This is a genomic window from Variovorax sp. 10N420 (assembly GCF_056394705.1).
In genome coordinates, this window is sequence record NZ_JBFTIJ010000002.1 from 1 (window position 1) to 220,757 (window position 220,757).

Here is a 220,757-nt window from a genome sequence, read left to right on the forward strand (position 1 = left end):
CAAGGGCATGGACATCTCAGGGTTCTCACAGCTTCAACTCAACGCGATCGCGAGACAATTGAACGAGAGGCCGCGCAAGACGCTCGGTTTCCATACACCGGCTGAGATGTTCAGCGAATGTGTTGCATCGACCGGTTGAATCCGCAGCCAGTAGCGGGTGTTCCCACCGGACGCGTCGACCGTGGGAGCGAAACGCGCCTCGGGAGCGCTCGCGCTTCGCGTTGGCGGCAATTCCGCGGTCTACATGCAGCAGGCCCGAACCAGTCGGCTCGGTGCGGAGCCGAGAAACGACGCAATGCGCGACACTGTTTTCACCGGCGCTTGGCCTCGGTGCTGGCTGCGCATAGTTCGCTCGTGAGCCAAAACTCGACGACCTCCTGACACCAGCGAAGCAACTTCGTTCCGGGAAGCTGCAACCTTAGTGGGAGTCGTTCTGGGTTATGCCGCACATCGCGTTTGACTGCCCGAACGGTACGCCCAAGGACGCGGGCCAACTCGTCAACTTCCAACAACGTCGACGGCGAAAGCGCCTCCTGCCGCTTAGAGCCGCGTTCAAAAATCTCGGTCATGTCAGTCACCAACCTGCTTGCCTGCCGGGCGCTGCCGCCGGTCCTAGCTCGCCAACGCCGCCGAGAGACGCGCCCAAGCCCCAGAACGATTGGTCAACGATGTCGGCCGAGCGATTCTCCCGCAACAACTTCGCTGCTTCTAGCAACTCGGATAGCCGCTGCGACCGCGAACGGGCCGAGCGAGTCGGCGCTTCCGCGGCAGCGCGAAACCAGCCAGTGTGATTTTCGATGCTGATGCAGAGGCACCCTGCGCGCGATTTGCTCGCAAGCAGCAACTCCATCCGTCCGAGCATGAGGCAGTCCCTCACCCAAGCACGTGCTTGGCGGCCAACCAGCGGCACCAAGACGCGTAACTCGGCCCCCTCGCTTCGAAGCGTCGGGATGACGATTGGCGTGCCGCTGGGAAGCAGCATCAGGTCCAGCGTACATGTCATGTCCGGCGAACTCAGAACTTGGACGTGTTCGTCAGAGATTGGAACGTGGAGCAGGTAGCTTACGAAATTGCCAACACGGGCGGCGGCCTTTGATGGAGGCAGGAGATGGGCGAGGTTGAGGCATTCAATGGCAGGGTTGGGGAAGCGCACGGTAGGTCCTTTTGGATGGGGACGAACGTATAGCAGTGCCATTTAAACGGGGCTTCCTGTTGTAGTTTAGAAGCCCATGCGAACCGGCGGACGTCAAGCTCGAGGCGGCTGCGGACGCAATGTCAATTGAAGTGCTCGTCCCGAAGCCGCCGTACCGCCAGCCTGCATTCTCGGGAACTTGGCAGTTGCGGAGATGGCGGAATTTCGTCGGGATTGCATTGCAAGTCTCGTCTGATGTCTCCAAGGCTTCGGTCATGGATTTCCGCCAGTTCGATTGGTTCGCGTGGCGGAGCCTCATCAAGAGCAGCGATGTGGCTCAGGTAGAAAAGCACTGGCTCCTGGCCAAGATCCTTTGCTTGGCTTCGGGTGGAGACGAATTGAATGCTGATGGCCAACGAGTTTGCGGTCATGAAATCGTCGGGATGAAAGGGGCGTCCCGCCCCTCTCATCCGCAAAGGCGCCCGCTAAAGAACGCAGGCCGGCAGGAACTCAGGAAACGGCGCCCAGTTCACAGCGAGCCGCCTGACGCCACAGCGCAGTTCATAACGCATGAAAAGCCACGGACGTTCACCGTAGCGCTCCGCAGTTCGCTTGGATTTCTCGACGTAGTCCTGGTTGCCGACATAAGGCGCTTTCTTCGCTGCTGCCATCGCAGCCTCAGACCGACGGAGCGTTTCTGCATGCGCAGAGAACTGTGTCACGACAAACTGTTGGCCCGCGACGATGGCGATTGGGACGTCACCAGTTCCCGTTGTTTGCAGGTTGTGCCTCGACAGGTTGAGGAGATGGGAGAGTTCCACCCATAGGGTCAAGGGGAGCGCCGGCGCGGCGACGTCTACGGACATGGAAAGGTACGCGTCCTGCGCGTCGAGTCCGACATCTGCGTGCACCACGATTTCGGGGCGTGCACTTCCAAGGGCGATGAGGTTGCTCTCCCAATCGCGCTGCAGGGAGATGAGCACAGCCCGCTTGTGCGCAGTCGATTCCGGCTCCGCAGACGGAATGCTACTGGCCGCAATGACGGATGCTGCTGCGGGAGGGGTCACCGCCTTGAGCCTGGTGCGGTATTGCTTTGTCGCGTCCGTGCGCATCTGGGCACATTGAACGGTCAGGAATGGGTGGTCAAACAGGGAGTGCGTGGTAAGCGAAGTCATAGAGATTTTGAGTGAGTTAACGGTGTCTTCAGCGTTTCAGCCGGACCGTCTGTTTAGGGCACGCTTTTAGGCATCCCCCCCTCTCGCTGCGCGTGCGGCTCGCTCTCACTTCCGGGCCGTTCTGCTCATCAAAGCTCGTTCAAGGCAGTTGCACAAATGAGCGGTGACGGGCGGCGCCGGAGGGGGCGCCGAACTATTCCAAGCTTCATCGGAACATCTCGTATAGGACCAAGCGGCGGTGGACCACGCGCACCTATAGGGTGCTGCGGAGCCAGCGATAAACAGGTGGTTCCTATGGGACGGTGTGGCCTAAGGCCGCCGCCTCATCAACCGTCTATGGAACCCAGGAATGCCGCGTCATACCACCCCCGTTACCCACATGTCCGTCTCTGAAGCTACAGCCCACAATCCAGAACTTCCGCACATCCTCAAGGCGATGAGCGTTAGCGCCGCCCGGGTGAACCAGCAGGCTGCTTCTGTAACTGTTCCGCGTGATTGCCTCGAAGCACTCGCCGGCACGACGAAGGCGGCCATCGTTGTCACCCTGCCGGGCGACGCCGTTTTGGACGTATCCCAGATGCTCGAGGGTCCGCTCCAAGTCTTCAACCACCAGTCCACAGACCTTCTGACAGCAAGGACGATTCTGTCCATCGGCCATGAGGGCAACGAGCTGTGGCTGGACAGCTGCCACCTGCCCGACGCTTTGGACTACGACGACAAAAGCTTTGTCGTCGTGGTCACCCGCGGTGATTCGCTCTGGCGCAAGTGCTTCGCGCCCGCGGATTTCGATGAACTCGTCTGTGACTTGAGAAGCCATGAGGCCAGCTCGGGTCTGAATTACAGGCCGTACCGAATCTGGACGGACGAGCAGTTGGAAGAGGCCGCCATGCTTGCGATGCAAGAGCCGACTGAGCCGACACCCTTGATGCCACTGGCACTGTGCTTTGGGTTGGAGTAGCTTGCACGGGCCCGACGCGCGGGAAAGGGTCGCCGGGCCGTGATGCTGACATTGGCTGCGCGGTGCTACCGCCGGACCAGCTGCCGCCCTCCACAAGAATCTAGTGGTGATGCCCGACCGCTGGCGACATCAGACACCATCTGGTATTGAATTCCATCCAGAAGTGACCCAGTGCGCCCGGCGATTGGAGTGAACCCCTCCAGCTGAACCGCCGAGAGTCGGAAGTAAGCCGCTTGCTGGATCAGCTGGTTTTGGAACTCGTCTGGGGATTCAGGCGGTCTCCGGTAAGCGGCCAGTCGCCCCACCTTGAGATCTGAAGCCAAGCCGGAGACCATGCTGTCCATCTAAGTTAGCTGGACACCTATGGACGTCAATCGGAAGCAACGCCGCCGTCACAGCGCGGCGTTCAAGGCGCAGGTTCTGGCGGCATGCGCGGAGCCTGGCGCCTCGGTCGCTGCGGTCGCGCTGTCGTTCGGGCTGAACGACAACCTCGTGCATCAATGGCGTCGCGGCCGTGGGGCGAGCCCAGTGCGAGCGGCAGCATCGAAGACGGTTGCCGAGCCTGCGCCGGAGTTTGTTGCGCTGTCGTTGCCGGTGCCACCGGCAGCACCAGCGCCATCACGCACGGCGGATGCGCCCCCCGAGACGATTCGGCTCGAGCTCAAGCGCGGTGCTCTGGGCGTCAGCGTTATATGGCCGGTCTCGGCGGCGGCCGAGTGCGCGGCCTGGCTGCGCGAGCTGTTGCGATGATTCGCATCGACGCCCTGTGGCTGTGCACCCAGCCACTGGACATGCGTGCCGGCGCCGAGCGCCTGATGGCTCATGTCGTGCATGCTCTCGGCAGTGCTCGTGCGCACCACGGCTACTTATTCGCCAACGTGCGGGCCACCCGTATCAAGCTTCTCGTGCACGATGGCTTCGGCGTGTGGTGTGCCGCCCGAAGACTTAACGCCGGCCGCTTCGTGTGGCCGAGCGAGAGCAGCGCCTCAGTGCCGCTGTCGTTGACCCAGGCGCAGTTCGATGCGCTGGTGGTGGGACTGCCTTGGGAGCGCCTGCCAGAGATGAGTGTGATCACGCGGCTATAGGCTCGCAGCAGCGAGCGCGTTGACAGCGCAACTCCCAATGACGCGAAGCAGCCGGGCTTGCATGATGGGAACCCATGCAGGACCTGCGCAACCTCAAGGATGAAGACCTCGAAGGTCTGACCCCTGAGGAAGTCACGGCGCTTGCCCAGAAGATGCTGCAGCACATCCAGCGCCAGGCGCAGGACATCCGCCTGAAAGACGCCAAGCTCGAGAAGCTCACGTTCGAACTGGCACGTCATAAGGCTTGGAAGTTCGGTGCGAAGTCCGAGGCGATGAGCGCCGAGCAGCGCCGGCTGTTCGAGGAGACACTGGCCGAGGACGAAGCCGCTCTGCAGGCACTACTGGAGCAGGCGAAGGGCACGCAGGCAGAAGACGACGCCTCCTCGTCCAAGCGCAGGCCACGACGCCAGCCTCTGCCCGACCATCTGCGTCGCGTGCAGCACAACCATGAACCCGCAGACACCGCCTGCCCGAGCCCGGGCTGCGGCAAGCCGATGGTGCGCGTGGGCGAGGACATCAGCGAGAAGCTGGACATCGTGCCGGCGGAGTTCTTCGTTCATCGCCACGTCTATGGCAAGTGGGCGTGCCGCTGCTGTCAGCGCCTGGTGCAAGAAGCCGTCGAGCCGCAACTCATCGACGGCGGCATGCCCGCGGCGGGCCTGGTGGCGCACACACTGATCAGCCGCTTCGTGGATCACCTGCCGTACTACCGTCAGGAGGCCATCAACGCGCGCTCGGGCGTGCACACGCCGCGCTCGACGTTGGCGGCCTGGTCTGGCCGTGGTGGAGCGGCATTGGAGCCGCTGTACGACGCGCACAAACGCTTCGTGCTCTCGGCTCGGGTGCTGCATGCCGACGACACGCCGGTGGCCCTGCTCGACCCGGGTCGGGGCAAGACCAAGAAGGCCTACGTCTGGGCCTACGCGCGCGGAGCCTTCGATCCGGTGCCGGGAGTGATCTACGACTTCTGCGAGGGGCGAGGCGCGCAGTTCCCCATCGCGTTCCTCGGCACGGCGCAAGGCGCTCAGGACGAGCGAAGTTGGCGCGGCACGCTGGTGCGCGATGAATATAGGGCCTACGACAGCGTGATGAGCGCCGAGGCCGGTCGCACGGCCGCGGGGTGCCTTGCTCACGCGAGACGCAAGTTCGATGAGTTGCTGCTCGTCTCGGGCAAGAGCGCCGTCGCGCAGGAGGCACTGCGTCGCATCGCAGAGATCTATCGGCTGGAGCGCAAGCTGTCGGTGCTGACGAGCGAGGAACGACTGGCGAGCAGGCGCAGCGATGCGAAGACGTTATGGACGGACCTGCATGAATGGCTGCGGGTGGAGCGAAGCCGCGTGCCCGACGGAAGCGCCACGGCCAAGGCCCTGAACTACAGCCTCAACCACTGGGAAGCGCTGACGCGCAACCTGCTCGACGGGGACGTGAACGTTGACAACAACAGCCTCGAGAACCTGATCCGCCCATGGGCGGTCGGCCGGCGTGCGTGGCTCTTCGCGGGCAGCGCGCTCGCCGGCCAGCGTGCCGCGATCGTGATGAGCCTGGTCCAGTCGGCCAAGCTCCAAGGGCACGACCCGTGGGCTTACCTCAACGATGTCCTGACCAGGCTGCCCACACAGCTGAACAGTCGCATCGACGAACTGCTTCCTCACAACTGGCAATCCTCGCGCTGAGGTTCAACTCGCAGCGGCTATCCACGGCCGGCGGGGTGGGAGAACGGGACGCTTACCCTTAGCGAGTTGACTCGCGCCGGTGGTGTCCCTCTGGCACTCCGGCGACGGGTCCCGTCCCCGCGAAGGTGGCGCCGGCGTCAATGCTGTTTCTTGTAAGTGAACCCGCTGCGAAGCGTGGCACTCTGTCCGTCTGCATTGGTTACCACGACATCCACGTCGCCGGCCGCGTGCGCCGGGACAGCTGCACTCACCCTCGTGCTACTAGAGACGACGACATTGGTTGCGGCGACCCCTCCAAAGGCAACGGATGCGCCGGTCGCAAATCCGGTTCCCTGCAGTGTCACCGTCGTTCCCGCTGATCCATTGCCAGGAGCGACATTCTTGAGGCTCGGCGACGCGCTTTTTATCCCGTAGACGGCCACCTGGCTTGACCAAGTCGCCAGATACACCTTCCCATTGGCGACGAGCGGGGGAACGAACTTCGCAAGGTTCCCGAAGCCGTCGCTAGCCGCGTTCATGGTCGTATTCCATAACTCGTTGGCTACATTTCCAGCGTCAAAGGCATGCAGCACACCGGGAACAGGAGGATTGTTTTCTGCATCACCGCCTCCGGCGGTCGTCGCCCAGATCACGCCGCTGCCCGGCGTGTCGCCATTCGCGGACAGTGCGAGGATGCCCCCGGGGAAAATCTGGTTGGTGGCGCTGCCCTGCGCGCTGGGATTCGCCGCGAACATGCGTCCATCAAAAGGGTACGCCTTGAGTCGGTCGTTCACGCCCCAGTTATAGAGAAGCGGACCACCGTTTGCCGCCGAGCGTTGCCAGTACACGGGCCCACCCCGGAACTCGGAAGCGGAGATGCGTTCCTTCTGGACAACCTGGCTGTCCGTTGCGTTGTATTTGCCAAGATTGTTTGTGTCGAGGGCGTACAGGTCGCCTGTCTTGCCGCCCCCCACAAGAAGGCCCGTTCCAGGGATCAGCAGCGGACCGGAACTGGTGAAATCCAGATCCTGCTCGTCCAGTACGCCCCAATTGCCTGGGGTAAACCAGTCAACCAGCCTCAAGGCGCTTGTCGGATCGAGTTTCAGCACGCTTTCGCTGAAGTTATTGACGCCGTCATAACCGTTTCCGTAGCCGTTGCCCACAAAGGCATAAACGAAGCCAGCGCTGTCGACCACCGGTGGCCGCCCCGATTGCCAGACTCCGCCGCCCCTGTTGCCGGTCGTGACGGTCGCAAAGACTCCACTCTGAGTCAGCGTCGTCTTGTCGTAAGCCATCATCCATCCGACATAGCCGCCGGCATATTCCTCTTCGACTGCGCCGAAACCGAAAACGACCTGGTTGCCGGAAAGCGCCAGCGAGACCCGCTGTGTCTGATAACGCCCATCGAACGTCGATCCACCATAGGTCGCGCTGATCTTCACGCCGGAACCCGGTCGCGTCGCGCCGCTCGTGATGTCGACAGCGTGGAGTCGGTACACCATCGTGTTGCCCTCCAGGGTGCACGCAATCAGGTACATCGTGTTGGTAGGCCGATCGATGACGGGCGTGCTCAAGATGCCCAGATTGCCGGTGATGTTGCGGTTCCCAGCAAACGCGAAGTTGGCGATCGGCACTGGCGTCGCGCCGACGGCATTCGCAAAATTGATTGTCCAAAGCGGTGCACCGGCGACGTCCGCGTCGAACGCGTAAAGCGTGTCGCTCATGGTCGCCACGTACAAGACGTTGTGCACCCCTCGATTGGAAATGGTGATGCCCGGCACATATAGCGGTTGTGCGAAGACGACATCGTCAACTGGCAACTTGAACAACATGCCGAACTTGCTTGAATTGACGTTCGACGTATTGAGCACGGTCTCCGAGAGAGTCGCACCCGTCACGCCCGGGTCGTATCCACGCTGGAGGACCGGAACTTGCGCGCTTGATGCCTCGACGAATAGGAACGTCAGCGGGATTGCGATCCACGCCAGTGCCCGACGGGCACACAAAGGCAGGTCTGTCCAAGGCGGCGAAGGATTCAGCAGCGAATTGCTGGGCAAGTGTGCGGTCACAGCATGTCCCCTTGTATTGATGAGAATCCGTAGTCGGCTACGCGACTAGGAAGCGCACCAGCGCGGCCAACAAACCGACGGCAGCGAACGCTCCGACAGTTGTCGCCACCAGGCCCGCTGATCCAACGTCCGTTGGATTCCGTCCCGAAGCGACGTGGGAGGCAGATTTGGCGGAAGCCAGTTCGACAGCGGGTTCGACGGGGGTGCTAAACGGGCTGTAGATGGCGCCTGCGGAATCGTTGGCGCCCCACTGGTCGATTTGATCGACAGATGGTCGCAACGGGCTTGTCTCGACCGGCCGAACACGGACATTGCCGGCTTCGGCTTCGGCTTCGACTGCGAACAGAGGCGCGCCGTGCGTCGAAAGCAGTGCCGCAAGGCCCAGGCCTGCTTGAGCAAACAGGATTCGAGCTTTCTTCATGGTTACGCAGTGCCCTCTGCTGGCGGAACCCGCCTCGCTCAGCGGCCTAAAGTTTTACGCCTCGCGCGAAGGCATCTCAATATCACCAACGGCCTACGCCAAAGTCAAACCAAAGGTCGCGCCTTCGGCCCGTCACTTGACCTTTGGCTTCATCGTGGTGACCTTGTACACCGCACCGTGCTTGTCGTAGGTCGTCCAGATTCCGACTTGCACCCCAAGCTCGAAGTGCCCCGAGCGCATGCGAACGCCGTCCTTGCGGAACCATTCCCAATAGCCGTTCAGCAACCCATCGAGCATCTGACCGCGCGCACGGACCGCACCGTCCTTGAAGTATTCGATTCGCTCTTCCGGTACTGGCACTTGGTCTCCTATGTCCGCTGTTAGCCCGGGTTCCGACTTTAGTTCCCGAGGAGCAGTCGAACGGCTGCTGTAGCATCCTCGCACCTACGCGGCTCTCCAACAGCCGTCCCGAGACCCATCAGAACCCACAAACGCCATGCCGTACATGTTGCTCATTGTCGAACCGGTCGGCCAGCGGGAAGAGCGTGGACTTGAAAGCGGTCGCGCGGTCTACCAACGCATGCTCGACTTCAACGAAACACTGCGGGCCGACGGCGTGCTGATGACGACCAGTTCCCTGGGGACAGCGGCCACGCGCCTGCACAAGCCTCAGGCGGCGCGCCCCGCTCAGGTGATCGACGGCCCGTTCGCCGAGGCCAAGGAAATGATCGGCGGCTTTTTCCTGCTGAACTGCCAGACGCGGGAGCAGGCGTTGGCCTGGGCTGAGCGGTGCCCTGCGGCTGAGTGGGCGACAGTCGAGGTGCGCGAGACGGGTCCCTGCTACACCTGAGACCTCCCCCACGGCCGCGCACCCTTGGCTGCCGAGGTCTTTTTTTCAGGCAATCGCAATCTCGTTGTCGATTTCGGGCCGTGCCGTTCGTCGTATTCGTATGAGGCCGCCAGAATCTGCAAGTCACACCACCCGCGGCCTCTGCAATGGAACCACCCAACCTGGAGATTCAATCATGCGAGTCATGGTCATGGTCAAGGCGACCAAGGATTCCGAAGCCGGCGTCATGCCGAGCGCCCAATTGCTGGCGGACATGGGCCGCTATAACGAAGAGCTGGTCAAGGCCGGCGTTCTTCTCGCTGGCGAGGGGCTGCGCCCGAGTTCAGCCGGCGCTCGCGTCCGGTTCGCCGGCTCGTCGCGCGAGGTGATGGACGGGCCCTTCACCGAAACCAAAGAGCTGGTGGCCGGCTACTGGCTCTGGCAGGTGCGCTCGATGGACGAGGCCATCGAATGGGTCAGGCGCTGCCCCAACCCCATGCCGGGCGAATCCGAGATCGAAATTCGGCCGGTCTTCGAAGCCGCGGATTTCGGCGAGGCATTTACGCCGGAGCTGCGCGAGCAGGAAGAGCGCTGGCGCGCTGACGCGGGCAAGTCGGCGACCTGAGTCCGGCTACCGCACTATCGGACATGGCGAATGACCTGCACCGCGCCATCGATGCGGTCTGGCGTATCGAGTCGGCCAAGATCGTCGCCGGCGTTGCGCGCGTGGTGCGCGATGTCGCGCTGGCCGAGGAACTGGCCCAGGACGCGCTGGTGGCTGCGCTGGAGCATTGGCCGCGATCGGGCCTGCCCGACAACCCGGGCGCCTGGCTGATGGCAACCGCCAAGAACCGGGCGCTCGACCGGCTGCGCCAGGACGCCTTGCATTTGCGCAAGCAGCAGGAACTGGGCGCCGACGCTGACGCGCGCGGCGACCACCTCGTCCCCGATTTCAGCGATGCGCTCGATGCCGCCACGGACATCGACGACGATCTGCTGCGCCTGATCTTCGTTTCGTGTCACCCCGTGCTGAACCAGGAGGCGCAGGTCGCATTGACGCTCAAGCTCCTGGCCGGCCTGACCACCGCCGAAATCGCCCGTGCCTTCCTGCAGTCAGAGCCGACTATCGCCCAGCGCATCGTGCGCGCCAAACGCACCCTGTCCGTCGCGAAAGTGCCTTTCGAGGTGCCACGCGGTGATGCGTTGAGCGAACGCCTGACGGCCGTCCTGGCTGTGATCTATCTCATCTTCAACGAAGGCTATGCGGCCAGCGCCGGCGACGACTGGATGCGCCCGACCTTGTGCGAAGAAGCCCTTCGCCTCGGCCGTGTGCTCGCGGGTCTGATGCCGCACAACAGCGAAGTGCTGGGCCTCGTCGCGCTGATGGAAATCCAGGCTTCGCGCTTGGGCGCCCGCGTGGACGGGTCGGGCCAGCCGGTGTTGTTGCTCGACCAGGATCGCAGCCGCTGGGACCGCCTGCTGATCAACCGCGGCCTGGCGGCATTGGCGGCGGCAACTAGTTTCGGTGCCGAACCCGGCTTCTATGCGCTGCAAGCGGCCATCGCCGCCTGCCATGCACGCGCGCCGACCGGGCAAGACACCGATTGGCCCCGTATCGTGGCGCTATACGACGCGCTGAGCCGTCTCAGGCCTTCGCCGGTAATCGAGCTCAACCGCGCCGTGGCCGTCGGCATGGCCTTCGGGCCGGCAGCGGCGCTGCCGCTGGTGGACGCACTGGCGGCGGAGCCCGCGCTCGCCCGCTACCACCTGCTGGGTGCCGTGCGCGGCGACCTGCTCGCCAAGCTAGGCCGGCTGGATGAAGCCCGGCTCGAGTTCGCCCGCGCCAGCGCGTTGGCCAGCAACCAGCGCGAACGGCAACTGCTTCTCGATCGGTCGCGCGCCACCGCGCACTGAGGCCGAAGATCGCGGCATCCGAAAAAGATCTGTCCTTTCTGTCGAAATCGGATCGGCTCAGTCGTCGTGAAGGTAGCGCCACAACGCTTTCAACCTCAACTTCCGGAGATAGCCATGCGATTGCCGATCCTCAAGACCACAGTGCTCGTCCTCCTCGCCGGCGCTGCAGTGCTGCTGGTGTACGCCGCCACAAGGCCCGACACGTTTCGGGTGGAGCGCAGCGTCAGTGTCAAGGCTTCCCCTGAGCGGGTCTTCGCGCTGATCAACGACATGCGCGCCTTCAACACCTGGAACCCCTACGTCAAGAAGGACCCGGCGATCAAGGGCGTCTACACCGGTCCGTCTGCTGGCAAGGGCGCCGGCTATGCCTGGCAGAGCAGCGAGGTCGGCGTCGGCAGCATGGAGGTCACCGAAGCCGCCGCGCCGTCACTGGTGGCGATGAAGCTCGATTTCGTCGAACCCTTCGAGGCGCACAACCAGGCCGAATTCACCGTGCGGCCGGCTGCCGGCGAGACCCACGTCACCTGGGCCATGTTCGGCCCCGTGCACTACACCTCGAAGGTCATGCACGTGCTGTTCGACATGGACAAGATGGTCGGCGGCGATTTCGAGCGCGGTCTGCACGACCTGAAGCGCCTGGCCGAGGCCGGCTGAGCGCGGCATCTTCACAACTGACTACTGGAGTCTTCATGCACAAGGAAATCTTCGTCAACCTCGCGGTCGCCGACCTGCCCCGTTCACGGGCCTTTTTCGAAAGCCTCGGCTTGTCGTTCAACCCGCAGTTCAGCAACGACAAAGGCGCTTGCCTGGTCCTCGGCGAAAACATCTACGGAATGCTGCTCGTGAAGGATTTCTTCAAGACCTTCACCGACAAGGCGATCGCCGACTCAGCGACCACCGCCGAGGCATTGATTTGCCTGTCGTGCGCGAGCCGCGCCGAGGTCGATGCATTGGTCGCCAAGGCGGTCAAGGCAGGCGGCAAGGCCCACCGCACGCCGCAAGACCACGGCTTCATGTACGGGCACGGATTCGAAGACCCGGACGGCCATATCTGGGAGCTGGCCTACATGGACATGAGCGCGGTGCCGGAGCAGTGACGTGCTGACCCGTGTGCCGACGCTATCGAATAGCCGCATCGGGAACGCTGCCGCATAACCGGAGATTGGCCGACTACTCTTTGCCATCACGGGAAGGTCAAGTCCAAACCGAGCATCCTGCTAAGGCCGAAGGTGAGGAGCGAGAGGCCCAGGAGCGATAGCACGAAGACTGCGGCGAGCTTGCCGCCCGCGCGTAGCACCGCACTCTGCTTCTCATTCCCCTTCTTCGCTCGCTCATAGTGCCACTTGATGGCGAAGAACATGCCCGTGCCGAACACGAGAACCTTGAACGTAACGAAGACTATAGGGACCCAATCCATCATTTAGAGTATTTCCAGGCTATTACTTCAGTCTATGCGGAACCGTGTGTGTCCGCTCCTGACCGACATGCGCTTCACGAAGGTCCCCTGACGTGATGTCCCGCGTCAGCCGCCGGTGCACGCAACCGGCATGGCGCGCCCCATGGCCCATGACGTGCGGCCCTGGTCGATGATCAGCGTTTGGCGTCCGTTGGAAAACGTGCTGCCCGACTGCCCGATCGCCGGAAGATCAACGGCTGCCGCCCCATCAACGGAAACCGAGGCGCGTTCTCCCATCAAGCGCACGGCCAAGCGTGTCCCGTCGCAGACGTAGCTGCTGACTGGATATGGATTGCCGACGCCTATTGAGGGACTCGGCGTCGGATGGTGGCATGCCGCCAGCGTCAAGACGGCAAACGCGCCGGCCATTGAAGAAAGGAAAGTTCGCATTCATCCCCACAATCTGCTCGCTTGGCCACGAGCTTTGAAATATCACAGTACGTCACAGTACGGCATCGAATAGGGCGTCGTCCAGTGAGCGTGCCCAAGCGGCAATGCTACGCCGCTCGGGAAAGCACCCTGGCGGGGATTGTGAGGCCCCACAGCAGGATCAGTCGATCCCCGCAGCGTCAGCGCGGCTGCGCTGGTGTTGCTGCTTCTCGCATGGATACCTCTCAGCTTCACCCAGTCTTCCCTGTGGGTCCAGTGCGTGCGCTCGCTAGGTTTGCCGCAGCAGTGCCATTGCGTAACTGTCGGCGTACTCGCCGTCGACTCGGAACGAGCGTCGCTGGAGGCCTTCGATACTGAAGCCGAGGCGTTCGTATAAAGCCTTGGCGTTCTCGTTGTCGATGCGAACCGTAAGCTCGATGCGCGTCAAACCCGTCGCCCACGCAGCCTCGATGGCCGACTTCATCAACTTCTCGCCAATTCCGAGATGTCGTGCCGACGGGATGAGCCCGATGCCGAGCGTGCCAATGTGTGATCTCGCTTGACCGTGAGTCGGCAACACGTCGCACCATCCAACCACGACGCCGTCCAGAAGGGCGACCATCTGGCACCATCCATTCGCAATGATGGACGAATAGAAGGCCCAACAATCTTGCTCCGGCGGCGCCTCTGTGAAGGCGAGAAATCGCTTTTCCCGTGCCACCGTGTCGAGGGCGCGTCGCAACCCCTCGAAGTGCTCCTTCGCAACCGATTCAATGGACAGTTTCATCTGTTGGCGCTGCGCATGGTCGACTCCGGGCGATTGTGACCGGGCTCGTGGGTATGGGCCCGGTATGGGCCCACACGAGTGACTCGAGGCTCATGCTTGCGCGGCACAAAGCCGACCCGACGTCCAGCACAGTTTTTTCGCATGAAGCTGCGCCGGCACGTCGCAGCCCCTCTGCTGTTCGAGTGCACTGACTCCAAAGCAATTGCGGCCCGCCCATGCTCGCCTGGAGCAGCTGGCGCGCATATCGCGCGCTCACGGGTTCGCGCTCGGCTTTGGCTCGGATGGGGACCAGGCCGCCTGCCTCCTCCTCCTCGAGCCTGAGCAGCAGACAGCGCGTGTGCGGTGTCTGAAGCAAAGCCTTGAGGGACCTTCAGTTCGGGCTTGAGCAAGCCATGCCCCGACATGAGCTCCAGATTCAAGATGTGAATTTCGTTACTAAAGAATTCATTTCTCAACCAGGAACCCTTGGCGCGGCTTATTGCGTGAATTTCTTCCTCCGAAATTGAGTACCTACGTCTTAACGTCAAAAGTATTCAAACCCCGCTGCTGCATGCCTTCAGCGAACCCTGGAAAAGAAATCATGAACCGCATTTTCAGAGCGTCTGAATCGACGACCGCCGTCGCGAGGCCGGCAGCAACGGGCGCATCCAAACCGAAGTCCGCGTGCAACCCGCCCGGCCGTGCTTGCGCGAAAGGTCTTCAGGCGTCCATTGCCCTGGCAGTCCTCGCCTTTGCAGGAGTCGCCTCAGCCGCGAACTGTGGCAACGACAAGGACGTAGGCAACGCAGAACATTGCAGCTCACCTGCACCAGCACCCGCACCTGCACCAGCACCCGCACCCGCACCCGCACCCGCACCAGCGCCTGCACCTGCACCTGCACCCGCACCGGCACCCGCACCTGCGCCTGCACCTGCACCTGCACCCGCACCCGCACCTGCACCCGCACCCGCACCCGCACCCGCACCCGCACCTGCACCCGCACCCGCACCCGCACCCGCACCAGCACCCGCACCCGCACCGGCACCGGCACCGGCACCTGCACCTGCACCTGCACCTGTACCTGCACCTGCACCTGCACCGGCACCGGCACCGGCACCTGCACCTGCACCTGCACCGGCACCTGCACCTGCACCTGCACCTGCACCTGCACCTGCACCTGCGCCTGCATCCGCACCCGCACCGAAAGCAGCAGCACCGGCGGCAGCGGCAACAGCCGCGGCCGCCGCAGAAGAACCGACCAAGAACGCAGCACCCGCAGCCGCCGCCGAGGAAGCGACTCCAAAGTCGCAGGCGAACGTGGCAGCGACTGCCCCGCCGACACCTGCATCTCAGCAGGAGACGCTTCTGTTTGCTGCCCTTCCCGCGCAGGTGCGCCAGAGTGATCTCACGATGGTGGGCAACTTGCATCGCCGCGTCGGCGATAGCGGTCCCGCGCGTGGCGCCTGGGCTCGTGCCATTTACAGCGACCTGGACATCCGCCGGAACGGCAACGCTTCGCCAAGCAGTCAGGGCCAGTCGAGCGGCTTGCAAGCCGGCAGCGACTTCCTGACCGTGGACAACTGGCGTATCGGGGCCTACGTCGGCTCGCTCGACGGCAGCGCCGAAGTGAGCGGCAAGGCGGGTGGCGCCTTCGACAGAGTCGGCAGCGACGATGTGCGGTCGAACTTCCTCGGAGGCTATGCGACCTGGATGGGTGCGAACGGCTGGTATGCCGATACAGTGTTGCAAGCGGGTAGCCACCGCTACAGCGTGCGGCCCGATGCCAGCTTGTCGGCGTCAGGCAAGGCGCGGAGCTACTCGGCATCCCTCGAAGCGGGCAAGTCCTTTGCCATGACAGAAGCATGGAGCATCGAGCCCCAGGCACAGCTGATTTATCTCAGCAGTCGGTTCGACGAAGTGCGAATCGTCGGCGCGAGCGTCCAGCAAGACTCTGACGCAGGCTGGATCGGTCGCATCGGCGTACGCATCAAGGGCGACATCCCTACTGCGGCCGGCCGCCTGCAGCCTTATGCACGCGCCAACGTGTACCGGGCGAATGCGGGCACCGACATGGTGATGTTCGTCGGTCCCGTCAGCGCCATCCAGAGTTCGAGCTCAAGCGGCTACACCTCCACAGAAGTCGCGGGTGGTTTTACGTTGGTGCTGACGCCTATCACGATGGTGTACGGCGAGGTGGGGCGATTGTTCAGCAGCGGCGGCGATGCGCAGGTGAAGTCATCGTTGCAAGGTTCGTTGGGCGTGCGAGTGAGTTGGTGATGCGGATCTGCTCGTCATGCGCCTTTCCTACATCGTGGTCAACGAAGTCCGACTTTGGCGCCAGCGACTTGATCCGAGATTGGACTCAGAATCTGGCGTAGGTGCGTTCCTTCGGCCGTCAAAGCGATCAGGGATGAGCTTGGTTGGCACTGCGCCTGCAAGCTTCGAAATGGCTCAGGAACCAGTCGCGAGCCAGTGAGGAAACGGTCTCGAGCGCGCCGGGCTCTTCAAACAGGTGCGTGGCGCCGGGCACGATCTCCATGTGCTTCTCGCTGCGCAGCGATGCGAGTGCCTGCCGGTTCAGGTCGATCACGAACTTGTCGTTGCCGCCGACGATGAGCAGCGTCGGCGCGGTCACGCGCTCCAGCGCCGCCCCGGCCAGGTCTGGCCGGCCGCCGCGGGAAACGACGGCGCGCACCGCTTCGGGCCGCTGTGCGGCGGCCACCAGCGCGGCGCCGGCACCCGTGCTCGCACCGAAATAGCCGATATCGAGACGCGTCGGCCCCGAAGTTTGCAGCCACTCGGTAAGACCGGCAAGCCGCAGCGCGAGCAATCCGATGTCGAAGCGCAACTGACGTGTGCGCCCATCGACTCTTTCCTCGTCGGGCGTCAGCAGGTCGGCGAGCACCGTTGCCAACCCGGCCGCGTTGAGCGCGCGGGCGACCCGGCGGTTGCGCGGGCTGAAGCGGCTGCTCCCGCTTCCATGCGCGAACAGCACGAGCCCGCCGGGCGCATCAGGCAGATTGAGGTCGGCATTGAGCATGGCAGCACCCACCGGAATTCGAAGCGCATGCTGCTCGACGGATTGCTCGACGTGCTCGACGGATCGCATGAGTGCCGTCTTATTTTTCTCCTCATCGCAGTGGTGTAGGGCGATGCTCACATCGGCGTAGGTGACGCAACTGCGTCCATTCCGCTGTCGATGTCCGACAGACCGGTATCGCGATCAGCGCAAAGTCAATTTCGACCACTCAACCAGCTAGTCAGCTGGTCATTGCAACCATCATTCGGGAGCACCAACATGCGCGATCTCGCTTCTTTTGCAACCGGTGTGGCTGTCGGCACCGTTGCCATGTACTTCCTCGACAAAGACAGCGGCCGGCGGCGCCGGGCGCTGGTGCACGACAAGTTTGTTGCGGCCGAAAACGACGTGGTCGATATGGCCGAATCCACCGGAAAACTGGTAGCGGACCATCTGAAAGGCATCGTCGCCACTCGTCGTTTCGACCGTGCTGGAGGCGATGAACCAAAGACAGACTCCCAGCTTCACGAACGCATCCGCGCGCGGCTGGGGCGACTTGTGAGCCATCCAAGGTCGATTCAGATTGAAGTCGATCAGGGCAACATTCGGCTGCGAGGTCATATCCTCACCGGGGAACTTGACGACCTGCTCTACGAGATCAAGCAGATGCGAGGGATAAAGACCGTGAGGAACGAACTCACGTGCCACGATACGGCACAGGGGATCTCCGAACTGCAAGGCGCGGCCGAACCCGTTGCGCACGCGCAGCACTGACAAAGGAGAAACCATGCAGAGCGAGAACTCAAACCCGCGGCACCACGTCCAGAACATGCGGCAGCGGCTCGACGAGCTGACAACTCACCTGCGAGCGGATATCGTCAAAGTGAGCGAGCCGCAACTGAAAGCGATGTTCGAGACTTCGGCCGAAGTGCTTCTGGGTCTCGGAAAGGCGTTCGAGGACTATGAGCGCAAGAACGAGCCCGCGTGGAAATAGATGCTGTCGGATGTCGTGTCGAGGAGACGCACTCACCAGTGGTGTGCCGTGGTCGGGCTTCTTCAATCGAACGCTATGGCCGCGCCGAGATGTCTTCTTGCCTCCTGGATCGCGGCAAGATGAGCCTCCTGAAACGCCTGCATCGTCATCCGCTCGGCCCGCACCGACAGGCTGACGGCCGCGAGCGCCTTGCCTGACCCGTTTTGAATGGGCACGGCGATCGAGCGGACGCCCATTTCCAGCTCTTCGTCGCATTCCGCCCAGCCTGTGGAGCGGCAGCGCGCCACGCAGTCTGCCGCCGATTCGATGTCCTGGACGGTTCGCGGAGTCCACGGCTCGAAAGATGCTTTGGCGAGATAGCCCATGGCATCCTCCTGCGGGAGCGTGGACAACAACGCTCGCCCAAGCGAAGAGCAGTAGATCGGTAGACGGGAGCCGATCGCCAAGCCGGTGGAAAGAGTGCGCCTTCCGGTGGACCTGGCGATGATCAGCACTTCGTTGTCGAGCAGTATTCCAAGCGAAGCCGACTGTCGCGTGCGTTCGGCGAGGGTATCCAGTATGGGTTGGGCCAGTTGCGGCGCAGGCCGCGACACCAGGTATGGCCTTGCAAGCAGCAGCGTACGGGGCGCCACCCAAAAACGCTTGCCGTCGCTATGCAGGTAGTCAAGCGCTTCGAGGGTCATGAGAAACCTGCGCGCCGTTGCCGGGGAATAGCCCGTCAGGCGGGCAACTTCCGCCAGGGTCAGCTTGGAGTGCTTGCGTTCAAAGCACAGCAAGACCTTCAGTCCCTTGTCGAGGGAAGCAACGAAGTCTCGAGAGTGCAATCGGTGCTCATCTGACATTTCCGCATTATGGATCGTCCGCGGCGCAGTCCTTTCTGGCGGGGGGAAGGCCTTTTATTGCGCAATGCGAAGTATCGTGTTGCCTCGGCAATTGATCGTCTTCAGAATTCGCGGTTTCGATTTTTGATTTATCGGCGGCCTCTGGAAGGTTGGCGAATTAACGCCGCCTCCGATAGGGTTTATTAGCTCACTTGAAGAAAACATGATGAAGAGACGAGAAATTCTGGCCCTTGCGGGTCTTTTGGCCACCCCGCTTGTTTCACTTGCGAATGACTATCCACGAATGCCGATCAACCTGGTGACCCCTTTAGCCTCAGGCGACGCCGCTGATACGGCCGCGCGTTTGATGGGGCAGGAGTTATCGAAATTGCTGGGTTCAGCAGTCGTGGTCGTGAATCGCCCCGGGGCGGGCGGATCATTGGGCACTCAATCCGTGATTAACGCGCCAAAGAACGGCTACACGATGTTGTACGCGCAAAACAGTCCATTGACGATTCGGCGCGTGACCGATCCTGACAGCGCAAACTACGACCCGCTGAAAGACCTGACTCCCCTTGGCATGGCGACGCGGAGCCCGTCTGTACTTGTCGTGCGCAAGGACGCTCCATTCCATACCTTCAAGGAGATGGCCGAATACGCGCGCAAAAATCCCGACGCCGTTCGCATCGGCAATGCGGGGCCGGGGTCCGTGGGCGACATCAGCGTCCAGTTGATGAGCGCCGCGACGGGCGCTCAAATGATTTCGGTGTCTTACAAGGGAGCTGCCCCGGCCATCAATGACCTGCTGGGCGGCCACATCGACGCCATCGTTCTTGCGCTGGGTGCCGTGAGCGCGCACATGCGCAGCGGTTCATTGCGCGGTCTGGCTATCTCATCGAAATTCCCGGAGTTTGCAGATATACCGACGCTCGGGCAGCTGGGATACAAGCAGGAGATCCAAGGCGTCTGGTTTGGTTTCTTCATGCCCGCAGGCGTACCGAAAAACGTGGTGGACACCATGCTACCGGCGCTGGAAAAAGTGGTTCGCAATCCTGAAATTACGGCGCGACTTCAGCCGATGGGAATCCTGCAGGAATGGGCCTCTGCGGAGAAAATGTCAGAAGAAATTTCCGGCGAATATAGCTCCGTGAAGAAATTACTCGGAGCTGCCCAAAAAAGATAACCTTGATTCAAAAATCCAGTTAAAGATCTAGGAAAGTTTTCATGGCTCAGAATATTCATGTGGCAATCGTGGGAGGTGGCATCGGAGGCCTGGCCGCCGCGAATGCCTTGCTGCATCGCGGTCTCAGCGTAGCGGTGTACGAGCAGGCCGGCGCGCTTGGCGAGGTCGGCGCAGGCGTCTTTATCTATCCCAACAGCCTGAGACAGCTTGAGCGAATCGGCTTGGGCGAGCCGCTGGCCAGAGTGGGCGCAAAAGTCGGTACTGGCTCGGAGTACTACCGCATGGACGGTTCGACCGTCGGCAAGATCCTGACCGCCGACTCCAGCGGGTGGAACGGAATGTACGGCATGCATCGCGCCGATCTGTTGAACGTGCTGGCGAATGCGCTGCCGTCCTCCTCGATCCATACCGGCCATCGCTGCGTCGGATTCAGCCAAGACGAAAACGGCGCCAGCCTGACATTCGAGAACGGAAATGTGGCCAAGGCTGATGCCGTGATCGCCGCGGATGGAATCAATTCCGTCCTGCAGAAATACGTCGTGGAGCCATCGGCACCCGAATACTCCGGTGTTCGCGCCTATCGAGGGTTGATTTCCGCCGACAAGCTTCCGCAATGGAGGCCCCAAGCGCATCAGGTCTGGATGGGCGACGGCAAGCACTTCATGGTGTTCCCGGTCCGGCGCGGCGAGTTGCTGAACTATGTGGGCTTCGTGCCCACGAACACCGAGACGGTGGAGTCCTGGTCTGCAATCGGCGACAGGGACGAACTGGCAGCTTCTTTCACTGGCTGGGACTCTCGTGTTACCGAGCTTCTGGACAAAGTGGAAAGCTGCTTCTGGTGGGGGCTTTATGACCGCAAGCCGCTCAGGGAATGGATCAATGGCCGGCTGGTACTGCTCGGCGATGCCGCACATCCGATGCTTCCGCATCTGGGCCAAGGCGCCAATCAGGCCATTGAAGACGGGACCGCACTTGCCGTGCTTTTGCAAAAATGCAGCAAGAGCGGTGATATCAGGGAGGCGCTGCAAAAATATGAAGCACTCCGGCGCCCGCGGACGTCACTCGTCCAGGCCGAGGCCAGGAAAAATGGCTTGCGGTATGACTCGAAGTACGAAGATCTGGCGCAGCGTGACAGAGAAATTGCAAACTCCGCGCAATTTCGCAAATCACTCTACGACTACGACATAGAGAAAGAAGCGGCGGATTTTCGGGGCTGAACCGCCGAGCCGCTTCAGTCGGCAGCGCTAAACATCACCGACGCGCGCAGACCGGTCCGGCCGTTCGCGCCTGCATTTGCGTTGGACGCCAGGGAAACCGTCGCCCCGAATGCGCGCGCAATCTCTCTCACGATGGCAAGGCCGAGGCCGGTGCCTTCCGTGTCGTGCGACGCGCGATAGAAGCGCTCGAACACGCGCTCCATCGCTTCAGCCGGGATGCCGGGGCCATTGTCGTCAACCGAGAGCTCGACGCGATCTCCGATGCGCTGCACCTTCACCGTCACCCGGCCTTCTTCGTGCGTGTAGCGCAGGGCGTTGTCCACAAGATTGCTCACCAGCGCGCCTAGCAATGCCGGCTGCGCCACAACCCAGCCGGTGTCGCCCGTCTCCGGCAGCTCCAAACCCAGGTCTATGTGGCGCCGATCGGCGAGCGCGGCCAGCTCCTCGATGCTGTGCAAGGCCACTGCAGCGAGATCGACCCGTTCAAGGCCGGCGGACGCATCGTGGTGTTCGGCTTGCGCGAGCAGCAGCAGCTTGTTGGTGACTTCGACCAGCCGCCGGTTGCTGTCCTGCATGGCGCCCCACATGGTGTCCATGTCGGCGCGGCGCGTGTCCCATTGCTGGCGATGCTGCCGCGTATAGCGCGCGTATTCAATCTGCGATGCCTGCAAGGCAAGCGGCGTGCGCAACTGGTGCGCCGCATCGGCAATGAAGCGCCGCTGCGCTTCGGAGTGCGCGCGCAACTGGCGCACGAAACCGTTGATCGTGTCGGCGACTGGCCGCAGCTCGGTGTGCAATGAGCGCGGCTCGATCGCGAAATCAAGGCGCATCGGGTCGTGCTGCGCGAGTTGCCGGCTCAGCCGCAGGACGGGGCGGAGCTCCCACGTCAGCGCGAATGTCGTCAGCACGATCGCGAGCAACAGGGCGATCAGCAGATAGCCAACCGTCGGCAACCAGAGCGCACGCAGCATGTGGTCGCGGCTGCGCGTGGTCTTGCCCACCGCAATGGTGACTTCGGCACCGCCGCCCACTTCGAACATGGCGCGCTGCGTGACGACGGCGCGCAGGCGAAGCCCGTCGAGTTCGGCGTCATACCACTGGGCGCGGTCCACGCCTTCCAGTTTGCGCTTGGGCGGTAGCGGAAATCCCGGCGTCCCGGCCAGCACCGTACCGGCGGCGTCGGTCACGCTGAGAAAGACCTGGTCGCGGTCGGGCGAGGCAAAGAGGCTCAGGGCCGAAGGCGGCACGCTGGCTTGCACGTTGTCGCCTTCCCAGATCAGCCGTTCGGAAAGTACCTTGGCGGAGGCCAGAAGGTCATGGTCCTGCACGTAGTCGGCCACAGCCGCCGCGTTGCGCCAACTGAGATAGCCGCACACGCCGACGAACACCGACAGCGGCAGCAGCAGCCAGGCCGCCAGTCGCACGCGCAGGCTGGAAAGCAACTCAGCCTTCATCGCGCGTGCGCAGCAGATAGCCGACGCCGCGCAAGGTGATGATGGTGGCTTGCGCCTTCTCCAGTTTGCGCCGCAGACGATGCACGTAGAGGTCGATGGCATCGGCGCTGGGTTCGTCCTCCAGGCCGAAAATGGCGTCGACCAGCGTTTGCTTGGAGACCGTGCTGCCCATCCTGAGCATCAGCGTCTCGAGCAGCGTGCGCTCGCGGGGCGGCAGCGCCAGCTCGGCGCCCGCGAGCGTGAACTGGCGCGTGCGCAGGTCATAGTGCAGGTCGCCGCAAAGGATGTCATTGGCCTTGCCCGGCATTTGCCGCCGCACCAGCGCCTTGATGCGCGCGACCAGTTCGCGCACCTCGACAGGCTTGACGAGGTAGTCGTCCGCGCCGATCTCGAGGCACATCACCTTCTGGTCCAGCGACGCGCTCGCGGTCAGGACCAATACCGGCACGTCGTCGCGCCGCGCGCGCAATCGCCGCAGCACACCTTTGCCCGTGAGCCCGGGAATGTTGAGGTCGAGCAGGACGACGTCATAGCGTGCCTGCTGCAGCAGGCGGTCGGCGGCATCGCCGTCTTCGACGTGGTCGATGACGAAGTCCTGTTCGCGCAAGAGGTTGGCCAGCCACAGGGCGAGCTGCGGGCTGTCTTCGACAAGCAGGAGTTTCATGGGGTGTGGGATTCTAGAAAACCTTCCGGCAGGCCGCACGTCCGAGGGTTGTCCGAGGTTGTCCGAGGGTTTACCAGCAGCAATCGCCGCCTGTACCGAAAGCCGGCTGAAAGATGCGCATCCCTAGACTTTGCCCGTACCTGCGACGTCTTGTCGCGCGTCATTCCTTTCAGCCCTCAGGAGACATTCCAATGCGTGCTTTCCATCGCAACCTGCTCGCCACCGCCCTGTGTACCGCCTTCGCGGCAGCGGCGCCCTTTGCCCAGGCTGCCGAGCCGATCACCATCATGGTCGGCGGCATCAACAAGATCATCTACCTGCCGGCCAAGCTCACCGAGGCGCTGGGCTACTTCAAGGACGAGGGCCTGACGGTGGAGCTGCAGTCGCAGCCTGCGGGCGTCGACGCCGAGAACCAGTTGATCGCAGGCGCGGTGCAAGGCGTGGTGGGCTTCTACGATCACACGATCGACCTGCAGAGCAAGGGCAAGGAAATCCAGGCGATCGCCGTGTTCTGCAAGGTGCCCGGTGAAGTCGAGCTGGTGTCGACCAAGGCGGCGCCCACGTTCAAGAGCATGGCCGATGCCAAGGGCAAGACGCTTGGCGTGACCGGACTGGGCTCGTCGACTGAATTCCTCACGCGCTATCTCGCCGATCGCCAGGGTGTCGCGACCAAGGAATACTCGCTGCTGCCCGTCGGTGCCGGCAACACTTTCGTGGCGGCCATGAAGCAGGACCGCATCCAGGCCGGCATGACGACCGAGCCGACCGTCTCGGAGATGCTCAAGACGGGCGACGCCAAGGTGCTGGTCGACCTGCGCACCGAGAAGGACACGGCGGCAGCGCTCGGCGGCCTCTATCCGGCTGCGAGCTTCTACGTGCAGAACGCATGGGCCGAGTCGCACAAGGACCAGGCGGCCAAGCTGGCCCACGCCTTTGCGCGCACCATGGAATACATCCACACGCACAGCGCCGAGGAAATCGCCGAGAAGGTGCCGCGCGACTACTACGGCAGCGACAAGGCCCTGTACGTCCAGGCATTGAATGCGTCCCTTCCGATGTTCACCGCCGACGCGAAGATGCCTGCTGGCGGACCGGAGACGGTGCTGAAGGTGCTGTCCACGTACAAGCCGCTCATCAAGAGCAAGAACATCGACTTGTCGAAGACCTACACCAACACCTATCTCGCAGCGAGCGCCAAGTGACGAGCACGACCGAGACGCAGACGCCTGCCATCCAGTTCCGCGACGTTTCGCTGCGCTTCATCTCGGCGGACGGGAACGCGACGGTTGCGCTGCGCAACTTCAGCATGTCGGTGGCGCGCGGCGAGTTCGTCGCCATCGTCGGACCGACGGGCTGCGGCAAGTCGACGACGCTGAACATGGTCACCGGCCTGCTTCGCCCCACGGTGGGCGAAGTGCGGGTGATGGGCCAGCCGGTTCAGGGGATCGATCCGCGCATCGGCTTCGTCTTCCAGGCGGATGCGGTTTTCCCATGGCGCAACGTGACCGAGAACGTCGCTGCAGGACCGCTGTTCCGGGGCAAGCCGAAGAAGGAAGCGCACGAGATGGCGGCGGAATGGATCCACCGCGTCGGGCTCGGCAAATTCGGCGGGCACTACCCGCACCAGCTATCGGGCGGCATGCGCAAGCGCGTCGCGCTGGCGCAGACCTTCATCAACAGCCCCGAGATCCTGCTCATGGACGAGCCCTTCTCCGCACTCGACATGCAGACCCGCACGTTGATGCAGGACGAACTGCTCAGGCTCTGGTCGGGCACGGGCGGCTCTGTCGTCTTCGTTACGCATGACCTCGAAGAGGCCATCGCGCTGGCCGATCGGGTGTTCGTGCTGTCGGCGCGCCCCGGCACGCTCAAGCGCGTCTACGACATCGACCTGCCGCGCCCTCGCATCACGTCGCAGGTGCGCTACGAGCCGCAGTTCATCGAACTTTCAAAGCACATCTGGGACGACCTGCGCCAGGAAGTCGTCCTTGCCTGAGTCTTTTGCCCAAGTCTGTTTTCCGGAGTGTTTTCAACAATGACTGAATTAGTCCTGCCCGCCGTCCTCAGCGACGAGGCACTGGCCCGCGAGTCCGAACGTGCACAAGCGCGCATTCGCCGTCGACGCTCCATGATCATTTCGCTGCGTGTGCTGGTGCTGCTGGTGGTGCTCGGCGGCTGGGAGGTTGCCGCGCGCCACAAGTGGATCGACCCGTTTTTCTACTCGATGCCTTCGATGATCTGGGACCAGCTCGTCGAGTGGATGCGGGAAGGCACCGCGCAAGGTTCGCTGTGGATGCAGGTTGCCGTGACGCTCGAGGAAACGGTCATCGGATTCCTCATCGGGTCGATCGCCGGCGTCATATGCGGCATTCTGCTGGGCCGCAACAAGCTGCTGTCGGATGTCTTCAGCCTCTACATCCAGATCGCCAACTCGATACCGCGCGTGGTGCTGGGTTCGATTTTCGTCATCGCACTCGGCCTCGGGATGGCGTCCAAGGTGGCGCTCGCCGTGGTGATGGTGTTCTTCGTGGTCTTCGGCAATGCCTTCCAGGGTGTGCGTGAAGCAGACAAGTACATGATCGCCAATGCGCAAATCCTCGGCGCGTCACCGCGGCAGGTGACGATGTCCGTTGTCATCCCCTCTGCCATGTCCTGGATCCTCGCAAGCCTGCACGTGAGCTTCGGCTTTGCACTGGTCGGCGCGGTGGTCGGCGAATTCCTCGGCGCCAAGGAAGGCATCGGCCTGTTGATCTCGACGGCGCAGGGCGCTTTCAACGCGAGTGGCGTGTTCGCCGCCATGATCGTGCTCGCCGTGGTCGCGCTGGCTGCCGATTTCCTGCTGACTTCGCTGGAGAAGCGCCTTCTCAAATGGCGGCCTGCGGCCTTCTGAACGGGTAACCCAGGCCGATGGGTGCGGGCACTGCGTTGACGATGCGGGTGAAAAGCGCGGCGTAATCGGGCTCCGGTTCGCAACCCGCCAAGGCATCCCTGTTGGCGCTGAACGCCTCGTCGAGGTCGGCCCAGTCCTCGCGCGTCAGCACTTTTTCCGCCAGCGGAAGAATCTCCCGCTCCTCCAGGGCCATGTGGCCAAGATAGAAGTCGACATAGCGCTCGACCGCCTGTTCAAAGGCCTTCCGGCGTGGCTCGCCGAGCATTTCGAACGAGAGGAGCGCGTGTTCCACTTCGCGGATCTTCCGTTCTCCGCGTGCATGGTCGTCATCCAGCCGATCGAGCAGTTCGCGCGAGATCGGCGTTCGCGCGCGCAACTTGGGAAACAGCAATTCCGATTCCTTGCGGTGGTGCCGCTTCTCGGGAAACTCGTCAACATAGAAGAGCATCGCGCGGAGGGCAGCAAAATCAGGAAGCGTGCCCTGCCGCCGATGGTCCGCCAACAGCAGCAGGATGGAACGAAGCATGGCCGACAAGGCCGAGTGTTCGTCACGGATGATTCGAGTCGTCGTGTGCGTCATGCGGTTCTCCACTAGGTGTCGGAAGGTTGACATTGCGCGGACGTTTCGACCTTGCCGTAGATCAAACGGCGACGCTTTGCAGAGCGATCATTTGGTGAGCTTGAGCGTGCCCTTCATCATTGCCGAGTGCCCCGGAAATGAACAGAAGAACGCGTAGGCCTGGTCAGGCTTGAGCTTGCTGGTATCGAAGGTGACGGAACCAGACTCTCCACCACCGACCACTGCCGTGTGCGCAATCACGCGTGCGTCGCCCGGCTTGACGTAGTTCTTGTCCAGGCCGGCGCCGATGCCGTCGGTTGCCACGCCCTGCGCATCTGCGGCCGTGGTCAGCACCCAGTTGTGCCCCATTGCCGCTTTTGGCAGCTTGCCTGCGTGCTTGAGCTTGACGGTGAACTGCTTGCAGCTTTGGGGCACCTCGATGCTGCTCTTGTTGAACTGCATTGCGTCGTTGCCTTCGATCTCCACGTCGCAAGCGGCCGCCGAGGCTCCGCCGGTCAAGGCCAGGAAAAGCGCCGCGGCGCAGATGTTCCTCATCTTCTTCATGTTGTTCATGTCAATGGAAATCACGTTCAAGGTCCTTTTCTTTCTACATTGCCAACGGAATGGCGGAACGCTGCATGAAGGCGGTCAGCGCCTCCACCTTGGGGATCTGGATGTCGCGGCGACCCCGCTCGGTGAAGCGAATCACATCGCCCCTCGCCATCCGCGACAGCGCCCGGCTCACGCTCTCCAGGGTCATGCCAAGGTAGTTGCCGATTTCGGCACGCGTCATCCGCAGGGTGATCTGGTCCGTCCGAAGACCCCGCTGCGCGAGAGCCTCTGCCCAGTAGCGAAGGAAGCCGGCAACACGCGCATCGGCCGGCAGAGTGCACAGCGACAGCAGTGAATCGTGGTCGCGGGCGAGTTCCCGGCTCATGGCTTCGTGCAGCAGGGTGAGCAGTGCGGGCGTTTGCACGGCCGCCTTGAGCAGCGCGTCATAGCGCACTGCCCAGACTTCGCCGGTGTCCATGGCCACGGCGTCACAGCGATAGTGCGACGTCGCGATGCCATCGAAGCCCAGCCAATCGCCCTTGAAATGAAGTCCAACGACCTGCTCCCGCCCTTCGCCGGACAGATTGACAGACTTGAACATGCCCGAATTCACGATGTAGAGACACCCGAATGATTGGCCGACTCCGCATACGATTTCGCCGGAACGAACCACTCGCCTTTGGAAGTGCACGTTGTCCTGGATCAGCTGGAGCATGTCGGCGATTCGGCTCACTGCCGACTGGGCACCTTGGGAAAGGCTGATTGTCGTTTCGCTCATCGCGCACTCCGTTGTCTGTTGGATGAGTGCAGCTTAAAAAGCTGGCGCAACGCGACCGTGAACAGGCCGGATGCTTCCGTAACAGTGCGTGAACTCCTTGTATCGATCCGGTGTCCTGCTCTCGCAGATGCTTCAGCGACACCAGCCGTCCAGTTGGTGGCTGAGATCGATCCAAAGGCCCTGGAGCGCCGCGGCCGCAAGCAAAGCCCCGGCGATCCGGCTGCCCCACTCCTTGCGGACGACACCCGCGCCCGTTCGCAGCCACTGCCACAGCCAAGGCGCAAGGACCAGCGAAATGCCGCTGCCCAGCGCGAACGCGGCCATCAGGGCTGCGCCCTGCAGCGCCCCGTTTGCCAAAGCAGCAAGCATCAAAGCGGAGTAGAGCAACCCGCACGGCATGAAGACCCAGAGCGCGCCGGTTGCAAGAGCACCAGCGCTCGACCTTGTCAGCGGCCTCAGTCGACGTGCCAGCGCGCGTCCGGCCTGAAGCGCCAGTCGCGGTTGACGCCCCAGCGCCGCCAGCGAGAGACCCCAAATCAATACGAACACATGAAGAAGCATCCAAAGCGGCCGCAGTGCCACGACCTGTTCGCTCGCGAAAGCCAGGCCCTGCGCCGCCACTCCCGCGATGGCGCCGGCCGCCGCATAGCCGGCCACTCGGCCCGCGTGCAGCGCCAAGGCCGCGCCGAAGCCGCTCGTGCCACCGGACAGCGAGGCAACGCCGCCTTCCGGTGCCCGAACAATCCGGATCACGCCCGAACACGCCGCGCCGCACATTGCCACGCAATGCGGCCCGCCCGCCAACCCCATGAGGAGTGCCGTGCCGATGAGTGCCGCTTGTCCTCCCACGGCCATCAGCGCCTCGAACGAGGAACGTCCGCAGCGGGCGTTGCCGAGTGATTCCGCGCGGTAAGAGCAGGAAGGTGCTTCTTTTCAGCAAGCGCGCGGTTGATCTCGATACCCTCCCTGTAATAGTCCTCCGAGACCACCGGATCAGGCGTGCGAACCGCCAGCCAAAGTGTGACGAAGCTGGCGACCACCACCACGGCCGGGCCACCCAGCACCATCCACAGCAGCGGAAAGCGCCACCACGGCGCGCATGTCAAGGAGGTAGTGGCAGTGTTCCCGGTCATGGGGTGTCCTTTGGTTGTCAGCGTGGCACCACGAAGGTGGCCTTCTCCGAGACCCGGGCGCCGTCGTCCGCCGAGCGCACGTCGAAGTAGACCGGATGTGAGCCGGGCGCCGAACCGCCGTATGGCAGTTGCAGACGCACGGCGACCCAACGCGATTGCGCAGGCCCGACTTCGACCGGCTCTTGCGGCGCCAGCTGCAGATTGTCGAGCCCTGTCGCCGTGATGCGATAGCGTTGTGGCCGCTCGGTCGAATTCATGATCTGCAGCCGATACACGTTTTCGAGTTGGCCCCCTTCGGCGATGCGAGCAAGCGTGCCGCGGTCGTGCACCACGTCGACTTTGAGCGGCGTTCTGAGCACGAGGCTTGCCAGCAAGCCAATGCACAAGGCAGCCAACACGGCGCAGTAGCCCAGCACACGCGGCCGGAGTATGCGCCCAAGCACCTGCTTCGGGGACCAGCGTCCGGCCATTCCATTCTGCATGGCATAGCGGATCAGGCCACGCGGGGTCGTCATCTTGTCCATCACCGTGTTGCAAGCGTCCACGCAAAGGCCGCAGCCGATGCATTCGTATTGCAGCCCCTGGCGGATGTCGATGCCCGTGGGGCAGACCTGCACGCACAATCCGCAGTCGATGCAATCCCCGAGACCCTGCGCGCGGGGGTCGCTGCCCTTGGCGTGCACACCGCGCGGCTCCCCGCGCTCTGCGTCATAGCTGACGATGAGCGTATCGCGGTCGAACATCGCACTCTGAAAGCGTGCATAGGGGCACATGTACTTGCAGACTTGCTCGCGCATGAAGCCGGCGTTGCCATAGGTTGCAAAGCCGTAGAAGAAAACCCAGAACACTTCCCACGAGTTCATTCGCGTCTGGAGAAACGCGAGCGCCAATTCGCGGATCGGGGAGAAATAGCCCACGAAAGTGAAGCCGGTCCATATCGCGATTCCGAGCCATACGACGTGCTTGAACCATTTCTTCACGACCTTCTCGGTCGAAAGGAGGTCCTTGTCCAGGCGCATTCGTGCGGCGCGGCTGCCCTCGATCTTCTGCTCGACCCACATGAAGATCTCGGCATAGACAGTCTGCGGACAGGCATAGCCACACCACAGGCGACCCGCGACGGCCGTGAACAGAAAGAGCGACAGCGCCGAGATGACCAGCAGCCCGGTCAAATAGATCAAGTCCTGCGGATACAGGACGAGACCGAGGATGTAGAAGCGCCGTGCGCCGAGGTCGAAGAGCACCGCCTGCCGCTGTCCCCACTCGATCCACGGCAGCCCGTAGAAGAAGAGTTGCGTGGCGAACACCATCACCCAGCGCCAGCGTGCGAACAGCCCCTGGACGGAGCGGACGTAGACCTTCTTGTGCGCCTCATAGAGGCCGACGCTTGTGTCGGCCACCGCGATCGGGATCACCCGACCCTTGGGCATGTTCGAGTCAGGCGCGGAATCTGGCATTGCTTGACCTCAAGGCGTGGCAGGCGCAGGCGCGGCGGCGGATGCACCGGGCTTGTTCGACAGGCCCCAGACGAACGATGTCAGCACGTGGAGCTGCGCTTCCGTCAAGCGCCCCTGCTGCGCCGGCATCTGGTTGGTCTTGCCGGTGTTGATGATTGAGATGATCGCCTCCTGTCCATAGCCATGCAGCCAGATCCTGTCCGACAGGTTTGGCGCGCCTACCGCTGTGTTTCCGATGCCACCGATGCCATGGCAGGCCGCGCAAGCCGTGAACTTGCTTTTGCCCAGGCCGGCCCGCACGGAATCATGTGGACTCCCGGACAAGCTCAGCACATAGTTGGCGACGTTCTTCACGTCCTCCGGCGTGCCCACCGCCTGCGCCATGGGCGGCATCACCCCGATGCGGCCGAGCGTGATCGTTTCCTTGATCTTCTCGGGCGTACCTCCGTGCAGCCAGTCGTTGTCGGTGAGGTTGGGGAATCCCTTGCCCCCGCGCGCATCCGAGCCGTGGCATTGCGCGCAGTTGTTCAGGAACAGTCGCTCGCCGATGGCCATGGCTCCCGGATCCGCAGCCACTCGCTCCACGGGCATCGCCGTGTAAGAGGCATAAATGGGCTCGAGTTCGCGGTTGGCAGCGGCGACGTCCCTTGCATATTCGGAATCTGTGCTCCACGCGAGGCGGCCTTGATAGGTGCCCAAGCCCGGGTAGGCGAAGAGATAGCCGAGAGCGAACACAATCGTGATGACGAACAGGCCCATCCACCAGCGCGGCAACGGGTTGTTCATTTCGCGCAAGTCTTCGTCCCAGACGTGCCCGGTCGTGTTGTCCGCACCGCCCGGCACCTTGGCTCGCGCCGTAAGCCAAAGCAGCAGTCCGCAGGCCAGGATACTCAAGAGAGTCGCAATGGCCACGTACTGTGACCAGAATTCATGGATGAAGTCGCTCATGGTGTCAGTCCTGCTCGAAGGGCAAGCGGCTCGCCTCGTTGAAGCCCTCTGCGCGTCGGCGGGAGTAGGCCCAGACGAGTATTCCGATGAAGGTGGCGAAGGAAACCAGAGTCGCCAAGGTGCGCAAGGTGGTGATGTCCATCGAAGGCTCCCTACTTCAGTGCAAGTCCGAGGGACTGCAGATACGCGACGAGCGCGTCCATCTCTGTTTTGCCGCTGACTTCAGTCGACGCACCGGCAATCTGCTCGTCGGTGAACGGCACGCCGACATGACGCAAGGCGCGCATGTGCGCGGGGGCTTCACCAGGATCGACCTGAGTCGTCTCGAGCCATGAATAGGCCGGCATGTTCGACTCCGGCACCACGTCGCGCGGATTGTTCAGGTGAATGCGATGCCATTCGTCGCTGTACTTGCCACCCACCCGGTGCAGATCGGGACCAGTGCGCTTGCTGCCCCACTGAAACGGGTGGTCGTAGACGAATTCGCCGGCCACGGAGTAGTGGCCATAGCGCATCGTCTCGGCCCGGAAGGGCCGGATCATTTGCGAATGGCAGTTGTAGCAACCCTCGCGCACGTAGATGTCGCGCCCCAGAACCTGCAGCGGCGTTGGCGGCTTCAGGCCCGTGATCGCCTCCGTGGTGGACTTCTGGAAGAACAGCGGCACGATCTCGACCAGTCCGCCGATGGCGACGACCAGCAGGACCAGCACGATCATGAGGAAATTGTTGGTCTCGATCTTCTCGTGCGAGAAGCCGGACTTCGGGGTACTGGTGCTCATCGAATCTCCTCAGGCACTTGCCAGCGCTGGCGTCGGGATGACCATGCGAATCGAACGGCCCACGACGACCGTCATGGCCACGTTCCAAGCCATCACCAGCATGCCGCCCAGGTAGAGCAGACCGCCGACGACGCGAACCATGTAGTAGGGATAGGTGGCCTTCACCCCTTCGACGAACGTGTAGGTGAGCGTGCCGTCGGGATTGATGGAGCGCCACATCAGCCCCTGCATCACACCCGCGATCCACATGGCCGCGATGTAGAGAACGATCCCGATCGTCGACATCCAGAAGTGCAGCTCGATGGCCTTGACACTGTACATCTCGGTCCGGTTGTAGAGCCGCGGAATCAGGTAGTAGAGAGAGCCCATCGTGATGAAGCCCACCCAGCCGAGGGCGCCCGAATGCACGTGGCCGATGGTCCAGTCCGTGTAATGCGAGAGGGCATTGACGGTCTTGACGGACATCATCGGGCCCTCGAAGGTGGACATGCCATAGAAGGACAGCGACACGATCAGGAAACGCAGGATCGGGTCGGTGCGCAACTTGTGCCAGGCACCAGAGAGCGTCATCACCCCATTGATCATGCCGCCCCAACTGGGCGCAAGGAGGATCAGCGAAAACACCATGCCGATCGACTGCGTCCAGTCAGGCAAGGCCGTGTAGTGCAAATGGTGCGGCCCCGCCCACATGTACGTGAAGATCAGCGCCCAGAAGTGCACGATCGACAGGCGGTACGAATACACCGGCCTGCCTGCCTGCTTCGGAACGTAGTAGTACATCATTCCGAGAAAGCCCGCCGTCAGAAAGAAGCCCACGGCGTTGTGCCCGTACCACCACTGGACCATGGCGTCCTGCACACCGGCATACGCCGAATAGCTCTTCATCCAGCCAGCAGGAACTGCCGCGCTGTTGACGATGTGCAGCAGAGCCACAGCGATGATGAACGCCCCGAAGAACCAGTTGGCCACATAGATGTGGCGCACCTTGCGAGTGCCGATGGTGCCGAAGAAGACGATGGCGTAGGCCACCCACACCAATGCAATCAGGATGTCGATCGGCCATTCGAGCTCCGCGTATTCCTTGCCGCTGGTGTAGCCCATGGGCAAGCTGATGGCGGCAGCCACGATGACCGCCTGCCATCCCCAGAACACGAAAGACGCAAGGCCGGGCGCAAAGAGACGGGTCTGGCAAGTGCGCTGCACCACGTGGAAGCTGGTCGCCATCAAGGCGCATCCGCCGAAGGCGAAGATCACCGCATTGGTATGCAAGGGCCGAAGCCGCCCGTAGCTGAGCCACGGAACTCCGAAGTTGAGTTGCGGCCAGGCCAACTGCGACGCGATGATCACGCCGACCAGCATTCCCACCACACCCCATACGACAGCCATGATGGCGAACTGCCGGACTGCGGTGTCGCTGTACACCGCAGCGGGAGAATTCGGAGATTGCATCATCAGGTCCTTCCTTGAACTCGGGCAAGTGTCCCGGGGGACCACCACCAAAGGCTTGATGCAGATCAATCGCTTCGCAGGATGCGCTCGCCCTCGGGCTCGATGTCCTCGAACTGCCCACCATCGACGGCCCACCAAAGCCCGCCGAGGATCACCAGCACGAGCACGACCGAGAACGGAATCAGCAAAAAGAGAATGTCCATTGGCGTTCAGCTTCCTGCCTGCCGCGCCAGGCGCGCGGCGTTGAGTACCACCACCAGAGAACTTGCCGCCATACCGAGGCCCGCCAGCCACGCCGGAAGCAAGGCCATGAAGGCCAGTGGCACACAAAGCGTGTTGTAGGCAGCGGCCCATCCCAGGTTCTGCCGCACTGTGCGAAGCGTGCGGCGGGCTTGTTCGATGGCCTGCGGAATCACGGCAAGCTGATCGCCAAGCACGATGAAGTCGGCCCTGGCTTTCGCCAGCGGAACTGCGCCGCCAAAGGCAAACGACACATTCGCCTGCGCGAGCACAGGGCCGTCGTTCAATCCGTCGCCGACCATCGCAACACGGCGTCCGCGCGCTTGCTGCTCTTGCACCGCGCGCAGCTTTTCCTCGGGCATGCAGTCGCCACGCGCGTCCGGGATTCCGACTCGCCCGGCGACCTCCTGTGCGGCGGCGCCGCGATCCCCGGAGAGCAACTGCACGGCCACTCCTTGCGCCATGAGCGCAGCGACCGCAGCTTTGGCGTCGGCACGAAGATCCTCCGCAAGAACGAAGGTCGCGGTCCATCCTTGCTCGTCGGCGAGATGCACGTGCATGGCGTCCGAAGGCAGAGTCGGCACGCGGCAGAACGAGGCCGATCCCAGATGCACGTGGCGTGCGAGGCGGTCGATGCTCCCCTTCCGCAGCAATCGGCCTTCGATACCGTTGCCCGGGTGCTCCGTTGTCTCCAAGGCCTCCCACGAAGGTGACGAGCGGAACTGCGCATTCCATGCATTCACGAGTGCGCGCGAAACGGGATGCAGCGACTGCGCAGCCAATGCGGCAGCGATCTCGAGCGCATCACCAGGCCGCAAGCCGCGACGGCAATAGACGCGCTCCAGGCGAGGTAGATCGCGCGTGAGGGTGCCGGTCTTGTCGAAGACCACCGTGTCGATCGACGCAAGGGCTTCCAATGCCTGAAGATTGCGGACGACCACGCCGCTGCGAGCCAATGCCCCTGCGCTCGCGAGCATTGCGGCCGGCGTGGCGAGCGACAGCGCACAGGGACATGTCACGATCAGCACGGCGACGGCCGCCATCAGCGCCTTTCCGGAATCGACGTTCCACCAGAACACTGCCGCCAGCGCAGCCGCGGCAAGCACGGCAAGCAGGAAGGGCTTTGCGGCGCGGTCGGCCATTTGCGCCAGGCGCGGCTTCTGCAGCGAAGCACTTTCCATCAATGCGACGATCTGTCCGAAACGCGTGTCTTGTCCCACTGACTCAACCCGCACACGCACCATCGACGCGACGTTGTGGCTTCCGGCGAGCACGTGCGCACCTTGCGAGCGCTGCACAGGGCGCGATTCGCCGGTCAAGAGCGCCTCGTCGGCCATCGTGTTGCCGTCAATCACGATGCCGTCTGCCGGAAATGCTTCACCCGGCAGGACCCTGACGACGTCGCCTGCCGCCAACCGGCGCACCGAGACGCGCGAGAACGTTCCGTCGCCACCGAGCCGCTCGACGCTGTCGGGGAGCCGGTTCATCAATGCCTCGAGTGCGCCGGCGGTGCGGTCCCGAAGTCGCGACTCCAGCCAACGACCGGTGAGCAGGAAGAAGACGAACATCGTGAGTGAATCGAAATACACCTGTTCGCCCAACCGCCCTTGAGGATCGAACGTCGCCGCACTGCTGACGCTGAAGGTGATCGCGATGCCGAGCGCGACCGGAAAATCCATGCCTATGCGACGCACGCGCAGATCGCGCAGGGCGCTGCGGAAGAACGGGCCGCACGAAAAGGCAATGACAGGCAGCGTGAGAACCCAGGAGGCCCAGCGAAGCAATTGGGCGGCATCCGCAGACATGTCGCCCGGACGCGCGATGTAAGCGGGATACGCGTACATCATCACTTGCATCATGCAGAAGCCCGCCACCAGCCAGCGCCAAAGTGCAAGGCGGCCCTCTCGCTTGCGCCGCGCCCGCGCAAACATATCACCGGCCGGCACCAGCGGATAGCCCGCTGCTGCCGCCGCTTCGAACCATCGCGAAGGCCGAACTGTGGCCGCCGACCAGACGATGCGGGCGCGTCCGCTGGCGGCGCTCACGTCGATGCGTTCGACGCCCTGCACCCGGCCCACGGCCTCTTCAACGGCGAGCGCGCAGGCCGCGCAACGCATGCCGTCGACCACGACTTGCGATTCCCAGCGCCCCGTGGCCGGGTCTCCGTCGATGGCGCGGCCGAACCCCGCCCATTCGGCCGGATCGTCGAGCACTGCCTGACCAAACGAGAGCACAGCTTGCATCGGCCGAGGCTATTGCTTGTCTTGCACGCGAAGCTTGATCTGAATCAAGCCAATGGCGGTCTCGTCACCCCCGCTCCCCCCAACGGTGAAGAAGCCGGTTTCCGCATCTCTGGCCGCAGCGTCTCCCGCGAGATAGTAGCCGCGCAGTTCGGAAGGAAAGTAGCTTGCGACGTGACCTTCTGGAGTGCATTCGCGATGGCCGTGACCTATGCCGCGGGCACTTTCTTCGGGACGGTCGTTGCGTGATCCTGGCCTGGGGCTGCGATGCGCGGCTTGAGATTCAGCGTTGCGCACCCAACCGAGGCCTCGCTTGCGCCATATCAATGGGCGACGCTGGGACGATCCGATACTGGTCACATCTCCATTGCCAAAGGAACGCGCCATGTACCAACGAATTCTTGTTCCGGTTGACGGAAGTCCTACATCACGCCGCGGTTTGGACGAGGCCATCCATCTCGCCCAACTCACTAAAGGCCGCCTGCGTCTTATTCATGTGGTCGACGAACTCTCATTTGCGGTCGCGATGGACGCGTATTCAAGTTATTCCGGGGACTGGCTGGGCCTCTTGCGCAAGGCCGGCCAAGGTGTGCTCAACGAGGCCAAGGGGATTGCGACAAAAGCGGATGTGGAGGTCGAGACCGTGCTGAGCGAAAGCTTCCACGGCGCGGTTCATGAAATGGTCACGGCCGAGGCTACCAAGTGGGCGGCGGATTTGATTGTCGTCGGCACGCACGGCCGCCGCGGGGTGAGGCGGCTGGTGCTGGGCAGCAGTGCCGAACATATCCTGCGATACGCGCCGGTGCCTGTCCTTCTGGTGCGCGCGACGGGGTCTGAGTCGAAGGCCGACAACGGATCATCCGCGCCTTCGCAAGCAGACGCGCCGGAGATTGAAACTGGAACAAACTGAATGGCGGGCCGGGGCAACGACGCCACGGTCGCCAAGTCCAATCGGCTCGGTCAGGAAATGCACGGCGCCAGTTCGAGTCGCCGCGCATCAGTTGCGGATCTCGCGATCGGGCAGCGCGGGCAAGATATCCCAGGCCTTCGGGGCCCGAGTTCGACACGCCTGATTTTGATCGAGCGCAAGTAGCCTGTGGACGCCCTTACATAGACTGAGATTGCCGATTGACGACTGTCTCAGCGACGTCCGTGGCCAAGCTCGAAGACGGCGTGCTACGTCTCACCTTGCCCCAGCGCGAAGGCTCCGCCAGCCGAACGCTGAAGATTCAGTAGAGCCCAGTGCAAATGAGCACCAAGCAATCCACGGCGCTCAGGGCGATCGCTTTCGTCATGGCTACGCTCGGCGCGACGGGCCTGCTGATTGCCGCGGGCCTGACAGAAGAGCCGCAGCCGGCGAACGATTGTCTCGTCTGCCCGGCGACCAGCGCGCGTTGACGCCTACCAATCACCACGCGGTCGTGACCGATCGCAAAGGACTCGCGGGTGTCGTTTCTTCGCTCGATTTCGTTCGGACATTCGTCCCGCAAAACCGCCGCGCCGTTGGCCGATCGTAGATTCCCAAAGGGAAGGCATCGCCACACCCGTGTTCCCGCCAACAGCAATTGCATGCGTCATCCTGGGTGCGGCACTCTGCGCTGGATTTGCGCCACATCAAGATCTCTCCAGGGTGGGGCTCCGATACTGAGGGACCTATCTACCTCCGGAGCACGCCATGTACCAACGCATTCTGGTTCCCGTCGACGGCAGTCCGACCTCTCAGCGCGGATTGAACGAGGCCATCGAACTCGCGAAGATCACCAAAGGCTGTCTGCGGATGCTGCATGTCATCGACGACCTTTCGTTCTCCCTGGCATTGGATGCCTACTCCGGCCATCCCGGCGAATGGATGAAGCAGTTGCGCGACGGCGGAGGGCGCATCCTCGATGCAGCGAAGGCAACCGCTGAAGCGGCGGGCGTAGAAGCCGATACCCTGTTGTGCGATCGTGTCATGGGGCCGGTCTACGAGCAGGTCACGACCGAGGCGAACAACTGGCACGCGGATCTGATTGTTCTGGGCACTCACGGCCGTCGTGGTATCGATCGATTCGTGATGGGCAGCAGTGCAGAACACATCCTGCGTCATGCGCGCATTCCCGTGCTGCTGGTGCGCGCATCGGAGGCTGCCACGAAGGCTCAGTCCGTATCGGACAGCGTCAAGGTGCATCTGCCCTCGGCCGCGCTCTCGCTCGAATAGCCGCGCACAGAGTCGAAGCTCGACGCAGCGTCTCTACACCGGCGGTTGACACAGTGTTTCTCGAGCGATGATGGGCATGGAAGTGTCATGGCCAGATGTTCGCCGGAGCGCAACGCACTGAATTCCACCGGGCCGTCGAGCGGCTGAAAGGCTGGCGAAGACGGTTCGAGTTTCAGTCGCTCTCACTTGCCCTTGAACAACCGTTTTCTGGACGAACTACGATGCCAGCGATCGCCTTGCTCATAGGTGCAATCCTGGTTCTGGCGACCCTCGTCGACGCCTTTGAAGTGGTTCTGCTGCCGCGGCCAGTGCGTCGGCGAGTGCGGCTGAACCGGTATTTCTTTCAAACCACCTGGTACCTGTGGGCCCGATGCGCCAAGGTCTGGCCTTTAGGCCGCCGGCGCGAGGACTTTATTGGAGTCTACGGACCGCTGGCAATGGTGATGCTCTTCGCCCTGTGGGGCTGGAGCCTGATCATTGGGTTTGGACTGATTCACTGGGCCCTTCAACGCCTGGTGCACACCGCCGGGGCTGACGCACTGATTGACCTGATCATCATCAGCGGAGACTCCTTCTTCACGCTTGGCTACGGCGACAACGTGCCGCACCATCGCCTCGCGCGGCTGTTGGTGATCTTCGAAGCCGGCGTGGGCTTTGGCTTTATCGCGCTGACTGTTGGCTACTTGCCCGTGCTCTACCAACATTTCACCCGTCGAGATCTACAACTCATTGAATTCTCCGCGCGCTCGGGCTCGCCTCCCACCGCCGAGGCACTGCTCGCCTGGCACGCGCATGACAGCCCGGAGGCACTTGAGCGGTGGCTGAGGGGCTGGGAAATCTGGGCAAGCGATCTGATCGAGAGCCAAGCCGTCTATCCCATGCTGGCGTATTACCGATCTCAGCACGAAGGCCATTCCTGGCTTGGCTCTCTCGCGGTGGTTCTGGATGTGTGCACGTTGCTGATCGCGGGTGCCGACGATTCACGCCGTCACCAAGCGACCGCCACCTTCTGCGCTTTGAGGCGAGTCCTCGATGAAGCCAGCGAATCTCTGCGCGTGGCGCCTGCGCATCAGCTTTCGGCTCGTTGTATGGATGCCGCGGCCCTGAAGCATCTCACACGGGCAATGCGAGGGATCCTGCCAAGCTGGCGTAGCGACGAGGCCAGCTTGCGCGCGATTGAGCAGCTACGCAAAAGCTATGAACCCCGATTGGAAGGCTTAGCCGCCTACTTGCTGCTGAACGTGCCGAGCTGGACAAATACCGCTGCAACGGGAGCCGAGCGCTTCAGTCGCGACGCGATCGTGCAGCAACTCACGCAGGGGCGCCGGGAGTGATGGCGGTGTCCCGCCCACGAAGCACAAGCCCCTTCAGAACTCCGAGGCGGACCCGCTCCCGCGACAGGGCTGCAATCAGCGTCCTCCAGCGTCGCGGACAGCTGCCATGGACGACGCTACCTCAGTGCGCTTCGGATAGCTGCTCCAGGATCGCCGGGTTCTCCAGCGTCGATATGTCCTGGGTGATGGCTTCGTTCTTGGCCACGGAGCGCAAGAGCCGACGCATGATCTTTCCGCTGCGTGTCTTCGGCAGGTTGTCGGCAAAGCGGATGTCCTTGGGCTTGGCGATAGGGCCAATCTCTTTGCCGATCCAGTTTCGCAGCTCGATGGCCAGCTTGCGCGCCTCCTCCCCAGTCGGCCTTGCACGCTTGAGCACGACGAAGGCGCAGATCGCTTCGCCGCTGGTCTCGTCAGGGCGCCCCACGACAGCCGCCTCGGCGACCAGATGGGTGCAAGCCACAAGTGCGGATTCGATCTCCATCGTACCCATGCGATGTCCGCTGACGTTCAGCACGTCGTCGATGCGCCCCCCAATGGTGAAGAAGCCGGTTTCCGCATCTCTGGCCGCACCGTCACCCGCGAGGTAGTAGCCGCGCAGTTCGGAAGGAAAGTAGCTTGCGGCGTAGCGCGCATCGTCGCCCCACACTGTTCTGATCATGCTTGGCCAGGGCTTCTTGATCACCAGCAGCCCGCTTTGGCCGTTGGGCACGTCACCACCGGTTTCATCCACGATGGCCGCCATGATGCCCGGGAAGGGAAGCGTGCACGAACCCGGCACCAATGTCGTGGCGCCCGGCAGTGGCGTGATCATCTGGCCGCCTGTTTCAGTCTGCCACCAGGTATCGACAATGGGGCAACGACCGCCACCGACGTGCTCGTGATACCACTCCCAGGCTGCCGGGTTGATGGGCTCGCCGACAGATCCGAGCACGCGCAGACTGCTCAGGTCGCTATTGCGCGGATGCACGTCTGGATGGCCCTCCGCAGCCTTGATCAAAGACCGAATGGCCGTCGGCGCCGTGTAGAACACTGTCACCTTGTGGCGCTCGATCATCTTCCAGAATCGTGCGGCATCCGGGTAGGTCGGAATTCCTTCGAACACCACTTCCGTCGCTCCAATAGCCAATGGTCCATAGGCGATGTAGGTGTGCCCAGTGACCCAGCCGATGTCGGCCGTGCACCAGAACACATCGTCGTCATGGATGTCGAAGGTCCATTGCGTGGTCACGGCCGCATGCACGAGATATCCGCCACTGCAATGCTGCACCCCTTTCGGCTTGCCCGTCGAGCCGGACGTGTAGAGAAGGAAGAGCGGGTGCTCGGCCCCCACCCACTCAGGCTCGCAATGCAAAGGCTGCGCTGCCGTGATTTCATGCATCCAGTGGTCGCGGTTTTGCCACGAGACCGCGCCGCCGGTACGCCGGTAGACGATCACCTCGCGCACGGTCTCGCAACCGCCCAGTGCCAGTGCCTCGTCGACCAGCGCCTTGAGCGGCAGAGCCTTGCCACCCCGCATCTGCTCGTCCGCGGTGACCACCGCCAATGCGCCGGTGTCCGCAATCCGGTCATGGAGCGATTGCGCGGAGAAGCCGCCGAAGACGACAGAGTGCACCGCACCGATGCGGGCGCATGCCTGCATGGAGATCACGGCTTCGATCGACATCGGCATGTAGATGACCACGCGATCGCCCTTGCCAACGCCCAGTGCCTTCAGCGCGTTGGCCATCCGGGCCGTTCTCGCAAGCAGTTCAGAGTAGGTGATGCGCGTCACGGCACCGTCGTCCGCCTCGAAGATGATCGCCACCTTGTCACCGCCGCCGGCTTCCACGTGGCGGTCGAGGCAGTTGTACGACACGTTCAGCGTGCCGTCGGCGAACCATTCAAAAATCGGCGCGCGGCTGGTGTCGAGCACCTGCGTGAAGGGCTTCTTCCAAGCCACGAACTCCCGCGCCAGCCGGGCCCAATACCCCTCGTAGTCGGCGTCCGCCTCCGCCGCGAGCGATTCGTATGCCGCGCGGCCAGCGACATGCGCCGAGCGAAGAAGCCGCTCCGGCGGCGGGTACTGCTTTGGGGCCTTGGATACGTCGAGCTGACTCATGCATTTCTCCTTGAAGGGTTCGCAGATGTTGGAGGCACTTCAGGCTGCGAACTTTGAGCTAGCGCAAGCTCACGGAAATATCCCTGGCTTCCAATCGCATCGGCCCCCAGTCATTTGCAGGAGACCCCATGGACGACAAACTGGTTCGACGGATCGTCAGCCAACCCAAGTACAAGGAGTTGAAGGCCAAGCGCACGCGCTTCGGCTGGATGCTCACGCTGCTCATGCTGATCGTCTACTACGGCTTCGTGCTGCTTGTGGCGTTCAACAAGCCCTTCCTCGCTCAAAGGCTGGGTGAAGGCGTCATGACCGTCGGCATGCCGATTGGCTTTGGGGTGATCGTGTTCACGATCCTCATTACCGCCTACTACGTCCGTCGCGCTAACGCCGAGTTCGACGTGCTCTCAGAAGCCGTTCGCAAGGAGGTGTTGTGATGAACCGGCACACCCATGCACTTCGCGCCTTGCTGGCTCTGGCTGCGCTGCTCGCGCTGTCTTCCGGCGTGATGGCCGCCGGCGCCGACCTCGGCCAGGCGCAAAAGCAGGCAACGAACTGGACGGCCATCGGCATGTTCGGCTTGTTCGTGGTCGGCACTCTTTTCATTACCAAGTGGGCCGCGGCAAAGACGAAGTCGGCCTCGGATTTCTACACCGCCGGGGGCGGCATCACGGGGTTCCAGAATGGCCTGGCGATCGCAGGTGACTACATGTCCGCCGCCTCTTTCCTCGGCATTTCGGCGGCGGTCATGGCAGCGGGCTACGACGGCCTCATCTATTCGATCGGCTTCCTCGTTGGCTGGCCGATCCTCACCTTCCTGATGGCGGAACGCCTGCGCAATCTTGGCAAGTTCACCTTCGCGGACGTGGCTGCGTTTCGTTTCAAGCAATCTCCCATCCGCATCTTCGCGGCTTCGGGCACGCTGGTCGTGGTGGCCTTCTACCTGATCGCGCAGATGGTGGGCGCTGGGCAGCTCATCAAGCTGCTGTTCGGTCTTGAATACTGGATCGCGGTGGTCATCGTCGGCTCGCTGATGATGGTGTACGTGCTGTTCGGCGGCATGACCGCCACCACGTGGGTCCAGATCATCAAGGCCGCACTGTTGCTGGGCGGCGCCACCTTCATGGCGCTGTCGGTGTTGTGGCACTTCGGCTTCAGCCCGGAAGCCATGTTCGCGGGCGCCGTCAACATCAAGACCGACCTCGCACTGAAGGACGGGAAGACCGCGGAAGCGGCCGCGGCGGTCGGACAGTCGATCATGGGCCCGGGCAATTTCGTCAAGGATCCTGTCTCAGCGATCTCGTTCGGCATGGCTCTCATGTTCGGCACGGCCGGCCTGCCGCACATCCTGATGCGGTTCTTCACGGTGCCCAGTGCAAAGGAAGCGCGAAAGTCGGTGATGTGGGCAACGGGCTGGATCGGCTACTTCTACCTGCTCACCTTCATCATCGGCTTCGGTGCCATCAGCTTCGTGCTGACGAATCCACGCTTTCTGGACGCCGACGGGCTGCTGCGCGGCGGTGGCAACATGGCGGCCATCCATCTGGCCAGTGCGGTGGGCGGCAACGTGTTCCTCGGCTTCATCTCGGCGGTGGCTTTCGCGACGATCCTCGCGGTCGTCGCAGGACTGACGCTGTCCGGCGCATCGGCGGTTTCGCACGACCTGTTCGCGACCGTCGTGAAGAAGGGAAAGGCCGACAGCAAGTCAGAGTTGCGCATGTCGAAAATCACGACGGTGGCACTGGGCGCGCTGGCAGTGTTGCTCGGCATCGCGTTCGAGAAACAGAACATTGCCTTCATGGTGTCGCTGGCATTCGCGATTGCCGCCTCCGCCAATTTCCCGGTCCTGTTCATGTCGGTGCTTTGGAAGGGCTGCACAACGCGAGGCGCCGTCATCGGCGGCTTTCTTGGGCTCGTCTCTTCGGTCGCGCTCACGGTGGTCTCTCCATCGGTATGGGAAGCGACGCTCGGTCATCCGGCCGGTTCATCCCTGTTTCCCTTCGCATCACCGTGCCTGTTCTCCATGCCCATGGCCTTCCTGGGCATCTGGCTCTTTTCGATTCTGGATGCCAGCGATCGCGCGACCATCGACAAGAACGGCTTTCTGGCGCAGCAGGTGCGATCGGAGACCGGAATCGGGGCGTCAGGCGCCAGCGGGCACTGAGTAGGCGGCGCCCCCGGAGCGCACTGCTGCATTGCGATTGCGCGGTATCCACGACTAACATACCGGGGTGATATCTCCCATACATTTGGCCGTTCTCGATGACGAAATCGAGATCACCGTACTTCTTGCGACTTATCTGCAAGGCCAGGGCTTTCGGGTCAGCCAGCTGAATTCTGGAAGAGAGCTTTTCCGGCTCATGGAGCGTGACGCCCCGGCACTGGTCCTGCTTGACCTCGGCCTGCCGGGGGAAGACGGATTCTCCATTGCTCGCCAGTTGCGCGAACACTGGCGATGCGGGCTGGTCATCGTCACCGGTCGAGGCGATGCGGTCGACAAGGTGGTCGGACTGGAGGTGGGGGCCGATGACTATGTGACCAAGCCTTTCGACCTGCGGGAGCTGGTGGCGCGGATCAAGGCGGTTCTTCGGCGTCTTGCGCCAGCCGAGGTGGCCGCTCCCGCTGCCGCGCCGGTCGCCGCGCCGACCCAATTGCGCTTCGGGCAATGGGCGCTCGACACCGCAGCTCGGCGCCTGCTGAATGCCGAGCGAGGCGAGGTTTCGCTCACCTCCGGCGAATTCGATCTCTTGCACATCCTGCTCACGCATCCTGGCCGCGTCCTGTCGCGCGATTTCCTGCTCGGACTCGCGCGGGGCCGGGAAGCCGGGCCGTTCGACCGCACCATCGACGTCCAGATCGGACGGCTGCGCCGAAAGATCGAGACTGATCCCGAGAATCCGCAGATCATCAAGTCGGTGAGGGGTGCAGGCTACATCCTCGTTCCCAAGGTCGACGCGGGCTGACCATGGCTGGATTCAACGTGCCAAAGCTCGACGATGGTGCCGTGTTTCGCTCGCTGTTCCTCGCCTACCCCGATGCATTGCTGCTGGTCGATTTGCAGGGCGTCATCGGACTTGCCAATCCGGCAGCGCTCGCATTGCTGGGTTACACGGAATCCGAACTGATCGGCCTGTCGGTCGACGAGCTGGTGCCCAACGCCATCAGGCCCCGCCATTCCGCCTACCGCAAAGCCTATGCGGAATCTCCCCGCGCCCGCCCCATGGGTACGCAGATGGACCTGGTTGCAAAGCGGCGGGACGGCAGCGAAGTGATGGTGGAAATCGCCCTGAGCCCTTTGCAGGATCATGGCCTCCCCTACGTTGTCGCGGCGATCCGCGGCGTCGGCGCCTATCCCCGCGTGAAGCAGGCGCTGCAACGCGCCCGCTACGCCGAATACCTCGCCCAATTCGGTCGTGATGCGGTCGATGCGCCCCATTCGTCCACGCTCGCCGAACTCGTTTCCAGGATCGCCGCCGAAGCCTTGCAGGTCGAGATGGCGAAGGTCCTTCTTCTCAAGCCGAGCGGTCTCGAACTGCGGATCGCCGCCGGTGTGGGCCTGTTGCCGAACGAGCAGATCGGAGACCCTCTTCGGATAGAGCCTGGCACACCCACCGGCTGCGTGGTTGCCGAGGGCAAGCCCATCCTGATCAGCGACTACGCCCACGAGCAGCGCTTCAGAATCCCGGAGCGGTACGTCGGGGCGGGAATGGCTTGCGAGCTCTCCGTGCCGCTGGCTGACCGTGGCCGCACGATCGGTATTCTGGTGGTGCGCTCGCGCACGCCCGGGCGCCTGGGCGACGAAGAGACGCGATTCCTCGAATCTCTTTCGAGCATGCTGGCTACCGTCTTTCAGCGGGAACGAAGCGAAGAGGCGCTGGATCATGCACAGCGGCTCGAGACGGTCGGGCAACTCACGGGCGGTGTGGCGCACGACTTCAATAACCTGCTGACCATCATCTCCGGCAATCTCCAGGTCCTGGAGGACTCCCCTCAATACGCGGGCGATGCATTTCTTCAGCAGCTCGTGGGTGCCGCTTCGCGCGCTACCAAGCGCGGCGCCGAGCTGACGGGCAAGCTGCTGGCCTTCTCGCGGAGGCAAGTTCTGCAGCCCACCGTGGTCGACGTGACGGCGCTGTTAGGTTCGCTCAGGGACATGTTGCGCCGCACGCTGGACCAGCACATCGCCATTTCGCTGCAATCCGAGCAAGCACTGTGCATGGCGGACCCGATGCAGCTCGAATCCGCACTGCTGAACGTGGCCATCAACGCCCGTGACGCCATGCCCCGGGGCGGCTCGATTGCATTCGTCTGCCGCGCAGTGGCTTCCTTGCCCGATGGCCTCGATATCGAGCACGAGCAGCCTCCTGAGGACGGATTCGTCGCCATCTCGGTTTCGGACACGGGAGACGGAATGTCCGAATCCGTCAAGGAGCGCGCGTTCGAGCCCTTCTTCACCACGAAGGAAACCGGCCGCGGTACGGGCCTGGGTCTCTCGACGGTCTACGGATTCGCGAGGCAGTCCCATGGTGCCGTCAGCCTCGCCAGCGCACCCGGCGTGGGGACGACGGTGACGATCTACCTCCCGCGGGTGGGCCTGGACCTCGCCGCAGACGACCTCGACCCGACAACGCTCGACGAACTGCCTCCGGGCCTGCGCGTCTTGCTGGTGGAAGACGATGCCGAAGTCCGCGACGTCGTCCGCCAGTTTCTGACTTCGCTCGCTTGCGAAATCGTGGTTGCCAACAACGCCGAGGAAGCGATGCGCGTGCTTGCGCAGAATTCAGGCATCGACCTGTTGCTCACGGATGTCCTGCTCGGCGCGGGCAAGCGCGGCACCGAACTGGCCGATGCTGCCCTCGCGTCTCACCCGGGCCTGCCGGTCTTGCTCATGTCCGGTTTCTCGAGCGAACTGCTCAACGAACCCAGCGGCCGGGAACTGCTTCGCAAGCCTTTCACACGTGCAGAGCTCAGGCAAGCATTGGCACGGGCGCTGGTTACAGTGCCATAGCTTCGCGGTTCGAGGGGCGCCGGACTTGACGGCGGTCAACATCGGCCCGCGGCATGTGCCATACCGTCGCTGGTGTGAAAGGCGCTTCTCCCGCTCTGTTGCATCGTTTGCCTTTTGACAGTCTCTCGGACGCGAGCCCGATTCTGTCGGTGTTCGCGTTCGCCAGGTGCCTGCGCGCCGAAGCGCGGTCGGGTTCGATCCGCCACGCGCTGCAAGGAAAGAATCTCTCATTGCTGGTCGAGACGCCGGGACCGAAGAGTTCGCCGCTTCAACGGGCGGCGATCGACCTCGGTGCTCGCGTCGCCGAGGTGCCTTTCGCCGATGCTGACGGCTCCGTACCTCGCGACCTCGGCGCCCTGGCCCGCATCCTGGGCCGCATGTATGACGCGATCGACTGCGGGTCGCTCGCAGCGCCCGTGGTCGAGCGCATCGAAAGGGAAGCCGGCGTGCCGGTCTATGCCGGGCTCGGCCTGGACGACCGGCCCGCCCGGGCGTTGGCGGATCTGCTCACGCTCTCGGAAGCCGGGCCACCCACCGGGGCCCCGCCAGGCATTGTGTTTCTGGGGGACACGCAGACTCTGCGAAGCCGCGTGTTCCTCGCGTCCGCGCGGCAGGTGGGCTTTGTCGTCAAGCCTGGCAAGCCCGGCCATGAGTCGGCAGCCAGCGAAGCGGACTTCGTGGTCGACGCGACCCATCCCCCCCGATGGTCCCTGCGCAGGGCCAACGTGCCTCTGGACGAGGAACAGCGTTCGGAGAACCACAGGTGCTTGATGCAAACCGTTCTCATGGACACGATGGCCCGAGCTTGAGCCGCTGCATCCGCGTTGGCAGCATCCGGCAACGAATGGCGCTCGTTGCCGGCTAGACTGATCGTCTTTCTCACTGGCTCTCGGAAACGGCACTATGCGGCGGCTTCGCTTCCTCACCAACCGGCACCGGGCTCCGTCGACGAACCGGACCCTGGGATTGCTCCTCGCGTTCAATGCCGGCGCCGTCAATGCCGGAGGATTTCTGGTCCTCCACTTCTATACGTCGCACATGACGGGCTTCGCCTCTCAGCTCGCCGACGGCCTGGTGCTCGAAAACTCCACGCTGTTGATGAACGCCCTCGGGGCCATCGTGTCGTTCATGTCCGGCGCAGCGGTCTGTGCGGTGCTTGTCAACTGGAGCCGCAAACATCATCTTCATAGCGTCTATGCCCTGCCGCTCATTCTCGAAGCCGTGTTGATGTTTCCGTTCGGCCTGATGGGCTCCGTGACGCTCAACTGGCGTACGCCTTTTGCGGTGCCGCTCACGGTGCTGCTCCTCTCCTTCATCATGGGCCTGCAGAACGCCGTCGGCTCCAAGACGTCCGGCGGGAGCATCCGAACGACGCACATGACGGGCAACATCACCGATCTGGGAATGGAAATCGGCAAGATGATCTACTGGAACCGCAGCGGAAGGCCCGCTCAGATGTTCGTGCGCGCGGACCGGCAGCGCATGCGCATGGCCGGCGGTCTCGTCCTGATGTTTGTCGTTGGCGGCATTGCGGGCGCGTTTGGATTCAAGAACCTGGGATTCGTCTGCGTGATTCCACTGGCGGCGCTCCTGCTGCTCCTCTCGGTGCCGCCCTTCCGGCGCGACCTTGAAAAGCTGCATGCGCTGGGCTTCACATTCGGTTTCCTGAACCGCCGCGGGCGATGAGTCGTCAGCAATGCTCAGTCCGGCGTGAACTTCTTGTTGAAGATGTCGACATCGGAGGCAAGCTCGAAGGTCGCCACCTGTCCCATCTTGCCGTCACTGAGACGGCATGCCGAGAACAGGCTGTAGCGGCCCTTGAAATAGAACTCGTCCATCACGATGAGCGCATACGGGTACGGCACGAACACCTGGTGCTCGAACACGATGCGATGCACGTTCCTCGGTGAGGGAAAGAGCTTGTAGTCGGCTGTGTCAATGGATTTTGCGGTGGCCATGGTTTGCTGACTCTTTCATTTCAATCTGCAAATGCAAGAAAAGCCTTCAATTTAAGGTACCGTTTGCCCAAAATTGGAGGTCCTGATGCGTCGCTTGTTTGCCAACCGGCTTGCCACTGCCACGGGGATTGCGGTGGTGCTGATGTCAGCCGTTTTCGCGCTCGTGCGCGTGCTGTAGAGGCCGTCACGCGAGTTCTCAAAACGTGCGGGGTGCGGCAACGCTCGCACTGAGCCCGGTGCCGTGCTTCAGGCTTTCCTGTTCCTGATCCTGGTCCTGGCTGTCTTCGTCTTGTTGCTGGCTGCAGGCGTTCATCAAGGGCCCGGGGCACTCCGAGCGAAACTGCATGAACCCCAGTGTGCTGCCAGCAACTGTCAGGCAGGCGAATAGAAGCCATGCCGCAGCGGAGAGCCCACGGCGTGCGCCCCAGCGACGTCCGAAGTGTTTCTGCAAGCCGCCGCCAGCGACTTGGCCTTCCAGCTCCTGGAGATACCCGCCCACCGCGGCGATGTGCCTGCGGATCGCCAGGGCCTTCAGGCCTCCATACGCAGCGATGGCAACCGGCACCCACCACACCAGACCCGCAAAACCAACCAGCGACTCCGCGTTTGTCGCCACCCAGGCGAAGATCGCTGCGGCGCCGATGACGCATGCACGTTCGAGCATTGCAAGCTCAGACATGCAGCTCGTCGCCTCTTTGTGAAGTGCTGCGTACTCATCGTTCTGCAGCGTGGGCTCAGTCATACATTGCTCCCGTCGTCTTCATCTTTATCTTTGTCTTTGTCTGCATGCGCATCTATCGCAAATAGGCCTGCGCCAGCGAGACCCAATAGCTCGCGGTGCTGGGCAGGATCTCGTCGTTGAAGTCATAGCCGGTGTTGTGCACCATGCAGCCCGGGCCGCTCCCCGGCTTGCCGTCGCCGTTTCCGACAATGAAGTAGCTGCCCGGCACGGCGTTCAGCATGAAGGCGAAGTCGTCGCTGGCCTGCAATGGCGCCATGTCGGGAATGAGCGCCTTCTCGCCCATCGTTTCCAGGGCCACCTGGCGCGCGAAGGCCGTCGCGGCAACGTCGTTCACGCAGGGCGGCATCTTCCAGTGGTAGTCCACTGTCGCGCTGGCGCCATGCACGGCAGCCTGGGCTTGCGCCATGGCAATGATGCGGTCGCGCAGGAAGGCGCGCACTTCAGCTCTTCGCGCCCGGATCGACAGCTTGAGCTCGGCGCTTGTCGGAATCACGTTGGGCGCCTTGCCCGCGCTCATGGCGCCGACCGTGACGACAGCCATGTCGTTGGGGTCGACCTCGCGCGAGACGAGCGTCTGCAACGCAAGAATCAGGTGCGCCGCGACCATCACCGGGTCCACCGTCGTATGCGGCATGGCGCCGTGGCCGCCCTTGCCTTCGATGGTGATGATGGCCGTGTCCGAAGAGCTGTAGATCACGCCCGGCAAGAACCCGAACTGCCCCGCCGGGAAACCGGGCTCGTTGTGATATGCGTACACGGCATCGCACGGAAAGCGCTCGAACAGGCCCTCCTCGACCATCTTCTTCGCGCCCATCAGTCCTTCCTCGGCGGGCTGGAAGATGACGTTCAAAGTGCCGCTGAAGCTCTGGCTGACTGCCAGCAGTTGCGCCGCGGCAAGCAGCGTCGCCGTGTGTCCGTCATGGCCGCAGGCGTGCATGGCGCCGGGCTTGCGGCTTGCCCATGAGAGGCCGGTGGTCTCCGTCATCGGCAGCGCATCCATGTCGGCGCGCAGGCCCAGGCGCCTGGAACCGTCGCCGAGCTTGAGCGTACCGACCACGCCCGTGCCGCCGAGGCCGCGATGGACCGTGTAGCCCCATCGTGCCAATCGCTCGGCCACCAGGTCACTGGTCTGGAACTCCTCATAGCCGAGCTCGGGATTGGCGTGGATTTGCCGCCGCAGTTTGACCATTTCCTCGGTCGAGGCCCGGATGCCGGGATGGATGGGTACTGAAATCATCAAGAGGCCGCCTTCAACGCACTGGGTTCGCATTTTCCACGCCAATAATGCGGGGTGCCGCGATGGCCTCGATATTGCTTCCGAAGCGGCTGCCTCCGAAGGCTTCAACTCCGACGATGACTCACCACTTGCAGACCCCCACCCTCCCCCTCCTGACCCGTCGCCAGCTGACGCTCGGCGCGCTCGCCGCAGCCGGCGGACTCGCGACCACTCGCTACGGCCGCGCCGCGACCGGCAAGGGCACCGCGGTGCTCGCCATCGATGCCGATCCGCCGACGCTGAACCTCGGCACCACCACGGATTTCGCCGCCGGCGACGTCTCCGCCAAGATCCTGGAGGGCCTGGTGTGGCTCGACCCCCAGTACAACCCGAAGCCCTCCCTCGCCACGGCCTGGACGATCTCGCCGGATGGCAAGACTTACCGCTTCGCGCTGCGCAAAGGCGTGAAGTGGCACGACGGCAAGGACTTCACGAGCGCCGACGTCAAGTTCACGTTGATGGAAGTGGTCGGCAAGCTGCATCCCCGCGCGGCGCCGGTGTTCAAGAACCTCGGCATCGAGGTCGACACGCCCGATGCCCTGACGGTGGTGGTCAGGCTGCAAAAGCCCTACGCGCCACTGCTCTCGCAGATGACGGTGTTCGACGCACCGATGCTTCCGCGCCATCTCTACGAAGGCAGCAACATCGGTACCAATCCGGCCAACCAGAAGCCCGTGGGCACCGGCCCCTTCAAGTTCGGCGAATGGAAGCGCGGCGCCAGCATCAAGCTTGTGCGCAATGACCAGTACTGGGATGGCGACAAGCCGTTTCTCGAATCGATCATCTTCCAGGTGATTCCGCAGGCAGCCAACCGCGTGCCCGCCTTGCAGACGGGCGAGATCGACGAGTTGCTCGACTTCTACACGCCCAAGCCCGACGTCCCGCGCATCCTCGCGGACAAGAGCCTCGCGCCGCGTCGCGGTGTGAACATCCCGGCGATCTATTTCCTGATGTTCAACACGCAGTCGCCGATCTTCTCGAAACGCGAAGCGCGCCATGCGGCCGCCCTGGCGATCGATCGGCAGCGCCTGGTCAAGCAGGCCATGAACGGCATTGCGCGGCCGGGTGCGGGTGCCTTCGGCGACGGCTTCAAGTGGCTTTTCGACGAAGACGTGAGCTACGCGAAGAAGTACCCGCTCGAGCCGGCACGCGCCAAGGCTCTCTTCGAGAAGGCCGGCGCCAAGCCCGGCACCACAACCTTGCGAATGCCCTTCGACGCAAGCCGTGCGCAGATGCGCGCGCAGGCGCAGATCATCCAGGACAACCTGCGCCAGATGGGCATCGAGGTGAAGCTGGAGCCGTTGGAGCGCTCGGTGTACTACGACCGCGTGTTCGCAAAGCGCGACTACGACATGATGCTGGGCTCGTACTTCTCCGCAGGCGACCCGGCCATCGGCTACACGCGCCTGTACAGCACCTACACCGGCACCGCGCCCAATACCAATGCGAGCGGATACTCGAACCCAAAAGTCGACGACCTGCTGAACCGCGCCGCCACGGCCACCGATCGCGAGGCCCGCGCCAAGCTCTACAAGGAGTTGCAGGTGATCCTGAACGAGGACCTGCCGACGCTGGTGCTGTTCGACGAAGAGACGGTCGATACGGCGAGCAAGAAGCTCACCGGCGTCTTCCCCGCGCTCGATGCACGCGACCAATGGGCCGGCGTGAAGCTCAGGGATTGAAGGGGGCCGCAAGGCGCCTTGGCCTGATTCCACATGTCCTCTTTCATCCTGCGGCGTCTGCTGCACGCGATTCCGCTGCTGCTTGCAGTGGTCGTGCTCAACTTCCTGCTGATCGCCTTCACGCCGGGCGATCCGATCACGCTGCTGGTGGGCGATTTCCCCGCGCCGCCCGAATACCTCGACCAGATGCGCCGCGAATTCGGGCTCGACCAGCCCGTGTGGATCCAGTTGCTGCGCTACCTGGGCAAAGTGCTCCAGGGCGACTTCGGCTACTCGTTCGCCAATCAACAGCCCGTGGCGACGCTGATCCTCGAACGGCTCGGCGCGACGCTGGAACTCACGCTGACCGCGCTCGCTTTCGCCAGCGTCCTGGGGATCATGCTCGGCGTGGTTGCCGCGCGTTCGGCAGCGCGCTCCGGCCGCGCTCTGGTTGATTCGGCCATCCAGGGCGCCTCGTCGGCAGGTTATTCAATCCCGGACTTCTGGCTCGGCCAGTTGCTGATCCTGGTGTTCGCAATCGGGCTGGGATGGCTTCCCTCGCAAGGCAACAACCCGGTCCGTGGCACGCTGCCAGGCTTTGATGGGTTCGTTCAGCATCTGTCGTATCTCGTGCTGCCGGCTTTCGCTTTGTCGCTGCGCTATCTCACGCTGATCACCCGCATCACGCGCGCTGCAATGCTGGAAGTCATGAATGCCGACTTCATCCTGGCATCGCGATCGCGCGGCGCTTCGGAGTGGACGGTCGTCGTCGTGCACGCCTTGCGCAATGCCGCAGCGCCCGTCCTCACCGTCATTGGCTACAACGTGGGCTTCGTGCTTGCGGGATCGGCATTGATCGAAGCGGTTTTCGCGTGGCCCGGAATCGGCCGCCTGCTGTATGAATCGATCTCCAAGCGCGACTATCCCGTGATGCTGGCGATCTTGCTGATGGTGTCCGTCACGGTGGTAATCGCGAACCTTGTCACCGACATCGTCCACAGACTCATCGATCCGAGGATCGAACGCGCATGAACGACGCAACGCAAGTCCTGATCGCGGTTCCGACGGCGACTACGGCATTTCGCAAGGCCGGGTTCTGGCGGCGCCTGCTGCGACGGCCAACGACGCTGCTTGCAGCGTCCTTCCTTGTGCTGCTGTTTGCGCTGGCGCTCTTCGCACCGCTGGTGACTGCCTACGATCCGCTCGGCGGCGGCGACAGTTCGCTCCTCGAACCGCTCTCCCCCGGCCACTGGCTCGGCACCGACGACCTGGGGCGTGACATCTGGTCGCGCGTGGTCTTCGGCACACGCATCTCGCTCACGGTCGGCGTCATGAGCGCCTTGTGCGCAGTCGTTGCCGGCGTGATCGTCGGCGCGCTCGCGGGCTACTTCGGCGGCTGGCTCGACACGCTGTTGATGCGCATTGCCGAGTTCTTCCAGACCCTGCCGCGCTTCGTGGTGGCGCTCATCGTGATCGCGCTGTTCGGCACCAGCGTCTTCAAGATGATCGTGGTGATCGCCGCACTTTCATGGCCGCAGCTTGCGCGGGTGGTTCGCGCCTCGGTCGCGACACTCGCGCAATCGCAATTCGTGGATGCGGCACGCGTGGCGGGCATGGGCCATGGCGCCATCATCATGCGGGAGATCTTGCCCAATGTGGCCGCGCCGATCATCGTGCTCGGCTCGCTGGACATTGCCATGGCCATCCTCATCGAAGCCAGCCTGAGCTTCTTCGGGCTCGGCGATCCCAATCATGTGTCGTGGGGGGCGATGCTGAACGACGCACAGCAATACCTGCGCAGTGCCTGGTGGATGTCGGCCTTTCCCGGCCTGGCCATTGCGCTCACGGTGCTGTCGTTCAACGTCTTCGGCGATGCGCTGAACGACGCGCTCAACCCGAGAGGTTCGAAATGAGCGCCAATGCCGAACATCTCTTGGACATTCGCGGCTTGTCGGTCGACATCCGCCAGGGCGCGACTGCCCTGCGCGTGGTGAACGACCTTTCGCTCACCGTTCGCCGCGGCGAGGCGGTAGGCCTCGTGGGTGAGTCAGGCTCGGGCAAGTCGATGACGGCTTTCGCGATCATGAATCTCTTTCCCTCTCCGCTGGCGCGCGTTGCCGCGGGGCAGATCCTGCTCGAAGGCCACGACCTGGCGCAACTGAAAGCGTCCGATTTGCGTGCCGTGCGCGGCGCGCGCGTGGGCATGGTTTTTCAGGACCCGACCAGCTACCTCGATCCGCTCATGCCTGTCGGACGGCAGATTGCAGAACCACTCCGTGCGCATGGGCGAACCGACGGCATGCAAGCGCGCGTGCTCGAATTGCTGGACATGATGGAACTGCCCAACGCACAGCGGGTCGCGCGTCAATATCCTCACGAGCTCTCCGGCGGCATGCGCCAGCGCATCCTGATCGCAACGGCATTGGCGATGCGGCCGGCGCTGCTGATCGCCGACGAACCCACGACAGCACTCGACGTCACCGTGCAGGCGGGCATCCTGAAGCTGCTGATGCGGCTTCGCAAAGAGCTTGACCTGGGCATCCTGTTGATCACCCATGACCTCGCGGTGGTCGCAGAGACCTGCCAGCGGGTTAACGTGATGTATGCGGGACAGGTGGTCGAATCGAATGAAGTCGCCGCGCTCTTCGCGGCGCCGCGCCATCCATACACGCAAGGGCTGCTCGGGAGCATCCTGAGTCCGCAGTCTCGCGCGCACTCGCTGTTTTCCATCCCCGGAAGCGTGCCGATCGCGGGGCATTGGCCGCAAGGCTGCCGCTTTCATCCGCGGTGCCCGATCGCGCGCCGAGGGCTTTGCGACAGCGTCGCGCCCCCACTGGCGGCGCATGGACTCGGCGCCGACCGCTGCCTCCTGAGCGATGAGCCCGTCGCCGCTGACGCTTGGCAGCGCAACAAGGCGGCTTCACCATGAGCGCAGTCACGACCACCCCGCTGCTCGAAGCGCGCGACCTGAGCCGGCTCTTTCCAGTGCGCGGGAGCGGAGGATTGTTTCGCGCCCGGCAGATGCAGCGCGCGGTAGATCGCGTGTCGCTCTCCATTCATCCCGGTGAAGTGCTGGCGCTCGTCGGTGAAAGCGGCAGCGGCAAAACCACGCTGGGTCGCATGCTTCTGGGCCTCACGGCGCCGAGCGAGGGAAGCATTCTCTACAAGGGCATGGACCTCGCCACGCGGTCCGGCGAAGCGGCGCGCATCTTTCGCCGCGAAGTTCAAGTGGTGTTCCAGGACACCGGCGGGTCGCTCAATCCGCGCCGCACCATCGGCCAGAGCGTTGCACTCCCATTGACCTATCACCGCAGCCTCGACCGTCGCGCCGCCGCAGCTGAAGTCGATGCGCTGCTCGATCAGGTCGGCCTGCCAGCCGCGCACTTCCGCGATCGGCTTCCGCATGAGCTCTCCGGCGGCCAACGCCAGCGCGTGGGCATTGCACGCGCGCTGGCGTCCAATCCTGCACTGATCATTGCCGACGAGCCGGTGTCTGCGCTCGATGTCTCCGTGCGCGCGCAGATTCTGAAGCTGATGTTCGATCTGCAGCGCGAAAGGAAACTGTCTTACCTCTTCATCACGCACGACCTGGGCGTCGTGCGCGCCATGGCCGATCGCGTGATGGTGATGCACCAGGGCCGTGTCGTCGAAAGCGGCGATGCCGACGCAGTGCTGAACTCACCCCGCGACCCCTACACCCAGCGCCTGCTCGCCGCCACGCCGGTACCCGATCCTTCGCGCCAGCTCGAAGTGCAATGAGTCGGCGACGACACGATCATGACCCGTCATTTCACTGAACCCACCACCGACTACTGGCAGCGCATCGTCGCAGCGGATGCGGTTGAACAGCCCGAAGCACCATGGCAGTTCGCCTATCCGGCACGCCTGCCGGACGGCCGCGTTCTCATGCTGCCCATCCGGCAGTTGCCGAGCGAGCCGTCGCACGCCGTTGCTTCGCTGCTGGTCAACCACGCTTCGCTCGAAGTGGTTGAAGCGCTGGGCACCATGCTCGCGCAAGGTCTGTCTGCGCATGCGCCCGATGTGGTCATCGGACTGCCCACGCTGGGGCTCACGCTCGCACCCGTCGTCGCCCATGCGCTGGGCCACACGCGCTACGTGCCGATGGGCTACTCGCGCAAGTTCTGGTATGACGAAGCGCTGTCCGCGCCCGTGCATTCGATCACCTCTCCGACGCCGGGAAAGCGCATCTACCTCGACCCGAATCTCCGCCCCCTTGTCCAAGGCAAGCGACTGGTGCTGGTCGACGACGCGATCAGTACCGGAACCACACTGCTTGCGGCATGGGACCTGATCGAATCGCTCGGGGGCCATGTGGTGGCCTGCGGAGTCGCCATGCTGCAGGGCAGCCGCTGGGTTGACCGGCTCGGCGCAGAACGCGCAACTCGAGTGGTCGGCGTGTTCGAGAGCCCCCTGCTGAAGGCCGTCCCCGGGGGATGGGTCCTGCGGGACTGATCAGCCAGCGGCACGCGCAAGAGCTTCGAGCACCACCTGCCTCAGCAGCGCCTCGTCCGCGACGCTCGCCACCTGCGCATTCGGCTGAGCCCGTTTAGGCACGCGCCATTCAACGACCGTCATGCCGCGCGTGTACTCCCCCTTGCATTCGGCCACCACGTGCGCCGGCCTGAACGTCATCCCTTGGGGAGCCACCAGCGCCGCCGCGGCCGTGGGGTCGTACAGCGACATCGGCAGCGTGCCGGCCGGGCTTGCAATGCGAACATAGCCGAGCAGCAGGTCGGCCAACACTTGCGCCTTGTCGGAGCCGAGCGCGCGCAACGCCTCGGCATCGCTTGCATGTACGCGCACCTGCCGGCAGGCGTCGAGACCCACCATGTGCAGCACCACGCCCGCTTCGAGCACCACGTTGATCGCTTCCGGATCGACCGCCGCATTGAACTCCGCCGCTGCCGTGTGATTGCCCGGCCCTGCGCTGCCACCCATCCACATGAGGCGCCCGATGCGCGCTGCAAGCTCGGGTCGGCGTTGCAGAACGGCGGCGATGTTGGAGAGCGGACCCAGCGCCAGCACAGTCGTCGGATCGCGTGACGAATCGAGATAGTCAATCAACGCAGCCACGGCATCGCGCGATGCCAACGAGCCGCGAGCCATCGGCAAGCTGCGGCCTGCTGACGCCATGCCATCCATGCCGAGGATGTTCTGCGCTGTCACCAGTTCACTGGCCATCGGCCTGGAGCTGCCCGCGTGAATCGGAAAGCCCCACTCGAAGAATGCCGCAGAACGCAGCGCGTTGTCGATCACCACTTCGAGCGGCGCGTTGCCCGCGACAAGCGACATGCCGTCCACACGCCAACCGGGCGTCTGCGTCATGGTCAGCACCGCCGCGAGGTCATCGAAGCCCATGTCGGTGTCGATCCAGATGCTGTTCATTGAGTCAGTCGCGAATCCAGGCGGAGTGCATATTGTGCTGGACTGACTTCATACCCATCCGCTTGCGCCAGCAGCCGGGCCGTGGCAGCAGCAGCCATCTCCAGGCGCCTCACGTCGCGCTCGCCCAGATGAGGACACGCTTCACGGCTGAACCCGCACAAGACGCCGTAGAGCGTGCCGTCGGCGAACCGTACCGGCACACCGATGTGCGCACCGATGTTCTTGAAATACTCGGGCATGCCGTACATCATCCGCACCCCCGACAGGTCATGCAGGAGATGGGGCAGCCGACCGTCGACGATTCTTTGGCACACGCTTTGTTCGAGAGGATGAGACTGCCCCACCTGGAAGAGTTCGCGTGCGCTCGATGAGATCTGGCGGAACACGCGATGGCCGTCGACGAACTCTCCCACGAACACGACGTCGAGCTTGAGGTGCTCGCGCACGATGCGCAGAAGACTTCCGATGGAGCGCTCGACGATTTCACTGCCGGGACGCGTGCTCGCTCCGGCTGCGATGCTGGCCACGCGCGCCGCCCATTCGTTCAACCCTGCATCCCTGTTTTCAGACGAAGACTTCATCGCCAGTCACCTCGAATTGCGGAATTCAGATCGCCCAATCGAATAGAGCAACGGGTGCCCTGCCCGACGATTGATTGGAGGCGAACCTCCGACTGGAGCGTCTTGGCCAGGCGCGAGACGAGCGACAGTCCCAGCCCGACGCCGTCGCTCGACAAGGCCGCACCTTCGGCCACCTTGTAGAACTCGTCGAACACCTTGTCGATCTGGTCGGCGGGAATGCCGATGCCCTGGTCCCACACTTCGATGCGAACACCGGTCTTGAGAACGCGCGCGGCCAGGAGAATCTGCTTGCCCGGCATGCTGTATTTGATGGCGTTCGAAAGGACATTGCCGATCATCCTTTTCAAGCGCACGCGATCGGAATGAATCAATGCGTCGCAGGCGCGGACACGCAGCTTGATGTCCTTGGCAGTGGCCAAAGGTTCATGTTGAAGCTGCAAGTCGCGCATGAGTTCGGCAATCTGCACAGGCTGCACTGTCAAGCGCACACGGCCACTGTCCAGGCTGGACAAGTCGAAGAGAGAGTCGAACAGATGACTCACCGCGGCAGTTGCGTTGGCAATCTTTGGTGCCAGTTCGTGGCTCGCCTCCGGATCGTCATTGAGAAAATCGACGTAGAGCCTCAATGCCGCAACGGGTTGCCGAAGGTCGTGTGTGGCGACGGCCAGGAAGCGGCTCTTGAGGTCGAGCGATTCGAGGGCCTGGCGCTCTTTTTCGGCCAGGTCGTATTGAAGCCCGAAATGCTCGGTCTGGTTCCGGAGGAAGGATTTCGCTTGATATTGGATAGAGAACCACTGGAAAAGAATCAGCGCGACAAACCAAAGATGGAAGCGATGATCGTCCGGATACGCCACGAGCGTGTATGCAATGCCCGAAAGCGCGACCGCGAAGAGAGTGCCGATGTATCCCTGCATCAACCGGGGCACGAAAGCCAGTCTCGTGAGCGGGCCAACGACTTGAATCGTCAGGATGACCCAGCACCCGAACTGGTCCACGACCGGAATACGCTGGAAGAATATCCAAACCGATATTCCCCAGAAGGCGCCCTCCACCATCGCCAATGGCAGCAACCGACGGACGAATTCCGCCTTGATCTCGGCAGGTGCGTCGCGGTATGTCCGTCTGTAGGTCCGACACACGAAGAGCCTCGCCACGGTGATCGGAAGCGCAGAGAAGAGCCAAAGGATCAATGCCATTCGATTGGCGTTGTCCCAGCAGAAGCCGACCATGAGCGGGATCAACGTCACGCTTATGACGCCCCTGCCCGGCGTCACATTCATCAGGCTCTTCATCAGTTGTGCGCCGATCCACTGCGAACGCTCGACGGTCAGATCCAACTGCCGCTTTGGCTGTTCGACGGCAGTACCCGTACTGCCCTGCCCTTCATTTTCGGTTTCCATAGCAACAAGTTCGAGACGACGTCAGCGGTGGCGTCGAACTGTTATCGGCAGGCGGACAGGATTTCTGAAGGGTTCTTTTCGAGCACGGTGCGCACCGCTTGAACCAGCAACTGCACTCCCGCGCTGGTTTCGCCGGCACGTCGAACGGTCATGCCGACGGGCCCATCGGTACTGCTTGTATCGAACTGAAGCCTGCACAGGTCGCCGAGCGCCAGCGCTGCTTCGGCCGCTCCTTTCGGCGCAAACCAGACGGCGTCGGTTCGACCCAGCAGCGCCAACGCGAAGGTCGTATCGGTGGCCTCGATCAGTTGCCGGGGCGGCGCGACGCCCCGTGCGTAGAGAAAGCCGTCCGCGGTGTCGCGAACCAATGTGCCCTGCACCGGCAAGATGAGCGGAAAGTCCGCCAAGGCATCCAATGCCGGTTGCCTGGATTTGGCAAGGGGGTGATGGGCCCGGGCGACGAGCATCAGAGGCTCGCTGTAGAGCTGCTCGAAAGCCAGGTCCACCATGGCCGAAGCTTGCGCGAGCCGTCCGAGCACCACGTCGATCTCCCCCTGACGAAGCTGCGTCATCAATTGCGCATTTGTGCCGCTGACCACGCGCACGCGCAGGACGGGATGCGAAGCAGTCAACAACGCAATGGAGGCGGGCAGCAGGCTCGCCGCCATGTTCGGCAGCGCGCCAACGGCGAGGCGGACATGGTCCGTTTCCGGCTGGTCGAGCGCGAGCGACAGCCCCTCCCGCAGTCCACGCAGCATCACGACCGCGTGCCGCACGAGCACTTCGCCTGCGGGCGTCAGATCCACGCCGCGGCGACGGCGCACGAGCAATGGCCGCCCGACGATGTCCTCGAGTTCGGCAATGGTCTTGGACACCGCAGGCTGCGTCAGCGCGAGCGCCTTGGCCGCGCGAACGAGGTTGCGCTCCTGGCCGACGATGGCCAGGCACTGGAGGTGACGCAGTTTCAGGCGGGAGAAATTCATGGCTTGTTGCGCGGCGCTTGAGCAGAGCCGAGATCCAAATATAACGATCAGGAATACCACGCAGAAGAGCTTTCATTTGTGCGGCGGCCATCGCGCTCCTAAAGTGGCCGCATGTCGACGCCGCCTTCCGAGCGTCACGAACGGACTGGAGACAAAACGAATGAACCTGCACTTTGATCGCGCGCGCAGCGCGCCACGCCGAGGCGGCCTGATTGCCAAGGCCGCCCTCGTCATTGCCGCCAGCCTTTGCGCGGTCACGGCCGCCGCCCAGGCGGGATTCCCTGACAAGCCCGTCAAACTCATCACCAACTTTCCGGCGGGCGGCCCGCTGGACATCCTGGGGCGTGCGCTTGCCGTACCGCTTCAACACGAACTCGGGCAGCCTTTCGTCGTCGACAACCGCCCTGGGGCAGGCGGCAACATCGGCGCCGACGCGGTTGCCAAGAGCCCCGCAGACGGCTACGCCGTGCTGCTGAGCATCGACACCACCTTCACGATCAACCCGCATCTCTACAAGAGCATGCCTTTCGCGCCGAAGGACCTGAAGCCGCTGATGATCTTCAGTTCATCCGGGCTCACGTTTGCCGTGAACCCTGCCGTCCAGGCCAAGGACTTCAACGACTTCGTTGCCAAGAGCAAGACACGCGAGATCACCTTCGGCTCTGCCGGGAACGGCAGCCCCGGCCACATCGCTTCGGAAATCTTCTCGACCGTCACTGGCGCGAAGGTGGTCCACGTGCCCTACAAGGGCAATGCGCCGGCCGTGATGGCGCTGCTGTCGAACGAGGTCCAGGCGGGCATCCTCGCGACGCCGGGGCTGCTGCCGCAAATCCAGACCGGCAAGATCACGCCCCTGGCCGTCACCGGACGCCAGCGTGCGCCGCTCCTTCCGCAGGTGCCCACAGTGGGCGAACTGGGCCTCAAGGACCTGGAGTTCGAGGTGCTCTACATGGCGATGGTCCCGGCCGCAACACCGGAGCCTGTCATGGCAACGCTGCGCAAGGCGCTGCAGACTGCCCTCGCGACGCCGGAGGTCAAGGCACGCCTCGCCGCGCTCGACATGGTGGCGCTCGGCGAAACCGGCGATGCAGCCGCGCAGCACCTCGAGAGCGCCCGCGCCCGCTACGGCAAGATCGTCAAGTCGACCGGCATGAAGCTGGATTGAAGCTGGCACGACATGATGTGCGCACCCGTTGCTGCTCAATCCGCCTTGGCGCCGCGCCGCCGGCGGTCCGCCTTGGGCAGCACTGCCTCGGCAACCATCTGTTCCGCATGCAGTTGCAGGCGTGCGAGCGATTGGTTGAGTTGCGTGGCGGCGTCGGCGTCGAGTGCGCCGAGCAGGTCGGTGTTGATGCGGGTCACCAGCGGGAACAGTTCGTCGTACACCTCCCGGCCGCGCTCGGTGAGACACAAGAGCACCTGCCGCCGGTCACCCGCCGGACGCGAGCGAGCGATCAGTTGTTTGTCCACCAGCGAACCGATGGCTTTCGATGTACGCGCGCGATCGAGCTGCGCATGCTCGGCGAGACCGGACGAACTCAGTTCGCCATGGCTCGCCAGCGTGGCAATCAGCCGCCACTCGCGCCGCGTGATGCCGAAGCGCCCCTCGCAGATCCTGATGACCATGCTGCCCGCGACCGAGAGAAGCCGCGACAGCCGATACAGCAGCAGGTCGTCGAGCGGTCGGCGCGGTGCTGGCGTCGGGTTCATCTGGGGTTCATCTGGGGTTAGTCCGGAGAATGGTTGATTAGATCAATCGAGTGTCGCAAATCTAAAGTGATCCGAGGCCGGTTCCTCCCGAAGGCCTGCAGTTCGAACCCATTCCAGGAGACATTCATGCCCCGCACCGATCTCGACCGCCGCAGCCTGGTTGCCGGCCTCTGCGCCCTCGCGCTCTCGCCCCTGGCAAGCGCCGAAGCGGCCTTCACGCCCGGCCAGCCGATCAAGGTGCTGATCGGCGTTCCGGCCGGCGGCACGCAGGACGTGCTGACGCGCGCCATCGCCCAGGAGGTGCGCGACTCGCTCGGCCCGCTGATCGTCGACAACCGTTCGGGCGCATCGGGCCGCATTGCGGTCGAGGCGGTCAAGACCGCGCCGCCCGACGGACGCACCCTGCTGCTCGGCACCGCCAGCATGATGACGATGTACCCGAGCGCGTACGCGAAGCTGTCGTACGACCCGATCAAGGACTTCGTCCCGATCGTCAATGCAGCGCGCTTCGAACTCGCGCTGGTGGTGAGCAAGGACGTGCCGGCCAACACACTGGCCGAGTTCATCACGTGGGCCAGGGCGCAGGGCGACAAAGTCAGCTTCGGCTCGTACGGCGCGGGCACGCCATCGCATTTTCTCGGCGAGATGCTCAATCGCTCGGCGGGGCTCAAGATGGTCCATGTGCCTTACCGGGGCTCTACTCCTGCGCGGCAGGACGTGATGGGCGGGCAGATTCCGGTCTACTTCGACACCGTCGGCGGTGCGCTCCAGATGCAGCCCGGCGGCCGCGTGAAGGTGCTCGCGACCAGCGGCGAGAAGCGCTCGCCGCTGATGCCCGATCTTCCGACTTTCGTCGAGGCCGGGCTGAAAGATGTGGTCGCGACCGCATGGTTCGCCTACTACGCGCCCGCGAAGACGCCGAAGCCGATCGTCGAGAAGCTGCGCGCCGAATTCACCCGCGCGGTCAATTCGCCCGAGGTGAAGCAGCAACTGCTGCAGAACGGCATGTATGTCACCGGCGACGACGCGAACGCACTCCTGAAGACAATGCGCGAAGACACCGCCCGCTGGGCCGTGATCATGAAGGCCGTGAATTTCCAGGCGAATGACTAATGAAATCCGGCTACCAACCCTGAAATCCATGCAACGACCCAACATCATCTTCATCGTCGCCGACGACCTCGGCTATGCGGATCTCGGCTGCTACGGCGGCCGCGAGGCCGACTTCGGGCCTGTGTCGCCGGTGCTCGACCGGATGGCAGCGCGCGGCATCAAGTTCACGCAGGGCTACTCGAACTCGCCGGTGTGCTCGCCCACGCGCTTCGCGATGATCACGGCGCGCTATCAGTACCGCCTGCGCGGCGCGGCCGAAGAGCCGATCAACAGCAAAAGCCGGGGAAGCACGACGCTCGGGATGCCCCCGGAGCACCCGACCTTGCCCTCGATGCTGCGCGACGGCGGCTACCGCACTTCGCTCATCGGCAAATGGCACCTGGGTTCGTTGCCTTCATTCGGGCCACTGCGCTCGGGCTATGAGGAGTTCTTCGGGCCGATGTCGGGGGGCGTCGACTACTTCACCCATTGCGACTCGACCGGACGGCACGATCTGTGGCTTGGCGAGGACGACTGTCAGCAGGAGGGCTACTTGACCGACCTGCTCTCGCGCCGTGCCGTCGACTATGTCGACCGCATGGCGCAGCAGGACGCGCCGTTTTTCCTGAGCCTGCACTACACCGCGCCGCACTGGCCCTGGGAAACCCGCGAAGACGCAGGCCGGGGGCCCCAGGTGAAGGACAACCTGTTCGATCTCGCCGGGGGAAACATCCACGTTTACCGCCGCATGATCCATCACATGGACGAAGGCATCGGCTGGATCATGGATGCGCTCGACAAGCACGGCATGGCCGACAACACACTGGTCGTCTTCACCAGCGACAACGGCGGCGAACGCTTCTCTGACAACTGGCCGCTGGTTGGCGGCAAGATGGACCTCACTGAAGGCGGCATCCGCGTGCCGTGGATTGCGCATTGGCCGGATGTCATTGGCCCCGGCGGCGAAAGCGCGCAGCACTGCATGACGATGGACTGGTCGGCCACCATGCTCGATGCAGCGGGCGTCTCGGCGAACCCGGCCTATCCGCTCGATGGAATCTCGCTGATGCCTGTTCTTCGTGACGCGGCCTCCAGCTTCCGGCGGCCTCTCCATTGGCGCATGAACCATCGCGGCCAGTGCGCAATGCGCGACGGCGACTGGAAGTACCTGCAGGTGGACGGCAACGAATATCTCTTCAATATCCCGGCCGACGAGCGCGAGCGCGCCAATCAGGCGAAGCGCGACCCAGAGCGGCTGGCCGCGATGCGTGCGGCCTGGCAGGCATGGAATGCGACCATGCCGCCCATTCCGGAAGACGCGACGGTCAGCCTCGGCTATTCCACCAAGGACATGCCGCAACGCTGAAGTGCTCAGGTGCGAACGGCAGCCCCGGAGGTGCGGCGCGGCCGCTCGATGTTCGGCAGCAGCACGGCGACGACGCCCAGCAGCGGCAGGTACGCGATGACACGGTACACGTAGTCGATGCTGGTGTGGTCCGCCAGGAGCCCCAGCAGCGCAGCGCCCAGGCCACCCATGCCGAAGGCAAAGCCGAAGAAGAGCCCCGAAACCATGCCCACCTTGCCGGGGATGAGTTCCTGCGCATAGACGAGGATCGCCGAGAACGCCGACGACAGGATCAGCCCGATCAGGATCGTCAACGTGGTTGTCCAGAACAGGTCGGCATGCGGCAGCAGCAATGCGAACGGCGCCACACCCAGGATGGATGCCCAGATCACCGGCTTGCGTCCGATGCGATCGCCGATCGGCCCGCCGGCGAGCGTGCCCAGCGCCGAGGCAAAGAGGAAGACGAACAGGTGATATTGAGAGCTCTGAACCGAGAGCCCGAAGCGTTCTATCAGATAGAAGGTGTAGAAGCTGCTGATGCCTGCGATGTAGAAGTACTTCGAAAAAATCAGCAACAGCAGCACGCCAATGGCGCCGAGCACTTTGCCGCGCGGCAGTGGCGCGGCAGCGGGCCTTCGCGCAGCGCGCGCGCTGGCGGCGGCGTGATGCGCGGCATACCAGCGGCTCACCTGGGACAGCAGCACGATGCCCAGCAGGGCCGCCAGCCCGAACCACGCCACGCTGCGCTGGCCGAAGGGCACGATCACCGCCGCGGCCACCAAAGGTCCGAGCGCGCTGCCGGTGTTGCCGCCAACCTGGAACAGCGACTGCGCCAGCCCGTGCCGCCCACCGGAAGCCATGCGCGCCACGCGGGAAGATTCCGGGTGAAAGATCGACGAGCCGGTGCCCACCAGCGCGGCCGCCAGCAGCAGCATGGCGTAATTTGGCGCAAACGCCAGCAGCACCAGGCCGCACAGCGTGAAACCCATGCCAACCGGCAATGAGTACGGCACCGGCTTGCGGTCGGTATAGAGCCCGACCAAAGGCTGGAACAGCGAGGCGGTCAGTTGGTAGGTCAGCGTGATCAGCCCGATCTGGCCGAAGCTCAGGTGGAAGTCCCCCTTCAACACCGGATAGATCGCGAGGATCAGCGACTGCATCATGTCGTTGATCAGGTGAGAGGCGCTGATGGCTCCCAGGATGCCGAAGGAGACACCGCTCGATGTCGATGCCGCGGAACCGGGTGATGTGTGGGCAGTAGCTGTCGAAGACATGGTGTGGGCGCGAAATTCCGCGCGAGGCTTGCGAAAAAAGCGGATCGTAACGCTAGCATCAGAGCCTGTCGCACGCCATTCGGGCTGCGATCTTCGCGAAAAGGACACCCGCATGAGCCGCACCGCCCGGGCACCGGACCCGGACTTCCTGGCGCAAGTCGACAGCCACCCGGCACCCGTGAGCTGCAGGGCCACCGACTATCCGGCTGGTCACATGATCGCGCCGCATGCGCACACCAAAAGCCAACTGATCTATGCAGTGCACGGGGTCATGATGGTGAGCGCCGGCAAGGGGCGGTGGATCGTCCCACCCACGCGCGGCATCTGGATGCCGGCCGGCCTTCCGCACGCCATTCGTTGCATCGGCGAGCTCCGCATGCGCAGCATCTACGTGCGTCCGGAAGCGGCACCGCAGCTGCCCACGCATTCGCATGCGGTCGGCATTTCGCCGCTGCTGCGCGAATTGATCCAGGCGGCCACTAAAGTGGCTCCAGGCTATACGGAGAATTCGCGCGACGGTCGGGTGATGCGCTTGCTGCTGGATGAACTGCACGCGCTGCCGGTGTTGCCGCTGCACCTGCCACAGCCCACCGACGCACGCCTGCATCGCATCTGCGCGCGCCTGCTGGCAGCGCCCCACGACGCGACAACGCTCGGCGAATGGGCCGGGCTGTTGTCCGTCGACGCCAAGACCTTGCAGCGCGTCTTCGCGCGCGAGACCGGCATGACCTTCAGCAAATGGAGGCAGCAGGCGCGCTTGCTGCACGGCCTGGAGCGGCTCGCCACCGGCGCCAAGGTGGTCGACGTCGCGCTCGCACTGGGCTACGACAGCCCGAGCGCTTTTGCGACCATGTTCAAGCGTCAGTTCGGCCTTCCGCCGAGCGAATTTTTCCGCTGAAGTCGGCCCTCATTTGCCCCTTGCTTTTTTCGCGCTCAGACGGTCATAGCCACTCAACTCCAGGAACCCCTCGCCTTGCAGATCGCCGGTCACCTTCACCGGCCCCTCCCAATAGACATTCCCGGTCGTTCCGCCCGAATCAAACTCGCTGTTGGACGCGAAGGGCTGCACCTTCAGGACGCCAGCCGGAAGCTTGATGTTCCAGTCGAGCACATACCTGATGTTTGTCTTCGGACTGGTCCACGTCGCGCCCGGCGTGAGTTCAATCTCACCCGGCTTGATCGGCACCGATCCCTTGGCATTCGACAAGGTGCCTGCGGTCATGACTTTCCGCTCGTCCATGTCGAAAAGCTCATAGAGCATCAGGTCCGACCCGTCCGAGAGATGAAGCGCGAACCAGTTCCAGCCCAGGGACAAGACGTCGAATTCACCCCACTGGTGATCGAACCACACTTCGCCGGACACTGGGAGCGACTTCGCGCCGACGGCGACGGTGCCTTGCGCCGAAAGCCGCGGGCGCGAGTAGTAGTAGCTGATCCCGCTGTTGCCGAAATCGAGCACGCCCGGCGTTTCCGAGCCTGGGGCACGATGCGCGACTGTCGGGCCCGACTCCTTCAGCTCGACCGAGATGGATGCACCGTCGAAGTCAGCATGCAGCATCTGCGACGAAGGCGACGACGACGCCTGCCATCCTTCCTGCTTGAAATCGAAACCGTTCGGAACGCTCGTCGTGGGGATGCCAGCGGTGCGGGTCTGGCTTACGTAGCGCTTGCCGGTCTGAAGGTCGGTCAGCGCCGCATGCATGGCCGTGTGCTTGACCAGGCCATTGGCCACGAAGACAACCATGTGGAACGCATAGCGAGGGCCGCCCTTCGCTCCGAGAAAGCCGTTGTAGTACCACCATTCCATGGCCGAGCCGTGGGGTGCATCGTCGGCGGGCAGGTTGAGCGGGGGAAGTGCGGAAGTCCGCTCGGCGGGTTTTCGGGTTTCGGCCGTTGGCGCGATGGCTGCGGCGGCAACCGGACTCGGTTCGGTGTCCGAGAGATACAGCACGCCCGCTGCGATGACCGCTCCAACCACAATGACCGTCGCGAAGAAGACCAGCAATCCCTTCTTGTGCGATCGCTTCCGATAAGAGCGCGAACCGCCGGAGGTGGAATGCCTACGGCGTCTTGGAGCGGGATCGTTCGCGTTCATGCTCGGGCGTCCTTTCGTCTTGCGCGTCCTGCGCGTCTTTTGGCGTGCACTCGATCGGCCGACATCTTAGCCAAGCACTGAGGAAAATCGCCCTGGCGGCATTCTTGCGCGACCATAGACACCCATGACCAGCCTCGACGCCCCTGCTCTTTCGCTCATCGAAGCCTGCACCCAGGCATCGCTCGATCTCCTGGCACGCAACCTCACGCGGCACGGCATTCTTGCGGCAAGCCGCACGGAGGCAGCCGAGGCCAGGCGCTATACGCGCATCTTCGGCCGCGACGCCGCAATTTGCGTGATGGCCATGTGCGGCAGCGGCGTGCCGGCGCTGGAAGACGGCGCTGCCGCCAGCCTGGATGCGCTCGCGGCGCAGCAGGCGGGCAACGGGCAGATCCCCAAGTACGTCGATCCGGAAGGTCTGGACGCGGACTTCTGGTACCTGGGCTGTATCGACGCAACTCTATGGTGGCTCATCGCCGTGGACCATGTGCGGCGCCATGGCCGAGTCGAGTCGTCACGCTGGGATGGCGAGGTGAATCGCGCGATCGGATGGCTGCTCGCACAAGAGCACCAGCATTTCCGATTGCTGCAGCAGAACGAGGCCAGCGACTGGGCGGACATCATGCCGCGCTCGGGCTACGTTCTCTATACGAATGCGCTCTGGTATGACGTCAAGCACCGCTACGCGCTCGACAACGCCGAGGCCACGCAGCGCCACTTCAATCACCTGTTCAATCCATTCCAACGCGACCTGCCTGAATACCACCGCGCGCGACTGCTTCGGCACTATGCGCGCCGTGGCCGGCGGGACCCGGGGCTCTATCTCAGCTTCGTCAATCTCTCGTTCGTCGGCGACGAAGGCGACGTGTTCGGCAACATCCTCGCAATCCAGAGTGGGCTGGCCGATGCTTCCATGGCAAAGCGCATCGTCAAGTCCATCGTCGCCGCGCATGCATGCGAACCTTATCCGGTGCGCGTGGTGCTGCATCCGATGTCGCATCACCACGCGCTCTGGCGGGCCTACATGGCGCGCCACCAGCAGAACCTCGTGCACCAGTATCACAACGGCGGCATCTGGCCTTTCGTCGGTGGCTTCTGGGTGATGGCTCTGGCTCGGCTGGGCATGCACGAGATGGCATGGGCCGAGCTTGCCAAACTTGCGCGCACGAACGAACTGGACGGCTGGCGCTTCACCGAATGGTTTCATGGGCGCACGCTCGCGCCGATGGGCATGGCCGGCCAGAGCTGGAATGCGGCGACCTTTCTGCTCGCCAGGCGGGCTCTTCTCGGCGAGGGAACGGCTTGGTGAGATCCCTTTCTTTGAGCTTCGTGGAATTTTCCCGTTGTACAGGACGTATCTGAAGGCACTCAGAGCTTTCCCATTTCGGTTGCGACGGTGGCCGCAAACAATGGAGTCAACCGGGCGAAGAGCGCATATCCAACGTCAGCGAGAGATATAGCGCCCTGATGCCCTCTCATCCATCTAGGGAGGGTCCTACATCGGCCTTCAATGATTTCTTGGAGGTTTGTATGCAGGTCAGCCGCCTGTCCGAATTCAAAACTGGTAGCCATCTGCATCACCGACCTCTTCGCGCGGCAAGGCGGCGCCGGCTGCTGACGATTGCCATGTTGGCAACCACAGGAATCTCCGCCATCGCCTTTGCAGCAGGGATCGCGATGGGCATCAGGCTCGCCCACACTGAACTCGACGAACTCGACCATCATTGCTCGCACCACGCTGATCATCAGGACAGCGGCGGTCCCGAATTGGCGGCCAGAGATACCCTCGACGCGATGCTGCCCATGCGCAAGCTCAAGGCCAAGGCACAGACCACCGTCGCCTGGGAATCAACTCCAGGACGCCCGCCAGTTCACGACGCACGCATTGGTTCTTCATACGGCAATCGAGTCGATCCATTCAAGCGCCGCACGCGCTTTCATTCGGGCATCGATTTCGTCGCCAACAAGGGCACGCCCATTCGCGCCTCCGCAAGCGGGCGTGTCAGCTTCGCCGGCAGAAAGCCCGGCTACGGCAAGCTCGTCGAGATCGATCATGGCAACGGGCTTGTCACGCGCTACGCGCATGCTTCGCGCCTGGTGGTGCGTCGGGGTGATGAGGTGACACCGCTCCAACATGTCGCCGACGTTGGATCCACCGGTCGATCGACCGGACCGCATCTGCACTTCGAGCTTCTCGAAAACGGGGAGCACATCGATCCCGCCGCCTACCTTGAAGCCTTTGCCAAGGACGCCAACAGCCGCGAGCTTTCCGCGTGACGCAAGTCGATCGGACGGGCTGCACGTTGACATTGCCGCCCCGCCGTAGCCAACTTCGGATCCATGAGAATCATCGACGAACAGACGGTGCACCGGCTCTTGCGCATGGACGCGCTGATCCCGGCCATGGAGAAAGCCTTGCTGTCGCTGTCGGCCGGACATGCCGTTCAGCCATTGCGCAATGTGCTGCCCATTGATGCGCACCACGGATTTTTCTTCTCGATGCCTGCGTATGCATCCGGCCAGCTTGGCGCCAAGCTCGTCACCTTTTATCCGCAGAACCGGGGCACCCCAACCCATCACGCCTTGATCATGCTGTTTCGGCCAGAGACCGGCGAGCCCCTGGCCGCCATGGATGGCCGCCTGATCACCGAGATGCGCACGGCAGCGGTCTCGGCTGTCGCGACCAAGCTCCTTGCGCGCCCGGAGGCCTCTTCCCTGGCCATTCTGGGTTCCGGCGTTCAGGCCCGAAGCCATCTGGAGGCCATAAGGATGGTTCGGCAGATCGACGATGTCCGCGTCTGGAGCCCGCACAACGCTGCGGCCTTTGCGCAAGAGCATGGGGCCCGTGCAACAGCATCCGCGGAGGACGCTGTCCGCGGCGCCGACGTGGTGGTCGTCGCGACCACCTCCAGCAGACCGGTGTTGTCGGGGCGGTGGCTCTCACCCGGCACGCACGTGAATGCAGTGGGCGCACCGCGCCCTGAATGGCGTGAACTCGATGATGAAGTGCTGTCGCGCTGCAGGCTCTATGTCGAGTCGCATGAAGCGGCGTCTCGGGAATCGGGCGACGTGATCGCCGCCGGCAGCATCTTTGCTGAGATTGGCGAAGTCATCGCCGGCACCCACCCAGGCAGACAGCAGGCCGACGACATCACCCTTTTCAAATCGGTCGGCGTCGCCGTCGAAGACATCGTCAGCGCGGGCCTCGTGTACGAGCGCTTGATGGATGCAGAGAAGGTACCCTCCGCGACGTCCTGAAACGCAGGTTCGGTCCCCGCATCAATCCTCGATCCAACGCACGGCTTCTTCGAGGTCGGCGCGCGAAGTCCGGAAGCGGTTGGCCGGATGCTCCGGGTCCTCGTAGCCGAACGATATGCCGCAAACGACTTGCCGATCGTCCGGAATGCCGAACCAGCGATGCAGGAACTTCGAGCGTGAAGCGACGGCCGCCTGTGCAATGCAGGCCACGCCGCGGCTGCGCGCCGCGAGCATGAAGTTGCTGACGTAGGCGCCGCAATCAAGTACGCCGTATGCACCGAGTGCGGATTCCGTCGTGATGAGCGCCATGTGCGGCGCACCGAAGAAACTGAAGTTCAGTTCCGCCTGTCTTGCGGACGCAACCCGGTCGCCATGCGCGATGCCTACGCTGTCATAGAGGCCGAATCCGCATTCGCGTCGCCGATCGCGATAGACGCCGCGGTATTCAGCCGGCGGCGCAATGTCGAAGCCCTGATCGGCCAGACCTTCGGGCGATGCCATTGCCTCGCGCAGCCGATCGGTGGCACTCGGGCTCGTCACGGCGACCTGCCAAGGCTGGGAGTTGCACCAGGAAGCCGTACGTTGGGCGCTGCGCAAGATCGCTTCGATGGTGTCACGAGGCACTGCCGCGGACAGGTAGCCGCGGCAGCTGTAGCGCGCATCGAGTACGGCATCGAAAGCCAACGCAAGGGACGGGTCGGGTATCGCTGTGTTCATGTCGGAGCCTGATTGGACCTTGGCCGACCATTCTAGGGAGCCCATCGAAACGCCTTGCTTCACCAACGCATGCGGCGCGCGTAGGATGAGCCTGGCCTCTTTCGCCCGCGCTTCCATGCTTCCATTCATCCATGATCAGGAGCCAACATGAGCAACGTACGGATCGAGCACGACCTGCTCGGTGACCGCGAGGTTCCCGACGATGCCTATTACGGCGTGCACACGCTGCGCGCCAAGGAGAACTTCCAGATCTCAGGCACCACGGTTTCCGCTTACCCTGAATTGATCAATGCACTGGCCTCTGTCAAGCAGGCGGCGGCAGCGGCCAATACAGAGCTCGGCCTGCTTCCTGACAAACTGCGCGACGCGATCGTCGGCGCCTGCCGCGAGATCCGGCGCGGCTCGCTGCATGACCAGTTCGTGGTGGATGTCATCCAGGGTGGCGCCGGCACCTCGACCAACATGAACGCCAACGAGGTGATCTGCAATCGCGCGCTTGAAATCCTCGGCCATCGACGCGGCGAGTACCAATACCTGCACCCGAACGAGCACGTCAACATGGCGCAGAGCACCAATGACGTGTATCCGACAGCCATTCGCATTGCCACCTGTTTTGCGATCGAACGCCTGCTCAAGGCCATGGAACATCTGCGTGGGGCGTTCGCCGCCAAGGCCGAAGAGTTCGCGCATCTTCTGAAGATCGGGCGCACGCAGTTGCAGGACGCCGTGCCGATGACCCTCGGGCAGGAGTTCTCGACCTATGCCGTGATGGTCGAGGAAGACATCGCACGGCTGAACGAGGCCTCGAAACTGATCCTTGAAATCAATCTGGGCGCTACTGCCATCGGCACGGGCATCACGGCGCATCCGCAATACGCCGGCAAGGCACTCGCCGCCTTGCGCGAGATCACGGGGCTGGACCTTTCGACCGCGCCCAACCTTATCGAAGCCACGCAGGACTGCGGCGCCTTCGTGCAACTCTCGGGGGTGCTCAAGCGGGTGGCGGTGAAGCTGTCGAAGACCTGCAACGACCTGCGGCTGCTCTCCAGTGGTCCGCGCTCGGGCTTTGGCGAAATCAATCTGCCGCCGATGCAGGCGGGTTCGTCGATCATGCCGGGCAAGGTGAACCCGGTGATCCCCGAGGTCGTCAACCAAGTGGCTTTCGAGGTGTTCGGCAATGACGTGACGGTGACCTTTGCGGCCGAAGCCGGGCAATTGCAGCTCAATGCCTTCGAGCCGATCATCGCCAACTCGCTGTTCCGCAGCTTCAAGCATCTGACCAATGCCTGCACCACATTGGCTGACCTGTGCGTGAAAGGCATCACGGCCAATCCGGATCGCCTGAAGGAAAGCATCGAGCGATCCATTGCGCTGGTCACGGCACTCAATCCGATCATCGGCTACAAGGAAGCGACCGAAGTGGCTGCTGAAGCCTATGCCAACGGCACCAACGTGCGCGAGGTCGTGCTGCGGCGCAAGCTCATGACCGAAGCGGAACTGGAGCACGCGCTTCGCCATGAGGTCCTGACACAGCCGCGGATTTACGAGGAAACCCGGCGCGCGAGCTAAAGCGCCAAGCCTTATGCAGGCTTCATGCCGGTGGACGACACTGTCGTCATGAACGACAGCGCGCAAGAAAAAGACGATTCGACCGGCTCCGCTTCCTCCCGCATCGCGCTCACAGTGGCCGCGGCGTTCTTCATGGAAACGCTGGACTCCACCATCATCGTCACGGCGCTCCCGGCCATCGGCGCGGGATTTGGCGTCGACACGCTTGATGCCAGCATGGGCGTCACCGTCTACCTCATCGCAATGGCGATGTTCGTGCCTGCCGCGGGGTGGTGCGCAGCGCGTTACGGAGCGCGCACGGTGTTCGCCACGGCCATTGGGATCTTCACGCTCGCGTCGCTCGTCTGCGGCCTCGCACCGTCTTTTGCGGCATTTATCGCCGCGCGCGCGTTGCAAGGATTTGCGGCGGCATTCATGTCTCCCGTAGGGCGCCTGGTGGTCTTGCGCGAAACGCCCAGGCACCGGCTTATCGAAGCCATCGGCATGATCACCTGGCCTGGGCTGATCGCACCGGTGATTGGCCCGCCGCTGGGAGGATTGATCGCCACGCATGCATCGTGGCGTTGGATTTTCCTGCTGAACGTGCCGATCGGCATGCTGGGTGTATGGCTGATCCTGCGTTTGTTTCCACGCCGGGCGGCTGATAGCAAGGCGCGCTTCGATGCGCTGGGCTTCTTTTTGACGGCGCTGGCCCTGGGAATGCTGGTCGAAGGCTTCACGCGCTTGGGCGAAGTCCACGATGGCAACGGCTTCACCGCCGCCCTTCTTGCCGTCGGCACCTTGGCCGCGATAGCGTCCGTACGCCATGCCCGACGCGCCACGCATCCGATGCTCGATCTGCGAGCGCTCAGCGTCCCGACCTTCATGCTCTCCTCTGCGACGGCCGGGTTCATGTCGCGAGTGGCGATCAACGCTTCGCCTTTTCTGCTTCCTCTGATGTTCCAGATCGGCTTCGGCATGAATGCCTTTCAGGCGGGCTCGATGCTGCTGGTCTACATGGCCGGCAATCTCGCGATGAAAAGCGCGACCACCACCGTGCTCCGGCGTTTCGGCTTCCGGCGCGTGTTGTGGGTCAACGGCGCGCTGTGCACCATCACGCTGTTTGCGTGCGGACTGATATCGCCCGGCGATCCGCTGCCAGTGGTATGCGTGCTGTTGTTCGTTGCGGGCATGGTCCGATCGATGAACTTCACCGCCATCACCACGCTTGCCTTTGCCGACGTGCCGGACGACCTGCGCGCCGGCGCGAGCGCTTTGGCCACCATGCTGCAGCAGGTGTCGATGGCACTTGCGGTGGCGTTGGCCGCTTCGGTGCTCGGTGCATCGCAGGCATTGCGCGATGCCTCCACCCTGGCGCTCGTCGATTTCCGGCACGGCTGGTTTGCGATCGGCCTCCTGATGGCCGCCGCCACGCTCATGACGATACGGCTCGACCCTCTCGCCGGAGTGGCCGTGTCGCGGCGAAACTGATCGAATGCCACTGTCATCCTCTGGCAAACTCAGGCGACTGTTCAGGTTTTAAGGAAAATGCCTAAAATGCCCAAATTGGGTAAACCAGACATCCATCGGAGCTTCTCATGTCCAGCAGTGCAGCCATTTCAAGACCCGAAGCCATCGATCGCTTCACGCGGGGCCTGCCCGCCTTCTCGGCTACGCGGTTGGTCGCCGGCATGCAAAAGGTAACCAGCGCCGTCATGGCGCATGGTGCCGTGGTGGTCACCCGACATGACGAGCCGTCCATGGTGCTCATGTCCATTGACCGATATCTGGCCCTGGAGCAGGCGGCCGAGCCCGACCTGGATGCCCTCACAAAACAGTTCGACGACATGTTTGCCCGGATGCAGGGCGACGCAGCCGCCCAGGCAATGGAAGACGCATTCTCGATGCCTCCGTCCGAACTCGGCAAGGCCGCCGTCCGCGCGGCCGGCGGCAAGCCCGCGAAGAAGTAGCTGTTGGAGGTCGCTCGGTAGATGGTCGCCCGCATCTTCGTTCTCGCCGGCGTGAATGGCGCCGGCAAGAGCAGCATCGGCGGCGCGGCGCTCCAGGCTCGCAAAGTCCCCTATTTCAATCCCGACCTCGCAGCACGCACGCTGCGGGACGCCAATCCGGCGCTCACGCTCGAGTCGGCCAACGGGCAAGCGTGGGAAATGGGCCGCATCGGCCTCGAACGCGCGCTTGCCGAAGGGCTCAACTTTGCCTTCGAGACGACGCTCGGCGCCCGAACCATTCCCGATCTGCTGCTCGCAGGGGCCCGCAACGGCGCCGAGGTCCATATCTGGTATGCGGGCCTGAGTTCGCCCGAAAAGCACATCGAGCGCGTGCAGGAAAGGGTGAAAGCCGGTGGCCACGCCATTCCGGAAGCCAAGATCAGGGAGCGCTACACGAGCAGCCGAGCCAACCTGATCAGGCTGCTGCCGCACCTGGCGAGCCTGCGCGTGTACGACAACAGCATCGACGGCGACCCGAAAGCGGGGATCAGACCGCAGCCGGTTCTCGTGCTGCACATGGAAAACGGCGGGATCGTTTCGCACGCGGAGCTCGACAAGGTCCCCCACTGGGCAAAGGCCATCGTTGCTGCGGCCTTCGAGCTTGCCGACAGAAAGACCAAGGCGCCGAATCCACGGCGCTCCTGAAAAAGCCGGACATCTTCAGGCGGCAAGGCAGTTGTCGACGGTCCAGCCATACAGCCACTCCATGGCGTCGTAGTAGCGCTCCGGGGTGCGGCCCTTCCAGAGGTCGTTGCGCACGAGACGCTCGACGCCCTTCGCATGGAAGATGCGCCCCATCTCGCGCGCGGACAGCACGACCCGAGCGGTGCGTGCGACACGCGAGCGCTGGTAAAGCTCGAAGGCCTTGCCGAAGTCATTGCCGCTGACGCGCAGAGCCTCGCCCAGAGTGACCGCATCCTCCATCGCCATGCAGGCGCCTTGCGCCAGGTATTGCAGCGTGGGGTGCGCCGCGTCACCCAGCAGCGTGGCGCGGCCGAAGGTCCATTGGCCGATCGGCTCGCGATCGGCCGTCGCCCAGCGCTTCCAGTCCTTGGGGAGATCGATCAGTTGGCGCGCCTTGGCGCAGATGCCCTCGAAATAACTCTGCACTTCCTCACGACTGCCTTCGCGCACGCTCCACTCTTCTTTCTCGCGGCTGTGGAAGGTCACGACGACGTTGTATTGCTCGCCGCCGCGCAGTGGGTAGTGCACGAGATGGCAGTTGGGACCTACCCAGATGCTGGCGGCGTTCCATTGCAGGTCGGCCGGGAAGTCTTTCTTGTCCGCGACCGCCCGGTACACGACATGGCCCGACACGCGCGCCTCGTCGCCCACGTACTGCCGGCGCACCGCGGACTTGACGCCGTCCGCGCCGATCAATGCAATCCCGCGGTGAGTGTTGCCCCTGGCGTCGTGCACGATCACGCCATCCGCATCCTGCTCGATGCGCTGCACCGAGGTTGAAGTCAGCACCTCGATGCGCTCGGAAGCCTCCGCGCCTTCGAGCAGCGACTTGTGAACGTCTGCCCGATGGATCACCGCGTACGGGTTGCCGAAGCGCTGCCGGAACGCCTCGCCGGTGGGGATGCGCCCGACCAGCGTCTCGTCGAGCGCGTCGTGCATCACCATTTCATCGGTATAGACCGCGCGAGTCCGGGCGATCTCGCCGATGCCCAAGGCATCGAACGCGGCGAAAGCATTGGGGCCGAGCTGGATGCCTGCCCCGATTTCGCCAAGCTCACTGGCCTGTTCCAGCACCTTCACTGAAAACCCTTGCCGTACCAAAGCCAAGGCAGCCGCGATGCCGCCGATACCGCCGCCGGCAACCAGTACCGGAAGCGTGGACTGCCCTGCATTCATGTTCATCTCCTGATCTGGTGTACTGATCATCAGCACACTGATCATTAGTGTAGACATAGAATAATTTCGAACATTAAAGGGTTAACCCTAAGCCTCTTGCCCATTTCAATTGCATGAAAAAAACCGACGCGGCACCTGTTGATCTGGAGACTCTTCCCGGCCACTACATCCGACGGCTGCAACAGATCGCCGTTGCGATCTTTCTGCAGGAAACCGAAGCTCATGGCATCACGCCGGTTCAATACGCCGGACTTCAGGCCGTGCGCAGATCGCCGGGCATCGACCAGCGAACGTTGGCACGGTCCATCGGGCTCGACACTTCAACGGTTGCCGGCGTCATCGACAGACTGGAAGCCCGGGGTTTGATGATGCGCAGTGCGTCCCCCGACGATCGCCGCGTGCGCCTGCTGACCCTGACGGACGAGGGGTTGGCGCTGCTCGATGACGTGCAGCCGGCAATGATGCGCGCCCAACGACGCATCCTGGAGCCCTTGTCAGAGAAGGATCAGCAGGAATTCATGCGCATGATCCGGTCGGTCGTCACTGCCAACAACGAGTTGAGCCGAGCGCCGAGCGACGGCTGATGAAGGCTCGATACGGCGGAGCTAGGCCGTCGCTGCCATGCGTTCGTGCAGCCGCATGGTCAAGCCAACGGGCGTCATCGTGAACGAAAGACGTTCGCGCGCCGGTTGACCGTCGGGCGTGTCGATGCGCTCGATGTCGAAACGGCCGAGCAGGAGCGCCATCGCCATCTTCATTTCGAGCAACGCCAGGTAGCGCCCCGGGCAGATACGAGGCCCGGCGCCGAAGGGCATCGACGTTCGCTTGGCACTGCTGGCAAGGGCGCCGGGGCCAGCACCGTCCAGCCAACGCTCCGGCTTGAATGCAGCCGCGTCGGGCATGTGGCTGTCGCTCACGCTGTCACGCCGCATGAGACTGAAGATCGGAGTACGCGCCGGCACCTCCACGTCGCCGATGACTGTGTCATTCACGGCCTGCAGCCCGATCATCGGTGCCACCGGTTTGAGTCTCATGGTCTCGTGCGCGCAAGCCTCGATGTAGTCGAGTTCCCCGGCCTGTTCGAAGGTCGGGATCCCCGAGTCGGGTACGACACGGCGCACCTCGTCAGTCGCGCGCGCCAGCGTTGCCGGATGGCGCCACAGCAGATCGATCATCCAGGCGATGGTGTTGGCGGTGGTGTCCTCACCCGCCAGCAACATCGTCATGACGTTGCCGGCGACCTGAATGTCGCTGATGCCGCTGTCGGGCTCGTCTGCCGCCGCGATCATGGCTTCCAGCAGGTTGCGGGGATGTGCGCGGAGATCGGGATTCGCTTCCATCCGCCGCCGCGCTTGAGCGATGAACCCGTCCACCGCCTTGTTCACTGCGACCACGCCTCGCGCCAATTCGCGATCCGCCGCTGTGGGGAACACACGCCACAGCGGCAACGGCGCCGTCAGCCGCCTCAGCAAGGCCGGGAAGATCTTGTCGAGGTGCTTCTGGATCACGTCGCCATCGGACTCCAGCGTCTTGACCTCCGCACCGAACGCCAGCCCGGCGATGGTATCGACCGTGTAGCGCATCAGGTCGGACTGCAAGTCGATGGCAACGCCATCGCGCGCTGCTTTCGACCAACGCCTGCCGAGCCGCTCGGCGACTTTCTGTAGCGATGGGAAGTAGTCCCTGACGTGCGCCGGATCGAAGCCGGACATCACCATGCGCCGTTGGCGGCGCCAGTCGTCACCCCGGGCACCGAAAAGGCCGGGCTTCAGCCCCATCTCCTTGGCAATGCCCTCGAGTTTGCTGGTGCGATGAAATCCGTCCGGCCGATCGCGGAGCATCGTGGCGACCACCTGATGGTCGCCGACGATGAGCATCGTCGCCTTTCCAAGCTTCAGCTTGAAGAAAGGACCGAACTCGGCGCACCAGTCTTCGAGCTGCCGGTGCATGCGGGGCGCGTCGATCTGCAGGAGATTGCCAAGCAGCGGAATGCCGCGCGGACCCGGCAAGTCTTCCAGGCGGCGGGTGGCACCTGGCATCGCAGACTTCGGCGGCGCAGTGCGATCAAGCGTGGTGCGTTCCATGATCCGGGCAGCATAGCGCGATCAACTCTGACTGCCTATGCTCCGGACGGCACTCACAAGGCCACGCTTGAGGCCTGACGGCGCCGATATTGCGGATACCAGTTCGTGAACCAGATCGCGCCTGCCATTGCCGCCACCGTCACCGCAATGCCAATCCACAGAGGTACCGACGGAACGCGAGCCATCACGAAATCGGCGAGCGTCATTACCAGGAAGGCCAATGCCCAGACGCCGCTCAGCAGATAGTTGATGGTCTTGAACTGCGGCAGCGCGGCGACTCCGGGCGGAACGCGCTCGCGGGCATATTGAATGGTGAAGGGCTGGCCGATCAGGATCGAAATGAGGACGATCGCGAAGAGGCCGCCATCCACGGCCAGTCGCACTTCGATGATGTTCCAGTCCCCGCCCATCCCAAGCACATAGAAGCCCAAGCCGGCGAAAAGAATCGCGGTGCCCACTTCGAGGATCTTGATGCTGCCCGCATGGCGAAAGCGGTCGCGGACGATCATGGCAACGGCTACAGCGGCGGCCACGAAGAGGGCCGTGGTGACCGGCACCTGCCGCGATAACAGCGCGAAGACGATGAAGGGCGAGAAGCTCCAGAGGATGCTCATGATTTCTCCTGAAAAGAGCAAACGGCTCAGTGGTCAGCCGGGAGCCAGCTGCCGTGGAATCCCGAGGGCACGCGATGCGAAAGCTGAACGGTCGCAATCGGTCCATCGGCCAATGATTGCGCATCGAACACCGCCAGGTCGCTGCGGCATTCGGCGCCGCGGTAGACGGTCGCCAGCAACCAGCCGTCGCCTTCTTTCGCGTCTGGGCTGCGGGGGACGAACACCGGCTCCGAGACGCGGTCGCCCGGCGGAAGGTAGTGCAGCGTGCGGCGGCCGGTGACGGCGTCGAAGTGCGCCAGACCTTCGTTTCCCGCGCCGTAGATGGGCTCGCGCTGGCAGGCATACCAGCCGTGGCGATACGGCAGGCCGGCGCGGCGCTCGTCGATGCGCGGAAACTCGCCCGCGAGATCATCGAGTTGCCGTTGCTCGAAGCGGTTGCTCGCACCAGCCAGATCGAAGGTCCAGCGGCACATTCGCGCCACGCTGCGCCGGGGGTCCGTCGGACGGCCGTCGGGGTGCGGAAACAGCGGCGGCTCGTCGTAGCGCATCACGTCGGCGACGATGCGGGTGCCGCCCCGCGCATCCTGCTCTTCCCAGGCGTTCATCACGTGGAAGGCATAGCCGGCCTCGCCTTCGAACCACCGGATGTTTTCGATGGGGTCGTTGCGCGACAGCACGCCCACGCGCGCGCCGAGTTCCGGCTCCCACGCAAACGGCGGCATGCCGCGTTCGGCGCGTGCCATGCTCGCCGTCAGAGGAAGCACCGGGAACAGCACATGCCGCGCCGTCACTGCAAAGTCATGCACCATGCTCGCGAAGGGCGCCTCGAAGCGATCGAAGCGCGTCACGGTACCCGCCGGATCGATGGTGCCGTAGGTCATGCCACTGGAGAGCGGGCCGCTCGTCCCATAGCCGAAGAAAACCAGTTCACCGGTCACCGGGTCGGTCTTCGGGTGCGCGGTGAAAGGCCCCTTCAACCCGCCGCCGGAATCGAATGGCCCGCGCGTTGCCAATGTGCAGGGCTCGATCTCGACCGGGAGGTGCGCCTCCTCCAGCGCGAGCAAACGCCCGGCGTGCCATGCAACGTGCGTGTTGGCGACACCTTCGTCAGCCACCCCGGCGGCGGGCCCGCCGTCGGGCATCGGACGGCCGAATCCATCGAACAAGCGACGGCCGGCGGCATGCTCGGCTTTCCAATGGGCGGTGCGGATCCAGCGGTTGCGGTAGCTGGCGCGGCCATTGCACAGCTCAAAGGCATGCAGCATCCCGTCGCCGCCGAACAGGTGTGCATCGGCACTCGGGAACTGCGGATTGGGGCCGTTGCGATACAGCGTGCCGTTGAGTCCTGGAGGCAACTCGCCAACGATCGGGAGGATCGCGGCATCGGCTTCAAAAGAAATAGGACTGCCGTTCACGCGGCGCGGCGGCGTGAAGACATTGGTGCGTGCGGGACTCTCAGCGGACATATCGACTCCTCGAAATTCATATTGACGCTGTCAATACCGGGTATTGAAAGACGATCGAAGATGAAAGTCAAGTAAAATTGACGGCGTCAACATCTGACTTTTGACCTTCGAGAACTCCATGCCTGCATCGCCAAAGCGCCGGAACGCCGCCCCACTCGCCTCACGCAGTCGCCGCAAGGCCGCCGCCGAAGCGCCTGCGCCCTATCACCACGGCGCGCTGCACGCCACGCTGCTTGCGGCCGCACAGGACATCATCGAAAGCCAGGGACTCGAAGCGCTCACGCTGCGCGCCGCGGCACGCGCCGCAGGCGTCTCGCATGCCGCGCCGAAGAATCACTTCGGCGATCTGACCGGCCTTTTGAGCGAGCTCGCCGCGGTGGGCTTTCGGCAGTTTGCCGAGGCCCTGCGCGCAGCGGGCAACGAGGGCTCGTCCCCAGGCGCACGCTTCGACGCGGCCGGCCTCGCCTATGTCACCTTCGCGCGGGAGCACCCCGCCCTGTTCTTGCTCATGTTTCGCGGCGAACGCCTCGACATGACGCGCCCCGCATTGCGCGAGGCCGCCGACCAGGCTCGCGCGGCACTGGCCGGCGCGGCAGCGGACCGGCTGGGCCTTGCGCCGACAACGGATGCCGAAGTCACGCCCGAACAGGGGGCCACGATGATTGCCGGATGGGCGCTGGTGCATGGCTTTGCGATGTTGCTGATCGACGGCCGCCTGGACGCGGTGATGTCGCGCTGGCCGGACGAGACCAACTGGCAATCGCTGCTGAGCGCCGTATTCAATGCGCGCCGCCCTCCTCAATGATGAAATGCACCGCGCTCAGTCGACCACGCGCACCGGCAACTGCGAGAACCCGTGCACGAATGACGATCGCACGCGCGTGGGCGGGCCGACCACTTCGATCGCACTGAACCGCCCGAGCAATTCTTCCCACAAGATCTTGAGCTGAAGTTCGGCGATCCGGCTGCCCACGCAGCGATGAATGCCGAAGCCGAACGACAGGTGCTGGCGCGGGCGTTCGCGATCGATGATGAAGCGCTCCGGCTCGGCAATCATTTCCTCGTCGCGATTGGCCGAGAGATACCACATCGCGAGCTTGTCGCCTTTGCGGATCTGCTTGCCGCCGAGTTCGGTGTCTTGTGTCGCGGTTCGCCGCATGTATGCCAGGGGCGTTTGCCAGCGGATGATCTCCGGCACGAGGCCGTCGATCAAGGCAGGGTTGGCGCGCAGCTTGGCCATTTCCGCGGGATGCTCGTGCAGTGCGAGCAGGCCGCCCGTCATCGAGTTGCGCGTCGTGTCGTTGCCGCCCACGATGAGCAAGACGAGATTGCCCATGTACTCCAGTGGCCCCATATTGCGCGTCGTCGGGCTGTGGGCCAGCATCGACACCAGATCGGGCCGCGGCGGCGCGTTGACGCGCTCGTTCCAAAGTCCGGTGAAGTAAGCGAGCATCTTGCGCAACTCGGCCATGCGCACGTCAGGCTCAGGCGCATCGGGGTTGGTGCGCTTGTTAGCGGTGGACATGTCCGACCAATGCGTCAGCAGACGCCGATCCTCCAGCGGAAAATCGAAAAGCGTTGCCAGCATCAGCGTCGTGAGTTCGATCGACACGCGGTCGACCCAGTCGAAGGGCTCGTTGCGTGGCAATTCATCGAGCACCTTGCGCGTGCGTTCACGGATCAGGCCCTCCCAGGTCTCCAGGTTCGACGGAGCGGCGATCGGGCTCACGACCTTGCGTTCTTCGTCGTGCCGGGGCGGGTCCATGGCGATGAACATCTGCAACTGCTGCTCGCCGGGCGGGAAATCCATCAGCGTGATGCCACCCTTGGACCAGTCGGACGAGAAGATCTCGTGGTGCGTCTCGACATGCATGATGTCGCGATAGCGCGTCACCGACCAGAAGTCGCCAATGCCTTCGATGCCGCTGCGCGAACGGTGCACCGGCGCCTCGCGACGAAGCCGCGCGAAGACGTCGCCGATCGTGTCGTCGACGAACAACTGCGGATCCGACGGATTGAGCGCATCGAGCGGCATCGACATGATGCTCGCTCGCGATGTTTTCGCCGCACAGGCGATTTCCGGTTTCTCCTCCATCATCGACCTCCATGTGCCCTCAATCAGGGTCATGCCGAGAATCGGCCGCACCCGGGGGCTTGTCAAGACTTCGGCGTCGCGCGAGGGCTCATCCTTCTTGAGGAAGACATGGCCGCACGCCGTCGAGCGTGGGGGAGTCACGCGGAATGACGCAACGACTGGCCAATCTCGGTGTTGACAGTTCGCGGCGCTTTTGCACGCGAGGCGTAGTCCTTGTACGCAGGCATCGCCAGAGCGGCAAAAATGCCAAGGACCATCGACAGACCGAGCACGCAAGCGACGATGAGCACGACGCTGCTTGTTCCACCCTTTTGGGCGACGAGCACAAGCTGCCCTTCCTGGCTCCGGTTCACAGCCCGCGCATTCTCGATCACGCGCTCGCAGTGGCGGTAATAGGCCGCGTCGGCAAAGAGCGGCGGCAAGATGAAGATGGCCAGCACATAGACGAAGTAGCCGACGATGACGACCACCGGCACCGCCCGCCCGAGGGCTGCCGCTGGGACCAACAGCATGTAAGGCAGGAAGAAGTAGATGGCGGCCTTGCCCCACATCTTTCGGTAGAGCAGCCAATAGAGCGTCACGAAGAAAGCCGGCCAGTGCCAGCCGGCCGATGTCTTGCGCCGGTGATCGAAGAGCGCGAACCGGGCGAGGTAGTGTTCCCGGTTCTTCGGCCCGACCGCAGCGGCGTAGAGTTCCTGCAGACCCTCTTGGGCGTCGCGGTCGCTGTCGAGCCGGCCGAGCAGGCTTGGACGTTGCGTCGTGCCGCCGCGCCCGGTGGGCTCCTTTTTGACGCTGATGCCGCAACCTGGACAGAGGGCATGCATGGGTCCGTTCAACGTGCCGCATTCAGCGCAAAACATGGATGGCGGTCCTTTCGGGAGCAGGCAAAAAATGAGCCCCGAAAGCGTAACAGGGAGTTAACTCGCTGTGAATCCCGACTTGCCGTGGAGCGCGAAAGGGAAAGGGAAAGGGAAAGGGAAAGGGAAAGGAAAAGGGGCCGGTCCGATCTCGCCTGATTCGAAGGCAGAAATTTTCGTCGCAGGCTCTCGCCGCCGTTGCAAAATCGCGTGATCATGATGACCGAGCCAGGAAAACTTTCCGACGAAGACCTCCTTGACCGCGCACACCAGTTGCGCCTTCTGGCGCTGCGCGGGCACGCGGAAGCCCGCGGACCTGCACACGTTCATGAACGGGAAGTCCGGCGACGATTTGGCAGCAGCACGACGATGAATGCTTCGCTGGAGCCTTCTCAGCGCAAGCGCCCCTTCTGGCGGTTCTGGTAGGCGCGCAGATCCGGCAAGCGCGAGTTGCCGGAGCCGAGAGCGAATTCACGCATCCCTATGCCAGAACCCCTGGTGTGGCACGGACGCTTCGTCTTCAAGTAGCGGGCCGATCACTTCCACTCGGCGTTGCCCGCGCGCAAGGACCTCCCGGCAGGGCAGCGAAAAGGTCGGGTTCTCCGGATGGTCCCCCGTGAGCCCGAGCAGCGAATGCTCGGACAGCGCATAGACCACGCGACCAATGCCGGTCCAGTAAACCGCGCCGGCGCACATGCAGCAGGGCTCGGCACTGGTAAACAAGGTGCATCGCGCGAGTTGCTCAGGCGTGAGTCGGCGGGCGGCCTGGGCGGCCGCCACGAGCTCGGCGTGCTGTGTGGGATCACCTTCGGGAGGCATCGAGTTGTTGCCGGCTGTCGTGACGACCTCGCCATTGGCATCGGCCACGAGCGCCGCAAAGGGATGGCGCCCGCGTGCACGAGACTCGCTGGAGAGTCTGATCGACAGGCGAAGCAGTTCAATGTCGCGCGCCGACAGTGTTTCTGGCGTGGAGGAATCCGTTGTCGAGGAGAGGGATGGCTTCATCGTGCTTGAAAGAGGTGGGACAGGGCGCTCAGGCGCTCGCGTTTGGGAGCTGACGCGCCCTGAAGTCATGGCTGCGAAGCCGCATCTTCATTCTTGACCAGCATCAGCGGGAGATCGGCGAGCAAAAGCCAGACCGGCAAGATGGCCACGCACAGCAGCGGCAGAAGTTCAGTGCCGGGAATCATGACTACCGCCATGAAAAGACTCAGCCAGCCGTCGCGCGTGACCACCAGTGTGAAACCGAGCACAGAACATGCGACCGACAGCGCGCCAGGAACGGACGGAAGGACCTGATGCACCAGCAAGCCGAAGGCCACGCCGACGAACACCATCGGAAAAATTCGCCCGCCACGAAAACCGCAGGTTCCTGACACCAGAATGGCCAACAGCTTGATCGCGATGACCGTTGCCAGTGCCACTGCAGAGTACTCGCCCGCATTGATTGTCAGCACCTTCATCTCACCGAGGCCCTTGAACATCGTGATGGGTCCTCCCAGCATTGCCAACAGGCCAAGGATGAAGCCTCCAACGGTCAACGCGATGATCTGGTTGCCCAAGGAGTGGAATGCCTTGTGGAAGATCGGAAACAGCCACACCGCAACCATCCCGATTGCCACTGCCGCAATTGCAATCAGCATGCCGACGCCAATGTCCGCAATGGTCGGCTGCGTATACGGCTGGATCGGCAATGCAAAGTTGAGCTCCTCGAACTTCGTCATCGTCAACGCACCTGCACCGGCTGCGACGAGCGGCCCGAAAAGATGATCGAAGACCGGCTTGTCCTTTTGTCCGCTGACCATTTCGGAAAACAACAACGCCGCAGCCACGGGCGTACCGAACATGGCGCCGATCGTGCCAGCCGCTGCCAACATGAGCCAGCCCTTGGCTGGAACACCAGGCATCAGTCGCGAGCCGACCGCGACGACGATTCCGACGATGGTCGCAATGATCGGATTTTCTGGTCCGAGGCTGACACCACCTGCAAGTGCCACAACGAGCGCAAGTACCAGACCAGGTAGCACGAACAGCGGGGTCGGCTCGCCGAACAATTCAATGGTGGCGGGATCCGGTCCAGCATGCCCAGGAAAGAAGTGCACGATCAATCCGACAACGAGTCCCGTCGACGTGAGCACTCCCAGCACCCACCACCAAGTCTGCGTCGTCGCACCGAAGCTGGGAGGCAAGGTCTGCCAGAGAAACTTCTGCAGCAGATTGGCCGTCATCACTACCAACGCCAGAATGACCGCCGACGCGATGCCCACCAGTAGAGCGGGGCCGCCAATCGCGAGCATGGATCGCACTCTGGAACCGGTCATGGCTCTTTCTCCGCAACATCAACAGACAGGGCGTTGTGCACACCGCAACGGTAACCGGTTCGCTCTATGACGGGGACTGACCTTTGGTTCAGTTGCAATGACATTTTGCTTGCGCAAGGATGGGGTGTCCGAGAGGCTGAAGTGGTCCAGTGGATGTCAGGCTTCTCCCAACAAGCAACTTGGATCTCGGACATATGCAAGGCCCCGATGCCTCGAGCTTACGAAGACTCCTTGTTTCGGCGTTGCTGCTCGGCGTGCTGAGTCAACCAGGACATGCGGTTTTGCAAGGGATGGTCGATCAAGACGACGGCAAGGTCGACCTGTCAGACTGGCTGGTCAATCGCAAAGGGTTTCTTCCAATCCCGCTCGTCGTTGATGACCGAATGCAAAGTTCTGCTGCCCGAAGGGGCAGCCGTCGCTGCACCTCTGTGCGACCGGGCAGTACCGTATCCTGCAAGAAAATTGCAGGCGAGGCCTTTGGCCGCAACGCTCGCGTCCTGGAATGCTTCTCGACTCGATCACGCGCATATTTTTTCTGCTGACCGCGCTCTGCTCGCTTGTTCTGCAGCCCGCGCAAGCCGCAGCCGTGAGCAATGTATTGGTGATCTACGCCAACAACCGACTGCTGCCCGCGAACATTGAAGCCAATCGCGGCATTCGGGACGAAATCGGAAAGGCGCCAGGCCACGTCGATCTTTTCGAGGAGTTTCTCGACAGCCCCACTTTTACCGGGCCGCAATACGAAAAGACCGTCAGCGCCTACCTTCAGGAAAAATACGCTGCCCGGCCACCGAGGGCCATCATCGTGGCCGGCAAAGCCGCCCTCGATTTCGTACTGCGCCATCGGGACGAACTGTTCCCCGGCGTGCCAGTTGTCCATCTTGCGATCGATGCGACCTACTTGCGCTCGATTGAACCGATGCCGACCGATGTCATAGGTGTCCCTGTGGACTACGACTTCGGAGCCACGATCGAACAAGCATTGCGATGGCACCCAAATACTCGAAGGCTGGTGGTAGTCACAGGTTCCAGCGCCCGTGACCGAAGCTGGGAGAGCCAGGTCCGCAAGGAGATTGCCGGCCTCGGCGTGCTTGCATCCGTCGAATTCCTGTCGGCTCTCTCCACGGATGAGATCAAGAGCCGGCTGCACGCACTTGGAGTGGGTGACGTGGTCTTCACGCCAGGCTACTTCATGGACGGCACGGGTCGAGCGTTCTCGCCGCAAGAATCTGCGGCACTGATGGCGACGTCCTCGAGCGCACCGATCTACAGTCCCTTCAGTACGTTTATCGGAACGGGCGTTGTCGGCGGTCGCATGGCCAACTACCTTGAGATGGGGCGGGAAGCAGGCCGGGCGGTCAATGGGTTGCTCGAAGGGATTCCGCCTGCTGAACTTCACCTTCCGCAGAGCATGCCATCCGTCATACAGGTCGACTGGCAGCAGGCCCGAAAGTGGGGCGTCTCCGAAGACGACATTCCGCAGGAGGCCATTGTGCATTTCAAGCAGCCGACGTTCTGGGAGGCATACCAGAACAAGGCACTCCTGGCGTTCGGTGTGATGTTGTTGCAGGCCGCGCTGATCGGGGCGCTCCTGATAGAGCGGCGCCGGCGGCGCGTGACTGCGGCAGCACTGGCGGAAAGTGAGAAGCACATGGGCCTCGCGGCGCGAGCGTCTCGACTGACCATGTGGATCTGGGACCTCGGCCAGGACCGCACGCGGGGGGCCGCGAGCGGGCGGCAGAACGGCCGCAGAGCACAAGAGACGCCTATTCATTTCGACCAAGTGCTCGAAACGATCCACCCAGCGGATCGTCGGGCGCTGGATCAGGCGGTGCGCCAATCCGTCATGAAAGACGAAGAGCTGGACGTCGAGTACAGGATCGTCAGGCCAGACGGGGAGGTCCAGTGGATCGCAGCGCGCGGTCGTCCTGACGGGGACGAGCCGTCACTTGTGATCGGTGTCACGCTCGACATCACGGCCCGGAAGGCAGCGGAGTTCCAAGCCGAAAAGGACCGGGCGGCACTCACACATATGACGCGGGTCTCCATGCTGGGACAGCTATCGGCTGCGATTGCACATCAACTCAACCAACCGCTGGCGGCGATTCTCGGCAATGCCGAAGCGGCACAAAAGATGCTTGAACGGGGCGATGCCAATTTGGCTGAGCTCAAGGAAATCTGCGACGACATCATCGCGGAGGATCAGCGAGCTGCCGAAGTCATACGACGCCTGGGTGCGCTCTTCAAGCGCGGAGAAATGCAACTTGCGCCCATGCAGCTGAACGAGCTGGTGTCGGAGACGCTCGATCTTGTGCGTTCGGAACTCATGATGCGGCACGTTTCGACGCTTGCAGAACTCGCGCCGCTGCCACCGGTCGACGGCAGTAGGGTCCAGCTTCAACAGGTCCTTTTGAACCTCATCCTGAACGCTGCGGACGCGATGAATGCGGTCGACCCGGCACGGCGCACACTCAAGGTCCGCACCGAACTCCTTGGACCCGACGTTCGCCTGTGCGTCATTGACCATGGAACCGGAATCGCCCCCAACGACCTCCACCGCGTCTTCGACGCATTCTGGAGCACCAAGGCCGGAGGCACGGGAATGGGCCTGGCCATTTGCCAGGCGATCATCACAGCACATCGCGGGAAACTGACGGCCACCAACAACCCGGAAGGAGGCGCGTCTTTCTGCGTTAGCTGGCCAATTCGAAAGCATCATTGAACGGGGGATGTTCAACATGGAAACCATCTATCTCGTAGACGACGACGATGCAGTCCGCAAATCGCTTGCACGCGTGCTGCGCGAAGAAGGATGGAATGTGGAAACATTCGATTCCGCAGAGTCGTTTCTCGCGTCAGAGCCGAAAGCGGACGGCTGTCTTGTACTGGACGTCGCCATGCCCGGCCTTGATGGATTCGCCTTGCAGCGCCGACTGATGGACACAGCGCACACATTGCCGATCGTCTTCCTGACGGGCCAGGGAGACATCCCGATGTCGGTGCAGGCAATGAAAGCCGGTGCGGCGGATTTCCTGACCAAACCGGTCACATCGCAGATCCTGCTCGACGCCGTGCGGGCTGCCATTGCACAGGTTGCACCGGCACGACTTGCACGAGAGGAGATCTCTGTCCTCAGGGACCGACTGGCCATGTTGACCGCGCGCGAACTCCAGGTGCTCGAAGGCGTCGCGAAGGGTCGACTCAACAAGCAGATCGCCAGCGACCTCGGCATCGTCGAGCAAACGGTCAAATTCCACCGCGCGCGCCTCATGCAACGCATGCGGGCCCGCACGGTCGGGGAGCTGATGCACATCAGCGCAAGGCTCGGAATCCAGGTGAAGGACTGAACCAAAGTCCAGTGACGCGCCGGGAAGCAAAGCGGTACGGTTGAGCAGTGGGCAGCACCGATCCGCTTATCGCCGTCGTGGACGATGAACCGGCCATGAGAGCCATGCTGGGCCGCGTGTTGCGCCTGGCGGACTTTCAGGTCGATGCATTCGCCTCGGGAGAGGACTTCCTGGCGTCTCTGGGCGCACGGCAGCCGGTGTGTGCCATCCTGGACATCCACATGCCGGGGTTGTCCGGATTCCAGGTACAGGCACGCTTGCGCCAGGAGAACCACCGAATTCCTGTTGTCTTCATCACGGCGAGCGACGATTTTGCGCTGGGCCCAATGGCCCATGAAGCCGGCGGCATGGCACTGCTGCGCAAGCCTTTCTCCAGCAATGCATTGCTCGAAGCATTGGGTATAGCGATGCACCGCATCAAGAACGGAACTTAACCAAAGGCTAGTTTCGACCGCGCGCTCGCCGCTGTAAAAACGTTCGCATTCAACAGAAGGAGTCAGTCATGGCAAAGGACAGCAAGCCGAACATCCTGGTCATCTTCGGCGACGACATCGGCATGTGGAACGTCGGCGTCTATACGCACGGCATGATGGGCCACACGCCCAATATCGATCGCATCGGTCGCGAGGGCATCGTCTTCACCGACCACTACGGACAGCCCAGTTGCACGGCGGGCCGGGCGGCTTTCATCATGGGACAGCTACCGGTGCGCACCGGCATGACCACGATCGGCATCCCGGGCTCTGCGCGCGGAATTCAGAAGTCCGACCCGACGCTGGCGGAGGTCCTCAAGGCGGGCGGCTACGCCACTGGCCAGTTCGGAAAAAATCACCTGGGCGATCGCAACGAGTTCCTGCCGACGGTGCATGGCTTCGACGAATGGTTCGGCAACCTTTATCACCTCAACGCAGAGGAAGAACCCGAGGAGCTCGATTACCCCGGTCAGAAGAACCCCGATTACCTGAAGAAGTTCGGGCCGCGCGGCGTGCTTCATGCATGGGCGACCGACAAAGACGATCCGACCGAAGATCCCAAGTTCGGCCGGGTGGGAAAGCAGAAGATCGAAGACACCGGCAAGCTGACGCGCAAGCGGATGGAAACCTTCGACGGCGAAGTTCTCGGCAAGACGCTGGACTGGCTCGACCGGACCACCAAGAGTGACAAGCCCTTCTTCTGCTGGTTCAACACGACGGCGATCCACATCTGGTCTCATGCGCCCAAGAAGTACATCCAGAAGGCCGTCGACGAGGGCCGCGCGGAGCAGGATGTCGTTCGCGCGAAGATGATCGAGCACGACGAGCAGATTGGCGTGCTGCTCAAGAAGCTTGAAGACCTCGGCGTTGCCGACAACACCATCGTGATCTACACGACCGACAACGGCAACGAGCTGATGATGTGGCCCGACGGCGGCTATGCGCCCTTCCGCGGCGAAAAGGGCACGACGTGGGAAGGAGGCGTTCGTGTGCCGTGTCTCGCCCGCTGGCCCGGCAAGATTCCGGCAGGCAGCATCTCCAACGGCATCCAGGCGCATGAAGACCTTTTCGTCACGCTGGCCGCGGCCGCTGGCATGCCAAAGGTCAAGGACGAACTCTTGAAAGGCTACAAGGCAGCCAACGGCATCACCTACAAGGTGCACCTCGACGGCTACAACAATCTCGACCACTGGTCAGGCAAGTCGGCCAAGTCGGCGCGCCGCGAGTATTACTACTATGACGAGACCGACCTGATGGCGGTTCGGATCGATGCCTGGAAGATGCACATCGGCGTCAAGAAGGACGGCAGCTGGTTCAACGACAAGACCTATCCGAGTGTTCCCTACGTGTTCAACCTGTTGATGGATCCCATGGAGAAGATGGATCCCGAGTCGCATGAATGGGGCTACGTCGGACGTCGATTCTTCGCGTCGAAGCTGTGGGCACCGACCGCAGCTTCGCCGTTCCTCGCCGCGCATCTGAAGAGCATCGCGGAGTTCCCACCGTCGCAGGGCGCGGACACGCTGAGCATGCAGAAAGCGATCGAGAAGGCGATGGCCAAGCTGGACTCGCCGCACGGGAGCAGCAACTAGCATCGGCGCGAGCGCCGCTGGTATATCAGCCCGCCATAGTTCACAGGCACACAACTGGCCGGGATGGTGTTCACCATTGAACCGACGACTGCGGCGGTGACGGCAACGCCAGCAGTCACTGCCGCGGCTGTTGCTACCGGATGGTAGTGATCGTAGTCCCATCTGCCGCGGGACGCGCTTCGTCGCCGCGATTCGATCCGCTCGGCGCGTGCGCTGAACATGCGGGCACGCAGCTTTGCGGGTCGCTGCACATCCATTTCCGCCGTTGCCGTGTGCTGCAACTTCTGCCCATCCGCCAGTACCACTTCACCGGTCAGATCAGTAGAGATGTGAAAGCGCTCGAGAGTCTGGAGGCGGGCGCCCATGTCCTTGAGCGCCTGGATCGCCCCGGGATTGACCTCCGTCTCAACATTTCCAGAATACGAGTCTTCCAGCGGGATTGCCATTTAACCTTTGGTGCAGTGGCGGCCGCGAGATGGATATGCGATCCGGCTTGCTCGATCACAGCATCGGACCGCCGAGGCGACAGCAACCCTGTCACCGTCGCGGGAAGTCCTCGATCATTGAATGACGACGTGCGCTCGATTTGCATCCGCGTCGAAGTGAAGCGTGCTCGGCCAGGCTGGCCACTCCGCCCCGATCGCTGCTGCATGACTCGGATCGCCACTGCGGGCGAAAGCTCCCAACGCGCCCTGCATCACGCCTGAAAGCGCCAGCCGCCCGGGCTCATTCGCGTGCGTGAACGAGATACGCGAGTACAGCGACGGCCCAAAATTTCCGAACACGAACGGCAGGTCGAATGTGTGCGCAGCGCCGAATATCTTGTCGAATGGCGCTGGCAGTTCATCCCAGTCAAACTCGTAGGCCCAGACCGAAGCTTGTTGCGTGCGCAACGCGTTCAACGCATCGTCCCGAATCGCCTTGAACCAGATCCGATTGAGTTCGGCGGCACGCGAATCGAAGCCGGTGGCGGGCGTCGCCACGGGCAGATAAGCTGGCGGCACCCATTGCTGGATTGAGGTCTGCGGTGCAGCTTCCGGATCGTAGTGCGCCGCAAGCGCAAAGACTGCCGCATCGTCGAGGAGGCGGCCGCTTGTTCCGCCGAGATCCGGACGCAACGCGAACAACTGGGGAAAGAGCTTCGTTTCGTCGCGGGCGAGGCCTGCGAGTACCGGCACATGAACGTAGCGGCCCGCGCGGATTTCAGCGATCGGGTCCTTGGCGACGACCCAACCGTCCGGAATCGGATTGGAAGCAGCCATGCCGCGCTGGGCAAGGCGCGTGCGGACCACCTCCAGGATCGAATCCGCCGAACTGGAGCGCATCCAGTCCGCCATGGCCGTCGCACCGGTCTTCGAAACCAGCTGACGTGCATCCGATTCGTCGGTTGCACGGCCTTGCGACATGAGCATTTCATCAAGCAGCGCATCGCCGCGCTTCGCCCACAGCGCGGCCGGCAACACGCCGGGAATGGCACCCTTCGGCAGGGATGCCGCTGTCGAGATACCGCCACTGAGGACGACCGCCCTCTGGAACGGCGGCTTGTCGCGCGCCAGCAGCATCGGCGATGTCAACAACGCGTAGACGTTCACGGCGCCTGCCGATTGGCCCATCAGCGTCACGCGGCGAGGATCGCCGCCGAATTCCGCGATGTTCGCGTTCACGAAATCCAGCGCCTTGACGATGTCGAGCAGCGCGAAGTTGCCCGAGTCTTCCTCGCGTTCTCCGGTCTTCAGTTGAGCCTGATTCAGGAAACCGAAGACGCCGAGCCGGTAGTTGACTGTGACCACGACAACATCTTCGTTGCGCGCGAGCGCGGCGCCGTCGTAGACCGGGTCCGCCGTGTAGCCGGTGATGTTGCTGCCTCCATGAACGAACACGACCACAGGCCTGGGCTTGGCGGCCGGCGAGGCAGGCGTCCAGATATTGAGGTACAGACAGTCTTCCGATCCGACAGTTTTGCCGAGCGCAGTGCCGATCGTGTCGTCGTAGCGGTTGTGCAGGCCGGGACCATAGAGGCGCCCGGTCTGAACGCAGGCGGACGCGAACGCGGTGGCGGACCGCGCGGAGGTCCACTGCTCGGGCTCGCGCGGCGGGCGCCAGCGCAGATCGCCTACAGGGGCTCGTGCATACGGAACGCCCTTCCAGTTCCAGGTTCCGCTGCCCGTCGCATCGTCACTGCCGATCACGGGGCCCGATGTGGTGTTGCGCTGCATGGCTGGCTTCGGTCCGGCGACCATCGCGCATCCGGCCATCAGCACCATGAGGAAAACCACTCCCGCGCGTGCGAGCCCGCACTTGCCTCGTGGCATCGCGCTCATCATTCGGCCGTGATGTTGGCAGCCTTGATGATCTGCGCCCACTTGCGCGTCTCGCTAGCGATGAACGCACTGAACTCGGCGCTCGTGCTTGCACGCAGCTGCAGTCCGGCGGCCTCGGCCTTGCGACGGACATCCGCGTCGGCCACCGCGGCACTAATCTCGGTGTTCAATCGCGCGACGATGTTCGCCGGTGTTCCTGCGGGCGCGAGCATGCCGTACCAGCCATAGCCGACAACGGAAGGCAGTCCCTGCTCGCGGAAGGTCGGCGCATCCGGGTAAAGCGGCGTGCGCTCTTCCGTAGCGACTCCCAGGACTCGCAGCTTGCCGGCCTGAATGTGAGGTACGGCCGTGGTGATGGCTGTCAAGGTGGCGTCGATCCGCCCGGCAAGGAGCTCGGTGTAGGCGGCCGCATCGCCGCGGTATTGCACGACGATGCCTTTCGCGCCGGCGGCACGCAGCAGGAGTTCGGCCGTCAAATGAGGCGCGGAGCCGGCGCCAGGCGATCCGAACGTCGCTCCGTTGGGATTCGCCTTTGCATGCTTGATGAACTCCGCAAGCGTCTTGTAGGGCGCGTTGGCATTGACCACCAGGAACAAGGGAGCGATGGCCGTGCTGGAGATGGACGCGAAGCTCTTGTGCACGTCGTAGGGCAGATCCTTGTAGAGCGCCTCGCCGATCGCAATCGGTGCTGCCGCATGCAGGAGCGTGTAGCCATCCGGAGGCGCCTTGGCCACGAATTCGTTGGCGATGCGCGTGCCGGCACCGGCCTTGTTCTCGACCACCACGCCCTGCCCGAGTTTGTGGCCGAGGAATTCGCCGAGCACGCGCGTCAGGATGTCGTTGGAGCCGCCCGCGCCATAGGGGGAGATCATGCGGATCGGCCGTGCGGGCCATGCTTGCGCCTGGCTCGGAAGGCACCAGGGCGCTGCAAGGCCGACTGCGGCCAATGTCAGAAAGTGTCTGCGGTTCGTTGTCATGTTTGCTTGTCTCCGTTGATTTTGTCTTTGCGTTTTGTCTCGGCAATCAGATCGGCTCGATAGGCTGGATCGGCGGATAGTCGAACCGCAACTCCAGGTGGTCGGCATGCGGTTGATAGAGCCGCAGCACGACGTAGAACAAGTCGCCTTTCGGCGCGGGAAGCCAGTTGACGCCCGGCCCCGGATCCTCCGCCTGGAGCCGTATCGCAAGACCCCCGTCGGCGTCATGGCGCAGGCCCGGCGTGCGATCGCCGATCGAATACCGGTTGATGGCATTCGCAACGAAGAGGCAGTCGCTGCGGCGGTACATCGTGAGCGACCAGAAGGCACCCACTTTCAGGCCCCTGCCCGGCGCGAAGCGCAACTCGTAGCACCGCGATCCATGCAGCGGTGCGCCTCGCGCGTCCACTTCCGCCGTGGGGTACATCGCTTCCTCTACGCCGAGCGCGCCGATGAAGTTGCGGGCGATACGGGCGCGCGTCAGATAGTCGTCGCCCCAATGGGTCTTGACCATCACCGGGATAGCCCAGCCTCCGCCCAGATCGTGCGGCTGGTTGCTCGTGCGCAGACGCTCGTAGACCATGGCGAGCGTCGCCGCGAACCCGATCGATTCAGGAGGCCATGCCAGGGCTTCCCCAGGCAGCGGCGGATTGCGCAGCAATGCTGCGCTCACGATGGACAGGTACAGGTCGGCAGCCGGTGTGCCCGCATCGCGGCCGTCCATCCATGTGTCCACGCGCATGGCCGCATCGGCGCCATCGGGGCGGACGAGCCGCATCGAGCGCTGCGACTCGCGGACGCGATCGGCGTCTTCGCCATCGTCCTCCACCAGATGGCGCCCGATCAGCCATACGTCGTCGCCGGGTGCGGCAATCGTCAGCGTGATACCGGGCGGAACAGTCCCGTGCCAGCCGGGTCCGTGCACCAACGTGCGTTGGGCCCTGTTGCCCGTGGTCCGGCGTCCCACATAGGCAAACGGGTTCGTCCACGCATCCAGCAGCCCCAAGGTCCAGTAGCGCTCGCCCATGTCGGGCGTCTCGATGATGACCGGTCCTTCAGAGAGGTCCAGCCAGGCGTTGCTGTAGACCGTGTCATTGTTCGGGCTGACCACTTCCTTGTCGTTCGGACCGAGCCGACGGTGGGTGTGAGTGAACTGATTGACCCATCGCATGGTCGATGCAGGGTCCGGCGCAGCAAAGCCGAGAACCGGGTGGCGGCGCGCGGTTGTTGCGGCGCGCATGCGCATCATCTCGAACAGCGGCAGCGTCTGGATCACCGCGTCTTCGCAGGCGTCGGTGACCATGGGGGTGCGGGTGGTGAAGGTCGTCTTCGAATCCATGGTTTTCTCGTTGATATCAGGCCAATCAGGCCACCGCACCGGCGCGGCGAAGTTCGTCGATCTCGTTCGCAGCGAGTCCGAGCTCACCCAGGAGCAAGTCCGTGTCGGCCCCGCACGCCGGAGCCGCCGGCGGTTTGGCGCGCGGCGCGTCACCGAGCCGATAGGGCAGCGCCAGTGACGGGTATCTCTGACCGTCCGTGCCGATGGCGTCGACCAACAGTCCGCTCGCCTGAACGTCGGCACTCTGCAGCACCTGCCGGTAACTGCGCACGAAGCCGACGACGATCTGGTTCCGGCTCAACAGCGCCACGCATTCTTCGCTGGTCAATGACGAGAGGCATTCACGCAGCACGATGCGAAGCTCGCTGCGATGCTGCACCCGGAGCGCATTCGTGCGAAATCGAGGATCGGTCGCGAGCGACTCGCGCCCCACCACGCGGCAAAACCGCGCCCAATGCTCGTCCGCGTAGGCGGACAGCACGATATGCCCGTCGCGCGTCGGCACCACCTCCGCCGCGGGGGCGTTGTTCGGCTGGCCGTCGCCGATGCGCGTCGGCTCGGGCGCGCCGCCCAGGTAGTCGCACCACGTGGTGGCCTGCAGATGCATGGCCACCTCGAGCAGCGACGTGCGCAGCGTCTCGCCCACGCCGGTCTGCGCGCGGCCGTACAGCGCGGCGAGCACCGCTTGCGCACCCAGGTGCGCCGCGGCAGCATCGATGATCGGTACGCCCACCTTCTGAGGGAGGCGGTCCGGCTCACCCGTGACCGACATCAAGCCACTCTCCGCTTGTGCAGCGATGTCGTAGCCGGGGCGTTCGCTGGACGGACCCAAATCGCCGAAACCCGAGATCGAGAGATAGATGACCTTGGGAAACCGCTCACGCACGGCCGATGGTCCCAGACCCAGCGCCTCGACGGCACCCGGGCGCAAGTTCTGGATCACCACGTCGCAGTTGGCGATGAGGCGCCAGGCGATCTCCCGGCCCGCCTCGCTCTTGAGATTGAGCGCAATCGACTGCTTGCCGCGACTGTAGGCGCGGATCATCGATTCGCCATAGCGGCCGATGTGTCGGGCCTGGTCGCCCGCCAGCGGTTCGATCTTGATCACCTGTGCGCCGAGTTCGGCCAGCACCATGGCTGCGCCCGGTCCGGCGATGTACTGCCCCATGTCGATCACGCGCACGTTCTTCAACGGCGCCGCGGGCCCGGATGTCTTTCTTGGTTCTGAGTTCATTGACAGCGACGTTATCGAGTTTCGCGATTCTTGAAAATTCGATAATCGTGAAGGAGTGATCACGGATCGCTATACCCCACGGAACCTGGAATGCACACGAAAACCGACCGCTTGATCCGCACGCTGCGCCTCAGACACCTCGAACTGCTTGTCGCACTTTCCGAAGCGTCCACCATGCGCGGCGCGGCGGCACGCCTGCATTTGAGTCAGCCGGCGATCAGCAAGATGCTCGGCGAAATCGAGAGCTGCTTCGGGGCCAAACTCTTCGAGCGCAGTCATCAAGGGATCCACGCGAACGCCGTGGGATCAAGCGCCGTCTTCCGGGCCCGAGCAGTGCTGAATGAGCTGGCCCGCGCCACCGAGGACGTCGATGCCATGCAGAGCGGTATCACTGCGGTGCTGCGCGTGGGCGCTCCGTCGGTCACCGCGACCATTCCAGCGGCCATCGTCGAGCTGCGGCGGCGAATGCCCGGCGCGGCTGTTCAGTTGCGGGAGGGTCGCGTCCATGAGCTCATCCATCGCCTGCTGGACGGCGAACTCGACTGTGTTTTTGGAGCCATCACTCCTGAGCTCATCTCCAGTGACGTGATCGGCTTGCTGGAACCTGTCGTGCTGCTGGAAGATCAGCTGTGTGTGCTTGCGTCCAGTGCGAACGAGAGCGTGACCGGCCGCCGCTTGCGATGGTCCGACCTGCAAGCCGCGCCGTGGGTGGTGCCGCCCAAGGAAACGCTGGTCAGGCAGGCATTCATGACCGCCTTCCTCAACAGTGGCGTGACGCCGCCCGTGCCGGTCATCGAGGCGATGTCATCGGTGACGATCGGCACCGTGCTTCGCAAGGATCCTTCGCTGGTGTGCGCGGTGCGACTGGAGCATGCGCTGGACGAAATGGCCCGAGGTGGTGTGCAGAGGCTCGAGGTGCTGCCCCGGATGATCCTTCCCTCGTTCGGCCTGTTCTTTCGACGAGACGGAACGGAAAGGCCTGCGATCGTCACAGAGTTCGCGGATGCAATACGCCGCGTCAGCGGGAACACGGTGCCGAAGAGGCGACTGACCGGGAAGTAGTGCCAGCGATTCAGTGGGCGCTGCGGAGCTTCAGATTGCCGAAGTCCATGAAATCGGTCGGCGCAAAGCCGATGTCCGCACGCACCGGCGCCTGGGCCTGACGCTCCCTCGACTTCTCGCGCAGACGGGCCAGGTCGGCTCGCACCTCTTCCAGGGTGCGCATCGGCTTGGCGGATGCGGGTGCGACCGATTCGCGAACTGCAGCCTTCACCGGATCGGCCGAAGGCTGCTGGACCATTGGAGCCGCCGCGGCAACAGATGCCGCAGGTGCAATCCGCGCCGCCGGCGCCGCAGGCAATTCACTTCGCCGGGTTTCGATTCGCGACGGCATCGGAACCACCCTTCGCGCCGCGGCTCGCGGAGCTGGACGCATCGGCACAGGCTTCGTCAGCACAGCCCAAAGGCCGTGAAGGATTCGAGTGAACGTGCCGAAAGATAGGGATGCTTCCATGGCGGACCAGCTGAAAAAAGATGGCGCGATTGTGTGACTGGGTCGACTGAATCCAAATGACCTACAACCGCTCGCGATGCGCGAATTGCGCAAAACTGCACGCTGCGTTGATTTGGGTGATCCCGCCTTTGTGGACCTCCCTCGCACCCTGCGATGCGTTTTCAGGGCGCCGAGGGACCGGCCTTCAGATAGGGCATCGGATCGACGGCATGGCCCCCGCGCCGAACCTCGAAGTGCAGCCGGGTCACGCTCGAATCCGTGTTTCCCATCTCGGCGATCTGCTGGCCGGCCTGCACTTGCTGGTTCTCCCGAACCAGGATCTTGCGGTTGTGCGCGTAGGCGGTCATCAAGTCCTTGTCGTGCTTGACCATGACGAGATTGCCGTAACCCCTGAGCGTCGAGCCCACATACACCACCCGCCCCTTGGCCGCCGCTACGACCGGGTCGCCAGGATTTCCGCGAATGTCGATGCCCTTGTTGGAGCCGCCATTGAATCGCCCGCTGACCTGCCCCGCCGCCGGCCACAGAAAGGTTCCCGCCGCGGCGCCCGGGCCCGGCGAGGCTGTGACCTTGGCAGACTTGGTCGAAGCGCCCTTGCCCGCGGCCGCAGAACGTGTGGGCGCCTTGCGCTTCGCCTGGCGCTGCGCCTTGCGTTTGGCCGCGGTCGATGGGGCCGACGACGCTTTGGACGAAGAAGAAGCGCCGTCAGCGCGCGTGGTCGACGAGGTCGACGGCGGCGACGCTGTGCGCGTCCTCGATGTTTCCTTGGGCGATGTACCGCATGCAACGACAAGGGCGCAAAGCATCGCGCCAAGGCCGAGCCGGCCGAGCCGGCCGATCAACGACCCGCGGGCGGAGGGCTGAAGCGCGTCTCGGCGCCCATCATGCTCGAGCATTCCTTCAACAGCGCCAATGAGCGCGTGACTTGGTGCGTCATGCGATCGTTGAGACTCTTCGCGCTGCGAAACATCGGCAGCACCACCAATGAGCCCACGCCTGCGACGACGATGGGGATGACCATGTAAATCCAATGCAATTCCAACTTCGACTCCTTGTTCCAGTTCGGAGTCAGTCTGCATGCTCCCCCGCTGCATTGCCAATCCGCTGTTTGGACCGGTCTGCACATCGGAGGGCGATCGAATGAGTGCAAATTTCACGAATCGTGCCGCGGTCTCGCATGCGCGTCCCGCTCGGCGAGATTGGCGGCGCGCACCCAGTAAAAATCCTTGCCCGCCCGCGCAGGGCCGACCCGAAGCACCTGCCGAGGCACCGACCGGATCTCTTCATCGGCTCCGCAGTACAGCGGCAGGCTTCTCTCGGTCCTGCGGTGAGCCTCCAGCAGCTCGCGCAAAGGCACCTGGATGCTTTCGACCGACTTCGACGACGACCGCACCTTCACGAATTCCCGTGACACGACGAGCTTGCTCGGCGCCTCGAATTCGACCGTTTCCAGCAGTCGACGGGTCCTCCAGACGGCCGTGACCGCCGGCGCCATCATGACCGCGTCGGGTGTCGAATAGCGAGGAAGATGCGCGCTATCGGCAGCGGCAAGACATGCCAGCAAGTGCGGCGTGAGTTCGATGCTGACCGAACCGGAATCCGTCGTCGGGGAAGGCCGGATTTCGATGATTGCCGTTCGTGCAGTGTGCCTCGCGCTTTCCGCGACCATGGCGCGGGCACGCCGGCGCCGAGCTTTGACGTGTGCGAAAGCTGCAAGCCCGGCCACCGGCGAAGCAGCTGCGAATACCTTGATCGCGAAGAGATCGTCGCCCGTAAATATCAAGACCGAGTCCTCGGGCAACGAAAGCGGCGACAGGCCGTGAAGAGAGGGTCGGGGTCGGAGTCGGAGTCGGTCATCGAAAGTCGTTCAAGCGCGAAACGTATAGGTGCGAACGTCTCGCGGAACGCATGTTACCTGCGAAGCCGCGTTCCACAGGGAAGACGCACGTTGCCGCGGAAGGGGAATCAGCTTCCGAAGACCCAGCGTCTCCACCACGGACGAGGCGGCGCCGGCGGTTCTTCGGCAAGCTGGTGCATCAGGCTGGTCCTGACGCGGCGGCGCAATTCGACCTCCAGCGCATGTGCGACGCCGTAGGCCGACTTCTCTCCACGCGAGGCGCGGGCGCGCCACTCCGTTGCATAGGCTGCCAGCGCTTCTTCGTCGAGGCTGGCGAGTTCTTCACTGGAGGGTATGGCGGACATGAATCGATGATCGAAAAAAAGCGGGCTGCAAGATCGAGAATCTACACGAGTGAGTGCGCGCGAGCTTCGCGCGCTTGCTTGACTCGCATTCTTGGCAAACCAGAAAGGAAAAATGAATGTTCAATCACGTCATGATTGGCAGCAACGACATCGAACGCTCCAAACGGTTCTACGATGCGGTTCTTCGTGTGATTGGCGCGGAGGGCGCGCCTGTTCGCAACGTTTCGGCGACAGGTCATGTTCGTCTGTTCTATCGCCATGACGGAAACACGCTGGCGATCAGCGAGCCCATCGACGATCAACCTGCCACGTGCGCAAACGGAGGAACCATCGCATTCAAGTGCGCGAGCCCCGAACTGGTGAAAGCGGTTCACGACGCGGCCGTGGCGCATGGCGGCGTATCTATCGAAAATCCACCAGGACTGCGCGACGATGCGTTGGGCAAGTACTACCTCGCCTACGTACGCGACCCGGACGGCAACAAGCTTTGTGCCATTCATCGGGTGCGTTCCTAGGCTGTACGGTTCGTCTAGCTTTGTGAGGTCCTGGCGCGCAACGCCCAGGCGGCGAGGCTGGCGACCTGCCACCAGATCAGCCCCCAAACGATGATGACCGCCAGCCATCCAAAGGGTGAAGGACTTGCCCAGCCCCACGCTTGCGCGGAGGCGTAGACAGGCAGCCCTATCACCTTCAGGAGCGTGAGAGGCAAATAGACCGAGTTCCCGATGAAAGAGGCAAACGGCCCCGGCGGAAACAGAAAGCCGCTCACGTGAAGAAGCACGAGCATTGCGAAGATGTCGCGACTACGCATGAAGGTGGATGATCGCACGGGATTAGAGTAGCCGACAGCCACCCTGCGTCCGGACCTGGAGCATGGCTTCAGGCTTGGCATCTCCACGCCCCTGTACGAACCGCTCGATGCAGAGCATCGATATTTCATGTCCAAACACCCACACCCGTTTCGCGCTGAATGGGCGCCCAGCATTCCACGCGAGCTCATGGCCGGCGCGGTCGCCACGTTCGCCCTCATTCCAGAGGTCATTGCTTTCTCCTTCGTCGCAGGTGTCGATCCTGCTGTCGGACTGTTCGCCTCTTTCGTCATCAGCATCGTGATCGCCTTTGCCGGGGGAAGGCCGGCAATGGTTTCTGCCGCAGCAGGCTCCGTTGCCTTGGTTGCTGCTCCACTCGTACATGCGCATGGCGTGCAGTACCTTCTTGCCGCCGGCATCCTCGCGGGCGCTGTTCAAATCCTGTTCGGGTGGCTGCGCCTCGGCGCACTGATGCGATATGTGTCGGGCTCCGTTCGCACCGGCTTCGTCAACGCGTTGGCGATTCTGATTTTCTCGGCGCAGATGCCGCACCTCATCGGCGCCAACGGCGCCACATGGGTGATGGTCGCTGTCGGCCTGCTGATCATTTACGGATTGCCAAGGCTGACGACCATCGTGCCGTCGCCGCTGGTCTGCATCGTCGTGCTCACCCTCGTTGCGCACTGGATGCATCTGCCATTGAAGACGGTGGCCGACCTGGGCCATCTGCCCGACGGCTTGCCGACGTTCGGCTTGCCTCAGGTACCGCTGTCTTTGGAGACTTTGAAACTCATCGCCTTGCCGGCTGTGGCCATCGCGATGGTGGGACTGCTCGAATCCATGATGACGGCCAGCGTTGTGGACGAGCTCACGGACACTCCGAGCTCCAAGAACCGCGAGTCCACCGGCCTCGGTATCGCCAACGTTGCCGCGAGCTTGTTCGGAGGAATAGCTGGCTGCGGAATGATTGGGCAGACGGTGAGCAACGTTCGCTATGGCGGACGCGGACGTTTGTCGACGCTGTTCGCGGGCGCCTTCCTGCTGATCCTCATGGTGCTTCTGAAACCCTGGGTGTCTCAAGTACCCGTCGCCGCATTGGTCGCCATCATGGTGATGGTGTCTGTCTCTACGCTGGATTGGGGTTCTGCGCGTGCGCTCTTGAAGCACCCGAAGCTTTCGAGTGTCGTGATGGGCGCAACTGTGGCGGTGACCGTTGCCACTGCCAACCTGGCCGCCGGGGTGACTGTCGGCGTGCTGTTGAGCGGCTTGTTCTTCACCTTCAAGGTCTCGCGTCTGCTTGTTGTCGTGAAGACAGGAACCGAAAGCTTGACCTATCGGGTCTCCGGACAGGTCTTCTTTGCATCAGCGGACATGCTGGTCGATGCGTTCGACGTGCGGGACGTCGAGGGCAAACCCGTCTGCATCGACGTCAGCGAAGCCCACTTCTGGGACATCACCGCCGTGAACGCCTTGGACAAGGTGTGTCAACGGCTGCGTAAACATGGAAGCCCGGTGGAGGTTGTCGGCTTGAATGAACAAGGCCGAATGTTGGTGTCGAAGCTGGACCTCGGTATCGAGTAGCCGGCATCTTCAGTCGCATGGCTGAAAGCGCTTGCACTCGGCGGTGGCGTGAATCGATGTCACGGTGTTCTCGCCATCGATGTGCCTCGAGGTGAACTTGACCCATGATCCTTCGGGGATATCAGCGAGCAGGGAGCGGTCGGGCAGCCTGAAGGTCTGCGTCGCGAAGGGAATCTTGGACCTGGGCAACAGCCTCAACCGAACGTAGAGCTTGCCGCCGGAGTCTTCGTACGATGATGAGAGTCGCGCTCGCGTGAACACCGGGGCTTGCTCGCTGGCCTGCGCCGCAGCGCCGCTCATTGCAATGACGCTCATCGCGGCCGCAATGGTTCTGCACAAGGCTCTCGACATCGTTGACTCCTTGAGTTGGCTCGCATTCTGCATTTCCCGTCATCTTCTATTCGAGAGTGTGATCAGCTTTCAGTTGCCCGGGAGGCAATAGGAAAACTCATAAATGTGAGTGCCATCCGCGACACTGATCTTGAACTCACCCTCGATACCAGTCAGATCTTCCGTTCCTGAGTCCGGCACGACGGTGACAGATAACGAGGCCAGGCCGCGATTCATGGTGCCAGTGTGTTGCAGAACGAATGAGCCGTTCTTTCCCGCCAGAACGCCAGTGACCCGCTCAATGGCAACGTAGGCGGCTGAACCTTTGATGCTCGTCCCGGCACTCAGCATTTGGCCGCGTGTCGTTGCTACGAGGTCACCTGATATCTGCTTGTTGATGGTCAAACGACCCAGTAGCTTCGGCTCTACGTCGTCCCCTTCGAAGGGCATCGGTAGGAGAGTGACGGCGAATGTACCTTTTGCTGTTTCGGTCATTGAGGCTTTCATGTGCACGCGGAGTAGCCACGGCGAGAGTCAAATGGTGGCGAACGCAACCTTCAGTCGGTATTCATGCTACGCCAGCGAAGCCGGTCCGCGTCGCGATGACGACCTTTACTCATTCATGCTCGCACCAATCCGAGTTTGCGCAGCTGCGTCTCGAGTTCGGCTGTCGTGGTCCAAGGCAGGATTTCCGAGTTCTTTCGCTCGTCCGGTGGATTTGACGGCAGGCCATCAGACCATCCCCCATGTCCGACGAGAGGCAGCAATGGCCGGCCGTGCAGCCACGCAAGACAAACTTCGGAAATAGTGCCGGCCCTGCCCCCGATGACGATGCAGGCATCACCAGACAAGGCCATGAGCAAGTTGCGCGCGTCACCCATGCCGCAGGGCACAACCACCGTTGCTGGCCAATCCAGCGGCGGCATCTGGTCAGGCGGCACGATGCTCAACACCAGACCGCCTGCGCCCATCGCACGCTCGGCAGCAACTCTGGTTGCGGGACTACCGCAGCCGCTGACCAAAGTCATGCCGAGCGAAGCGAGGAGCGCCCCCGCTTCGCCGGCCCTCTCAAAAGCCGAGGAGCCGGGTTCGGCACTGCCAAGAACACTAACTTGAGGCCGGCGAATGGATGGTGTCGTCATGATCTGACTGTAGCCGGCCGGCAAGCGCGCCTATATCGAAGGTCTTGATCCGCGGGCCGCCCTCGAAACCATCGATGTTCCACACCGCCTGCGGACCGGTCCCACCCAGCGCCCGCCGGCACACAACGCTGCCATCGTCCAGGTCGAGCTTCACGTGCAGCGTCCATCCACTGCCGGTCTTGTCAGGCTCGACGCGCACCAGCGCATAGCCGCTGCCGGTACCGACAGCCGCCGTGACGGCCTGGCCCTTGATCTCGCGACCTCCGAATTTCATGTCGACCGGCCCGTCCAGCCAGAACTCTTCCGGCCGCGAATTGGCAAAGGGCCAGGGCGAATACAGGCCCGACGAGACGATGGAGATCACTTCCACCGGTCCGTGCCGCCCCGTCATCCACAGGCTGGACACGCTGGACATGTGGCGGTCGCCGGCCAGCAGGATGACCTGTCGCACCGGGCTGTCGCGCAGCAGTTCCAGCAGGTCGAACTGCGACTTCGGATAGCCGCTCCAGTCGTCCAGGCCGATGCGCTCGGGCCCCCTGCCGAAGACCGCGGCGCGTGGGAGCGGCAGCAGCGCGACCGATGACACGATGAAAGCGGGTGAATCGGAAGGAAGGTCTTTCACGATCTTCGCCAGATCGAGTCCATCCTGGATGAGCGCGTCACCCAACAGGTGCGCGCCGGTCGTGGGACGCAGCACGCGGCGCTGGCGCTGGCTGCGCGTATCCAGCACCTTGAAGAGACGGCCGGCGACCTTGATGTCGTAGTTCAGTTCGTCGAGCGCCGGGTCCTTCGCCCGGTCCTCCACCCACTTGTGCTGGTTGGCGCGATAGGCGCGCAGGGCCGCCCTCTCCAGCCCGCCATTCAGGGAACCTGGCTCCCAGTTGTCTCCCACTTCGTGGTCGTCGAGCATGGGATAGGTCGGCAGCCGGCGCGTCGCGGCACGCCAGGAGGCAAGCCCGAACCCCTGGAAGTAGGCGTGCTCGACAGAATCCTTGCCCGCCGGATCGAACAGGCCGGCGGTCTCGTCCACGTACACCTGATCACCCACGAGCAGCAGCAATTGCGGTCGTTCACCGGCCGACGCGCTGTCCACCTGCTGGACCAGCCGCGCGCAGGAGCGCTGAGCCGGGATTTCGTCGAACAGCCCGGGCGGGTATTGGCAACTGGCGAGCGCAAAACTGAGGGGGCTCCGGGCACCGGAGGTGTCCATCGCCGCCTCGATCCAGGCCGGATCGAGGCGCACGACTGCCGCGTCGAGGGCGTCCGGCAGCCGCTCGCAGCACTGCGGCGTCAACAGCTGCATCACCTTCCTTCGCGTCTCGCCGACGACAGATCGCCTGGGCGAATGAAACAGCGCGTTCACCTCCTCCCAATCAGAGATGTCGAACACGCGCAGCAGCGGCAGATCGTTGTGCACCGTGACGACCGCGAAGCCTGCGTACTTGGGCAGCTCGCTGGCGACCAGCATCACTTCCAATGCACGATGGCGCAGCTCGTGATTGGACGTTGGGTCGATCACCATTTCGTCAAAGCAGAAGCACAGCTGCGCGCCATCGCGTTTCAAAGGGACGTAGACCACCCCCAAGCTCGTGGCACGCGCCGGCGGCGGCAGCACTGCGAGCCGGCAGTGCAGCAGCTTGCCGTCATCGGCTGGACCAACGCGCCCCAGCACAGGCCCCTTCCAGGGCAGTTCGACACGCAATGCCGGTTCCTCCGGGTCGGGAGGCTCGGGGTCCAGGCGGCTGCATTCGTCGAGGAAGCGAACCACGTGTTGAAACACCTCCTTGTCCGCATGCTCGCCAATCAGGCAGTCCTGGTGCCCATAGGCGTCCAACACCACCAGCCGATGGTGATGATCGTCCTCGCGCACGATGTCACCGCCCTCGCGAGGCGGCTTTTCGAACCAGTCCTTTTTCTTGTTGCCGAAGACGGCGCGCAGAAGGATGAAACTGTCCCAGGCGCCGCGCCAATCGAAGACCGCGTTCTGGCGGCCGTGCAGGAGCATCACGGGAAAGGCAAAGCGCTCGGCAATGTGCTTCTGCGTCACCACCCGGTTCATGCCCTGCGCATCGGTCAGCAACTGCTCGCGCGCATAGTGGCTGACTTGGGCGAGTCCCTTTGCCATGACCCAACCGTAGATGTCGCCAAGATAGGGCAGCAGTTTGTCGCTGATGTTCGCCAGACGCATGGTCTGGCCGAAGATGCCGTCTGCGCGATGGCGCACGGCCGCGAAGCCGGGGACCTTGTGAAGGCGCCCGCTCTCGCCATCATGGTCGGGATAGGGGAAGGTGGCCAGCACTGCGTCGGCCAGCAGCACCGCGGGTGTCCGCTCTGCCGGCGTCACGTCGAACTGCTCGGTGCCGAGGTACTGCTCCAGGTAGCTGGCCAGGTAAGCGCGAAAGCGGTTCATCGGGCTGGCGCGCAGCAACGGGCCGACCTGCGAGAGCACCACGGCGCCAATGGATTTGTACAGCTTCTCTTCATTGCGCAGCAGTTCCACACAGAACATCGCCGAGCCGATGCAATGGGCCACCACGTCGAGCTGCGCCGCGCCGGAGAGGCCCTTCACATGCGCAATCGCGTCGGGGATGTCTTCGCGCGAGACCTCGTCGAAGGACCAGTACCGGCGATGGTCCAGGTTGAGGCCGATGCTGGTGCGCAGGTCCAGCACCCAGACGTCGCGCCCGGCCTTCATCAGGGTGCTGACCAGATTGTTCGGCAGCATGACGTGCGCGAAAGTGGAGCCGCTGGCGCCGTAGCCGTGGATCAGCAGCACGGGCCGCGCGCCCGGGGTGTCTTTCCGGGGGCGGTAATGCGACAGCTTCCGCAAGGGCAGCGCGTCCGTGGTCGCGTACTTCGTGAGATCGAAGTGCGGCACGTCATACACGACAGGGTCGACGCCATCCACCTTTCCCGGCATTCGGCCGTTTTCGCGCGCGGTCTTGTGGTTGTCGTCCGGCGGCAGGAAGCTGACCAGATGAATGTGCAAGATCACGCGCAGCAACCACAGGCCCAGTTCGGCCAGATCGCCCAGCGCATTGGGCGCATCCTGCTGCGCCGTGATCTTCAGCAGCGGGATGAATTGCTCCACGAAGAAGTCCAGGTCAAGGCGCAGCACACCGCCGTCTTTCGCGCCCATGTCGAGTCGGCCTTCGCTCAACTGCCGCCACGGGTTGGCGTCCTCCGTCAGGGCCAACCGCTTGGTGAAGTGCATCGTCCGGCCCTTGCGCACCGGCGCGTCCTTGTCGGCCTTGGTCACGGTCCATGCGTAGCGCAGCAGGCGCGCTTCGCCAAAGTGCGTACACAACACGCCCAGGATGTACTCGGCGCCCGGGCTGTGGCCCAGCAGATCCGCCAGCTTGCGCCGTACCAGGCCAAGTACGCGCAGCATGCGATCCTCGCGGTTGGAGGATTCGCGCACCAGCAGCTGGACCTGGCCGGTGCAGGCGGCGGTCGAGGGCGTGCCGTCCGCGGCGGTGAAGCGCAGCGTCACTGCGCGCTGAGCCACCGTGCGCGGCAGGCGGCGCAGGTCCGACGCCGCGAAGGGCGCGAACTCGGCCACGGCTTCCAGCGCAAAGGGCTTGCCATTGACGTGAATGTCCCCTCGCAGGCACTCGCGGATGATCAGCTGGGTGGGCAAGGGTGCGGCCGCATGCCTTCGGTCGCGCCGCACCGGGCGCGGCACGCTTTGCAGCCTGGAACTGCCGCGCAGGACCAGGCCCCAGTCCTTCGACAGCATGGGAATGGAGCGCTCGGCGAGCGCCGCGATGGTCAGCGCCGGGTTGATGCCCAAAGCCACCGGAATGATCGAGCCGTCCAGCACCGCCAGGCCGGGCAGCAGACCCGCCTTGGCGAAGACGCGTCCATACGAGTCGACCACGCCAGCGTCGACGGCGTCGGCCATCGGGCAGCCACCCAGCGGATGCACGGTAGCAGCACCGATCTTGGCACCCAGCGGACCGACGTCGGGCAGCGGCTGCCACAGCGGATTGGGCAGCACCCGGCCGCCCAGGCCGCCGAGCCCGAAGAGCCCGCCGTGCGCATGGTGCAGGGCGTCCATCTGCTGCGCGAAGACGGGCAGGTCGCCGACGCCGAGCCACGAGATACCCACCTGCCCATCGCTCAGGGGCGTGTCGGCGTCGCCGGGCTTCAACTCGATCAGGCCGTCGGCGCCGTCGTCGCCCATCATTCCGTACACCGCGGTGTACTCGAGTGCGGCGTCGCTGACCGCCAGCGGATCGTCCATGACATCGTTCTCGCTGTGGAGGCGCGAGTCGTCCTCCAACAGCCCGTGCAGGGATTCGCTGCAAGTCACGACTTCGGCGAACGCGCGGCGCAGCGCGGCTGGAATGCCGAATTCCTCGATCACCACCGGCCGGCCGACTCGGCCCTTCTTGCGCAGCAGCCCCGTGATGGTCGGACCGACGTTGCGCCGATCCGGCGCGTCGCCTTCCTTCGCGCAGGCGTGCGCCAGGGGCTTCTGGCGATGGGCCACCGCGATCAGGTCGCCGTTGGTGGAAAAGCGGCGGCCCAAGCTCTTGCTGCCGCCAACGGGTAGCTCGTCGCCTTGCGAGCGCAGCAGGATCTCGGTGGAGCCGAGCGAGCCGGCCGCCAGGATGACCCGGCGCGCGCGCACTGTGTAGCAGCGCTTGCGGTCGGCACGCGCCTTGTCGGGGTCGGTCAGGAAGAAGTCGACTTCATAGCCGTCATCAATGCCGTCATCAACGGTGCGCAGGCGGTGCACCGTGGCACCGCAAAACAGCCTGGCGCCATTGGCCTGCGCCATGGCCAGGTAGTTCGCCTCCAGCGATTTCTTCGCGCGAAAGTTGCAGCCGCTCACGCAGTCGCCGCACTTGATGCAAGCACGCGTGTCGACGCCCGCGGGGCTGGTGCCGTCCTTGAAAGCCACGGCGAGCCAAGCCTTGCGCGCGGTGTTGGCGTGCATGGCGCGCCCCGCCTCCATCAATGAATCGAGCTTGGCGACACTGCCCGGGATCTGCTCGGGCATCAGCATGGCGCTCGCATGGCCGTAGTCGGATTTGAGCGCGTCGGGCACACGCAGCGCCTCGGGCCAGCGCTTGTCGGTGAAGGCATCCGCGGTCGCCCTCTCCATGACCGCGGCATTGATGAGCGAGCCGCCGCCCAGCCCGTTGCCCAGCACCACGGCGACCTTGCCCAGGCGCAGGTCGAAGAGGCCCGTGGGCCGGCCGCGCGCTGGCTTGCCGTCCTGCTTGCTGAAGCGCACGTGCCCGGGGATTTCGCCGAAGGTGGCGGGGAACTCGCCCGGAAGGTATTCGTTGCCGCGCTCGAGCACGTAGACCTTGACCGCGGGTCCGCCAGCCGCCGGCTTTGCGCCCGCCAGACGCGCCGCGGCCACCGCGCCCCCGTAGCCGCTGCCGACGATCAGCACCTCGCAATGCCAACCGTCGGGATCTTGCGCGATCTCGTCGACCAGCACCTCGGCGCCGGTGGACAACCAGCGGTCGTTCGCTTGCTCGTTCATCGCAACCTCCATGGCGGGGAAGCCCGCCGGTTTTTCTTCTTGCTCTACCGGGCGGCGATGGCCGCACTGATGGTGCGGCCCAGCGTGGGCGCGTCCACCGGCTTGCGCAGCAAGGCCAACGCGTGCCGGCGCGCGGCGCCGACCACGGCGTCGTCCTTGTCGGCGCTCACCATCACGACGGGTAGCGAGGGTTCGAGCCCGCGCAGGCGCTCGACGGCCTCAAGGCCTTCGACGCCGCCGCCTAGGCGAAAGTCGACCACCGCGGCATCGCAGCTGGCGCCCGAGAGCTGAGCCAGCGCGTCGTCGAGCGTGGCCGCGGCGAGCGCGCGGCAGCCCATGGCGGCCAACGCATTGACATAGGCGCCGCGCACCATCGAATCGTCGTCCAGCACCAGCACGCGCCGGCCGGCCAGGCTCCAGGCGGGCTCCGAGACCAGGGCCGCCACCTGCGCCGTATCGGCGAGCGGCAACCGCAACGAGAAGGTGGCGCCGGCACCGGGTGAAGACTCCACGGTGATGGGCAGCTTCATCAGGTCCGCCATGCGGCGCACGATCCCCAAGCCGAGGCCATGGCCGCTCACGGTTGCGGGGCCGTCCGCGCCGAGCCGCACCAGGTCTTCGAAGATCAGCTGGTGATGCTCGGGCGCGATGCCGGGGCCCGTGTCGCGCACCGTGAGCTCCACATCGCCTTCATGCGGCAGCACCTGCAGCTCGACCCGTCCACCGGCCGGCGTGAACTTGATGGCGTTGTCGACGAGGTTGGCGAGGATCCGGCGCAGCAGGTCCGGATCGGAATGCACGGCCAGCTCGGGCGGGCAGTGCCAGTCGAGCTGCAGCTGGCGCCCGGCCGCCGCGGCGCCGAAGCCGCCCATCACCGCGGCCACCAGGCGATCGAGCTGCACGCGGCGCGGCTGCGCCACGACCACGCCGGCGTCCAGCTTGGAGACGTCCAGCAGGGCATCGAGCATGGAGCAAAGCTGCTCAAGACTGGTGTCGACCACTTCCGAGACTTGCCGGGCCTCCCCGCTCATCGACAGGTGCCGCAGCGCGCCGACGTTCAGTGCCATAGCTTGAAGTGGCTGGCGCAGGTCGTGGCTCGCGGCGGCGAGGAAGCGGCTCTTGTCCTGGTTCGCCTTCACCGCGGCATCCCGAGCGACCGCCAGTTGCGCCCGCTCGAACTCCAGACTGGTGGCCAGTGCCTCGTTCTCGAGGCGGATGCGGAATGACTCCTCGAAGGTCTCCAGGTTGCGCCTGGCAAAGCGGGACTGCACGCCAAAGAACATCAGCACCAGCGCCGCGATGCCCAGGCCGAGCCGGGTTCCCGACAACGCCCACATCAGCGCCGTTGGCACAAAGAGGAGGCTGGCATAGGCGAGGAAGGCGGGCCTGATGGTGGCGCTGGTGGAGACCGCGCCGGCGCCCCAGGACACCAGGATCATCGTGAGCACCGCGTCGAGCGATGGATCGAGCCAGCTCATGAACAAGGCGGCCGAACCGTTGCATGCGCCGATCAGCACATTCCACAGCACGGTCGCGTGCAGTCGCGCGGCAATGGGCTGTTGCCGGTCGCTTGCCATGTGCGCGAGTGCCGACGCTCGCAGCTCGCGGCTGCCGATGACGGCGGCGAACCAAGCCAGCACGACCGCGGTCGGCACCGACTGCCAGACGATGGCCGCCACGATGGTCGCTGTCAGCAGGATCTGCCAGCGCAGGCCCACTGCCTGATCGGCCACGACCTGGAGCCGGCGCTCGTCGAGTTCGATCGATGCGCCATCCATCAGGGCGGCGGCCTCGGCGTTGGCATTCGGGTTCTTCATCATTGAAGGTCCAGCGTGGCCGCGGCCTGGGCGTCGAAGACGCGGCACAGCGCATCGGTGCGATTGCGCGCCCCGAGCGCCCGATAGACCATGGACAGGTGCACTTTCACCGTGCCTTCGGCGATGGCCAGCTGGCGCGCGATCAGCTTCACCGGCGTGCCGCGAATGGCCAGGGCCAGCACCTGGCGCTGGCGCGGCGAGAGCTCGTTGCGCAGAAAGCGCGCCAGGTCCTCGCGCGGCAGCTCGTCGGGCTCGCGCGCACGGGTCACGTCATCGCTGAGCACGAACTCGGCAGGCAGATAGATGCGATGGCGCAGCACGACCCGCAGCGCGGCCTCCATGTCGGCGAGCCGGTATGACTTGGGAATGAAGCCGGCCGCGCCGGCGTCGATCACCTCGCGCACGCGCTGCGGCGAGCTCTCGGCCGACTGCATGCACACGGGTGTGGCCTCGAAATGCGCCTTGACCGCACGCAGCGCGTCCGGGCCCGAGAGAGTGGGCAGGTGATAGTCGAGCAGCACCAGGTCGAAGTCGGCTGCGGTGTGCTGGCATGCGCTCTCGACATCGCGGCTGGCCTCGAAGGCAAAGGGCTGGCCGGGCTCGATCTCCGCGGCGAGCTGCTCGAGCAGGCGGCGCGTGCCGTTCCAAACGATCTCGTGGTCATCGACAAGCAGGACTCGCATGGGCACCTCGTTGTCTTGCGACGCTGGAACGCGATCTCCCGCATTCCGGCCCGAAGGGTAGTCCAAAGACCAGCGATTGGCGCCTATACCAACGGCCTAGTCAGCGCGCTTAGCGGCTTTCGGCCTCGACTAGCCCGGGCGCGCAATTGAACGCGGCACCCCGCCGGCAGACACTGCATTGCACCGACCGACCCCTGCGTCGCATCCCCAACAACAAGGAGCCGAGCATGAACCTCAGCATCGAAGCACCCGTTGCGCGGCCGCACGCCGCCAATGCGCGGCGGCTCTTCGCGCCCCGGCCGCTGCTGGGCGACGAGGCCCTGCCCTTGGGTCTTTCGCCGCAGCGCTTCGCGCATCTGCTGGAGGAAGTCGAGGCGCTGCTCTTTTCCGTGCGCAAGCCGAGCAGCGAAGCGATGGAGGGCGACCGCGCCCTGCTGACGCTCATGTTCACCGACATCGTGGATTCTTCCGGGCATGCCGAGCGACTGGGCGACGAGGCCTGGTCGCGGCTGCTGGAGCGCCATCACACGATCGTGCGTGCGCAACTCGCCACCTGGCGCGGCAGCGAGCTGGACACGGCCGGCGACGGCTTCTTCGCCAGTTTCGACACGCCCACGCGCGCGGTGCGTTGCGCCCTCGCCGTTCGAAGCGCGCTACATGCGCTCGGCATCGAAATTCGTGTCGGACTGCACACCGGCGAATGCGAGCGCCTGGGCAACAAGGTCGCCGGGCTTGCCGTCCATGTGGCGGCGCGGATCGCGGCCGGGGCGGCCGCTGGGGAAATCATGGTGTCGGGGACGGTGCGCGACCTGGTGATGGGCTCGGGCCTGTGCTTTTCCGGCGGCGAGTGCCATGCGCTCAAGGGGCTGTGCGAGCCATGGCGGCTGTACCGGGTCTGCGGCGACCGGCCGGCTCAGCCCGGCGACGGTCTGCGGCTGCACGGCTGATTGCCATGCATTGCAAGCCGCCCTTTCAACGTGGTGCATTTGGCGGGATGATGCGGAAACGAATGATTGCCAACATCGATGTCTCTGCACCACTTGCTCGCTGACTACGGCTATGTCGCCGTGCTGGCTGGGAGCTTGCTGGAGGGTGAAACCATTCTGATCCTGGCGGGGTTCGCCGCGCATCAGGGGCATCTGTCGCTGCCGTGGGTCATGGCGGTCGCCTTTTTCGGTGGGACGCTGGGCGATCAGATCTTTTTCTTCGTGGGTTGGCGCTACGGCGATGCGCTTTTGCGGCGCCTGCCGCGCATGGCGCCCAATGCCGAACGGATCAACCGCTTGTTGCTGCGGCACCATGCCTGGCTGATCGTCGGCATCCGCTTCATGTACGGGGTGCGGATCGCTGGCCCGATCGCCATCGGAATGAGCGATGTGCCGGCACGACGCTTTCTGATGTTCAACCTCATCGGGGCGGCAATCTGGGCTTTCATCATTCCCGGCCTCGGATACATGTTCGGGCACACATTGAAGTGGCTCGTCGTCGACCTGGCGCGCTACGAGGTGATTGCGCTGGCGGTGATCGTCACGCTTGCCGTATTGATCGCCCTGGCGCACCGCTGGCACGCGCGCCGCACAGCCAGCAAGCCGCCCAACGCCTGAACGCCCGTCGTAGCGGCGGAGAAGTACCGCACCGGGCGGCGCAAGTGCGCCATTGTTTCCCCCGAACGAACACTGCAGTTCTTTTTGCACCGGTTCTGCCCGGGTAATTTGCCCCAAACTCCTCTTCACACAGAGGCAGCAATGAAAACGACATGGAACTTCATCTTGGCCGGCGCAGTGACTTTGGCATCTGCGGCCGGAATCGTCACTGGCGAAGCCGCAAAGGGTGAGCTACGCCTGGCCGAGGCGGCCACGGCCGTGAGCGCAAGCCCCAACGCATTCGCGTGGCTGACGGGCGGCGTGGCGTCCGTCGCTTCGGCCCAGTAAACAAGGCAGGAAAGACAAGGCAAGAAAGCGGGGTCGCGCGCGGGCTTGTCTTTCAACGCGGGCCGAGGCAGAGTCGGGCGACTTTTTGGGAGCCCAAGCAATGTCATCCAGCCCGATCGAAACCTGGCACCGGCTCGTCACGGAGCGCGATGTTCGGGGCCTTGACGCACTTCTTGCCGACGACGCGGTCTTCTATTCGCCCGTCGTCCACACCCCTCAGGTCGGCAAAGCCATCACCAAGGCCTATCTCGCCGCCGCCTTCAGCGTCTTCTTCAATCCGTCTTTTCGCTATGTTCGGGAGCTCACGGGCGAGCGCGACGCCGTGCTCGAATTCCAGGTCGAGTTGGACGGCATCAGCGTCAATGGCGTCGACATGATCAAGTGGAACGAGGAAGGCAGGATCACCGAGTTCAAGGTGATGCTGCGCCCCCTGAAAGCCGTGAACCTGATTCACCAGAAGATGGGGGCCATGCTTCAGGCGAATCGGTGATGCACGGTCTGCGGCCCCACCCTCAATCCGCGGGAGGCAGGTTCAGCGCCCTGGCGACGCCTGCGCCGTACGCAGGATCGGCCTTGGTGCAGTTGGCGATGTGGCGGCGCTTGATGAAGTCCGGCGCATCGCCCATGGCGCGGGCCGTGTTGTCGAACAGCACTTGCCGCTGCGCGGGCGCCATCAGGCGGAACAAGTCGCCCGGCTGCTTGTAGTAGTCGGCGTCGTCTTCGCGGAAGTTCCAGAAGTCTCCATCGCCGCGGATCTTCAGCGGCGGCTCGCGGTACTCGGGCTGCTCCTGCCACTGATTGAAGCTGTTCGGCTCGTAGTGCGGCAGTCCGCCATAGTTGCCATCCACACGCCCCGCACCGTCCCGGTGATTGCTGTGCACCGGGCAGCGCGCCGCGTTCACGGGAATCTGGTGGTGGTTCACGCCCAGCCGGTAGCGTTGCGCGTCGGAGTAGGCAAACAGCCGCGCCTGCAGCATCTTGTCCGGAGACACGCCAATGCCAGGCACCAGGTTGTTCGGCGCGAAGGCGCTCTGCTCCACGTCGGCGAAGAAGTTCTCGGGATTCCGATTGAGCTCAACGACACCCACTTCGATCAATGGGTAGTCCTTCTTCGGCCAGACCTTGGTGAGATCGAATGGGTGGTAGGGCACCTTCTCGGCGTGGGCCTCGGGCATGACCTGGACATACATCGTCCACTTCGGAAAATCTCCGCGGCCGATGGCGTCGAACAGGTCGCGCTGATGGCTCTCCCGATCGCCACCGACGATGGCGGCGGCTTCCGCATCGGTGAGGTTCTTGATGCCCTGCTGGGTCTTGAAATGGAACTTGACCCAGAAGCGCTCGTTCTTGGCGTTGACGAAGCTGTAGGTGTGCGAGCCGAAGCCGTGCATGTGGCGGTAGCTCGCCGGAATGCCCCGGTCGCTCATCACGATGGTGACCTGGTGCAGCGCTTCGGGCAGCAGCGTCCAGAAGTCCCAGTTGTTGGTCGCGCTGCGCATGTTGGTCTTGGGATCGCGCTTGACGGCCTTGTTGAGATCCGGAAACTTTCGCGGGTCCCGCAGGAAGAACACGGGCGTGTTGTTGCCCACCATGTCCCAGTTGCCTTCTTCCGTGTAGAACTTGAGGGCGAAGCCGCGGATGTCGCGCTCGGCATCGGCCGCGCCGCGCTCGCCGGCCACCGTCGTGAAGCGGGCGAACATCTCGGTTTTCTTGCCGACGGTGCCGAAGAGCTTGGCGCGGGTATACGCAGTGATGTCTTTCGTCACCGTAAAGGTGCCGAAAGCGCCGGAGCCCTTGGCATGCATGCGGCGCTCGGGAATGATCTCGCGGTTCAGGTTGGCGAGCTTTTCGATCAGCCAGACATCCTGCATCAGCAGCGGGCCGCGCGGGCCAGCGGTCATGCTGTTCTGGTTGTCGACTACGGGGGCGCCGAAGGCAGTGGTCAGTGGGGTTTTCTTGGGGGCGTCGCTGGAGTCGCTCATGGTTTCCTCTCGGGTGTCATTGGTTGTACGCACAAGGGCAGCAAATCTGGCACCTTCACGGCCAAAGCGCAACTGCGTCGTTCGGAGGGTGATTTGCCGAACGTCGGTCTTCGGTCAGGGCTTGACCTTCTTCGACGATTTGGCCTTGCTCGCCTGATTGTGGGCGATAGCTTCGCGAACGAGCGCCTTGAACGCCGACGCATCGACTGCCTCTCCTTCGAGGATGTCGATGGCGCGTCGCACGTTGCCGTCGAGACTCGAATTGAAGAGACCGGCCGGGTCCTTCAATGAAGCACCCTTGGCAAAGGTCAGTTTGATCTTGTCCTTGTAGGACTCACCCGTGCAGATGATGCCGTCGTGCGACCAGACCGGCGTCCCCATCCACTTCACCTCTTCGAGGACTTCGGGGTCTGCTTCCTTGATCAGCTCGCGCATCCTGCCCAACGTCGCCCCACGCCAGCCGCCGAGTTCGGCGATCTTGGTCGAGATGAGCTCGGATGCTGATGATGACGGTGACGGTGATGGTGGCTGGCCTTGGGTGGCTTCCGACTTTTTCATGCATTTGCCTTGGTTTTCATTCGCACGGCAACGGAGGATAGCCCCAAGACGTTCGCCTTGCGCAATGCGCAAGCGAGTGCAATATTGCGGGCCATGAACAAACTGATCTCGGCAATGCTCCTGGCGATCACGGGACTGACGGCGTCCGGATCCGCAATGGCTCAATGGCACAACAGCCCCCAGTTCGATCGAGATCTCAGGGCCTGCGACCGCCGCGGCGTGAATTTCGATCGATGCATGTGGGAACGAGGCTGGCAGCGCGGCGGCCCCGGCCAGCGGTGGAACCACAACCAGAACTGGCATCGCGCGCCCAACAATCCCAACTGGCACAGCCCTCCGCCAAATCACTGGAACAACTCGCCGCCGCGGCGCAATCAACCGCGGCTCAGCGACATGCAGCAGCGCGCGCTCGACAACTGCCGCCTGCTGGCGCCTGCCGAGCAGCCACGGTGCCGCGCCACCGTCATGTCGACCGTAAGACGTTAGTTGTTGGTTCGGCGCTCCGCCTACGTGAAGGCGGAGCGCAGGACTGCCCAAATTCCCGGAGGTGACGGGAGACTGGCATTTCGACTCGCAACCGGCACGAGGAAATAGCCATGAACGATCCGAAGCGCCCCGCCCAATTCTCATGAGGGAGGCCATAGAAGCCTGGTTCTCCGAGCTGGGATGGGTGCCCTTCGGCTTCCAGCGCACCGTGTGGCAGGCGATCGCCGATGGGCACTCGGGCCTGCTGCATGCGACCACCGGCGCGGGAAAGACTTACGCGGTGTGGCTCGGCGCCTTGCTGGCCCTGGCCGAAGAAGCACCCACCCAAGCCGGTCCTCGCATCCGCCCGCCGGCCCCTTTGCGCGTGCTCTGGCTCACGCCGATGCGGGCGCTCGCAGCGGACACCCTGCGTTCGCTTCGGCAGTCGCTCGAAGCCCTCGCGCCTTCGATGCAACCCTGGAGCGCCGGGGCGCGCAGCGGCGATACGCCTTCAGCCGAGCGCGCCGCGCAAGACCGACGGCTTCCCAGCGTCCTCGTCACGACACCCGAGAGCCTGTCGTTGATGCTGTCGCGTGCCGATGCCGAGCAAACGCTCGGTTCGCTGCGTCTCGTGGTCGTCGATGAGTGGCACGAGCTGTTGGGCAACAAGCGGGGCGTGCAAGTGCAACTCGCGCTCGCGCGATTGCGGCGCTGGAATGCAGGCTTGCAGGTGTGGGGCATGTCCGCGACGCTGGGGAACCTCGAAGAAGCCATGCGAACACTGCTCGGCGGGCGCCAGGGCGTGCTGGTGCAGGGCGACGTGCCGAAGACCCTGGTCGTCGACTCGTTGTTGCCCGCGCACGCCGATCGATTTCCTTGGGCCGGACACCTCGGCATCACGATGCTGCCGCAAGTGGCCGACGAGATCGCCACAAGCCGAACGACCCTTGTCTTCACCAACACGCGCTCGCAGGCGGAGATCTGGTATCAGGCCCTGCTGGAGACACGCCCCGAGTGGGCCGGCGAGATTGCGCTGCACCATGGCTCCCTCGATCGCGCGGTGCGCGAATGGGTCGAACTCGGACTCAAGGCCGGCTCGCTGCGCGCGGTGGTGTGCACGTCGAGCCTCGACCTCGGAGTGGACTTTCTTCCGGTCGAGCGTGTGCTGCAGATCGGCTCGGCCAAGGGTGTCGCTCGCCTTCTTCAGCGGGCGGGTCGCTCAGGGCACGCGCCCGGCCGCCCTTCGCGCGTCACGCTGGTGCCCACGCACAGCATCGAGATCGTGGAAGGCGCGGCCGCGCGCGCCGCCATCGCGCAAGGGCACATCGAACATCGGCATTCACCCATTCAGCCGCTCGACGTGCTGGTGCAGCACCTGGTGACGGTCGCGCTGGGCGGCGGCTTCGCAGCGGATGCGCTCTATGACGAAGTCCGCGACACGGTGGCCTATGCCGACCTTTCACGCGAGAACTGGCAGTGGTGCCTGGATTTCGTCTCGCAGGGAGGCGCCTCTCTGGCGGCGTATCCGGACTATCGGCGCGCACTGCCGGGCGATGACGGCATCTGGCGCGTCCCCGATGCGCGACTCGCGCGCCGCCATCGCTCGAACATCGGCACCATCGTGAGCGATTCCAGCATGACTGTGCAGTACCTGAGAGGCGCAAAGTTGGGCAGTGTCGAGGAAAGCTTCATCGCGCGCATGAAGCCGGGTGATTGCTTTCTCTTTGGCGGCCGAATGCTGGAACTGGTGCGCGTGCACGACATGACTGCACTGGTACGCCGAGCCAGCGGGCGCCGTCCGGTCGTGCCACGCTGGAACGGCGGACGCATGCCCCTGAGCAGCACACTGGCTGACGCGATGGTCCAGCAGCTGGCGCTGGCAGGCGAGGGACGCTATGAATCGTCCGAGATGCAGCGTGTCCGCCCGCTCCTCGAGCTGCAGCAGAAATGGTCGGCGCTGCCCACGCCGCAAACGCTGCTGGCGGAGACTCTCGTGACGCGCGAAGGCACGCACCTGTTTCTCTACCCCTTCGCGGGCCGTCCGGTACACATGGGCTTGGCGAACCTCATCGCCTGGCGCGCCGCGCAGCATGCACCGGGCACCTTCTCGATCGCAGTCAACGACTATGGCCTGGAACTGCTCAGCGCCGAACCCGTGGACTGGCCCACGCTGCTGCCCGGGCTCCTGCAGCCGGGACATGACGCGCAAGCCCGCGAAGCCATCGCCTTGCATGGCGCCGACGAAGGCGAACGGATCGCGCTGCTGCACGAAGTGCTCGCGAGCCTCAACGCAACGGAACTCGCGCGCCGACGCTTTCGCGAGATCGCTCGCGTTTCCGGACTGATCTACCAGGGCTATCCCGGCGAGCGGCGCAGCAATAGGCAACTGCAGGCCTCGTCGTCGCTCTTCTACGAGGTCTTCCGCAAGTACGACCCGGCCAATCGGCTGCTCGCACAGGCGGAGCAGGAACTGCTGTCCCAGGAACTCGAGATCAACCGCATGCAGGCGAGCCTGCGGCGCATGGCGGCGCAGCGGCTGGTGCTGCGGCCGCTTGCAAGGCCGACGCCGTTCGCCTTCCCGCTGATGGTCGAACTGTTCCGCGAGAAGCTGTCGAACGAAAACGTCGCGGACCGCATCGCGCGCATGGTGGCGCAACTGGAAAAGGCGGCGGGCGATGAAGCGCGTTCGGAGGTGAGCAATGTGCAAGCGGTGTCCGCCAATCTGCAGTTCGGTGTAGATGCCGTCGATGCGATGTCGCCGACCACCAGCGAAGGCGAAGGCGGCAAGCCGCGCCGCTCGCCAGAGCGAAGAAGACGCGCAAACTAGAGAACCTAACCTGACATGGCTTCCAGCACACTGCCCTCATGCCAAGTCATCTGGGCCAATGAGCGACTGCATCTTCTGCCGGAGCGCGCGCTGTGGTGGCCGGCACGGCGCACGCTTTTTGTGGCGGACCTGCATCTGGGCAAGGCCGCCGCTTTCCGCGCGCTCGGCCAGCCCGTGCCTTCAGGCACGACAGGAGGCAACCTCGATCGGCTCGACGCGCTCATTGGCGGCCTCGAAGCGTCGGCCGTTGTTTTCCTTGGCGACTTCCTGCACGCGCGGGAGGCGCGAACCGCGCGTCTGCTGGATGCGCTGGCCGAATGGCGGACGCGGCGCCGCTCAGCGGCGATGACGCTGGTGCGCGGCAACCATGACAGCCGCGCCGGGGACCCGCCCCCTTCGCTCGACATCGAGATCGTCGACGAGCCATGGCTGCTCGGGCCCTTTGCCTGCTGCCATCATCCTCAACAGCATCCGACTCACTTCGTGCTGGCGGGGCATGTGCATCCGGTCTGCCGATTGCAGGGGCGCGGGCGGGACAGCGTGAAGCTGCCCTGCTTCTTGGCCGAAGGCAGGCAAGCCGTGCTCCCGGCGTTCGGCGAATTCACCGGTGGATGGATGATCGAGCCTGCACCGGAGCGCAGTTTTTACGCCGTCGGCGGCGGAGCAGTCTGGGCCGTTCCGGCACAGACCATCCGATGAGGTGGCCACGGGAAGCAACTGCCCGATCAGCCCCCGTCCTTCCCACCCTGTTCCTTCTCACCGCCTTCTTCGTCGTCGCTGCTGTCCGTTTCCTCGTTCTCCATGTCAGCGTCCGGGACCTTGGGAGGCGGCGGCTTCGCAGGCGCCGGGCCGCTGGGGGCAGTTGCGTTCATCGACGACTCCTTGAAATGCGCAGCGGCGAAGCTGCCTGCTGCATCGAGCCACTGTGGGAGCCGCAAAGCGCGGCGCGTGTCAGCCAGCCAGAGGGACGGATGTGCGACCGGGCCTATCTGACGAACTCACGTCCGGACAGCAGCCCGTTGGGGAACGAATCGCACGCAGAGAGCCATGAAAACCAGCAGCAGCAAAGATGCGTAGAGGCGGTTCAGGTGCAAGCCGCCTTCCTTGATCGGTTTGTCCAGGAAATCACCGAGCGTCGCTCCAAGAGGCCGCGTGAGCACGAACGCAGCCCAGAACAGCAGCGTGCGCGAGATCCGCGTCCAAAAATAGAGAGCGGCGACAACCGCCAGACCTCCGCCAAAAATCAGCGCGCCGATCTCGTAGCCGAGCCCGAGGCCGCCCCGGTCGGCGCCGGCCGTCCAATCGCCCAGTGCGGTGCCGAGCGTCTGCGAAAACAGGATCGTGACCCAGTAGAACCATTCGGCTTTCGGCGTGGTGATGCTCTCGACCGAAACCGTGCGCTCGGACCAATACCAGGCGCCCAAACTCACAAGCAGGAGGCAGGCAAGCAGGGCCACGCCGCCCGGGTAGCCGAGACCCATCGAGCGGTCCGCAAAATCCGCAATCGTCGTGCCCAGGGTCGTCGTGCCGACGATGGTCGCCCAGTACAGTGCCGGATGAAAGCGCTTGACCTTGACCTGGGCAGCGACAAGCCCCACGAAGATTGCCGTAAAGACCACGCATCCCACGAGGTAGCCGAGCTTGAGTGACATGGTTACCCAGTCGCCGCCAGTCTCGCCCAGCGTGGTCGCGGCGATCTTGATGATCCAGAAGCCCAGTGTGACTGCCGGGACTTTGCTCAGCCGGAAGTCCACATGTGAGCTTGCCGCAGTCGCATCCTGCATCGCATTCTCCTTGGAAGTGGGTTCGACGATATCGCTCGGACCTGATCCCAATCTGAATGCCTGCGGGATGGCTGCTGCCAGACAGACTCCCTTCAAGGCGTCAGGTGCTGAGCCCCTGAGAGGAATCTCCACCGGCGCGTCGCCCTCAAAGCCCCAGGTACGCCCGACGCAACCCCTCGTCCGCCAGGAGCGTGCTGCCGGGTCCCGACATCACGACCTCGCCATGCTCCAGCACATAGCCGCGCTGCGCCAGGCTGAGCGAACGGTGCACGTCCTGCTCGACCAGCAGGATCGTGATGCCGCGGGCATTGATATGCGGCAACTTCTCGAAGATGTCCTTGACCATGATGGGCGCGAGGCCGATCGAGGGTTCGTCGAGCAGCAGGAGCCTGGGTGACGTCATGAGCGCGCGGCCGATGGCCAGCATCTGCTGCTCGCCGCCGCTGAAGGAGCGCGCCCGCTGGCGCCGCCGCTCGCGCAGGCGCGGGAAGAGCGAGTAGACCCACTCGAGGTTGTCGCGGCTGCGGCGCTCGTCGCGCAGCACATCGCCGCCGACGCGCAGGTTGTCCTCGACCTCCATGTGTCCGAAGAGCCGCCGGCCTTCCATGACTTGCGCCATGCCCAACCGCGCGATCTGGTGCGATGGCTTGCCGCTGATGCGTTCGCCGCAAAAGCGCACCTCGCCGGCGAAGGCCGGCAGCGTGCCCATCACCGTGCGGATCAGCGTGGTCTTGCCGGCCCCATTGGCGCCGACCATGCAGACGATCTCGCCTTCGCTGACGTTCATGTCCACGCCGCGCAGCACCTGAACGTCGCCGTAGCCGGCGTCCAGTCCCTTGACTTCCAGCATCATGCGTGAGCCTCCCCGAGATACGCCTTCACCACTTCAGGGTCGTTCGCCACCGCATTCGGCTCGCCCTCCGAGATCTTGCGGCCGTGATGCACGACCACGATGCGGTCCGACATCTGCATGACTGCTTTCATGTTGTGCTCGATGACCAGCACACTGACGCCGGTACGGCGCAGGTCCAGCACCAGCGACACCATCTCCGCCGTTTCCACGCCGGTGAGGCCGGCCATCACTTCGTCGAGCAGCAGGAGCCGAGGCTGCGTGGCGAGTGCCTTCGCGACCTCCAGCCGCTTGCGTCCCGACAGCGTGAGCGTGCGGGCGACCTGCTGCTCGCGTCCACCGAGGCCGACGCGGCGCAGCACCTTCGTTGCCACCTCCGCCGCTTCGTCGCGGCGCGGATAGCGCAGGAAGGCGCCGATCATGGCGTTCTCGAGAACCGTCATCTCGCCGAAAGGCTTGACGATCTGAAAGGTGCGCACCAGCCCGGCGGCGCAGATGTACGCGGCGCTCTGGCCATCGACCCGGCGGTCCGCGAACCAGATCTCGCCGTCGGTGGGCGCGAGGAAGCCGGAGGCCATCGCAAACAGGGTCGTCTTGCCGGCGCCGTTCGGACCGATCAGGCCGACGATCTCGCCTTCATCGACCGAAAAGCTGACGTTGTCGGAGGCCCGCAGGCCGCCGAAGCTCTTGCCGACACCGCGGAATTCGAGCAGCTTCATGGTGCGCCCTCGGCGGCGCCGAGGGCCGCGGCCCGAGTCGCGCGCCTGCGCTCGCACCAGCGCTCGAAGATCGCCATCAGCCCGCGCGGCTCCCAGCGGATCACCAGCATCAGCAGCAGGCCATACAGCATCATGTCGACGCCGACGAGGCCACCCGAGACGGTGCGCGCGAGTTCCTCGCCCGGCAGCAAGAGCAGCGCACCGATGATTGGTCCCCACAGCGTGCCGCGTCCGCCGATGATGCAGACCACCGCGATGACCACGCCGAGGTTGGCGCCGAACACCTTGTCGGGGCTGATGTAGAGCACGAACTGGGCGTAGAAGGTGCCCCCCAGCGCGGTCAGCGCGGCACTCAGCATCGCGGCCAGCATCTTGTAGCGCAAGATGGGCACGCCCAGAGCCAGCGCCGCTTCCTGGTCGTTGCGCACCGCTGCGAGGTAATAGCCGAAGCGGCTGCGCAGGATCTGGCGATTGATGAACCAGGCGGCTACCGTGAAGACCAGGGCGATCACGTAGTAGAACTCCTTGCGTGTGTGCTGGAAATACAGCGGCGCGTCGCGCAGCAGGGTCACTTCCATGCCGCGTGGCCCGCCCAGCAGGCTGTCGGCGTTCTCGACCAGCGTCTTGAGCACCATCGCGGTGGCGATGGTCGCCAGCGCAAAGTAGGCGCCGCGCAGTTGCATGCATGACAGACCCACCACCACGGCGGCGACGACGGCGATGGCGGCGCCGGCCCACATGCCGAGCCAGGGGCTGAGCCCGAGGTGCACGAACAGCCAGGTCGAGCTGTAGGCGCCGATGCCGAAGTAGGCCGAGTGGCCGAGCGAAAGCTGACCGGCAATGCCGCCCAGGATGTTCCACGACAGTGCAAGATAGGCGTACAGCAGCGTGAGGACGGCGATCGACAGCAGGTATTGGCTGTCGGTCAGGAGCGGCACGACGACCGCGGCGGCAATAAGCGCCAGCCTCGCGCCGGCAGGGAAAGTGCGGGTGCTCATCATTCGTTCTCCACGCCGAAGAGTCCGCTCGGGCGGAAGTACATCACGCCGAGGAACAACAGGAAGATCAGCGCTTCGGCGTAGGTCACCGGAATCAACTGGCTGCCCACCGATTCGAGCACGCCGACGATGATGCCGCCCCAGAAGGCGCCAGCCACCGAGCCGATGCCACCAAGCACCACGATGACGAACGCCCGCATGCCGAAGGTGTCGCCGACGAAGGGGTTCGCCGGATAAAGCGGCAGCAGGAGCGCGCCGGCAACGCCGAGCACGCCCAGGCCGATGGCGAAGGACAGCTGGTAGACACGGGCGCTGTCGATGCCCAGCACCCCGGCTGCCTCGCGATCCTGACCCGTGGCGCGGATCGCGCGGCCGGTGCGCGTGTAGCGCAGGAACGCGACCAGCCCGCCCGTGATCAACGCGCCAAACACCAGGCCGGCCACTTGCGGGTAGGTAAAGATCAAGTCGCCGACAACCAAGACCTCGTTGGCCCACGGACTGTCGACCGAGCGGCTGTCGGGGCCCACCAGCGCGAGAAACCCGTAGTCCATGAAGATCCACAGCCCGGTGGTGAAGATCAGCACGCCGATGGGTTCGCGTGCGATCTCCTTGCGGTAGATCGCATCAATGAGCCAGCGCTGGCACGCGTAGCCGACCACGAACAACACCACCGCGGTCAGCGGCGCGGTGACCAGCGGGTGCAGCCCGGCCTGGGTCGCCAGCGCGTACGACACGTACATGGCCATCATCAGGAAGGAGCCGTGCGCGAAATTGATGATCTTCATCACGCCGAACTGCAGGCTCAGGCCCAGCGCGATGAGGCCGTAGATGGCCCCGCTGGCGATACCGCTCAGCAGGGCCTGTAGATAGGTGCTCGACAAGAAGTGCTCCTTGCGGAAGAAATGAAAGCCGGCCGCCTTTGCGGGGCGGCCGGTCGCGGCGCACGCGGCGCGCGCGGCGTTCAGGGCGCGGATGCGTTCGCCGGCCACACCATGCGGTAGGTCTTGGACGCCAGGTTCTCCGGCCAGATGGTGCGGTACTCGCCGGCCGGCGTGATCTGCTGCATCACATAGCGCTTCTTCGGGTTCTGGCCCTTCTCGTCGATGACGATGTCATAGCCGACCAGCTTCGTGAGATCCGTGCCCTCGATCCGGGTCTTCGCGAGCGCATTGCGGATGGCCTCGGGGTCGGCCTTGCCGGCGCGTTCCAGCGCATCCTTGATCACCCAGGTGGCGACGTAGGCGCTCACCGAGAGCTCGTTGGGCTCGACCTTGTTCGCAGCCACGAACTCATCCCAGAACTTCTTCGCGAAAGGCGTCGTGATCGAAGACTCGTAGCCGGCCCAGCCATTGGTGGTGAACACCTGGCTCGCGATGCCCTTGCCCACCAGCGGAATGAAGTTGCTGTCGATCTGCCCGCCCGCGCTGCCGACGTAGGCCATCGCGCCCACCTGCATTTGCGCCAGCAGCTTGTGCAGTTGCACGGCGTCGGCCGAGTAGGCGGTGACCGTCACCACGTCCGGCTTCTTGCCCTTGATCTTGAGCACCAGCGGACGCAGGTCCGGTGAGTTCGGCGGATAGCCTTCGTCGAGCACGACCTCGATGCCGGCCGCCTTGAACTTGGCGCGGAGCGTGTTGGCCATGTCCTGGCCCCAGTCCGTGTTCTCGTAGACCATGGCGACCGTCTTGGCCGGCTTGCCGGTGGCCTTGCCAGCGAACGAAACGAAGTCGGCCATGCTTTCAGCGTTGGACGAGGCCGGCACCTGCGTCGGACGAAACACGTACTTGAAGCCACGCTCGGTGATGTCGGCCTTGGCCGCGAGGTCGACCACCCACGGCGTGCGGTACTTCTCGGCCACTGCGGTTGCCGGGAAGGTCACGCCGCTCTGGAAGGCGCCCAGCAGCACAGGCGTCTTCTCGCGCGTGATCAGGCGCTCGACCTCGGTGATGGCCACCTTGGCATCGCCGCGCGTGTCGACCTCGATCAATTCGAGCGGCGCGCCGCCCATCGACTTGATGCCGCCGCTTTCGTTGATGTGCTTGACGGCCAGGTGCGTGGCACGCGACATGTCCTTGCCGATCGATGCCGCGGCGCTGCCTGACAGCGGAATGAGATAGCCGATCTTCACTGGATCGGCGGCGTGGACGAGGCTGGCGCCGAGCAGGCTGCTGGCGACCAGTGCGCCGGCAAGGCCGGCTTTCAGATGACGACGGCGGTGGTTGTTCATGGTGTCTGTCTCCTTGTAGAAAAAGAAAGTGCCGGATGGCGTCTCGAAAACTCAACGGTCGCTCGGCGCCCCATCCAGGACTTCATAGACCGCTTGAACCAGCCGGTCCGCGCGCGCATTGAGCAGCACGCCCGGGCCCATCCGGTTCATCGTGTAGCCGAAGCCCAGCCGGCGCGATGGCGAGGCGAAGGCCAGCGAGCCGCCCGCACCGACGTGGCCGAACGCGTCGCGGCCGAAGCAGGCGCTGTCCAGTCCCCGTGCCCGGTTGTCCATCTGGCGCATGAAGCCGGCCGCGAAGCGCGTCGGCACCCGCAGGCAGGCATCGTCGTGCGTGGCGGAAGACACCGCCGTGGCCTTGGCCAGCGTGTCTTCCCGGAGCAGCCGGAAGCCGCCCAGCTGACCGCCGCAAGCCAGCGTGCCGTACAAGCGCGCCAGGCTTCGTGCGTGGGTGATTCCACCGGCCGCGCCGATTTCGGCCGCGTGGCCGGCCCGGCTGTTGAAGCCGCTCGGGCGCCAACCGCCGGTGTTCTTCATGTACAGCGCGGTGGGGCTTTGCGGCTCCTGCATCAGCGCGCGTTCGAACGCGTTGCCGGGCACCGAAATCGGCGCGGGCGGCGCAATGGTAGCGACTCGCGACTCCTCGCTCGACGGCAGCCCGATCCAGAAGTCCAGGCCGAGCGGCTGCGCCACGTGCCGATGGAAGAACGTGCCGAGCGAGCAGCCGCCGATGCGCCGCACCAGTTCACCGAGCAGCCAGCCATAGGTCAGCGCGTGATAGCCCACGCGCGTGCCTGGGGCCCAGAATGGCGCCTCCCGTTCGAGCCGTTCGACCATGAATTCCCAATCGAAGGCCGCTCCATCAGGCAGGCGCTCGCGCAGCGCCGGCAGTCCCGCGGAATGGTCGAGCAGCATGCGCGTGGTGATCGATTCCTTGCCGGCGCCGGCGAAAGCCGGCCAGTAGCGCACGACCGGCTGGTCGAGGTCGAGCTCGCCGGCCTCGGCCAGCAGATGAATGCACAGCGCGGTCGCCGGCTTGGTGTTCGAGAACACCACGCTCATCGTGTCGCGCTGCCACGGCGTGCCGCCTTCGGCATCGGCCCAGCCGCCCCAGAGGTCGACAACGCACTCGCCGTCGATCTCGATGGCGAGCGACGCGCCGAGTTCGCCACCGTGGACCAGGTTGTGCTCGAAGGCCGCGCGCACCGCGTCGAACGCAGGTGCGCAATGGCCGGCGCTGGGCGGCAAGGCTTTCAAGTCGGACATGGTGCGGATCAGCGCGTGAGCGGCGCGCGGGCGCCGAAGCCGAGCAGGTAGCGCGCGTCGTTCGACAGCGTGGGCACCACTTCAGGCGGCAGCGTGCTGGTGAAGTCGGCAAACAGGCGCAGCCACGAGACGTTGTAGTTGCAAAGGATCGCGCGGCGCTGGCCATCGGTGTGGTTCGGCCCGGAGCGGTGCCAGGTGTTCGACAGCCAGATCGCCACCGAGCCTGCCGGCGCGGTGAGGGTCACTTCGCCTTCGAGCGGATCGCTGCCCCAGGGCGGCGACTTGCGCAGCTTGTGGCTGCGCGGCATCACGCGGGTGGCGCCGTTCTCGGCGGTGAAGTCGTCGAGCATCCAGACGTTCTGCAGCGTCAGCGGAAACTCGGGCAGCGGCTCGGCGATCTGGCCCAGCGGCGCATCGACGTGCCAGGCCCCGCCGCCGGTGCGCGGCCCGATGCTGGTGGATTGGAAGTCGTGCAGATTGCAGTCCTGCCCCATGACGTGGCGCACCATCGGCAGCACCACCGGGTGCTCGATGAGAGGGATCAGGTCGGGCGCCTTGTCGAGCAGGTTCCACACCCGTTGCGACTGGTCGTTGTCGAACAGCGTGGGCAGGTGCAGGAAGTTCTTCGACACCTTGTGGATCGGCACGGGCCAGCGCGTGTCGGCGTTGTCGCGGCGGTACTGGTGGATGCGCGCCACCATGCGCTGCGCCTCGGCGTCGCTCACCGTGTAGTGCTTCTTGTAATAGGCGAGGATCTCCGCGTCGTCGTCGTGCTGTTCGCTGTCGGGTGCCAGCGGATTTGCAAGCTCATGGGCCATCACCTCTGCCACGCGTTCGCGCGCTTGCGCGAGCTGCGCGGCATCGAGCACGTTCTCGATCACGGCGTAGCCTTCTTCGGCAAGTTGGGTTTGCAGGGCCTGCAGATTCAGTTCGGTCTTCATGGTGTCCTTGGAGTCCTTGGAGGAAGCGGGGAGATCGCGACGGGTTCGAGGGTGTTGCGCGCCAGCTTGCCGACGCTGGTACGCGGCAGCCGTTCGACGATGCCGACGCGGCGCGGTACCTTGTAGGCCGCGAGCTGCGCGGCGCAGTGATCGAGCAGACGCTGCACGTCGGGCCGATGGCCGGGAGCCGGCGTCACCCAGGCATGCACCACCTGGCCCATGCGCTCGTCGGGTGCGCCGAACGCGGCCGCCTCGCCCACTTCGGGCTGCGACAGCAGCACCTGCTCGACTTCGATCGGGTAGACCTTGAAGCCCGCGACGTTGATGGTGTCGTGCTTGCGGCCCTGGATGTAGACGTAGCCCTCGTCGTCCCTCAGTGCGACGTCGCCGGTATAGAGCCAGCCATCGCGCAGCGTGCGGGCCGTCAGCTCGGGCAGGTTGCGATAGCCGGCCATCACCTGTGGCCCGCGGACGCGGATCTCTCCGGCTTGCCCGGGTGGCAACGGCGTCGCGCCGTCTTCCACGTCGACCACTTCAAGCTCGCAGGCGGGCACCGGCAGGCCCACCGAACCCGGCCGGCGTTCGCGGTGCATCGGGTTGAAGGCCAGGCAGGGGCCGGCCTCGCTCATGCCATAGCCCTCGTAGATTGCGCAGCCGGTCGCCTGCTCGAAGCGCATCAGCGTCTCGCGCGGCAATGGTGCGGCGCCCGAGAAGCAAGCCCGCAGGCTGGCCAGCGCCTCGCGCGGCAGGCCGGGCTGCTTGAGGATGTCGTAGAAGATCGTGGGTGCTGCGGACATCAGCGTGACGCGATGGTCCGCGATCGCCTGCAGCGCCGCCTTGGCGTTGAAGCGGCGATGGATCAGCAATTCGCCGCGCGCGTACAGGCACAGGTGCAGCGACATCGACACCGCGGACACATGAAACAGCGGCATGGTGCACAGCACGATCTCGGCGCCCCGTTGGGTCGGCAGCCACGCTTCGCGCTGCGCGATGTTGAAGGCGAGCTGCCGATGCAGGATGTTCACGCCCTTGGGCAGCCCGGTCGTCCCGCCGGTGTACTGCAGGGTGGCCAAGTCCTGGTGCGTGGGAAGCTTGGCCGGCAGCGCGCAGGCCTCTGCCTGCAGTGCGACGAAGCCGCTGCCGTCTCCCGTGCACCACAGGGCCTCGCGGGGCAGCGCCGGCCGCAGTGCCTGCAGGTCGATCGTCACGCTCTGGTCGAACAGCACCATGCAAGGGTCCGCGTCTCCGAGCATGTGGGCGATCTCGCGCACGCTGTAGCCTGGATTCAGCGGCACCACTTGCGCGCGCAACGCATGCACCGCAAACGTGGCGACCGCGAGGTCGAGCGAATTGCGCATGACCAGCGCGACCCGGTCGCCGGGCCGCACCCGCGCGCCGAGCCGTCGCGCGACCGCGCCCACGAGTCCGGCGTACTGCCCATAGTTCAGGCGCACGCCCTCGAAGCTGAGCGCCGGGCGCTCAGGCGCTTCGGCGGCGGCATCGAGCAGCAAGTGCACGACCGATTCCGGCACAGACGGCAAGCCGACCGTCTCTCCATCGATTCGCGTCATTTGCAGTCCGGGCCGGCCTCGCGCCGCTTCTTGAGGTCGCTGGCTTCCCACACCGTGCGCCGGCCGCTTTCGTTGCCCAGGAGGGTGATCGGGTCCTTGTTGTCGATGTGCCCGTACTGGCCCTTGTAGATGCTGTAGCCGCACAGCTCCTGCAGCCGACGCGGGAGACGCCGCGCCACGTCTGCGGGTATGCCCAGCTGCAGGTTTTCCTGCTGGCGCAGCCAGCCCGCGCAGTAATAGCACGAGAGCGCATAGCGCCGCATCGACGTGGTGTTGGCGCCGCCCTTGTGCCAGAGCGCGCTGTCGAACAGCATGACGCTGCCGGCCTCCATGGTCGCCTGCGCCGTCTCGATCTCGGCACCGTAGGGCGGCGAACTGGGCTGCTTGTGGCTACCGGGAACGATATGCGTGGCACCGTTGTCCGATGTGAAATTGCTCAGTGCCCAGATCGCGTTGATGGCCAGCGGTGCGCGCGGGCGCGGCAGCGGGATCTGCTGCGTGTCCTCGTGCAGGGGCTGTGCCTCCTGGCCGGGGCCGAGCGTCAGCGAGCACAGCGACGACAGCAGCAACTCGCGATCGAGCAGCCGCTCGGCCAGCCCGAGCACTTCGGGCTGCAGCGGCACCGTCCAGAACAGCTCGTCGTGCACCAGCAGGTTGTTGATGCGGACGGTCTTGAGCCCTTCGAATGAAGTCTTGGCATAGCCGAAGCCGTGCTCGGCCTCCACCCGGAGCAAGGCCTCGGTGAGGGCGAGCACACGGGATCTCGGAATGATCTCGGGCAGCACGACGAAGCCCTCACGCTCGAATGAGGCGAGCCACTCGTCCATTTGCTCGGATGTCGCCATCGGCGTTGTCTCCATCGTTGTCGAACAGGGTGCCTATCGTTGCCCGGGCCGGCCGCCAGGGCCAGAGCGCAGCGTCCACGGCGAACGTGCAAAGCGTCCACAGCCCATGCGTGACGATGAGCGCAGGTGCTGGCATGATCGGCGCGCTCCTTCAGTTGACCCATGAACGACTCGTCCTATCACCGCAGCACTCAGATCGTCCGGCCTGGCGAGCAATTCGCCTACTGGCGCGATGCCATCTGCGACGCCTACGTACCCCTCGAGCCCGAACGCGCCGAAGCGCCCGGCTTCAAGGGCCGCATCGACGGCCTCATGCTTCCTGAGTTGCGCAGTTCGACCATCACGGCCGAAGCGCATGAAGTCCGGCTCTCGAGCAGCGGCCTCGCGCGCCAGCAAAGCGCGCCCTTCTTCGTGAACCTGATGCGCGCCGGCGAGGTGGTGGTCCGACAAGATGGCCGCGCGCTGCGGGCCGGACCCGGCGACATCTACGTGGTCGACTGCGCGTCCACATGGGAAGTCGACTTCCGCTCGAGCTTCAGCATGTTCTGCATCGAGATCGATGACGCGCTCTTGCGGCCGCGACTCGGCCGTCGTGGGCGCCTTGTGTCGCCCGTGCTGACGGGCGACGGCGGCACGGGGCGCATTCTGGCCAACTACATGCGGCTGGTGCACGAACTGCCCTCGCAGGACCTGCTGCAGGTGCAGTCACTGATGGTGGGGCACTGCAGCGACCTGTTGTCCCGCGCACAAGTGTCGGAAAAACCGGACACCCGCGCCGACAGGCTCCGGTGCGAGATGCGCGACCGCATCCTCGCGCTGATGAGAAACCGCCTGTCCGACCGCAGCCTCACGCCGGACGCGGCGTGCGCCGAACTCGGCATTTCGCGCAGCTATCTCTTCAAGATCCTCGGCGAGTTCGGTCACACCTTCAGCGGCTACCTGCGGCAATGCCGCCTCGATGAATGCCATCGAGTGCTCAAGGAACAACCGAAGCGGCCCATCGCGGACATTGCCGCCGACTGGGGCTTCGACGAAGTCTCCACCTTCAATCGGGCCTATCGCGCCCGCTTTGGCCAGACGCCTAGCCAGGCCCGCGGGTGCATTTGATAGTAGGCGTACGTTCCTGTCAGGCCGCAGCCTGGACTGAACGCTTGCGCCGCAGTCCTCGAAGCACCGGAACAACCCAGATCAGCACCGACAAGACTGCCAGCGAAGCAGCGATCGGACGCGAGACGAAGCCCAGGAGATTGCCGTCGGACTTGATCATTGACGTGATGAAGTTCTCTTCGAGCATGCCGCCCAGCACCACGCCCAGAATGGCCGGAGCGATCGGGAAATCGTTCTCCTCGAGCAAGTAGGCAACGATGCCGGCGACCAGCATCACGCCGATGTCGAAGAGCGAATTGTTGATGGCAAACGCGCCGACGATGCAGAAGATCAGGATGAGCGGCATCAGCAGGTTGCGCGGCACCCGAAGGATGCGCTTGGACACCTTGATGCACAGGATCCCGAGCGGGATCATGATGAGGTTGGCCACGATGAAAAGTATGAACACCGCATAGATATTCTGCGGGTTCGTGGTGAAGAGGGTCGGCCCGGGGTTGAGGTTTTTCATGTAGAGCACACCGATCACGATCGCCGTGATGGAGTCTCCCGGAATGCCGAACACCAATGCCGGGATCCACGCACCCGCCAAGGCGCTGTTGTTCGCAGAGCCCGATTCGACGATGCCCTCGACGTGGCCAGTGCCGAACTTCTCCGGCTCCTTGGACAACTTCTTGCTCATCGCATAGGACATCCAGGCCGCGATGTCGGCACCGGCACCAGGCAATGCGCCGACGACCGTGCCCAGCGCACTGCCGCGCAAGATCTGAAGCGGGTATTTCTTTGCCAGCGCCCATTGGCCCGCCAGGACACTGCCGACCTTCTCGACCACCAACTCGGCCGGCGGCAGCGTGTCGACGGCATAGCGGATCACCTCCGAAATCGCGAACATGCCGATCATCATCGGGATCATGCCGATGCCGCCAGTCATCTCGGCGTTGCCGAAAGTGAAGCGCGGAAAGCCAGCCGGGTTGCCCAAGCCCACGCACGCCACGAGCAAGCCGAGCAAGAGCGTCACGACGCCTTTGAGCGGCCGGTCCGACGTGATGAACACGGCGCAGGTCAGGCCCAGCAACACGAGCCAGAAGTACTCGAAGGAACTGAAGTTGAGTGCGAAGTCGGCCAGCGCAGGCGACGCCACGATCAGCACCGCGGTGCCGAAGAGACCGCCGACGGCCGAGAACACCAGACCCGCACCAAGAGCGACTTCGGCCTGGCCCTTGCGGGTCATGGCGAAAGCCTCATCGGTATAAGCCGCCGAGGCAGGCGTTCCGGGGATGCGAAGCAGGCAACCGGGAATGTCGCCGGAGAAGATGGCCATCGCGGTGGACGTCACCATCGCGGCAATGGCAGGAATCGGCGCCATGAAGAAAGTGACCGGCACCAGCAAGGCCACGGCCATGGTCGCGGAGAGCCCCGGCACCGCGCCCACGAAGAGCCCGTACAGCGATGCAGCGATCATGACCAGCACGGTGTACGGGTCGAACACCATGGCAAAAGCCTGCGCGAGAGCTGTCGACATGCGTGTTCGATCCTCGGTGGCGTTGTTGCGGGCGGCCTACCAGGCGTAGGGCGTGAGCAGGCCCCATGGCAGCGGAACGCGAAGCAGTTTGTAGAACGCGGCGTGGATGAGCAGCGTCGCAATGACCGCCACCAGCAACGAGCGCCACGGCGGAACGCGCAATGCCGACATGACAGCCGTCAGCAGCAAGGTGGCCGTGATCAGGAAGCCGAGCTTGTCGACGGCCACCATGTAGAACAGCACGCTGCCGATGACTGCGCAGAACGCCACCACATGCCTGGGCGACTTCACCCAATCCCCGGGCTTGAACCAGCCAGTGTCATGGCGCCTGCGCCAGCCACTGATGGTCAACGCCGCGCCGCACACGCACAGGGCGAAAGCGATCAGCCCCGGGAACAGCGCCGGTCCGACCTGCTGGCCGGGGATGGGTGGATAGCTCTGCACCACCAGAAGTACCGCGATCCCCAGCGCCAGCAGGACGCAGCCGAAAACCGCGTCGTTCAATTTCATGACGTCACCGGGCAGAGGCCAGGGCGCATCATTTCGCGATACCGACGGCCTTCATGGTCGCGCCGAGTTCGGCGTCCGACTTGGCCATGTATTTTCCGAAAGCCTCGGGATCCGCGTAGACGACGCCAAATCCGCGCGAAGCCATGAAGTCCCCATACTCCTTGCTGGCGGCGACTTTCTTCACCGCGGCGCCCAGGCGATCGCGCACCTCCGGCGGGATGCCCTTGGGAGCGACGATGCCGCGCCAGGCGGCCATCGTCCAGTCGCTGCCCGTGACGGACTTCAGCGTCGGGATGTTGGGGTACAGCGCCGACGGCTTGTCGCTCATGATGGCCAGGCTCTTGACCTTGCCCGCGTCGATCAGCGGCCGCGCTTCGGGTAGGGAGACCGGCGCGATGTCGATGCCGCCGGCCACCATGTCCTGAAGGCCGGGCGCCGCGCCATTGCTGGGTACCCATGCAACGGCCGCCGGGTCGATCTTCTGGTCGCGCAGCAGGCCGGCAATCGCGAGATGCCAGATGCCGCCCTGCCCTGTCCCGGATGCCTTGAGCTTGCCCGGATTCGCCTTGATGGCCGCGAGCAGGTCAGTCACGCTCTTGTAGGGTGCGTCGGCACGGACCTCGATCGCCGACGGATCGGCGTTGACCAGCCCGATGGGCGTGTACGACGCACCCGAAAGCTCGGTCAAGCCTTGCCAGTGCATCATGCCGATTTCGACCGTTGCGAGTCCGATCGTGTAGCCGTCCGGCGGTGCCGAGGCAATGGCGGCATGGCCCACCACGCCGCTTCCGCCGGTGCGGTTCACCACGGTCACCGGCTGGTTCAGCTCCTTCTCGAGCAGGCTCGCGACGATGCGAGCCGTGGCATCCGTGCCGCCACCAGCGCCCCAAGGCACGATGAGCGTGATCGGCCGGGTCGGATAGGTCTGGGCCAGCGCGGACGTGCCGGAAGCCAGCACGATCATTCCAGCGGCAAGCGCATGCAGGACAAGGGAACGGCGAGAACGGACGTGCATCGTCATCTTGGGTGTCTCCTTTTTGAGCCTAGGCAACCCATTTCTCGCACTGTTTTCCCCAAAGAGCACTAGGGCGAATTACGCCTTGCGGCCGTGATCAGCCTGTGGTCAGGATCGCGGGCCCCCGGAAATGAGGCAAGGTCAATCCTGGGCAACGCGCACGACCACCTTGCCGAAGTTTCCGCCCTGCAGCAGCCGTATGAGTGCGTCGGGTGCCTGCTCCAGTCCGTCGACGACGTCTTCCTGCAACTTCACGCGGCCGGCGGCGATCCAGCCGCCCATCTCGCGCCGGAATGCGTCGAAGCGCTCGCCGTAGTGGTCGAGGATGATGAAGCCCTGCATGTGGATGCGCCGGGCCAGCAGCTTGGACATCAGGCCCGGCAGGCGATCAGGGCCCGTCGGCTTGTCGGCATCGTTGTAGTGCGAGATGAAGCCGCATACGGGCACGCGCGCGCCGATGTTCAGCAACGGCAAGACGGCGTCGAACACCGCTCCGCCGACGTTCTCGAAGTACACATCGATGCCGTCAGGGCATGCCAGGGTCAGCAGCTCTGCGAAGCGCGGGTCATGCCGATCGACGCAGGCATCGAAGCCAAGCACCTCCACCGCGGCGCGGCACTTGTCCGCGCCGCCCGCGATGCCGACCACGCGCGCGCCTTTCAACCTGGCCAGTTGCCCGACCACAGCCCCAACGGCACCGGTCGCCGCCGCCACGGCCACCGTCTCGCCCGCCTTGGGCTTGCCGATATCGAGCAGGCCCACATAGGCCGTGAAGCCCGTCATGCCGAGTCCGCCCAGCGCGAGCGAAGGCTGCGCCATGTCGCCTAGGGTCAGCAGGTCGCTGCCATCGGACAGCGCATAGTCTTGCCAGCCGGCATTCGCCAGCACCAGTTCACCCACCGGCATCTTTGCGTTGCGCGACGCCACCACGCGGCTGACTGTGCCGCCGACCATGGTGGCGCCGAGCGCGACGGGCGGCGCGTAGCCGGGCCCAACGGCCTCCATCAGGTTGCGCATGTAGGGGTCGACGGAAAGGTAGAGCGTCCGCAGCAGCACTTGGCCCTCGGCTGGTTTCGGTACAGCCTCTCTTTGAATGCGAAAGTCTTGCGGTGTCGGCAGGCCGCTTGGATGAGCAGCCAGCGTGATGCGACGGTTGATTGAATTCATGGATGACATGCCGAGTGCGACATCAAGCGATCGCCGGCCGAGGTCCAAAACGCAGCGTCAGCAGCAGACCCAAAGCGACAGCCACGACTGCAAAGATCGGCCCACCGAGCGCTCCGACATGGTCGACCAGCATGCCGCCGCCGATCGCGCCGATCGCAATGGCGATCTGGAACGCTGCCACCAGCAAGCCGCCCGCACCCTCGGCCTGGTCCGGCGCGACACGCACGATCCAGGTCTGGAATCCCACGGGGAACGCGCCAAACGCGAAGCCCCACAGCGCAATGGCGCCTGCCGTGACGACAAACGAATCGCCGGCCACCCACAAGCTCGCGGCCATCGCCACGATCAGCGCCGCACCCGACACAATCGCCCGGCGTTCGCTGCGTTCGGCGATGAAGCCGCCCGCAAAGTTGCCGAAGAAGCCGCCGATGCCATAGGCCAGCAGAACGCCGGAGATCGCGCTGACCGACAGATGCGTGACGTTCTCCATCAAGGGGCGGATGTAGGTGAAGCCCGCGAAGTGGCCGGAGATCACCAGCAGCACGGCCAGCAGCGCAACGCGCACGCCGGAGCGCTGCAGCAACTGGCCCAGCACGCGCAGGTTCGGGTTGTCGCGTGGAGGCAGCGACGGCACCGTGAGGACCTGCACGAGGAGCGTCAGCACACTGACCACGCCTGCAGCCATGAACGCGCTGCGCCAGCCCCACATCGCGCCCATCCACGCACCGATTGGCGCGGCGCTGACAGTGGCCACGGAGACGCCAGTGAGCACCAGCGACATCGCACGCGCAAAGAGGTTCTCGGGAACCAGCCGCATCGCAAGCGCCGCGGCCATCGACCAAAAACCGCCGAGCGCCACGCCGAGCAGCACGCGCGCGACCAGCAGCGCAGGCAGACTGTGCGCCGTGACCGCCAGGACGTTGGAGATCACCAGCAGCACCATCAACGCCAGCAGCACCGACTTGCGATCGAAGCGGCGGGTGAGCAACGGGATGGCAGGTGCGGCCACGGCACCGACCAGCGCGGTGGCGGTGACCGCCTGGCCCGCGGCACCGTTGCTTACCCCAAGGTCATTCGCGATGGCCGTCAGCAGGCTCGCGGGCAAGAACTCTGCGGTGACGAGCCCGAACACGCCGAGCGCGAGCGAAGCCACTGCGGGCCAACGAGCCGACGCTTCGGTGTTGGGAGAGGTGGCAAGAAGCCCTGGCGCTTGCGCGCCGGCTGCGATGCATTCTGAGCAAGATGAAGAGGGCACAAGGTCATTCGGTTGTTGGAAGCAGACCAGAAAGTGTAGGAATACCATCCCGGCGATCCCATACCTGAATATCCGAAATGCTTGACGATTTCTCCAACTCATCGCGTGATGCGCCGATGGACCGATCCGACTCCACCGGAAGCCTCGACATGCTCACGCGCATCCTGCTGGACCTGCGCCTGGACGGTGTGGAATACGGACGCTGCCTGATGCACGCGCCCTGGGCCATCGCATTCCCGGCGCAGCGCGATGCGCGGTTTCACTTCGTCGCGCACGGCGCCTGCTGGCTGCACACCGCGTCGACTGGCTGGCTGCAGCTCAACCCGGGCGACGCGGTGCTGCTGCCCAGAGGCAGCGCCCATGTGCTGGCCAGCGACCCGCAGGTGCCCGCGTTGGACATCGATTCGCTGGGGCGCGTGCCCGTTTCCGACAACATCTACCTGGTGCGCGGAGCCGACGAACGCAACGACGCAGCGCCCGCCGACGTGATGTTCTGCGGCGCCATGCGCTTCAACCTGGACCCGCTGCACCCACTGCTGGCGATGATGCCGGACGTCATGCGCGCGGGCGACCTTGCCAAGAAGGATCCCACGGTGCCCGTGCTGCTGAACGCCATGGAGCGCGAGATCGCGCTGGACCGCATTGGCGCCTGCGGCATCCTCGCGCGCATGGCGGACGTGCTGGCCGCCACCATCATCCGCGCATGGGTCGAGTGCGAATGCAGCGACTCCACGGGGTGGATCGCCGCCGTGCAGTGCCCCAAGGTCGGCCAGGTGCTGGCCGCCATCCATGCCGATCCCGCACGCGACTGGAGCGTGCCGGTGCTCGCCAAGCTGATGGGCGCGTCACGCTCGAGCTTTGCCGAAGCGTTCAGCGCCACGGTAGGCGAGAGTCCGGCAAAGTACGTCGCCAAGCTGAAGATGGCGCAAGCCCGCCGCTGGATTGCCAACGACGGGGTGCGCGTGGCCGTGGCGGCCGATCGGCTGGGCTATGACTCGGAGGCATCGTTCAGCCGCGCGTTCAAGCGCATCGTCGGGCACTCCCCGAGCGCGGCACGCGGGCTCTAGCCGCCTTCAGCTTTTCGCTCTTACCCTTCTTCATCGAAAGACCTGCCGATGCCTACGCCAGACACCATTGAACGCTTCGTCGCACTCGTCGAGGCCAACACCCACGCGGAGGCCGTCGAGGCCTTCTATGCTCCCGACGTCGTGATGTACGAAAACCAGTCCGCGCCGCGTGTCGGCCGCGATCAGGCAATCGCCAACGAACGCGCGATTCTCAAGAAAGCGAAGGCCATTCACTCCCACTGCGTCAGACCCGTGATGGTGAGCGGCGACCACGTGGCCATTCGCTGGATCTTCGAGTTCGACTGGCTCGATGGCACGCGCACCCACATGGAGGAAGTCGCATGGCAGCGCTGGCAGGACGAACGCATCGTCGAGGAAACCTTCTTCTACGACCCCGCGCAGAGAATCCCCAAGTAGAGCGTCTCGTGCTGATGAAACCCACCCTGCCCCAACTCATGAGCCTCAACGGCGGCTTCGTGGACACGGCCGGCTTCCTCGCGCTGCATGGCCTGTTCACGGCCCATGTGACGGGCAACTTCGTGACCATCGGCGCGGCATTTGTGCATGGAAGCTCGGGCGCCCTCACCAAGCTGCTGGCCTTGCCCGTGTTCTGCGCTGTGGTGGTGCTCGCGCGCTGGCTGAGCTATGGCCTCCCGGGGCTGGGGCTCCCCGTGCTGCGCACGATGCTGGTGCTCAAAACGGCCCTGCTGCTGGTGGGCGGTGTGCTCGCGATTCGCTTCGGCCCTTTCCCGGATGGCGACAGCGCGATGGCGATGCTCGCTGGCCTTGTGCTGGTATCAGCCATGGCGATCCAGAACGCCGTGCACCGCATCCACTTCGGCAGCGCGCCCCCCACGACGCTGATGACCGGCACGACGACACAGGTGATGATCGATCTGGCCGACCTGCTGCGCGGCGGGAAGCCACCGGAAGAAGCCGCCGCCGCGCAAGCTCGCATGCGGCGCATGGCCGCGGCGGTGGCCTGGTTCGCCGCGGGCTGCGCGGCAGCCGCGCTCATCTTCATGCGGTGGAACGTGTGGTGCTTTGCGGTGCCGCCTGTGCTCGCCGCATGTTCGGTGCTGCTGCAACGCGGCACGCACGAGGGCGAGGCGGCAGCGGCGCCGCCGATTTCGGTGCCTCACCTGTAGAGCCGGCGCGCCCTTACGGGCGCAAGCAGCGTCAGCCCTGGATGAACGCCAGCAGGTCGGCATTGACCTGATCGGCGTGGGTATTGCAGGTGGCGTGCGGCGCACCAGCGTAGACCTTGAGCTGGGCGCCCTTGATCATTTCCGCTGCGAGCTTTCCCGTCGCCTCGACCGGCACCACCTGATCATCGTCGCCGTGAATCACGAGCGTGGGCACGTCGATCTTTGCCATGTCGGGGCGGAAGTCGGTCTCAGAGAACGCCGTCACGCAGTCGATGGTGGCCTTGATCGAAGCCTGCAGCGCGATTTGCAGCGTTTGCTTGAACACGCCCTGCGACACCTTCGCGCCAGGGCGGTTGGTGCCGTAGAACAGCGTGCTGAAGTCGTCCAGGAACTGCGGACGATCGGCGGCCAGCCCGGCGCGGATGCCGGCGAACAGCGAGGCATCGGGGCCCACGGGATGGTCGGCAGTCTTCATGAACAGCGGCGTCACGGCGCTGATGAGCGCAAGCTTGGCGATGCGTGCCGAGCCCTTGCGTGCGATGTAGCGAGCGACATCGCCGCCGCCCATCGAAAAGCCCGCGAGGACCACATCCTTCAGGTCGAGCTTCTCGATCAGCTCGGCAATATCGTCGGCGAAGGTGTCGTAGTCATAGCCGGTCCAGGGCTGACTCGAGCGGCCAAAGCCGCGGCGGTCGAAGGCAATGGTGCGGTAGCCGCGCTCCGCGAAGAACAGCATCTGGGCATCCCACATGTCGGCGCTCAGGGGCCAGCCGTGGCTGAAGACGATGGGCTGGCCCGAGCCCCAGTCCTTGTAGTAGAGCTCGGTGCCGTCGCGCAAGGTGAGAGTGGTCATGGATTTTTCTGTGAAGTGAAGGGGAACGAAGGATCAGAGCGAAAGAAAATGATGCGCCACCGGCTTCTCGGGCCCGATGTGGAAACGCACAGCCTCGCTCTGCAGATCGGCATCGGCGTGCGAGACGCGGTGATGCTGCCGCAGGTGCTCGGCCCATGATTCCACCAGGAACCACTCCATCACGCGCTCGGCGTCGCCTGTGTGCTCGGTCACCCCCCAGGCATAGGCACCGTCGCGGCGGCGCTCCAGGGACAGGCGCTTCATCGCGTCGAGGAATGCGGGGCGGTCTTCCTTGCGGATGCGGTACTCGATCTGCACCATCACCGGGCCACGGTCGTTCGCGACGGGCTCGGTCACCAGCGGCTCGGGCCAGTGGTTGGATGCCTGCAGGTCCGACTCGCCCGCAGGCAGCCTCGCACGATGGAACAGCAGCGCCACGACCAGGAGGCCGGCAGCGCCCGCCACGAGTGTGTACGGCACCCCGATCGCCTGCGCCACAAGGCCCCAGCCGAGGCTGCCAGCCGCCATCGCGCCATTGAACACGGTGAGGTACACCGCCAGTCCGCGACCGCGCACCCAGTTCGGCAGGATCGCCTGCGCCACGCCGTTGAGCGTGGTCAGCGCAATGATCCAGCCCAGGCCCAGCAGCAACAGCAGCAGCAAGGCCAGCCACTTCGGCGGCGCGAACACCAGCGCAGCCATAACGCTGGCAGTGATGACCGACGCCAGCAGCACCAGGCCATCGGCGTCGAGCAGCGCGCGCAGGCGCGGCATGACGAGCGCGCCTGCGATGGCGCCTGCGCCCACCGCCCCCAGAAGCACGCCGTAGAAGCCGGCCGTTCCGCCCAGCATCTGACGCGCCACGAGCGGCAGCAGCGCCCAAACCGAACTCGCGAACAGGAAGAACACCGCCGCACGCAGCATCACGCGGTGCAGTTCCTTGCTGGCGCGCGTGTAGCGCAAGCCGGCCCGGAAGGCGCCCAGGAAGTTCTCCGACAGCCCGCTGTCCACCGCGGCCGGGCGCTTCCACCAGATCAGCGCGGCAATGACGAAGACATAGCTCAGCACATCGGCGCCGTAGGTCAGGGCTGCGCCGAAGCTCGCAAGGATCAGCCCGCCCGCGGCAGGCCCGATCGATCGCGCGATATTGATGCCCAGTGAATTCAATGCCACCGCGCTCTTCAGGTCGGACCTGGGCACCAGTTCGGGCACGATCGACTGCCACGTCGGCCCCATCAGCGCCGCACCGATGCCGCCCACGAAGGTCAGCGCGATCAGGTACTGGACAGTGAGCGAGCCCGTGTGCGAGAGCACCAGCAGCGTGCCGCTGACGCTCGCGAGCACCAGCTGCACGAAGATCAGGAAGCGGCGGCGGTCGAGGATGTCCGAGAGCACGCCCGCCGGAATGGCGAGCAAGAAGATCGGCAGCGTGGCCGCCGTCTGGATCAACGCCACCGCGGTGGGGCTGGCCGAAAGATCGGTCACGAGCCAGGAACTGGCCACGTCGCGCATGAAGCTGCCGATGTTGCCGAGCACGGTGGCGGTCCACAGCACGGCGAACACCGGCTGGCGCAGCGGCGCAAAGCCGCTCGCAGCCTTCGCGGAACCTGCGGGTTCTGCAGAGACTGCAGGAGTCGGGGAGTCGGTGATCTCAGCCATTCGCGCGCGCCTTCAAGTCATGCCACGCCACCAGCAGGAAGCCGCCGACCAGCCCGAGGTGCTCGAAGAACGAGTTCGCGGCCATGAAGCGTTCGGGTTGCGGCATTTCCCAGAAGCGCAGCGCCACGAACGTGGCGAACAGCGTGAACGCGCCCAGCGCCAGGGCGCCCAGCCAGCGGTAGAAGCCCGTCAGGATGAGGGCCGAGGCACCCAGTTCCAGCACGATGACGGCCATGGCCATCGGCGCCGCGGGAGACACGCCGAAGTGGTTCATCTCGGCAACGGCGGACGCGAAGTCGGTGGCCTTGTTGAAGCCGCCCTGCAGGTAGGCAGCGCACAGCAGCAGCAACGCGATCCAGCGCAGCGCGGGTGAAAAGGTCCAGCGCATCTCAGACCGCCCAGCAGGCGCAACCGAGCGCGCCCCAGAAGCTCTTCAGGTCGGCAATCGGCAGCTTGCTGCTCCATGCGGTGGCGTGCCGGTGCCCGTGCACGTTGCAGTTGTTGGCGCAGCCGCAGTCCGCTGCAGCCTTGCGCAGCACCTTCTGCATCGGTGCGCCCTCCTTCGTGTCGGCCCAACCTGCATAGCCGCCGAAGGTGCGTGCGGGCGACCAGTCGGGCATGGCTGCGGGCGGTGTGCCTTCGTCGAGTGAGGCGAACGGGCCGGCGCCGTAGACGATCTTGCCGCCCACCATGGTCAGCAGCGCCGTGGTGTCTGCAATGTCCGATTCAGCGCACGCGAAGTAGTCCCGGTCGGGCACGATCAGGTCAGCCAGTTGGCCGGCTTCGATGCGGCCCTTCTTGCCGACCTCGTTGGAGAACCAGGTCACCTTTTCCGTCCACATGCGCAGCGCGGTCTCGCGGTCCACGCAATTGCGCTGCGGGTAGAGCTGCATGCCGCCCACGGTGCGGCCCGTGACCAGCCACGACAGCGACACCCACGGGTTGTACGAGGCCACGCGCGTCGCGTCGGTGCCAGCCGAAACGTTCACGCCCTTCTCCAGCATGCGCTTGACCGGCGGCGTGGCCTCGGCCGCGCCAGCGCCGTAGCGCTCGACGAAGTACTCGCCCTGGTAGGCCATGCGATGCTGAACGGCGATGCCGCCGCCGAGTGCCGCAATGCGATCGATCGACTTCTCGGAGATGGTCTCGCAATGGTCGAAGAACCAGTTCAGGCCCGCCAGGGGCGTGTCCTGGTTGACCTTCTCAAATACATCGAGTGCGCGGTCGATGGTCTCGTCATAGGTGGCGTGCAGGCGCCATGGCCAGCGGTTCTGCGCGAGCACGCGCACGACCTCCTCGAGCTCGCCTTCCATCTCGGGCGCCATGTCGGGACGCGGCTGGCGGAAGTCCTCGAAATCCGCCGCGGAGAACACGAGCATCTCGCCCGCGCCGTTGTGCCGAAAGTAGTCGTCGCCCTGCTTGTACCTGGAGGTGGCCGTCCAGTTCAGGAAGTCCTGCTTTTCCTGTTTGGGCTTCTGCGTGAACAGGTTGTAGGCCAGACGGATGGTGAGTTGGCCGGCATCGGCCAGCTGCTGGATCACCTGGTAGTCCTCGGGGTAGTTCTGGAAGCCGCCGCCCGCATCGATGGCGCCGGTCACGCCCAGCCGGTTGAGCTCGCGCATAAAGTGGCGGGTCGAGTTGACCTGATAGTCCAGCGGCAGCTTCGGTCCCTTGGCCAGCGTGGCGTAGAGGATGGACGCATTGGGCTTTGCGAGTAGCAGGCCCGTGGGGTTGCCTGTGCTGTCGCGGACGATCTCGCCGCCGGGCGGCGCCGGCGTGTCCTTGGTGTAGCCCACGGCGCGCAACGCTGCACCGTTGAGCAGCGCGCGGTCGTACAGATGCAGGATGAACACGGGCGTGTCGGGCGCCACCGCGTTGAGCTCGCCAATGGTCGGCAGGCGCTTCTCGGCGAACTGGTGTTCGGTGAAGCCGCCCACCACGCGCACCCATTGCGGCGCCGGCGTGATCGCAACCTGGCGCCGGAGCATGCCCATGGCGTCCGCCAGGCTGCGCACCCCGTCCCAGCGCAACTCGAAGTTGTAGTTGAGTCCGCCGCGGATGATGTGCAGGTGGTTGTCGATGAGGCCCGGCAACACGGTCTTGCCTTGCAGATCGATCACGCGGGTTCCGCTGGCAGCCAGCGGCAGCACGTCTTCACGGCGGCCGACGCGCAGGAAGCGCCCGTTCTTGATGGCCACGGCGCTGGCCATGGGGTTGGCCCGGTCCAGCGTGGTGAAGCGTCCGTTGTGAAGAATCAGATCGGGTGTGTCATCTCCCGCCATGTCGGATTTCCTTGAAGCATCGGGTAGGGCCATCGCCGTTCCAGCAATGGCAGCGCCGAGTGTGCCCAGGCACAGCCGGCGGCGTTGTTCGTCGAAAGAATCGCTCATCACGTCTTGCGTGCCGTGGCGGCCGGGGCCGCCTTCTCGGATTGCGGCAGCTCACCGAACACATGCGGCTTGACCTGGTGGTGCAGCCACGAGGTGGTCACCGCGTCGGGCTTGAGCACGCTTTTGATGAGCGGCGGGATCTGCTCGCCGAGCAGGATCCCCAGAAGTCCGACAAGCGCAATGACCGGCGGGGCCGGCGAGCGCACCTGGAACAGCGCATAGATCACGCCGACCAGCAGGCCGAGCGCAAGCGACAGAACGTAGGGCTTCATCTTGATCACCAACGCGCTCAGCCTTCGTGCGCGCCGAACATGGTCTTGGCGTAGGTCACGCCCAGGCCGTAGGCGCCGCCGAACTTCCTCGCGATGCCGGTGGTCAGCTCGTAAGTGTCGGTGCGGGCCCAGTCGCGCTGCAGTTCGAGCAGGTACTGCAGCGAGGTCATGGGCCGCGCCCCAGCCTGCACCATGCGGTCGATCGCGCGGTTGTGCGCCTCGGCGGACACGTCGCCGCACGCGTCGGCGATCACGAACACCTCGAAGCCCTGGTCGATGGCCGACAGCGCAGGCCCGACGATGCACACGCCGGTCCACAGGCCCGACAGCACGATGCGCGGCTTGCCGATTTCGTTGACGCGTGCGATGACGGCCGCGTCTTCCCAGGTGTTCATCGATGTGCGGTCGAGCATCTTCTGACCCGGGAAGGCATCGGTGATTTCGCTGAACATCGGGCCCGAGAAACTCTTCTCGGCCACGGTGGTGAGGATGGTCGGCACGCCGAAGCCGGCAGCGGCATTCGCGACCAGCGCCGCGTTGTTGCGCAGGTTGACCGCGTCGATCGAATGCGTGGCAAAGGCCATCTGCGACTGGAAGTCGATCATGACCAGCATGTGGTCCCTGGGGGTGAGGAGCTTGGCGCCGGCGGTCGGGGTGGCTTGGATGGACATGCAGTGACTCGTGTTGGGTTGGGTGAGAAAGGAAGGGATGGGGCTTGCTGGTGGGGCATGCATCCTCGTTTCGGAGAGGGGTGCCTGTCTTGTCGATTAATCAGATGTTTTGGACGTTTGCCGACCCTCGAAGGGCAGACAGTTTCATGTGCCGGTGCGCCCAAGTGCGGAGGCCACCGCGGCGGATTTCCGGCATGATTCGCTCCTTTGCGATGTTCGAGTTCGATTGAATTCACTCTTGCCGCCCGAAGGACTTCCGAGCGACGGAATGAATCTTCGGGCCGGAGGCGTGGCCCTTCGGCGAAACTTTTAGGCCTCTATGAGCGAATTTTTCGAACATCGCCCGACAAACCTGTTCATCGCCAAGGAACCCCCGCGTGCTCAAGCTCAGCCTGGAAGCCATCGAGGTGGTCGACGCCATCGACCGCCACGGCTCGTTCGCGGCCGCCGCCGTGCGCCTGAACAAGGTGCCCTCCACGATTTCCTATGCGGTCGGCAAGCTCGAAGATCAACTCGGTATGCAACTGTTCGAGCGCAACGGCCCACGCGTGACGCTGACCGCCGCCGGCAGCGAAATGCTCAAGGAGGGGCGCTGGCTGCTGGGAGCTGCGAGCGAGCTCGAGTCGCGCATGCGGCAGATCGCCACCGGGTTCGAATCGGAGCTGCGGCTGGTGCACGACTCGCTGATCCCGACAGTGGCGCTCATCGATGATGTGCGCGCCTTCGAGGCCCTGCGCTGCGGCACGCGGCTGCGCATCGGCTGCGAGGCGCTCACCGGCAGTTGGGAGGCACTGCGCGAGGGCCGTGCCGACGTGGTCATCGCCGCGGGCGAAGGGCCTGCGGGCGGCGGCTACGAGGCAGTGATGGTGGGCAGCCTCGACTTCGCCTTCTGTGTCGCGCCCACCCATGCCCTGACGCGCGTCAAGCGGCCACTGGGGCGCGGCGACCTTCTGGAGCACAACGCCATCGTGGTTAGCGACAGCGCGCGAACGCTGTCCGAACGCACGGTCGGACTGCTCGCGGGACAGCCACGGATCGCCGTGCCCTCGATGGCCGCCAAGGTGGCCTGCCAGGTCGCCGGGCTCGGACATGGTTTTCTGCCGCGCGCCTGCATCGGCGGCGAACTGGCACGAGGCACGCTGGTCGAGCTGCAGACCGAGGAACCGCGCCCGCCGGAAGCGTTCTGGCTCGGCTGGAAGAACGGCGTGATGGGGGAGGCCCTCAAATGGTGGGTGAAGCAGCTCAACCGGCAGTTGGTGCCCGCCTTGTTGCCGAAATCAGTGTGATGCCAAGGTGCCTGCGGGACTGCGGGACGCGCTCTAGCCGTGGATCTTCTCGCCTCGTGCCAGCATCGCCACGAGCTTTTCGATCCGACGGGAACGTGTCTCGGGCTTCTTGGCAGTCTCGATCCGCCACAGCACTGCATAGCGGTTCGCGCTGTCCAATTGGGTGAAGAAACCCAGTGCTTCGGGCTGGGCGTCGAGTGCAGTCTGCAGATCAGGCGGCACCACCGCCGTTCGCGCGCCGGCGTAGGCTGCGTCCCATCGCCCGTCGGCTCTCGCTCGATCGATCTCGGCCATTCCAGTGGGCTGCATTCGACCCGATTCGATCAACGCCTCCGCTTTCGCGCGGTTGACTTTCGACCACAAACTCCGCGCACGTCGCGGTGAGAAGCGCTGCAGCCAGTGCTGTGCGTCAACAGACTTCTTCTGCCCGTCGATCCAGCCGAAGCAAAGCGCCACTTCCAGTGCCTCCGGGTAAGTGACGGTCGCCTTCTCGGCACCCGCTTTCGCAATGAGCAGCCAAATGCCGTCGGATGTCGAACAGTTCTTCCGCAGCCAAGACTCGAAGGCGCGTTGAGTTGCAAATCGACATGGATCGGGCTGCACTGGAGGTTTCATCGGTTATCTCGGGAAGTGTACGTGTCGCACTGACGGAGGAGAGTTTGGGAAGAGGTGTCATTCTTAACTCCTAGGCTGGAACCGCACTCGAATCCCGGTTTCGGAAAGCCGCATTCAAATAGCGAATACCTCATTCGTTCTTCGCATATGACTTCCAATAATGGGTCCAGTAGTCTGCGGATCCGTGACATACCTCGATGGTGGCGGTCGAAAAGCTCTCCGTCCAGAAGTGCTTCCACCTCGCGAGCGCGCGCGTCGCCGCAGACTCTTGAACTCATCGACCGCGACCAGCAGCTGAAGATGCCGCAGGCGGATCTTCGACGTCAGTCTTGCGAAAAGCACTGGAGACGAAATGGCTTGGCGGCTCATCGAAGACGGCCTTCGGCGATTGAAATTGAACCAAGCTCGTACGATGCCAAAGCCGCGCGATGGTGGACGCCAAGACGTCCACCTGCCGTGTAGAGCAAACGAGGGTTCGCTCTTGTCGGATTCAGTCCGCGTATTCGCCAGCGTCCTTGATCACCTTCGCCCAGCGGTTCTTCTCCGCTTCCAAGAACTTCCTGTGATTTGCCGGCTCGAGCCGGTCGTCGGTCACAACGGTCAGGCCAAGCGCCTCCTCGCGCTTGATCAACTCAGGGTCTTTCAACGCGGCGCGGAGCGCAGTGTTCAGCTTGGCGACCACGGCCGGCGGCGTTCCCTTGGGTGCGTAGAGCCCATGCCAGACTTGCACATCGAAGTCCTTGAGGCCCGATTCCGAAAGCGTCGCGGTGTCCTTGAGAGCCGGCAGCGGCAAGCGCTGCAGGCTCGTCACGCCATAGGTCTTGACCTTCTTGCCTTCGATCTGCGGCACCGCGTTGACGGCTTGCTCGCACATGAGGTCGACCTGGCCGCCGATCAGGTCGGTCATGGCGGGAGCCGTTCCCTTGTAGGGGACCGTCGTCATGGTGGTCTTCAGCGCGTTCTGGAACATCAGGCCGCAAAGGTGCGATGCGGATCCCAGTCCCGCATTGGCGATGTTCACCTTGTTCCCGTTCGCTGCAATCCATTGACGAAGCTCGGCAAAGTTGTTGGCCGGGAGCGAGGGCTTGCCAATCACCACCGAGGGCGCTTCGTTGACGAGGCCCAGCGTCTCGAAATCGTCGGGCACCTTGTAGCTCAGCTTCCGGTACAGGGCAGGCGCAGTCGCCATGCCGATGTGGTTGACCAGCAGGGTGTAGCCATCCGGAGTGGCTCTGGCTACCTTGGCCGAACCGATCGTGCCGCCCGCGCCGATGACGTTGTCGACGACGATGGTCTGGCCCAGCGGCTTGCGGAGCGCCTCGGCAAGGTCGCGAGCGATCTTGTCGGTCGGGCCGCCCGCGGCGAACGGCACAACCAGCGTGATCGGCTTGTCCGGAAATTCAGCGAGGGCCACGGAAGCGGCGCTGGCCAATGCCACGCCGGCAATGAAGCGCATTGAGCGCATTGAACGCGTTGAATTGATCATGTCTTGTCTCCTGTATTTTTTGTTGAACTTCAGGCCGACAGGGCCTGCATCTCGCGATACAGATCGGCCTTGCCTTCAAAGCCGATGCCGGGGAGGTCGGGCAGCGTGACGAAGCTGTTTTCCACCTTCACGCCGTCCGGGAAGCCACCGAAGGGCTGGAAAAGATCGGGGTACGACTCGTTGCCCCCCAGGCCAAGGCCCGCGGCAATGTTGAGCGACATCTGGTGGCCGCCGTGCGGGATGCAGCGGCTTGCCGACCAGCCGTGCTCCTTGAGCATGTTGAGCGTGCGCAGGTACTCCACCAGTCCATAGCTGAGGGCGCAATCGAACTGCAGCCAGTCGCGATCCGGGCGCATGCCGCCGTAGCGGATCAGATTGCGCGCATCCTGCATGGAGAACAGGTCCTCGCCGGTGGCCATCGGGTTCTTGTAGAAATTGCGCAGGGCGGCTTGCAGCTCGAAATCGAGCGGATCGCCCGGCTCCTCATACCAGAAGAGGTCGTATTGCGACAGGGCCTTGGCGTAGGCGATCGCCGTCTCCAGGTCGAAGCGGCCGTTGGCGTCGACGCAGAGCTTCTGCCCGTCTTGCAGCACTTCCATGATGGAGTCGATGCGACGCAGGTCCTCGTCGAGGGAGGCGCCACCGATCTTCTTCTTCACGACCGTGTAGCCGCGGTCGACGTAGCTGCGCATCTCGTCCTGCAGCTTCTTGTGGTCCTGCCCCGGATAGTAGTAGCCGCCCGCGGCATAGACGAAGATCTTGCGGTTGGGCTTGCCGTTGCCGTATCGGTCCGCAAGGAGCTGGAAAAGCGGTTTCCCTTCAATCTTCGCGACAGCGTCCCAGACGGCCATGTCGATCGTGCCGATGGCGACCGATCGCTCCCCATGGCCGCCGGGCTTCTCGTTGGTGAACATGGTGTTCCAGATCTTGTGCGGGTCGAGGTTGTCGCCCGTCGCATCGATCAACGAAGAAGGATCCGCTTCCATGATCCGAGGGATGAAGCGCTCGCGCATCAGCTTGCCTTGGCCGTAGCGGCCGTTTGAATTGAAGCCATAGCCGACCACTGGCTTGCCATTGCGGATCACGTCGGTGACGACTGCGACGAGGCTCAGCGTCATCTTGCTAAAGTCGATGTACGCGTTTCGAATCGGCGAACTGATCGGCATCGTCTTCTCTCGGATCTCGACAATCTTCACTCTGACTCCTGATGTGTATGCAAAAGCGTGATATTGACGGCCTGCCGCCCGTTTGAACAATGCTCTTTTTCTTGCCTCTGATGCTCTGAAAGCACTGCCGATGAATTTCGTATGGTTTGAAGATTTCAAGGTGCTGGCAACCTCGGGCAACTTCTCCCGCGCCGCGGATGAGCGCAATGTCACGCAGCCGGCATTCAGCAGGCGAATCAGGGCCCTGGAGACCTGGCTCGGCGTCGATCTCTTCGATCGCACTTCGCAACCCGCGAAGCTGACTGTCGCGGGCGAATGGTTCGGCGAAGTGGCCGAGAAGCTGCTGGAGCGCGTAGCTTCGCTGCCCGAAGAGGCAAAGGCAGTTGCGCAGATGCACTCTGCGACCTTGCGGCTGGCTGCCACACACGCGCTTTCATTCACGTTCCTGCCGCGCTGGTTGCGAACCCTTGAAGCCCACGCCACATTGGGGCCGGTGCAACTCATGTCCGACGTACTGCCGAAGTGCGAAGCGCTGCTGCATCAAGGCAAGGTTCAGTTCGTGCTGAGCCACGCGCACCCCACGACCCACGGTTCATTGCAGTCGGACGCATACACGTCGATGGTGGTTGGAAACGATCAGCTTCTGCCGGTGTGTGCGCCTGATGCAAGTGGCAAGCCGCTTCATTGGCTTGAGACAGGCGCCAATCAAGTGGTGCCAATCCTGCAATACAGCGTGGAGTCGGGCATTGGACAGATCAAGCGCGCCGTTCTTGGCCCGAAACTGGCGGCGTTGAAAGTTCAGGTCGTCTTCACTGCTCATCTGGCCTCGGTTCTTCGGACCATGGCGTTGGACGGCCGTGGGATTGCGTGGCTGCCCCGGACCTTGATCGAAGAAGACCTGGAAGCGCATCGGCTGGTGAAAGCGACTCAGGACGATAGCTTTGACGTTCAACTGCAGATATGCCTTTATCGCGCGAGACAGCCTGCGGGTGCTGCAGGAGAGGCGCTTTGGGCTGCGGCAGTCAAGGCTGGTGCGACGCCGCTCGGGAGTCCCGGCGCTGGCCGATAGCGGCGTGCCGGCACTGTTGGAACTGATGGCAACGTGTGGTCTTTGAAAGCATCAAATGCATAAAAACCGGCATTGGCGCGATGCGGGCCAGTTAGCAATGGTCTCCGTGATAGGTCAAACGGAGACAGCAATGCATAAAGGACACATCTTGGCCATCGCGTTGGCCGCATCCCTTCTCAGTGGATGTGGTGGCGGGGGCAGTCATGGCGCCATCAGGGCCATTGGCACCCTCCCCGCGTCGCCTGGCCCTGCTGCGGAAGCCCCGCCCAGTGCCGCCAGCGCTGCGGCGCCCATCACCTGCGAAACATCAGCAGCGGCGCTTGCTGAAAGCACAATCGCCGTCGCAATCCTTGCGGGCAGCGCACAGTTACCGTCTTGATGATGACTCTTTGCAGATCCCGACTAAAGCGAAAATCTGCATCAGACGGTTTAGCTCCGTTTGTCCATTCGTTCATGAGCATCCACAAGCTGACTAAGCAGTTTCATGAAAACGGCGCGATCCTCTGGAGGAAGAGGCTCGACCAACAGTTCTTGAGAAAGGTATATGCTTTCTTGCAAATCGTTGATCAGCTTTAAGCCCTCTTTGGTGATCACTGAAAGTCTTGAGCGACGATCGTCTGGATTTACTCGAGTCTCAACCAATCCTTTGTCGCTCAAACGCTTCAGCACTTCTGCAGTGGTCGTGCGGTCCAGGGCAAGCTCTCGACCAATTGCTTTCTGATCAAGCCAAGGGTTCATCGAAAGCGCCGTCAGCATACCGACCTGAAGCGGCGTGATGCTTTCGGACTTGCACAAATCGAAGAAAATCGCCTGGCCGATCTGAGTCAGCCGACGGATCAGGAAACCCGGACGACGCCACATTACTTGGCGCAGCGGATTAAAAGGCTCGGGGCCTGAGGGCTTGGCTACATCAGTTGAGCGGCCTGTCTTTTTCCGAGCGGGAGCACGCTTTGTCGTCATCTCTAGGTCGCCGATAGTGTCATCCGGTGAGTGTATCGACTCCCTCGCTTGTGAATAGGAGATCAACTTCGCCTCAACTTGCGCTACAGCAAGTCGACATTCAGGTACCCGCCAAGAAGGCTATAAAAGTCTTCCTCGTCATCCCACGGGATCATGTGGCCAGCGCTGGAGGCCGTACATTGCTCCAAGCCAGGCGCTAGCGCTTTGATCTCAGCCAAGTCTTCCGGGAGCATCACTCCTCCACGCCCCGCAGCCATTAGAAGTCCGGGCCTATGCAGCTTGGACAGATCGGCGTGGATATCGTCCTCGTGGAAGCCAACATGCGCTTGGACGATCGCATCCTCATTGCACGTATGGAGCCATTCGGCGCGCAGTTGCAGTTGTTCATCTGTCCAGGTTGGGGCGTAGAGGCGCAACTCTTCGGCCGTTATGCCTTGGACGGCCAGATGAATAGACTCTATGTACCAGGACAGAGGTACTGGATAGGCCCGGCGACCAGGGCCTGACACTGGGGGGTCCACAAGCAGCAGCTTGGCTATGCGCTGTGGGTCGCGCGCGGTGGCGCGAATCGCAACTCGGGCGCCCATCGAGTGACCCAGCAGCGTCACGGATGACCATCCCAGAACATCCAGCAGATCGAGCACGTCGGCCGACATTGCATCAAGACTTGCGACCATCCCAGGTGCGCTGAAGGACAAGCCGCGGCCCCGGAAGTCAAGGACATGGACGTCGAAGTGCCGAGCCAATCGCTCGGCGACGAAGCCCCACGTAATGGCTGGGCTGGTGATGCCGGGCAACAGGAGTAAGCGAGGGCCCTGCCCTCCATAGCGCAAGAGGTGCAGGCGCACCCCGTTAGCGCGTACGTGATAGCCATAGAGAAAGGAACTCATCGCGACTCCGAGCCGAGCTAGACCTGCGGGTTCTTTCCAAACCAGCCACGTACGCGATTCCAAAGCACGCTCCACATCATCCCGGCGATCGAGACCGTGGGCTGTGGTTCGTTGGAAGCAACCGTTTGCCCGCCCAGCCTTCGCGTGATCTGCTTGCCGAAATCCGCGACCATGCGGCGCACGAAATCCTTTACCAGTCCGGAGCGGGAGAATTGGGCGAGTGGGCCCTGCAGTGCATAAATCATGTCTACGTGCACACGGGTGTTATCGGCCGACAGTGCTTCCAGCCGATAAGTAATGTCTCCTTGCGTGCGCGACTTGCTCAGACTGTCTTGGCCGGCACCGCGAAGGACGGCCCGCTTTTCAGCGTCGTCACGCTCCAGCCGCGCTGCGCCAGCGAAAGCCGCCGACATCGGGCCGAACTTGATGGCGATCGTGCCCTTGACCCTCTCGCCTTCGTGCGAGTCGATGGTCGCACCGGGCAAGCAGGACGCAACCGCCGGCAGGTCGCCCATGAATTCCCACACCCGATTCACCGGATAAGGTACATCGAAATAGACTTGGATCGCGTTGCCCTTGGCCTTAGCCCTAGCCATCGCCACCGGGTCGACTTCCGCCATCTCCGCAGGAGCGATCGAATCCGCGCTTGTTGGTTTGCTTGGGGAGCGAGAGGACTGTTCGGTCTGTCCTGGCGTAGAGATTCGACTCATCGCAACAGCTGGTGACGAGCTCAGTCTTTCCCGCAGTTTTTCAAATCGCACGTCGGGAGCGTCGCGCTGCTGTTGTAATACGTCCAGGATGGCATCCACAATCCCCTGGTATCCGGTGCAACGGCACAAGTTCCCAGATAGCTCGAGCCGTACGCGCGCTTCGTCAGCGTCGGGCAAGCGAAGCACGATGTCGCGCGCCGTCGTGAGCATTCCAGGTGTGCAGAAGCCGCACTGCAGCGCGTGGTGGCGCGTGAACGCCGGCCGAAGCAGTTGCATCACGGCATCATCGTCGTAGCCCTCGATGGTGGTGACCTCTTGGCCTTCACATGCCACCGCGAAAGTGATGCACGAACGCGTGGGCTGGCCGTTGACAAGCACTGTGCATGCGCCGCAGACCCCATGCTCGCAGCCGAGATGAGTCCCGGTCAGGCGCAGTTCGTTCCGCAGGAAGTCGCCAAGATGCATCCTTGGCTCCGCCTCCCGGCTGAAGCTGCGGCCATTTACTTGAATAGAAATCGGGTCCAAGTCTTTTACTCCGCTTGTTTTAGGTCGGCGAAAACGCCGGACTGCTCGAGTGCGCGTTCCACACAGGCTGTGAAAAGCTTCAGATCGATGGCGTCGCGTTCGGGGAGCGCGACGCTGACGGCCTCTTGCAGCAGTTCACGCCGCGCAGCGCCGGCGCCCTTGCTGGCAATCTCAGCCGCCAATTCATTCAGCAGAATGGGCGGACCGTCCGCGGCGCCGAGAACAATTCGCGCACACTTGCGCGAGACATCGAAGTAAACCGCCGCGCTGGCTTCAGCGAATTCGCCAGGCTTGCGGCAGACCTTGTGATACCCCCAGTGCGTCGTCGGCGTCTCGGAAGGCACGTTGATGGCCACAATTAACTCGTCGGACTCAAGCACGGTTGTATAGGCGCCGAGCATGAGCGCGTCGGCCTCGATCGTGCGCTCACCGCGCGGCGACCTAGCCACGATGCGCGCACCAAGTGCCGCGAGCGTAACCACCCAGTCAGCCGCAGGATCGGCATGCGCCAAGCTACCTCCGACGGTGCCGCGGGTACGAATCGCGCGGTAGGCGATCCCGCTCGCGACTTGACGCATCGGATGCCCAGCCAACGCCTGGTGTATGCCATCCTCGATCTCGGCGTGCGTCACGGCAGCGCCGATCTCAACCCATTCAGCCTTGCGACTGACAGCGCGCAGACTGGGGATGTTTGCGACGTCGACCACTTGCGCCGGCCGCGCCAATCTCAGGTTGAGCATTGGACCAAGGGACTGGCTTCCGCTCATCGCCTTCGCAGTGCCGCCTCCCTTGGCCAGCACCGCCAGCGCCTCATCCACGTCGAGGATGCGTGTATATGCAAATTTCGGCGCCTTCACTTGACGCGCTCCTGTTCCAGCTTCGAGCTTTCGAGGGCCTTGAGCAAGCGACGCGGCGTCAAAGGCGTCATCAGCACCTCGGCAGCACCAGTGCCTCGCAACGCGTCGTTCACGGCATTGAAGATCACAGCCGGTGGTGCAATTGCGCCACCTTCTCCCACGCCCTTGGCACCGAACTCGGTGTGTGGCGACGGTGTCTCGAAGTGCTCGATACGGATGCGCGGCACTTCCGTGGCGCCAGGCAAGATGTAGTCAGCCAGCGTGGAAGCCAACGGCTGGCCTTGGTCGTCGTAAGGACTCTCTTCGTACATCGCAGTACCAATACCCTGTGCGATGCCGCCGATAGTCTGCCCCTCCACGATCATCGGATTGACCATCGTGCCGCAATCTTCAACCACTACATAGTCGAGGATCTCCACCTCACCCGTCTGCGTGTCGACCGCAACAACCACAGCGTGGGTCGCGTACGTGAAGGTACCGGTGTCGACCTTGGGCTTGTACGCACGTGAGACTTCCAGGCCACCGAGATGAACGTTGGCCGGCAAGTCCTGTGGCGTGAGGTACCACGCGCCACCCACTTCAGACAGGGGAATCGACTTTTCCCCTGCGATAGCACGCCCCTCGATCAATGCGACCGTGTGCGGGTCCACGCCCATGAGATAGCCTGCGATTGACTGAATCCGAGGCAAAAGTTCCTTGCAGGCGGTCGAGATAGCCCCCCCTGACATGACCGTGGCCCGAGAGGCGTAGGTCCCGGACGAGAAGGGGGTGAGCGCTGTATCGCCATGCACAACCCGAATTCTCGCAACAGGAATTCCGAGTACGTCATTGGCGATCTGCGCGAAGCTGGTTTCCATGCCCTGGCCATGCGAGTGCACGCCGACGCGCACTTCGAGCCCGCCATCCGCGGTCATCCTGACAAGCGCCTGATCGAAACCTGGCACCACCGGCAAACCCCAGTTGGCGAACACCGTCGTGCCGTGGGCAGATTGCTCGGTATAGGTTGCCGTACCGAACCCGATCCGACGACCGTCCGGCTCTCCTCGAGCTTGGCGCTTACGGACAGCTGTGAGTCCGATCATCTCCACGGCGCGGCGCAGACTCGCTGGAAAGTCGCCGCTGTCGAAGTGCTTGTTGGCCACATTGACGTAAGGCATCGCGGCGGCCGGGACCAAGTTGTCCATCCGGACCTCCCAAGGCTCGCGCCCAACTTCACGCGCCACGGCATCCATGAGAAGTTCGATCGCGAAGCACACGCCGGTGCGAGCCACTCCCCGATAGGCCATGAACCCTGGCTTGTTGGTTGCAACGCACAGGGTCTCGCACCGATAGCCGCGAAAGGCGTACGGCCCAGGCAGGTTGCCGATTGCCTGGCCAGGCTCCAGACCGACAAAGAAAGGATAGTAGGAATATGCGCCGCCATCGATGGTGATGACAGCGTCCAACGCCAGGAGCTTTCCCGTTCGGTCAGCATAGGCCGTGAGCTGATAGTGATGCTGCCGCGTGTTGGCACCGACTATCAGATGCTCACGTCGGTCTTCGAGATAGCGGAATGGCGTCCGATAGGTCTTGGCCAGCCAGGCTATGCACAGATCCTCAGGGTAGAGCTGACCTTTGTAGCCAAACGCGCCGCCGACGTCAGGGGACACGACGCGCACAGCCCCTTCATCCATCGAAAGGTGCTGAGCAATCCCCACGCGCAGCAAATGCGGAACTTGAGTCGCGCTGACGACCACGAGCTGATCGGTCTGGAAATCCCAGTAGGCCAAAACCGACTTTCCCTCTAGAGGCACGATGCACTGACGTGACAGCTCGACCGTGCGGCTGACTTTCACCTCAGCCTTCGCGGAAAGCTCATCGAAGTCACGATTGGCCTGCAGTGTGAGAAACACATTGTCTTTCCACCCAGGGTGCAGGAATTCCCCCGTGGCAGCGAGCGAGGACTCAGCACTATGGTAGACGGGCAGTTCGTCATACGAGACCTGCACCTCTTCGAGCAGGTCTTCCGCCACTGCACGAGTCGGAGCGACAGCCATGGCGATGGCCTCCCCCACGTGGCGAACCTTGCCCGAGGCCAGCGGCGGCAACGCTGAGTATTGGTATGTGGGCAGCGAAGAAGGCGAGCCGATATCTGCCGCATCGGTCATCATCTCGCGCAGGAACACCTTCCCGGCAAGCTCTTCAGGAATCTCAACTCCAGTAATGGTCGCGTGCGCCAAAGGGCTGCGCAAGAACGCAACTTCCTGAAGGCCGGGCAATACGAAGTCACCAACGAAATTGCCTTTGCCCACCATATGACGGGCGTCCTCCTTGCGAGGCAATCGGGCTCCAATGCCTTCGCGCTTTAGCAGTCTCGCCGGAATGTCTGCTTGGTCCATGCGTTTCCTTTTACTTAACTACCTTGTCCGCCCGGGCTCGCACTGGTTGTGCAACCGCCTGGCGCAGCCTTTGTGGTGCGAAGTCCGAGACTGCGTTCAGCGCACCGCCGCGCCATCAATACGACGTGTACTGTCACAAGTATATGACTGGCAGATGGATATTGGAAGACGAAGTTCATCAGCGCAAACCCGAACATAGATAGCCACCTGTTGAGGTGCATTCTTCCAGCGATAAATGCCCCATCATGGCTCCGAATTAACGATCTCCGTGCCCAACCTGGTGCGACCCTATCAAGTACAAACCCGCACTTGAACATAAACATCAAGCGGACTAATATGACAGTTCACTGAGTATTTGTTTGGATGCCCGAAGTCACAGGATGGAGTCATGGATTGGATCAAGGTTGCCTCGGCGGAGGAGCTGATGAACGACGAAGCTAAGACCGTCAACGTCGCCGGCTACGGCGTCGCGCTGTACCGAATCGAAGATGAGTTCTTCGCCACCGACAGCATGTGCACGCATGCCACTGCTCTGCTGTCAGAAGGTTTCGTGGAAGACGGCTGTGTTGAATGCCCGTTGCATCAAGGCCGCTTCGATGTTCGTACAGGCAAGGCGATGTGTGCGCCGGTCACCGTGGACCTGCGCACGCATGCCGTAAAACGAGATGGCGACGACATCTATGTGTTGTCACCGGTCGGCAAATGATGTCGCCCGGCGTTGTTATCGTTGGTGCGGGTCAATCGGCGGCCGTCGCGGCACACGCTCTGCGCGAGCAGGGCTACCGAGGCCGGATCACGATGCTGGGTCGGGAGCGCCACAGACCGTATGAGCGCCCGCCATTGTCCAAGGCCGTGTTGGTGGCTGCTGAAGAGCCCAGGCTCGATGTACTGGCGGAAGATTCCTGGACGCGCAGCAATATCGACCTGCTGAGCAGCAGTGACGCCGTTGCATTGGATCTTCGGCAGCAGCATGTACGTCTTGCCGACGGTCAGGTGCTCGAGTACGAGATGTGTCTGATCGCCACAGGCGGTGAGGCAAACACACTTGCATCCGCCCCGCCCGCCAATCCCCGCGTGCACTACATCCGCACCCTTGATGACGCGCGGAGGCTGCGAGCGGCCCTTCAGGTCAAGCCGCAAATCGCAATTCTGGGCGGCGGCTTCCTGGGGCTCGAAGTTGCCAATTCCGCACTCTCGGCAGGAGCCGAGGTTTCAGTTCTCGAGCGCGCAACGTCCTTGCTCGATCGCTTTCTACCACCCGAGGCGTCGGCATGGCTGGAATCTGGCATGCAAGATGCAGGCGCACGGATCCTGCTCGGAGTCTCCCTCCGCGACGTCCAGTCACTGTCAAGCGGTCGCATGCGCTTGATCACCGACGTCGCCGATCTGGAAGTTGATGAGGTGATCGTCGCAATCGGCCTTTCGCCCAATGACGCTCTAGCTCGCAATGCGGGCCTCCAGGTCGCGGCAGGCGGCGGCATTCTGGTGGACGCGGCTTGCCGCACCAGCAACGAACACGTGTTCGCGTGCGGGGACTGCACCAGTCAACAGCGCCCTGGCCAGGCTGCGCCAACGCGCCTGGAATCATGGCAGAACGCGAATGAGCAGGCGCGCACTGCCGCCGCCGCCATGCTCGGCGCTCCTCTTCCGGTGCCGGCCATACCGTGGTTCTGGACCGATCAGGGAAAGCACAACATTCAGGTGCTTGGCCTGCCGGCTCCCGATCTTGAATATGTGCGCCGCGGTGACCCGTCCAATGACAAGGCGCTGTGGATTGGCCATCGGGGTTCTGTTCCGCTACACGGCGTGGCCATCAATGCAGGCTCTGATTTGCGAGCCATTCGCCCTCTTTTCGAACGTGGGCGGCCCGTGCAGTTGGAGGACTTTCAGCTGGACGCCATCAATCTGCGCGCATGGGCCAAGCAGATGCAAGCCGACGCCGCGGCGACCGTTTAACCAACCTTCAAAGCCTCAGGAGATTCCATGTATCAATCGCAGGCGGTCATCGGCATTACGAATGCCCGAAAGAATCCGCCCTTGGAGCAGTGTGTCTGGCCAGCGGACGCCCTGAACAACATTCCGGACTGGGTCTACACCAGTCAAGCCATCTATGACCAGGAGATCGAACGCATCTTTCGGGGGGACACGTGGAACTTTGTGGCCTTGGAAGCGGAGATTCCAAACCCGGGCGACTACAAGCGTGGCTATGTCGGCGCCACGGCCGTGGTGATCGTTCGTGCGGAGGACAACACGATCTCCGTCTTCGAAAATCGCTGTGCCCATCGCGGCGCCGAGTTCTGCCGCTCCAGCCAGGGGAATACGAAGGAATTTGTCTGCCCATATCACCAATGGTCATACGACCTCAAGGGAAACCTGCAGGGCGTTCCGTTCAAGCGCGGCATCAACAAGGTAGGCGGCATGCCCGCGGACTTCAAGAACGCCGACCACGGCACCCGCCAGTTGCGCGTGGCCACACGCAACGGCGTGGTGTTCGCAACCTACTCCGACAAGACGCCCCCTCTGGAAGAGTACATGACCAAGGAGATCGTCGAGGAGTTCGACGTCCCCTTCTCGGGCAAGAAACTCAAGATCCTGGGCTATTGCCGCAACGAGCTTCCGTGCAACTGGAAGATGTACCACGAGAACCTCAAGGATCCGTACCACGCAACGCTGCTCCATTCGTTTCTCGTGGTGTTTGGCCTGCTGGTGCCGGGCATCAAATCGATCGTGTTTGCAGACAAGGAGCATGGCCGCCACGGCTTCATGGCTTCGGCCAAGCCGGACGAGATCTATGCCACTGTTGCCGCTGACGACAAGGCGGAGATGCGATCGTTCAGCGACAAGCTCAGGCTGCGCGACGAACGATTCCTGGACTACGTGCGAGAGTTCAAGTCGCCCTGGTCCGCCAACATGATGACCATGTGGCCGAACCTGATCGTTCAACGCCAGATGAACACGATGGGTGTGCGCCAGATCATCCCGAACGGTCCGAACAGCATGGTGATGCAGTGGACCATGTTCGGCTATGAAGATGACACCGCGGAAATGACGCGGCACCGCCTTCGCCAGGGGAACTTGATGGGCCCTTCCGGCTTCCTGGGCCTTGAGGACAACGAGGCATTGAAGTTCGTGCAGGAAGGCCTGCGCAACTCGTCCACGGACAACAACGTCGTCAAGCTCGATGCGGGCCATCAAGGCACGGCACGCAATCTCATCTCAGAGTCCTGCATCCGCTCGCTCTACCAATACTACCGGGGCGTCATGGGCATCCGTGTTGCGGAGCAAGCAGCATGAAGGAGCGACTCGCCTACGCCACGTCCGCGATTTCGCCTCAACGCGCGGCCGAGCTGCGCGCCGAGATCGAGTCCTTCAATGCCGAGTACTGCGCCGCCCTGGACGCGAACGACGTCGAACGGTGGCCCGACTTTTTCAGCAAGGAAGCGACGTATCGCATTACTTCGCGCCAGAACGCACTTCTGAACATGCCCGTGGGACTCGTTTACTGCGAGGGGCACAACATGATCATCGACCGCGCCCTTGCCGTCGCGCACTCGCAGATGTTCGCGCCACGGCACATGCTGCATGTATTGGGGATCACGCGAGTACTGCAGGAGGCAGGAAAGACGATCAGCTCCCAAACGCCCTTCATCTTGATGCAGACCCTGGTCGAGGGCCCTTCCACAGTGCATTTGGCTGGCGTCTATCACGACCATTTCGTGCGAGAAGGCGACCGGCTACTTATTGCAAGCCGCGAAGTGGTGCACGACACGGAAATTCTTGACACCGCCTTGGCATATCCAGTCTGAGGCCACTTAGGACGACTATGAACCAAACCCCAAAAATCGCGCTGGAGGAGCACTTCTCTGCGCCCGGCTTCGACGAGTACTCTGCCAAGTACACACGAGCGCTGCCAACCGAATTCGTCGCAAAGCTCGACTCCAAGCTGACCGACTTCGACGACCAGCGCCTTGCGGAGATGGATGCAGGAAACATCGAGTACGTCGTGCTGTCGCAAACGATGCCTGGTGTGCAGGCTGAGGTGGATCGCGCCATCGCCATCCGCCGTGCGCGCGAGAACAACGAGTTCCTCGTTGAGCGCGTGGCACGCCATCCGGGACGCTTCGGCGCCTTTGCGCACGTGGCACTGCAAGATCCCCTGGCCGCAGCCAAAGAGCTGGAACGCACCGTCGCCGAACATGGCTTCAAAGGCGCGATGATCAACGGCCACACATTGGGTCGCTACTACGAAGGCGGCGAGTTCGATGTGTTCTGGGAGCGCGCGCAGGCGCTCGGCGTGCCCATCTATCTGCATCCCAACGCGTTCAGTCAACCACCGGCTCTGCTGGAAGGCATGCCGGTGCTCCAAGGAGCCACCTGGGGATGGGGCGTCGAAACGGCGGGTCATGCGTTGCGCCTGCTGTTCGGCGGGGTGTTCGACCGATTCCCGCGCCTGACCCTGCTGCTGGGCCACATGGGGGAAGCCCTGCCGTACCAGCGTTGGCGCATGGACAGCCGATTCGCCGCGTATCCATCGGGCATCAAGTTGGCGCGCAAACCCAGCGAGTACATCGGCAGCAACATTCTGATCACCACGTCTGGCGTGTGCTCCGCACCGTCACTGCTGGGTGCGATTGGCGAGCTCGGGGCAAAGGCTGTGCTCTTTTCGGTGGACTACCCCTACGAGTCAACCGCCGAGGCCTGCAAGTTCATCGAGGAGGCGCCGCTGGACGAAAAAACCCGTGCCCAGGTGTGCCATGGCAATGCTCGCCGGCTCTTCAAGCTAGGCAGCCCGGAAGAGCTTGCGCTCCTGCAGTTCTGACACTTCACTCAAAAGGACGAAAAATGCCAGTCAGCGATTATCAAATGGTCAAGGCTTGGGACGAGGTTCTGAAGCTCAGCAAGGTGGAGCGTGGACAGAAGGTCTCCATCCTGTGCGGCCCTCACACCCATCCGCAGACACTTCAGACGGCAACGATTGCAGCTCAGGCCGCCGGCGCGGTCGTCACCAAAATCGAGCTGCAGCCCATCAATGCGGAGAAAGCCCCCAGCCGCGACCTGATGAACTACCTGGGCGAAACACCCCTTACCAATAACCCAGTCGCACTCGCGGCGATGAAGAATAGCGACCTCGTCCTCGACTTGATGCTGCTGCTTTTCTCGCCCGAACAGATGGAGATTCTCGAGTCTGGAACGAAGATTCTCCTGGCCGTGGAACCGCCCGAGGTACTGGTGCGGGCGGTGCCCACCGAGGCCGATCGCAAGCGGGTCCTGGAGGCATCGAAGCTGCTTAAAAAAGCGAGGAAGATGCACGTGACGTCGCCGGCCGGCACAGATGTGACCTTCCAACTCGGCGATTTCCCGACCATCAGCGAGTACGGATTTTGCGAGGAACCGGGGCGCTGGGATCACTGGCCGAGCGGGTTCCTCTTTACCTTCGCCAACGAGGGCGGTAGCGACGGCACCATCGTGATTGATCGCGGCGATATTCTGCTGCCGCAGAAGAACTACGTCTCGAACAAGATCACATTGAATCTGCGCGAAGGTTTCGTGCGCAGCGTCGAGGGTGACGTTGACGCGGCCATGTTGCGCGAGTTCATGGAGGCCTACAAAGACCCAGAAGCCTACGCGATCGCGCACATCGGCTGGGGGATGCAGCCACGTTGCTACTGGCACACGCTATCGCTGATGGATCGCGAGGCGACATCCGGCCAGGATGCGCGTGCGTTCGAAGGCAATTTCCTTTTCTCCCTGGGACCAAACAATGAGGCCGGAGGCCCTCGCACGACGCCTTGTCACCTCGACATTCCGTTGCGCAACTGCACGGTGAAGCTCGATGACATCGTCGTGGTTCGAGCTGGCAAGGTCATTGACGAGGCTTTTCAATGAGTCCCGATCAAGACATCTACCAGAAGCAGGGCTTCGGCAATACCCTCGCGCCCAAAGCGCCGTACGGCCTGCTGATCATCGACTTCGTCAATGGATTCGCTGATCCGCTCACCTTCGGAGGCGGCAACATCGAACCGGCCATCGAATGCACGCGCGGCCTTCTGGCGGCAGCACGCACGCGCAAATGGCCGGTCGTGCACACACGGGTCGTGTACCAGGACGATGGAGCCGACGCCAACATCTTCGCGCTCAAAGTGCCACCCATCCTCGCCCTGCGCGAGGACGCGCCGGAAAGCCAGATCGTGCCGCAGCTTCAGCCCATCGGCGGCGAGCTGGTGCTGCGCAAGACCAACCCCTCGGCCTTCTTCGGCACTTCACTGGCGGCTTGGCTCAATCAACGTGGCGTGCAGACCTTGCTCATTGCGGGATGCACGACCAGCGGCTGTGTTCGCGCCAGCGTGGTTGACGCCATGTGCCACGGTTTCCGTCCCCTCGTTGTCACCGACTGCGTGGGCGACCGCTCGCTGCAGGCGCACGAAGCCAATCTTTTCGACATGAACCAGAAGTACGCGACCTTGATGCCCTGCGATGTGGCCCTGGGAGCAACCGCTGCGAAAGAACACCGCATGTCGGACTGACACCCATCCACTCACTCAAAAGTTCCGTCCTTCACTTCCGTCACAGCCCCAACGCACAGCGTGCCAGCAACCCCACCACCTGGAGAATCAAATGACCATCAAACTCGTTGCCGCACTGGCGGTCTCACTTGCGGCGATCGCGTTTCAAAGCCGCGCCGACGTCATCAAGGTTGGTGTCATCGCACCAATGTCCGGACCGTTCTCTGCAGTAGGTCAAACTTGGGAGGGTGCGACGAAGGCGTACCAGAAACTCAACGGCACAACAGCGGGAGGGCACACGATCGAGGTCATCTACCGCGACCTTCCGGAGATCAACCCCGCACAAGCCAAGGCACTGGCGCAGGAGCTTGTCATCAAGGAAGGCGCCCAGTACATCGCCGGCCTCTATTTCACGCCGGACACATTGGCCGTCGCTGCGCTCGCGCAAGAGGCCAAGGTGCCGGTCGTGATCTTCAACGCATCCACATCGTCGCTTCTCGACAAGTCGGACTACCTGTTGCGCACCTCGTACACCTTGCCGCAGATGGCGGTCCCAGTGGCCAAGTATGCGCTGGAGAAAAATGTCAAAAGCGTCGTCACCCTGGTCAGCGATTTTGGTCCCGGTCTCGATGCCGAGAAGGCCTTCACGACAGCGTTCGTCAGCGGTGGAGGCAAGTTGCTTGAGGGCATCCGCGCTCCGCTGAAGACGACTGACTTCGGCCCCCTGATGCAGCGCGTGAAGGCACTCAAGCCCGATGCGCTCTACGTCTTTGCCCCCGGCGGTCCCGCGACCTACGCAATGGTCAAGGCATACAACGAGGCCGGATTAAGGGCGGCTGGCGTGCGCTTTCTCGGTACTGCCGAGACCGATGAGGATCAACTGCGAGCGATCGGCCCGGATCTGCTCGGCATCGAGACTGGCATGTTCTATTCGGCATCACACAATTCGGCTCTGAACGATGCTGTCGTCAAGACCCTGAGCGAAGTTGATCCCAAGGCCATTCCGACCGTTCAGCTTGCGAACGCGTTTGACGGACTGCATGTGATCTATCACATGGTCAAGGCGACGGACGGGAAGAGGGATGGCACCAAGGCCCTTGCCAGCGCAAAGGGCTTTTCTTGGGAAAGCCCGCGTGGCCCGGTGAAGATCGACCCGGTCTCTCGCGAATTTGTACAGAACGTCTATATGCGCGTGGTCGAAAAGGATCGGTCTGGAAGATACGTGAATCGGGAATTCCGAACCTTTGAGATGCAACCCGACTACGGACGCACTCAGAACGTGTCCAAGTAAGGAAGAGGCTGCAGCATGTCTCTTGCGCTCATTAGCAGCATCTTGGTCGACGGGATCGCGTACGCGGTGATCTTGTTCATGATCACAGTGGGCCTGTCGATGACCATGGGTCTGATGCGGGTTGTGAATCTGGCGCATGGCGCCTTCGCGATGCTTGGCGGATTTCTCGCGGCCAGTATTCCGCAGCGCCTGGGCTTGCCCATCTGGTTGAGCTTTGTGCTTGCGATCGCCCTGGTCGGGCTCGTGGCGGTGCTGTTCGAGCGCATCCTGCTGCGCCGCTTCTACCGGCGCGACGATCTTGATCAGATGCTGGTGACGATCGGGCTGATGTTTGTCGCGACTGCCGCTGTGAACCTGTTGTTTGGATCCTCAGTGACCCCCGTCGCGCTACCAGAAGCATTCAACGGCACGGTGGACCTTGGTTTTCGCTCCATCCCTCGGCACCGGCTCATCGTCGTCGCTTGCGGACTGGTTGTCGTCATCGTTCTCTGGCTGGCTGTGGACAGATCATCCTTTGGTATTCGGGTGCGCGCCGCAGTCGACAACGCGCCCATCGCACGCGCCATCGGCATCGACACGACCAAGATCTACGCAGCAACTTTTGCAATTGGTGCAGCGCTCGCTGCGCTGGGGGGCATCGCCGGTGCGGAATTGCTTCCGATGGAGCCGACCTACGCCTCCAAATATCTGGTGATCCTCCTGGCGGTTGTCGCCGTCGGAGGTAACGGAAATCTGTTTGGCTCATTCTTCGCAGCGTTGCTGCTTGGTATTGTGGAGACCTCCATGAAATACATGGTTCCGCAGCTCGCATCGGCTGCGTTTTTCCTGACGATGATCATCGTCTTGCTGGTGCGGCCGCAAGGGCTGTTCGGGAGACACGCATGAGCGCAATCAGTGCGCCAATGAGGGTGTCCGCATCGTCGAGCGCCCGACCGTGGATGCACCTCCGCGTAGAGCTGATGCTGATGCTGGTGGGGCTGCTGGGATTCGTGCTGTTCCCGCAGGATCTCGGGTTGCTGACCAACATGGCGACCATGTCCATCTTTGCGCTGTCGTTGAGTCTCGTGCTCGGCCAGGCCGGCATCGCGACCTTGGGTCAGGCCGCGCTGTACGGCAGCGGCGCTTACGTAGCCGGTTGGACTGCCCTGTATTTGACGGCGGATCCCATTCTCGGCTTGTTGCTTGGCGGTCTGGGTGGTGGCGTGATCGCGTTGTTGAGTGGTGCCGTGATGCTGCGGTCGACAAAGCTCACCCTGGTCATGCTGACCATTGCAGTAGCCCAACTTCTACTTGAGCTGGCCAACTGGGCGAGATGGCTCACCGGCGGTGACGATGGTCTTGCGGGCTTCAACATCGGCCCGTTGTTCGGCGTTTGGGAATTCAACTTCCTTGGTCACACTGGCTATTTCTATGCCTTGGGTGCGCTGGTGCTGGTGTACTTCATCGTGCGCAACGTGGTGGAATCGCCGTTCGGTCTGACGGCCCGCGCGATCCGGCAGGACCCCGGACGGGTTCAGGCGCTGGGAGGCCGCGTCTATTTGCACCTGCTGGCCGTCTACACCGTTGGCGGCATTGTGGCGGGGCTCGCTGGCGCCTTGACAGCACAGACCAGCAAAGTGGCCAATCTCTTCATGCTGGATTTCACGACGTCGGCGGGTGTCGTGGTCATGATCGTTCTGGGTGGCACGCGCCGTCTGTCGGGAGCCGTTCTCGGCACCGTCGCGTACATGACCATCCACCACATCGCATCGACGTTGAACCCCTATCACTGGCTGTTCTTCATCGGGTCGATGCTGATCGTCGTACTCGTCGTTTTGCCCGAGGGCTTGATCGGCCTTTTGGACCGGGCCGTGATGTATGCCAAGTGGCTTGGCGGCAGCGGGCGTGCCAAATGACCCATCGACTGCAAACCCGGAATCTCTGTCACTCCTTTGGCGGCCTGGCCGTCACGCAGAACGTCACGCTATCCCTCCCCGAGGGAGCCCGCACCGCATTGATCGGTCCGAACGGCGCCGGAAAGACGACTTTGGTCAACCTGCTGAGCGGGGCGATGCGCCCACAGTCCGGCGACATCCAGCTGGACGGCCGATCGATCGTTCAGCTGCCGCAGTACGCACGCGTGCGCAGCGGCATCGTTCGCACCTTTCAGATCAGCCGCCTGTTCAAAGAGCTGACCGTGGCGGACAACGTCAAGGTCGCCGTGTTGCAGCGACACCAGGCCTCCATGCAGTGGTGGCCCTCGCCAGCGCGTTCCGCACGAGTTCACGAAGAGGTCTACGAGACCCTCGGCATGCTGGGGCTGCACCCCTATGCCAATCGGGTGGTGGGGCAACTGGCACTTGGCGAGCAGCGGCTTGCAGAGATCGCTCTGGCACTCGCGATGAGGCCCCGGGTGTTGCTCCTTGATGAGCCGGGCGCAGGCGTACCACAAGGAGAGGGCGGCCGCATCATGGACGCCATCGATAGCCTGCCGAAGGAACTGTCTGTCCTGCTCATCGAGCACGACATGGACCTGGTGTTCCGGTTCGCTTCGCACATCATCGTCCTGGTCGCCGGTGCGGTGATGGTCGAGGGATCGCCTCAGGAAGTCGCCGCCAACGAACAAGTCAAACAGATCTACTTTGGACGAGACGGTCATGCCTAAGCCCGCTATTGAACTCCGGTTTGACGACGTGACGGCAGGCTATGGCGGCCTGCCGGTCGTCGAGCATCTCAGCTTTGGCGTACGCGAAGGCGAGCGCCTTGGTCTGATTGGGCGCAATGGCGCCGGCAAGACCACGACGCTTGCGACGGCGGTGGGCCTTGCCGACCTGATGACGGGGCGCATTCATTTCGGCGCCGATGACATCAGCGACGCAAGCACGTATGCGCGCGCGCGAGCCGGCCTCGGCTACGTACCGCAGAGCCGCGACATCTTCCCCTCACTGACGGTTGAGGAGAACCTGCTGTCAGGCTTGCAGGGACGTTCGGCGAGCGTTGCCCTACCGCCGATCTACGAACTGTTTCCGCGGCTCAAGGAGCGGCGACGCAACGGAGGCACGCAGTTGTCGGGCGGTGAGCAGCAAATGCTCTCGGTGGCACGAGCACTCGTCGGACAGCCGCGCATCCTGTTGCTCGACGAGCCGTTGGAAGGGCTGGCACCCATGGTGAGAGAGGAGTTGATGGATGCCATCGTTCGAATGAGCGATCAGCTCGGCGTCGGCTGTGTCCTCGTGGAGCAGCACGTGGATGTCGTTCTCGAATTTTCCAGTAACGTGATCGTGCTGGAACGCGGCGTCGCCGCCTACTCCGGCTCAGCGGCGGCGCTGCGCGGCGAAGAGGCGCTGTTGAATCGCACCATCGGAATCCAGAAGTGCTGAAGACGATGCCTGTGCTTCTGCGTTTATGCGGCAAGAGGGAGAGCTGAGTTCGCTCAGCCTCCAGTTTGGTCGCAATGCAAAGCCTCCGTGCGCTAATAGGCCCGCTGCGGGTGTTCGATGCAGTGTGTCGCGCCAAAGGTGTCACGCGCGCCGCTCGGGTGCTTCATGTGACGCCCGGTGCAGTTAGCCAGCAGATCAAGCAGTTGGAAGTCGGGCTCGGGGCGCAGCTGTTTCAGAAGTCTGGCCGGGAGATCCAACTCACTGCGGTGGGCGAACGACTCGCCCACCGCGTCTCGGATGCTTTCGATCGCCTGAACGATGCGCTAAATGATGTGGCCGACCACCAACCGGACAAGCGGCTGCGCCTGAAAGTGACGCCAAGCCTCGCTATCCGATGGTTGGTACCTCGCTTGCGCGGCTTCTACGCGCAGCATCCCGACATTGATCTCGAGATCGCAACGATCGCAATGGCCGACGATATCCGGCTCGAGGGTGCAGACTGCGCGATCCGGCATGGCATGGGAGAGTGGACCGATGTTGAGTTGGACCACCTCTTCGACGACGAATTTCTTCCTGTCTGCGCACCAAACCTGACCAGGCATTTGCAGACACCACAAGACCTGCTGGAAGCCAACCTGCTGCACTCGATGATGCGGCCAGAAGCCTGGTCGCTATGGTTCAGTTCCGCTCACCTGGTAGATCCCCCGCGCCTGCATGGAATCACTTTGGCGAATGCGGCGTTGTGCTACCAGGCTGCGGCTGACGGGTTGGGCGTTGCCATCGCCCAGCGAGCTTACGTTGACGACGACATCCGCAGTGGTCGGCTCGTCGTGGCCGTGGATCACGTTGCCAGAACGGAGTCAGGTTACTACTTGGTCTGCGATCCGCTGAAAGCGGCAGAGGCTCCCGTGAGGCTGTTCCGAGACTGGATTCGTTCTGTCCGCTAGCAACGGGCGCGAGGTGACGCGCTCAACGAAAGCGTCAAAGACTGATCGCCGCGATTCCGGCCAACACGACCGTTGCGCCGACGATGCGTCGCGCGAGATGACCCTCGCGAAAGAGTCTGCATGCGAGGAGTGAGCCGATGATGATGGACGACTCGCGCAGCGGCGCGACGAGCGCCACCGGCGCCTTCAGCATGGCAGTGAGAACGAGGATGTAGGCGAGCGGAGAGAACACAGCCACGATGAGGATCGGGACGGCGTCGGCACGGATGGCAGCTCGAATACGATGGCGTCGGCGCAGCGCGCTTGGCGTCAGGATCAGGCTCTGCAGCAGCAGAGTGGCGGCGTAGTAGCTCACGGGCGCCAGATGCAGCGCGATGACCGAGTAGCCATCCCAGACCGTGTAGGCGGCGATGGTCGCCCCCGTCGCGGCGCCCCAGAGCAAGCCCTGAATCGGGCGGCGGCTCCCGCTTCTGAACGGGTTGCCGGTAACTACGAGAATGCCCGCTATGACGAGTGAAGCACCGAGCATCGCGACTGCGGTGAGCTGTTCGCCCAGCAGGAGGATCGCGAAGAGCATCGTCAGCACCGGCCCGGTGCCGCGGGCGACCGGATAGACCACCCCCAGCTCGGCACGCTCGTAGCCGGCCTGCAAGGTGAGAGAGTAAGCGGTGTGCAACACAGCCGAGACAGCGGCGCCCGCCACAAGCGGCCAATCGAGCACATGCTGCCCATTTGCTACGAAGGCGATGCTGATCGGGACGCACAGCAGCGCCGAAGCGTAGGTATAGGCGCAGACGAACAACAAGGCATCCCCCCGCTTGTACTTCGAGGCCAGGTTCCATACCGCGTGAGCTACCGCCGCGCCGAGGACCATCGCGACGGTGCCAAGCTGCATCAGGCGATATCGGGCAGGTCGATGCCCGCCCGTTCGGCGCGGCGGCTACGCTCCGGGTCACGCAGAGCGAGGGCCGCGACCAGCGCGTCAATCACCACGAGCTGCGCCAGCCGACTCCCGGCCGCGGCCATCTGGGCCGGCAGCGGTGCACCGCCGACGACAAGCGAGATGTTCGCGAGGGTCGCCAGGGGTGTCCCGTACTGGTTGGTGATTGCGATGAGTGAGGCTCCGGCAGAAGACGCCGCATCCGCGATGGCCAGCGTCGTCGATGTGCGACCGGTCGAGCTGACGGCGATGACGGCGTCACCAGGACCGAGGAGCCGCGCGGCGATCATTGCCGACAGATAGTCCGGAATGCCGATGGTCGTCACGCCGACCGCGCGCAAACGGAAGACCGCGTCGGCGGCGACCGTCGCCGAGGGGCCGGCTCCGAATGCGATCACTTGGCGCGCGTGCTGGATGGTGCTGACCGCCTGGTCGAGCGCGGACAGCTCGACCGCCCCGCCCAGCGCCGTCAATGCGTCAGCGCCTGCGCGGATCGAAGACTCGAGCACCGCTGCCGTCGTCGCATCCGCGGTGAGTACGCCAGGCGGCGCGAAGAACCGGGTGGTACCGCGGGCACGAGCGATCTCGATCTTGAGCTCAGTGAACCCGCTGAACCCGATCGCACGCGCGGCGCGGATCACGCTCGGCGGCGACACGCCGGCGCGGGCCGCCACCTGCGCAGTCGTGCTCGCGCCAACGAACAAGGGATCGGCGAGCAGGAGCTCGATCACCTTCGCCTCGCTCGCAGCGAGATCGCCACTTCGGGCCTGGATGCTTCCGATCAATTGCACCAGTCGCGCGTCTCGAGAAACTCCGTTACCATCGTTGTTCATTATGTGTAATAGATTACAGCGCGCTTTTGAAGAGCGCAAGCATGGCGTGGACGAACGCTGAACGAGACGGTCGAAGGAGTCTGTGTTCATGAAGACAACAAGCGCTGCATCCATCGCCGTCGTGGGCCCGGGTGCTATCGGCACCGCGGTCGCGGCGGCACTGCACGAAGTCGGTGGCACTCCGTTGCTGTGCGGCCGCACACCCCGCGATCGCCTGACGCTTCAGGATGGCGAACGCCTCATCACCGTTCCCGGTCCGGTCTGGGTGAATCCCGCACAACTCGGGCGCACCGTCGACCTCGTCTTGCTGGCGGTCAAGGCGACACAGACCGAGGCGGCGGCAGAATGGCTCACCGCCTTAAGCGGCCCGGAAACTGTCGTCTGCGTTCTGCAGAACGGCGTCGAGCAGTTGGAGAGGGTCACTCCGCATGCCCCACGCGGGCGGATCGTTCCGGCGGTCGTGTGGTTCCCTGCACAGGCGCAATCGGATGGCTCGGTGCGCCTGCGCGGAGACATGCGCCTTAGCCTGCCAGACACATCGGACGCTCGCTTGGTCGTCGAGGCACTGCAAGGCACCCGGTGCCGCGTGGAGCTGGCCGCCAACTTCCGCGCGGTGGCCTGGCGCAAGCTCCTGCAGAACGCGGTGGCCGGACTCATGGTGCTCACGCACCGCCGCTCCGGCATGTTCGGCCGATCCGACATCACGAAGCTCGCCCTTGCCTATCTGCGGGAATGTCTGTCCGTGGCCCGCGCCGAGGGTGCGGAACTCGGCGACGAGGTGCCGCAGGAAATACTCGACAAGTTCCAGGCATCTCCCGCAGACATGGGCACCTCCATCCTCACGGATCGCGAAGCCGGCCGGCCGCTGGAATGGGATATCCGCAACGGTGTCGTCCCGCGTCGCGGCCGGGCACACGGCGTCCCGACGCCGATCAGCGACGTCCTGGTGCCGCTCCTCGCCGCCGCGAGCGACGGCCCCGGCTGATCCTTCGCCCGATGATCGCGCTGTCGCTCCTCTTCCTCCTCGCCCTCGGCGCCGGAGTGCTCAGCGGGGTTGTCGGCACCGGCTCATCGCTGATCATGCTGCCCGTCCTGGTTGCCCAATATGGACCGCGGATCGCTGTGCCCGTCATGGCGATCGCCTCCCTGTTCGGCAACATCGGGCGCGTGATCGTCTGGTGGCACGAGATCCGATGGCGGCCGGTACTCGCCTACGCTTTGACCGGGGTCCCCGCCGCCGTGCTCGGTGCCCACACGTTGATGACGATCCCGCCCTTCGTGACGGACGTGTTCCTGGCAGCCTTCTTCCTCTCAATGATTCCCCTGCGCCGCCTCATCAGGCGCTCCCACATCCACTTGCGCATCTGGCACATGGCCCTCGCCGGAGCGCTCGTCGGATTCCTCACCGGACTCGTGCTGTCCACCGGACCGCTCAGCGTGCCGGTGTTCACCGGCTACGGAATGAGCGGCGGCGCGTATCTCGGATCGGAGGCGGCAAGCGCGCTGCTGCTCTATGCGGGCAAGCTCGGCACCTTCGGCATCGCCGGGGTGCTGACGCCGGCCGTCATTGCACGCGGGCTCGCCATCGGCCTCGCCCTGCTCGCCGGCTCGATGATCGCCAAGCGACTCGTCCAACGGCTCCAGACGCACACCTTCGAGTTCCTCATCGATGCAGTGCTCGTCGCGGGGGCTGCAGGAATGATGCTCGCCCTCCAATGAACTGCAACGCCAGCCTGACCGGCAGCCATGGCACTAGTCCGCTTTGAATCCCGAAGCTTTGACCACAGGCTCCCAGAAGGCGCGCATTTCGCTGAACTTGGCGCGGGCATCCGCCGGCGAGCTTCCCGTCTCCACAAAGCCGAGCGCGCGGATCTTGCGCGCGAACTGCTCGGTTGCAACTGCTCGTCGGATCGCAGTGCTCCATTCGGAGACGGCGGCCGCAGGCGTTCCGGGAGGAAGGCATATGGCCAGTGCGCCGACTGCGGTGAGTTCCTTCCGGCCGAGCTCGCTGAACGTTGGAACGTCAGGCAAAAGCGGCGAGCGTTGCGCTGAGGTCACCGCCAGCACGCGAAGCTTGCCGGCATCGTGGTGCTGTGCGAAGTCTCCGACAGTTGAAGTTCCCGCTGCGACGTTGGCGCCAACGAGGTTCACGATCATCGGGGCAGCGCCCTGGAACGGCACGTCCTGTAGCGGTGTGCCGATGACTTTGGCTATCTGCAATCCCAAGAAGTGAGTCGGACCTCCCGATGCGGCATGGCCGAAGTTGGCCTTCTCGGGATAGGCGCGCACCCATTGGGCATATTCAGCAAAGGTCTTGATGGGCGAGGACGCCGGTACAGCCAGCGCCATCGCAAACTCGACCACCGTCGACGCGGGCAGGATATCCCGCTCCGGAGCGTAGTTGAGCTTGGTGAAGACGAATGGATAGATCGATTGCAAGAAGTCAGGACACAGCATTGCCACGCTTCCATCGGCGGGGGCGGCGCGCAGCGCATCGACCGCAATTTTTCCGCCGGCTCCGGGCCTGTTCTCAACCACGACTGTGCGATCGAGCGGCGCATGCAACTGATCCGCAAGCGCCCGTGTGACGACATCGAGTGTCCCGCCAGGCGAGAAGCCCACAAGGATCTTTGCGGGCGGTCGGCTGGCCTGTTGTGCCATCGCCGACGGCGCGCCGAAGGACGCGGCAAAGATGAATGCGAGGTTGTAGAGCCAGGCGGTACACGGTTTATTCAAGAGCTGCTCCAGGGAAATTCAGCCAAGTCACGTCGGCTGTTGAAACGCCGGCACGAGGCCGCTCGAAAGATTCGAGCGCCGAGCGACCGACGCCTCTTGCGGCCTCTTTGCGAGGCAAGTCAGCGACCCCGAAAAACCGGAGCGCGCTTTTCGGCAAAGGCTCGGCGCCCCTCCAGTCGGTCCTCACTATCCCTGAGCACGCCAAAGGCCTGGCGTTCCAGCTCGAGCCCGCCGGCAAGCGGCAGCTCCCGTCCCGTCATCGCCAGCCGCTTGGCGGCTGTCATCGCCAACGGCGCGTTGGCGGCCATTGCTCGTGCGAGGTTCATAGCCGTTTCCTGCAGCGCGGAAAGCGGAACCACCTTGCTGACCAACCCGATCCGCAACGCCTCGCTGGCATCGATGCGTTCGCCCGTGAGCAGCATTCGCATTGCGTCCGACTGCCCCACTGCGCGGATCAGGCGTTGCGTGCCGCCGGCGCCTGGGATGCTGCCGACTCGCACTTCCGGCAAGCCGAACTGCGCGTTTTCAGAACAGATCCGGATGTCCGCAAGCAGAGCCAGTTCCAGTCCGCCGCCGAGGGCATATCCATTGATCGCAGCGATGACGGGCTTGTCTGTGCGCAGCGTGCCGAAATTGGAATGTCTCTTGCCGCCTCGAAAGACCTGCCGAGCTGCGCTATCGGCCGGCGGCATCGTTTTCTTGAGATCTGCACCTGTGCAGAACGCACGCTCGCCCGCGCCGGTCAGGACGAGTACGCGGATTTCCTCGTCGCCCGAGACCTCCTCCCAGATCTCGAGCAACCGCTCGTTGGACTCCGGATCGATGGAATTCATGGCTTCGGGCCGATTGAGGGTGACGATGGCGACGCCACCCTGGACTGTTTTGTCGATGGGCATGGATTTGTTTCAGTTCGGGGGAAAGCTGGCGGCAATGACCGCCTCGATGTTTGCTGGCGGCATCCCGAGTTCGTCAAGCACCTCACGGGTGTGCTGTCCGAGTGTTGGAGCAGCCCGTCGCGCCTGAGGCCGCTCGCCAACCGCACCCATCACGCTTCGTGGCATCGTCAACGCACCTGCGACCGGGTGAAGCAAGGTCTCTGTGAGCGCTGCTTCGACGAACGGCGCGGACTGCGTTACTTCGGCATAGTTGTTGATGGGACCGCAGATGATGTCCACGGCCGCGAACTGCTCGAGCCAGAAGGCACGAGGATGAGCGAGCATGCGTGCTTCAAGCAGGCGCAACAGAGTCTCGCGGTGCTGCAACCGACTCTTGTTCTCGGCGAAACGCGGGTCAGATGCAAGCTCCGGCGCACCGATTGCGGCACACAAGGCCTGCCATCGCGCTGGGTGATATGCCGCCACCATGATCCACCCGTCGGCGCAACGCAAGGCCTCGTTTGGCGTCGAATATGGCGCTGCGTTTCCCTGAGGGCCGGGCACATGACCGTCGGCGAAATAGGACGCGAAACTCACATGCTGTAGCGCGATGGCGCTGGCGAACATGCTTGCTTCCACGTGTTGGCCCAAGCCCGTGCGCTGGCGATCCGCCAGAGCAGCCAGGATCGAGATGGTCGCGAACGACCCCGTGACAAGATCGACAACCGGCACAGGAACCTTGCACGGCTCTCCATCGGGCGCGCCGGTGACGCTCATGAGGCCACTGACGGCCTGCAGCACGCCGTCGACACCAGGCAGGTCCTTTGCAGCTCCAAGCTGACCGTACGCGGAGACCGAGCAGTAGATCAGCCGCGGATTTGCCGCAGCCACTGTGGCGTAGTCAAGCCCCAGGCGTTTCATCACCCCCGGACGGAAGCTCTCCACCAAGACGTCCGCCTGCTCGACCAGCTGTAGCGCCGCTTGCCTGTGAGTGGCCTGCTTGAGATCAAGCACGATGCTGCGCTTGTTGCGATTCAGGGCCAGGAAAGGGACGCCCTCGCCATGAACCCAGGGTGAGAGCGCTCGAGAAAGATCGCCGACAGGACTCTCAACCTTGATGACATCGGCGCCGACGTCAGCCAAGCACAGCGTGCATGTAGGTCCTGCCATGACTTGAGTGAAGTCGATGACTTTCAGCCCCTCTAATGCATTAGCTAGCACCTTCTTCACTCCATCCGGATATTGTTGGCGCGGATCACCGGCTCCCACTTCGCGCGCTCAGCCCGCAACATGCTTTGGTACTCCGCTTGTGTCACTACCATCGGTTCGAACCCGGCTGCGGTGAGCGTCGCCCGAACATCGGGGCTTTGCGATGCCTTTGTGATCTCTGCATGCAGCCTGTTGACGACCGTCTGCGGCACGCCTTTCGCCACACAGATGTCGTACCAATAGCTCGCGTCATATCCCTTGATTCCACCCTCGGCGATCGTCGGAATCTCGGGCGCCAGTTCGGATCGTTTGACGCTGCCCACACCCAGCACTTTCACCTGGCCACCGTGTGAGAACGGAATGGCTGTGGACAGACCGATGATTGCAAGCGGCAGATGGCCGCCTATCACATCCTGAACAGCCTGCGCAGTGCCCCGGTAGCCGACGTGGGTCAGCTTCAATCCAGCCATGGAGCCGAGCAGCACGCCCGCAAGATGTTGGGGGGTCGTAGGGCCAGGCGTTCCATAGCTCATCCCTGGATTCTGTTTGGCGTGAGCTATTAGCTCTGCCATGTTCTCAACCGGAAGCTTTTTGCTCGCAATCAGGGCAATCGGCACACTCGCCAATGGAGCCACCTGAATGAGGTCGGTTGCGGCATCAAATGGCAATTTATTGTTGAGAAGGTTCAGCAGCGCGACGTTTCCGCTGCCGGTGGTCAACGTGTATCCGTCGGGCTTGTTGCGCAAGAGCTCGGCGTACGCTATTGCACCGCCCGCGCCGGGCTTGTTCTCCACGATGACCGCTTGGCCCAACTGCTCACCGATCTTCTTCATGACGATGCGCACTACGGTGTCGGTGCCGCCCCCGGGCGTATAAGGAACGAGAAGCCGAAGCGGTCGCGCCGGATATTCCTGTGCGAATGCGAACGATCCGGCAGTCGCCGCGATGCTGACGAATGTCCTGCGTTTCATGACATAGATGCTCTGGCTGCCGGATCTCAGACGGATGGGCTGCTGAGGCTGCGCCCGCCGCAGACGTACAGAAGCTGCCCCGTCACGTAACTTGAGCCGGGTTCGGCAAAGAACCGGACAGCGCGAGCTATGTCGTCCGGCTGGCCGATGCGCTCCATCGGCACCGATCTGCGGAGACTCTGCTGAACGTCCTCGGCCAGCGTTGCGAACAGTGGTGTCTCAACAATGCCAGGCGCGATAGCGTTCACCGTAATGCCCTTGCGTGCGTACTCCAGCGCCAAGGAACGGGTCAGGCTGACGACGGCACCTTTGGAAGCGGAATAAGCTGCTTGGCCGCGATTGCCCAACCATGCACGAGACCCGATGTTGATAATGCGGCCGAACTTCTTTTCTGCCATGTGGGCCAGAACCGCCTTTGAGCAGATGAACTGGGAGTTGAGGTTCACCTCGATCACTCGTCTCCAAAAATCCAGGTCCATCTTGGACACGAGCTTGTCGCCGCCGATGCCAGCGTTGTTCACCAGAATATCGATGCGACCATAGGATGCAACGAGCTGAGCGACCGTGGCTTCTACTTGTTCAACAGAACTCACATTGACCGCAAAGGTCTTGACATGGGCACCCTCACCGGCAAGAACTTGCTCTGCTTGACGCAGCGCCACCTCGTCAAGATCCCAGAGCATGATGCGGCAACCAGCCTGAGCCAGAGAGCGAGCTATGCCGAGGCCAATGCCTTTCGCACCGCCGGTGACAATGGCGACAAGGCCTTCCAGCGTGGCCGGCGTGGTGATGTTGGTCTGGTTCATACCGGTCCCGTTCAGAGCGAGAGAATGTGGATTGAGCAAGCGGCATGGTCCATGCCCCAGATGCCGCCGCCAGTCACTTGCGTGAGGCCTATCCGCGCTCCCTGTACTTGGCGCGCTCCCGCGCGGCCCTGCAGTTGTTCGCAGACCTCTACGATCTGCGCAACACCGGTCGCTCCAGGAGGGTGTCCCTTGGCCAGGAGGCCGCCACTCGGGTTAACAGGCACGCGCCCGCCCAAGGTGGTCGCACCGCTTTGCAAAAGACCTGCCGCATCGCCGCGATCACAAAGGCCGAGTGCCTCGTAGTAGAGCAGCTCGGAAATGGTGAACGCGTCGTGCACTTCCAGCAGGCTGAGATCCTGCGGCCCCACACCGGCCTGCTCATAGGCCAGCTTGGCGGCACGCGCCGTGATTTCGGCCTCCGTCATGTCCACCGGCGTGGTTTCGAACAACCCGGACTGCACCACGGACGCCAGGACCCGAACCGGCTTTGCAACGCCCCTTGAGGGCTTGGTGCTGAGCACGAGGGCCGCTGCACCGTCAACCACGGCGGGACAGCACTGCAGCAGCGTGAGCGGCTCAGCCACTGGGCGGGACGCAAGAATCTCCTCGCGGGTCGCCAGCTTTGCAAACTTGGCGATGGGGTTGAGAACACCGTGCATGCGGTTCTTCACGGAGATATCCGCCAGCGTCTCGAGCTTGAGACCCTGATCGTGCATGTATCGCCGAGCGCGCATGGCGTACAAGGCCGGCATGATCATGCCGCGCCTGTTGTTCCAGTCCTTCTGGCTGAGCTGCAATGGCCCGCCTCCGAGACTGCTCAGATGATCCATTCCGAAGACCAGGACGGTGTCGTACTGCCCGGCCTTGAGCGCCTGCAGTGCGAGATTCAGTGCGGTCGCTCCACTGGAGCAGGCGTTGTCCACGTTGTAGACCGCGCCCCCGTTGGGATGCAGTTCACGCAGTGCACGCTGCCCCGGCAACGTGGCCCCGAGCGCGTTGCCGCAGTAGAACGCCTGTACGTCGGAAAGCTGCGTGCGAGCATCTTCCAAGGCGTCGAGAATGGCCGATTGAACCATCGCCTCCTCAGTCAATTCCGGAAAGCGGCCAAAATCGGTGATTCCAACGCCGGTGATCAATGGCAGGTTCATGGCATCACTCCTGGAAGGCGTAATCGGGCGTGCCGTCGGGCAACGCGAAAGACACCACACGCACGCGGCTTTCGATCGCAGGTGGGCTTCCATCGAACAAGAGCCGACCGAAGGCGCGAACGCCCGGCTCGAAGTCGACCATCGCCAGGCAGTACGCCGGCTTGTCTTTGCCGGGGTGCACCAAAGTGAAGCTGTAGAGAGACCCGGTCGGTCCGAGTTCGACTTCCTCGATCTGCTGGTTGTCTTGAACGAATTCGATCGGTGGGAATTGAGGAGGTTGCCCGCCTGCCTGTGTGGCAACAAGCAACATGCCGCCAGGGGTTTCACGGAAGTGGGAATCCGTACGCTTGATGATCTTCAAAAGGTGTCTCCTGTTCCGGTGGCAATTGCCACGGCAACAGGTAGTGTGGTGACCCAGGCTCGGCCAGTCATTGGATTTCTACTGGGCACTCTTTAGCATTTCTAAAAGATTGGAACGTGTAGTCCTGCTAAACCGACAGCAGCCAAACTGCAATGACGGCCACCGTGTGCACGCGGATACTGAATGAATGAAAGAACAAATTCGCGTTCCGGTCACCTTGATGCGCGGCGGCACAAGCAAGGCGGTTTTCCTCGCACAGCGTGATGTGCCGTCGGAGCCGGAATCGCTGCAGCGATTTCTACTGGCTCTGTTCGGCAGCCCCGATGTGCGCCAGATCGATGGGCTTGGCGGAGCCGACATCCTCACGAGCAAATGCGCAATCATTGGCCCTCCGTCACACCCTGACGCAGACATCGACTACACCTTTGTGCAGATCGGGATCGATCAGCCAAGCGTGAGCTTCGAGATCGTCTGTGGCAACATTTCATCGGCCACGGGGGTCTACGCGCTGCAGGAGCAATTGATTCCTGTGCAAGAACCCTCCACCACCGTTCGAGTGCACAACACCAACACCGGCAAGATCCTGCGCATGGTGGTGCAATGTGCGGACGGCGAGCCGCGCGTGGAAGGTGACAGCGAAGTGGATGGGGTGCCCGCCAAGGGCGCTGAAGTCGCGTTGGACTACTCCGGCACCAGCGGCGCCACGACGGGCAGGCTGTTGCCCACCGGGCAGGCACGGGATTCGGTCTACGTCTCAAAGCTCGGTCGTGAGATACCCGTCTCGATCGTCGATGTGGGCACGGCGTGTGTCTTCATCCGCGCGGCGGATCTGGGCGTTACCGGCACGGAACTTCCCGGTCAGCTCAGTCCTGACATCTACGAGATGGCCGAGGAAGTCAGGCGCTGGGCCGCCAATCGTTGCAACTTGCCAGAGTCAGGGACCCTCACTCCCTATCAGATCCTCATCGGCGCACCGCAAGACTATCGGACCATCGGCAGCGGTCGAATCGTCAAGTCGTCGGAGATCGACTTCGTTGCGCGCATGGTTCTCAATGGCGGGGCGATGCACAAGGCTTTCCCTGGCGGTGGCTCGGTCTGCCTTTCCGTGGCGGCGCAGATCGCGGGGACGATTCCGGCTGAGGCGCGAGGAACTCATGCCGGCCCGACGCGCATCCGCATCGGGCACCCAAGTGGTGTGATCGGGATTTTTGCGAATGTGGCTCGCTCTGCCGACGACGAGTGGACGGTCCGTGAAGTGCACTTCACTCGAACTGCTCGGCGCTTGCTGGATGGAACGGCCTATGTGAGGCGAGCCCTTCTCGACGTGGGCTGACGATGACGCAAGATCTTTTTTCTCTGCAAGGCCGCACAGCGCTTGTCACCGGTGGCTCACGGGGCATAGGCCGCATGATCGCCGAAGGATTCTTGGGCCGGGGTGCACGCGTCTACATCAGCGCGCGCAAAGCTGCAGCGTGCGATTTGGCGGCTGCAGAGCTGTCGAAGAACGGCCACTGCGTCTCACTGCCCTATGACGTGTCCACGGTCGCGGGTTGCCAGGCTCTGGCCGCTGCCTACGCTCAGCATGAACCCGCGCTGGATATCCTGGTCAACAACGCTGGCGCTGCCTGGGGGGAAGACTTTGATGCTTTCCCCGAAAGCGGCTGGGACAAGGTGGTCGATCTCAATCTGAAAACGCCCTTCTTCTTGACGAAGGCGCTGTCCGAGCCGCTGCGCGCCGCGGCCAAGGCGCGTGTGGCAAAGATCATCAACATTGCCTCCACGGATGGCATCGCGCTCAATCCTCAGGAGAACTATTCCTACGTAGCCAGCAAGGCGGGCTTGATCCACCTGACACGGCGGATGGCGCTGCGCCTGGCGCAGGACAACATCGCGGTCAGCGCCATTGCACCTGGTGCGTTTCCATCCGAGATGAACAGAAACGCGCGCGACCGCGGGGACGAACTGTCCGAGTACATACCCGCCAGACGCATCGGCACTTCAGAGGACATCGCGGGCGCGGCGATATTCCTGGCGTCGCGTGCAGGTGACTATGTAATGGGCTCCACGCTGGTGGTAGACGGTGGTGTGACCCACGCCCGAGCCTACAGGTGAGTGTGTCTATTGGATGGCCGCTGGCTTTCGGCGACGCGCTGACCTGAAACCACGTGTCATGCACCGACTCGAAAGCGGTCGTTGATGTAGGTGGCGGGTGGCTTTCCAAAAGCCTTCTTGAACATCGTATTGAAGGCAGAGGGCGACTCATAGCCCAGGTCATAGGCGACTTGCTGGACGGTCGCGCCACCGGACAGCTCCCGAAGTGCCACGATCATCTGCAGCTGGCGTCGCCAGCGTCCAAAGCTCAGGCCCGTCAGCGAGGTGCAGAGTCGATTCAACGTTCGATCGCTCATGCCCAGTTCACTTGCCCAATTCGTCTGGGTCCTGCGATCGGAGGGATCGAGCATCATGGCCGTTGAAATCTTTCTAAGCCTTGCGTCCTCAGGCATCGGCAGGAACATTTCTTCCCTGGGCATCGTGCAAAGTTGGTCAAGCAGCACCTGCGCCAGTCGATCGGTCGGTCCGCCAGCTTCGTAGAAGGGCGGCAATCCTGCGAGGTACTGAATCATCTCGCTGAGCATCGGGCTGATACGCAAGGTACAGCAACGGGCAGGCAAAGGAGCAGCGCCAGGTTCCACGAAGAGGTAAAAAATCAGCGCGTTCGCCGTCCCTCGGTTGCTGTGTGGCGTGCCGCCCGGAATCCACACGCCCGCCTGAGGCGGGACCATCCATAGGGCACCGGGCACATCACAAGAGACGGCACCGCGCAGTGCGATCACGAGCTGGCCAGATCGGTGCTCGTGAACAGGGATCTCTCGCTCGCGCGCCGCCACATCGACGCGCAGTGCCATCACGGGTACTGACGGTTCGTAGTCCAGACCTGGCTCACCGAATTCTGCTCTTCGCATATTGAGAAAGTTGGTGTTGCTCCCGCCACCCGGCTTATGTCTGCCTATGCGGGCTCCTCATTGTTGCCAATGCACGCGCCGCCTCAACGATGACCGAAAAGAGAAGTCGTTCGTCCAAGTTTGCAATTCTCGGCTCGATGGCCAGTCGATAGCATCGATACATGATAATGATTCGCAACAAGGATGAGACGGTATCGGCCCGGTCACTCTTCATCCTTTTCATCGGCCTTGTGCTGATTGGCGTGGTGCGTCGATCATGCAACGCCACCAGCGAAGCACTCAAGGATTCTCTCCTGCAGCGCTTCGACATGCCGCTGTGTCCAACGATTCCGGCGCGCGATCTGACACAGCTGGCCTGCCTCGCCCACCAATGGCTTCGCGATGTCGTCAGCATCACCGTCTCCGGTTTGCTCTCGCGTTCCCGCTTCTTGTTGAAGCATGCCCGCACCGGCCCTCAGGGCGACGCAGCATGAGCACGCTGCCTCGTTTCTCTCGACAGGAGTTGCTCTTTTCTCTCAAGAGCTTCGTCGCAGCCATGCTTGCGCTTTACCTGTCCAGCCGCCTCGGGCTACCTCGGCCCTTCTGGGCCATGATGACCGCCTACATCGTGGCCCACCCTCTGGCCAGCCATGTGCGCTCCAAAGCTCTTTATCGGTTTTTGGGCACGTTGCTCGGTTGCGCAGCGACCGTGGTTCTTGTCCCCTCGCTGTCTGGTGCCCCAGAGCTCCTGTCGCTGACCTTGGCGCTGTGGGTGGGACTGTGCCTCTATTTTTCGCTGCTGGACCGAAGCGCGCGTTCCTACGTCTTCATGCTGGCCGGCTACTCAGCCGCCTTGATCGGGTTCCCGTTGGTGGAAGCCCCCGCGGCGATGTTCGACACGGCCGTCGCACGGGTCACTGAAATCGGGCTGGGAATCCTGTGTGCCAGCTTGGTCCACAGCATCGCGCTTCCTGCAGGCTTGGGCCCTTCCTTGCTTGGCGTGATGGATCGAGCACTTGGCGATACGCGCCTATGGCTCACTGACCTGCTACGCGAGTCACCGAAGGAAGCAAAGGACGAACGTATTGCAGTGGACCGCCAGCGGCTGGCTCTGGACATCACACAACTGCGTCTGCTGTCCACACATATACCCTTTGACACCACCAACCTGCGCTGGGCAGGGGGCGCCATCGACACCCTGCAAGACCGCATCGCCGGCCTAACCCCGGTGCTGTCGGCGGTAGAGGATCGCCTGGAAGCGCTGTGCACCGCCACGGGGGGAGTGCCGGATGACATCGGCTCGGCTTTCGTGGGGCACTCAAGCTGGCTGAACCCGAGCGCGACAGGCGCACAAGTGGGCGAAGCACGCGCCGCCTTTCGTGCCATCGCGGACGGTCCGGCCGCTTCCCTCTGGGTCCGCGCGCTGCGGATTGATTTGGCAACCCGCCTGGAGGACCTGGTCGCGCACTGGGCTGCCTGCATCACGCTGCGCAACGATATCGACGCTGGCATTGCCGGGAACCCGGCGCCATTGCGGCGCACCGCATCTCTGGGTCGCAGGGTGCTTCACCTGGACAGAGGACTCGCGCTGCGATCGGCTATCACTGCGGTGTTGGGCACCTGCATATCGTGTGCTCTGTGGATCGCGACGGGCTGGCCCTCGGGATCCGCCATGGCCATGGGCGCTGCAGTCTTTTGCAGCTTCTTCGCCACGATGGACGATCCGGCGCCTGCCATGCACAAGTTCATCACGGCGCTGTTGTGGTCGTTGCCCGTGTCCGCCTTTTATCTCTTGGGGGTCATGCCACTGGTACATGACTTCGGCATGCTGGTGCTGTGCATCGCGCCTCTATTTTTGGTGGTCGGGTGTTACATGGCACGGCCGGCGAGTTCCCTGGCGGCCCTCGGCATGTTCTTCGGTGTCGCCGGAACGCTCGCCCTCCAAGACACGGCCACCGCCGATTTGGTGAGCTTCATCAGTTCCAACCTGGCTTTGTTTGTGGGTGCGGTGATCGCGGCCCGCGTCACCGCTGTCATGCGCAGCGTGGGTCGTGACTGGACTGCCGCGCGCGTACGACGTGCGACCTGGAACGATCTTGCCCATCTGGCTGCTCTTCCTCCAAACCCGTTCGACCACGACGCCTACGCCGGCCGCATGCTCGACAGGATCTCGCTATTGGCGCCGCGCGTCGCGCCTGACGGTCCCGAAGAGGTCCAGCTTGCCGCACACCGCGCACTGCGCGAGTTGCGCTTAGGGGGGGACATCGTCGCGCTGCAGCGGCATCGCGGGCGCCTTCCGGGAGAACCTGTCAGCCGCCTTTTCAAGCAATTGGTCCTCGTCTTCCGCGCCCAGGTAGCAGGAGCGCCTCTGCGTCATGCATCGCTGCTGCCGCATATCGATCGGCTGTTGCTTGATGCCCTGATGGCGGATGCCGAGCGGCCTGCCATCGCGGCACTCGTGGGTCTTCGACGCAACCTCTTTCCAACAGCTCCCCTCGCGCTCCAACCATGATTGAAGTCAACTTTTTTGGCGTGGAATTGCCCTGGCTTTTACTGCTGGCAGGCGGCGCGCTTCCGTGTTCCTGGGCAACGCGCCGCCTGCTGGCCACTGTCGGTGCTTACCGATGGATCTGGCACCCAGCCCTGTTTGATCTTTCGCTGTACGTCCTGGTGCTCTACGCCTTGGTTCATCTCACTGGCGCAATCGCCACCTCGCCTTAAACCGGACCGGTTCCACCTATGAAATCTGACGCCCTCTCCTTGTCCATCCGGACTTCCCGTCTTGTCCGACCCGCCATTCGTCTGTTGGTCACCGTGCTAATGGTGGCCGCAGCCGGCTGGGCAGGCTGGCGCTTATGGGACCACTATGAACTCGCCCCATGGACACGCAACGGACGCGTGCGGGCCAATGTCGTGCAAGTCGCGCCTGATGTGTCTGGCATGGTCGCGAATGTGGCGGTGCACGACAACCAGTCCGTTGGCGCTGGCGCCTTGCTGTTCTCGGTGGATAAGGCCCGCTTCGAGCTGGCGCGAGAACAGGCCCAGGCCGCCGTCGCGACGCAGAGCATCGCGATCAGCAACCAGCGCATCACGCTCGCACAGGCGCAGCGCGAGAGCAAGCGCAATTCCGACCTGGGCGATTTGATCTCGCTGGAAGCTCGCGAGCAGTCGCGGCTGAAGGTAGACCAGGCCAAAGGCGCACTTCAAGCGGCCGAAGCAGCGTTGCGGCAGGCGCAGGTCACGTTGAACACTTCGACGTTGAACCTGGAACGCACCCAGGTGCGCGCACCCACCGCTGGCCGCGTCACCAATCTCGACCTCCGCGAGGGCGCCTATGCGAGCGCCGGCCACCCGGTGATGGCATTGGTTGACGCGGGTTCCATCTATGTCGAAGGCTATTTCGAGGAAAACAAGTTGGCTCGGATTCATCAGGGCGACCGCGTGCGAGTCACGCCCATGGGTGCCGCGGCGCTCGAGGGCACCGTGGACAGCATCGCCGCGGGGATTGCTGACCGTGACCGCAGTACCAGCGCCAACCTGCTTCCCAGCGTCAATCCCACGTTCAACTGGGTGCGGCTTGCGCAGCGCGTGCCCGTGCGAGTCAAGCTGGATCAGTCGTCCTCGGGCACCCCTCTGGTAGCAGGCCAGACGGTCACCGTTGAAATACTCGAGACCGCTCGGACCACGGAGGCCACGGCCCGGATTTCAGAAAGCCGGGGATGAACGTCATGTACCGACTCTTGGTTGCCGCCACGGCGGCAAGTGCACTTCTCGCAGGTTGTGCCAACCCGCCCGTTGGGCCGGACTATGTCGCCCCCGCCCCGCTCTCTTTCGCACAAGCCGCCTCCGCGGGCACATTCCAGTCCGCCGGTGGCTATGGGGCAGAAACGACTCTGCCGCCGCACTGGTGGAGGCTCTACAACGACCGGCAGTTGGACGCGTTGGTCACACAGGCGCTCGAACACAACACCGACCTGCGGCAGGCCGTTGCCAACCTGGAGCGCGATCAAGCGCTGGAGGCCGAGTTGCACGGAAGTGAGAGACCGGCGGTGACGGTCAGTGGCGGCCCCGGGTTTGGACACGTGTCGGGCTTGAGTCTGCTGCAGAGCGACTACGAGCCACCCACCCACGGCACATACAGCGCGGGTGTGTCCTTCTCTTATCAGCTGGACCTCTTCGGTCAACTGCGGCGCGCCATCGAAGCGGCTGAGGCAGGCACCGGCGCTGCGCAGGCGGCGGCCGACCTGGTACGCGTACGCGTCGCCGGAGGTACGGCACATGCCTATGCGCAAGCATGTTCAAGCGGCTATCGCTTGCGCGCAGCGCAGGAGTCGGTTCGTCTGCAGGAGGAAGCGATCCGACTCTCGGAGCGCCTTCGGCAAGCGGGCAAGGTTGGGGAAATCGACATTGCACGTGCAAAAGGCCAACTGGAACAACTCCGTGCTGCGCTGCCGCCACTCCAGGCTCAGCGCCAAGGCGCGTTGTACCGGCTCGCGACACTCACAGGCGCCGCCCCACGCGACTTCCCTGCGGCCGTCGCCCATTGTGAGCAGCCGCCGCACTTGGCAGGACTGCTACCGGTGGGAGATGGCACGGCCCTCCTGCGCCGGCGACCAGACGTTCGTCAGGCCGAACGCAGTCTGGCGGCAGCCACTGCCCGCATCGGCGTCGCAACTGCCGATCTCTACCCCAAGGTGGCGCTGGGACTCTCGGCCGGCTCGGCTGGCTTCCTGGCAAGGGTTGGCAACCGCGAATCGCTCAGCTACAGCCTGGGGCCATTGATCAGCTGGACTTTGCCGAACACAGGGGTCGCTCATGCGCGCATCGCACAGGCAGAGGCAACGACGCGACTCGCCGCTGCCCGCTTCGACGGAACCGTGCTCACCGCACTGCGCGAGGTGGAAACGGCGCTCGATGTCTACGCACGCGAGCTGGGACGTCATGCTGCGCTCTCCGCTGCCCGAGAGCAAAGTGCCATCGTCGCGCGTCAAGCCCGCACCCTCTATGTGAACGGCAAGACGGGCCAGCTTGAAGCATTGGATGCAGAGCGCACCCTGGCGGCCAACGAAGCCGCTCTTGCAACGTCCGCTGCCCAATTGGCAGAGGATCAAGTCGCCGTCTTCATGGCGCTGGGAGGTGGCTGGGAAGCCGATGAGGTCCTCGCGAAGGCCGTGCGCTAGCGCACGCCCAAGCGTTTCTCAAAGGCGGAATAGGCGGCGGGTGGCAATTCCACTGCGAAAGTCCGGTCGGGCTGGGAGGCTTTATGGAAGGGCTTGATCTTTTGAAGACCTTTTTGGAGGTCGCCAATGTGGGCAGCTTCTCGCGCGCGGCGGGCAAGCTAGGCATCTCGAAGGCCAGCGTGAGCAAGCATGTTGCGAGCCTTGAGGGGCGTTTCAAGGTCCGGCTCATGAACCGCTCAACTCGGTCGGTAACATTGACCGATGCTGGGAGGCTGCTCCAGCTTCGCAGCGCGCCGCTGATGGAAATGGTCGAGTTGACACAGAGCGAATTGCAGGCGCATGCCTCACACCCAAGCGGCCGTCTTCGCGTTGCAGGTCTTCACGGGCTCGTGCAAACCGAGTTCCCGAGCCTGCTGAGCGAGTTCCTCACGCTCTATCCAGATGTCCATATTGATCTGCAGATCGGCAATCGCGTGGTCGATCTCGTGGAGGAAGGTGTCGACATCGCCCTGAGGTTCGGGCGCATCGGTGATGAGAACCTCATCGTGCGTCGCCTCCAACGTGTGGAACTCATTCTCTGTGCCACGCCCAGCTACTGGGCCAAGCGCGGCATCCCCAAGACACCTGACGACATGCGACGGCACGACGTGCTCACCTACTCGCTTTCGCCGGGCACACCGCATCTTCCGTTCGAGGTCGACGGCGGTCCGTACAACATTCCGATCTACGGACGCATGGATGCAAACGACTCAGGCACTCTCATCGCCGCGGCACTGGCGGGCATCGGCGCGGTGTGTGTGCCGGCGTTGCTGGCTCAGCCGTACACGGAACGTGGCACCCTAGTCCCGGTACTCAGGAAATTCATGCCGCGTGACGTCTGGCTCTACGCGGCGTATTCGCAGCGCCGGCACAACAGTGCAGCCTTGCGCGCGCTGCTGGAGTTGCTGGAAGTGCGTATGCGGGGCGATGCACCCGACAATCCGGGCTAGGGCAGGCGGCGCCGCATTCCTTTATTTTCTGTTGACAGATCGACTCCGGCTCTCTTGACATGTTGCATTTGCAGATGCCGACCGACATGTTCGGCACGCTGCGTTGCGCCGATGAAAGTGGGGTGAGTGCGGGCCTCGTCTATGCCGGCGGCATCCAGGATCCCCCGATCCAGAACATCGGCTTCGCCGTGGCGCAAGCGCTGAAGTGGGATAACGCGGACGCGGTGATGCTACCGTACACCCTCGTGGTTCGGTCGATCTGTAGGACTTTGGAGGTCAAGACTCGACAGCCGGGTGGTTGGAACCCAATTGGCGGTCTGTGCCAGGAAACACCGCCAAGTTGAATCGCACCCGGATCTTCTCGCGAAGAGCCGGATGAATTCCGTTCGGATCCACCAACATACCCCATTGCTGCTTGTTGTGATGGTGCGAGAGTTGGTGCAGGCCGAATGCATGCATCATGGCGCCGCGACGGCCGCCTGCGTCCTGGGCGTGATTCACGGATTCCTTGACTGCTTTGAGGACGAAGCTTCCCTTAGTGGCGACCTTCTTGGCCAAATCGAGCGAGCGCTCCATCAATGCGTCCGTCGGAACCACTTGATTGACCATGCCGCATTGTTGCGCGTCTTGCGCGCTCAGCCAGTCCGCGGTCATCAGCCATTCTTTCGCCTTGCGCGTGCCTAGTTCCCATGGATGCATGAAGAACTCGACTCCCGCAACACCAAATTCCAACGTTGGATCACGAAACCGAGCGTTCTCAGCGGCAATGATCATGTCACAGCACCACGCGAGCATCAGCCCGCCCGCCACGCAAGAGCCTTGCACCGCGGCGATGGTCGGTTTGGCCAGATTGCGCCAGCGTTCGCACATCTCCAGATAGATTTCCTTCTCTCGCCCGTAGAGTCCCTCCACGCCAGCACCATCGAATGCGGCCCATGTGCCGACAGTGCGAAAGTCACGCCATGTCCGGATTCCATCGCCACCCATGTCATGCCCAGCGGAGAAATGATCTCCATCTCCAGAAAGGATGATGACCTTCACCTCGTCGTCCTGCGCTGCACGGTCAAAGGCCGAATTGAGCGCATAGGTCATTTCCATATCTTGCGCGTTTCTCACCGCTGGACGGGACATCGCAATGTTGACGATGTCCGGCGTCAAGTGTGCATAGCGCACGCCGGCGTATTGATGGGGATCGAAGGACGGTGACTGCATGGCCAATGGCTCCTCTTAATGTCTTTGATCAGGTGAAAGTGGGATGGGCTGTACCTTGGCCCCCGTCGCGGCTGCGATGTACTCCCGCATTCGCAGAGTGACATCGACCTGCATTTCGCCCGGCAAGGGGTGCAATTTCTCAATTTCCTCAAGGATGAGCGGGTGCCGGTCGTTGACGGGTACGCCGAGTGCGAGTGCCCATTTCTCGACTTGAAAGATGAACTCGGGACTCACTCGAGGCGGAACTTTTGCGTTCATTGGATCGCTCATGGCTTCATCAAGCGAAACGAAGTCCACCGCTGCATGGCGAAAGCGGGCAAGGATGCTGTCGAGGCAGTCCGCTGCGATGGAGGTACCGTGGATCAGCCAGATATGGACTGGGTCGCGACCAAAGACGGCACGAGCGTTCGCGGCGTGTACCCGCAGTTCGTGCAGTGCGCTGTCCGCGTAGGCCTGACGAAGATGCGCGGCCTCTTCGGCCGATCCACGCCCGAGCACCCGACAGTACGCCGCGTTCCAGCTTATATCGTGAAATCCGATGCTGACGGGTATGGGTGTGTAGGCCATCTGCTCGAGCCGGCCCAGAATCGCCTGGCACTTGCAGGCCGTGTCACCCCATAGATCCATACAGAACCTGAAACAGCGCCGTGGGGCGTGATTGATGTAGCGACCGAGATATTTCTCTGCCTTCTCGATGTCGCGCGCGTAGACGTCTGCATCGACCCAGTTGATAGGGGGGTGGTGGTGTGTATGGTTTGCGACGTGATGGCCGCTTTCAACCCATTTGTCGAAGACCTTGAGCAGTCCCGGATCGTCCTCCACAGGCGCTGTGTTGGAAAACTGATAGACACCAGAAACGCCGTGCGACTTCAATGCGGAAATAATCGCCTGCACGTTTGATGGCACACTGTGCGCGGGTGCCATCGGCACCCCGCGCAGCAATAGCATGTCGTCGACGGTGATGGCAATTTTCAGCCGACCCAATGGTGAAACGGGCAAGGGGGACGCATTGAACTCAGTGGTGGATTGCATGTTGCAGCGTGCCGATCATTTGGCGATTACTGAGCATTGCAGCAATGATGGTCGTCGTCTATTCAGTAATGCGAAACTTGACTTTCAGCATGGGAAAGTCGATGAAGCGAAACGCAGTCGCGTAGACCGTTCTGGGCGGTCATGGTGAACGGCAACGTTAGGGCGCCGGAACACTTCAGGCGCGTGATCCAGTTCGACATCACGGATCTTCGGCTGATGGTGTGCATTGCCAATACAAACAGCCTAACGCGCGCGGCGGAACAGATTCATATTTCGCTTCCTGCGGCAAGCAATCGCATCAAGCAGCTTGAGCAATCAGTGGGAGCGCGACTGATCAACCGGACCAGCAAGGGCATGACGCTCACCGTTCCGGGGCAGTCCATGATCAAGCACGCTCGGCTCATCCTTGATCAGATCGAACAACTGCGCGGCGAATTGGTGGACTTCACCGAAGGGGTGAGTGGCCGGTTGCGGATCATGGCTAGCACCACCGCGACCAGTGAGTTCTTGCCGTCGGTGATCCAACGGTATTTATCCAGCAATCCGGGAACCAGTGTCGATCTGCGAGAGAGGTTGTCAAGCGACATTGTGAGAGCCGTATCCGAGGGCGTGATCGACGTTGGCGTGATTCTGGGAGATGTCGGAACGTCCGGGCTGGAGGTGATCCCCTATCGCCACGACCACATGGTATTGGCGGTGTCCGCGGATCATCCGCTGGCGGAAAGATCTTCCATCTCCTTCGCTGACACGCTTGACTTTGATCACGTCGGCTTGTCCCAGTCCAGCACGTTGCACGTCTTTCTTCAGGAGCAGGCAGAAGTATTGGGGCGCCGTATCAGTCTCAGAGCTCAGGTTGGCAACTTCGAAGCGCTGTGCCGGATGGTGCAGGCGCGAATCGGCGTCGGCGTGCTGACGCAATTGCCAGCGGAGCGCCATGCCAGGTCAATGAACATTCGCATCGTCCGACTGGAAGATGAGTGGTCAATTCGGCCCCAGTTCATTTGCGTGAGGAATATGGACGAACTGCCACCGTTCGCCCGCATATTCGTCGAGATGCTGCGTGCGGATGGAGAAAGCCAGCCCTCCGCGGGCTGAGAGCCCCCCAAGTTAAGCGGCTCGAAACTGCTCTTTTCGAATGGCGAATTGCCAGCGCCAGGTGTCGTCGCGATCATGCGGGTTCCCCAGGCGATGCGCCTCAAAAATTCAGCGATAGGAGACAAAAATGACTTTCAGACGACGTGCGGCGTTGGCACTTGCGAGCCTCATTGCATTGGTATGCCAAGGCGTATGCGCCCAGTCTTGGCCGGCGCGGCCGGTGCAGCTGGTTGTTCCATACCCGCCGGGGGGCGTCCTGGACAATTTCGTGCGGCCAGTGGCGGAGGCGTTGAGCAAGGAACTCGGACAGCCTGTAGTGGTGGATAACAGGGCGGGCGCAAACGGAATCATCGGAACTACACGGTGCGCGAAGTCCGTGGCTGACGGCTATACCTTTTGCATCGTCAATGGTGACATCATGTCACTCAACCCGCAGCTCTACTCGAAGCTTTCCTACAATCCGAAGACTGAGCTAGTTCCAGTCGTCCGCATGGCGAACATGGTCGCTGCGATCGTGGTCCCGACGAGCGTCAAGGCGCGCAGCCTCGCCGAATTGGCCGCCCTGGATCGTTCGAACCCTGGCAAGATCAACTGGGGCACCTTCGGTGTCGGCAGCACATCGCATGTGTTTCTCACCGAATACAACCGGGTGTTCGGTGCCAATCTAACTCATGTCCCTTACAACGGCTCGGCACCGCTGATGCAAGGACTGTTGGCGGGCGATGTAGACGCAGCCATGCTGGCGCACGTCGCCGTGGCGCAGTACATCGACTCAGGAAAGTTGCGCGCGATTGCCCTCATGGGCGAAAGCCGATCAGAGTACTTTCCAGGCGTACCTACCATCAGCGAACAGAAGCTCGGATTTTCCGGCGAGAACTGGATCGGTATAAGTGCACCGGCCGGCACGCCGCCGATTGTGCTAGACCGAATGAATCTTGCAGTCAACAAGATCCTTGCCGATGCAACGTTTCGCAAGAAGAGTCTGGACGCCCTGGGTCTCGAGCCGGTGGGAGGCACCCGAGACTCGTTCGCGCAGTACCTTGTGCGCGAGCAAGCACTCTGGGCTGAGCTGATCTCGCACACCAAGATCAAGCTGGATTGAGCAATCACACGATTGGCATCACGATGAAACTGCATCAACCTCCCACATTTTTTTCGCTGGTGCTGCGTGCTTTGCGCAGATACCCGGGTCGGATTGCGTTCAGCCAGGGTGGCGTCGCGGTTAGCTACGATCAGGTCATCAAATTCATGGGGAAAGTTCAGGCCGTCCTAGACGCGCACGGAATTCGACGCGGTTCCCGCGTTGCGCTGTTGACGGAAAATCGGTACGAGACTTGGTCTGCTTCCGTTGCGGTCCAGGGGCTGGGCGCTGCGACAAGCTGGCTGCATCCGCTCAGTTCGCTTGAGTCGCAGATTTCCCAAGTCCGGGATGTCGGCGCAGTCGCTTTGATCGTCGACAGTGATGCTTTTGAGGAGCGGGCGAATGAGCTTGCCGCGGCGCTCCCCGACGTGCGGTTATTCTGCGTCGGCCCGACTGGTGCAAAGGGCATGGACCTTCTTGCGCTGATCGAGGAATGCGAACGCATCGAGCCGATCGAGCGGGCCATGTCCACGGATATCGGAACTCTAAATTTCACCGGCGGAACGACCGGACGCCAGAAAGCGATCGTGCGCGAGGCAGGTCAGGTGGGATTGATGGCGATCGCCATGAACGGCGAACTTGAACTGCCCGACGGGGTGCAATACCTGGCGACCGCCTTGATCAGCCACGTCAGCGGACAGCTGATTGCGCCAACCTTGATGCGCGGCGGCACGGTTCATCTGATGAAGAAATTCGACGTGAGACAGGTCCTGGAGACTGTGCAGCGCGAGCGCATCAGCGCGACATTGATGGTGCCAACGATGATCTACAAACTTCTGGATGCACCGCTGGAAGATTTTGATCTTGGCAGTCTCAAGCTCGTGGTTTACGCTGGTTCAGTGATATCACCGGTCAGGCTGAAACAAGCCATACAACGCATTGGTCCTGTCTTTTCACAGCTCTACGCCCAAACGGAATGCACTCCCATCGCCATCCTGCGCCGCGCCGATCACGACCTTGGCGATCCCTCATCACTCGAAGCGTGCGGCTATCCAATGGCCACTGCCGAAATCGCGATTCTTGACGATGACAATCAGCCACTTCCCACAGGGCAGGTCGGCGAGATTTGTGTGCGCAGCCCGTCCGTGATGAAGGGTTATCTGGAACAACCGGACGCGACGGAGGAGGCGCTTTCGGGGGAGTGGCTGCACACCGGAGACATCGGCTTTGCCAACACCAGCGGCCGCTTGTCGATTGTCGACCGCAAGAAGGACATGATCGTTTCAGGTGGGTCCAACGTTTACCCTCGCGAAGTGGAGGATGTTCTTACGGCGCACGCCTCGGTCGCATCAGCCGCGGTGATTGGCGTGCCACATGAAGTCTGGGGCGAAGCCGTGGCGGCAATCGTGGTGTTACGTGGCGGGGCAAAAGTGACTGCTGATGAGTTGATTGCATATGTTCGGGAATGCAAAGGCCCGTTGATCGCGCCAAAGCAACTCGACTTCGCCGAAGCTCTGCCAACAACGCCTTTCGGAAAGGTCGACAAGAAGGCATTGCGCGCCTCCTACTGGCAGGGAGTGGCTCGAGCCATCTGACGCCGCCTCGTGCGAACCTGCCGCAGAGTGCAGAACTCGCGCCAGGCGCCGCCGCGTGGCTCGGTCTCTCTCCTACAACGTCCTGCATCCGAAGCATCCGGGCCTCATCGTCTGCGATATCTCCGGATACGGTGACGACGGCCCCTACCGCGACCGCAAAGCCTACGACCTCCTGATCCACAGCGAAGCCGGCTCTCTCAGCGTGACAGGCACGCCCGACGAGCCCGCAAAGGCTGGCTGCTCCGTCACAGACAACGCGGCGGGCATGTACGCCTCCATTTCGGAGCTGGCCGCATTGCTGCAACGCGGCCGCACGGGACAGGGCATCCGCGTCGACGTCTCCATGCTAGAGAGCATGGTCGAGTGGATGAGCTACCCGCTCCACTACGCGTTCGAAGGCGCGCCGCCGCCGTCGCGCGCGGTTCTCGATCTGTGCAAGCACCTCCGGATGACCCCAGCGGATGGCGTGTCGGTCCGCACCATCATGGCTACTCCATATCGGACCACGAGCGACACCGTAGCGAAATCCTTCAGCGGGTCACAAGGGATCTTCTTGACGAATCCCGCGATGTTGAGGAAGGGGTCCCAGTTGGCAACAAGACGGTGTATCCATCGCACATGGCGCGTGCCACTTCTGTGCTACCGACCGACCGTTCCACTCGCGCCCGGGTCCCACCGCCTCAAGCCGCACCCAATCCCGCAGCGAGCGCACCCGTGAGCTGCCCACTCCTGAGTGCGGCCGTGAAGGCCAGCATCCGATCAATCGGCACTCGAGCCCGTAGCCCGAGCGCTCGGTCAACGTGTATTTCGCCAGCCCCTGTTTCCAGCACGCGCGCCACGTCCGCAAGGCCGTTCATTGCCATCCAGGGACAGTGCGCGCAGCTCTTGCAGGTAGCCGAATTACCGGCAGTGGGCGCTTCGATGAAGGTCTTGTCTGGATTGAGTGTGCGCAGTTTGTGGAGCATACCGTTGTCGGTCGCGACGATGAACTCGGTCGCGTCCATGCGCTGTGCGGCGCTCAGAATGGCCGAGGTCGATCCCACCGCGTCGGCCAGCGCGATCACATCGGCCGGCGCCTCTGGATGCACGAGCACCTTCGCGCCGGGATGGTCCTTCATCAGAAGTTCGAGCTCCAGCGCCTTGAACTCGTCATGCACGATGCAGGCGCCCTGCCAGCTCACCATATCGGCGCCGGTTTCGCGGCGGATGTAGTCGCCCAGATGGCGATCGGGCGCCCAGAGGATCTTCTGGCCCTGCGCCGTCAGCGCGCGCACGACATCGAGCGCGCAGCTCGAGGTCACGAGCCAGTCCGCCCTCGCCTTCACCGCGGCACTGGTGTTGGCGTAGACGACCACCGTGCGGTCCGGATGCTCGTCGCAGAACGCGCTGAACGCATCCTCAGGGCACCCGAGGTCGAGCGAACACGTGGCGTCCAGGTCAGGCATCAGCACGCGCTTTTCTGGCGAAAGGATCTTGGCTGTCTCGCCCATGAAGCGCACGCCGGAGACAACGAGTGTCTGCGCCGAATGCTCGCGGCCGAAGCGCGCCATCTCGAGCGAATCACTGACCAGGCCGCCGGTCTCCTCCGCGAGGTCCTGCAGATCGGGATGAACGTAGTAGTGAGACACCATCACAGCGTTGCGCTCGACGAGGAGGTGCCGAATACGGTCCTTCAGTGCGGCACGCTCGCTGCGCGACGGTTCAGGCGGCACACGCGCCCAGGCTCGGCGCGTATCGCAGGCAGGGCCGTCGTTCTCAACGACGGCATCGCTCTGCCGGCGAGGCAAAGCCGGTTGCTCGTAGTCGACGCTGATGAGAGCAGATGACATGTTCAGGCTTCCTGAAACCGCATCGAGAAGTCCACGGCCTTCACGTCTTTCGTGAGAGCGCCCACCGAGATGCGGTCCACGCCGGTTTCGGCTAGCGCTCGGACGCTCTCGAGCGTCACACCGCCCGAGATTTCGAGCACGGCGCGGGCATCGCCAGCGGCATCGTTGCGGCGCACGGCTTCGCGCAGCGTTGCCAGGTCCATGTTGTCCAGGAGCACCATGCGCGCGCCGTCGGCCAAGGCCTCATCGAGTTGATCGAGTGTCTCGACTTCGATCTGGACGAAGCTGGCACGCGACGCCACTTCCCGGGCCGCATGCAATGCGGCACGGATGCCGCCCGCCGCCGCAATGTGGTTTTCCTTGATGAGGATGGCGTCATGGAGGCCGATGCGATGGTTCGTGCCGCCGCCGACGCGAACGGCGTATTTCTGCGCGAGGCGAAGGCCCGGCAGCGTCTTGCGCGTGTCGACGATCTGCGCGCGTGTGCCGCGCACTGCATCGACGTAGGTGGCTGTCTTGGTCGCCACAGCACTGAGCAGTTGCAGAAAGTTCAGTGCGGTGCGCTCGGCGGTCAGCATCGCCCTCGCACTGCCAGAGATTTCGAGCACGGTCTGCTCAGGGGCACAACGCGTGCCTTCGGCCACATGCCACACAATCCGCGCGGATGGGTCCAGCTCGCGCACGACCGCCTCCACCCAGGGCGCGCCGCACAACACGGCAGCTTCACGCGCGAGCACCCGGGCGTGGGCGCGGCGATCGGAGTGAATCAGCGAGGCCGTGAGATCGCCATTGCCTACGTCTTCATGCAGGGCCCGCTGCGCATCAGCGCGTGCCACGGCAAGCCATTCGGCGGAAGAAAAATCGAGGGTACTTTCCATCTTCATCATCGGTTGCGAGACCACGCCCATTGAGCAAATGGGCGCGATCGTAGCAGCGATGTACACGACCACTGTCTGCTCAAAAATGCACGCTAGCGTATCGCAAGAGTCGGTTATGGTTCGCCCCGTTTGTCATTTGGTTCAAGGGCGACGACCTGTGATTTTTCATGAATTCGATGTGCTCATTGTCGGCAGCGGGCTCGCGGGTCTGAGTGCCGCACTGCACCTGGCGCCCACGCACCGTGTGGCCGTCATCACCAAGCGCGCGTTGCACGACGGTGCAAGCCATTGGGCCCAGGGCGGCATCGCTGCCGTGCTGGCCGAGGGCGACACCACGGACTCGCATGTCGAAGACACGCTCGTGGCCGGCGCAGGGCTGTGCGATCTGGCAGCCACGCGCTTCGTGGTCGAGCATGCCCCGGCGGCCATTGCGTGGCTTCGCGAACTTGGCGTACCGTTCTCGCTGGAGCGCGGCGAACTGCACCTGACGCGAGAAGGCGGCCACAGCCAGCGCCGCATCGTGCATGCGGCCGACGCCACCGGCGCAGCCGTGCAGCGCACGCTGATCGAGGCGGTGCGGCGCACACCGGGCATCACGCTGTTCGAGGAGCACACGCTGGTCGACCTGATCGTCGGGCGCAAGCTCGGCCTGCCCGACGCCGGCTGCCAGGGACTTCATGCGCTGGACACTGCGACTGGAGAGGTCGTGACCTTCCGCGCAACGCACACGATCCTGGCCACAGGCGGCGCGGGCAAGGTCTATCTCTACACGACCAATCCCGACACGGCCACAGGCGACGGCATTGCCGCCGCGTGGCGCGCGGGCTGTCGCGTGGCGAACATGGAGTTCATCCAGTTCCATCCGACCTGCCTGTACCACCCTGACGCGAAATCCTTCCTGATTAGCGAAGCAGTGCGCGGCGAAGGAGGACGGCTCTTGCTGCCCGACGGCACACGCTTCATGCCGGCGCATGACGCACGTGCCGAACTCGCCCCGCGCGACATCGTCGCGCGCGCGATCGACTTCGAGATGAAGAAGCAGGGCCTGGACTGTGTGCATCTGGACATCTCGCATCAGAGCCCGGCATTCCTGAAAGAACACTTTCCGAACATCCTCGCGCGCTGCGCCGAGCTCGGCATCGACATCACGCGCGAGCCGATTCCCGTGGTGCCGGCGGCGCACTACACCTGTGGCGGCGTGCTGACCGATCTCAGCGGCCGCACCGACGTGCCCGGCCTCTACGCGATCGGCGAGACCGCCTGCACCGGCTTGCACGGGGCGAACCGGCTCGCGAGCAATTCGCTCGTCGAATGCATGGTGTTCGCGCGCGCGGCAGCGACGGCCCTCGCGCAGGCTCCTGCGCGCGAGCGCATCGAGTTGCCCGCATGGGACGACAGCCGCGTCACCGATGCCGATGAAGCGGTGGTCATCTCGCACAACTGGGACGAACTGCGCCGCTTCATGTGGGACTACGTGGGGATCGTGCGCACGAACAAGCGTCTCGAACGCGCGGCGAACCGCATCGCCCTTCTCACAGGCGAGATCCAGGAGTTCTATGCGCACTTCCACGTCACACGTGACTTGCTCGAACTGCGCAACCTCGTGCAGGTGGCGGATCTGATCGTGCGCTCGGCGCAGGCACGCCGCGAAAGCCGAGGCCTTCATTTCAGCCGCGACTACCCGGCGCTCGCCGCCCCCGCAGCGCCGACCATCATGGTGCCGGCCGCGGGCTGACACCGTCCATCCATCCTTTTACCGAGAGAAAGAGTTTTCACGCATGTTCCGAACCCTGCTGAAGTCCAAGATCCATCGCGTCGCGGTCACCGATTGCGAACTGCACTACGAAGGATCGTGCGCCATCGACGAAGACCTGCTCGATGCCGCCGGCCTCGCCGAAAACGAGCAGGTCCATGTCTGGAACATCAACAACGGCGAGCGCTTCGTGACCTACGCGATTCGCGGCGAGCGCGGCACGGGCATCATTTCCGTCAACGGCTCTGCTGCGCGTCGAGCCGCGGTGGGCGACTTGCTCATCATCGCGGCCTTCGGCTTGGTGCCTGAAGACCACGTGCCGGCGTATCGACCGAAGCTGGTATTCGTTGACGACGCCAACCGCGTCAAGGAAGAGCGTGCGCACGTTCCCGTGCAGGCCGCTTCGAGCGAAGCCGCCGTAGCCTGATCCGATCGTCGCTAGCAGCCAGCACGCAAGATCTGCCATGTCACTGCTTACTGCGGCCGATGCGGCCACACCCTACGGCGCCCTGCCCCCGGGCTCTGCGCCAACTACGCCATCCGCACGCAAGCCGCTGAGCCTGCCGCGCCTGGCCGACATGCATGCACGCGGCGAGAAGATCGCCATGTTGACCGCATATGACGCCACCTTTGCGGCGGTGGCGGATGCTGCGGGCGTCGAGTGCCTGCTGGTCGGCGATTCGCTGGGCATGGTCTGCCAGGGCTTGCCCAGCACAGTGGGCGTCTCGCTCGACACGATGCGCTATCACACCGAAAGCGTCGCGCGTGGACTGCGCCGTGCGCAGGGCACTGCCTGGCTTATCGCCGATCTCCCCTTTGGCAGCTACCACGCATCGCGCGAACAGGCGCTGCGCAGTGCCTGCGAGCTGATGCAGGCCGGTGCGCACATGGTCAAGCTCGAAGGCGGCGGCTGGACCACGGACACGGTACGCTTTCTCGTCGAGCGCGGCGTTCCGGTGTGCGCCCACCTCGGGCTGACGCCGCAAACCGTGCACGCGCTGGGCGGCTACCGTGTTCAGGGCAAGGGCATCGAAGCCGCCAAACTGCTCAAGCAGCAGGCACACGCACTGCAGGATGCGGGCGCCTCGATGCTGGTGCTCGAGATGGTGCCGGCCGCGCTGGCCACCGAGCTCACGAAAGAGCTGCGCCATTGCGCCACCATCGGCATTGGTGCTGGCCGCGGCACCGCGGGCCAGGTACTGGTACTGCACGACATGCTAGGCGTCGGACTCGGCAAGCTGCCGAAGTTCGTGTGCAACTTCATGGCCGACGCACCGGGCATCTTGCAAGCCATGCAGGCGTACGTGCGCGCGGTCAAGGATGGCAGCTTTCCCGACGATCAACTCCACGCCTGGTAGGCGCATCAAGCATGTACATCGCCCGAACAATTCCTGAACTGCGAGACCATCTGAGTCGCTTCAGACGACCGGCTTTCGTGCCCACCATGGGCAACCTGCACGAAGGCCACCTCGCGCTGGTGCGGCAAGCGAAGCCGCTTGGCGACGTGACGGTGGCAAGCATCTTCGTCAATCGACTGCAGTTCCTGCCGCACGAAGATTTCGACACCTATCCGCGCACCTGGGACAGCGACTGCGAGAAGCTCCGCTCGGCGGGCTGCGATGTGCTCTTTGCGCCAGACGAACGCGCGCTCTACCCCGGGCCGCAGACGTGCAAGGTGCATCCCGACGGTGCCTTGGCAGATATCCTCGAAGGGCAGTTTCGGCCGGGCTTCTTCGTCGGCGTCTGCACAGTGGTCATGAAGCTCTTCGCGTGCGTGCAGCCAGCCGTCGCCGTGTTCGGCAAGAAGGACTATCAACAGCTGATGGTCATCCGACACATGGTCCAGCAATTCGCGTTGCCGATCGAGATCGTCGGCGGCGAGACGCAGCGCGCGGACGACGGCCTGGCGCTGTCGTCACGCAATGGTTATCTGAGCAAGGCAGAGCGCGCCGAGGCCGTGCACCTGGCGCATGTGTTGCGGTCCATGGCGGAGGCCATTCGCATGGGTGAGCGCGACTGGGTTGCGATCGAGGGACGCGCGACGCAGGCGCTCCGCGCGCGCGGCTGGCAGCCCGACTACCTCGCGCTGCGCCGGCAATGCGATCTGCAGGCACCTACCTTTGGCGATCCCCTGGTCGTGCTTGGCGCTGCACGCCTGGGAAGCACGCGCCTGATTGACAACCTCGAAATCAGGACGACAAACTGAAGTATTCGCCGCATGCCTGCCCATGATTCCTCATTGAACGTCTCGGTGCACCGCCACATCGCGCTAACCGAGCGCGCCATCCGACGCAATTGATTTACGAGCTTGTGCCACCTCAAATGGTTATGTTGCGAATGCCGTTGCGGGCCAGATCGCGCGCGAAACTCTCGTGCCGTGACGTCGTGGCGGACGCAATCGATCTGGTCAGGCGTCAGGTAACGGGTCCAGAACGAACGATCCGTCGAGAAACGCCTGGAGCGCGTCGTTCAACTTTTGATGATCCATGACGGACGGCCTTCAGAAATCGTTCGGGCATTCCCTTGCACTGACGTTCCTGAATTGTTGACGGCAGAACATTAGGTACCGGCTCGGTGTCATAGATTTCGTGACGTCTCTTCAGTGATCTGCATTGCAGTGCTCGCTTGCGGATTCGAATCGATGGGGCCGTTCGAATGCCGGCCTATTGAAGATTTCATCGCCTCAACTCAGGTGACGATTTCACGTCGGCGCGATCCGTGTGTTCTCGTAACTCGAGGTCCTTTCCAGCGCGGCAAGGCAGCCACTCTGGCGCTTTCAAAAGGAGGTTCTGCCTTCGCTTTGAGGTTCGGGATGCGAGCGACCTATTTCGGCAGCGAAGCACCGCCGCAAACGGCTATGTCTTGCCCGGTGATGGCAGCAGCCTGTTTCGAAAGCAGGTAGGCCACCAGTGCCGCGATTTCGTCCGGCTGAATCAGGCGGCCAATCGGTGGCAGGCGCGGCGCGCTGCCCGCCCGCGCCGGGTCCTGCAGCATGGCGGTCTGAGTGGCGGCGGGCGAAACGACGTTCACAGTGACGCCCTGCGCCGCAAACTCAGCTGCCCAACTGCGGGCCAGGGCAAGCAGCGCGGCCTTCGTGGCTGCGTATTGACTGCGCCCCGCCATCCCCTGGGCGACTCGGCTGCCAATGAACACCACTCGGCCACGGCCACGCGCCGCCATCGCCGGCACCATCACATCGGCGAGCCGAGTGGCGGCATCGACGTGGAGGCTCCACATCAGTTCACCGGCCGCATGGTCGAGCGCACCAAGCGGGCCGACACGCAACACACCGGCTGCATGCACGAACGCTTGGGCGTCCAGCAACTGCGGCACCACGCGGTCGATGTCCAAGCCGTCACCCAGGTCGACCTGCACATGATGAAAGCTCGGGTGGTCCAGTGACGGCGCGGCCACGTCCAATCCGGTCACACGTGAACCGGCGGCGAGCAGCCAAGCGGCGACGGCCTGGCCGATCCCACTGCTGCTGCCGCTCACCACGACATGCTGGGAAGCAAGATCACTCATGGAGAGCACTCCTTGGAAACCAGGGTTTGGGGGCTGTTCGGCTATTCCACACGTATGTTTCCCTCGGAAATGATCTTTTGCGAGCGCACCATGTCTTCCTGCTGGAATCTTGCAAAGTCCGCCGAGCTTCCCGGCGTAAGAAGCAGCCCCTGTTCCAGGAGCTTGCCTTTCATATCGGTAGCGAGCGCCTTGTTGACCTCCGCATTTAACTTGGCGGCAATCTCCGCCGGTAGCTTGGCCGGACCCCAGAGGCCGTACCAGCTGTAGAACTCATAGCCGGGGATGGTTTCGCCCACGGTTGGAACCTCCGGTAGGCTAGGTGCACGGCTGGCCGAGGTGACCGCGATCACTCGCAACATCCCACCCTTGTGATACTGCAGTGAGCCCAAGATGGGGTCGATGAAGCCGTCGATCTGTCCGCCAATCAAATCCGAAAACGCCGGTGCCGTCCCCTTGTAAGGCACGATCAGATAGTCGAGGTTGCCAGCGCGCTTGAGCAGTTCGGTCGACAGGTGCCCCGCCGAGCCGATGGAACCAACGGCGAAGGTCATTTTCCCCGGGTGAGCCTTGGCATAACTGATCAACGACTTGATGTCGGTGATCGGCAGGTTCTTGTTGACCGCCACGGACAGGGGTGCCTTGGCAACCAAGGCGATGGGTGTGAAGTCCCTGGCGACGCTATAAGGTACCGATTTCATCGTCATCGGCGCCGTGACAAAGGTCGACGCGTTGAACAGCAGCGTATAGCCGTCAGCTGATGCGCGCGACACCATATCCCCGCCAATGACGCCGTTACCTCCCGGCCGATTCTCGACGATGAAGTTCTGTCCGGTCTGCTCACTCAGCTTCTGCGCCAACTGCCGGCCGACGGTATCGAGCGTGCCGCCGGGCGGGAACGGAATGATGATCTTCACGGGCCTTGCCGGGTAAGCGTCGGCCCAAGCCGTGGACATCGGCGCCAATAGCGTGCCGACCAATGCAGCCAGCGAGAGGCCGACCCGGATGAACAGGCGGCGGGTGGGTTTGTTTTGCATGTTGTCTCCTCGCGCCCGCGCTTAGCGGACCAGACCGGCCGAACTCACGGCGCGTTGGATTTCGGCCTCTTCTTGCGCGGAAGGCCGATGCGTGGGCGCGCGCACGAAGTCGTTGGGAATGACGCCTGCGCACTTCATGGCCGTCTTCATGCGAGCATGAGCTTCGCCGGTGGGCTCGCCCGCACCGTATACAGCCTCCTTGAGAGGCGTGATGATGGCCTGGATGCGCCTTGCCTCGTTCAGGTCACCCTTATTCACCGAGGCAAAGAGGTCGATGATCAGTTGCGGGATGAAGCTGGCAAAGCCCACCAGCGCACCGTCGACTCCTTGCACCATCGAGGCGAGAAGGTACTCGTCGTGACAGGTCAGGATGGCTTTGCTGGCATCCGCATCACGGATGGCCTTCAAGTCGCGTGCGTATTTGCTCATCTCGCGCTGGCCCACCTTGAAGGCCTGTATATAGGGCAGCCGCGCCAGATCGGCGAGAAGCGCCGAGGAGTACGAAGCCTTGCTGTAAGCCGGGTAGACGTGGCACACCAAGTCAAGCTTCGAGGCCTGCCAGATGTTCTCGAAATAGGCCAACGCATGGTCGGCATGGAAGCCGAAGCGCAGCCAGTGGTGCGGCGGCATGACGTCGAGGGCAGCGGCACCTGCCTCCTTGGCCATCCGGGCATGATCGGCAGCGTCGGACAGCCCTTCGCAGACGATCGAGGAGATGACTGGCAGCCTGCCCTTGAGTTCGTCAGCGACGATGCGGGTGACCTCGGCGCGCTCCACAGGCGTGAGAGAGAAGACTTCTCCCGTGTGCCCGTTGGTCATGATTGCGACCACACCCTTGTGGCCGCCGAGCCAGGACGCCAGATGGCGCAGCGAAGGCTCGTCAATGGCACCGTCGGCGGTAAAGGGGCAGGCAATGGCGGGAATAATCCCGCGATAATTTGCGATGGCCGGCATGTTCGTATCTCGTGAGTGGTTTGGAATGTGCCGGATCATCCGGGCTGGGCTGACAGGGGTCCAATACCCGAATCGCATAGAACTATTCGGAACTTCCTTGAGACATCCGAGCATGGTGGAACATTGAACAATGGGCCCTGTTAATCGGCCGCTCGACCTCGAATGGCTCGAGGACTTCCTGACGCTCTCCGAAATCGGCAACTTCTCACGTGCGGCGCAAGCGCGCAACATCGCCCAGCCCGCATTCAGTCGGCACATCCGCTCACTCGAGGAGTGGACGGGCGTGGCACTCATCGACCGCACTCAACACCCCGCATCCGTGACGCCGGCAGGCGAGGTCATCCTGTCGACGGCCCGTGACGTGGTGCTGCGGCTGTCACAGGCACGCACCCAGGCCAACGAGGCTCACGACCAAGCTGAACAGAGCCTGCGTTTTGCGGCAACGCATGTCTTGTCCTTGGCCTTCTTCCCCGGCTGGCTGCAGCGGATCGAGCAGCAGCTTTCAACGCAGCTCGGGCCGATCCACATGGTTTCCGACAGCTTCAGGGCCTGCGAAGAACTTTTGCTGCACCGTCGCGTGCAGTTTCTGCTCTGTTACGGACATCCCGCAGTACCAACGCGGCTGCTGGCCCCAGATTTTGAGTTTGCCTGCGTCGGTATGGATCGGCTGATCCCTGTGTCTGCCCCTGCCCCCACAGGCGCGGCGCAGCATCCCGTCCGCAGCGCCGACGACACGCCCGTGCCGATGCTTGCATACAGCGAAGAGTCCTGGCTGGGCCAGATCATGCGGGTGCGGATGTGCAAGGTGTACGACCCGATGCGCTTCAAGCCTGTCGTCACTTCGCACCATACCGGGCTGCTCAAGAATCTGGCACTGGCCGGCCGCGGCTTGGCGTGGTTGCCGCAGAGCCTGGTCAATGCTGAACTCACCGACGGCCGCCTGGTTGCGGCTGACCAGGTCGTAGAGCGGGACAACGACGGTGACCACGATGAATGGCGGATGCCCGTGGAAATTCACTTGTTCCACGCCACGGCGGCACAGACTCCGATGGCAGATGCCTTGTGGCAACAGATCAAGGGGCCCTGAGACCTCGTGGCTCCCTTGGTCGATCAGTCCGCCGCCGCATGAGCAGCGGGGGATGCCATGACGCAGACGTTGACCACCTCTCTCAAGTCACTCTTCGTGCCGGCAGCGCCAACCGTGGCTTGCCGAGCACTTGCGTCGCCACGCGCGACGCGAACCGCCGCGTCAGGAAGCGCACGCCGAAGCACGACAGCTTGTTGAACAAGCCGGGCACAACCGTGCGCTTGCCACGCAGCATCGCGCGGATTGCGGCGTGCGCCACGAACTCCGCGCTTTTCGTCGACGCGTTCGCGATCCACGAGTAGTCACCCCCGCCGGACGCGGCATGGAAGGCCGTTTCGGTGCCGCCAGGGCAGATGCAGGTCACCGACAGCGGCGTGCCGCGATGCTCGTCATGGAGACTCTCGCTGAAGTTGCGGACGAACGCCTTCGACGCTGCATAAAGCGCCATGTTCGGCACAGACTGGTACGCGCCAGTCGACGCGATGTTCACCATGTGCGCAGGCCCGGTGCTTGCCTTGCGCGCATCGACGAAGCATCGCGCGAGCGCGACGAGCGAGGTCATGTTGAGCTGGACGAGTTCAGCGTCGCGCGCCCAATCGACCTCGTCAAATCGGCGGAAGTAGCCGAATCCGGCGTTGTTGATCAGGATGTCAATTGGGCCGCTGGCAGTGGCTGCAGCCCACAGTGCGCGCGCGGCGTCGGGCTTGCCGAGGTCCGCGGTGACGGTCTCGACCTTAACGCCCTTGCAACTCGCGGCAACCACCTCGAGCGCATCGCGGCGGCGCGCGGTCAGCACCAGGTCAACGCCGAGCGCCGCGAGCTCACGCGCAATGGCAGCGCCGATGCCGCTGGATGCGCCGGTCACCAACGCCCGCTTGCCGGCGTGGACGGCTGAGGTTGTATTCAAATCGCTCTCCTTATCCTGCAAAAAATGATCCTGGCTCGGTTCTCCGGGACTTTGCGGTTGCCGACCGCCTCTATCTCATCTTGACGACGACCTTGCCCCTGGAACGTCCCTGCGCGAGGTATTCAAGTGCTTCCTTGGCTTGCTCGAACGGAAATACCTTGTCGATCACCGGCCGGATGCGCTCGGCCTCGAGGAGTTCACCGATATCGGCGAGTTGATTGCCGTTCGGGCGCACAAAGAGGAATGAGTAGGTGAAGCCGCGCCTTTTCGCGAGGCGCTTGATCTTTCGGCTCATCATCGCGAAGACGAACGTCAGGACGAAATTCAGCCTTCGAGCGCGAGCGAATGCCGCGTCCAGCGGCCCGACCAGAGAGACCATCGCGCCGCGCGGCTTGAGGATGTCGACGGCTTTTTCCAACACGTCGCCCCTGACCGTGCCAAGCACTGCGTCGTAGCCGTGCAGCACGTTCTCGAACTCCTGCTTCTTGTAGTCGACCACCTCGTCTGCGCCAAGGCCGCGCACCAGTTCGACGTTGCCCGTGCTGGTGGTCGTTCCCACCTCGGCGCCGAGGTGCTTTGCCAGCTGAATCGCAAAGGTGCCAATACCACCAGAGCCCGCCGGGATGAACACCTTTTGCCCGGCCCGAAGATTGGCGCGTTCCTTCAGCGCTTGCCATGAGGTGAGCCCGACCATCGGGATCGAGGCCGCCTGCACGAAGTCCAGATTGGCCGGCTTCAGCGCGGCAGCGCTCTCCGGCACCACAGCGAACTCGGCGATCGAGCCCGTACCCAGGTCGAAAATGCTGGCGAAGACGGCATCGCCAGGCTTGAATCGGGTCACGCGACTGCCGACCTCCGTCACCACACCGGCCAAATCGCTGCCCAGCGTCGCCGGAAGCTCGAACCGCAGGACAGCTTTGAATACTCCAGTCGGGACGACGTTATCGATCGGGTTCACGCCCGCGGCGTGGACCTGGACCAGCAGTTGGTCGGGCTTCAGCGTCGGGCGGGGAACTTCGGCAATCCCGATCTCGGGAGATTTGCCATAGCGTTTGAAGGTAAGTGCCTTCATATCTTTCCGTGTTCCTGCGTACTCATGCGTTGACGTCGACAACCGTACGGCCCTGGACTTTTCCTGCGAACAATCGCTCGACGACGGCGGGCACCTCGGCAAGGCCAACGACCTGTGTCGTTCGCGCGAGTTTTTCCAAGTCCATGTCTCGCGCCAGCCGTGACCAAGCCTCGATGCGCACGTGTTGGGGGGCGTTGACCGAATCGATGCCGGCCAGCGTCACATTGCGCAAGATGAAAGGCAGCACCGAGGCCGGAAGATCGGTGCCCTGGGCCAGGCCGCAAGCGGTGACCACGCCTCGATACTTTGTCTGTGCCAGCACGTTGGCCAGCGTGTGGCTGCCGACCGAGTCGACGGCGCCAGCCCACCTTTCGCTGGCTATCGGTGCCGCCGGCTCCGAAAGCGTTCGGCGATCGATGATGTCGGCTGCCCCCAGGTTGCGCAGATAGTCGCTTTCCTCCAGTCGCCCCGTGGAGGCAATGACCCGGTAACCGAGACCCGACAGCAAGGCGATGGCGATGGAACCGACCCCGCCATTGGCGCCCGTCACGAGAACGTCGCCATGCTGGGGCGTGAGCCCGCCGTGTTCAAGCGCAAGCACAGACAGCATCGCCGTATACCCCGCCGTTCCGATGGCCATCGCATCTCTGGTCGACAAGGCCGCTGGGAGCTTGACCAGCCACTCACCCTTCACGCGCGCCTGCTGTGCATAGCCACCGTGATGAGTTTGGCTCAAGCCCCAGCCATTGGCGACCACGCGGTCGCCGGCAGCGATGCCGGGGTAGGAAGAAGTCTTGACTGTGCCGGCGAAGTCGATGCCGGGAATCAAAGGAAACTGGCGAATGACCGGCGCGCGACCGGTAATGGCCATCGCGTCCTTGTAGTTCACGGTGGAGTAGTCGACGTCGACCACCACGTCCCCTGGCATGAGGTCCGGTTCACTCAGGGAGACCACGCTGGTGGTGATCTTGTCGCCTGTCTTGCTGGCGAGCAGTGCTTGGAAGGTCATCATCTTCTTTCAATGGAGTGTTACTTGGAGTTGCCCGCGAAGCGGCGGGCCGCCTATGCGTCGAGCCGAAGGTCTTTGCGCACCCTGGCGTCGAGCACGCTGGCGGGCGCAAACCTGCGCAGCAGGCGCAGGCGGCTGGCCACGCCGGGGGCGTAGTGGGTCTTGGGTTGCGCGGCCGTGGCTGCCTTCAACACGATGTCGGCCACCGCCTCAGGTCCGTCTGCGCCCGCGATTCCCTCCTTGAGCCGCTGCTCCATGCCCGCGCGAATTTCGCGGTACATGTCGAGCGGTTTGTCGGGCTGGATCGAATTCGCTTCGAACGGCGTGTTGATATAGGGAGGTTCCACCACTGAGACGCGAATGCCCTGCGTGCGCAGTTCATGGTCCAGCGATTCCGAATAGCCGGCGACCGCGTGTTTGGTGGCGGAGTACAGCGCCATATAAGGTGCGGGCAGGAACCCCACCACGGAGCCGATGTTGATGATGCGACCGCTCGCCTGGCGACGCATATGAGGTACGACGGACCGGATCATCCGCACCATGCCGAAAAAGTTGGTGTCGAAGATGGCTTGGGCCTGCGCAATCGAACTCTCCTCCGCGCCGCCTGGCGCGACTCCAAAGCCGGCGTTGTTGACCAGCAGATCGATGCGGCCCTCTGACTGGAGCAACTGCTGGACCACAGCATCGACCGACGTGTCCTGGGTCACATCGAGTGGCAGCATCTCGAAGGCTCGCTGGCCCGCCTGTCCACCGCGCCGGCTGGTGCCGTATACCTTGTAGCCAGCCTTTGACAGCCGATGCGCGATGGCTGCGCCGATGCCAGACGAGGCCCCAGTCACGAGGGCCACCTTGCTTTTCGTGTTCATGCTGTTTCCCTTCAGGATTTGATATTCATATGATCGTCATCATATTTTCAAGCGAGCGAAGAAGCGACGGGTTTCGGTGGCGTCAGGCGATGGGCAGGTGCTTCAAGGCAGCCTCGCGCAGGTTGTCAGATAACGCAGGCTCGTCAACGACGCGAGCCAATAGCAAAGTGCCGACCATGGTGGCGACGGTCACAAGGGCGCGTTCGTGGGCGTGGGCCTGCCCCCAATCCGGCGATTGACGGGCAACAAGGTCGACCATTTCCTTGATGTATCGAGTGGTCACGCGCCGGACTTCGGGCGCTTGGCGCGCGGTCTCCGAGCCCAACGCAGCCAGCGGGCATCCCCGCTCCACCTGCTCCAGGTTCTCTCGCGAGAGATAGGCGTGGAGCATGTAGGTCAAGGCCTGTTCCGGGGGCACGCTGGCAGCCGCCTCTGCCGCCACGGCGGCCGACTCCGTACAGGCCCGCTCCGCTGCTTCCGCCAGCATGGCCTCCCGCGAGGCGAAGTGGGCATAGAAGGCGCCATGGGTCAGGCCAGCCTCTTTCATGATGTCGGCGACTCCGGTTCCGTCGTAGCCACTGCGGCGGATCGCCCGGGCGGCGGCGGACACGATCCGCTCGTGTGAGGCGTCCTTGGCGGCCGTTCTGACGGTGTGTTTGGTGCGTTTCGGATGTCGCATGACGCACATCATACGCAATTCAGGAAATCCGTGCTGGTGATGTTTTGGGCGACACCGTCCTTGCTTGCGCTCTTCTAGCGATGAAGCGTCGACACACGTTGCGGATGCCTGCGCCATTGCTGCGTCTGAATCCGCAATGGTCTTGAAGTCCGGTGCAAGCCGCCCTGTGAGCCACATCACTTCGACGTTGCGAGCACGTGCCCTGCTCCGTGTCCTGGGCGATTTTGTCGCCGACAGGACCGCGATTTTCTTCAATCAGGAGAGCTTCGAGTCTCGTTGGCCAGTGATCCTTTGGAGCATAACAATGACCCAAACGAGTATCGTAGTTTGCATTCTCCGGTTTTAAAGTTGCGGCTCCTATTTTGAAGAGGCCGAATCATGAGTGATATTCCTGCGATCAAATCTGCCAGCGGTGCCACCCCGAACGTCCGCGCACTGGTACAGGACGGGATCCCTGCGATCAATCCCGTCGTCGAAAACATTCTCAGCCGTAGCGCCGCCAAGTACTACGACCCGGACGCCACGTTGAGCGACGAACAAATCGGTGAGCTGGTGCGTATCACCACCACCGCGCCGACGTCCTTCCACTTGCAGAACTGGCGCTTCATCGCCGTGCGCACGCCCGAAGCCAAAGCTCGGTTGCGCCCGATTGCTTGGAATCAACCGCCGATCACAGACGCTGCAGTCACCTTCATCATCTGCGGTCAGTTGGCCGATGCCAGCGTGATTCCGCAGCGCCTGGCACCGTTGGTGCAGGCGGGCATCATGCCGGCGACGATGGTGCCGGAATGGGAGAGCCCCGCTCATAGCCTGTATGCCGAGGACCCGCAGCAGCAGCGAGACGAGGCGGTGCGCACTGGCGCCATCGCCGCGACGGCACTCATGTACGTGGCCCGGTCTTGGGGCCTTGGCTCGACGCCCATGATCGGCTTCGACGCCGAAGAGCTGGTCCGCGAGTTCGCGCTGGCCGAGAACGAAGTGCCGGTCATGTTGGTGACCGTCGGAGCGGAGCGCGCGGGAAATTGGCCGCAAAAGCCGCGCCGCCCGGTCGCCGACGTGCTGGATCTCGTATAGACACGCACAGACCCTTGCCCCCAATTTTCGAACCATTGAAACCCTAAGGAGCCTACGATGTCCAGAACGCTACCCACGCCCACTCCGCAACAAGTGCCGGCAGAGTCGAGGCCGACCCTCGACATGTTCACCAAGAACATCGGCTTCACCCCAAACATGATGGCGACCTTCGCGCTGAGCCCGATCGCGTTCAACTCATGGGCCACACTGCTCGGCTCGCTGAGCAAGGTGCTGGACGTGAAGACGCGCGACAGCATCGGCCTTGCGGTCTCGGAAGTGAACGGGTGCGACTACTGCCTCGCGGTTCACAGCTTTACGGCCGAGCGGATGGCTAAGATGTCCGCCGACGAAATTAAGCTCGCTCGGCTGGGGTATGCCACCGATCCGAAGCGGCACGCCGCTGTCCGATTCGCACGCAAAGTCATCGAGAACCGCGGCAAAGTCAGTGATGTCGATCTGCAAGCCGTTCACGATGCTGGCTACACGGATGCGCACGTCATCGAAATCGTCGCGCTCGTGGCCATGTATTCACTGACGAACTTCTTCAACAACGTGTTCGATCCTGAGAAGGACTTTCCCGCCGTTGCCCCGGCGGCGCGCTCTGAGCCCGTGTCGAAAGGCCTGGTCGCCTTCGCAGTCACCGCCGTCGACGCTGACCAGGCAAGTTAAAAAAGGAGAGCTCTCATGAAAGCGATTGTTGTTACGGACCAGGCTGCCGGAAAAGCCGGGATGAAGCTGGTGGAGCGCCCCGACCCAGTGCCCGCGATCAACGATGTCGTCGTTCAGGTTTATGCGTCGGGATTCGTCGGCACTGAGTTAGCGTGGCCTTCGACTTGGACGGATCGCGTCAGCCGCAGCCGAACACCGGCCATCCCGGGACACGAGTTCGCCGGAGTGGTCACCGCTCTCGGCTACGGCACGACGAGACTCTCGGTAGGCCAGCGGGTATTGGGCATCACCGACTGGTATCGCGACGGTACCCTGGCGGAGTATGCGGCGGTCGAGGCCCGCAATCTGGCGCCCTTTTCAGGTGACGTCGACTTTGCCGTGGGCGCCAGCCTGCCAATCTCGGGTCTCACTGCGTGGCAGGGACCGTTCGATCATGGCCGTCTTCGTGCTGGCCAAACGGTACTCGCCCACGGCGCTGCGGGCGCTGTTGGGTCAATCGTGACACAACTCGCGCGTGAGTTCGGCGCCTACGTCGTCGGTACCGGACGCGCCGCTGACCGTCAGGCTGCTCTCGATTTCGGCGCGAACGAGTTCGTCGACCTCGACAACGATGTCCTCGAAAACGTCGGCGGAGTGGATCTGGTGTTCGATCTCATTGGTGGCGAGATCGGGAAACGGTCCGCGCGCCTGGTGCGAGCAGGAGGAACGTTGGTCTCCGCGGTAGGGCCCTCAGAAGCGCGGCCCACTGACGGCCTGGCCGTCGACTTCGTTGTTGAGTCCGACTGCGCACAACTCACTGAGATCGTCCGGCGGGTGCGGGATGGACGACTGCGCACGCACATCGCCAGAGTCGTGCCTCTCGAAAATGCTGTCGCCGCCTTCAACAGCACCGAGAGGATCAATGGGAAGACGGTCATCCGGATTCGTCCGTGACAAGGCACTTTCACCTCAATTCCAATGTCCCAAGTCGACTGGTTGAGCCAGCTCCTGCAAATGATCACCGTCACAGGCCGGCTGGAGGTCCGCTGCGCTTACGGCGCCCCTTGGCGCGTCTCCTGGCCGCAGGCCGCGGCAGACGAGATTCCCTACCACGTCGTGCTGAAGGGCCGGGCCATTCTCAAAGATTCGAAGATGGAGACGTTCACGGAACTGGTGGGCGGAGACGTTGTGCTGCTGCCTCACGGCTCGGAGCACGTGCTGGACGATGGCAGTGGAGCAGCCCCGGCGCCCACACAAAATCGCCGAGATTCGGGAGGTTGGATGCTCAGCGAGAACGATGGCGCGGGCGAGCGTCTGGATCTGTTGTGCGGGAGGTTCTTCATCGGGCAACCGCATGATCGCTTGATTCGCAATTACCTGCCCACGAATGTCGTCATACGGGCGTCGGACAGCAATACCGACGAATGCTTCACCTCCGCTTCACAGCACCTGACCGGTCTGATGGGCCTGATGCGGCTGGAGACCACCAGCAGCAAACTGGGCGCGAATGCAGTGCTGAACGCGCTCTCCTCGGCGCTGTTCACGCTTGTGCTGCGCGCAGCGAGCGAATCCGAGCATGCCCCGGCGGGCTTATTGGCATTGGCCGGTCACCCACGCATGGCGCCGGCCATTTCAGCCTTATTTGCAGATCCAGCACGCCCCTGGAAGCTGCCTGAGTTGGCTGACTTGTGCAGCATGTCTCGCGCCACCTTTATGCGGCACTTTCAGGACAAGCTAGGGCGCTCGGCCATCGAACTGCTGACCGATATCCGCATGAGTCTGGCCGCCAACGCGTTGACAAAGCCGGGGATCGCAACCGCGGCAGTCGGCGAGTCCGTAGGGTATCAATCCGAGGCAGCATTCCGGCGTGCGTTTGCCGAATGGATGGGAATGACGCCCGGGCAATGGCGCCGTTCGGCGCGTGTGGGGCAATAGTGGCGCTCACTTCTCAGTCAATCAGGTGCGCGAAGGTTTCGCCGGCATCCGCCCGTCGATGTCGGTGAATCCATACTCGAGGGAGGCGACGCCGAAAGGCTTCAGGTCGTGCGCCATGTCCTTGGCCATCTTGTCGACGCCCGCTTTCTGCACGCCGAAGGGCACGTTGAACGTGTATCTCACGGCGCCCCCTGATGAAGTGTTGACGATGAGTCCCTGCCGGCGCGCCACCATCTTAGGCGCGGCGCAGCGGCTTGCGATGTAGTGCGAGCGCAGGCCCACACCATGGCAGGCATGCTGCGGGGCCATCAATGACGCGCCGACCGGCGCGCGCAATGCTTTATCGTTTCAAACACGTTGGATGGCCTTTCCGCTCAGCAGGCCCTGCGGACGCACGACGAGGATCGCGAACATGACGGCAAGCGCGATCGTCAGCTTGAGTTCGTTGCCGGTCACGTAGGCGCCGAGCAAGTTCTCTCCGATTCCCAGCAGCAGTCCGCCGAGGATGGCCCCTGGAGGACTGTCCACACCGCCCACGACGGCCGCGGCAAAGCCGTAGATCATGATCCCGCTCATCATGTTGGGGCTGAGGAAGACGACAGGCGCCGCCAATAGGCCCGCGACGGCGCCGATCGCGCCAGCGACGCCCCAGCCGATCATCAGGACGCGATTCACATCGACACCGGAAAGCGAGCTTGACAGAGGGTTGAGAGCCGCGCGGACCAGTACGGCGTGAACCTGCAGGTGCTGGGCGCTCCGACCCGCAGCGATGCCGTGCTTGCGACCCTGCCGGGCGCAAACGACCGGCTCTTCGTCCACCTGCGCAGCGATGAGGTGGTGGGCGCAGTCGGCATCAACCGGCCCCGGGAGATCCGTCGATTGCGCAAGCTGCTGACCGAACAAGCGTCGCTGCACAGAGCCGAGCTCGCCGCGGAAGGTTTTCATTTCTGAAGTCGCGAATCAGGGAGCGAGGGCTGATTGCAGCCGCTTCGCGATGCGGCGTGCCTGCGCTTGCGAGGCGACGTTCGTGAAGCCCAGGAGCAGCCCCTGGTCGCGCAATGCCGCGCTGCCCCGCTCGGAGAGCGCCTGCGCGTAGAGCCCCGCCGCTTGTGCACGTCGGGCGAGTTCGACATCGCCCGGACTTGCATCGGCGAAACGCGCAATGAGATGCATGCCGCCCCCCTGCAACGCCACGTCGACTTCCTCGCCGAAGATCTGCTGCAACGCGACCGCGAGCAGCTCGCGGCGGCGTGCATAGAGCAGCCGCATCTTCTTGAGGTGCCGCGCGAAGTGACCTTCGCGCATGAAGTCCGCGGCGATCGCTTGCATCAGCTGAGGACACCCGTTCGAAGTGGCCCGCGCCGCCGCCGCAAAGGCCTCGCATTGGCGCTCCGGCACCACGAGGTAGCCCAATGCCAAGCCCGGATACAGAACTTTGGAGAAGCTGCCGGCATAGACAACGCGGTCATTGCCATCGAGGCTCTTCAGCGCGGGCAGCGGCGGGCCCGCGTAGCGGTACTCACCGTCATAGTCATCCTCCACGATCCAGCCGTGCGCCTGCGAGGCCCAATCGAGCAGTTCCAGTCGGCGCGGCAGCGACATCGAGACGCCCAGCGGCGCCTGATGCGACGGCGTGATGACTGCCATGCGCGCATCAGGAGCCTTGCGACGGCCCAGGTCCACCCGAAGCCCTTCAACATCGACCGCCACCCACGCGGGGCGCATTCCCGCTTCGCGCAACACCTGGATCGTCGGGAGGTAGCCCGGGTCTTCGACCCACACCCGGGCGCCGCGCTTCAGGAGAACCCGTGCGGCAATCGCAAGGGAACTGCGGTAGCCCGGCGTCACGAACACTTGCTCAGCGCTGCAGGAGACGCCCCGAGAGACGCCCACATAGGCTGCGATCGCTTCGCGCAGAGGCAGGTGTCCCGCGGGATCTCCATAGTTCATTTCTGCCACGCTGGTGGCCCGGATACGCCTTGCGGCCAGCCTGGCCCAGAGCTTGCGCGGGAACACGTCGAAGGCCGGCACCCCCATCTGGAGCGGAAGCGGCTCCGTCGCCCCGGTGATGCTCGCCAAAGGCGACGCCGAGACTCTTGCAGTGCCGGACGCGGACGTCGGGCGCGGCGAGCGGCGCAGCGGCAATGCGGGCGAGACCACGGTTCCCGCGGGTCCGCGGGCGGTGAAGTAGCCCTCGCCCGAGAGCTGGCTGTAGGCCATCTCGACCGTGCCACGCGCAACATCCAGCTCGCTCGCCAGGGCCCGGGCGGACGCGACGCGGTCTCCAGGCTTCAGTACACCCTCGTCGATCGCAGTGCGAAATCGGCGATAAATCTGCCGATGCAATGGCATCGAGGTATCGCGGTCGAGTGCGGGCAGTGCGGGCATGGCCCAGTCATTTTCTCCTTTCTTGGCCCAATGACATGAGGCATTTCGGACCTAGTCTCGAAGTTATCGGGCGCTGTATTCCGCAGCCTTCGGCGAAAAGGAGATCAACGTGATGGACGTCAGCATATTCGTGCCGGGTGGTGCAATGAAGGGACTGCGCGGAGACGCAACCATGAACGCAATTCGAGGCATGCTGCCTGCCAGCCGCCAGAAAATCGTCTCCGCGATGGCCGGCACGCTGGTGCTTGCCACTGTTTGGGCACTGCTGCCGCACGGTGGCAAGAAGGAAGCAGCGGATTGGTTTGCCGACCTGTGCAGCACCGTGAGCCGGCCGATGTTCGCCTCGGCCCCCGCCCCTGCAGGCTCCGCCGCCGCAGCCCGCCCTGCGACCTCGCCCAAGGTGCTCTCATGCGAGCCGCTGCCGAATGTGCCCGGCAAGTCCATCACCACGCTGCTCGTCGACTTTCCGCCGCTGGCCTACTCGCCGGCGCACCGTCATCCCGGGTCGGTGACTGCGGTCATTCTCGAAGGAACGATCCGCTCGCAATTGGCCGGCACGCCAGCGGGCGACTATCGATTTGGCGAGACGTTCTTCGAGCCGCCTGGTGCGCTGCATCTGTTCGCCGAGAACCCCGATCCGGTGCACCCGGCGAAGCTTCTCGCGACCTTCGTCACTGACGAAAACTGCGGCCCGCTGGTTCTGCCGCCCTGATCAGACCGGCTTGATCAGACCGGCCTGCGCATGCCCAGGATCGGCACACGCACTGATCCCTGGGGGTTTTGGGGCCCGCTGGGCGAAGAGATTTGCAGTCGGGCGACGAGTTGCAACTGACATCGGTTCAGCGTCAATTGGATCGCGCTGGCCAGACGTACCGCTTTCCTTCTTTTCGTACAAATGCGCGCACCGCCGTCCGATGGTCTTCGCTTGTCAAAGCGACTGCTTGCGCGGCTGCTTCCATCGCCAGCATTGTTGGCAAGTCACTTTGGAGCGACGCGTCCAGTGCCTGCTTTGTGAGCGAAAGTGCGGTCGGAGAGCCCTTGGCGAGCGCGGTGGCGAGCTGGTTCGCTCGCGCAAGAAGGTCCTGCCAAGGCAACACTTCCAGTGCCAGACCCATGGCTTGCGCTTCGATCGCGCCGATTTCACGTGCTGAGAGCGCAAGGGCCTTGGCTTGCTGCAGGCCCACCAGACGAGGCAAGGTATACAGAGCGGCGCAGTCGGGGATCAGGCCCACCCGCTGGAAAACCAGGCAGAGCCTTGCGCGATCACTCAACAGAACCAGATCGGCCAGCAAGGCGAGGCTCATCCCGGCGCCAAAGGCCACACCGTCCACGGCGGCGATAACTGGCCGTTGAAAGCCATGCAACGCGAGCGTCATTCGGCGGTACCGCGACATGTCGTCCAGTGCTTCAGTCGAACTGCGGGTGCCCTGGCTCGCCATGTCGCGGACGTCACCGCCCGCGCAGAAGGCGTCGCCTGCGCCGCGAAGGATCAGCACGCGCAAGCTCGCCTCGGCCGCAAGGCGCGCCAATGCATCTGTCATTTCGTCGGCCATCAGCCGACTGATGGCGTTCAATGACGCGGGGCGGTTCAGCGTGAGCGTCGCGACGCCGTCGTCAGTCGCGTCGCAAAGAATGGTCTCGTAGTCGTCCATCATCGGGCTTTCCTCAGACGATGCGCCGCTCATGCAGCGATGCGATCGCGACGGGTTCCAGCCCCAGCACGTCGCGCAGGATGCCGTCGGTGTGCTCGCCGATAGTGGGCGGCGCCTTGGATGGTGGCGGTTGCATTCCGGTGAAGCGGATCGGGTTGACACACAGCGTCACTTCTCCCGCGGTTGGATGCGGTACGCGCTGGGTCACGCCGCGATGCACGACCTGCGGGTCGGCGAACACTTCCGGGTAGCGATTGATCGGGCCGCTGGGGATGCCCGCGGCCTCCAGCGCCATCAACAGCTCGCGCGCCGGCCATTGCCGGGTGAGCGCATTGAACACTTCGGCCAGTTCGCGGCGGTGCCCCAGCCGCTGCGAGTTGGTGACGAAGCGAGCGTCGTCGGCCAATTGCGGCTGGCGCAGCACGTCGCAGAACGCCCTGTACTGCGCCTCGCTGCCGCAGATGACGATGATGCCGCCATCAGCGCATTCGAACGCTTGCGAAGGCAGGCCGCCATTGCCTTCGGTGCCGCGGCGCGGCGGCACCACGCCGGCCGCAAGATAGGTCATGACCGAATGCGTCTGAGCGGCGATGGTGCAGTCCAGCAGTGCGATGTCGATGTGCCGGCCCGTGCCCGTGCCATTGGGGCCGTCACGCTCGTACAACGCCGCCAGCACGCCCGAGGCAGCGTACTGCCCGGCGATGAAGTCGGCCAGGCTGGGGCCGGTCTTCATGGGACCGCCTCCGGGAACGCCGTCAGGCAGGCCAGTCACG

Annotated in this window: 223 protein-coding genes and 5 pseudogenes (1 of these 228 running past the window's edge); 107 read left to right on the forward strand and 121 right to left on the reverse strand. The window is 63.4% G+C overall.

What is annotated here, in order from left to right:
- Positions 1–139, forward strand: a pseudogene (locus AC1DEK_RS04395) (IS30 family transposase); the annotation flags it as partial.
- A 1,478-nt stretch (positions 140–1,617) separates the two neighbouring features.
- Here the strand turns inward: AC1DEK_RS04395 and AC1DEK_RS04400 are convergent.
- Positions 1,618–2,307: a hypothetical protein gene (locus AC1DEK_RS04400; RefSeq protein ID WP_478124002.1), complete on the reverse strand. Its 690-nt coding sequence runs from the start codon at positions 2,305–2,307 to the stop codon at positions 1,618–1,620.
- 349 nt (positions 2,308–2,656) lie between these two features.
- Between AC1DEK_RS04400 and AC1DEK_RS04405 the strand changes: the two genes are divergently transcribed.
- The 4 genes from AC1DEK_RS04405 (at position 2,657) to tnpC (ending at position 6,023) form a co-directional block, all read left to right on the forward strand.
- The gene (locus AC1DEK_RS04405) at positions 2,657–3,265 is read left to right on the forward strand and encodes a hypothetical protein (protein WP_478124003.1); all 609 of its coding nucleotides are present in this window, start codon (positions 2,657–2,659) and stop codon (positions 3,263–3,265) included.
- Positions 3,266–3,628: 363 nt separating this feature from the next.
- Positions 3,629–4,015, forward strand: coding sequence for an IS66-like element accessory protein TnpA (gene tnpA / locus AC1DEK_RS04410; RefSeq protein ID WP_478124004.1), 387 nt, complete (start codon positions 3,629–3,631; stop codon positions 4,013–4,015).
- Positions 4,012–4,350, forward strand: a complete 339-nt coding sequence (gene tnpB / locus AC1DEK_RS04415; RefSeq protein ID WP_478124005.1) for an IS66 family insertion sequence element accessory protein TnpB — start codon at positions 4,012–4,014, stop codon at positions 4,348–4,350. Before tnpA ends, tnpB begins: the two co-directional genes overlap by 4 nt.
- 74 nt (positions 4,351–4,424) lie before the next feature.
- Positions 4,425–6,023 carry an IS66 family transposase gene (gene tnpC, locus AC1DEK_RS04420; RefSeq protein ID WP_478124006.1) on the forward strand — a complete coding sequence of 533 codons (1,599 nt, stop codon included), beginning with the start codon at positions 4,425–4,427 and terminating at the stop codon, positions 6,021–6,023.
- Between the two features lie 137 nt (positions 6,024–6,160).
- Here tnpC and AC1DEK_RS04425 read toward each other — a convergent pair whose 3' ends face one another.
- The 3 genes from AC1DEK_RS04425 to AC1DEK_RS04435 all read right to left on the reverse strand — a co-directional run bounded on the left by AC1DEK_RS04425 (position 6,161) and on the right by AC1DEK_RS04435 (position 8,852).
- The gene (locus AC1DEK_RS04425) at positions 6,161–8,071 is read right to left on the reverse strand and encodes an IPT/TIG domain-containing protein (protein WP_478124007.1); all 1,911 of its coding nucleotides are present in this window, start codon (positions 8,069–8,071) and stop codon (positions 6,161–6,163) included.
- A gap of 37 nt (positions 8,072–8,108) precedes the next feature.
- A complete protein-coding gene (locus tag AC1DEK_RS04430; protein WP_478124008.1) occupies positions 8,109–8,492 on the reverse strand; it encodes a hypothetical protein in 384 nt (127 codons plus the stop codon).
- A gap of 132 nt (positions 8,493–8,624) precedes the next feature.
- The gene (locus AC1DEK_RS04435) at positions 8,625–8,852 is read right to left on the reverse strand and encodes a toxin-antitoxin system YwqK family antitoxin (protein WP_478124009.1); all 228 of its coding nucleotides are present in this window, start codon (positions 8,850–8,852) and stop codon (positions 8,625–8,627) included.
- Positions 8,853–8,988: 136 nt separating this feature from the next.
- Between AC1DEK_RS04435 and AC1DEK_RS04440 the strand changes: the two genes are divergently transcribed.
- From AC1DEK_RS04440 to AC1DEK_RS04460, 5 genes are all read left to right on the forward strand, one after another.
- On the forward strand, positions 8,989–9,342 hold the full coding sequence (locus AC1DEK_RS04440; RefSeq protein WP_478124010.1) for a YciI family protein: 354 nt from the start codon (positions 8,989–8,991) through the stop codon (positions 9,340–9,342).
- A gap of 175 nt (positions 9,343–9,517) precedes the next feature.
- Positions 9,518–9,946, forward strand: coding sequence for a YciI family protein (locus AC1DEK_RS04445; RefSeq protein WP_478124011.1), 429 nt, complete (start codon positions 9,518–9,520; stop codon positions 9,944–9,946).
- Between the two features lie 23 nt (positions 9,947–9,969).
- On the forward strand, positions 9,970–11,235 hold the full coding sequence (locus AC1DEK_RS04450) for an RNA polymerase sigma factor (RefSeq protein ID WP_478124012.1): 1,266 nt from the start codon (positions 9,970–9,972) through the stop codon (positions 11,233–11,235).
- 114 nt (positions 11,236–11,349) lie between these two features.
- Positions 11,350–11,889, forward strand: coding sequence for an SRPBCC family protein (locus AC1DEK_RS04455; RefSeq protein ID WP_478124013.1), 540 nt, complete (start codon positions 11,350–11,352; stop codon positions 11,887–11,889).
- 35 nt (positions 11,890–11,924) lie between these two features.
- Positions 11,925–12,332, forward strand: coding sequence for a VOC family protein (locus AC1DEK_RS04460; protein ID WP_478124014.1), 408 nt, complete (start codon positions 11,925–11,927; stop codon positions 12,330–12,332).
- A gap of 86 nt (positions 12,333–12,418) precedes the next feature.
- On the opposite strand, the gene AC1DEK_RS04465 is transcribed toward AC1DEK_RS04460, so the two are convergent.
- The 4 genes from AC1DEK_RS04465 to AC1DEK_RS04480 form a co-directional block, all read right to left on the reverse strand.
- The gene (locus AC1DEK_RS04465) at positions 12,419–12,655 is read right to left on the reverse strand and encodes a hypothetical protein (protein WP_478124015.1); all 237 of its coding nucleotides are present in this window, start codon (positions 12,653–12,655) and stop codon (positions 12,419–12,421) included.
- A gap of 102 nt (positions 12,656–12,757) precedes the next feature.
- Positions 12,758–13,081 (reverse strand): hypothetical protein, encoded by a 324-nt coding sequence (locus AC1DEK_RS04470; protein ID WP_478124016.1) that lies wholly within the window; start codon positions 13,079–13,081, stop codon positions 12,758–12,760.
- A gap of 268 nt (positions 13,082–13,349) precedes the next feature.
- A complete protein-coding gene (locus AC1DEK_RS04475) occupies positions 13,350–13,847 on the reverse strand; it encodes an N-acetyltransferase family protein (protein ID WP_478124017.1) in 498 nt (165 codons plus the stop codon).
- 593 nt (positions 13,848–14,440) lie between these two features.
- Entirely contained in the window at positions 14,441–15,100 is a 660-nt protein-coding gene (locus tag AC1DEK_RS04480) for a hypothetical protein (RefSeq protein ID WP_478124709.1), read from the reverse strand.
- A 38-nt stretch (positions 15,101–15,138) separates the two neighbouring features.
- Between AC1DEK_RS04480 and AC1DEK_RS04485 the strand changes: the two are divergent.
- Positions 15,139–16,104: pseudogene (locus tag AC1DEK_RS04485) on the forward strand (autotransporter domain-containing protein); the annotation flags it as partial.
- Between the two features lie 127 nt (positions 16,105–16,231).
- On the opposite strand, the gene AC1DEK_RS04490 reads toward AC1DEK_RS04485, so the two are convergent.
- Positions 16,232–16,936 (reverse strand): dienelactone hydrolase family protein, encoded by a 705-nt coding sequence (locus tag AC1DEK_RS04490; protein WP_478124018.1) that lies wholly within the window; start codon positions 16,934–16,936, stop codon positions 16,232–16,234.
- 189 nt (positions 16,937–17,125) lie between these two features.
- On the opposite strand from AC1DEK_RS04490, the gene AC1DEK_RS04495 reads away from it, so the two are divergent.
- Together AC1DEK_RS04495 and AC1DEK_RS04500 are read left to right on the forward strand one after the other, a co-directional pair.
- Positions 17,126–17,620, forward strand: a complete 495-nt coding sequence (locus AC1DEK_RS04495) for a BON domain-containing protein (protein WP_478124019.1) — start codon at positions 17,126–17,128, stop codon at positions 17,618–17,620.
- Between the two features lie 13 nt (positions 17,621–17,633).
- Complete coding sequence (locus AC1DEK_RS04500; RefSeq protein ID WP_478124020.1) at positions 17,634–17,840, forward strand: hypothetical protein; 207 nt, start codon at positions 17,634–17,636, stop codon at positions 17,838–17,840.
- A 62-nt stretch (positions 17,841–17,902) separates the two neighbouring features.
- On the opposite strand, the gene AC1DEK_RS04505 is transcribed toward AC1DEK_RS04500, so the two are convergent.
- On the reverse strand, positions 17,903–18,664 hold the full coding sequence (locus tag AC1DEK_RS04505; RefSeq protein ID WP_478124021.1) for an IclR family transcriptional regulator domain-containing protein: 762 nt from the start codon (positions 18,662–18,664) through the stop codon (positions 17,903–17,905).
- 220 nt (positions 18,665–18,884) lie between these two features.
- On the opposite strand from AC1DEK_RS04505, the gene AC1DEK_RS04510 reads away from it, so the two are divergent.
- Both AC1DEK_RS04510 and AC1DEK_RS04515 read left to right on the forward strand, forming a co-directional pair.
- Positions 18,885–19,844: a Bug family tripartite tricarboxylate transporter substrate binding protein gene (locus AC1DEK_RS04510; RefSeq protein WP_478124022.1), complete on the forward strand. Its 960-nt coding sequence runs from the start codon at positions 18,885–18,887 to the stop codon at positions 19,842–19,844.
- 41 nt (positions 19,845–19,885) lie between these two features.
- On the forward strand, positions 19,886–21,061 hold the full coding sequence (locus AC1DEK_RS04515) for an FAD-dependent monooxygenase (RefSeq protein ID WP_478124023.1): 1,176 nt from the start codon (positions 19,886–19,888) through the stop codon (positions 21,059–21,061).
- Between the two features lie 14 nt (positions 21,062–21,075).
- Here AC1DEK_RS04515 and AC1DEK_RS04520 read toward each other — a convergent pair whose 3' ends face one another.
- The gene (locus tag AC1DEK_RS04520) at positions 21,076–22,503 is read right to left on the reverse strand and encodes a sensor histidine kinase (protein ID WP_478124024.1); all 1,428 of its coding nucleotides are present in this window, start codon (positions 22,501–22,503) and stop codon (positions 21,076–21,078) included.
- A 1-nt stretch (position 22,504) separates the two neighbouring features.
- Positions 22,505–23,179: a response regulator gene (locus AC1DEK_RS04525; RefSeq protein ID WP_478124025.1), complete on the reverse strand. Its 675-nt coding sequence runs from the start codon at positions 23,177–23,179 to the stop codon at positions 22,505–22,507.
- Positions 23,180–23,370: 191 nt separating this feature from the next.
- On the opposite strand from AC1DEK_RS04525, the gene AC1DEK_RS04530 reads away from it, so the two are divergent.
- Genes AC1DEK_RS04530 through AC1DEK_RS04540 form a run of 3 tightly spaced genes read left to right on the forward strand, consistent with a single transcriptional unit; the run spans position 23,371 to position 26,069 of the window.
- Positions 23,371–24,381: an ABC transporter substrate-binding protein gene (locus AC1DEK_RS04530; protein WP_478124026.1), complete on the forward strand. Its 1,011-nt coding sequence runs from the start codon at positions 23,371–23,373 to the stop codon at positions 24,379–24,381.
- A complete protein-coding gene (locus AC1DEK_RS04535) occupies positions 24,378–25,175 on the forward strand; it encodes an ABC transporter ATP-binding protein (protein ID WP_478124027.1) in 798 nt (265 codons plus the stop codon). Before AC1DEK_RS04530 ends, AC1DEK_RS04535 begins: the two co-directional genes overlap by 4 nt.
- A 39-nt stretch (positions 25,176–25,214) precedes the next feature.
- A complete protein-coding gene (locus AC1DEK_RS04540; protein WP_478124028.1) occupies positions 25,215–26,069 on the forward strand; it encodes an ABC transporter permease in 855 nt (284 codons plus the stop codon).
- Here the strand turns inward: AC1DEK_RS04540 and AC1DEK_RS04545 are convergent.
- The 12 genes from AC1DEK_RS04545 to AC1DEK_RS04600 form a co-directional block, all read right to left on the reverse strand.
- Positions 26,044–26,649 carry a hemerythrin domain-containing protein gene (locus AC1DEK_RS04545; protein WP_478124029.1) on the reverse strand — a complete coding sequence of 202 codons (606 nt, stop codon included), beginning with the start codon at positions 26,647–26,649 and terminating at the stop codon, positions 26,044–26,046. The two genes, AC1DEK_RS04540 and AC1DEK_RS04545, sit on opposite strands and share 26 nt — an antisense overlap.
- 87 nt (positions 26,650–26,736) lie before the next feature.
- A complete protein-coding gene (gene azu / locus AC1DEK_RS04550; RefSeq protein ID WP_478124686.1) occupies positions 26,737–27,183 on the reverse strand; it encodes an azurin in 447 nt (148 codons plus the stop codon).
- A 52-nt stretch (positions 27,184–27,235) separates the two neighbouring features.
- On the reverse strand, positions 27,236–27,958 hold the full coding sequence (locus AC1DEK_RS04555) for a Crp/Fnr family transcriptional regulator (RefSeq protein ID WP_478124030.1): 723 nt from the start codon (positions 27,956–27,958) through the stop codon (positions 27,236–27,238).
- 132 nt (positions 27,959–28,090) lie between these two features.
- Entirely contained in the window at positions 28,091–28,813 is a 723-nt protein-coding gene (locus AC1DEK_RS04560; protein WP_478124031.1) for a sulfite exporter TauE/SafE family protein, read from the reverse strand.
- The gene (locus AC1DEK_RS04565; RefSeq protein WP_478124032.1) at positions 28,813–29,091 is read right to left on the reverse strand and encodes a FixH family protein; all 279 of its coding nucleotides are present in this window, start codon (positions 29,089–29,091) and stop codon (positions 28,813–28,815) included. The genes AC1DEK_RS04560 and AC1DEK_RS04565 overlap by 1 nt, the downstream gene beginning before the upstream one ends.
- Before the next feature lie 17 nt (positions 29,092–29,108).
- A complete protein-coding gene (gene ccoG / locus AC1DEK_RS04570) occupies positions 29,109–30,548 on the reverse strand; it encodes a cytochrome c oxidase accessory protein CcoG (RefSeq protein WP_478124033.1) in 1,440 nt (479 codons plus the stop codon).
- Between the two features lie 9 nt (positions 30,549–30,557).
- Positions 30,558–31,496 carry a cytochrome-c oxidase, cbb3-type subunit III gene (ccoP, locus tag AC1DEK_RS04575; RefSeq protein WP_478124034.1) on the reverse strand — a complete coding sequence of 313 codons (939 nt, stop codon included), beginning with the start codon at positions 31,494–31,496 and terminating at the stop codon, positions 30,558–30,560.
- Positions 31,497–31,500: 4 nt separating this feature from the next.
- Positions 31,501–31,638 carry a cbb3-type cytochrome oxidase subunit 3 gene (locus tag AC1DEK_RS04580; RefSeq protein WP_478124035.1) on the reverse strand — a complete coding sequence of 46 codons (138 nt, stop codon included), beginning with the start codon at positions 31,636–31,638 and terminating at the stop codon, positions 31,501–31,503.
- Between the two features lie 10 nt (positions 31,639–31,648).
- The gene (gene ccoO / locus AC1DEK_RS04585) at positions 31,649–32,275 is read right to left on the reverse strand and encodes a cytochrome-c oxidase, cbb3-type subunit II (protein ID WP_478124036.1); all 627 of its coding nucleotides are present in this window, start codon (positions 32,273–32,275) and stop codon (positions 31,649–31,651) included.
- Positions 32,276–32,284: 9 nt separating this feature from the next.
- A complete protein-coding gene (gene ccoN / locus AC1DEK_RS04590) occupies positions 32,285–33,724 on the reverse strand; it encodes a cytochrome-c oxidase, cbb3-type subunit I (RefSeq protein WP_478124687.1) in 1,440 nt (479 codons plus the stop codon).
- A gap of 65 nt (positions 33,725–33,789) precedes the next feature.
- Positions 33,790–33,927, reverse strand: coding sequence for a cbb3-type cytochrome oxidase assembly protein CcoS (gene ccoS / locus AC1DEK_RS04595; protein ID WP_478124037.1), 138 nt, complete (start codon positions 33,925–33,927; stop codon positions 33,790–33,792).
- 6 nt (positions 33,928–33,933) lie between these two features.
- Entirely contained in the window at positions 33,934–36,207 is a 2,274-nt protein-coding gene (locus AC1DEK_RS04600) for a heavy metal translocating P-type ATPase (protein WP_478124038.1), read from the reverse strand.
- Between the two features lie 21 nt (positions 36,208–36,228).
- Here AC1DEK_RS04600 and AC1DEK_RS04605 point away from each other — a divergent pair, with 21 nt between their 5' ends.
- The 5 genes from AC1DEK_RS04605 (at position 36,229) to AC1DEK_RS04625 (ending at position 39,735) form a co-directional block, all read left to right on the forward strand.
- Complete coding sequence (locus AC1DEK_RS04605; protein ID WP_478124039.1) at positions 36,229–36,453, forward strand: hypothetical protein; 225 nt, start codon at positions 36,229–36,231, stop codon at positions 36,451–36,453.
- Between the two features lie 136 nt (positions 36,454–36,589).
- A complete protein-coding gene (locus AC1DEK_RS04610; protein ID WP_478124040.1) occupies positions 36,590–37,114 on the forward strand; it encodes a universal stress protein in 525 nt (174 codons plus the stop codon).
- 338 nt (positions 37,115–37,452) lie between these two features.
- Positions 37,453–37,602 (forward strand): hypothetical protein, encoded by a 150-nt coding sequence (locus AC1DEK_RS04615; protein WP_478124041.1) that lies wholly within the window; start codon positions 37,453–37,455, stop codon positions 37,600–37,602.
- A gap of 277 nt (positions 37,603–37,879) precedes the next feature.
- Entirely contained in the window at positions 37,880–38,401 is a 522-nt protein-coding gene (locus AC1DEK_RS04620; protein WP_478124042.1) for a universal stress protein, read from the forward strand.
- Positions 38,402–38,496: 95 nt separating this feature from the next.
- Positions 38,497–39,735 (forward strand): potassium channel family protein, encoded by a 1,239-nt coding sequence (locus AC1DEK_RS04625; RefSeq protein WP_478124043.1) that lies wholly within the window; start codon positions 38,497–38,499, stop codon positions 39,733–39,735.
- A 121-nt stretch (positions 39,736–39,856) separates the two neighbouring features.
- On the opposite strand, the gene acs is transcribed toward AC1DEK_RS04625, so the two are convergent.
- The gene (gene acs, locus AC1DEK_RS04630) at positions 39,857–41,833 is read right to left on the reverse strand and encodes an acetate--CoA ligase (RefSeq protein WP_478124044.1); all 1,977 of its coding nucleotides are present in this window, start codon (positions 41,831–41,833) and stop codon (positions 39,857–39,859) included.
- 128 nt (positions 41,834–41,961) lie between these two features.
- Between acs and AC1DEK_RS04635 the strand changes: the two genes are divergently transcribed.
- The 6 genes from AC1DEK_RS04635 to AC1DEK_RS04660 all read left to right on the forward strand — a co-directional run bounded on the left by AC1DEK_RS04635 (position 41,962) and on the right by AC1DEK_RS04660 (position 48,524).
- Positions 41,962–42,267, forward strand: a complete 306-nt coding sequence (locus AC1DEK_RS04635; protein ID WP_478124045.1) for a DUF485 domain-containing protein — start codon at positions 41,962–41,964, stop codon at positions 42,265–42,267.
- A complete protein-coding gene (locus AC1DEK_RS04640; RefSeq protein WP_478124046.1) occupies positions 42,267–43,994 on the forward strand; it encodes a cation acetate symporter in 1,728 nt (575 codons plus the stop codon). Before AC1DEK_RS04635 ends, AC1DEK_RS04640 begins: the two co-directional genes overlap by 1 nt.
- 67 nt (positions 43,995–44,061) lie before the next feature.
- The gene (locus tag AC1DEK_RS04645; protein ID WP_478124047.1) at positions 44,062–44,793 is read left to right on the forward strand and encodes a winged helix-turn-helix domain-containing protein; all 732 of its coding nucleotides are present in this window, start codon (positions 44,062–44,064) and stop codon (positions 44,791–44,793) included.
- 2 nt (positions 44,794–44,795) lie between these two features.
- Positions 44,796–46,838, forward strand: a complete 2,043-nt coding sequence (locus AC1DEK_RS04650) for a PAS domain S-box protein (RefSeq protein WP_478124048.1) — start codon at positions 44,796–44,798, stop codon at positions 46,836–46,838.
- A gap of 149 nt (positions 46,839–46,987) precedes the next feature.
- On the forward strand, positions 46,988–47,647 hold the full coding sequence (locus AC1DEK_RS04655) for a Rossmann-fold NAD(P)-binding domain-containing protein (protein ID WP_478124049.1): 660 nt from the start codon (positions 46,988–46,990) through the stop codon (positions 47,645–47,647).
- 94 nt (positions 47,648–47,741) lie between these two features.
- On the forward strand, positions 47,742–48,524 hold the full coding sequence (locus AC1DEK_RS04660; RefSeq protein ID WP_478124050.1) for a YoaK family protein: 783 nt from the start codon (positions 47,742–47,744) through the stop codon (positions 48,522–48,524).
- A 14-nt stretch (positions 48,525–48,538) separates the two neighbouring features.
- Here AC1DEK_RS04660 and AC1DEK_RS04665 read toward each other — a convergent pair whose 3' ends face one another.
- The 3 genes from AC1DEK_RS04665 to AC1DEK_RS04675 all read right to left on the reverse strand — a co-directional run bounded on the left by AC1DEK_RS04665 (position 48,539) and on the right by AC1DEK_RS04675 (position 50,775).
- Complete coding sequence (locus AC1DEK_RS04665) at positions 48,539–48,796, reverse strand: hypothetical protein (protein WP_478124051.1); 258 nt, start codon at positions 48,794–48,796, stop codon at positions 48,539–48,541.
- Positions 48,797–48,992: 196 nt separating this feature from the next.
- Positions 48,993–49,538, reverse strand: coding sequence for a hypothetical protein (locus AC1DEK_RS04670; RefSeq protein WP_478124052.1), 546 nt, complete (start codon positions 49,536–49,538; stop codon positions 48,993–48,995).
- Positions 49,539–49,590: 52 nt separating this feature from the next.
- The gene (locus tag AC1DEK_RS04675; protein WP_478124053.1) at positions 49,591–50,775 is read right to left on the reverse strand and encodes a M20 aminoacylase family protein; all 1,185 of its coding nucleotides are present in this window, start codon (positions 50,773–50,775) and stop codon (positions 49,591–49,593) included.
- A gap of 128 nt (positions 50,776–50,903) precedes the next feature.
- Between AC1DEK_RS04675 and AC1DEK_RS04680 the strand changes: the two genes are divergently transcribed.
- The 6 genes from AC1DEK_RS04680 to AC1DEK_RS04705 are packed head-to-tail and all read left to right on the forward strand — an operon-like array spanning position 50,904 to position 56,948.
- Entirely contained in the window at positions 50,904–52,496 is a 1,593-nt protein-coding gene (locus tag AC1DEK_RS04680; protein ID WP_478124054.1) for an ABC transporter substrate-binding protein, read from the forward strand.
- 33 nt (positions 52,497–52,529) lie between these two features.
- Positions 52,530–53,507 carry an ABC transporter permease gene (locus AC1DEK_RS04685; RefSeq protein WP_478124055.1) on the forward strand — a complete coding sequence of 326 codons (978 nt, stop codon included), beginning with the start codon at positions 52,530–52,532 and terminating at the stop codon, positions 53,505–53,507.
- The gene (locus AC1DEK_RS04690) at positions 53,504–54,388 is read left to right on the forward strand and encodes an ABC transporter permease (protein WP_478124056.1); all 885 of its coding nucleotides are present in this window, start codon (positions 53,504–53,506) and stop codon (positions 54,386–54,388) included. Before AC1DEK_RS04685 ends, AC1DEK_RS04690 begins: the two co-directional genes overlap by 4 nt.
- Positions 54,385–55,404, forward strand: coding sequence for an ABC transporter ATP-binding protein (locus tag AC1DEK_RS04695; protein ID WP_478124057.1), 1,020 nt, complete (start codon positions 54,385–54,387; stop codon positions 55,402–55,404). Before AC1DEK_RS04690 ends, AC1DEK_RS04695 begins: the two co-directional genes overlap by 4 nt.
- Entirely contained in the window at positions 55,401–56,234 is an 834-nt protein-coding gene (locus tag AC1DEK_RS04700; protein ID WP_478124058.1) for an ATP-binding cassette domain-containing protein, read from the forward strand. The genes AC1DEK_RS04695 and AC1DEK_RS04700 overlap by 4 nt, the downstream gene beginning before the upstream one ends.
- Before the next feature lie 18 nt (positions 56,235–56,252).
- Entirely contained in the window at positions 56,253–56,948 is a 696-nt protein-coding gene (locus AC1DEK_RS04705; RefSeq protein WP_478124059.1) for a phosphoribosyltransferase, read from the forward strand.
- Here AC1DEK_RS04705 and AC1DEK_RS04710 read toward each other — a convergent pair whose 3' ends face one another.
- The 4 genes from AC1DEK_RS04710 to pcaQ are packed head-to-tail and all read right to left on the reverse strand — an operon-like array spanning position 56,949 to position 60,845.
- On the reverse strand, positions 56,949–57,881 hold the full coding sequence (locus AC1DEK_RS04710) for a nucleoside hydrolase (RefSeq protein WP_478124060.1): 933 nt from the start codon (positions 57,879–57,881) through the stop codon (positions 56,949–56,951).
- Positions 57,878–58,462, reverse strand: coding sequence for a GAF domain-containing protein (locus AC1DEK_RS04715; protein WP_478124061.1), 585 nt, complete (start codon positions 58,460–58,462; stop codon positions 57,878–57,880). The genes AC1DEK_RS04710 and AC1DEK_RS04715 overlap by 4 nt, the downstream gene beginning before the upstream one ends.
- On the reverse strand, positions 58,459–59,862 hold the full coding sequence (locus AC1DEK_RS04720) for a sensor histidine kinase (RefSeq protein WP_478124062.1): 1,404 nt from the start codon (positions 59,860–59,862) through the stop codon (positions 58,459–58,461). Before AC1DEK_RS04720 ends, AC1DEK_RS04715 begins: the two co-directional genes overlap by 4 nt.
- Positions 59,863–59,903: 41 nt before the next feature.
- Positions 59,904–60,845, reverse strand: coding sequence for a pca operon transcription factor PcaQ (gene pcaQ / locus AC1DEK_RS04725; RefSeq protein WP_478124063.1), 942 nt, complete (start codon positions 60,843–60,845; stop codon positions 59,904–59,906).
- 160 nt (positions 60,846–61,005) lie between these two features.
- Here pcaQ and AC1DEK_RS04730 point away from each other — a divergent pair, with 160 nt between their 5' ends.
- Positions 61,006–62,010 carry a Bug family tripartite tricarboxylate transporter substrate binding protein gene (locus AC1DEK_RS04730; protein WP_478124064.1) on the forward strand — a complete coding sequence of 335 codons (1,005 nt, stop codon included), beginning with the start codon at positions 61,006–61,008 and terminating at the stop codon, positions 62,008–62,010.
- Positions 62,011–62,045: 35 nt separating this feature from the next.
- On the opposite strand, the gene AC1DEK_RS04735 is transcribed toward AC1DEK_RS04730, so the two are convergent.
- On the reverse strand, positions 62,046–62,555 hold the full coding sequence (locus AC1DEK_RS04735) for a MarR family winged helix-turn-helix transcriptional regulator (RefSeq protein ID WP_478124065.1): 510 nt from the start codon (positions 62,553–62,555) through the stop codon (positions 62,046–62,048).
- A gap of 126 nt (positions 62,556–62,681) precedes the next feature.
- On the opposite strand from AC1DEK_RS04735, the gene AC1DEK_RS04740 reads away from it, so the two are divergent.
- Positions 62,682–63,668 (forward strand): Bug family tripartite tricarboxylate transporter substrate binding protein, encoded by a 987-nt coding sequence (locus tag AC1DEK_RS04740; protein ID WP_478124066.1) that lies wholly within the window; start codon positions 62,682–62,684, stop codon positions 63,666–63,668.
- Between the two features lie 28 nt (positions 63,669–63,696).
- On the forward strand, positions 63,697–65,013 hold the full coding sequence (locus AC1DEK_RS04745; RefSeq protein ID WP_478124067.1) for a sulfatase family protein: 1,317 nt from the start codon (positions 63,697–63,699) through the stop codon (positions 65,011–65,013).
- 5 nt (positions 65,014–65,018) lie between these two features.
- Here AC1DEK_RS04745 and AC1DEK_RS04750 read toward each other — a convergent pair whose 3' ends face one another.
- Positions 65,019–66,266 carry an MFS transporter gene (locus tag AC1DEK_RS04750; RefSeq protein WP_478124068.1) on the reverse strand — a complete coding sequence of 416 codons (1,248 nt, stop codon included), beginning with the start codon at positions 66,264–66,266 and terminating at the stop codon, positions 65,019–65,021.
- A 112-nt stretch (positions 66,267–66,378) separates the two neighbouring features.
- Here AC1DEK_RS04750 and AC1DEK_RS04755 point away from each other — a divergent pair, with 112 nt between their 5' ends.
- Positions 66,379–67,164: an AraC family transcriptional regulator gene (locus AC1DEK_RS04755; protein ID WP_478124069.1), complete on the forward strand. Its 786-nt coding sequence runs from the start codon at positions 66,379–66,381 to the stop codon at positions 67,162–67,164.
- A 9-nt stretch (positions 67,165–67,173) separates the two neighbouring features.
- Here the strand turns inward: AC1DEK_RS04755 and AC1DEK_RS04760 are convergent, their stop codons facing one another.
- The gene (locus tag AC1DEK_RS04760) at positions 67,174–68,361 is read right to left on the reverse strand and encodes a lipocalin family protein (protein WP_478124070.1); all 1,188 of its coding nucleotides are present in this window, start codon (positions 68,359–68,361) and stop codon (positions 67,174–67,176) included.
- A 124-nt stretch (positions 68,362–68,485) separates the two neighbouring features.
- Between AC1DEK_RS04760 and AC1DEK_RS04765 the strand changes: the two genes are divergently transcribed.
- From AC1DEK_RS04765 to AC1DEK_RS04775, 3 genes are all read left to right on the forward strand, one after another.
- A complete protein-coding gene (locus AC1DEK_RS04765; protein ID WP_478124071.1) occupies positions 68,486–69,670 on the forward strand; it encodes a glycoside hydrolase 100 family protein in 1,185 nt (394 codons plus the stop codon).
- 317 nt (positions 69,671–69,987) lie between these two features.
- Positions 69,988–70,638 carry a M23 family metallopeptidase gene (locus tag AC1DEK_RS04770; protein ID WP_478124072.1) on the forward strand — a complete coding sequence of 217 codons (651 nt, stop codon included), beginning with the start codon at positions 69,988–69,990 and terminating at the stop codon, positions 70,636–70,638.
- 63 nt (positions 70,639–70,701) lie between these two features.
- Entirely contained in the window at positions 70,702–71,619 is a 918-nt protein-coding gene (locus AC1DEK_RS04775; protein ID WP_478124073.1) for an ornithine cyclodeaminase family protein, read from the forward strand.
- Positions 71,620–71,640: 21 nt separating this feature from the next.
- On the opposite strand, the gene AC1DEK_RS04780 is transcribed toward AC1DEK_RS04775, so the two are convergent.
- Complete coding sequence (locus AC1DEK_RS04780; protein WP_478124074.1) at positions 71,641–72,336, reverse strand: nitroreductase; 696 nt, start codon at positions 72,334–72,336, stop codon at positions 71,641–71,643.
- A gap of 147 nt (positions 72,337–72,483) precedes the next feature.
- On the opposite strand from AC1DEK_RS04780, the gene aspA reads away from it, so the two are divergent.
- From aspA to AC1DEK_RS04800, 4 genes are all read left to right on the forward strand, one after another.
- Positions 72,484–73,905 (forward strand): aspartate ammonia-lyase, encoded by a 1,422-nt coding sequence (aspA, locus tag AC1DEK_RS04785; protein ID WP_478124075.1) that lies wholly within the window; start codon positions 72,484–72,486, stop codon positions 73,903–73,905.
- A 24-nt stretch (positions 73,906–73,929) separates the two neighbouring features.
- On the forward strand, positions 73,930–75,375 hold the full coding sequence (locus AC1DEK_RS04790) for an MFS transporter (RefSeq protein WP_478124076.1): 1,446 nt from the start codon (positions 73,930–73,932) through the stop codon (positions 75,373–75,375).
- Positions 75,376–75,482: 107 nt separating this feature from the next.
- Entirely contained in the window at positions 75,483–75,854 is a 372-nt protein-coding gene (locus tag AC1DEK_RS04795) for a hypothetical protein (RefSeq protein WP_478124077.1), read from the forward strand.
- Positions 75,855–75,875: 21 nt separating this feature from the next.
- On the forward strand, positions 75,876–76,538 hold the full coding sequence (locus tag AC1DEK_RS04800) for an ATPase (protein ID WP_478124078.1): 663 nt from the start codon (positions 75,876–75,878) through the stop codon (positions 76,536–76,538).
- 15 nt (positions 76,539–76,553) lie between these two features.
- Here AC1DEK_RS04800 and AC1DEK_RS04805 read toward each other — a convergent pair whose 3' ends face one another.
- A complete protein-coding gene (locus AC1DEK_RS04805) occupies positions 76,554–77,753 on the reverse strand; it encodes a 3-hydroxybenzoate 6-monooxygenase (protein ID WP_478124079.1) in 1,200 nt (399 codons plus the stop codon).
- A 113-nt stretch (positions 77,754–77,866) separates the two neighbouring features.
- On the opposite strand from AC1DEK_RS04805, the gene AC1DEK_RS04810 reads away from it, so the two are divergent.
- Entirely contained in the window at positions 77,867–78,337 is a 471-nt protein-coding gene (locus AC1DEK_RS04810) for a MarR family winged helix-turn-helix transcriptional regulator (protein WP_478124080.1), read from the forward strand.
- Between the two features lie 21 nt (positions 78,338–78,358).
- Here AC1DEK_RS04810 and AC1DEK_RS04815 read toward each other — a convergent pair whose 3' ends face one another.
- From AC1DEK_RS04815 to AC1DEK_RS04825, 3 genes are read right to left on the reverse strand one after another with little or no spacing between them, the layout of a single operon-like run.
- Positions 78,359–79,837 carry a cytochrome P450 gene (locus AC1DEK_RS04815; protein WP_478124081.1) on the reverse strand — a complete coding sequence of 493 codons (1,479 nt, stop codon included), beginning with the start codon at positions 79,835–79,837 and terminating at the stop codon, positions 78,359–78,361.
- A 53-nt stretch (positions 79,838–79,890) separates the two neighbouring features.
- Complete coding sequence (locus AC1DEK_RS04820; protein ID WP_478124082.1) at positions 79,891–80,451, reverse strand: hypothetical protein; 561 nt, start codon at positions 80,449–80,451, stop codon at positions 79,891–79,893.
- Positions 80,452–80,477: 26 nt separating this feature from the next.
- The gene (locus AC1DEK_RS04825) at positions 80,478–81,917 is read right to left on the reverse strand and encodes a carotenoid oxygenase family protein (RefSeq protein ID WP_478124083.1); all 1,440 of its coding nucleotides are present in this window, start codon (positions 81,915–81,917) and stop codon (positions 80,478–80,480) included.
- A 118-nt stretch (positions 81,918–82,035) separates the two neighbouring features.
- On the opposite strand from AC1DEK_RS04825, the gene AC1DEK_RS04830 reads away from it, so the two are divergent.
- Entirely contained in the window at positions 82,036–82,722 is a 687-nt protein-coding gene (locus tag AC1DEK_RS04830) for a TetR-like C-terminal domain-containing protein (protein ID WP_478124084.1), read from the forward strand.
- A 15-nt stretch (positions 82,723–82,737) separates the two neighbouring features.
- On the opposite strand, the gene AC1DEK_RS04835 is transcribed toward AC1DEK_RS04830, so the two are convergent.
- On the reverse strand, positions 82,738–83,958 hold the full coding sequence (locus AC1DEK_RS04835) for a cytochrome P450 (protein ID WP_478124085.1): 1,221 nt from the start codon (positions 83,956–83,958) through the stop codon (positions 82,738–82,740).
- 191 nt (positions 83,959–84,149) lie between these two features.
- A complete protein-coding gene (locus AC1DEK_RS04840) occupies positions 84,150–84,836 on the reverse strand; it encodes a DUF2628 domain-containing protein (RefSeq protein ID WP_478124086.1) in 687 nt (228 codons plus the stop codon).
- Positions 84,837–85,079: 243 nt separating this feature from the next.
- On the opposite strand from AC1DEK_RS04840, the gene AC1DEK_RS04845 reads away from it, so the two are divergent.
- On the forward strand, positions 85,080–85,295 hold the full coding sequence (locus tag AC1DEK_RS04845) for a hypothetical protein (RefSeq protein ID WP_478124087.1): 216 nt from the start codon (positions 85,080–85,082) through the stop codon (positions 85,293–85,295).
- Positions 85,296–85,340: 45 nt separating this feature from the next.
- Here the strand turns inward: AC1DEK_RS04845 and AC1DEK_RS04850 are convergent, their stop codons facing one another.
- From AC1DEK_RS04850 to AC1DEK_RS04860, 3 genes are all read right to left on the reverse strand, one after another.
- Positions 85,341–85,874, reverse strand: coding sequence for a nucleoside deaminase (locus AC1DEK_RS04850; protein ID WP_478124088.1), 534 nt, complete (start codon positions 85,872–85,874; stop codon positions 85,341–85,343).
- A 65-nt stretch (positions 85,875–85,939) separates the two neighbouring features.
- Positions 85,940–87,190 carry an ion channel protein gene (locus AC1DEK_RS04855; protein WP_478124089.1) on the reverse strand — a complete coding sequence of 417 codons (1,251 nt, stop codon included), beginning with the start codon at positions 87,188–87,190 and terminating at the stop codon, positions 85,940–85,942.
- Between the two features lie 298 nt (positions 87,191–87,488).
- Positions 87,489–88,070: a hypothetical protein gene (locus tag AC1DEK_RS04860; RefSeq protein ID WP_478124090.1), complete on the reverse strand. Its 582-nt coding sequence runs from the start codon at positions 88,068–88,070 to the stop codon at positions 87,489–87,491.
- A 66-nt stretch (positions 88,071–88,136) separates the two neighbouring features.
- On the opposite strand from AC1DEK_RS04860, the gene AC1DEK_RS04865 reads away from it, so the two are divergent.
- The 4 genes from AC1DEK_RS04865 (at position 88,137) to AC1DEK_RS04880 (ending at position 92,602) form a co-directional block, all read left to right on the forward strand.
- Positions 88,137–89,912 carry a sensor histidine kinase gene (locus AC1DEK_RS04865; RefSeq protein ID WP_478124091.1) on the forward strand — a complete coding sequence of 592 codons (1,776 nt, stop codon included), beginning with the start codon at positions 88,137–88,139 and terminating at the stop codon, positions 89,910–89,912.
- Between the two features lie 16 nt (positions 89,913–89,928).
- Positions 89,929–90,537 carry a response regulator transcription factor gene (locus AC1DEK_RS04870; RefSeq protein WP_478124092.1) on the forward strand — a complete coding sequence of 203 codons (609 nt, stop codon included), beginning with the start codon at positions 89,929–89,931 and terminating at the stop codon, positions 90,535–90,537.
- Positions 90,538–90,614: 77 nt separating this feature from the next.
- Entirely contained in the window at positions 90,615–90,971 is a 357-nt protein-coding gene (locus tag AC1DEK_RS04875; protein ID WP_478124688.1) for a response regulator transcription factor, read from the forward strand.
- 68 nt (positions 90,972–91,039) lie between these two features.
- Positions 91,040–92,602 (forward strand): arylsulfatase, encoded by a 1,563-nt coding sequence (locus AC1DEK_RS04880; RefSeq protein WP_478124093.1) that lies wholly within the window; start codon positions 91,040–91,042, stop codon positions 92,600–92,602.
- On the opposite strand, the gene AC1DEK_RS04885 is transcribed toward AC1DEK_RS04880, so the two are convergent.
- From AC1DEK_RS04885 to AC1DEK_RS04905, 5 genes are all read right to left on the reverse strand, one after another.
- Complete coding sequence (locus AC1DEK_RS04885) at positions 92,599–93,048, reverse strand: DUF2092 domain-containing protein (RefSeq protein WP_478124094.1); 450 nt, start codon at positions 93,046–93,048, stop codon at positions 92,599–92,601. The genes AC1DEK_RS04880 and AC1DEK_RS04885 overlap by 4 nt on opposite strands.
- A 114-nt stretch (positions 93,049–93,162) precedes the next feature.
- The gene (locus AC1DEK_RS04890; RefSeq protein ID WP_478124095.1) at positions 93,163–94,914 is read right to left on the reverse strand and encodes a carboxylesterase/lipase family protein; all 1,752 of its coding nucleotides are present in this window, start codon (positions 94,912–94,914) and stop codon (positions 93,163–93,165) included.
- A gap of 8 nt (positions 94,915–94,922) precedes the next feature.
- Positions 94,923–95,900 carry a Bug family tripartite tricarboxylate transporter substrate binding protein gene (locus AC1DEK_RS04895; RefSeq protein WP_478124096.1) on the reverse strand — a complete coding sequence of 326 codons (978 nt, stop codon included), beginning with the start codon at positions 95,898–95,900 and terminating at the stop codon, positions 94,923–94,925.
- Between the two features lie 46 nt (positions 95,901–95,946).
- Positions 95,947–97,239, reverse strand: coding sequence for a DUF1254 domain-containing protein (locus AC1DEK_RS04900; protein ID WP_478124097.1), 1,293 nt, complete (start codon positions 97,237–97,239; stop codon positions 95,947–95,949).
- A 25-nt stretch (positions 97,240–97,264) separates the two neighbouring features.
- Complete coding sequence (locus tag AC1DEK_RS04905; protein WP_478124098.1) at positions 97,265–98,473, reverse strand: CoA transferase; 1,209 nt, start codon at positions 98,471–98,473, stop codon at positions 97,265–97,267.
- Positions 98,474–98,563: 90 nt separating this feature from the next.
- Between AC1DEK_RS04905 and AC1DEK_RS04910 the strand changes: the two genes are divergently transcribed.
- Positions 98,564–99,535, forward strand: coding sequence for a LysR family transcriptional regulator (locus AC1DEK_RS04910; RefSeq protein WP_478124099.1), 972 nt, complete (start codon positions 98,564–98,566; stop codon positions 99,533–99,535).
- 10 nt (positions 99,536–99,545) lie between these two features.
- Here AC1DEK_RS04910 and AC1DEK_RS04915 read toward each other — a convergent pair whose 3' ends face one another.
- From AC1DEK_RS04915 to AC1DEK_RS04935, 5 genes are all read right to left on the reverse strand, one after another.
- On the reverse strand, positions 99,546–99,773 hold the full coding sequence (locus tag AC1DEK_RS04915) for a hypothetical protein (protein WP_478124100.1): 228 nt from the start codon (positions 99,771–99,773) through the stop codon (positions 99,546–99,548).
- A 374-nt stretch (positions 99,774–100,147) separates the two neighbouring features.
- Positions 100,148–100,882, reverse strand: coding sequence for a murein hydrolase activator EnvC family protein (locus AC1DEK_RS04920; RefSeq protein ID WP_478124101.1), 735 nt, complete (start codon positions 100,880–100,882; stop codon positions 100,148–100,150).
- Positions 100,825–101,028, reverse strand: coding sequence for a hypothetical protein (locus AC1DEK_RS04925; RefSeq protein ID WP_478124102.1), 204 nt, complete (start codon positions 101,026–101,028; stop codon positions 100,825–100,827). The genes AC1DEK_RS04920 and AC1DEK_RS04925 overlap by 58 nt, the downstream gene beginning before the upstream one ends.
- Positions 101,029–101,139: 111 nt before the next feature.
- Entirely contained in the window at positions 101,140–101,769 is a 630-nt protein-coding gene (locus AC1DEK_RS04930) for a hypothetical protein (protein WP_478124103.1), read from the reverse strand.
- Positions 101,770–101,951: 182 nt separating this feature from the next.
- Entirely contained in the window at positions 101,952–102,188 is a 237-nt protein-coding gene (locus AC1DEK_RS04935; protein WP_478124104.1) for a hypothetical protein, read from the reverse strand.
- 116 nt (positions 102,189–102,304) lie between these two features.
- On the opposite strand from AC1DEK_RS04935, the gene AC1DEK_RS04940 reads away from it, so the two are divergent.
- Positions 102,305–102,703, forward strand: coding sequence for a VOC family protein (locus AC1DEK_RS04940; protein WP_478124105.1), 399 nt, complete (start codon positions 102,305–102,307; stop codon positions 102,701–102,703).
- 14 nt (positions 102,704–102,717) lie between these two features.
- Here the strand turns inward: AC1DEK_RS04940 and AC1DEK_RS04945 are convergent, their stop codons facing one another.
- On the reverse strand, positions 102,718–102,999 hold the full coding sequence (locus AC1DEK_RS04945) for a hypothetical protein (protein ID WP_478124106.1): 282 nt from the start codon (positions 102,997–102,999) through the stop codon (positions 102,718–102,720).
- 127 nt (positions 103,000–103,126) lie between these two features.
- Here AC1DEK_RS04945 and AC1DEK_RS04950 point away from each other — a divergent pair, with 127 nt between their 5' ends.
- Positions 103,127–104,578, forward strand: coding sequence for a SulP family inorganic anion transporter (locus tag AC1DEK_RS04950; protein ID WP_478124107.1), 1,452 nt, complete (start codon positions 103,127–103,129; stop codon positions 104,576–104,578).
- A gap of 9 nt (positions 104,579–104,587) precedes the next feature.
- Here the strand turns inward: AC1DEK_RS04950 and AC1DEK_RS04955 are convergent, their stop codons facing one another.
- The 6 genes from AC1DEK_RS04955 to AC1DEK_RS04980 all read right to left on the reverse strand — a co-directional run bounded on the left by AC1DEK_RS04955 (position 104,588) and on the right by AC1DEK_RS04980 (position 114,053).
- A complete protein-coding gene (locus AC1DEK_RS04955) occupies positions 104,588–104,929 on the reverse strand; it encodes a hypothetical protein (RefSeq protein ID WP_478124108.1) in 342 nt (113 codons plus the stop codon).
- Positions 104,930–104,998: 69 nt separating this feature from the next.
- Positions 104,999–105,403 carry a DUF3224 domain-containing protein gene (locus AC1DEK_RS04960; protein ID WP_478124109.1) on the reverse strand — a complete coding sequence of 135 codons (405 nt, stop codon included), beginning with the start codon at positions 105,401–105,403 and terminating at the stop codon, positions 104,999–105,001.
- Between the two features lie 125 nt (positions 105,404–105,528).
- Entirely contained in the window at positions 105,529–106,050 is a 522-nt protein-coding gene (locus AC1DEK_RS04965; RefSeq protein ID WP_478124110.1) for an SLOG cluster 4 domain-containing protein, read from the reverse strand.
- Positions 106,016–111,553: an alkaline phosphatase D family protein gene (locus AC1DEK_RS04970; RefSeq protein WP_478124111.1), complete on the reverse strand. Its 5,538-nt coding sequence runs from the start codon at positions 111,551–111,553 to the stop codon at positions 106,016–106,018. The genes AC1DEK_RS04965 and AC1DEK_RS04970 overlap by 35 nt, the downstream gene beginning before the upstream one ends.
- A 44-nt stretch (positions 111,554–111,597) precedes the next feature.
- Positions 111,598–113,373, reverse strand: coding sequence for a sensor histidine kinase (locus AC1DEK_RS04975; protein WP_478124112.1), 1,776 nt, complete (start codon positions 113,371–113,373; stop codon positions 111,598–111,600).
- On the reverse strand, positions 113,370–114,053 hold the full coding sequence (locus tag AC1DEK_RS04980) for a response regulator (RefSeq protein ID WP_478124113.1): 684 nt from the start codon (positions 114,051–114,053) through the stop codon (positions 113,370–113,372). Before AC1DEK_RS04980 ends, AC1DEK_RS04975 begins: the two co-directional genes overlap by 4 nt.
- A gap of 227 nt (positions 114,054–114,280) precedes the next feature.
- Here AC1DEK_RS04980 and AC1DEK_RS04985 point away from each other — a divergent pair, with 227 nt between their 5' ends.
- The 4 genes from AC1DEK_RS04985 (at position 114,281) to AC1DEK_RS05000 (ending at position 116,474) form a co-directional block, all read left to right on the forward strand.
- Positions 114,281–115,000 carry an adenylate/guanylate cyclase domain-containing protein gene (locus AC1DEK_RS04985; RefSeq protein ID WP_478124114.1) on the forward strand — a complete coding sequence of 240 codons (720 nt, stop codon included), beginning with the start codon at positions 114,281–114,283 and terminating at the stop codon, positions 114,998–115,000.
- A 78-nt stretch (positions 115,001–115,078) separates the two neighbouring features.
- Positions 115,079–115,657, forward strand: a complete 579-nt coding sequence (locus tag AC1DEK_RS04990; protein WP_478124115.1) for a DedA family protein — start codon at positions 115,079–115,081, stop codon at positions 115,655–115,657.
- Positions 115,658–115,798: 141 nt separating this feature from the next.
- A complete protein-coding gene (locus AC1DEK_RS04995; protein ID WP_478124116.1) occupies positions 115,799–115,984 on the forward strand; it encodes a hypothetical protein in 186 nt (61 codons plus the stop codon).
- A gap of 100 nt (positions 115,985–116,084) precedes the next feature.
- A complete protein-coding gene (locus AC1DEK_RS05000; protein WP_478124117.1) occupies positions 116,085–116,474 on the forward strand; it encodes a nuclear transport factor 2 family protein in 390 nt (129 codons plus the stop codon).
- 22 nt (positions 116,475–116,496) lie between these two features.
- Here the strand turns inward: AC1DEK_RS05000 and AC1DEK_RS05005 are convergent, their stop codons facing one another.
- Positions 116,497–117,966 carry a catalase gene (locus tag AC1DEK_RS05005; protein ID WP_478124118.1) on the reverse strand — a complete coding sequence of 490 codons (1,470 nt, stop codon included), beginning with the start codon at positions 117,964–117,966 and terminating at the stop codon, positions 116,497–116,499.
- 114 nt (positions 117,967–118,080) lie between these two features.
- Complete coding sequence (locus AC1DEK_RS05010) at positions 118,081–118,524, reverse strand: DUF1801 domain-containing protein (RefSeq protein ID WP_478124119.1); 444 nt, start codon at positions 118,522–118,524, stop codon at positions 118,081–118,083.
- A 93-nt stretch (positions 118,525–118,617) separates the two neighbouring features.
- On the opposite strand from AC1DEK_RS05010, the gene AC1DEK_RS05015 reads away from it, so the two are divergent.
- From AC1DEK_RS05015 to pdeM, 3 genes are all read left to right on the forward strand, one after another.
- Positions 118,618–119,010, forward strand: coding sequence for a hypothetical protein (locus AC1DEK_RS05015; protein WP_478124120.1), 393 nt, complete (start codon positions 118,618–118,620; stop codon positions 119,008–119,010).
- A 142-nt stretch (positions 119,011–119,152) separates the two neighbouring features.
- Positions 119,153–121,816 (forward strand): ligase-associated DNA damage response DEXH box helicase, encoded by a 2,664-nt coding sequence (locus AC1DEK_RS05020; protein WP_478124121.1) that lies wholly within the window; start codon positions 119,153–119,155, stop codon positions 121,814–121,816.
- A gap of 15 nt (positions 121,817–121,831) precedes the next feature.
- Positions 121,832–122,515, forward strand: coding sequence for a ligase-associated DNA damage response endonuclease PdeM (gene pdeM, locus AC1DEK_RS05025; RefSeq protein ID WP_478124122.1), 684 nt, complete (start codon positions 121,832–121,834; stop codon positions 122,513–122,515).
- Between the two features lie 26 nt (positions 122,516–122,541).
- Here the strand turns inward: pdeM and AC1DEK_RS05030 are convergent, their stop codons facing one another.
- From AC1DEK_RS05030 to AC1DEK_RS05080, 11 genes are all read right to left on the reverse strand, one after another.
- Positions 122,542–122,688, reverse strand: coding sequence for a hypothetical protein (locus AC1DEK_RS05030; protein ID WP_478124123.1), 147 nt, complete (start codon positions 122,686–122,688; stop codon positions 122,542–122,544).
- A gap of 126 nt (positions 122,689–122,814) precedes the next feature.
- On the reverse strand, positions 122,815–123,600 hold the full coding sequence (locus AC1DEK_RS05035; protein ID WP_478124124.1) for a COG4705 family protein: 786 nt from the start codon (positions 123,598–123,600) through the stop codon (positions 122,815–122,817).
- A 145-nt stretch (positions 123,601–123,745) separates the two neighbouring features.
- On the reverse strand, positions 123,746–124,453 hold the full coding sequence (locus AC1DEK_RS05040; RefSeq protein WP_478124125.1) for an ABC transporter ATP-binding protein: 708 nt from the start codon (positions 124,451–124,453) through the stop codon (positions 123,746–123,748).
- Entirely contained in the window at positions 124,450–125,169 is a 720-nt protein-coding gene (locus AC1DEK_RS05045; protein WP_478124126.1) for an ABC transporter ATP-binding protein, read from the reverse strand. Before AC1DEK_RS05045 ends, AC1DEK_RS05040 begins: the two co-directional genes overlap by 4 nt.
- The gene (locus tag AC1DEK_RS05050) at positions 125,166–126,167 is read right to left on the reverse strand and encodes a branched-chain amino acid ABC transporter permease (protein ID WP_478124127.1); all 1,002 of its coding nucleotides are present in this window, start codon (positions 126,165–126,167) and stop codon (positions 125,166–125,168) included. Before AC1DEK_RS05050 ends, AC1DEK_RS05045 begins: the two co-directional genes overlap by 4 nt.
- Positions 126,167–127,048 carry a branched-chain amino acid ABC transporter permease gene (locus AC1DEK_RS05055; RefSeq protein ID WP_478124128.1) on the reverse strand — a complete coding sequence of 294 codons (882 nt, stop codon included), beginning with the start codon at positions 127,046–127,048 and terminating at the stop codon, positions 126,167–126,169. The genes AC1DEK_RS05050 and AC1DEK_RS05055 overlap by 1 nt, the downstream gene beginning before the upstream one ends.
- Before the next feature lie 80 nt (positions 127,049–127,128).
- Positions 127,129–128,394, reverse strand: a complete 1,266-nt coding sequence (locus AC1DEK_RS05060) for an ABC transporter substrate-binding protein (protein ID WP_478124129.1) — start codon at positions 128,392–128,394, stop codon at positions 127,129–127,131.
- Positions 128,395–128,445: 51 nt separating this feature from the next.
- Positions 128,446–129,657, reverse strand: a complete 1,212-nt coding sequence (locus AC1DEK_RS05065; protein WP_478124130.1) for a serine hydrolase domain-containing protein — start codon at positions 129,655–129,657, stop codon at positions 128,446–128,448.
- Positions 129,658–129,665: 8 nt separating this feature from the next.
- Positions 129,666–130,598: a phytanoyl-CoA dioxygenase family protein gene (locus AC1DEK_RS05070; RefSeq protein ID WP_478124131.1), complete on the reverse strand. Its 933-nt coding sequence runs from the start codon at positions 130,596–130,598 to the stop codon at positions 129,666–129,668.
- On the reverse strand, positions 130,595–132,169 hold the full coding sequence (locus tag AC1DEK_RS05075; RefSeq protein ID WP_478124132.1) for a class I adenylate-forming enzyme family protein: 1,575 nt from the start codon (positions 132,167–132,169) through the stop codon (positions 130,595–130,597). The genes AC1DEK_RS05070 and AC1DEK_RS05075 overlap by 4 nt, the downstream gene beginning before the upstream one ends.
- Complete coding sequence (locus tag AC1DEK_RS05080; RefSeq protein ID WP_478124133.1) at positions 132,166–133,014, reverse strand: phytanoyl-CoA dioxygenase family protein; 849 nt, start codon at positions 133,012–133,014, stop codon at positions 132,166–132,168. Before AC1DEK_RS05080 ends, AC1DEK_RS05075 begins: the two co-directional genes overlap by 4 nt.
- Before the next feature lie 162 nt (positions 133,015–133,176).
- Here AC1DEK_RS05080 and AC1DEK_RS05085 point away from each other — a divergent pair, with 162 nt between their 5' ends.
- Complete coding sequence (locus AC1DEK_RS05085) at positions 133,177–134,121, forward strand: AraC family transcriptional regulator (protein ID WP_478124134.1); 945 nt, start codon at positions 133,177–133,179, stop codon at positions 134,119–134,121.
- Between the two features lie 19 nt (positions 134,122–134,140).
- Here AC1DEK_RS05085 and AC1DEK_RS05090 read toward each other — a convergent pair whose 3' ends face one another.
- The 5 genes from AC1DEK_RS05090 to AC1DEK_RS05110 all read right to left on the reverse strand — a co-directional run bounded on the left by AC1DEK_RS05090 (position 134,141) and on the right by AC1DEK_RS05110 (position 139,587).
- Positions 134,141–135,640 carry a tripartite tricarboxylate transporter permease gene (locus AC1DEK_RS05090; RefSeq protein WP_478124135.1) on the reverse strand — a complete coding sequence of 500 codons (1,500 nt, stop codon included), beginning with the start codon at positions 135,638–135,640 and terminating at the stop codon, positions 134,141–134,143.
- Positions 135,641–135,676: 36 nt separating this feature from the next.
- Entirely contained in the window at positions 135,677–136,150 is a 474-nt protein-coding gene (locus AC1DEK_RS05095) for a tripartite tricarboxylate transporter TctB family protein (RefSeq protein ID WP_478124136.1), read from the reverse strand.
- A 28-nt stretch (positions 136,151–136,178) separates the two neighbouring features.
- Entirely contained in the window at positions 136,179–137,165 is a 987-nt protein-coding gene (locus AC1DEK_RS05100; RefSeq protein WP_478124689.1) for a tripartite tricarboxylate transporter substrate binding protein, read from the reverse strand.
- Between the two features lie 141 nt (positions 137,166–137,306).
- A complete protein-coding gene (locus AC1DEK_RS05105; RefSeq protein ID WP_478124137.1) occupies positions 137,307–138,341 on the reverse strand; it encodes an NADP-dependent oxidoreductase in 1,035 nt (344 codons plus the stop codon).
- Positions 138,342–138,354: 13 nt separating this feature from the next.
- Positions 138,355–139,587: an MFS transporter gene (locus AC1DEK_RS05110; RefSeq protein WP_478124138.1), complete on the reverse strand. Its 1,233-nt coding sequence runs from the start codon at positions 139,585–139,587 to the stop codon at positions 138,355–138,357.
- A 116-nt stretch (positions 139,588–139,703) separates the two neighbouring features.
- On the opposite strand from AC1DEK_RS05110, the gene AC1DEK_RS05115 reads away from it, so the two are divergent.
- Genes AC1DEK_RS05115 through AC1DEK_RS05125 form a run of 3 tightly spaced genes read left to right on the forward strand, consistent with a single transcriptional unit; the run spans position 139,704 to position 141,802 of the window.
- The gene (locus AC1DEK_RS05115) at positions 139,704–140,654 is read left to right on the forward strand and encodes an AraC family transcriptional regulator (protein WP_478124690.1); all 951 of its coding nucleotides are present in this window, start codon (positions 139,704–139,706) and stop codon (positions 140,652–140,654) included.
- Positions 140,655–140,702: 48 nt separating this feature from the next.
- Positions 140,703–141,071, forward strand: a complete 369-nt coding sequence (locus AC1DEK_RS05120; protein WP_478124139.1) for a nuclear transport factor 2 family protein — start codon at positions 140,703–140,705, stop codon at positions 141,069–141,071.
- A gap of 14 nt (positions 141,072–141,085) precedes the next feature.
- A complete protein-coding gene (locus AC1DEK_RS05125) occupies positions 141,086–141,802 on the forward strand; it encodes a YoaK family protein (RefSeq protein ID WP_478124691.1) in 717 nt (238 codons plus the stop codon).
- Between the two features lie 31 nt (positions 141,803–141,833).
- Here AC1DEK_RS05125 and AC1DEK_RS05130 read toward each other — a convergent pair whose 3' ends face one another.
- The 6 genes from AC1DEK_RS05130 to AC1DEK_RS05155 form a co-directional block, all read right to left on the reverse strand.
- Entirely contained in the window at positions 141,834–142,655 is an 822-nt protein-coding gene (locus AC1DEK_RS05130; protein WP_478124140.1) for an alpha/beta fold hydrolase, read from the reverse strand.
- 33 nt (positions 142,656–142,688) lie between these two features.
- Positions 142,689–144,314 carry an MFS transporter gene (locus AC1DEK_RS05135; RefSeq protein WP_478124141.1) on the reverse strand — a complete coding sequence of 542 codons (1,626 nt, stop codon included), beginning with the start codon at positions 144,312–144,314 and terminating at the stop codon, positions 142,689–142,691.
- Positions 144,307–144,702, reverse strand: a complete 396-nt coding sequence (locus AC1DEK_RS05140; protein WP_478124142.1) for a DoxX family protein — start codon at positions 144,700–144,702, stop codon at positions 144,307–144,309. The genes AC1DEK_RS05135 and AC1DEK_RS05140 overlap by 8 nt, the downstream gene beginning before the upstream one ends.
- 1 nt (position 144,703) lies before the next feature.
- A complete protein-coding gene (locus tag AC1DEK_RS05145) occupies positions 144,704–146,596 on the reverse strand; it encodes an amidohydrolase (RefSeq protein ID WP_478124692.1) in 1,893 nt (630 codons plus the stop codon).
- A gap of 107 nt (positions 146,597–146,703) precedes the next feature.
- Positions 146,704–146,976 (reverse strand): DUF1427 family protein, encoded by a 273-nt coding sequence (locus AC1DEK_RS05150; RefSeq protein WP_478124143.1) that lies wholly within the window; start codon positions 146,974–146,976, stop codon positions 146,704–146,706.
- 17 nt (positions 146,977–146,993) lie between these two features.
- A complete protein-coding gene (locus AC1DEK_RS05155; protein WP_478124144.1) occupies positions 146,994–147,647 on the reverse strand; it encodes a hydrolase in 654 nt (217 codons plus the stop codon).
- 377 nt (positions 147,648–148,024) lie between these two features.
- On the opposite strand from AC1DEK_RS05155, the gene AC1DEK_RS05160 reads away from it, so the two are divergent.
- Positions 148,025–148,933, forward strand: a complete 909-nt coding sequence (locus AC1DEK_RS05160; RefSeq protein ID WP_478124145.1) for a LysR family transcriptional regulator — start codon at positions 148,025–148,027, stop codon at positions 148,931–148,933.
- Positions 148,934–148,966: 33 nt separating this feature from the next.
- Here AC1DEK_RS05160 and AC1DEK_RS05165 read toward each other — a convergent pair whose 3' ends face one another.
- From AC1DEK_RS05165 to AC1DEK_RS05175, 3 genes are all read right to left on the reverse strand, one after another.
- Positions 148,967–149,548, reverse strand: a complete 582-nt coding sequence (locus AC1DEK_RS05165) for a YdeI/OmpD-associated family protein (protein WP_478124146.1) — start codon at positions 149,546–149,548, stop codon at positions 148,967–148,969.
- A 490-nt stretch (positions 149,549–150,038) separates the two neighbouring features.
- A complete protein-coding gene (locus AC1DEK_RS05170) occupies positions 150,039–151,013 on the reverse strand; it encodes a tripartite tricarboxylate transporter substrate-binding protein (RefSeq protein ID WP_478124693.1) in 975 nt (324 codons plus the stop codon).
- A gap of 50 nt (positions 151,014–151,063) precedes the next feature.
- Positions 151,064–152,230: a mandelate racemase/muconate lactonizing enzyme family protein gene (locus AC1DEK_RS05175; RefSeq protein ID WP_478124147.1), complete on the reverse strand. Its 1,167-nt coding sequence runs from the start codon at positions 152,228–152,230 to the stop codon at positions 151,064–151,066.
- A gap of 100 nt (positions 152,231–152,330) precedes the next feature.
- Between AC1DEK_RS05175 and AC1DEK_RS05180 the strand changes: the two genes are divergently transcribed.
- Complete coding sequence (locus AC1DEK_RS05180; RefSeq protein WP_478124148.1) at positions 152,331–153,269, forward strand: LysR substrate-binding domain-containing protein; 939 nt, start codon at positions 152,331–152,333, stop codon at positions 153,267–153,269.
- Between the two features lie 429 nt (positions 153,270–153,698).
- Here AC1DEK_RS05180 and AC1DEK_RS05185 read toward each other — a convergent pair whose 3' ends face one another.
- From AC1DEK_RS05185 to AC1DEK_RS05205, 5 genes are all read right to left on the reverse strand, one after another.
- Complete coding sequence (locus tag AC1DEK_RS05185; protein WP_478124149.1) at positions 153,699–154,229, reverse strand: MarR family winged helix-turn-helix transcriptional regulator; 531 nt, start codon at positions 154,227–154,229, stop codon at positions 153,699–153,701.
- Between the two features lie 83 nt (positions 154,230–154,312).
- Positions 154,313–155,119 (reverse strand): alpha/beta fold hydrolase, encoded by an 807-nt coding sequence (locus AC1DEK_RS05190; RefSeq protein ID WP_478124150.1) that lies wholly within the window; start codon positions 155,117–155,119, stop codon positions 154,313–154,315.
- A gap of 17 nt (positions 155,120–155,136) precedes the next feature.
- Positions 155,137–156,354, reverse strand: coding sequence for a xanthine dehydrogenase family Fe-S subunit (locus AC1DEK_RS05195; protein WP_478124151.1), 1,218 nt, complete (start codon positions 156,352–156,354; stop codon positions 155,137–155,139).
- Positions 156,355–156,359: 5 nt separating this feature from the next.
- Complete coding sequence (locus AC1DEK_RS05200; protein ID WP_478124152.1) at positions 156,360–157,211, reverse strand: FAD binding domain-containing protein; 852 nt, start codon at positions 157,209–157,211, stop codon at positions 156,360–156,362.
- The gene (locus tag AC1DEK_RS05205) at positions 157,208–159,589 is read right to left on the reverse strand and encodes a xanthine dehydrogenase family protein molybdopterin-binding subunit (RefSeq protein WP_478124153.1); all 2,382 of its coding nucleotides are present in this window, start codon (positions 159,587–159,589) and stop codon (positions 157,208–157,210) included. Before AC1DEK_RS05205 ends, AC1DEK_RS05200 begins: the two co-directional genes overlap by 4 nt.
- 388 nt (positions 159,590–159,977) lie before the next feature.
- On the opposite strand from AC1DEK_RS05205, the gene AC1DEK_RS05210 reads away from it, so the two are divergent.
- The 13 genes from AC1DEK_RS05210 (at position 159,978) to AC1DEK_RS05270 (ending at position 171,689) form a co-directional block, all read left to right on the forward strand.
- A complete protein-coding gene (locus AC1DEK_RS05210) occupies positions 159,978–160,295 on the forward strand; it encodes a non-heme iron oxygenase ferredoxin subunit (RefSeq protein ID WP_478124154.1) in 318 nt (105 codons plus the stop codon).
- Positions 160,292–161,545, forward strand: coding sequence for an NAD(P)/FAD-dependent oxidoreductase (locus tag AC1DEK_RS05215; protein ID WP_478124155.1), 1,254 nt, complete (start codon positions 160,292–160,294; stop codon positions 161,543–161,545). The genes AC1DEK_RS05210 and AC1DEK_RS05215 overlap by 4 nt, the downstream gene beginning before the upstream one ends.
- Positions 161,546–161,572: 27 nt before the next feature.
- The gene (locus AC1DEK_RS05220; protein ID WP_478124156.1) at positions 161,573–162,883 is read left to right on the forward strand and encodes an aromatic ring-hydroxylating oxygenase subunit alpha; all 1,311 of its coding nucleotides are present in this window, start codon (positions 161,573–161,575) and stop codon (positions 162,881–162,883) included.
- Positions 162,880–163,395, forward strand: a complete 516-nt coding sequence (locus AC1DEK_RS05225; RefSeq protein ID WP_478124157.1) for an aromatic-ring-hydroxylating dioxygenase subunit beta — start codon at positions 162,880–162,882, stop codon at positions 163,393–163,395. The genes AC1DEK_RS05220 and AC1DEK_RS05225 overlap by 4 nt, the downstream gene beginning before the upstream one ends.
- Positions 163,396–163,412: 17 nt before the next feature.
- A complete protein-coding gene (locus AC1DEK_RS05230) occupies positions 163,413–164,408 on the forward strand; it encodes an amidohydrolase family protein (protein ID WP_478124158.1) in 996 nt (331 codons plus the stop codon).
- Positions 164,409–164,431: 23 nt separating this feature from the next.
- The gene (locus AC1DEK_RS05235) at positions 164,432–165,475 is read left to right on the forward strand and encodes a 2,5-dihydroxypyridine 5,6-dioxygenase NicX family protein (protein WP_478124159.1); all 1,044 of its coding nucleotides are present in this window, start codon (positions 164,432–164,434) and stop codon (positions 165,473–165,475) included.
- The gene (locus AC1DEK_RS05240; RefSeq protein WP_478124160.1) at positions 165,472–166,113 is read left to right on the forward strand and encodes an isochorismatase family protein; all 642 of its coding nucleotides are present in this window, start codon (positions 165,472–165,474) and stop codon (positions 166,111–166,113) included. Before AC1DEK_RS05235 ends, AC1DEK_RS05240 begins: the two co-directional genes overlap by 4 nt.
- Positions 166,064–167,383, forward strand: a complete 1,320-nt coding sequence (locus tag AC1DEK_RS05245) for an ABC transporter substrate-binding protein (protein ID WP_478124161.1) — start codon at positions 166,064–166,066, stop codon at positions 167,381–167,383. The genes AC1DEK_RS05240 and AC1DEK_RS05245 overlap by 50 nt, the downstream gene beginning before the upstream one ends.
- 42 nt (positions 167,384–167,425) lie before the next feature.
- Entirely contained in the window at positions 167,426–168,268 is an 843-nt protein-coding gene (locus tag AC1DEK_RS05250) for a branched-chain amino acid ABC transporter permease (RefSeq protein WP_478124162.1), read from the forward strand.
- Between the two features lie 74 nt (positions 168,269–168,342).
- Positions 168,343–169,278: a branched-chain amino acid ABC transporter permease gene (locus tag AC1DEK_RS05255; protein WP_478124163.1), complete on the forward strand. Its 936-nt coding sequence runs from the start codon at positions 168,343–168,345 to the stop codon at positions 169,276–169,278.
- A complete protein-coding gene (locus AC1DEK_RS05260) occupies positions 169,275–170,027 on the forward strand; it encodes an ABC transporter ATP-binding protein (RefSeq protein ID WP_478124164.1) in 753 nt (250 codons plus the stop codon). Before AC1DEK_RS05255 ends, AC1DEK_RS05260 begins: the two co-directional genes overlap by 4 nt.
- On the forward strand, positions 170,005–170,742 hold the full coding sequence (locus tag AC1DEK_RS05265) for an ABC transporter ATP-binding protein (RefSeq protein ID WP_478124165.1): 738 nt from the start codon (positions 170,005–170,007) through the stop codon (positions 170,740–170,742). The genes AC1DEK_RS05260 and AC1DEK_RS05265 overlap by 23 nt, the downstream gene beginning before the upstream one ends.
- Positions 170,743–170,816: 74 nt before the next feature.
- Entirely contained in the window at positions 170,817–171,689 is an 873-nt protein-coding gene (locus AC1DEK_RS05270) for a LysR substrate-binding domain-containing protein (protein ID WP_478124166.1), read from the forward strand.
- A gap of 34 nt (positions 171,690–171,723) precedes the next feature.
- Here AC1DEK_RS05270 and AC1DEK_RS05275 read toward each other — a convergent pair whose 3' ends face one another.
- Together AC1DEK_RS05275 and AC1DEK_RS05280 are read right to left on the reverse strand one after the other, a co-directional pair.
- The gene (locus AC1DEK_RS05275) at positions 171,724–172,584 is read right to left on the reverse strand and encodes an EamA family transporter (protein ID WP_478124167.1); all 861 of its coding nucleotides are present in this window, start codon (positions 172,582–172,584) and stop codon (positions 171,724–171,726) included.
- A complete protein-coding gene (locus AC1DEK_RS05280) occupies positions 172,584–173,462 on the reverse strand; it encodes a MurR/RpiR family transcriptional regulator (RefSeq protein ID WP_478124168.1) in 879 nt (292 codons plus the stop codon). The genes AC1DEK_RS05275 and AC1DEK_RS05280 overlap by 1 nt, the downstream gene beginning before the upstream one ends.
- Before the next feature lie 88 nt (positions 173,463–173,550).
- Here AC1DEK_RS05280 and AC1DEK_RS05285 point away from each other — a divergent pair, with 88 nt between their 5' ends.
- On the forward strand, positions 173,551–174,447 hold the full coding sequence (locus tag AC1DEK_RS05285) for an oxidoreductase (RefSeq protein WP_478124169.1): 897 nt from the start codon (positions 173,551–173,553) through the stop codon (positions 174,445–174,447).
- A gap of 11 nt (positions 174,448–174,458) precedes the next feature.
- Positions 174,459–175,181, forward strand: a complete 723-nt coding sequence (locus tag AC1DEK_RS05290) for a sulfite exporter TauE/SafE family protein (protein ID WP_478124170.1) — start codon at positions 174,459–174,461, stop codon at positions 175,179–175,181.
- Positions 175,182–175,214: 33 nt separating this feature from the next.
- On the opposite strand, the gene AC1DEK_RS05295 is transcribed toward AC1DEK_RS05290, so the two are convergent.
- The 7 genes from AC1DEK_RS05295 to AC1DEK_RS05325 form a co-directional block, all read right to left on the reverse strand.
- Positions 175,215–176,198: a Bug family tripartite tricarboxylate transporter substrate binding protein gene (locus AC1DEK_RS05295; protein ID WP_478124171.1), complete on the reverse strand. Its 984-nt coding sequence runs from the start codon at positions 176,196–176,198 to the stop codon at positions 175,215–175,217.
- Positions 176,199–176,317: 119 nt separating this feature from the next.
- Positions 176,318–177,094, reverse strand: coding sequence for an enoyl-CoA hydratase/isomerase family protein (locus AC1DEK_RS05300; RefSeq protein ID WP_478124172.1), 777 nt, complete (start codon positions 177,092–177,094; stop codon positions 176,318–176,320).
- Between the two features lie 9 nt (positions 177,095–177,103).
- Positions 177,104–178,342 carry a CaiB/BaiF CoA transferase family protein gene (locus tag AC1DEK_RS05305; protein WP_478124173.1) on the reverse strand — a complete coding sequence of 413 codons (1,239 nt, stop codon included), beginning with the start codon at positions 178,340–178,342 and terminating at the stop codon, positions 177,104–177,106.
- Complete coding sequence (locus tag AC1DEK_RS05310) at positions 178,300–179,253, reverse strand: Bug family tripartite tricarboxylate transporter substrate binding protein (protein ID WP_478124174.1); 954 nt, start codon at positions 179,251–179,253, stop codon at positions 178,300–178,302. The genes AC1DEK_RS05305 and AC1DEK_RS05310 overlap by 43 nt, the downstream gene beginning before the upstream one ends.
- Before the next feature lie 26 nt (positions 179,254–179,279).
- Positions 179,280–180,059: an SDR family NAD(P)-dependent oxidoreductase gene (locus AC1DEK_RS05315; RefSeq protein ID WP_478124175.1), complete on the reverse strand. Its 780-nt coding sequence runs from the start codon at positions 180,057–180,059 to the stop codon at positions 179,280–179,282.
- An 11-nt stretch (positions 180,060–180,070) separates the two neighbouring features.
- Complete coding sequence (locus AC1DEK_RS05320; RefSeq protein WP_478124176.1) at positions 180,071–181,207, reverse strand: thiolase family protein; 1,137 nt, start codon at positions 181,205–181,207, stop codon at positions 180,071–180,073.
- Between the two features lie 4 nt (positions 181,208–181,211).
- Positions 181,212–181,568 (reverse strand): Zn-ribbon domain-containing OB-fold protein, encoded by a 357-nt coding sequence (locus AC1DEK_RS05325; protein WP_478124177.1) that lies wholly within the window; start codon positions 181,566–181,568, stop codon positions 181,212–181,214.
- A gap of 187 nt (positions 181,569–181,755) precedes the next feature.
- Between AC1DEK_RS05325 and AC1DEK_RS05330 the strand changes: the two genes are divergently transcribed.
- Positions 181,756–182,901 (forward strand): PrpF domain-containing protein, encoded by a 1,146-nt coding sequence (locus AC1DEK_RS05330; protein WP_478124178.1) that lies wholly within the window; start codon positions 181,756–181,758, stop codon positions 182,899–182,901.
- 2 nt (positions 182,902–182,903) lie between these two features.
- A complete protein-coding gene (locus tag AC1DEK_RS05335) occupies positions 182,904–183,680 on the forward strand; it encodes an SDR family oxidoreductase (RefSeq protein ID WP_478124179.1) in 777 nt (258 codons plus the stop codon).
- 56 nt (positions 183,681–183,736) lie between these two features.
- On the opposite strand, the gene AC1DEK_RS05340 is transcribed toward AC1DEK_RS05335, so the two are convergent.
- Positions 183,737–184,531 (reverse strand): AraC family transcriptional regulator, encoded by a 795-nt coding sequence (locus AC1DEK_RS05340; protein ID WP_478124180.1) that lies wholly within the window; start codon positions 184,529–184,531, stop codon positions 183,737–183,739.
- Between the two features lie 161 nt (positions 184,532–184,692).
- Here AC1DEK_RS05340 and AC1DEK_RS05345 point away from each other — a divergent pair, with 161 nt between their 5' ends.
- The 6 genes from AC1DEK_RS05345 to AC1DEK_RS05370 all read left to right on the forward strand — a co-directional run bounded on the left by AC1DEK_RS05345 (position 184,693) and on the right by AC1DEK_RS05370 (position 190,679).
- On the forward strand, positions 184,693–185,004 hold the full coding sequence (locus AC1DEK_RS05345; RefSeq protein WP_478124181.1) for a hypothetical protein: 312 nt from the start codon (positions 184,693–184,695) through the stop codon (positions 185,002–185,004).
- Complete coding sequence (locus AC1DEK_RS05350; RefSeq protein WP_478124182.1) at positions 185,001–187,022, forward strand: FUSC family protein; 2,022 nt, start codon at positions 185,001–185,003, stop codon at positions 187,020–187,022. The genes AC1DEK_RS05345 and AC1DEK_RS05350 overlap by 4 nt, the downstream gene beginning before the upstream one ends.
- Entirely contained in the window at positions 187,019–187,231 is a 213-nt protein-coding gene (locus AC1DEK_RS05355) for a DUF1656 domain-containing protein (protein ID WP_478124183.1), read from the forward strand. Before AC1DEK_RS05350 ends, AC1DEK_RS05355 begins: the two co-directional genes overlap by 4 nt.
- A gap of 18 nt (positions 187,232–187,249) precedes the next feature.
- Complete coding sequence (locus AC1DEK_RS05360) at positions 187,250–188,233, forward strand: HlyD family secretion protein (protein WP_478124184.1); 984 nt, start codon at positions 187,250–187,252, stop codon at positions 188,231–188,233.
- A complete protein-coding gene (locus AC1DEK_RS05365) occupies positions 188,230–189,690 on the forward strand; it encodes an efflux transporter outer membrane subunit (protein ID WP_478124185.1) in 1,461 nt (486 codons plus the stop codon). The genes AC1DEK_RS05360 and AC1DEK_RS05365 overlap by 4 nt, the downstream gene beginning before the upstream one ends.
- Positions 189,691–189,791: 101 nt before the next feature.
- Positions 189,792–190,679, forward strand: coding sequence for a LysR family transcriptional regulator (locus AC1DEK_RS05370; protein WP_478124186.1), 888 nt, complete (start codon positions 189,792–189,794; stop codon positions 190,677–190,679).
- A 276-nt stretch (positions 190,680–190,955) separates the two neighbouring features.
- Here the strand turns inward: AC1DEK_RS05370 and AC1DEK_RS05375 are convergent, their stop codons facing one another.
- Both AC1DEK_RS05375 and AC1DEK_RS05380 read right to left on the reverse strand, forming a co-directional pair.
- A complete protein-coding gene (locus tag AC1DEK_RS05375) occupies positions 190,956–191,891 on the reverse strand; it encodes an enoyl-CoA hydratase (RefSeq protein WP_478124187.1) in 936 nt (311 codons plus the stop codon).
- Between the two features lie 15 nt (positions 191,892–191,906).
- Positions 191,907–192,923, reverse strand: a complete 1,017-nt coding sequence (locus tag AC1DEK_RS05380) for a polysaccharide deacetylase family protein (RefSeq protein WP_478124188.1) — start codon at positions 192,921–192,923, stop codon at positions 191,907–191,909.
- A gap of 183 nt (positions 192,924–193,106) precedes the next feature.
- Between AC1DEK_RS05380 and AC1DEK_RS05385 the strand changes: the two genes are divergently transcribed.
- The 4 genes and pseudogenes from AC1DEK_RS05385 to AC1DEK_RS05400 form a co-directional block, all read left to right on the forward strand.
- Positions 193,107–194,018, forward strand: a complete 912-nt coding sequence (locus tag AC1DEK_RS05385) for a LysR substrate-binding domain-containing protein (protein ID WP_478124189.1) — start codon at positions 193,107–193,109, stop codon at positions 194,016–194,018.
- A 127-nt stretch (positions 194,019–194,145) separates the two neighbouring features.
- Positions 194,146–195,120: a Bug family tripartite tricarboxylate transporter substrate binding protein gene (locus AC1DEK_RS05390; RefSeq protein WP_478124190.1), complete on the forward strand. Its 975-nt coding sequence runs from the start codon at positions 194,146–194,148 to the stop codon at positions 195,118–195,120.
- Complete coding sequence (locus tag AC1DEK_RS05395; protein ID WP_478124191.1) at positions 195,117–196,694, forward strand: AMP-binding protein; 1,578 nt, start codon at positions 195,117–195,119, stop codon at positions 196,692–196,694. Before AC1DEK_RS05390 ends, AC1DEK_RS05395 begins: the two co-directional genes overlap by 4 nt.
- 35 nt (positions 196,695–196,729) lie before the next feature.
- Positions 196,730–197,115 (forward strand): annotated as a pseudogene (locus AC1DEK_RS05400) (CoA transferase); the annotation flags it as partial.
- Between the two features lie 259 nt (positions 197,116–197,374).
- Here AC1DEK_RS05400 and nadA read toward each other — a convergent pair.
- Together nadA and nadC are read right to left on the reverse strand one after the other, a co-directional pair.
- Positions 197,375–198,523: a quinolinate synthase NadA gene (nadA, locus tag AC1DEK_RS05405; protein ID WP_478124192.1), complete on the reverse strand. Its 1,149-nt coding sequence runs from the start codon at positions 198,521–198,523 to the stop codon at positions 197,375–197,377.
- A 2-nt stretch (positions 198,524–198,525) separates the two neighbouring features.
- Positions 198,526–199,401: a carboxylating nicotinate-nucleotide diphosphorylase gene (nadC, locus tag AC1DEK_RS05410; RefSeq protein WP_478124193.1), complete on the reverse strand. Its 876-nt coding sequence runs from the start codon at positions 199,399–199,401 to the stop codon at positions 198,526–198,528.
- 115 nt (positions 199,402–199,516) lie between these two features.
- On the opposite strand from nadC, the gene nadB reads away from it, so the two are divergent.
- Genes nadB through panC form a run of 4 tightly spaced genes read left to right on the forward strand, consistent with a single transcriptional unit; the run spans position 199,517 to position 203,360 of the window.
- Positions 199,517–201,136 carry an L-aspartate oxidase gene (gene nadB / locus AC1DEK_RS05415; RefSeq protein ID WP_478124194.1) on the forward strand — a complete coding sequence of 540 codons (1,620 nt, stop codon included), beginning with the start codon at positions 199,517–199,519 and terminating at the stop codon, positions 201,134–201,136.
- 43 nt (positions 201,137–201,179) lie between these two features.
- Positions 201,180–201,581 (forward strand): aspartate 1-decarboxylase, encoded by a 402-nt coding sequence (gene panD, locus AC1DEK_RS05420; RefSeq protein WP_478124195.1) that lies wholly within the window; start codon positions 201,180–201,182, stop codon positions 201,579–201,581.
- Positions 201,582–201,618: 37 nt separating this feature from the next.
- Positions 201,619–202,512, forward strand: coding sequence for a 3-methyl-2-oxobutanoate hydroxymethyltransferase (gene panB, locus AC1DEK_RS05425; protein WP_478124196.1), 894 nt, complete (start codon positions 201,619–201,621; stop codon positions 202,510–202,512).
- An 11-nt stretch (positions 202,513–202,523) separates the two neighbouring features.
- The gene (panC, locus tag AC1DEK_RS05430; RefSeq protein WP_478124197.1) at positions 202,524–203,360 is read left to right on the forward strand and encodes a pantoate--beta-alanine ligase; all 837 of its coding nucleotides are present in this window, start codon (positions 202,524–202,526) and stop codon (positions 203,358–203,360) included.
- A 617-nt stretch (positions 203,361–203,977) separates the two neighbouring features.
- Here the strand turns inward: panC and AC1DEK_RS05435 are convergent.
- Genes AC1DEK_RS05435 through AC1DEK_RS05445 form a run of 3 tightly spaced genes read right to left on the reverse strand, consistent with a single transcriptional unit; the run spans position 203,978 to position 206,667 of the window.
- Positions 203,978–204,679, reverse strand: a complete 702-nt coding sequence (locus AC1DEK_RS05435; protein ID WP_478124198.1) for an SDR family NAD(P)-dependent oxidoreductase — start codon at positions 204,677–204,679, stop codon at positions 203,978–203,980.
- A gap of 41 nt (positions 204,680–204,720) precedes the next feature.
- Positions 204,721–205,713: a Bug family tripartite tricarboxylate transporter substrate binding protein gene (locus tag AC1DEK_RS05440; protein WP_478124199.1), complete on the reverse strand. Its 993-nt coding sequence runs from the start codon at positions 205,711–205,713 to the stop codon at positions 204,721–204,723.
- Between the two features lie 21 nt (positions 205,714–205,734).
- Positions 205,735–206,667, reverse strand: a complete 933-nt coding sequence (locus AC1DEK_RS05445) for a dihydrodipicolinate synthase family protein (RefSeq protein ID WP_478124200.1) — start codon at positions 206,665–206,667, stop codon at positions 205,735–205,737.
- A gap of 130 nt (positions 206,668–206,797) precedes the next feature.
- Here AC1DEK_RS05445 and AC1DEK_RS05450 point away from each other — a divergent pair, with 130 nt between their 5' ends.
- Entirely contained in the window at positions 206,798–207,754 is a 957-nt protein-coding gene (locus tag AC1DEK_RS05450) for a LysR family transcriptional regulator (RefSeq protein ID WP_478124201.1), read from the forward strand.
- Between the two features lie 82 nt (positions 207,755–207,836).
- On the opposite strand, the gene AC1DEK_RS05455 is transcribed toward AC1DEK_RS05450, so the two are convergent.
- From AC1DEK_RS05455 to AC1DEK_RS05475, 5 genes are all read right to left on the reverse strand, one after another.
- Entirely contained in the window at positions 207,837–208,661 is an 825-nt protein-coding gene (locus tag AC1DEK_RS05455) for an SDR family NAD(P)-dependent oxidoreductase (protein ID WP_478124202.1), read from the reverse strand.
- Between the two features lie 70 nt (positions 208,662–208,731).
- On the reverse strand, positions 208,732–209,733 hold the full coding sequence (locus AC1DEK_RS05460) for an NADP-dependent oxidoreductase (protein ID WP_478124203.1): 1,002 nt from the start codon (positions 209,731–209,733) through the stop codon (positions 208,732–208,734).
- 22 nt (positions 209,734–209,755) lie between these two features.
- On the reverse strand, positions 209,756–210,742 hold the full coding sequence (gene acuI / locus AC1DEK_RS05465; RefSeq protein ID WP_478124694.1) for an acrylyl-CoA reductase (NADPH): 987 nt from the start codon (positions 210,740–210,742) through the stop codon (positions 209,756–209,758).
- Positions 210,743–210,795: 53 nt separating this feature from the next.
- Positions 210,796–211,608 (reverse strand): oxidoreductase, encoded by an 813-nt coding sequence (locus AC1DEK_RS05470; RefSeq protein ID WP_478124204.1) that lies wholly within the window; start codon positions 211,606–211,608, stop codon positions 210,796–210,798.
- Between the two features lie 82 nt (positions 211,609–211,690).
- Positions 211,691–212,299: a TetR/AcrR family transcriptional regulator gene (locus AC1DEK_RS05475; protein WP_478124695.1), complete on the reverse strand. Its 609-nt coding sequence runs from the start codon at positions 212,297–212,299 to the stop codon at positions 211,691–211,693.
- Between the two features lie 366 nt (positions 212,300–212,665).
- On the opposite strand from AC1DEK_RS05475, the gene AC1DEK_RS05480 reads away from it, so the two are divergent.
- From AC1DEK_RS05480 to AC1DEK_RS05495, 4 genes and pseudogenes are all read left to right on the forward strand, one after another.
- Complete coding sequence (locus AC1DEK_RS05480; RefSeq protein ID WP_478124205.1) at positions 212,666–213,361, forward strand: nitroreductase family protein; 696 nt, start codon at positions 212,666–212,668, stop codon at positions 213,359–213,361.
- Between the two features lie 57 nt (positions 213,362–213,418).
- Positions 213,419–213,955 (forward strand): annotated as a pseudogene (locus AC1DEK_RS05485) (carboxymuconolactone decarboxylase family protein); the annotation flags it as partial.
- A gap of 90 nt (positions 213,956–214,045) precedes the next feature.
- Entirely contained in the window at positions 214,046–214,963 is a 918-nt protein-coding gene (locus tag AC1DEK_RS05490; RefSeq protein ID WP_478124206.1) for an NADP-dependent oxidoreductase, read from the forward strand.
- A 24-nt stretch (positions 214,964–214,987) separates the two neighbouring features.
- Positions 214,988–215,944 (forward strand): AraC family transcriptional regulator, encoded by a 957-nt coding sequence (locus tag AC1DEK_RS05495; RefSeq protein ID WP_478124207.1) that lies wholly within the window; start codon positions 214,988–214,990, stop codon positions 215,942–215,944.
- Positions 215,945–215,965: 21 nt separating this feature from the next.
- Here the strand turns inward: AC1DEK_RS05495 and AC1DEK_RS05500 are convergent.
- Both AC1DEK_RS05500 and AC1DEK_RS05505 read right to left on the reverse strand, forming a co-directional pair.
- Positions 215,966–216,226: pseudogene (locus AC1DEK_RS05500) on the reverse strand (SDR family NAD(P)-dependent oxidoreductase); the annotation flags it as partial.
- 66 nt (positions 216,227–216,292) lie between these two features.
- The gene (locus AC1DEK_RS05505; protein ID WP_478124208.1) at positions 216,293–216,763 is read right to left on the reverse strand and encodes an ABC transporter permease subunit; all 471 of its coding nucleotides are present in this window, start codon (positions 216,761–216,763) and stop codon (positions 216,293–216,295) included.
- On the opposite strand from AC1DEK_RS05505, the gene AC1DEK_RS05510 reads away from it, so the two are divergent.
- On the forward strand, positions 216,677–216,895 hold the full coding sequence (locus AC1DEK_RS05510; RefSeq protein WP_478124209.1) for an oxidoreductase C-terminal domain-containing protein: 219 nt from the start codon (positions 216,677–216,679) through the stop codon (positions 216,893–216,895). The two genes, AC1DEK_RS05505 and AC1DEK_RS05510, sit on opposite strands and share 87 nt — an antisense overlap.
- Positions 216,896–216,904: 9 nt before the next feature.
- Here the strand turns inward: AC1DEK_RS05510 and pdxR are convergent, their stop codons facing one another.
- On the reverse strand, positions 216,905–218,332 hold the full coding sequence (gene pdxR, locus AC1DEK_RS05515) for a MocR-like pyridoxine biosynthesis transcription factor PdxR (protein ID WP_478124210.1): 1,428 nt from the start codon (positions 218,330–218,332) through the stop codon (positions 216,905–216,907).
- Positions 218,333–218,504: 172 nt separating this feature from the next.
- Between pdxR and AC1DEK_RS05520 the strand changes: the two genes are divergently transcribed.
- Positions 218,505–219,044: a cupin domain-containing protein gene (locus AC1DEK_RS05520; protein WP_478124696.1), complete on the forward strand. Its 540-nt coding sequence runs from the start codon at positions 218,505–218,507 to the stop codon at positions 219,042–219,044.
- A gap of 133 nt (positions 219,045–219,177) precedes the next feature.
- Here AC1DEK_RS05520 and AC1DEK_RS05525 read toward each other — a convergent pair whose 3' ends face one another.
- The gene (locus AC1DEK_RS05525) at positions 219,178–219,987 is read right to left on the reverse strand and encodes an enoyl-CoA hydratase/isomerase family protein (RefSeq protein WP_478124211.1); all 810 of its coding nucleotides are present in this window, start codon (positions 219,985–219,987) and stop codon (positions 219,178–219,180) included.
- A gap of 10 nt (positions 219,988–219,997) precedes the next feature.
- Positions 219,998–220,757, reverse strand: the 3' portion of a protein-coding gene (locus AC1DEK_RS05530) for a CaiB/BaiF CoA transferase family protein (protein ID WP_478124212.1). 488 nt of this gene lie beyond the right edge of the window; only the last 760 of its 1,248 coding nucleotides appear in the window; its start codon lies beyond the right edge, outside the window; the stop codon is at positions 219,998–220,000.

Excerpts from the sequence above, each read along its gene's own strand:
- AC1DEK_RS04960 (WP_478124109.1), bottom strand. The coding sequence starts at position 105,403 with ATGACCGAAACAGCAAAAGGTACATTCGCCGTCACTCTCCTACCGATG.
- AC1DEK_RS04440 (WP_478124010.1), top strand. The coding sequence starts at position 8,989 with ATGCCGTACATGTTGCTCATTGTCGAACCGGTCGGCCAGCGGGAAGAG.
- AC1DEK_RS04720 (WP_478124062.1), bottom strand. The coding sequence starts at position 59,862 with ATGGAAACCGAAAATGAAGGGCAGGGCAGTACGGGTACTGCCGTCGAA.
- AC1DEK_RS05045 (WP_478124126.1), bottom strand. The coding sequence starts at position 125,169 with ATGAAGCTGCTCGAATTCCGCGGTGTCGGCAAGAGCTTCGGCGGCCTG.
- AC1DEK_RS04660 (WP_478124050.1), top strand. The coding sequence starts at position 47,742 with ATGCGGCGGCTTCGCTTCCTCACCAACCGGCACCGGGCTCCGTCGACG.
- AC1DEK_RS04695 (WP_478124057.1), top strand. The coding sequence starts at position 54,385 with ATGAGCGCCAATGCCGAACATCTCTTGGACATTCGCGGCTTGTCGGTC.
- AC1DEK_RS04470 (WP_478124016.1), bottom strand. The coding sequence starts at position 13,081 with ATGCGAACTTTCCTTTCTTCAATGGCCGGCGCGTTTGCCGTCTTGACG.
- AC1DEK_RS05070 (WP_478124131.1), bottom strand. The coding sequence starts at position 130,598 with ATGAAGACCGAACTGAATCTGCAGGCCCTGCAAACCCAACTTGCCGAA.
- AC1DEK_RS04880 (WP_478124093.1), top strand. The coding sequence starts at position 91,040 with ATGGCAAAGGACAGCAAGCCGAACATCCTGGTCATCTTCGGCGACGAC.
- AC1DEK_RS04900 (WP_478124097.1), bottom strand. The coding sequence starts at position 97,239 with ATGGATTCGAAGACGACCTTCACCACCCGCACCCCCATGGTCACCGAC.
- AC1DEK_RS04905 (WP_478124098.1), bottom strand. The coding sequence starts at position 98,473 with ATGAACTCAGAACCAAGAAAGACATCCGGGCCCGCGGCGCCGTTGAAG.
- AC1DEK_RS04670 (WP_478124052.1), bottom strand. The coding sequence starts at position 49,538 with ATGACTGAGCCCACGCTGCAGAACGATGAGTACGCAGCACTTCACAAA.
- AC1DEK_RS05315 (WP_478124175.1), bottom strand. The coding sequence starts at position 180,059 with ATGAACCAGACCAACATCACCACGCCGGCCACGCTGGAAGGCCTTGTC.
- AC1DEK_RS04810 (WP_478124080.1), top strand. The coding sequence starts at position 77,867 with ATGAAAAAAACCGACGCGGCACCTGTTGATCTGGAGACTCTTCCCGGC.
- AC1DEK_RS05310 (WP_478124174.1), bottom strand. The coding sequence starts at position 179,253 with ATGAAACGCAGGACATTCGTCAGCATCGCGGCGACTGCCGGATCGTTC.
- AC1DEK_RS05375 (WP_478124187.1), bottom strand. The coding sequence starts at position 191,891 with ATGCAGTCACCGTCCTTCGATCCCCATCAATACGCCGGCGTGCGCTAT.
- AC1DEK_RS04990 (WP_478124115.1), top strand. The coding sequence starts at position 115,079 with ATGTCTCTGCACCACTTGCTCGCTGACTACGGCTATGTCGCCGTGCTG.
- AC1DEK_RS05235 (WP_478124159.1), top strand. The coding sequence starts at position 164,432 with ATGCCAGTCAGCGATTATCAAATGGTCAAGGCTTGGGACGAGGTTCTG.
- AC1DEK_RS05105 (WP_478124137.1), bottom strand. The coding sequence starts at position 138,341 with ATGTCATCCATGAATTCAATCAACCGTCGCATCACGCTGGCTGCTCAT.
- AC1DEK_RS05210 (WP_478124154.1), top strand. The coding sequence starts at position 159,978 with ATGGATTGGATCAAGGTTGCCTCGGCGGAGGAGCTGATGAACGACGAA.
- AC1DEK_RS04780 (WP_478124074.1), bottom strand. The coding sequence starts at position 72,336 with ATGAACACAGCGATACCCGACCCGTCCCTTGCGTTGGCTTTCGATGCC.
- AC1DEK_RS04740 (WP_478124066.1), top strand. The coding sequence starts at position 62,682 with ATGCCCCGCACCGATCTCGACCGCCGCAGCCTGGTTGCCGGCCTCTGC.
- AC1DEK_RS05090 (WP_478124135.1), bottom strand. The coding sequence starts at position 135,640 with ATGTCGACAGCTCTCGCGCAGGCTTTTGCCATGGTGTTCGACCCGTAC.
- AC1DEK_RS05165 (WP_478124146.1), bottom strand. The coding sequence starts at position 149,548 with ATGAAACCTCCAGTGCAGCCCGATCCATGTCGATTTGCAACTCAACGC.
- AC1DEK_RS04555 (WP_478124030.1), bottom strand. The coding sequence starts at position 27,958 with ATGAGCGAAACGACAATCAGCCTTTCCCAAGGTGCCCAGTCGGCAGTG.
- AC1DEK_RS04915 (WP_478124100.1), bottom strand. The coding sequence starts at position 99,773 with ATGGTCCAGCAGCCTTCGGCCGATCCGGTGAAGGCTGCAGTTCGCGAA.
- ccoN (WP_478124687.1), bottom strand. The coding sequence starts at position 33,724 with ATGCAATCTCCGAATTCTCCCGCTGCGGTGTACAGCGACACCGCAGTC.
- AC1DEK_RS04580 (WP_478124035.1), bottom strand. The coding sequence starts at position 31,638 with ATGGACATCACCACCTTGCGCACCTTGGCGACTCTGGTTTCCTTCGCC.
- AC1DEK_RS05125 (WP_478124691.1), top strand. The coding sequence starts at position 141,086 with ATGAAACCCACCCTGCCCCAACTCATGAGCCTCAACGGCGGCTTCGTG.
- AC1DEK_RS05190 (WP_478124150.1), bottom strand. The coding sequence starts at position 155,119 with ATGAGTTCCTTTCTCTATGGCTATCACGTACGCGCTAACGGGGTGCGC.
- AC1DEK_RS05140 (WP_478124142.1), bottom strand. The coding sequence starts at position 144,702 with ATGCGCTGGACCTTTTCACCCGCGCTGCGCTGGATCGCGTTGCTGCTG.
- AC1DEK_RS04815 (WP_478124081.1), bottom strand. The coding sequence starts at position 79,837 with ATGGAACGCACCACGCTTGATCGCACTGCGCCGCCGAAGTCTGCGATG.
- AC1DEK_RS05330 (WP_478124178.1), top strand. The coding sequence starts at position 181,756 with ATGAAAGAACAAATTCGCGTTCCGGTCACCTTGATGCGCGGCGGCACA.
- AC1DEK_RS04565 (WP_478124032.1), bottom strand. The coding sequence starts at position 29,091 with ATGACCGGGAACACTGCCACTACCTCCTTGACATGCGCGCCGTGGTGG.
- AC1DEK_RS05520 (WP_478124696.1), top strand. The coding sequence starts at position 218,505 with ATGAACGCAATTCGAGGCATGCTGCCTGCCAGCCGCCAGAAAATCGTC.
- AC1DEK_RS05340 (WP_478124180.1), bottom strand. The coding sequence starts at position 184,531 with ATGCGAAGAGCAGAATTCGGTGAGCCAGGTCTGGACTACGAACCGTCA.
- AC1DEK_RS04735 (WP_478124065.1), bottom strand. The coding sequence starts at position 62,555 with ATGAACCCGACGCCAGCACCGCGCCGACCGCTCGACGACCTGCTGCTG.
- AC1DEK_RS04970 (WP_478124111.1), bottom strand. The coding sequence starts at position 111,553 with ATGAACGAGCAAGCGAACGACCGCTGGTTGTCCACCGGCGCCGAGGTG.
- AC1DEK_RS04710 (WP_478124060.1), bottom strand. The coding sequence starts at position 57,881 with ATGAACAGCATCTGGATCGACACCGACATGGGCTTCGATGACCTCGCG.
- ccoP (WP_478124034.1), bottom strand. The coding sequence starts at position 31,496 with ATGAGCGACTTCATCCATGAATTCTGGTCACAGTACGTGGCCATTGCG.
- AC1DEK_RS05060 (WP_478124129.1), bottom strand. The coding sequence starts at position 128,394 with ATGAACAACCACCGCCGTCGTCATCTGAAAGCCGGCCTTGCCGGCGCA.
- AC1DEK_RS05240 (WP_478124160.1), top strand. The coding sequence starts at position 165,472 with ATGAGTCCCGATCAAGACATCTACCAGAAGCAGGGCTTCGGCAATACC.
- AC1DEK_RS05015 (WP_478124120.1), top strand. The coding sequence starts at position 118,618 with ATGAACAAACTGATCTCGGCAATGCTCCTGGCGATCACGGGACTGACG.
- AC1DEK_RS04835 (WP_478124085.1), bottom strand. The coding sequence starts at position 83,958 with ATGTCGATGCCGCTCGATGCGCTCAATCCGTCGGATCCGCAGTTGTTC.
- AC1DEK_RS05435 (WP_478124198.1), bottom strand. The coding sequence starts at position 204,679 with ATGAGTGATCTTGCTTCCCAGCATGTCGTGGTGAGCGGCAGCAGCAGT.
- AC1DEK_RS04800 (WP_478124078.1), top strand. The coding sequence starts at position 75,876 with ATGGTCGCCCGCATCTTCGTTCTCGCCGGCGTGAATGGCGCCGGCAAG.
- AC1DEK_RS04950 (WP_478124107.1), top strand. The coding sequence starts at position 103,127 with ATGTCCAAACACCCACACCCGTTTCGCGCTGAATGGGCGCCCAGCATT.
- AC1DEK_RS05440 (WP_478124199.1), bottom strand. The coding sequence starts at position 205,713 with ATGCAAAACAAACCCACCCGCCGCCTGTTCATCCGGGTCGGCCTCTCG.
- AC1DEK_RS04985 (WP_478124114.1), top strand. The coding sequence starts at position 114,281 with ATGAACCTCAGCATCGAAGCACCCGTTGCGCGGCCGCACGCCGCCAAT.
- AC1DEK_RS05290 (WP_478124170.1), top strand. The coding sequence starts at position 174,459 with ATGATCGCGCTGTCGCTCCTCTTCCTCCTCGCCCTCGGCGCCGGAGTG.
- AC1DEK_RS05450 (WP_478124201.1), top strand. The coding sequence starts at position 206,798 with ATGGGCCCTGTTAATCGGCCGCTCGACCTCGAATGGCTCGAGGACTTC.
- AC1DEK_RS04730 (WP_478124064.1), top strand. The coding sequence starts at position 61,006 with ATGAACCTGCACTTTGATCGCGCGCGCAGCGCGCCACGCCGAGGCGGC.
- AC1DEK_RS04890 (WP_478124095.1), bottom strand. The coding sequence starts at position 94,914 with ATGCCACGAGGCAAGTGCGGGCTCGCACGCGCGGGAGTGGTTTTCCTC.
- AC1DEK_RS04690 (WP_478124056.1), top strand. The coding sequence starts at position 53,504 with ATGAACGACGCAACGCAAGTCCTGATCGCGGTTCCGACGGCGACTACG.
- AC1DEK_RS05270 (WP_478124166.1), top strand. The coding sequence starts at position 170,817 with ATGCAAAGCCTCCGTGCGCTAATAGGCCCGCTGCGGGTGTTCGATGCA.
- AC1DEK_RS05365 (WP_478124185.1), top strand. The coding sequence starts at position 188,230 with ATGAACGTCATGTACCGACTCTTGGTTGCCGCCACGGCGGCAAGTGCA.
- AC1DEK_RS05345 (WP_478124181.1), top strand. The coding sequence starts at position 184,693 with ATGATAATGATTCGCAACAAGGATGAGACGGTATCGGCCCGGTCACTC.
- ccoO (WP_478124036.1), bottom strand. The coding sequence starts at position 32,275 with ATGAGCACCAGTACCCCGAAGTCCGGCTTCTCGCACGAGAAGATCGAG.
- AC1DEK_RS04465 (WP_478124015.1), bottom strand. The coding sequence starts at position 12,655 with ATGATGGATTGGGTCCCTATAGTCTTCGTTACGTTCAAGGTTCTCGTG.
- tnpB (WP_478124005.1), top strand. The coding sequence starts at position 4,012 with ATGATTCGCATCGACGCCCTGTGGCTGTGCACCCAGCCACTGGACATG.
- AC1DEK_RS04770 (WP_478124072.1), top strand. The coding sequence starts at position 69,988 with ATGTTGGCAACCACAGGAATCTCCGCCATCGCCTTTGCAGCAGGGATC.
- AC1DEK_RS04755 (WP_478124069.1), top strand. The coding sequence starts at position 66,379 with ATGAGCCGCACCGCCCGGGCACCGGACCCGGACTTCCTGGCGCAAGTC.
- AC1DEK_RS05355 (WP_478124183.1), top strand. The coding sequence starts at position 187,019 with ATGATTGAAGTCAACTTTTTTGGCGTGGAATTGCCCTGGCTTTTACTG.
- AC1DEK_RS04825 (WP_478124083.1), bottom strand. The coding sequence starts at position 81,917 with ATGTCCGCTGAGAGTCCCGCACGCACCAATGTCTTCACGCCGCCGCGC.
- AC1DEK_RS05205 (WP_478124153.1), bottom strand. The coding sequence starts at position 159,589 with ATGGACCAAGCAGACATTCCGGCGAGACTGCTAAAGCGCGAAGGCATT.
- tnpC (WP_478124006.1), top strand. The coding sequence starts at position 4,425 with ATGCAGGACCTGCGCAACCTCAAGGATGAAGACCTCGAAGGTCTGACC.
- AC1DEK_RS05185 (WP_478124149.1), bottom strand. The coding sequence starts at position 154,229 with ATGACGACAAAGCGTGCTCCCGCTCGGAAAAAGACAGGCCGCTCAACT.
- AC1DEK_RS04600 (WP_478124038.1), bottom strand. The coding sequence starts at position 36,207 with ATGCAAGCTGTGCTCTCGTTTGGTCAGGCAGTGCTCGACGATCCGGCC.
- AC1DEK_RS04940 (WP_478124105.1), top strand. The coding sequence starts at position 102,305 with ATGTTCAATCACGTCATGATTGGCAGCAACGACATCGAACGCTCCAAA.
- AC1DEK_RS04975 (WP_478124112.1), bottom strand. The coding sequence starts at position 113,373 with ATGATGAAGAACCCGAATGCCAACGCCGAGGCCGCCGCCCTGATGGAT.
- AC1DEK_RS04445 (WP_478124011.1), top strand. The coding sequence starts at position 9,518 with ATGCGAGTCATGGTCATGGTCAAGGCGACCAAGGATTCCGAAGCCGGC.
- AC1DEK_RS04790 (WP_478124076.1), top strand. The coding sequence starts at position 73,930 with ATGCCGGTGGACGACACTGTCGTCATGAACGACAGCGCGCAAGAAAAA.
- AC1DEK_RS05035 (WP_478124124.1), bottom strand. The coding sequence starts at position 123,600 with ATGCAGGATGCGACTGCGGCAAGCTCACATGTGGACTTCCGGCTGAGC.
- AC1DEK_RS04910 (WP_478124099.1), top strand. The coding sequence starts at position 98,564 with ATGCACACGAAAACCGACCGCTTGATCCGCACGCTGCGCCTCAGACAC.
- AC1DEK_RS04455 (WP_478124013.1), top strand. The coding sequence starts at position 11,350 with ATGCGATTGCCGATCCTCAAGACCACAGTGCTCGTCCTCCTCGCCGGC.
- acs (WP_478124044.1), bottom strand. The coding sequence starts at position 41,833 with ATGAGTCAGCTCGACGTATCCAAGGCCCCAAAGCAGTACCCGCCGCCG.
- AC1DEK_RS05280 (WP_478124168.1), bottom strand. The coding sequence starts at position 173,462 with ATGAACAACGATGGTAACGGAGTTTCTCGAGACGCGCGACTGGTGCAA.
- AC1DEK_RS04715 (WP_478124061.1), bottom strand. The coding sequence starts at position 58,462 with ATGAAGTCTTCGTCTGAAAACAGGGATGCAGGGTTGAACGAATGGGCG.
- AC1DEK_RS04955 (WP_478124108.1), bottom strand. The coding sequence starts at position 104,929 with ATGTCGAGAGCCTTGTGCAGAACCATTGCGGCCGCGATGAGCGTCATT.
- AC1DEK_RS05220 (WP_478124156.1), top strand. The coding sequence starts at position 161,573 with ATGTATCAATCGCAGGCGGTCATCGGCATTACGAATGCCCGAAAGAAT.
- AC1DEK_RS05080 (WP_478124133.1), bottom strand. The coding sequence starts at position 133,014 with ATGGCGACATCCGAGCAAATGGACGAGTGGCTCGCCTCATTCGAGCGT.
- AC1DEK_RS05495 (WP_478124207.1), top strand. The coding sequence starts at position 214,988 with ATGTCCCAAGTCGACTGGTTGAGCCAGCTCCTGCAAATGATCACCGTC.
- AC1DEK_RS05130 (WP_478124140.1), bottom strand. The coding sequence starts at position 142,655 with ATGACCACTCTCACCTTGCGCGACGGCACCGAGCTCTACTACAAGGAC.
- AC1DEK_RS04820 (WP_478124082.1), bottom strand. The coding sequence starts at position 80,451 with ATGAGCATCCTCTGGAGCTTCTCGCCCTTCATCGTCTTCGCGCTGTTA.
- AC1DEK_RS05095 (WP_478124136.1), bottom strand. The coding sequence starts at position 136,150 with ATGAAATTGAACGACGCGGTTTTCGGCTGCGTCCTGCTGGCGCTGGGG.
- AC1DEK_RS04795 (WP_478124077.1), top strand. The coding sequence starts at position 75,483 with ATGTCCAGCAGTGCAGCCATTTCAAGACCCGAAGCCATCGATCGCTTC.
- ccoG (WP_478124033.1), bottom strand. The coding sequence starts at position 30,548 with ATGCCAGATTCCGCGCCTGACTCGAACATGCCCAAGGGTCGGGTGATC.
- AC1DEK_RS04860 (WP_478124090.1), bottom strand. The coding sequence starts at position 88,070 with ATGGACAACTGGCACGCCGGGGAACAGTTCGTCCCGATGGCGCAGTAC.
- AC1DEK_RS05320 (WP_478124176.1), bottom strand. The coding sequence starts at position 181,207 with ATGAACCTGCCATTGATCACCGGCGTTGGAATCACCGATTTTGGCCGC.
- tnpA (WP_478124004.1), top strand. The coding sequence starts at position 3,629 with ATGGACGTCAATCGGAAGCAACGCCGCCGTCACAGCGCGGCGTTCAAG.
- AC1DEK_RS05065 (WP_478124130.1), bottom strand. The coding sequence starts at position 129,657 with ATGTCCGACTTGAAAGCCTTGCCGCCCAGCGCCGGCCATTGCGCACCT.
- AC1DEK_RS05010 (WP_478124119.1), bottom strand. The coding sequence starts at position 118,524 with ATGAAAAAGTCGGAAGCCACCCAAGGCCAGCCACCATCACCGTCACCG.
- AC1DEK_RS04705 (WP_478124059.1), top strand. The coding sequence starts at position 56,253 with ATGACCCGTCATTTCACTGAACCCACCACCGACTACTGGCAGCGCATC.
- AC1DEK_RS04650 (WP_478124048.1), top strand. The coding sequence starts at position 44,796 with ATGGCTGGATTCAACGTGCCAAAGCTCGACGATGGTGCCGTGTTTCGC.
- AC1DEK_RS05245 (WP_478124161.1), top strand. The coding sequence starts at position 166,064 with ATGTGGCCCTGGGAGCAACCGCTGCGAAAGAACACCGCATGTCGGACT.
- acuI (WP_478124694.1), bottom strand. The coding sequence starts at position 210,742 with ATGACCTTCCAAGCACTGCTCGCCAGCAAGACAGGCGACAAGATCACC.
- AC1DEK_RS04525 (WP_478124025.1), bottom strand. The coding sequence starts at position 23,179 with ATGAAACTCCTGCTTGTCGAAGACAGCCCGCAGCTCGCCCTGTGGCTG.
- aspA (WP_478124075.1), top strand. The coding sequence starts at position 72,484 with ATGAGCAACGTACGGATCGAGCACGACCTGCTCGGTGACCGCGAGGTT.
- panC (WP_478124197.1), top strand. The coding sequence starts at position 202,524 with ATGTACATCGCCCGAACAATTCCTGAACTGCGAGACCATCTGAGTCGC.
- AC1DEK_RS05180 (WP_478124148.1), top strand. The coding sequence starts at position 152,331 with ATGAATTTCGTATGGTTTGAAGATTTCAAGGTGCTGGCAACCTCGGGC.
- AC1DEK_RS04995 (WP_478124116.1), top strand. The coding sequence starts at position 115,799 with ATGAAAACGACATGGAACTTCATCTTGGCCGGCGCAGTGACTTTGGCA.
- AC1DEK_RS04805 (WP_478124079.1), bottom strand. The coding sequence starts at position 77,753 with ATGAATGCAGGGCAGTCCACGCTTCCGGTACTGGTTGCCGGCGGCGGT.
- AC1DEK_RS04895 (WP_478124096.1), bottom strand. The coding sequence starts at position 95,900 with ATGACAACGAACCGCAGACACTTTCTGACATTGGCCGCAGTCGGCCTT.
- AC1DEK_RS04450 (WP_478124012.1), top strand. The coding sequence starts at position 9,970 with ATGGCGAATGACCTGCACCGCGCCATCGATGCGGTCTGGCGTATCGAG.
- nadC (WP_478124193.1), bottom strand. The coding sequence starts at position 199,401 with ATGGAAAGTACCCTCGATTTTTCTTCCGCCGAATGGCTTGCCGTGGCA.
- AC1DEK_RS04775 (WP_478124073.1), top strand. The coding sequence starts at position 70,702 with ATGAGAATCATCGACGAACAGACGGTGCACCGGCTCTTGCGCATGGAC.
- AC1DEK_RS04510 (WP_478124022.1), top strand. The coding sequence starts at position 18,885 with ATGATGAAGAGACGAGAAATTCTGGCCCTTGCGGGTCTTTTGGCCACC.
- AC1DEK_RS05135 (WP_478124141.1), bottom strand. The coding sequence starts at position 144,314 with ATGGCTGAGATCACCGACTCCCCGACTCCTGCAGTCTCTGCAGAACCC.
- AC1DEK_RS05480 (WP_478124205.1), top strand. The coding sequence starts at position 212,666 with ATGAGTGATATTCCTGCGATCAAATCTGCCAGCGGTGCCACCCCGAAC.
- AC1DEK_RS04635 (WP_478124045.1), top strand. The coding sequence starts at position 41,962 with ATGGACGACAAACTGGTTCGACGGATCGTCAGCCAACCCAAGTACAAG.
- panD (WP_478124195.1), top strand. The coding sequence starts at position 201,180 with ATGTTCCGAACCCTGCTGAAGTCCAAGATCCATCGCGTCGCGGTCACC.
- AC1DEK_RS05030 (WP_478124123.1), bottom strand. The coding sequence starts at position 122,688 with ATGAACGCAACTGCCCCCAGCGGCCCGGCGCCTGCGAAGCCGCCGCCT.
- pdeM (WP_478124122.1), top strand. The coding sequence starts at position 121,832 with ATGGCTTCCAGCACACTGCCCTCATGCCAAGTCATCTGGGCCAATGAG.
- AC1DEK_RS04945 (WP_478124106.1), bottom strand. The coding sequence starts at position 102,999 with ATGCGTAGTCGCGACATCTTCGCAATGCTCGTGCTTCTTCACGTGAGC.
- AC1DEK_RS05050 (WP_478124127.1), bottom strand. The coding sequence starts at position 126,167 with ATGAGCACCCGCACTTTCCCTGCCGGCGCGAGGCTGGCGCTTATTGCC.
- AC1DEK_RS05085 (WP_478124134.1), top strand. The coding sequence starts at position 133,177 with ATGAACGACTCGTCCTATCACCGCAGCACTCAGATCGTCCGGCCTGGC.
- AC1DEK_RS05285 (WP_478124169.1), top strand. The coding sequence starts at position 173,551 with ATGAAGACAACAAGCGCTGCATCCATCGCCGTCGTGGGCCCGGGTGCT.
- AC1DEK_RS04640 (WP_478124046.1), top strand. The coding sequence starts at position 42,267 with ATGAACCGGCACACCCATGCACTTCGCGCCTTGCTGGCTCTGGCTGCG.
- AC1DEK_RS05230 (WP_478124158.1), top strand. The coding sequence starts at position 163,413 with ATGAACCAAACCCCAAAAATCGCGCTGGAGGAGCACTTCTCTGCGCCC.
- AC1DEK_RS04830 (WP_478124084.1), top strand. The coding sequence starts at position 82,036 with ATGCCTGCATCGCCAAAGCGCCGGAACGCCGCCCCACTCGCCTCACGC.
- AC1DEK_RS05170 (WP_478124693.1), bottom strand. The coding sequence starts at position 151,013 with ATGCGCTCAATGCGCTTCATTGCCGGCGTGGCATTGGCCAGCGCCGCT.
- azu (WP_478124686.1), bottom strand. The coding sequence starts at position 27,183 with ATGAGGAACATCTGCGCCGCGGCGCTTTTCCTGGCCTTGACCGGCGGA.
- AC1DEK_RS05525 (WP_478124211.1), bottom strand. The coding sequence starts at position 219,987 with ATGATGGACGACTACGAGACCATTCTTTGCGACGCGACTGACGACGGC.
- AC1DEK_RS04610 (WP_478124040.1), top strand. The coding sequence starts at position 36,590 with ATGTACCAACGAATTCTTGTTCCGGTTGACGGAAGTCCTACATCACGC.
- AC1DEK_RS05040 (WP_478124125.1), bottom strand. The coding sequence starts at position 124,453 with ATGATGCTGGAAGTCAAGGGACTGGACGCCGGCTACGGCGACGTTCAG.
- AC1DEK_RS04665 (WP_478124051.1), bottom strand. The coding sequence starts at position 48,796 with ATGGCCACCGCAAAATCCATTGACACAGCCGACTACAAGCTCTTTCCC.
- AC1DEK_RS05470 (WP_478124204.1), bottom strand. The coding sequence starts at position 211,608 with ATGAACACGAAAAGCAAGGTGGCCCTCGTGACTGGGGCCTCGTCTGGC.
- AC1DEK_RS05215 (WP_478124155.1), top strand. The coding sequence starts at position 160,292 with ATGATGTCGCCCGGCGTTGTTATCGTTGGTGCGGGTCAATCGGCGGCC.
- AC1DEK_RS05475 (WP_478124695.1), bottom strand. The coding sequence starts at position 212,299 with ATGATGTGCGTCATGCGACATCCGAAACGCACCAAACACACCGTCAGA.
- pdxR (WP_478124210.1), bottom strand. The coding sequence starts at position 218,332 with ATGCCCGCACTGCCCGCACTCGACCGCGATACCTCGATGCCATTGCAT.
- AC1DEK_RS05115 (WP_478124690.1), top strand. The coding sequence starts at position 139,704 with ATGGACCGATCCGACTCCACCGGAAGCCTCGACATGCTCACGCGCATC.
- AC1DEK_RS04760 (WP_478124070.1), bottom strand. The coding sequence starts at position 68,361 with ATGAACGCGAACGATCCCGCTCCAAGACGCCGTAGGCATTCCACCTCC.
- AC1DEK_RS04765 (WP_478124071.1), top strand. The coding sequence starts at position 68,486 with ATGACCAGCCTCGACGCCCCTGCTCTTTCGCTCATCGAAGCCTGCACC.
- panB (WP_478124196.1), top strand. The coding sequence starts at position 201,619 with ATGTCACTGCTTACTGCGGCCGATGCGGCCACACCCTACGGCGCCCTG.
- AC1DEK_RS05155 (WP_478124144.1), bottom strand. The coding sequence starts at position 147,647 with ATGTCCATCCAAGCCACCCCGACCGCCGGCGCCAAGCTCCTCACCCCC.
- AC1DEK_RS05335 (WP_478124179.1), top strand. The coding sequence starts at position 182,904 with ATGACGCAAGATCTTTTTTCTCTGCAAGGCCGCACAGCGCTTGTCACC.
- AC1DEK_RS04885 (WP_478124094.1), bottom strand. The coding sequence starts at position 93,048 with ATGGCAATCCCGCTGGAAGACTCGTATTCTGGAAATGTTGAGACGGAG.
- AC1DEK_RS04855 (WP_478124089.1), bottom strand. The coding sequence starts at position 87,190 with ATGACCGGTTCCAGAGTGCGATCCATGCTCGCGATTGGCGGCCCCGCT.
- AC1DEK_RS04545 (WP_478124029.1), bottom strand. The coding sequence starts at position 26,649 with ATGACGCACACGACGACTCGAATCATCCGTGACGAACACTCGGCCTTG.
- AC1DEK_RS04675 (WP_478124053.1), bottom strand. The coding sequence starts at position 50,775 with ATGATTTCAGTACCCATCCATCCCGGCATCCGGGCCTCGACCGAGGAA.
- AC1DEK_RS05075 (WP_478124132.1), bottom strand. The coding sequence starts at position 132,169 with ATGACGCGAATCGATGGAGAGACGGTCGGCTTGCCGTCTGTGCCGGAA.
- AC1DEK_RS04500 (WP_478124020.1), top strand. The coding sequence starts at position 17,634 with ATGCAGAGCGAGAACTCAAACCCGCGGCACCACGTCCAGAACATGCGG.
- ccoS (WP_478124037.1), bottom strand. The coding sequence starts at position 33,927 with ATGGACATTCTCTTTTTGCTGATTCCGTTCTCGGTCGTGCTCGTGCTG.
- AC1DEK_RS05490 (WP_478124206.1), top strand. The coding sequence starts at position 214,046 with ATGAAAGCGATTGTTGTTACGGACCAGGCTGCCGGAAAAGCCGGGATG.
- AC1DEK_RS04460 (WP_478124014.1), top strand. The coding sequence starts at position 11,925 with ATGCACAAGGAAATCTTCGTCAACCTCGCGGTCGCCGACCTGCCCCGT.
- AC1DEK_RS04540 (WP_478124028.1), top strand. The coding sequence starts at position 25,215 with ATGACTGAATTAGTCCTGCCCGCCGTCCTCAGCGACGAGGCACTGGCC.
- AC1DEK_RS04475 (WP_478124017.1), bottom strand. The coding sequence starts at position 13,847 with ATGAAACTGTCCATTGAATCGGTTGCGAAGGAGCACTTCGAGGGGTTG.
- AC1DEK_RS04745 (WP_478124067.1), top strand. The coding sequence starts at position 63,697 with ATGCAACGACCCAACATCATCTTCATCGTCGCCGACGACCTCGGCTAT.
- AC1DEK_RS05350 (WP_478124182.1), top strand. The coding sequence starts at position 185,001 with ATGAGCACGCTGCCTCGTTTCTCTCGACAGGAGTTGCTCTTTTCTCTC.
- AC1DEK_RS05000 (WP_478124117.1), top strand. The coding sequence starts at position 116,085 with ATGTCATCCAGCCCGATCGAAACCTGGCACCGGCTCGTCACGGAGCGC.
- AC1DEK_RS04850 (WP_478124088.1), bottom strand. The coding sequence starts at position 85,874 with ATGAAGCCATCCCTCTCCTCGACAACGGATTCCTCCACGCCAGAAACA.
- AC1DEK_RS05225 (WP_478124157.1), top strand. The coding sequence starts at position 162,880 with ATGAAGGAGCGACTCGCCTACGCCACGTCCGCGATTTCGCCTCAACGC.
- AC1DEK_RS04870 (WP_478124092.1), top strand. The coding sequence starts at position 89,929 with ATGGAAACCATCTATCTCGTAGACGACGACGATGCAGTCCGCAAATCG.
- AC1DEK_RS04750 (WP_478124068.1), bottom strand. The coding sequence starts at position 66,266 with ATGTCTTCGACAGCTACTGCCCACACATCACCCGGTTCCGCGGCATCG.
- AC1DEK_RS05260 (WP_478124164.1), top strand. The coding sequence starts at position 169,275 with ATGACCCATCGACTGCAAACCCGGAATCTCTGTCACTCCTTTGGCGGC.
- nadB (WP_478124194.1), top strand. The coding sequence starts at position 199,517 with ATGGTTCGCCCCGTTTGTCATTTGGTTCAAGGGCGACGACCTGTGATT.
- AC1DEK_RS05120 (WP_478124139.1), top strand. The coding sequence starts at position 140,703 with ATGCCTACGCCAGACACCATTGAACGCTTCGTCGCACTCGTCGAGGCC.
- AC1DEK_RS04620 (WP_478124042.1), top strand. The coding sequence starts at position 37,880 with ATGTACCAACGCATTCTGGTTCCCGTCGACGGCAGTCCGACCTCTCAG.
- AC1DEK_RS05380 (WP_478124188.1), bottom strand. The coding sequence starts at position 192,923 with ATGCAATCCACCACTGAGTTCAATGCGTCCCCCTTGCCCGTTTCACCA.
- AC1DEK_RS05390 (WP_478124190.1), top strand. The coding sequence starts at position 194,146 with ATGACTTTCAGACGACGTGCGGCGTTGGCACTTGCGAGCCTCATTGCA.
- AC1DEK_RS04515 (WP_478124023.1), top strand. The coding sequence starts at position 19,886 with ATGGCTCAGAATATTCATGTGGCAATCGTGGGAGGTGGCATCGGAGGC.
- nadA (WP_478124192.1), bottom strand. The coding sequence starts at position 198,523 with ATGTCATCTGCTCTCATCAGCGTCGACTACGAGCAACCGGCTTTGCCT.
- AC1DEK_RS04700 (WP_478124058.1), top strand. The coding sequence starts at position 55,401 with ATGAGCGCAGTCACGACCACCCCGCTGCTCGAAGCGCGCGACCTGAGC.
- AC1DEK_RS05275 (WP_478124167.1), bottom strand. The coding sequence starts at position 172,584 with ATGCAGCTTGGCACCGTCGCGATGGTCCTCGGCGCGGCGGTAGCTCAC.
- AC1DEK_RS04405 (WP_478124003.1), top strand. The coding sequence starts at position 2,657 with ATGCCGCGTCATACCACCCCCGTTACCCACATGTCCGTCTCTGAAGCT.
- AC1DEK_RS05360 (WP_478124184.1), top strand. The coding sequence starts at position 187,250 with ATGAAATCTGACGCCCTCTCCTTGTCCATCCGGACTTCCCGTCTTGTC.
- AC1DEK_RS05020 (WP_478124121.1), top strand. The coding sequence starts at position 119,153 with ATGAGGGAGGCCATAGAAGCCTGGTTCTCCGAGCTGGGATGGGTGCCC.
- AC1DEK_RS04400 (WP_478124002.1), bottom strand. The coding sequence starts at position 2,307 with ATGACTTCGCTTACCACGCACTCCCTGTTTGACCACCCATTCCTGACC.
- AC1DEK_RS04430 (WP_478124008.1), bottom strand. The coding sequence starts at position 8,492 with ATGAAGAAAGCTCGAATCCTGTTTGCTCAAGCAGGCCTGGGCCTTGCG.
- AC1DEK_RS05100 (WP_478124689.1), bottom strand. The coding sequence starts at position 137,165 with ATGCACGTCCGTTCTCGCCGTTCCCTTGTCCTGCATGCGCTTGCCGCT.
- AC1DEK_RS04560 (WP_478124031.1), bottom strand. The coding sequence starts at position 28,813 with ATGGCCGTGGGAGGACAAGCGGCACTCATCGGCACGGCACTCCTCATG.
- AC1DEK_RS04615 (WP_478124041.1), top strand. The coding sequence starts at position 37,453 with ATGAGCACCAAGCAATCCACGGCGCTCAGGGCGATCGCTTTCGTCATG.
- pcaQ (WP_478124063.1), bottom strand. The coding sequence starts at position 60,845 with ATGAATTTCTCCCGCCTGAAACTGCGTCACCTCCAGTGCCTGGCCATC.
- AC1DEK_RS05300 (WP_478124172.1), bottom strand. The coding sequence starts at position 177,094 with ATGCCCATCGACAAAACAGTCCAGGGTGGCGTCGCCATCGTCACCCTC.
- AC1DEK_RS04920 (WP_478124101.1), bottom strand. The coding sequence starts at position 100,882 with ATGCTCGAGCATGATGGGCGCCGAGACGCGCTTCAGCCCTCCGCCCGC.
- AC1DEK_RS04685 (WP_478124055.1), top strand. The coding sequence starts at position 52,530 with ATGTCCTCTTTCATCCTGCGGCGTCTGCTGCACGCGATTCCGCTGCTG.
- AC1DEK_RS04965 (WP_478124110.1), bottom strand. The coding sequence starts at position 106,050 with ATGACGACACCATCCATTCGCCGGCCTCAAGTTAGTGTTCTTGGCAGT.
- AC1DEK_RS05445 (WP_478124200.1), bottom strand. The coding sequence starts at position 206,667 with ATGCCGGCCATCGCAAATTATCGCGGGATTATTCCCGCCATTGCCTGC.
- AC1DEK_RS05460 (WP_478124203.1), bottom strand. The coding sequence starts at position 209,733 with ATGAAGGCACTTACCTTCAAACGCTATGGCAAATCTCCCGAGATCGGG.
- AC1DEK_RS05255 (WP_478124163.1), top strand. The coding sequence starts at position 168,343 with ATGCTGATGCTGGTGGGGCTGCTGGGATTCGTGCTGTTCCCGCAGGAT.
- AC1DEK_RS04625 (WP_478124043.1), top strand. The coding sequence starts at position 38,497 with ATGTTCGCCGGAGCGCAACGCACTGAATTCCACCGGGCCGTCGAGCGG.
- AC1DEK_RS04490 (WP_478124018.1), bottom strand. The coding sequence starts at position 16,936 with ATGCGATCCGTCGAGCACGTCGAGCAATCCGTCGAGCAGCATGCGCTT.
- AC1DEK_RS05005 (WP_478124118.1), bottom strand. The coding sequence starts at position 117,966 with ATGAGCGACTCCAGCGACGCCCCCAAGAAAACCCCACTGACCACTGCC.
- AC1DEK_RS04495 (WP_478124019.1), top strand. The coding sequence starts at position 17,126 with ATGCGCGATCTCGCTTCTTTTGCAACCGGTGTGGCTGTCGGCACCGTT.
- AC1DEK_RS04935 (WP_478124104.1), bottom strand. The coding sequence starts at position 102,188 with ATGTCCGCCATACCCTCCAGTGAAGAACTCGCCAGCCTCGACGAAGAA.
- AC1DEK_RS05150 (WP_478124143.1), bottom strand. The coding sequence starts at position 146,976 with ATGAAGCCCTACGTTCTGTCGCTTGCGCTCGGCCTGCTGGTCGGCGTG.
- AC1DEK_RS04980 (WP_478124113.1), bottom strand. The coding sequence starts at position 114,053 with ATGCGAGTCCTGCTTGTCGATGACCACGAGATCGTTTGGAACGGCACG.
- AC1DEK_RS05145 (WP_478124692.1), bottom strand. The coding sequence starts at position 146,596 with ATGGCGGGAGATGACACACCCGATCTGATTCTTCACAACGGACGCTTC.
- AC1DEK_RS04840 (WP_478124086.1), bottom strand. The coding sequence starts at position 84,836 with ATGCATGCCCTCTGTCCAGGTTGCGGCATCAGCGTCAAAAAGGAGCCC.
- AC1DEK_RS04530 (WP_478124026.1), top strand. The coding sequence starts at position 23,371 with ATGCGTGCTTTCCATCGCAACCTGCTCGCCACCGCCCTGTGTACCGCC.